Source organism: Pseudomonas sp. NPDC098747 (genome assembly GCF_044760045.1).
GTDB lineage: Bacteria > Pseudomonadota > Gammaproteobacteria > Pseudomonadales > Pseudomonadaceae > Aquipseudomonas.
Genome location: NZ_JBIWAL010000005.1, coordinates 1 through 207186 on the forward strand (window position 1 = coordinate 1; position 207186 = coordinate 207186).

At 59.1% G+C, this 207186-nt stretch carries 173 protein-coding genes, 3 tRNA genes, 7 pseudogenes and 2 riboswitches; of the genes and pseudogenes, 94 read left to right on the forward strand and 89 right to left on the reverse strand.

Translation table 11 applies throughout. The features are described 5' to 3' along the window. The 3 genes and pseudogenes from ACIQVE_RS04340 to ACIQVE_RS04350 form a co-directional block, all read right to left on the reverse strand. Window positions 1-384: Hcp family type VI secretion system effector (locus tag ACIQVE_RS04340; RefSeq protein WP_402804913.1), on the reverse strand; the 384-nt coding region annotated here is incomplete at its 3' end. A 609-nt stretch (window positions 385-993) separates the two neighbouring features. Then, on the reverse strand, window positions 994-2547 hold the full coding sequence (locus ACIQVE_RS04345; protein ID WP_402804915.1) for a sensor domain-containing diguanylate cyclase: 1554 nt from the start codon (window positions 2545-2547) through the stop codon (window positions 994-996). Window positions 2548-2834: 287 nt separating this feature from the next. Continuing rightward, a pseudogene (locus ACIQVE_RS04350) lies at window positions 2835-2997 on the reverse strand (muconolactone Delta-isomerase family protein); the annotation flags it as partial. A 371-nt stretch (window positions 2998-3368) separates the two neighbouring features. On the opposite strand from ACIQVE_RS04350, the gene folE reads away from it, so the two are divergent. The 4 genes from folE to ACIQVE_RS04370 all read left to right on the forward strand — a co-directional run bounded on the left by folE (window position 3369) and on the right by ACIQVE_RS04370 (window position 5578). Then, complete coding sequence (folE, locus tag ACIQVE_RS04355) at window positions 3369-3926, forward strand: GTP cyclohydrolase I FolE (RefSeq protein WP_047301436.1); 558 nt, start codon at window positions 3369-3371, stop codon at window positions 3924-3926. Window positions 3927-4008: 82 nt separating this feature from the next. Next, window positions 4009-4551, forward strand: coding sequence for a DUF3833 domain-containing protein (locus tag ACIQVE_RS04360; protein WP_042559367.1), 543 nt, complete (start codon window positions 4009-4011; stop codon window positions 4549-4551). Then, the gene (locus ACIQVE_RS04365; RefSeq protein WP_402804916.1) at window positions 4548-5258 is read left to right on the forward strand and encodes an SDR family oxidoreductase; all 711 of its coding nucleotides are present in this window, start codon (window positions 4548-4550) and stop codon (window positions 5256-5258) included. Before ACIQVE_RS04360 ends, ACIQVE_RS04365 begins: the two co-directional genes overlap by 4 nt. A 14-nt stretch (window positions 5259-5272) precedes the next feature. Beyond that, on the forward strand, window positions 5273-5578 hold the full coding sequence (locus tag ACIQVE_RS04370) for a DUF6482 family protein (RefSeq protein WP_402804917.1): 306 nt from the start codon (window positions 5273-5275) through the stop codon (window positions 5576-5578). Window positions 5579-6152: 574 nt separating this feature from the next. On the opposite strand, the gene ACIQVE_RS04375 is transcribed toward ACIQVE_RS04370, so the two are convergent. The 6 genes from ACIQVE_RS04375 to ACIQVE_RS04400 all read right to left on the reverse strand — a co-directional run bounded on the left by ACIQVE_RS04375 (window position 6153) and on the right by ACIQVE_RS04400 (window position 10855). Beyond that, entirely contained in the window at window positions 6153-6485 is a 333-nt protein-coding gene (locus ACIQVE_RS04375) for a phage holin family protein (protein WP_047598490.1), read from the reverse strand. Window positions 6486-7014: 529 nt separating this feature from the next. Beyond that, complete coding sequence (locus ACIQVE_RS04380) at window positions 7015-7374, reverse strand: hypothetical protein (RefSeq protein ID WP_402804918.1); 360 nt, start codon at window positions 7372-7374, stop codon at window positions 7015-7017. Beyond that, a complete protein-coding gene (locus ACIQVE_RS04385; protein WP_402804920.1) occupies window positions 7367-9586 on the reverse strand; it encodes a VapE domain-containing protein in 2220 nt (739 codons plus the stop codon). Before ACIQVE_RS04385 ends, ACIQVE_RS04380 begins: the two co-directional genes overlap by 8 nt. Next, window positions 9576-9800, reverse strand: coding sequence for a TraR/DksA family transcriptional regulator (locus ACIQVE_RS04390; RefSeq protein WP_116254822.1), 225 nt, complete (start codon window positions 9798-9800; stop codon window positions 9576-9578). The genes ACIQVE_RS04385 and ACIQVE_RS04390 overlap by 11 nt, the downstream gene beginning before the upstream one ends. Further along, complete coding sequence (locus ACIQVE_RS04395; protein ID WP_402804922.1) at window positions 9793-10311, reverse strand: phage regulatory CII family protein; 519 nt, start codon at window positions 10309-10311, stop codon at window positions 9793-9795. The genes ACIQVE_RS04390 and ACIQVE_RS04395 overlap by 8 nt, the downstream gene beginning before the upstream one ends. Window positions 10312-10630: 319 nt before the next feature. After that, window positions 10631-10855, reverse strand: coding sequence for a helix-turn-helix transcriptional regulator (locus ACIQVE_RS04400; RefSeq protein WP_402804924.1), 225 nt, complete (start codon window positions 10853-10855; stop codon window positions 10631-10633). A gap of 100 nt (window positions 10856-10955) precedes the next feature. On the opposite strand from ACIQVE_RS04400, the gene ACIQVE_RS04405 reads away from it, so the two are divergent. The 9 genes from ACIQVE_RS04405 to ACIQVE_RS04445 all read left to right on the forward strand — a co-directional run bounded on the left by ACIQVE_RS04405 (window position 10956) and on the right by ACIQVE_RS04445 (window position 15086). Next, window positions 10956-11705 (forward strand): XRE family transcriptional regulator, encoded by a 750-nt coding sequence (locus ACIQVE_RS04405; RefSeq protein WP_402804925.1) that lies wholly within the window; start codon window positions 10956-10958, stop codon window positions 11703-11705. A 77-nt stretch (window positions 11706-11782) separates the two neighbouring features. Further along, a complete protein-coding gene (locus ACIQVE_RS04410; protein ID WP_402804927.1) occupies window positions 11783-11962 on the forward strand; it encodes a hypothetical protein in 180 nt (59 codons plus the stop codon). Then, window positions 11959-12549: a hypothetical protein gene (locus ACIQVE_RS04415; protein WP_402804929.1), complete on the forward strand. Its 591-nt coding sequence runs from the start codon at window positions 11959-11961 to the stop codon at window positions 12547-12549. Before ACIQVE_RS04410 ends, ACIQVE_RS04415 begins: the two co-directional genes overlap by 4 nt. Window positions 12550-12560: 11 nt before the next feature. Further along, window positions 12561-12842, forward strand: coding sequence for a phage antirepressor KilAC domain-containing protein (locus ACIQVE_RS04420; RefSeq protein WP_402804931.1), 282 nt, complete (start codon window positions 12561-12563; stop codon window positions 12840-12842). Continuing rightward, a complete protein-coding gene (locus tag ACIQVE_RS04425; protein ID WP_122707920.1) occupies window positions 12829-13008 on the forward strand; it encodes a hypothetical protein in 180 nt (59 codons plus the stop codon). The genes ACIQVE_RS04420 and ACIQVE_RS04425 overlap by 14 nt, the downstream gene beginning before the upstream one ends. Continuing rightward, window positions 13001-13366, forward strand: a complete 366-nt coding sequence (locus tag ACIQVE_RS04430; protein ID WP_402804934.1) for a pyocin activator PrtN family protein — start codon at window positions 13001-13003, stop codon at window positions 13364-13366. Before ACIQVE_RS04425 ends, ACIQVE_RS04430 begins: the two co-directional genes overlap by 8 nt. A gap of 11 nt (window positions 13367-13377) precedes the next feature. After that, a complete protein-coding gene (locus tag ACIQVE_RS04435; protein ID WP_402804936.1) occupies window positions 13378-13854 on the forward strand; it encodes a hypothetical protein in 477 nt (158 codons plus the stop codon). Then, window positions 13851-14054 (forward strand): DUF4224 domain-containing protein, encoded by a 204-nt coding sequence (locus ACIQVE_RS04440; protein WP_402804938.1) that lies wholly within the window; start codon window positions 13851-13853, stop codon window positions 14052-14054. The genes ACIQVE_RS04435 and ACIQVE_RS04440 overlap by 4 nt, the downstream gene beginning before the upstream one ends. Beyond that, entirely contained in the window at window positions 14055-15086 is a 1032-nt protein-coding gene (locus tag ACIQVE_RS04445) for a tyrosine-type recombinase/integrase (protein WP_402804940.1), read from the forward strand. It abuts the gene before it with no gap. A 93-nt stretch (window positions 15087-15179) separates the two neighbouring features. Here ACIQVE_RS04445 and ACIQVE_RS04450 read toward each other — a convergent pair. The 7 genes from ACIQVE_RS04450 to ACIQVE_RS04480 all read right to left on the reverse strand — a co-directional run bounded on the left by ACIQVE_RS04450 (window position 15180) and on the right by ACIQVE_RS04480 (window position 19347). Beyond that, a tRNA-Leu gene (locus ACIQVE_RS04450) sits at window positions 15180-15266 on the reverse strand. 196 nt (window positions 15267-15462) lie between these two features. Then, window positions 15463-15536 (reverse strand) — tRNA-Cys (locus ACIQVE_RS04455). 45 nt (window positions 15537-15581) lie between these two features. Continuing rightward, window positions 15582-15657, reverse strand: a tRNA-Gly gene (locus ACIQVE_RS04460). Between the two features lie 60 nt (window positions 15658-15717). Then, a complete protein-coding gene (pgsA, locus tag ACIQVE_RS04465; protein WP_042559374.1) occupies window positions 15718-16278 on the reverse strand; it encodes a CDP-diacylglycerol--glycerol-3-phosphate 3-phosphatidyltransferase in 561 nt (186 codons plus the stop codon). Between the two features lie 32 nt (window positions 16279-16310). Further along, window positions 16311-18134 (reverse strand): excinuclease ABC subunit UvrC, encoded by a 1824-nt coding sequence (gene uvrC / locus ACIQVE_RS04470; protein ID WP_402804942.1) that lies wholly within the window; start codon window positions 18132-18134, stop codon window positions 16311-16313. A 1-nt stretch (window position 18135) separates the two neighbouring features. Then, complete coding sequence (gene uvrY, locus ACIQVE_RS04475) at window positions 18136-18777, reverse strand: UvrY/SirA/GacA family response regulator transcription factor (protein ID WP_016984198.1); 642 nt, start codon at window positions 18775-18777, stop codon at window positions 18136-18138. 126 nt (window positions 18778-18903) lie between these two features. Continuing rightward, window positions 18904-19347, reverse strand: coding sequence for a GNAT family N-acetyltransferase (locus ACIQVE_RS04480; RefSeq protein ID WP_402805209.1), 444 nt, complete (start codon window positions 19345-19347; stop codon window positions 18904-18906). Window positions 19348-19988: 641 nt separating this feature from the next. Between ACIQVE_RS04480 and ACIQVE_RS04485 the strand changes: the two genes are divergently transcribed. Then, entirely contained in the window at window positions 19989-21065 is a 1077-nt protein-coding gene (locus tag ACIQVE_RS04485) for a 3-deoxy-7-phosphoheptulonate synthase (protein WP_402804944.1), read from the forward strand. Window positions 21066-21120: 55 nt separating this feature from the next. On the opposite strand, the gene ACIQVE_RS04490 is transcribed toward ACIQVE_RS04485, so the two are convergent. Then, the gene (locus ACIQVE_RS04490; RefSeq protein WP_402804946.1) at window positions 21121-22212 is read right to left on the reverse strand and encodes a hypothetical protein; all 1092 of its coding nucleotides are present in this window, start codon (window positions 22210-22212) and stop codon (window positions 21121-21123) included. A 324-nt stretch (window positions 22213-22536) separates the two neighbouring features. Here ACIQVE_RS04490 and ACIQVE_RS04495 point away from each other — a divergent pair, with 324 nt between their 5' ends. From ACIQVE_RS04495 to ACIQVE_RS04540, 10 genes are all read left to right on the forward strand, one after another. Next, window positions 22537-23406 (forward strand): esterase/lipase family protein, encoded by an 870-nt coding sequence (locus ACIQVE_RS04495; protein ID WP_402804947.1) that lies wholly within the window; start codon window positions 22537-22539, stop codon window positions 23404-23406. Between the two features lie 96 nt (window positions 23407-23502). After that, window positions 23503-23784: a peptidylprolyl isomerase gene (locus tag ACIQVE_RS04500; RefSeq protein WP_402804949.1), complete on the forward strand. Its 282-nt coding sequence runs from the start codon at window positions 23503-23505 to the stop codon at window positions 23782-23784. 133 nt (window positions 23785-23917) lie between these two features. Then, on the forward strand, window positions 23918-25786 hold the full coding sequence (locus ACIQVE_RS04505; RefSeq protein ID WP_402804951.1) for an extracellular solute-binding protein: 1869 nt from the start codon (window positions 23918-23920) through the stop codon (window positions 25784-25786). Further along, window positions 25786-26847, forward strand: a complete 1062-nt coding sequence (locus ACIQVE_RS04510) for a microcin C ABC transporter permease YejB (RefSeq protein WP_150602444.1) — start codon at window positions 25786-25788, stop codon at window positions 26845-26847. The genes ACIQVE_RS04505 and ACIQVE_RS04510 overlap by 1 nt, the downstream gene beginning before the upstream one ends. After that, a complete protein-coding gene (locus tag ACIQVE_RS04515) occupies window positions 26847-27869 on the forward strand; it encodes an ABC transporter permease (protein ID WP_402804953.1) in 1023 nt (340 codons plus the stop codon). Before ACIQVE_RS04510 ends, ACIQVE_RS04515 begins: the two co-directional genes overlap by 1 nt. A 9-nt stretch (window positions 27870-27878) precedes the next feature. Further along, window positions 27879-29453, forward strand: coding sequence for an ABC transporter ATP-binding protein (locus tag ACIQVE_RS04520; RefSeq protein WP_402804955.1), 1575 nt, complete (start codon window positions 27879-27881; stop codon window positions 29451-29453). A 141-nt stretch (window positions 29454-29594) separates the two neighbouring features. Continuing rightward, complete coding sequence (locus ACIQVE_RS04525) at window positions 29595-31010, forward strand: sigma-54 interaction domain-containing protein (protein WP_402804957.1); 1416 nt, start codon at window positions 29595-29597, stop codon at window positions 31008-31010. Between the two features lie 274 nt (window positions 31011-31284). Next, on the forward strand, window positions 31285-32676 hold the full coding sequence (locus ACIQVE_RS04530; protein ID WP_402804959.1) for a GntP family permease: 1392 nt from the start codon (window positions 31285-31287) through the stop codon (window positions 32674-32676). A gap of 7 nt (window positions 32677-32683) precedes the next feature. Next, window positions 32684-33457, forward strand: coding sequence for a 3-hydroxybutyrate dehydrogenase (gene hbdH, locus ACIQVE_RS04535; RefSeq protein WP_402804961.1), 774 nt, complete (start codon window positions 32684-32686; stop codon window positions 33455-33457). Window positions 33458-33525: 68 nt separating this feature from the next. Beyond that, on the forward strand, window positions 33526-35481 hold the full coding sequence (locus tag ACIQVE_RS04540; RefSeq protein WP_402804962.1) for an acetoacetate--CoA ligase: 1956 nt from the start codon (window positions 33526-33528) through the stop codon (window positions 35479-35481). 47 nt (window positions 35482-35528) lie between these two features. Here the strand turns inward: ACIQVE_RS04540 and ACIQVE_RS04545 are convergent, their stop codons facing one another. Both ACIQVE_RS04545 and ACIQVE_RS04550 read right to left on the reverse strand, forming a co-directional pair. Further along, a complete protein-coding gene (locus ACIQVE_RS04545; RefSeq protein WP_402804964.1) occupies window positions 35529-39413 on the reverse strand; it encodes a hypothetical protein in 3885 nt (1294 codons plus the stop codon). 173 nt (window positions 39414-39586) lie between these two features. Beyond that, on the reverse strand, window positions 39587-40696 hold the full coding sequence (locus ACIQVE_RS04550) for a PilT/PilU family type 4a pilus ATPase (protein WP_402804966.1): 1110 nt from the start codon (window positions 40694-40696) through the stop codon (window positions 39587-39589). 127 nt (window positions 40697-40823) lie between these two features. Between ACIQVE_RS04550 and ACIQVE_RS04555 the strand changes: the two genes are divergently transcribed. Then, complete coding sequence (locus ACIQVE_RS04555; RefSeq protein WP_402804968.1) at window positions 40824-43361, forward strand: PAS domain-containing protein; 2538 nt, start codon at window positions 40824-40826, stop codon at window positions 43359-43361. Between the two features lie 51 nt (window positions 43362-43412). Continuing rightward, window positions 43413-43688, forward strand: a complete 276-nt coding sequence (locus ACIQVE_RS04560) for a peptidylprolyl isomerase (RefSeq protein WP_025112520.1) — start codon at window positions 43413-43415, stop codon at window positions 43686-43688. A 143-nt stretch (window positions 43689-43831) separates the two neighbouring features. On the opposite strand, the gene ACIQVE_RS04565 is transcribed toward ACIQVE_RS04560, so the two are convergent. From ACIQVE_RS04565 to ACIQVE_RS04600, 8 genes are all read right to left on the reverse strand, one after another. Continuing rightward, a complete protein-coding gene (locus ACIQVE_RS04565) occupies window positions 43832-44764 on the reverse strand; it encodes a sugar kinase (protein WP_402804971.1) in 933 nt (310 codons plus the stop codon). A gap of 131 nt (window positions 44765-44895) precedes the next feature. Continuing rightward, complete coding sequence (locus ACIQVE_RS04570; protein WP_402804973.1) at window positions 44896-46110, reverse strand: amino acid deaminase; 1215 nt, start codon at window positions 46108-46110, stop codon at window positions 44896-44898. 43 nt (window positions 46111-46153) lie between these two features. Next, the gene (locus ACIQVE_RS04575) at window positions 46154-46918 is read right to left on the reverse strand and encodes an IclR family transcriptional regulator (RefSeq protein ID WP_402804975.1); all 765 of its coding nucleotides are present in this window, start codon (window positions 46916-46918) and stop codon (window positions 46154-46156) included. A 211-nt stretch (window positions 46919-47129) separates the two neighbouring features. Then, entirely contained in the window at window positions 47130-47519 is a 390-nt protein-coding gene (locus tag ACIQVE_RS04580; protein WP_016984340.1) for a RidA family protein, read from the reverse strand. 21 nt (window positions 47520-47540) lie between these two features. Beyond that, window positions 47541-48338 (reverse strand): amino acid ABC transporter ATP-binding protein, encoded by a 798-nt coding sequence (locus tag ACIQVE_RS04585; RefSeq protein WP_402804977.1) that lies wholly within the window; start codon window positions 48336-48338, stop codon window positions 47541-47543. Next, the gene (locus tag ACIQVE_RS04590; protein ID WP_402804979.1) at window positions 48335-48997 is read right to left on the reverse strand and encodes an amino acid ABC transporter permease; all 663 of its coding nucleotides are present in this window, start codon (window positions 48995-48997) and stop codon (window positions 48335-48337) included. Before ACIQVE_RS04590 ends, ACIQVE_RS04585 begins: the two co-directional genes overlap by 4 nt. A gap of 9 nt (window positions 48998-49006) precedes the next feature. After that, complete coding sequence (locus tag ACIQVE_RS04595; protein ID WP_310846319.1) at window positions 49007-49669, reverse strand: amino acid ABC transporter permease; 663 nt, start codon at window positions 49667-49669, stop codon at window positions 49007-49009. Between the two features lie 51 nt (window positions 49670-49720). Continuing rightward, a complete protein-coding gene (locus tag ACIQVE_RS04600) occupies window positions 49721-50569 on the reverse strand; it encodes a transporter substrate-binding domain-containing protein (RefSeq protein ID WP_402804982.1) in 849 nt (282 codons plus the stop codon). 352 nt (window positions 50570-50921) lie between these two features. Between ACIQVE_RS04600 and ACIQVE_RS04605 the strand changes: the two are divergent. Next, window positions 50922-51340, forward strand: a pseudogene (locus tag ACIQVE_RS04605) (thioredoxin family protein). 143 nt (window positions 51341-51483) lie between these two features. On the opposite strand, the gene ACIQVE_RS04610 reads toward ACIQVE_RS04605, so the two are convergent. The 5 genes from ACIQVE_RS04610 to cobW form a co-directional block, all read right to left on the reverse strand. Next, window positions 51484-53043, reverse strand: a complete 1560-nt coding sequence (locus tag ACIQVE_RS04610) for a transporter associated domain-containing protein (RefSeq protein WP_402804984.1) — start codon at window positions 53041-53043, stop codon at window positions 51484-51486. A 403-nt stretch (window positions 53044-53446) separates the two neighbouring features. Further along, window positions 53447-54187: a VWA domain-containing protein gene (locus tag ACIQVE_RS04615; RefSeq protein WP_402804986.1), complete on the reverse strand. Its 741-nt coding sequence runs from the start codon at window positions 54185-54187 to the stop codon at window positions 53447-53449. Then, the gene (locus ACIQVE_RS04620; protein ID WP_402804988.1) at window positions 54112-55113 is read right to left on the reverse strand and encodes an ATP-binding protein; all 1002 of its coding nucleotides are present in this window, start codon (window positions 55111-55113) and stop codon (window positions 54112-54114) included. Before ACIQVE_RS04620 ends, ACIQVE_RS04615 begins: the two co-directional genes overlap by 76 nt. A gap of 254 nt (window positions 55114-55367) precedes the next feature. Continuing rightward, window positions 55368-59216, reverse strand: a complete 3849-nt coding sequence (cobN, locus tag ACIQVE_RS04625; RefSeq protein WP_402804990.1) for a cobaltochelatase subunit CobN — start codon at window positions 59214-59216, stop codon at window positions 55368-55370. 3 nt (window positions 59217-59219) lie between these two features. Then, on the reverse strand, window positions 59220-60290 hold the full coding sequence (gene cobW / locus ACIQVE_RS04630) for a cobalamin biosynthesis protein CobW (RefSeq protein ID WP_402804992.1): 1071 nt from the start codon (window positions 60288-60290) through the stop codon (window positions 59220-59222). 99 nt (window positions 60291-60389) lie between these two features. Beyond that, a riboswitch (cobalamin riboswitch) is annotated at window positions 60390-60602 on the reverse strand. Between the two features lie 892 nt (window positions 60603-61494). Continuing rightward, a riboswitch (cobalamin riboswitch) is annotated at window positions 61495-61717 on the forward strand. Between the two features lie 120 nt (window positions 61718-61837). Here cobW and ACIQVE_RS04635 point away from each other — a divergent pair. The 4 genes from ACIQVE_RS04635 to cobM all read left to right on the forward strand — a co-directional run bounded on the left by ACIQVE_RS04635 (window position 61838) and on the right by cobM (window position 63984). Beyond that, window positions 61838-62035 carry a CbtB domain-containing protein gene (locus ACIQVE_RS04635; RefSeq protein WP_402804994.1) on the forward strand — a complete coding sequence of 66 codons (198 nt, stop codon included), beginning with the start codon at window positions 61838-61840 and terminating at the stop codon, window positions 62033-62035. 11 nt (window positions 62036-62046) lie between these two features. Beyond that, window positions 62047-62748 carry a CbtA family protein gene (locus ACIQVE_RS04640; protein WP_402804996.1) on the forward strand — a complete coding sequence of 234 codons (702 nt, stop codon included), beginning with the start codon at window positions 62047-62049 and terminating at the stop codon, window positions 62746-62748. Next, the gene (locus tag ACIQVE_RS04645; RefSeq protein ID WP_402804997.1) at window positions 62745-63158 is read left to right on the forward strand and encodes a cobalamin biosynthesis protein; all 414 of its coding nucleotides are present in this window, start codon (window positions 62745-62747) and stop codon (window positions 63156-63158) included. The genes ACIQVE_RS04640 and ACIQVE_RS04645 overlap by 4 nt, the downstream gene beginning before the upstream one ends. A gap of 79 nt (window positions 63159-63237) precedes the next feature. Beyond that, on the forward strand, window positions 63238-63984 hold the full coding sequence (cobM, locus tag ACIQVE_RS04650; RefSeq protein WP_402804999.1) for a precorrin-4 C(11)-methyltransferase: 747 nt from the start codon (window positions 63238-63240) through the stop codon (window positions 63982-63984). A 202-nt stretch (window positions 63985-64186) separates the two neighbouring features. On the opposite strand, the gene nfuA is transcribed toward cobM, so the two are convergent. After that, the gene (nfuA, locus tag ACIQVE_RS04655) at window positions 64187-64771 is read right to left on the reverse strand and encodes a Fe-S biogenesis protein NfuA (RefSeq protein WP_003225494.1); all 585 of its coding nucleotides are present in this window, start codon (window positions 64769-64771) and stop codon (window positions 64187-64189) included. A gap of 289 nt (window positions 64772-65060) precedes the next feature. Continuing rightward, complete coding sequence (locus tag ACIQVE_RS04660) at window positions 65061-67355, reverse strand: fatty acid cis/trans isomerase (RefSeq protein ID WP_402805001.1); 2295 nt, start codon at window positions 67353-67355, stop codon at window positions 65061-65063. Between the two features lie 155 nt (window positions 67356-67510). Here ACIQVE_RS04660 and metH point away from each other — a divergent pair. Next, window positions 67511-71221 (forward strand): annotated as a pseudogene (metH, locus tag ACIQVE_RS04665) (methionine synthase). A 143-nt stretch (window positions 71222-71364) separates the two neighbouring features. After that, complete coding sequence (locus ACIQVE_RS04670; RefSeq protein ID WP_402805003.1) at window positions 71365-71583, forward strand: DUF2970 domain-containing protein; 219 nt, start codon at window positions 71365-71367, stop codon at window positions 71581-71583. A 6-nt stretch (window positions 71584-71589) separates the two neighbouring features. Here ACIQVE_RS04670 and ACIQVE_RS04675 read toward each other — a convergent pair whose 3' ends face one another. Continuing rightward, on the reverse strand, window positions 71590-72663 hold the full coding sequence (locus ACIQVE_RS04675) for an ABC transporter substrate-binding protein (protein WP_402805005.1): 1074 nt from the start codon (window positions 72661-72663) through the stop codon (window positions 71590-71592). A 524-nt stretch (window positions 72664-73187) separates the two neighbouring features. On the opposite strand from ACIQVE_RS04675, the gene ACIQVE_RS04680 reads away from it, so the two are divergent. Continuing rightward, the gene (locus ACIQVE_RS04680) at window positions 73188-74846 is read left to right on the forward strand and encodes a nitrite/sulfite reductase (RefSeq protein ID WP_402805007.1); all 1659 of its coding nucleotides are present in this window, start codon (window positions 73188-73190) and stop codon (window positions 74844-74846) included. Next, window positions 74830-75324 carry a DUF934 domain-containing protein gene (locus ACIQVE_RS04685; RefSeq protein WP_402805009.1) on the forward strand — a complete coding sequence of 165 codons (495 nt, stop codon included), beginning with the start codon at window positions 74830-74832 and terminating at the stop codon, window positions 75322-75324. Before ACIQVE_RS04680 ends, ACIQVE_RS04685 begins: the two co-directional genes overlap by 17 nt. An 80-nt stretch (window positions 75325-75404) precedes the next feature. Here ACIQVE_RS04685 and sohB read toward each other — a convergent pair whose 3' ends face one another. Next, the gene (gene sohB / locus ACIQVE_RS04690; protein WP_402805011.1) at window positions 75405-76436 is read right to left on the reverse strand and encodes a protease SohB; all 1032 of its coding nucleotides are present in this window, start codon (window positions 76434-76436) and stop codon (window positions 75405-75407) included. A gap of 204 nt (window positions 76437-76640) precedes the next feature. Here sohB and ACIQVE_RS04695 point away from each other — a divergent pair, with 204 nt between their 5' ends. Continuing rightward, window positions 76641-77351 (forward strand): histidine phosphatase family protein, encoded by a 711-nt coding sequence (locus tag ACIQVE_RS04695; RefSeq protein WP_402805013.1) that lies wholly within the window; start codon window positions 76641-76643, stop codon window positions 77349-77351. Between the two features lie 64 nt (window positions 77352-77415). Beyond that, complete coding sequence (locus ACIQVE_RS04700; RefSeq protein ID WP_007946492.1) at window positions 77416-77730, forward strand: SCP2 sterol-binding domain-containing protein; 315 nt, start codon at window positions 77416-77418, stop codon at window positions 77728-77730. 91 nt (window positions 77731-77821) lie between these two features. Here ACIQVE_RS04700 and ACIQVE_RS04705 read toward each other — a convergent pair whose 3' ends face one another. Both ACIQVE_RS04705 and ACIQVE_RS04710 read right to left on the reverse strand, forming a co-directional pair. Next, entirely contained in the window at window positions 77822-78325 is a 504-nt protein-coding gene (locus ACIQVE_RS04705) for an RES family NAD+ phosphorylase (protein ID WP_402805015.1), read from the reverse strand. Continuing rightward, window positions 78322-78798, reverse strand: a complete 477-nt coding sequence (locus tag ACIQVE_RS04710) for an antitoxin Xre/MbcA/ParS toxin-binding domain-containing protein (protein WP_402805211.1) — start codon at window positions 78796-78798, stop codon at window positions 78322-78324. Before ACIQVE_RS04710 ends, ACIQVE_RS04705 begins: the two co-directional genes overlap by 4 nt. Before the next feature lie 386 nt (window positions 78799-79184). On the opposite strand from ACIQVE_RS04710, the gene ACIQVE_RS04715 reads away from it, so the two are divergent. From ACIQVE_RS04715 to ACIQVE_RS04730, 4 genes are all read left to right on the forward strand, one after another. Then, window positions 79185-80897: a hydrogenase maturation protein gene (locus ACIQVE_RS04715; RefSeq protein WP_402805017.1), complete on the forward strand. Its 1713-nt coding sequence runs from the start codon at window positions 79185-79187 to the stop codon at window positions 80895-80897. A gap of 292 nt (window positions 80898-81189) precedes the next feature. Then, window positions 81190-82053 (forward strand): LysR family transcriptional regulator, encoded by an 864-nt coding sequence (locus tag ACIQVE_RS04720; RefSeq protein WP_402805019.1) that lies wholly within the window; start codon window positions 81190-81192, stop codon window positions 82051-82053. Window positions 82054-82176: 123 nt separating this feature from the next. Continuing rightward, entirely contained in the window at window positions 82177-83322 is a 1146-nt protein-coding gene (locus ACIQVE_RS04725; RefSeq protein WP_402805021.1) for an SRPBCC family protein, read from the forward strand. Next, complete coding sequence (locus tag ACIQVE_RS04730) at window positions 83319-84395, forward strand: SMP-30/gluconolactonase/LRE family protein (protein WP_402805023.1); 1077 nt, start codon at window positions 83319-83321, stop codon at window positions 84393-84395. The genes ACIQVE_RS04725 and ACIQVE_RS04730 overlap by 4 nt, the downstream gene beginning before the upstream one ends. Window positions 84396-84527: 132 nt before the next feature. Here ACIQVE_RS04730 and ACIQVE_RS04735 read toward each other — a convergent pair whose 3' ends face one another. Both ACIQVE_RS04735 and ACIQVE_RS04740 read right to left on the reverse strand, forming a co-directional pair. Beyond that, window positions 84528-84692 carry a hypothetical protein gene (locus ACIQVE_RS04735; RefSeq protein WP_402805025.1) on the reverse strand — a complete coding sequence of 55 codons (165 nt, stop codon included), beginning with the start codon at window positions 84690-84692 and terminating at the stop codon, window positions 84528-84530. A gap of 109 nt (window positions 84693-84801) precedes the next feature. After that, window positions 84802-85044 (reverse strand): DUF465 domain-containing protein, encoded by a 243-nt coding sequence (locus ACIQVE_RS04740; RefSeq protein WP_127652680.1) that lies wholly within the window; start codon window positions 85042-85044, stop codon window positions 84802-84804. Window positions 85045-85249: 205 nt separating this feature from the next. On the opposite strand from ACIQVE_RS04740, the gene ACIQVE_RS04745 reads away from it, so the two are divergent. Next, the gene (locus ACIQVE_RS04745; RefSeq protein ID WP_402805027.1) at window positions 85250-85771 is read left to right on the forward strand and encodes a DUF4142 domain-containing protein; all 522 of its coding nucleotides are present in this window, start codon (window positions 85250-85252) and stop codon (window positions 85769-85771) included. A gap of 256 nt (window positions 85772-86027) precedes the next feature. Here the strand turns inward: ACIQVE_RS04745 and ACIQVE_RS04750 are convergent, their stop codons facing one another. The 11 genes from ACIQVE_RS04750 to ACIQVE_RS04800 all read right to left on the reverse strand — a co-directional run bounded on the left by ACIQVE_RS04750 (window position 86028) and on the right by ACIQVE_RS04800 (window position 100450). After that, the gene (locus ACIQVE_RS04750) at window positions 86028-86306 is read right to left on the reverse strand and encodes a hypothetical protein (RefSeq protein ID WP_402805028.1); all 279 of its coding nucleotides are present in this window, start codon (window positions 86304-86306) and stop codon (window positions 86028-86030) included. Between the two features lie 105 nt (window positions 86307-86411). Beyond that, the gene (locus tag ACIQVE_RS04755) at window positions 86412-89045 is read right to left on the reverse strand and encodes an excinuclease ABC subunit A (RefSeq protein ID WP_402805029.1); all 2634 of its coding nucleotides are present in this window, start codon (window positions 89043-89045) and stop codon (window positions 86412-86414) included. A gap of 252 nt (window positions 89046-89297) precedes the next feature. After that, the gene (locus ACIQVE_RS04760; RefSeq protein WP_402805030.1) at window positions 89298-91409 is read right to left on the reverse strand and encodes an ATP-binding protein; all 2112 of its coding nucleotides are present in this window, start codon (window positions 91407-91409) and stop codon (window positions 89298-89300) included. Window positions 91410-91873: 464 nt separating this feature from the next. Beyond that, on the reverse strand, window positions 91874-92533 hold the full coding sequence (locus ACIQVE_RS04765; RefSeq protein WP_402805032.1) for a DUF799 domain-containing protein: 660 nt from the start codon (window positions 92531-92533) through the stop codon (window positions 91874-91876). Beyond that, window positions 92530-92898 carry a DUF4810 domain-containing protein gene (locus ACIQVE_RS04770; protein WP_402805033.1) on the reverse strand — a complete coding sequence of 123 codons (369 nt, stop codon included), beginning with the start codon at window positions 92896-92898 and terminating at the stop codon, window positions 92530-92532. Before ACIQVE_RS04770 ends, ACIQVE_RS04765 begins: the two co-directional genes overlap by 4 nt. A gap of 29 nt (window positions 92899-92927) precedes the next feature. Beyond that, window positions 92928-93614, reverse strand: a complete 687-nt coding sequence (locus tag ACIQVE_RS04775; RefSeq protein ID WP_402805213.1) for a CsgG/HfaB family protein — start codon at window positions 93612-93614, stop codon at window positions 92928-92930. Between the two features lie 148 nt (window positions 93615-93762). Then, window positions 93763-96840: an error-prone DNA polymerase gene (locus ACIQVE_RS04780; protein WP_402805035.1), complete on the reverse strand. Its 3078-nt coding sequence runs from the start codon at window positions 96838-96840 to the stop codon at window positions 93763-93765. Further along, window positions 96837-98252 (reverse strand): Y-family DNA polymerase, encoded by a 1416-nt coding sequence (locus ACIQVE_RS04785; protein ID WP_402805037.1) that lies wholly within the window; start codon window positions 98250-98252, stop codon window positions 96837-96839. Before ACIQVE_RS04785 ends, ACIQVE_RS04780 begins: the two co-directional genes overlap by 4 nt. Before the next feature lie 7 nt (window positions 98253-98259). Continuing rightward, on the reverse strand, window positions 98260-98877 hold the full coding sequence (gene imuA / locus ACIQVE_RS04790) for a translesion DNA synthesis-associated protein ImuA (protein ID WP_402805039.1): 618 nt from the start codon (window positions 98875-98877) through the stop codon (window positions 98260-98262). Further along, a complete protein-coding gene (lexA, locus tag ACIQVE_RS04795) occupies window positions 98877-99494 on the reverse strand; it encodes a transcriptional repressor LexA (RefSeq protein ID WP_402805041.1) in 618 nt (205 codons plus the stop codon). Before lexA ends, imuA begins: the two co-directional genes overlap by 1 nt. 38 nt (window positions 99495-99532) lie before the next feature. Continuing rightward, a complete protein-coding gene (locus tag ACIQVE_RS04800) occupies window positions 99533-100450 on the reverse strand; it encodes a LysR substrate-binding domain-containing protein (RefSeq protein WP_402805043.1) in 918 nt (305 codons plus the stop codon). A 103-nt stretch (window positions 100451-100553) separates the two neighbouring features. On the opposite strand from ACIQVE_RS04800, the gene ACIQVE_RS04805 reads away from it, so the two are divergent. Beyond that, window positions 100554-102296 (forward strand): amidohydrolase, encoded by a 1743-nt coding sequence (locus ACIQVE_RS04805; protein ID WP_402805045.1) that lies wholly within the window; start codon window positions 100554-100556, stop codon window positions 102294-102296. A gap of 164 nt (window positions 102297-102460) precedes the next feature. After that, window positions 102461-103198, forward strand: a complete 738-nt coding sequence (locus ACIQVE_RS04810; RefSeq protein ID WP_402805047.1) for a TorF family putative porin — start codon at window positions 102461-102463, stop codon at window positions 103196-103198. Between the two features lie 121 nt (window positions 103199-103319). Here ACIQVE_RS04810 and ACIQVE_RS04815 read toward each other — a convergent pair whose 3' ends face one another. The 16 genes from ACIQVE_RS04815 to gspG all read right to left on the reverse strand — a co-directional run bounded on the left by ACIQVE_RS04815 (window position 103320) and on the right by gspG (window position 132351). Further along, window positions 103320-103592: a DUF971 domain-containing protein gene (locus ACIQVE_RS04815; RefSeq protein WP_402805049.1), complete on the reverse strand. Its 273-nt coding sequence runs from the start codon at window positions 103590-103592 to the stop codon at window positions 103320-103322. Continuing rightward, entirely contained in the window at window positions 103589-104551 is a 963-nt protein-coding gene (locus ACIQVE_RS04820; RefSeq protein WP_402805051.1) for a HEAT repeat domain-containing protein, read from the reverse strand. Before ACIQVE_RS04820 ends, ACIQVE_RS04815 begins: the two co-directional genes overlap by 4 nt. Before the next feature lie 65 nt (window positions 104552-104616). Beyond that, the gene (locus ACIQVE_RS04825; protein WP_402805053.1) at window positions 104617-104862 is read right to left on the reverse strand and encodes a ferredoxin family protein; all 246 of its coding nucleotides are present in this window, start codon (window positions 104860-104862) and stop codon (window positions 104617-104619) included. A gap of 26 nt (window positions 104863-104888) precedes the next feature. After that, entirely contained in the window at window positions 104889-106634 is a 1746-nt protein-coding gene (locus tag ACIQVE_RS04830; protein WP_402805055.1) for a fumarate reductase/succinate dehydrogenase flavoprotein subunit, read from the reverse strand. Continuing rightward, entirely contained in the window at window positions 106631-107398 is a 768-nt protein-coding gene (locus ACIQVE_RS04835; protein WP_402805057.1) for a GntR family transcriptional regulator, read from the reverse strand. The genes ACIQVE_RS04830 and ACIQVE_RS04835 overlap by 4 nt, the downstream gene beginning before the upstream one ends. Window positions 107399-107679: 281 nt before the next feature. Continuing rightward, a complete protein-coding gene (locus ACIQVE_RS04840) occupies window positions 107680-108648 on the reverse strand; it encodes a Gfo/Idh/MocA family protein (protein WP_402805059.1) in 969 nt (322 codons plus the stop codon). Window positions 108649-108667: 19 nt separating this feature from the next. Then, entirely contained in the window at window positions 108668-109555 is an 888-nt protein-coding gene (locus ACIQVE_RS04845) for a Dyp-type peroxidase (RefSeq protein WP_402805061.1), read from the reverse strand. Window positions 109556-109913: 358 nt separating this feature from the next. Next, window positions 109914-122390, reverse strand: coding sequence for a filamentous haemagglutinin family protein (locus ACIQVE_RS04850; RefSeq protein WP_402805063.1), 12477 nt, complete (start codon window positions 122388-122390; stop codon window positions 109914-109916). A gap of 192 nt (window positions 122391-122582) precedes the next feature. Further along, entirely contained in the window at window positions 122583-123686 is a 1104-nt protein-coding gene (locus tag ACIQVE_RS04855) for a substrate-binding domain-containing protein (protein ID WP_402805065.1), read from the reverse strand. Between the two features lie 499 nt (window positions 123687-124185). Continuing rightward, window positions 124186-125397 carry a type II secretion system inner membrane protein GspF gene (gspF, locus tag ACIQVE_RS04860; RefSeq protein ID WP_402805067.1) on the reverse strand — a complete coding sequence of 404 codons (1212 nt, stop codon included), beginning with the start codon at window positions 125395-125397 and terminating at the stop codon, window positions 124186-124188. Then, window positions 125397-126803 (reverse strand): type II secretion system ATPase GspE, encoded by a 1407-nt coding sequence (gene gspE / locus ACIQVE_RS04865; protein ID WP_402805069.1) that lies wholly within the window; start codon window positions 126801-126803, stop codon window positions 125397-125399. The genes gspF and gspE overlap by 1 nt, the downstream gene beginning before the upstream one ends. Window positions 126804-126836: 33 nt before the next feature. Next, window positions 126837-129215: a type II secretion system secretin GspD gene (gene gspD / locus ACIQVE_RS04870; protein WP_402805071.1), complete on the reverse strand. Its 2379-nt coding sequence runs from the start codon at window positions 129213-129215 to the stop codon at window positions 126837-126839. Then, window positions 129212-129760: a type II secretion system protein GspM gene (gspM, locus tag ACIQVE_RS04875; protein WP_402805073.1), complete on the reverse strand. Its 549-nt coding sequence runs from the start codon at window positions 129758-129760 to the stop codon at window positions 129212-129214. The genes gspD and gspM overlap by 4 nt, the downstream gene beginning before the upstream one ends. Further along, a complete protein-coding gene (gene gspL / locus ACIQVE_RS04880) occupies window positions 129753-130931 on the reverse strand; it encodes a type II secretion system protein GspL (RefSeq protein ID WP_402805075.1) in 1179 nt (392 codons plus the stop codon). The genes gspM and gspL overlap by 8 nt, the downstream gene beginning before the upstream one ends. After that, window positions 130928-131884, reverse strand: coding sequence for a type II secretion system minor pseudopilin GspK (gspK, locus tag ACIQVE_RS04885; RefSeq protein WP_402805077.1), 957 nt, complete (start codon window positions 131882-131884; stop codon window positions 130928-130930). Before gspK ends, gspL begins: the two co-directional genes overlap by 4 nt. Before the next feature lie 8 nt (window positions 131885-131892). Then, window positions 131893-132351 (reverse strand): type II secretion system major pseudopilin GspG, encoded by a 459-nt coding sequence (gene gspG, locus ACIQVE_RS04890; protein WP_402805079.1) that lies wholly within the window; start codon window positions 132349-132351, stop codon window positions 131893-131895. 147 nt (window positions 132352-132498) lie between these two features. On the opposite strand from gspG, the gene gspI reads away from it, so the two are divergent. The 3 genes from gspI to ACIQVE_RS04905 all read left to right on the forward strand — a co-directional run bounded on the left by gspI (window position 132499) and on the right by ACIQVE_RS04905 (window position 135289). Further along, entirely contained in the window at window positions 132499-132885 is a 387-nt protein-coding gene (gene gspI, locus ACIQVE_RS04895; RefSeq protein WP_402805080.1) for a type II secretion system minor pseudopilin GspI, read from the forward strand. A 727-nt stretch (window positions 132886-133612) separates the two neighbouring features. Next, a complete protein-coding gene (locus ACIQVE_RS04900) occupies window positions 133613-134716 on the forward strand; it encodes a hypothetical protein (RefSeq protein ID WP_402805082.1) in 1104 nt (367 codons plus the stop codon). Window positions 134717-134719: 3 nt separating this feature from the next. Further along, complete coding sequence (locus ACIQVE_RS04905; RefSeq protein ID WP_402805084.1) at window positions 134720-135289, forward strand: LemA family protein; 570 nt, start codon at window positions 134720-134722, stop codon at window positions 135287-135289. A gap of 280 nt (window positions 135290-135569) precedes the next feature. Here the strand turns inward: ACIQVE_RS04905 and ACIQVE_RS04910 are convergent. Both ACIQVE_RS04910 and ACIQVE_RS04915 read right to left on the reverse strand, forming a co-directional pair. After that, window positions 135570-135701 (reverse strand): annotated as a pseudogene (locus ACIQVE_RS04910) (DUF6124 family protein); the annotation flags it as partial. 18 nt (window positions 135702-135719) lie between these two features. After that, window positions 135720-136178, reverse strand: coding sequence for a winged helix-turn-helix transcriptional regulator (locus ACIQVE_RS04915; protein ID WP_402805086.1), 459 nt, complete (start codon window positions 136176-136178; stop codon window positions 135720-135722). 95 nt (window positions 136179-136273) lie between these two features. On the opposite strand from ACIQVE_RS04915, the gene ACIQVE_RS04920 reads away from it, so the two are divergent. Then, a complete protein-coding gene (locus ACIQVE_RS04920) occupies window positions 136274-137215 on the forward strand; it encodes an aromatic alcohol reductase (RefSeq protein ID WP_402805088.1) in 942 nt (313 codons plus the stop codon). A gap of 180 nt (window positions 137216-137395) precedes the next feature. Here the strand turns inward: ACIQVE_RS04920 and ACIQVE_RS04925 are convergent, their stop codons facing one another. Then, window positions 137396-137755 carry a DUF6124 family protein gene (locus ACIQVE_RS04925; RefSeq protein WP_402805090.1) on the reverse strand — a complete coding sequence of 120 codons (360 nt, stop codon included), beginning with the start codon at window positions 137753-137755 and terminating at the stop codon, window positions 137396-137398. A 683-nt stretch (window positions 137756-138438) separates the two neighbouring features. Between ACIQVE_RS04925 and ACIQVE_RS04930 the strand changes: the two genes are divergently transcribed. Genes ACIQVE_RS04930 through ACIQVE_RS04940 form a run of 3 tightly spaced genes read left to right on the forward strand, consistent with a single transcriptional unit; the run spans window position 138439 to window position 139931 of the window. Continuing rightward, on the forward strand, window positions 138439-138936 hold the full coding sequence (locus ACIQVE_RS04930) for a PAAR domain-containing protein (RefSeq protein ID WP_402805092.1): 498 nt from the start codon (window positions 138439-138441) through the stop codon (window positions 138934-138936). Window positions 138937-138939: 3 nt separating this feature from the next. Next, complete coding sequence (locus tag ACIQVE_RS04935) at window positions 138940-139545, forward strand: hypothetical protein (protein ID WP_402805094.1); 606 nt, start codon at window positions 138940-138942, stop codon at window positions 139543-139545. Further along, entirely contained in the window at window positions 139542-139931 is a 390-nt protein-coding gene (locus ACIQVE_RS04940) for a hypothetical protein (RefSeq protein WP_402805096.1), read from the forward strand. The genes ACIQVE_RS04935 and ACIQVE_RS04940 overlap by 4 nt, the downstream gene beginning before the upstream one ends. Window positions 139932-140090: 159 nt before the next feature. Here ACIQVE_RS04940 and ACIQVE_RS04945 read toward each other — a convergent pair whose 3' ends face one another. The 3 genes and pseudogenes from ACIQVE_RS04945 to ACIQVE_RS04955 form a co-directional block, all read right to left on the reverse strand. After that, window positions 140091-140450 (reverse strand): DUF6124 family protein, encoded by a 360-nt coding sequence (locus ACIQVE_RS04945; RefSeq protein ID WP_150597920.1) that lies wholly within the window; start codon window positions 140448-140450, stop codon window positions 140091-140093. Between the two features lie 380 nt (window positions 140451-140830). Further along, window positions 140831-142345, reverse strand: coding sequence for an FAD-dependent oxidoreductase (locus ACIQVE_RS04950; RefSeq protein WP_402805099.1), 1515 nt, complete (start codon window positions 142343-142345; stop codon window positions 140831-140833). Window positions 142346-142420: 75 nt separating this feature from the next. After that, a pseudogene (locus ACIQVE_RS04955) lies at window positions 142421-142522 on the reverse strand (hypothetical protein); the annotation flags it as partial. Between ACIQVE_RS04955 and ACIQVE_RS04960 the strand changes: the two are divergent. After that, window positions 142507-142878, forward strand: a complete 372-nt coding sequence (locus ACIQVE_RS04960; RefSeq protein WP_402805216.1) for a MarR family winged helix-turn-helix transcriptional regulator — start codon at window positions 142507-142509, stop codon at window positions 142876-142878. The pseudogene ACIQVE_RS04955 and the gene ACIQVE_RS04960 sit on opposite strands and share 16 nt — an antisense overlap. A gap of 39 nt (window positions 142879-142917) precedes the next feature. Beyond that, a pseudogene (locus ACIQVE_RS04965) lies at window positions 142918-143022 on the forward strand (hypothetical protein); the annotation flags it as partial. A 126-nt stretch (window positions 143023-143148) separates the two neighbouring features. Here the strand turns inward: ACIQVE_RS04965 and ACIQVE_RS04970 are convergent. Further along, window positions 143149-143580 carry a type II secretion system protein N gene (locus ACIQVE_RS04970; protein WP_402805101.1) on the reverse strand — a complete coding sequence of 144 codons (432 nt, stop codon included), beginning with the start codon at window positions 143578-143580 and terminating at the stop codon, window positions 143149-143151. A gap of 120 nt (window positions 143581-143700) precedes the next feature. On the opposite strand from ACIQVE_RS04970, the gene gspH reads away from it, so the two are divergent. Together gspH and ACIQVE_RS04980 are read left to right on the forward strand one after the other, a co-directional pair. After that, complete coding sequence (gene gspH, locus ACIQVE_RS04975) at window positions 143701-144153, forward strand: type II secretion system minor pseudopilin GspH (protein ID WP_402805103.1); 453 nt, start codon at window positions 143701-143703, stop codon at window positions 144151-144153. Continuing rightward, window positions 144150-144758: a prepilin-type N-terminal cleavage/methylation domain-containing protein gene (locus ACIQVE_RS04980; RefSeq protein ID WP_402805105.1), complete on the forward strand. Its 609-nt coding sequence runs from the start codon at window positions 144150-144152 to the stop codon at window positions 144756-144758. The genes gspH and ACIQVE_RS04980 overlap by 4 nt, the downstream gene beginning before the upstream one ends. A 191-nt stretch (window positions 144759-144949) precedes the next feature. Here the strand turns inward: ACIQVE_RS04980 and ACIQVE_RS04985 are convergent, their stop codons facing one another. From ACIQVE_RS04985 to ACIQVE_RS04995, 3 genes are read right to left on the reverse strand one after another with little or no spacing between them, the layout of a single operon-like run. After that, window positions 144950-145888, reverse strand: coding sequence for a FecR family protein (locus ACIQVE_RS04985; RefSeq protein ID WP_402805106.1), 939 nt, complete (start codon window positions 145886-145888; stop codon window positions 144950-144952). 32 nt (window positions 145889-145920) lie between these two features. After that, on the reverse strand, window positions 145921-146472 hold the full coding sequence (locus tag ACIQVE_RS04990; RefSeq protein WP_402805109.1) for an RNA polymerase sigma factor: 552 nt from the start codon (window positions 146470-146472) through the stop codon (window positions 145921-145923). Further along, window positions 146469-147134: a secretin and TonB N-terminal domain-containing protein gene (locus ACIQVE_RS04995; RefSeq protein WP_402805218.1), complete on the reverse strand. Its 666-nt coding sequence runs from the start codon at window positions 147132-147134 to the stop codon at window positions 146469-146471. Before ACIQVE_RS04995 ends, ACIQVE_RS04990 begins: the two co-directional genes overlap by 4 nt. Before the next feature lie 207 nt (window positions 147135-147341). Between ACIQVE_RS04995 and ACIQVE_RS05000 the strand changes: the two genes are divergently transcribed. The 6 genes and pseudogenes from ACIQVE_RS05000 to ACIQVE_RS05025 all read left to right on the forward strand — a co-directional run bounded on the left by ACIQVE_RS05000 (window position 147342) and on the right by ACIQVE_RS05025 (window position 150722). Further along, window positions 147342-147689 carry a hypothetical protein gene (locus tag ACIQVE_RS05000; RefSeq protein WP_402805111.1) on the forward strand — a complete coding sequence of 116 codons (348 nt, stop codon included), beginning with the start codon at window positions 147342-147344 and terminating at the stop codon, window positions 147687-147689. 120 nt (window positions 147690-147809) lie between these two features. Then, on the forward strand, window positions 147810-148103 hold the full coding sequence (locus ACIQVE_RS05005) for a putative quinol monooxygenase (protein WP_402805113.1): 294 nt from the start codon (window positions 147810-147812) through the stop codon (window positions 148101-148103). A 212-nt stretch (window positions 148104-148315) separates the two neighbouring features. Next, window positions 148316-148717, forward strand: a complete 402-nt coding sequence (locus ACIQVE_RS05010; protein ID WP_402805115.1) for a cupin domain-containing protein — start codon at window positions 148316-148318, stop codon at window positions 148715-148717. Between the two features lie 321 nt (window positions 148718-149038). Continuing rightward, window positions 149039-149629, forward strand: a complete 591-nt coding sequence (locus ACIQVE_RS05015) for a hypothetical protein (protein WP_402805117.1) — start codon at window positions 149039-149041, stop codon at window positions 149627-149629. 192 nt (window positions 149630-149821) lie between these two features. Further along, a pseudogene (locus tag ACIQVE_RS05020) lies at window positions 149822-149989 on the forward strand (cupin domain-containing protein); the annotation flags it as partial. Between the two features lie 133 nt (window positions 149990-150122). Beyond that, window positions 150123-150722, forward strand: a complete 600-nt coding sequence (locus ACIQVE_RS05025) for a hypothetical protein (RefSeq protein ID WP_402805119.1) — start codon at window positions 150123-150125, stop codon at window positions 150720-150722. A gap of 144 nt (window positions 150723-150866) precedes the next feature. On the opposite strand, the gene ACIQVE_RS05030 is transcribed toward ACIQVE_RS05025, so the two are convergent. Then, window positions 150867-155774 carry an NAD-glutamate dehydrogenase gene (locus ACIQVE_RS05030; RefSeq protein WP_402805121.1) on the reverse strand — a complete coding sequence of 1636 codons (4908 nt, stop codon included), beginning with the start codon at window positions 155772-155774 and terminating at the stop codon, window positions 150867-150869. 514 nt (window positions 155775-156288) lie between these two features. On the opposite strand from ACIQVE_RS05030, the gene ACIQVE_RS05035 reads away from it, so the two are divergent. From ACIQVE_RS05035 to ACIQVE_RS05130, 20 genes are all read left to right on the forward strand, one after another. Further along, on the forward strand, window positions 156289-156642 hold the full coding sequence (locus tag ACIQVE_RS05035; protein WP_402805123.1) for a hypothetical protein: 354 nt from the start codon (window positions 156289-156291) through the stop codon (window positions 156640-156642). 611 nt (window positions 156643-157253) lie between these two features. Next, window positions 157254-158438, forward strand: coding sequence for a YcaO-like family protein (locus ACIQVE_RS05040; protein ID WP_402805125.1), 1185 nt, complete (start codon window positions 157254-157256; stop codon window positions 158436-158438). A 29-nt stretch (window positions 158439-158467) separates the two neighbouring features. Then, complete coding sequence (locus ACIQVE_RS05045; RefSeq protein ID WP_402805126.1) at window positions 158468-160177, forward strand: ATP-binding cassette domain-containing protein; 1710 nt, start codon at window positions 158468-158470, stop codon at window positions 160175-160177. 199 nt (window positions 160178-160376) lie between these two features. Then, window positions 160377-161336, forward strand: a complete 960-nt coding sequence (locus ACIQVE_RS05050) for a MoxR family ATPase (protein WP_007913915.1) — start codon at window positions 160377-160379, stop codon at window positions 161334-161336. Window positions 161337-161341: 5 nt separating this feature from the next. Continuing rightward, entirely contained in the window at window positions 161342-162286 is a 945-nt protein-coding gene (locus tag ACIQVE_RS05055) for a DUF58 domain-containing protein (protein WP_402805128.1), read from the forward strand. Beyond that, window positions 162283-162780 (forward strand): DUF4381 domain-containing protein, encoded by a 498-nt coding sequence (locus tag ACIQVE_RS05060; RefSeq protein ID WP_402805130.1) that lies wholly within the window; start codon window positions 162283-162285, stop codon window positions 162778-162780. The genes ACIQVE_RS05055 and ACIQVE_RS05060 overlap by 4 nt, the downstream gene beginning before the upstream one ends. Beyond that, on the forward strand, window positions 162773-163852 hold the full coding sequence (locus ACIQVE_RS05065; RefSeq protein WP_402805131.1) for a vWA domain-containing protein: 1080 nt from the start codon (window positions 162773-162775) through the stop codon (window positions 163850-163852). Before ACIQVE_RS05060 ends, ACIQVE_RS05065 begins: the two co-directional genes overlap by 8 nt. Beyond that, a complete protein-coding gene (locus tag ACIQVE_RS05070) occupies window positions 163849-165585 on the forward strand; it encodes a tetratricopeptide repeat protein (RefSeq protein ID WP_402805132.1) in 1737 nt (578 codons plus the stop codon). The genes ACIQVE_RS05065 and ACIQVE_RS05070 overlap by 4 nt, the downstream gene beginning before the upstream one ends. After that, on the forward strand, window positions 165582-167219 hold the full coding sequence (locus tag ACIQVE_RS05075) for a BatD family protein (RefSeq protein ID WP_402805133.1): 1638 nt from the start codon (window positions 165582-165584) through the stop codon (window positions 167217-167219). Before ACIQVE_RS05070 ends, ACIQVE_RS05075 begins: the two co-directional genes overlap by 4 nt. Window positions 167220-167360: 141 nt before the next feature. Then, window positions 167361-169364 carry a type VI secretion system tip protein VgrG gene (locus ACIQVE_RS05080; protein WP_402805135.1) on the forward strand — a complete coding sequence of 668 codons (2004 nt, stop codon included), beginning with the start codon at window positions 167361-167363 and terminating at the stop codon, window positions 169362-169364. Then, window positions 169361-170233 (forward strand): DUF4123 domain-containing protein, encoded by an 873-nt coding sequence (locus tag ACIQVE_RS05085; RefSeq protein ID WP_402805137.1) that lies wholly within the window; start codon window positions 169361-169363, stop codon window positions 170231-170233. The genes ACIQVE_RS05080 and ACIQVE_RS05085 overlap by 4 nt, the downstream gene beginning before the upstream one ends. Then, on the forward strand, window positions 170230-171723 hold the full coding sequence (locus tag ACIQVE_RS05090) for a toxin VasX (RefSeq protein WP_402805139.1): 1494 nt from the start codon (window positions 170230-170232) through the stop codon (window positions 171721-171723). Before ACIQVE_RS05085 ends, ACIQVE_RS05090 begins: the two co-directional genes overlap by 4 nt. A gap of 24 nt (window positions 171724-171747) precedes the next feature. Further along, the gene (locus ACIQVE_RS05095) at window positions 171748-173856 is read left to right on the forward strand and encodes a hypothetical protein (protein ID WP_402805141.1); all 2109 of its coding nucleotides are present in this window, start codon (window positions 171748-171750) and stop codon (window positions 173854-173856) included. After that, entirely contained in the window at window positions 173840-174967 is a 1128-nt protein-coding gene (locus ACIQVE_RS05100) for a hypothetical protein (RefSeq protein WP_402805142.1), read from the forward strand. The genes ACIQVE_RS05095 and ACIQVE_RS05100 overlap by 17 nt, the downstream gene beginning before the upstream one ends. Window positions 174968-175388: 421 nt before the next feature. Next, the gene (locus tag ACIQVE_RS05105) at window positions 175389-176162 is read left to right on the forward strand and encodes a hypothetical protein (protein WP_402805144.1); all 774 of its coding nucleotides are present in this window, start codon (window positions 175389-175391) and stop codon (window positions 176160-176162) included. Window positions 176163-176229: 67 nt separating this feature from the next. Further along, complete coding sequence (locus ACIQVE_RS05110; RefSeq protein ID WP_402805146.1) at window positions 176230-176595, forward strand: hypothetical protein; 366 nt, start codon at window positions 176230-176232, stop codon at window positions 176593-176595. A gap of 110 nt (window positions 176596-176705) precedes the next feature. Then, window positions 176706-177356, forward strand: coding sequence for a hypothetical protein (locus tag ACIQVE_RS05115; protein WP_402805148.1), 651 nt, complete (start codon window positions 176706-176708; stop codon window positions 177354-177356). 165 nt (window positions 177357-177521) lie between these two features. Then, window positions 177522-178766 (forward strand): exonuclease SbcCD subunit D C-terminal domain-containing protein, encoded by a 1245-nt coding sequence (locus ACIQVE_RS05120; RefSeq protein WP_402805150.1) that lies wholly within the window; start codon window positions 177522-177524, stop codon window positions 178764-178766. After that, window positions 178763-182404 carry an AAA family ATPase gene (locus ACIQVE_RS05125; RefSeq protein WP_402805152.1) on the forward strand — a complete coding sequence of 1214 codons (3642 nt, stop codon included), beginning with the start codon at window positions 178763-178765 and terminating at the stop codon, window positions 182402-182404. The genes ACIQVE_RS05120 and ACIQVE_RS05125 overlap by 4 nt, the downstream gene beginning before the upstream one ends. Next, window positions 182401-182985, forward strand: coding sequence for a glutathione S-transferase (locus ACIQVE_RS05130; RefSeq protein WP_402805153.1), 585 nt, complete (start codon window positions 182401-182403; stop codon window positions 182983-182985). Before ACIQVE_RS05125 ends, ACIQVE_RS05130 begins: the two co-directional genes overlap by 4 nt. Before the next feature lie 83 nt (window positions 182986-183068). Here the strand turns inward: ACIQVE_RS05130 and ACIQVE_RS05135 are convergent, their stop codons facing one another. The 8 genes from ACIQVE_RS05135 to ACIQVE_RS05170 form a co-directional block, all read right to left on the reverse strand. Beyond that, window positions 183069-183326 (reverse strand): hypothetical protein, encoded by a 258-nt coding sequence (locus ACIQVE_RS05135; protein ID WP_402805155.1) that lies wholly within the window; start codon window positions 183324-183326, stop codon window positions 183069-183071. Continuing rightward, window positions 183323-183535 (reverse strand): hypothetical protein, encoded by a 213-nt coding sequence (locus ACIQVE_RS05140; protein ID WP_402805157.1) that lies wholly within the window; start codon window positions 183533-183535, stop codon window positions 183323-183325. Before ACIQVE_RS05140 ends, ACIQVE_RS05135 begins: the two co-directional genes overlap by 4 nt. Window positions 183536-183794: 259 nt before the next feature. After that, window positions 183795-183974, reverse strand: coding sequence for a hypothetical protein (locus ACIQVE_RS05145; RefSeq protein WP_402805158.1), 180 nt, complete (start codon window positions 183972-183974; stop codon window positions 183795-183797). A 156-nt stretch (window positions 183975-184130) separates the two neighbouring features. Further along, window positions 184131-185306: a lactonase family protein gene (locus tag ACIQVE_RS05150; protein WP_402805160.1), complete on the reverse strand. Its 1176-nt coding sequence runs from the start codon at window positions 185304-185306 to the stop codon at window positions 184131-184133. Next, window positions 185293-185604, reverse strand: coding sequence for a DUF5629 family protein (locus ACIQVE_RS05155; protein WP_402805163.1), 312 nt, complete (start codon window positions 185602-185604; stop codon window positions 185293-185295). The genes ACIQVE_RS05150 and ACIQVE_RS05155 overlap by 14 nt, the downstream gene beginning before the upstream one ends. 166 nt (window positions 185605-185770) lie before the next feature. Continuing rightward, window positions 185771-187351, reverse strand: a complete 1581-nt coding sequence (locus ACIQVE_RS05160) for an aldehyde dehydrogenase (NADP(+)) (protein ID WP_402805166.1) — start codon at window positions 187349-187351, stop codon at window positions 185771-185773. Between the two features lie 9 nt (window positions 187352-187360). After that, window positions 187361-188353 carry an AraD1 family protein gene (gene araD1 / locus ACIQVE_RS05165; RefSeq protein WP_402805169.1) on the reverse strand — a complete coding sequence of 331 codons (993 nt, stop codon included), beginning with the start codon at window positions 188351-188353 and terminating at the stop codon, window positions 187361-187363. 144 nt (window positions 188354-188497) lie between these two features. Further along, entirely contained in the window at window positions 188498-189820 is a 1323-nt protein-coding gene (locus ACIQVE_RS05170) for an MFS transporter (protein ID WP_402805171.1), read from the reverse strand. 193 nt (window positions 189821-190013) lie between these two features. On the opposite strand from ACIQVE_RS05170, the gene ACIQVE_RS05175 reads away from it, so the two are divergent. Both ACIQVE_RS05175 and ACIQVE_RS05180 read left to right on the forward strand, forming a co-directional pair. Further along, a complete protein-coding gene (locus tag ACIQVE_RS05175; RefSeq protein WP_402805174.1) occupies window positions 190014-191750 on the forward strand; it encodes an IlvD/Edd family dehydratase in 1737 nt (578 codons plus the stop codon). 186 nt (window positions 191751-191936) lie between these two features. Next, complete coding sequence (locus tag ACIQVE_RS05180; RefSeq protein WP_402805176.1) at window positions 191937-192656, forward strand: FadR/GntR family transcriptional regulator; 720 nt, start codon at window positions 191937-191939, stop codon at window positions 192654-192656. Between the two features lie 570 nt (window positions 192657-193226). Here the strand turns inward: ACIQVE_RS05180 and ACIQVE_RS05185 are convergent. Both ACIQVE_RS05185 and ACIQVE_RS05190 read right to left on the reverse strand, forming a co-directional pair. Continuing rightward, complete coding sequence (locus tag ACIQVE_RS05185; protein WP_402805178.1) at window positions 193227-195611, reverse strand: RND family transporter; 2385 nt, start codon at window positions 195609-195611, stop codon at window positions 193227-193229. Next, on the reverse strand, window positions 195608-196651 hold the full coding sequence (locus tag ACIQVE_RS05190) for a WD40/YVTN/BNR-like repeat-containing protein (RefSeq protein ID WP_402805180.1): 1044 nt from the start codon (window positions 196649-196651) through the stop codon (window positions 195608-195610). Before ACIQVE_RS05190 ends, ACIQVE_RS05185 begins: the two co-directional genes overlap by 4 nt. 462 nt (window positions 196652-197113) lie before the next feature. Here ACIQVE_RS05190 and ACIQVE_RS05195 point away from each other — a divergent pair, with 462 nt between their 5' ends. From ACIQVE_RS05195 to ACIQVE_RS05225, 7 genes are all read left to right on the forward strand, one after another. Next, window positions 197114-197713: an amino acid synthesis family protein gene (locus ACIQVE_RS05195; protein WP_402805183.1), complete on the forward strand. Its 600-nt coding sequence runs from the start codon at window positions 197114-197116 to the stop codon at window positions 197711-197713. A 22-nt stretch (window positions 197714-197735) separates the two neighbouring features. Continuing rightward, entirely contained in the window at window positions 197736-198569 is an 834-nt protein-coding gene (locus tag ACIQVE_RS05200) for an alpha/beta fold hydrolase (protein ID WP_402805186.1), read from the forward strand. Then, a complete protein-coding gene (locus tag ACIQVE_RS05205; protein ID WP_402805188.1) occupies window positions 198566-200047 on the forward strand; it encodes an aldehyde dehydrogenase in 1482 nt (493 codons plus the stop codon). Before ACIQVE_RS05200 ends, ACIQVE_RS05205 begins: the two co-directional genes overlap by 4 nt. Before the next feature lie 12 nt (window positions 200048-200059). Then, the gene (locus ACIQVE_RS05210) at window positions 200060-200545 is read left to right on the forward strand and encodes a flavin reductase family protein (protein WP_402805191.1); all 486 of its coding nucleotides are present in this window, start codon (window positions 200060-200062) and stop codon (window positions 200543-200545) included. A gap of 216 nt (window positions 200546-200761) precedes the next feature. Next, window positions 200762-201151, forward strand: a complete 390-nt coding sequence (locus ACIQVE_RS05215) for a carboxymuconolactone decarboxylase family protein (RefSeq protein ID WP_027613073.1) — start codon at window positions 200762-200764, stop codon at window positions 201149-201151. Window positions 201152-201209: 58 nt separating this feature from the next. Then, window positions 201210-201974, forward strand: a complete 765-nt coding sequence (locus ACIQVE_RS05220; RefSeq protein ID WP_402805195.1) for a GntR family transcriptional regulator — start codon at window positions 201210-201212, stop codon at window positions 201972-201974. A 1-nt stretch (window position 201975) separates the two neighbouring features. Beyond that, on the forward strand, window positions 201976-202539 hold the full coding sequence (locus ACIQVE_RS05225) for an NUDIX hydrolase (protein WP_150592145.1): 564 nt from the start codon (window positions 201976-201978) through the stop codon (window positions 202537-202539). Between the two features lie 123 nt (window positions 202540-202662). On the opposite strand, the gene ACIQVE_RS05230 is transcribed toward ACIQVE_RS05225, so the two are convergent. Further along, window positions 202663-202959 (reverse strand): DUF1330 domain-containing protein, encoded by a 297-nt coding sequence (locus ACIQVE_RS05230; protein WP_402805198.1) that lies wholly within the window; start codon window positions 202957-202959, stop codon window positions 202663-202665. 69 nt (window positions 202960-203028) lie between these two features. On the opposite strand from ACIQVE_RS05230, the gene ribBA reads away from it, so the two are divergent. From ribBA to ACIQVE_RS05250, 4 genes are all read left to right on the forward strand, one after another. Beyond that, window positions 203029-204138: a bifunctional 3,4-dihydroxy-2-butanone-4-phosphate synthase/GTP cyclohydrolase II gene (gene ribBA / locus ACIQVE_RS05235; protein ID WP_402805200.1), complete on the forward strand. Its 1110-nt coding sequence runs from the start codon at window positions 203029-203031 to the stop codon at window positions 204136-204138. 233 nt (window positions 204139-204371) lie between these two features. Next, a complete protein-coding gene (locus ACIQVE_RS05240) occupies window positions 204372-205397 on the forward strand; it encodes an ABC transporter substrate-binding protein (protein WP_402805203.1) in 1026 nt (341 codons plus the stop codon). Next, window positions 205394-206332 (forward strand): ABC transporter permease, encoded by a 939-nt coding sequence (locus ACIQVE_RS05245; RefSeq protein ID WP_402805221.1) that lies wholly within the window; start codon window positions 205394-205396, stop codon window positions 206330-206332. The genes ACIQVE_RS05240 and ACIQVE_RS05245 overlap by 4 nt, the downstream gene beginning before the upstream one ends. A gap of 6 nt (window positions 206333-206338) precedes the next feature. Then, window positions 206339-207178: an ABC transporter permease gene (locus ACIQVE_RS05250; RefSeq protein ID WP_402805205.1), complete on the forward strand. Its 840-nt coding sequence runs from the start codon at window positions 206339-206341 to the stop codon at window positions 207176-207178. The last annotated feature ends 8 nt before the right edge of the window (window positions 207179-207186 follow it).

Here is a 207186-nt window from a genome sequence, read left to right on the forward strand (position 1 = left end):
GTGCATTTGTTTGTTGATGGCGACGATGATCGCGTCTTCCAGTTTGGTGGTGTAGTAGTGCTCTTGAGTACCTTGAGCAGAAGTACGGAACCACTGGATAACGATTTCGCTCATGCGCTCGCCGGAAGTCAGAGCGGCTTGCAGCAGAGGCGAAGCCTTGTCGTAGACCTTGGTGATCACAACTGGCTTGTGAACGCGCTGACCGGTTGGTTGGCCGGATTGCGGGTCACGCGGGATGATCACGTCGTGGCTGAAAGCCTGAACCATGACCTGGTCTTCGTGGCCTTCCTGGTAGGTGTTGCCAACGGAGTCAGCGGTGAATGCGCCTGCAGTGATCAGGCCTTGTTTTTCGCCGGTAACCGACATGTACGCTGGTGTTGCCATGGGGTGCTCTCCTTGCGGATAAATTTAAGGTGCCCGGGAGGCGAAATCGCCCGGTGGGTGCCTGACTGTTATCAAGGATCGTGCCAGGTTTTGTAAAGCCCCCGGCGGGCGGGGGGCAAAGTGCCCTGCCCTGCGGTTCTGAGGATTTTTCACAGGGGAACGATGGCAAAAGTGCGCAAGAAGTTGCGCAGTACTGCGCAACTTCTTGCTCACTTGGCTGCAGAGCACGTGAATCATGGCCTGCAAGGCATTTTTACCGCAAAATATTATGACCTACTGCGCAACTTTTTGCGCACTTCGCGAAATACGCCCTTGGTCGTCAGCAGCGACTCCATAAGCTAATCAAATCGGCGTTGCAAAGCGAGCTGGCGGGTCTCACCCTCCCCCCCACCTCGAAAACACACTGATCAACGCTACCGAGTCGTCATCGCAATCGCAGGCCTCGCTGAGGAGAACCTAGACATCCTATTTAAAAAGGCGCTCGGGCTGTCGTCGGCGATAAAAGCGAAAAAACAAAGACGTGACTTACGTGCATCAAAATATCGCTCTCAGCAGGCATTTCGGCTTTTCGGCTGTCGATCAGGCGCGCAATCAAAGAAGACTTCAATCTCAATCAGCGATTACAGACTTATTCCGTCCGCTGTTCTTGGCGACGTAGAGCGCTTTGTCAGCAGCACCAATTAACTCGTCGGGTGTCTCCTCGGCTCTCGGGCTACATGCGCTTACTCCAATGCTCACCGTCACCATATCCTCCCCACTATCTTGGTGTTCAATCTGCGAGTGTTGGACGGCTTTGCGGATTTTCTCGGCGACGATAAATGCCCCGACGTAGTCCGTGGCTGGAAGAACGACCGCGAACTCCTCCCCACCGAATCGTGCAGCCAAATCTCCTGGTCGCCTGATGTTTTCTTTGATGATCGCGCTAAGCCTGCGTAAGCATTCGTCACCAACCAGGTGCCCATACCGATCATTAAAGCGTTTGAAGTGATCAACATCGATCATCAGCAGGGCGATTGTGGTGTGGCCGCGTTTCGCCCGTCCCATCTCAGCCTGTGTGAATAAATCGAACTGGCGACGATTTGCCAAACCTGTCAAGGCGTCCTCTAGAGCTAGTAACTCCAGCGTCCGATTGATCTCAAGTAGTTGGTCTTGAGCACCTAGTAATTCGTTCTGAATGTGATTCTGTTGCTGCATCAGTCGGACAAAGCGATAGCCAATTCCACCCAAAATGCTCATGAGCAAAAAGACAATAGCCGCGCTCATCAATGTTTCTTGTCGCCAGCTCGCCAGCACCTCTTCTTTATTCATGGCTGAGAAAATCACAAGGGGGTAATCATCGAGCCGACGAAATCCGACGACACGCTCCACACCATCCACATAGGATCGTACGGTGGCCGTTCCAGAAGGCCCCTTCGGTAGCAGTTGGGTGAAGAGCGGACCATTGGCGACACTGGTACCAATGACGGCATCATTGAAAGGCCGCCGCAGGATGATCTTGGCGTCGCCGGAAATAAGGTTGATTACCCCATTGCTGCCGATATCGATGCTGTTGTAGAGCTTGAGAAAATGATCGAGGTAAATCGTTGCCAGTGCGACGCCGGCAAAGGTGCCGTCAGGGTTATTGATCCTGCGCGAGACGGGCAGCACCCATTCACCCGTTGAACGACTTTTGATGGATAGTCCTACGCGGGGGCCGCGGTCAGGATGATCACGATGGTAAATAAAATATTCGCGGTCGGAGTTGTTTGCATTTGGCGGCAAGATCCCGCTTGAGTTCGCAACCCACGCACCTTGCTGATCATAAATGAACAATCCGTGCAACTGGGACAGCTCATTACGCTGGGCACTGAGTAGACGCTTCAGAAGAGGCAAATCAAGCCTCATTCGTTCCGTTTCGATTCGATCAACCAAGCTGAACAGGACGGTATCCGCCTGCTTAATCGATGCTTGAGCCTGCGATGACAATGTTTGCGCGAGGTTAGCCATCGCTATTTCTTTATCGTGCAAGCGGTACTGACGGGCGCTCCAGCCCTCCCAGATGGCAACCACCATCAGAGAAAGGCAAACCGTTAACAGAAAGCGAATTGCTGCCCGAGACTTGTCTTTCGTCACAACGTGCTCAGACGTTGCGAGTACCGGCTCCTTTACTTTTTTGACACCCACTGCGAAGACTCACTAGGCATGACTCGCCCTTATTAGTTTTGAATCGCAAACCGCTTTGTGCGACTACCCGAAACAGACATGGATGACCACTCTAACCTCATTTTTGGAATTCCATTAGCGCATCCCTTCCGCATCGCTTGATGAACGCAGCGAAGCAGCCAGGAAAGGAAGCGCGGACTGATATAGGCCATGAAAGCCCCGATGACAAATCGGAGTGATCCGCACGGGATGGTGCGCTTCCCTCCCCTCGGCTAGGTACCCAATCAACGATCATCCACATGGATTGACTACGAATGGCGGCAGAGGCCGTCGGCGTCATGTCCATGTAGGGAAACAAAGGCAACAACATCAGCGTGTTGTGCAAAGCTTCGACGCTGGGCACATCGAACGTGCTTAGTTAGCGTCGTGCCTGGCGATGCGCCACAGGTGATGCCACCGACCTTCGCGTTGCTCGCCCAACAATGCGAGTAGCTCGGTCTCGAACTGGACGAGACACGCCCCGCTATTTCCTCTATGGCCTGATAAGCCCCCTTTACTGGCTTTCGAGAGGCTATCGCAAACTCCCCGACGACAGGGGGATATCCGCCGTTGAGCCCACACGGTCCTCGAGGCCTTCGAAAACGAGCGTCATATTGAAAGCTATCCGGGCAACCTCCCACTCTGCGATGTGAGGTTTCGCATCTGCACAAAAAGATTGCCGATTCATTGTCAGATGATTTTTTTCAGCCTATCTTGAATAAACCTATACAAAGTACTTATTTGCGTACAACTATTTCACCATGGATTGGCCCTCACGCACAGCACCGCCGCGAGAAACTTCAATGAACCCACTACTAGCCAGCCATTACCGTGAAATTCTCGTCGGCGTCGGTGAAAACCCCGAGCGCGAGGGGCTGTTAGACACGCCCAAGCGTGCCGCCAAAGCGATGCAGTATCTGTGCAATGGCTACACGTTGAGCCTGGAAGACGTCACCAACGGTGCCTTGTTCGAGTCGCAGAGCGATGAAATGGTGATCGTCAGCGACATCGAGCTTTATTCCTTGTGTGAGCACCACATGCTGCCCTTTATCGGTAAGGCGCATGTGGCCTACATTCCCACCGGCAGGGTGCTGGGGCTATCAAAGGTCGCGCGAGTGGTTGATATGTTCGCGCGTCGCCTGCAGATCCAGGAAAACCTCACCCGGCAGATTGCTGAAGCCATCCAGCAGATCACCGATGCCGCCGGTGTGGCGGTGGTCATTGAAGCCAGGCACATGTGCATGATGATGCGCGGCGTAGAGAAGCAGAATTCGGTCATGACTTCCTCCGTAATGCTGGGAGCCTTCCGTGATAGTTCGACGACGCGGCAGGAGTTTCTGCAGCTGATCGGACGGCGATAAACCTATACAGGGCCTACCCACTGTACAAGCCCATAGTTCGAAACTTCACACTCATCACCTTTGTACTTCAGGGAGTAAGGCAATGACCCGATTTCTACTGATACTGGCAATGGCCCTCAGCGTTGGGAGTTGCAGCAGTGTGGATGTCGCCCGTTATGCGGATCAGCAACCGGCATTGAATCTGGAGCATTTTTTCAGCCAGCCCGTCAAAGCCTGGGGGATGTTTCAGAAGCGCAGCGGTGAGGTTGTCAAGCGCTTCGAGGTCGACATCGTCAGCCGCCGCGAGGGCAACAACCTGATTCTCGACGAGCGCTTCCAATACAGCGACGGCACACGCCAGCGCCGCGTCTGGACCCTCACGCCCGAGGGCCAGGGGCGCTGGAGCGGTCGCGCGGATGATGTGGTGGGTGTCGCCAAGGGCCAAATCGCTGGAAACACGCTGCACTGGCGTTATCGCCTGAACTTGCCGGTCGACGACTCGACCTATGAAATGAGCATGGACGACTGGATGTACCTGATGGATGAGGACACGTTGATCAACCGCACCACTATGTCCAAGTTCGGGGTAGAGGTCGGCCAGGTGACGCTATTCTTCCGTCGCCAGGGCGCCGGAGCGAGCCAATGAATGGCGTATTGACCATGGCCTCGCTAGGCGACGGTTATCGCGCGCTGGTGATCGGCGCCAGTGGAACCCTCGGCACGGCTTTTTGCGAACAGCTCGAACAGGATCCGCGCTGTGCCGGGGTTCGCGCGCTGGGGCGCCATACCGTTCCCGAGCTGGACCTTGAACGACCCGAAACGATTGCCAGCGCCGCCACCGAGCTGGCATCCGAAGCACCGTATCAACTGATCGTACACGCGGCCGGCCTGCTCCATCGCGACGGGATCAAGCCGGAAAAAAGCCTCAGTGCAATTGAGCCGGAGGCGCTTCAGACCGTGTTTCAAGTGAACGCGCTGGGGCCGGCATTGGTGCTGCGCCACTTTCTGCCGCTGCTCGATCCAATGGGAGCGATGGCGATGCTTTCGGCAAAGGTCGGGAGCATTGGCGACAACCGTTTGGGCGGCTGGTACGCCTATCGCGCCTCCAAGGCTGCACTGAACATGCTGATCAAGACCGCCGCCATCGAACTGGCACGCACTCGTCCGCAGAGCCGCTTGCTCAGTCTGCACCCAGGCACGGTTGTCTCGGGGTTGTCGCAACCTTTCCGCGGAGCCTCCAGTGCCCGGCCGGCAGACTTTGCCGCGGCCCAATTACTGACCTTGATAGACCAGTTGACGCCGGCCGACAGCGGCCATTTCTTTGCTTACGATGGAGAACGCCTGCCCTGGTAGGCAAGGAGTGAAGCATGAACCTGAAGACCCTCACCGAACACGCGGCCAACAGCGAAATACGCGAGCTGGAACTGCTGTCACTCGAAGGTGGTTTTTATCTGGCACGGATCCGCCTGGACCACGGCCAGTTCACCTTGCTTGATGATGCGACCAAGCCGATGCACCTGCGTTCGATCACCCACCTGCGTGACTTGCTGCAGACCGTCCCTGCATTTCCTTGCGTGCTGGTGCAGCAATGCGTGCACGACGAAATGTGCGGCCGGGATACAGGGCCTGTCGAAGAGCTGCGCATTCCGTTTTCGCTCACCACACCATTATGAATCGGACAACGCCGAGCTCCACTGAATGAGCGTTACCCGCCGGTTGCGCCTGGTGCTGGTGATCAGTTGCCCTTCAACCTAGCGTCGTTACAGGCGCTAGATGTAGAGCGCGCCACCGAGCGGTGGAATTGATTGCAGCGATCACGGGCCCGCTCCCATGAACATAGGCCAATGAGTATTCTCCAACAGCAATTGGCCAAAGGCGCCGTCAGGTCAGGTTTGGGCCAGCTTATGAACAGGTGACATCCGCCCTCCTTTTCAACGGCTTTTCAATGAATCCTTTCAAGATTTCAATGATTGAAATTTCAGTAAGCTGGAGGGCCTCCCACTAACACGATCCCGCGGGTTTCCGACCCCGTACCTTTCGAAAGTCCCCAGGGTCCCCGGCGGTTTTCTGCCCGGCCCGGTCGGTCGAGCCGGCATCCGAGTGCCATGCCCTGCCCCAATCTCGTTGGAAAGACGGACATCCCTGCAAAGGTTTCAGCTAGAGAGATTCCGCGAGTTCGATAACCCGTGTAGGGGGCCCCCCTCGGGGAGGACCCGTGAAATCTGCGCCCCGTCCGGCCTGCCCAGCTCATGCCTTCGGTTCCGCCTCGTTCAGATCCAGCCGCTTGGCTACCCAGCGCTCGTACAAGCCGATCGCGACATCGGCGCCGGCCATCGCGGTCAGGCAACCCAGGGCGCCTGCTGTCCAGATCGACAAGCCCGCGCCGAAGAGCAACATCATCGCTGACACGCCGCAGACGATGCAGGCGCCGGAGCGAAGCGCGAGGCGGCGCAGTAAGGCCCAGCCTCGCGCCCCATCCTTGTCAGCGCGCCACATCTCGCCGGAGACGCCACCCACCAATGACAGGGCAATCACCAACCAGATCGGCATCTCTGCCAGTGCCTGTTGCTCATTCGTCATTGCCCTGCCCCTTAAACAAAAAGACCCGGCGCAATGGCCGGGTCAGGTGGTGGGTGGCCTGACGCGCTTGGCGGTCGCACCCATCGAAGATGGCCCCTTTTTACAGGTCGATTCTGGTGGCAGCAAGACCGGTTTAATGCCATCCGGTGAATGTGTGGCTTACGTCCGGTGAACGGCTGGCGAATGTCGGTGAATATCTATCCCGGCTGGCCTTTGCTGTTGTGGCGTCCCATGCGTCCCACCTTCTTAAAACAAGGTGGGACGTCTGAAAGCCCCGCAGATTGGGGCTTTGCCCCACCGTCCTACTTTTAACTCTCCTTTCTCGTGTAAAGAGAGAATATTTAAAAGCACGCGTGCGCGTGAATACGCGCATTGATGCCCGCTACGCATACACGGGCGGGAGGCATGAAAAAGGTGGGACGGTGGGACAGCCCAACAAGGACGCGGTCTGCGCCCGTCCCACCACCGCAAAAAGCGGTGGGACGGAGGCAGGCCGGTGGGACGGCCTGAGCCAAGGGGATGCCCACGATCAAGCCGCTTCCCCCAAGAGGAAGTGCTCGACCACGATGTGGGCGTCATGTAGGCGCTGGTAGTAGGTGTTGCGGTTGCAGCCGCTCTGCGCCAGACGGGTAGTCAGTGGCGCATCAGGCTGGCAGTAATGCACCTGCACCACCGTCATCAGCTCGGGATCGAGGCGTTTTTTCACGATGCGCTCGATGTCCAGCGAGGCCTCCAACGGGACCCTGCTGCCGCGCCTTCCACGCACGAGCTGACCACCACTCTCCATCATCATCGCGACCATGTTGCCGCCCGAGTAACCAGCAGCCACCTCGTCGCTGTGCAGCTCCTGCGCCCATTGTTTGAGGGCCATGTCGATCGTCTTAATCATCGAAGCACGGCTCCTCAAACTCGTCCTTTTGCAGCGCAGGCGCCCTGCCCCAAGTTTCCGGTTTCTTGTACGCCCAAGGCCGCTGACCACTCTTGCTCAAGGCCCCTAAACGGAACCGTCGCCAGCCCAGCCGATGCATGATTGCGCCGACGCGCATCTGCTCCGGTTTGCCCCAATGCCCCGGATCGAGCTTGAGTGCCTGACTCATCACCTCACTGCCGGTGGCGGTCTCGCCGATCTGCGACTCCTCCAGCCAGGTCAGGATCGGACCTTCCCATTCATCCACGACAAAACGCTGGTCCTGAGCTTCAGCGAACATTGGCGCCTCGTCCGGGCCTACCCACCAGAGATCGCCGGCCTCGTAACAGAACACCGCTTCGGCCCACAGTTGGTCGCGGATCTCGCGCAGCAACGCCACGTCGACCTTGGTACACGCCACCGGCCAGTAACGGCGGTTACCCGTGGCGTCCTTGAGGTACTCGTCCTGGTTGGTGGTGCCGACAAACACACACTGGCGTGGCACGTCCATGGTTCTGCGGCCGTAGCTCTCGCGGTAGGTATCGGTCGACGCCGAGAAGAACTGCTTGGCCTTGGTGCTTTCGGCCTTGTTGAAGCTGTCCAGCTCGCCCAGCTCGACGATCCACTTGCCACGGATCGCCTGAAAGCCATCCTTGTCGCCGAGGGCAAACGGCGTGTCCATGAACCACTCGCCACCGAGCACGCTCATGGCGGTGGACTTACCGGCGCCCTGCGCGCCTTCGAGGATCATCACCGAGTCGGCCTTGCAGCCGGGTTTCATCACCCGCGCCACCGCCGAAATCATCCAGCGCTTGCCGACCTTTGAGCTGTAGTCGCAAGCCGGCACGCCCATCACGTCGGTGAGCCAGGCTTCGAGGCGTGGTACGCGGTCCCATTCCAGCTTTTTCAGGTACTCGCGCACCGGGTGAAACGCGTGGTCGTGAGCAACGACGCTGACGGCCTCGATTACGTGCGAGGACTTCACGCGCAGGTTGTACTGCTGCGCGAGCCACTTCATGACGCGCACGTCATCGATGTCGGCCCACTCGCCGGTGCCGCCGCCATACGGGGCAGCACGGAGCTTGACGATCTTCGAGCTGAAGGCGCTGTAGCTGATCACACCGGCCCAGCGTTCATCATGGGCGAGAATCAGTTCGACGTTCTGCATGTGCGCGATCAAGGCGCCGCTCTCACTGCGAGCGAGTTGATCTTTCCAGCCACCAGCCGCCGGCGGACGCACCACGGCCAGCACCTGACGACGTACCGCCTCCAAACCTTCGGCGACGTGCAGGTCGTTGAAGTCGGTCCACTTCTCGTGACGCTCAACCGAGAAGATCGGCGCGACCACCTGGGCGCCGACGATCAGCGCGGCGTTGCTCGCCTTCTCCTCGCCGGGGTTCCAGGCATCGCCGTTGGGCTTTTTGGTTTTCCAGTCATCGTCACGGCAGATGATCAGCGGGCAGCCGGCGAAGCGCTCGCGCATGGCCTTGCACACGGCCAACAGGTTGCCCGCATCGAAGGCCACCGCCACAGCGAGCGATGTCGCCATGTGCAGGCTGGCGCCGGTGGCGTAACCCTCGCAGACCAGTACTGGTTCGCCCGGCTCAGGGTGCGGACCGAGCAGGTGAAAGGTGCCCTCCTTCGCCATGCCGTATGGCCAGTAGGATTTGTCGCGACCGGTGTCTTCCTGCTTGTTCGGGAAGATCACCTGCAGGCCCATGATCTGGTCACGAGCATTGTTCATTGGAACCAGTACCGCGCCGGTGCGCGGCGCGTAACGTACCTTGATGCCGACGATCTGCTTGCGGTCCAGGTAATCGCTGCGTCCGGTGGTGGGCATGCGCTCGAACAAACCCTGCGCCCTTTTCGCGGCCCGCCGCGCAGCGTTATTCGCGATTTCGGCGGCGCGGCGCTTGGCTTCTTCCTGGCGGGCGCGCATCACTTCACGCTCTTCGGGGGACATGCGACCGGCCTTGACCTTGATCTTCTGTGTCTCGCCCGAACGCCAGTCACCGAAGGCGCCGAAGATCAGGGTGTCACCCTTCTCCGTGCGCTGCTCGTGGACCACGTACCAGCCGTTCTTTTCCTTGCCCTTGTCCTGCGATGTCTTGCAACGGGTCAGCTTGCCGAACACCAGCGGTTGCGCTGGCTCCAGACCGTAATCGGCGAATTGGCCCAATACCTCATCGAGCATGCTGAATCCCCCGCTCAGACAGGGATTGGCAGCTGATGCACTGCGAGCAACCCGGTGAGGCCAGGCGACGGGCTTCCGGAATCGGATCGTCACACGCTTCACAGAACAGCAAGGAATGGGCAGCGCTTTCTGCTTTGGCAGCGCTGCGCGCGGCCATGGCCTGATCGATGCGTTCCTGCACCAGATCGTTAGCGAAATCGGCGATATCAGCCACGGTCAGCACCTCGCGTCGTTTGGTTGACGTAGGTGGCGCGGTTGAACAACCCGAGCAGACCTTGAATACCCCGGAACACCTGCAGACGAATAGCAGCCAGTTCCTGATCAGTCACCACACCGTCGCCGATGCTCTTGGCCCAGGTCTCGGCCAGATCCGCGACCTGGCGGAAGTATTCGGCGATACCCGTGGTCAGGGTCTCGGGCATATTGTTGGTGTAGGTGTCGGCCAGTTCCTGCCAGACCGTGTCACCGACCAGCGCATGCACCGCATCGAGAATGCGGCGATCCTTGGTCAGTTCGAGGATCTCGCCAAACTCCTGAATATTGATGGAGTGGCTCGGATGGGTCGGCGACAGCTTGTGCTGCAGCGTGGTCGGGTTACGACCTGTCGTGGCAGCGATGGCAGCAGCGCCGCCCGGGTAATCGCGAGCGGCGTGGTACAGCGCTAAATCGAGCGGCAGGATTTCCCGCTGCGCCCGTTCCAGAGAACTGAGAGCAATTCGGCTCATGGCATTAATCCTAAAAGTTGCCAGTGCCGCGCGACAGAAGTTGGTGATACATTTGCCGCGTGGTCTGGAGAGGCCCAAAGCCGGCTAGGTTCGTAAGACCAACACCGGCACCGTGCCGGGGCGAACAATCCGTTGTTCACCCCTGGCGCAACAGCTGCCAGCTCTGTGGTAAGAACGGCAGCAACACCAAGGCTTCCGAGCCTTGGAAACGCGATGAAAGTCGGCGGCATGTGGTGTGCTCGCCTTCCGACATCGCGATCCGACAGCATTGTGGTGATGCTGTCGGGAGGAACTGGGCGACCCTTGGGTCGCCTTTTTTCTATGCAGCTTTGGACGGTTCATTCACAGGGGGAAAAACCTCATCAAGAGTACATGGGGCCCCGAGCTTGTTGAGAGCAACGACGATTGATCTGCACTCCGCTAGTCCTGCAGTTCGTCGTCCGGCTTCGTAATTGCTGACACGCGCTTGGGTCCATCCCAAAGCGAAAACTAAATCCCGCTGCTTGATGCCTGCCTTCTCTCGATGGTGAGCGATTAAGTTCATGGCGTTCTCCAATAATCCGCCGCCATCTTAATCACGATACGCAGACATTTCAACACGCAAAGTGATGATAAAGAATTTCAGTGCGTGGTAAAAAAAGCACATGAACACATTAGGCTTACGAATCAAGCAATACCGCAAAGCTAAAGGCATGAGCCAGCAGGCTCTTGCATACGCTTGCGGGTGGGAATCGCAATCACGCATAGGAAACTATGAGAAAGGCGCTCGCCAACCCAACCTTCAAGATCTTGAAAAAATCTCGGCCGCACTTGGGGTGTCATTCCCCGACTTGGTAGCGGGACGAGATCGTTCAGAAATTGAGTCATACCCCGATGCAATCCAAGGCCGAGTGCGATCCGAAGATCGCTTGGTTGCGCAATACGGACGCTCGAAAGATAAGGGGCAACCTGTTAGTAGCAATGTTGGCTGGGCTAAGGACGGAAGAGTACCGGTGTTAGGAAACGCTCAATTAGGAAATGAAGGTTTTTTCGAGGCGCTTGATTTCCCGCCTGGACACGGCGACGGATACTTGAATATCCATAGCGATGACCCTGACGCTTATGGTCTGCGGGTCACTGGCGACAGCATGATGCCGCGCATCAAACATGGCGAATTCGTCCTCATAGAGCCCAACAAGAACTTCTACAGCGGAGACGAGGTCATGGTTCGTACGTCTTCGGGGCGAACCATGATCAAAGAATTCATTTACTTGCGCGATGGAATGTACAGACTGGATAGCGTCAATACGGATCACGAGAGCATCCACCTACCAGAGCAAGAGGTTGAGGAAATTCACCTTGTAGGCGGAATTCTCAAATCATCACGCTTTCTACATAGTGCCGCCACACCTTAAGCACGATATGTGTTGACACCGGCAAGCACGATACGTGATATTTGCCTCACTCTTTACCACAGAGCGAGGCAATACTCATGCGCACTACCGCAACCCTGCATGTCCATCCGGCATGCGTCAGCAACCGCAAACTGATCGAACAGCTGCAGCTCGCCACGGGCTGTCTGGTCATCATTCATAACAGCAAACCCAAGCTTGTCGCCAAGTCCTGCCAGCCCTCTCCTATCGATCCAAACGGTGGAGGGCGCGCGGCATGATCAAGTACAAGATCGACAACCGCACCCTGCAGTTGCTCAATGCCCAGGTCAACCTGACCGAGACCTTCAACCACGTCCTGCGCACAGCACCGAAGCGTGAATGCCTGGCGTTCCGCCTCAAGGCTGAGCGCGGCACAGTGGAAAGCACTTTTGTCGTCGAGCTGGGCAGCGAACGCCACACGCTGACCCTGCAGAACGAAAAGAGGATGCACCTCAAACTGGCCGACTTCATTGAGGAGATAGCCAACGGTCCGTTCGACACGAGCAACTCCAGCGACCTAGTGCATCTCCCGCATGCCGATCGTCAATACGGTCGCTTTGAAGTTCAGGACAAGCAGCGCGTGTTCGAACTGGTGCACACCGGCGGCGTGCTGAGCCTCGACATGGGCCTCGAACTTCCCCTGCATGTGGCGCTGCATCGTACCCGTTCGCGCCGCGGCGTTACCGCCATCTTGAGCATCGGCAACAAGAGTCCGCATACGCGCTGCTTCACCTTGTACAACCCCGATGCCGAGATCTACGCAAGGCTCATTGAGTCCATCAACCACCTTGCAGCAGCAGCCACTCCTGCTGCGCACGCGGCTTGAGGTAGAACGCTATGGAACGCACCCTCGCCCAAGCAGCCGCTCAACTCGGCCTCACTCGCCCCAAACTGATCGCCCTCATGCGGGAAAAAGGTTTGCTCAAGGGAAACCTGCCGGCGGACCCGAAGCGCGACAAAGCGTACCTGCGGGTCAAGGACAGCCCCTGGTATGACGAAAAATACGGAATGCAGTACAGCCAGTCGACCCGCGTCATGCAAGCCGGCATCCGCTGGCTGGCCGAGCAGTTGGACATCGATCTACCTGCCATCCCGGCAGATCGCCGTGACGTGGCCTAGGGAGTACGCCCGCCAGATCGTTGCTATGCGCACACGCGAGGAGCGCAACGCCGCGCTCCTCGAAGTGCCCGAACATCTGCGCGAGCTGACCAGACGCCACTGCCTGAACGCCTGGAACCACCCGGCACGACAACAACGCAAGGAGGCTCGACAAGGCCATGAGTAACGCTGCACAGAATCCCCTTCGCCTGCATCCGGCGCCCGAATCGGCCACCGTCGAACTGCTCTATCGAATCTTCGGTGACGTCCTGATCCCGCTCGAAAAAGTCCGCGAGCAGTACTTTCGCAATCTCAACGAGCAGTCGTTCGTGACGGAGATCAACAGCGGTCGGATCCAGCTTCCGATAACCACGCTGGACACCAGCCGCAAGGCGCTTAAGTACGCACACATCCGCCACGTTGCCTCGCTGATCGACATCCGCGCCTACAAGGCTGATGAAGACATGCAGCGACAGCAGGACGGCCAACGCCATGCCGCCCCCACACCACTGACGGCTGTCACCACCAGCCAACGACAATCCTAGGAGCACACCACATGATTACCCCAATACAAATCGGTGCACTCGTCATCCTGATAATTCTGGCCGCTCTGCTGCTCTGGGGCGGTTACATCATGGGCCGCAGCGATGGTCTGGAGACCGGCCTGCGCGAGGGTGAAGACATCCAGCGCGCCGCAAGCGCCAAAACCATCCGCGAGCTTCGGGCCTCACTGCAGTTCATCCGAGCCGATCACATTCGTTTGGCACAAACCTGCAAACGACTTGAAGCAGGTCCCTTCTTCGGCCCGGCCGAACACCAGACGCTGGTAGCCATCAGCGAGCTGCTGCGTATCGCGGCCGAGACCTTCAGCGCTTTTCGTACCGGAAAGAAACTTGAACGTGATGCTCGATCCCTTCGCGAACAGGCGCTCGCGATGGCAGCAGGAAGCTTGCCGCCGGCCTTGGAGGACGAACACTCCAATCAGCCAGCACCTTTGAAAAACGCTTTAGGACTTCGCAAGGAGGCAGCATGACTATCCAGTTTTTAAGCCATGAGCAGGTATGCGAATTGACCGGTGCCAAAACCAAAGCAGGTCAGATCACTGTTTTAAAGCGAAACGGGATCCGCCATACGATAAAACGGAATGGATGGCCATGCGTCGTGACTTCAGCGCTAACAGGAACTACCACCACATCGGAAACGCCGAAGTGGCAGCCACGTTTGGTGGGATAGATGGGACGAAGACCAACGAAACCGGGGAGCATTCCCCGCTTGCGTGAGAGAAAGCGCGGCAATACAACCTACTACCTGTATGACACCGGTGGAAAACCGCGCAAAGAAATCCCCTTGGGTACTGACTATGGCCTTGCCATTTTAGAGTACGCAAAACTGGAGAAAAGCCGTGTGTCTGAGGCCTTAATGCAAGAAGTATTAACCTTTGCATACGTTGCCGAGCTCTATATGAAAGAGATCGTCCCAACCAAAGCCCATGCCACTCAAAAGGACAACGTGCGCGAACTGAAAAACCTTCTGCTGTTCTTCAACGATCCGCCCGCCCCGCTTGAAGCGATCGAACCGAAACATGTCAGTCAGTACCTTCGTCACCGGGGCAAAACAGCACCAGTTCGCGCGAATCGAGAAAAGGCCTTACTTAGCTCCATTTGGAACTTTGCTCGAGAGAATGGTTACACGTCCCTGGCAAACCCCTGCGCCGGGATAAAGGGCAATAAGGAATATGGGCGCGACGTATATGTCGAAGACGACGTTCTTGCCAAAGCATATCAGTACGCCGATCAACCACTGAGAGATGCCTTAGACCTGTTCTATCTGACAGGTCAAAGGGTGGCCGACACATTGAAAATGGATGAGCGAGACATAAAAGAAGGAAAGCTTGCCGTCCAGCAGGGGAAGACTGGTGCGAAACGAAGGATCGAGATTATTGGAGAGCTAAAAATCGTGATAGATCGAATCATGGCTCGCAAGTCTGGCTACAAAATCAGATCAACACGCCTGGTAGTAATCGACTCTGGACAGCCGATGACGACGAGCATGCTCAGGAAAAGGTTTGATGACGCCAGGGAGGCAGCCGGGATTCCGAAAGCAGAATTTCAGATGCGGGATTTACGAGCAAAAGCGGCAACCGACAAAGAGGAATCAACAGGGAGCATTCGCGAAGCTCGAGACCAACTGGGGCATACAACTGTCGGGATGACGGAGCAGTATATCCGGATGCGTAAGGGCATGAAGGTAACCCCTACAAAGTGACTAACGGTCACGAATTGCGGAAAAGTTCTTTTGATTGCGGAAAAAAAAATTAAGGGCTTGCACGAGATATGTCATGCAAGCCCTTGATATTTATGGTGCCCGAAGCCGGAATCGAACCGGCACGCCCTTACGAGCGGGGGATTTTAAGTCCCATGCGTCTACCAGTTTCGCCATTCGGGCGGTAGCGCTTTGTTGCTGTTTTCAGCGGCTTGCTCGCAATCCAGGGAGGATGCAGGCTTCAGCAGCCGAGCGGGAAATATATACATCACTTCCCGGTGAAGCAAGTTTGCAATGGCCGTTTTTCAAGACTAAATCTTGCAGCGCACTGAAAATAAAAAAGCTCCGTAAATCATGGATCTACGGAGCTTGTTTATAGTGGAGGCCGAGGTCGGAATCGAACCGGCGTAGGTGGATTTGCAATCCACTGCATAACCATTTTGCTACTCGGCCTCAAAGCATTTGCTGTCAGTAGCACAACAACAAACACGTACAAATTGGAGCGGGAAACGAGACTCGAACTCGCGACCCCGACCTTGGCAAGGTCGTGCTCTACCAACTGAGCTATTCCCGCTTGGTGGTGCGCATTCTATAGAATTAAGATGCTCCGTCAACCCCTTGATTCAAAAAAGTTTTATTTCTTTTCTACATCAGTCTTCAGATGTGGCCAGGCGGCGCGAAGGTATTGAACCATCGACCACAAAGTCAGGCCAGCAGACACCAACAGCAAGGTATAGCCCAAGATAACCCAGAAATTGAAATCCTTCGGATGAGCCAACAGGATCACCAGCGCGAGCATTTGCGCAGCGGTTTTCCATTTGCCCAGATTCGATACAGCCACGTGCGCTCGAGCACCGAGTTCGGCCATCCATTCACGCAATGCGGAAACGACGATCTCGCGACCGATAATCACCGCCGCTGGCAGCGTAAGCCAGAGATTGCCGTGCTCTTGAACCAGCAGCACCAACGCAACAGCGACCATGAGTTTGTCAGCGACCGGATCAAGAAACGCTCCAAACGGAGTACTTTGCTCCAGGCGGCGGGCCAGATAACCATCCAGCCAGTCCGTAGCTGCCGCAAAGGCAAACACCGAGGCGGAGGCCATGTAACTCCACTGATAGGGCAGATAGAACAGCAAAATGAAGATCGGGATGAGCAGAACACGTAAAACGGTAATCAGATTAGGGATATTCATCGGCACAACTGGCTACGAGGTGAAGGGGCATTCTACTCGCTATGCAGGTTCGCATAAATCGACTCTGCGAGCTTTTTACTGATCCCCGGGGCTTTCGCGATCTCTTCGATGCTTGCACGAGTCAGCTCCTGCAATCCACCAAAATGTTTCAACAAGTCGCGACGACGGGTCGGCCCCACGCCGGCAACGCCTTCCAGCGTTGACGTACGGCGGGTTTTTCCACGACGTGCGCGGTGTCCGGTAATTGCAAAACGGTGTGCTTCATCGCGGATCTGCTGAATCAGGTGTAGCGCCGGCGAGTCACCGCGCAAGGTGAATTCGTGCGCTGCATCATTCAGATACAACGTTTCAAAACCAGCCTTGCGTGTTGCACCCTTGGCGACACCGAGCAGGATCAGGTCCGGCACGGCCAACTCATTGAGCACGTCGCGGGCCATCGATAGCTGACCTTTGCCACCGTCGACCAGCAGAATGTCCGGCAACTTGCCCTCGCCGTCCTTGAGCTTGCTGAAACGTCGGGTCAGGGCCTGATGCATGGCGGCGTAATCGTCGCCCGGCGTGACACCTTCGATGTTGTAGCGACGGTAATCCGATTTGATCGCGCCTTCCGGGCCAAAGACCACGCAGGAAGCGACCGTCGCCTCGCCACTGGAATGACTGATGTCGTAACACTCCAGACGCTGTGGCGGCTCATCCAGGTTCAGCACTTCAGCCAAGGCTTCAAACCGCGCCGCAGTGTGCTGACGATTGGCCAGACGCGCACCCAACGCCTGCTCGGCGTTGGTGACAGCCAATTGTTGCCAGCGCGCGCGCGTGCCACGTACCCGATGACTGATAGCCAGTTCGCGGCCGCGCAATTCATGGATAGCCTCGATCACCGTCAGAAAATCTTCGTGCATGACGTTGACGATCAGCTCGCTGGGCAGGTCGCGCTCCGGGCTGCTGATGAAGTAATGACCGAGAAACGCCGCCATGACTTCAGAAACGTCTTCATCAATACCGACCTGCGGGAAGAAGTTCTTGCTGCCCAACACCCGTCCGCCACGGACACTGATCAAATGCACACAAGCGCCGCCCGGGTTGACGAAGGCTGCGATGACATCGATATCGCCCGTGCCACCCTCCATGCTTTGTTGATCTTGCACACGGCGCAGCAGAGCGATCTGATCACGCAACTCGGCGGCGCGCTCGAACTCGAGGTTGATCGCCGCCTCTTCCATCGCGGTGGACAGCTCGTTGGTCAGCGCATGACTGCGCCCTTCGAGGAACATCACCGAATGACGCACGTCGTCGGCATAAACATCAGGCTCAACCAAGCCGACGCAAGGCGCCTTGCAACGCTTGATCTGATATTGCAGGCACGGGCGGGTGCGGTTCTTGTAGTAACTGTCTTCGCACTGGCGAACGAAGAACGTCTTTTGCAGAAGGCTCAGACTTTCACGGATGGCGCCAGCACTTGGATAAGGCCCGAAATATTTGCCCTTGGCCTTCTTTGCCCCGCGGTGAATGCTCAGACGCGGGAATTGGCCGTCAGACAAAAACACATACGGATAGGATTTGTCGTCGCGCAACAGAATGTTGTACGGCGGCCGCCATTCCTTGATCAGCGTCTGCTCTAGCAGCAGTGCTTCGGTTTCATTGGCGGTAATGGTCGTTTCGACCTGGGCAATGCGCCCGACCAGTGCAGCCGTCTTCGGCGCCAGGCCGGTTTTGCGAAAGTAGCTGGCCAGTCGCTTCTTGAGGTTTTTGGCCTTGCCGACGTACAACAGGCGCGCATCGCTGTCGAACATGCGGTACACGCCGGGGCGACCGCTGACGGTCGACAGAAAGGCACTGGAATCGAATGTTTCAGTCATGTCAGAGGCTGGCATCAACCATGCCGTGACGAACCGCCAAAAGTGTCAACTCGACGTCGCTGCTGATCGAAAGCTTCTCGAAAATACGGTAGCGATAGGTGTTCACGGTTTTCGGTGACAGGCACAACTTGTCAGAAATGATCTGTACCTTCTGACAGCCGACAATCATCAATGCGATCTGGATTTCACGCTCGGACAAGGCATCGAAGGGTGAATCATTGGACGGCTGAAAGGACTTGATCGCCAATTGTTGGGCAATCTGAGGGCTGATATAGCGTTGGCCGGCAAATACCAAGCGAATGGCCTGAACCATTTCCGGCAACCCGGCGCCCTTGGTCAGATACCCCGCAGCGCCAGCCTGCAGCAACCGTGTAGGAAAAGGGTCCTCTTCACACACCGTAACCGCGACTACCTTGATGTCCGGATGACTGCGCAACAGCTTGCGCGTGGCTTCGAGGCCGCCGATGCCGGGCATCTTGACGTCCATCAGGACCACATCGGGCTTCAACTCTCGGGCCTTGATCAGGGATTCTTCCCCGGACTCGGCCTGGCCAACCACCTGCAAGCCATCAATATCGGCCAGCATCCGTGTAATGCCCGTACGAACGAGATCATGGTCATCGACCACTAGCACCCTAATCAAGCAGACACCTCGCGATATGGTCTTATTGGGATGCCGGACACCTTAGCAAAAAGTGCCCGACAGACCTAGCGGCAAGCGTCATTTAAAAAGTTTCAAACCGTCATCAAGGCTTGCCGGCCGTGGGTTTCAGAGCACAGGTGTACTGATATCGAGCTGCATGCGCAGGAAACACTCGTCCTCGCCCTGCACGTGTAGTCCTTTTCTCTCATACAATTTTTTTGCCGGATTATTTCCGAACACTGTCAGGCGTAACGCTGGGCGCCTTTCTTGCCGGGTCATGTCGATAATCTGATCGATCGCCCAGGAACCTGCGCCCTGCCCCTGAAAGGCTTCAGCCATTTGCAGCTCACGAATATACAGTGCCCGCGCATCCCGGCTCAGACTGAAAAAACCTGCCGGCGCCTCATCAATTACGATCAGCCAGTTCTCACGCCCCGACCATGCCACGTCGAACGCCTCGTCCTGCCACAACAGCTCATGATGAATGTAGTAACGCAACATGTTCTGACAGGTTAGATCGCGGGCAAACGCCAAGTCTTCAGGTGTCGCGCGACACATACGAAATCTCATCCTGCCTCCATCACGGGACTCACCCGCCCCCGTCATCTGCGGGCAAAAGCGGAGTGTGTCACAACGCTTGCTGCACTCAAGCAATAGGTGTTTCATTGGCTGCTCGATAGCATTTTCTGATTGCTGAGGCGTGTCGGCCTCTAGTAAGCTCGGCGCATTCATCGGAGACAAGCCATGTTCAATGCCCTCTCACAGCTTCATACCGCCAGCGCACTGCGCTCGGTTGCGGCTGCCCGGGCGAATGACGTTTGCACTCCGGTCAGCTTTTATTTTGGGTATTGGTTTAGCCACTGGCGCGCCTGATACCCACACGGCGCCCAAGTAAACGGGTCGCCTACCAGAGATTTCTCAACCCCCGGTCGGCTTCCCGACCGGGGGTTTTGTTTTTTCAGGCCCCACACTTTTTCAGCAACACACCAGACACTTTTGAGGATTCACGAAATGAACTACGCCACTTATTACCGTTACGACAGCTTTAGCGCCTGGCGATTTACCAGCCTCCGCTCGGGACAGCCTGCCGCCTCCGATCGGTCACCCACAGGTGGCAAACACGCAAACGTAGCCAATACGGCCAATTGTCGAACACCCCAGTAGGGCTGAGCGAGCGGGAAGCACCCGCCGTCTGCCCAGGAAGACCGAATATGAACTCGTCCGTTTCTGCACTGCCATTGTCCACCCTCACTTGCGCCAACGAAGCCCTGACCCAGCGTCTGCCCAGCTCGTTGCAGCTCAAACAGCAATTGCCACTGAGCAACGCTTTGAGCCAACAAGTAGCCGCCCACCGCCAGGCGGTTCGCGAAATCCTCAACGGTGAAGACCAGCGCCTGCTGGTAATTGTCGGCCCTTGCTCAATCCATGACCCTCAGTCCGCCCTTGAATACGCCGGCAAACTCGCTCGACTGGCTGAAGAAGTCAGCGACGAAATGCTCCTGGTGATGCGTGCCTACGTCGAAAAACCGCGCACCACCGTCGGTTGGAAAGGTCTGGCCTACGACCCGCATCTGGATGGTAGTGATGACATGGCCGGCGGCCTGTCACTGTCCCGCGAGCTGATGCTGGAAATGATCCAGCTCGGCTTACCCGTGGCGACCGAATTGTTGCAACCGATGGCAGCCGGCTACTTCGACGATCTGCTCAGTTGGGTCGCGATCGGCGCACGCACCACTGAATCGCAAATCCATCGCGAAATGGCCAGCGGCTTGAGCATGCCGGTGGGCTTCAAGAACGGCACCGACGGTGGCGCAACCGTTGCAATCGACGCCATGCGTTCGGCAGCCCATCCCCATCGGCATTTTGGTGTCGACAGCCAAGGCCACCCGGCCATCATTCAGACACCCGGTAACCCTGACACCCATCTGGTGTTGCGCGGCGGCCATCAGGGGCCAAATCATGATCGCGAGAGCGTGGCGCGGATTAACGCCGACCTGAATCGACTGAAAATCCCAAGCCGAATCATGGTCGATTGCAGCCATGCCAATAGCGGCAAGGATCCGCTGCGCCAACCAGCCGCTTTCAACGAAGTGCTTGAGCAGCGCTTGCAGGGCGATCGTTCTTTGATCGGCATGATGCTGGAGTCGCATCTGTTCGAAGGTTGCCAGCCATTGAGTGCATCGCTGCATTACGGTGTTTCGATCACTGATGGCTGCCTGGGTTTCAGCGCAACCGAGCAACTGTTGCTCGATGCCGCTCAACTTCTTGGCGCGCAAGCCACAGGCTGATTGCAAGAGCGGCCCTCCGGTTGGTCAAAAAACCGGAGGGCAAATCGCGCTTGAGCTACGCCTCGACCCGCACCTGTGTTACCGCAGACACCTGACTGACATCGTCCAGTCGCTCGACCGTGTAGGCAACACGAACGGTCGACCCATGGTGCTCACGCCAAAAGCGCTGCGGAACGATGAAAATCAGCGGTTTTCCCGCTGTTTCGCGAGTGATTTCACGGTCGTCCCGGTGATTGAAGTATTCGCCGTCACACTTGAGATAGACCAGCTCACCTTCTTGCGTCCGGGCATTACCGATCACCACGGTGACGCCATCAATCGAATCTTCCGTCAGTAGCACGCCATCCTCAGCTTCAAGCACATCAGGCGCATCCAACTCGCCACGCAGCAATGGCGTGATGAGAATTCTCGCTGGCTCGGATTCGCGCACCACTCCACTCGCCTGCTCAACTCGGTAACGTACCGATACCTCGCCACCAAGATGTGCCGCGATGTATTCAGGCGCGACCCAGAATGAAAGGACATCGGCGACTGCGAAGGCTTCGACCTTCAATCGATCGCTGAACGACAGGGGCGATGCGTCGCCAGACCACAGCAACGAAACCTGGTCGCCGGCAGTCATCCGCGCGTATGGCTGAAGCGTAATGAGTACGCCATCGGCTGCACGTGCCGGGTCCAGCGTCCCGCCGCTGGCACCTTCGACATGCGGCGCCAGCAACTGCGCCCGCGTATCGCCCACAGACAATTGCAGGCGCGCAGACGCTGCGGGTTCGGACAAGGCTGTACTGACGAGTGTCCAGTAAACCTCTAGTGAACCGCCATCCAAAGCCGCGACATGCATGCCCTTGATAACGAAAATGACGTCTTTGCCAACCTGAGCTTCGCTGACGAAGCGCACCATTTCATGCTGATAAACGTAGCCCTCGATATCCAGGCCGTCCCAGTTCAACTGCAGTTGATCACCGCAGGCCATGTTTGCATACGGGGCGATACGGACGACGATCTTGCTTTGCGAGGGGTCGAGGACGGCGCCCTCCAGCGCATCGAGCGTTGCTGCAGGCAACAATTCAACTGTCTTGCTGGCGCTGGCTGGGTGGCGCATCCGGTAACAAAACTCGATCTCATGCGTGTTCATTCGCAGTTCCATTCCTTGGACAAAACGCTGTCTTCATTGACGGCGTCGATAGCCAACATTGAACGCCTTTGAGGGCGCTCTGCCTATCAGCCCAATTCGCCGCATCCATGGCGCAAAAGCTGTGGGTCCGGTAGGCAACTTACGCGAGATCGAGTTGCTTCCAGCAGGAGACGGCCAGAACTTCCGATTTGGATTTCAACTGTTTCCGAAACTTCTCACGACCACTAGTCCAGATTCAACGGCCAATTGAAGCCTCTTCGTACCTCTTCAACGAGTTGTGTGTTTTAGAGTGGCCCGCAGACTCCCCAATGAACTTCTGCGAAAAAAGGTAAGAACATGCAACGGAATGCTGTAACTCGTTACCCCATCCTTCTGGTACACGGCCTGTTCGGATTCGAGCGTATTGGCCATTTCGAGCTGTTTCACGATGTCAAGGAAGCACTGAAAATGGCTGAAAACCGAGTGTTTGTTCCCCACCTCTCCGCCACCCACAAGAACGAAGTGAGAGGTGAACAATTGCTGGCGCAGATTGATCGTGTCCTGCGAGGCACAGGTGCCCGCAAAGTCAACCTCATCGGCCACAGCCAGGGCGCACTGGCTGCTCGATACGCTGCGGCGATTGCACCACACACCGTTGCCTCGGTAACTTCGGTCAGTGGTCCAAACCATGGATCGGAACTGGCTGACTTCCTGCGCAAGGCACTGGTTCCTGGGCGCTTGCCGGAAGTAGTCGCGCAAAACGTTGCAACGCTGTTTGCCGATTTCCTTTCACTGCTAAGCGGTAGTGTCAACCTGCCGCAAAATGCGTTGGCGGCGCTCAATGCACTGACAACCGAGGGCGTGGGCACCTTCAACGACAAGTTTCCTCAGGGCCTGCCCAGCACTTGGGGCGGCGACGGCCCCGGGCAAGTCAATGGCGTGCACTATTACTCCTGGAGTGGAGTGTTGTCGGCAAACAGCCCGCCCAATCTCGACCCGATGCAAGGCGTTTACCGGGAGCTATCGCAATACTTCATGACGGAGGGTGAGCAGAATGACGGCTTTGTCGGGCGTTTCAGCTCTCACTTGGGGCAAGTGATCCGGTCCGACTATCCGCTGGATCACTTGAGCACTCTGCGCCGTCCTGTCGGCGGGCTCACCAGCCAGCTCGACCCGATTGCTCTTTACGTTGAACATGCCGCGCGCCTGCGAGCAGCGAATCTGTGATCAGGTAGTCGACAACCGCACGGAACTTTGCCGAGAATTCACCCACTGATTCCGGTAGGCTCCACACTTTACTGAAATAGATTGGAGAGTTTCCCCATGGCTAAAGCCACTGCCCGCCACATCCTTGTTGCCAGCGAAGACAAGTGCAACGAACTCAAGACCCAGATCGAAGGCGGCGCTGATTTCGCCGAAGTCGCCAAGGCTAATTCCACCTGCCCATCCAGCCGTCAGGGCGGCGACCTGGGTTCGTTCGGTCCTGGCCAGATGGTCAAGGAATTCGACGCCGTGGTCTTCAGCGCGCCGATCAACGTCGTGCAAGGCCCAGTGAAAACCCAGTTCGGTTATCACCTGCTGGAAGTGACCAGCCGTCAGGACTGATCCGTCGTCTGATTGCTATTCAACGGCCCACCTTTTGGTGGGCCGTTGTGTTTCAGTTACACATACGGCTGGCGACTGGTGCGCCTCTCGCGTACAACTTGCGCCTATCGATTATCCGGTTCCAAGGCTGACAATGCGATTGGTTTTCCCCACATTGATGCTCACCGCCCTCGCCCTGCTGTCGGGCGCCGCCGGTGTGAACGCGGCACCGCAACATGCATTGACCGTGTACGGCGAACCCGCCAAATACCCTGCAGGTTTCAGTCATTTCGACTACACCAACCCGCAGGCCCCCAAGGGCGGGACGATGCGCCGCTCGGCGCTCGAAATCGGTCACTTCGACCATATCCTTCCTTATATAGACAAAGGCATTGGCGTCAGCCAGATCGACGGCATGCTGTATTCGCCGCTGGCTCAGCGCTCGATGGACGAGCCCTACACCGTCTACGGCCTGGTTGCGCATAAGATGGAGCGCTCGGACGACGGCCTGTCGCTGCGCTTCTTCATTAATCCCAAGGCGCGCTTCGCCGACGGCAAGCCGATCACCGCCGAAGACGTGCGCTACACCTACGACCTGTTGATGACCCAGGGCAGCCTGCGTTATCGCACGCAGTTCGCCGACGTCAAAGGCGTCGAAGTGGAAGCGCCGCTGACCGTGCGCTTCGACTTCAAAAGCAATGAAAACCGTACCCTGCCACTGGATATCGCGACCCTGCCGGTGTTTCCCGAACACTGGTGGAAGAGTCGCGATTTTGCCGGCGGTGGTGGTTATGAACCGCCGCTGGGCAGCGGACCTTATCGAGTCGGCAAGATCGACTCGGGACGCAGCATCACGTTCGAGCGCAATCCCGATTGGTGGGGCAAGGATCTGCCGGTCAGTCGCGGCTTGTACAACTTTGACCATTTCAGCATCGAGTACTTCGGCGACACTGACGTCGCACGCCAGGTGCTGCGCGGTGGCGCCTATGACTACAACCGCGAGTTTTCCGCCACCGGCTACTCGATCGGTTATGACAGCCCGGCCCTGAGCGACGGGCGTTTGCAAAAAGCCCATCTGGCCACCGAAGCGCCGCAATCGGCCCAGGGCTTTGTGTTCAACCTGCAAAAACCGGTATTTCAGGATCGTCACGTGCGTCAGGCACTGGCCATGCTCTGGGATTTCGAATGGAGCAACCGGCAGATGATGCGCAACCTGTACATCCGCCAGCAAAGTTACTTTTCCAATTCCGATCTGGCAGCGCGAGAAATACCCGATGCGCAAGAGCTGAAAATCCTTGAACCGCTGCGCGGACAGGTTCCCGACGAGGTCTTCACAAAAGTCTTCGAGGCGCCGAAAACCGATGGCAGCGGCCTGATTCGCGACAAGCAATTGCAAGCCCTCGCACTGCTTGAGCAGGCCGGCTGGAAACCCGATGGCGATCAACTGGTAAATGCCGATGGCGAGCCGCTGAGTTTTACCTTTCTGGTCAGCCAGAACGGCATCGATCGCCTGTTGCTTCCCTACAAGCGCACGCTGAAGCAGATCGGTATCGACCTCAATATCCGCCGCATTGACGCCTCGCAATACGTCAACCGCTTGATGAACCGCGACTACGACATGATCGTCACCGGCTACCCCGTTACTACGTCTCCGGGCGGCGAGCTACTCAACTATTTTGGCTCGGCGTCCGCCAACGACCCCGGGGCCAACAACTACATGGTGTTGAAAAACCCGGCGGTCGACACGTTGATCAACGGCCTGATCCGCGCCTCGACCAAACCCGACATGCTGCACTACGCCCATGCGCTGGACCGGGTGCTGCAATGGAATTACTACTGGATCCCCAACTACTATCCGCCGGGCAGCTCGACGGTCTGGTGGAACCGTTTCGGCATTCCGTCCGTTCAGGCCAGCAATGACGAAGCCATCGAGAGTTGGTGGGAACTGAGCCGCACGCCGCTGACCAATCAACAGATGACCGCCGAGAAAATCACGCGTGGCAGACCCGGAGGGCCGCGCTGATGTGGGGTTACATACTGCGGCGTCTGCTGCTGATCATTCCGACGCTGGTGATCATTCTGCTGGTCAATTTCGTCATCATTCAAGCCGCGCCGGGCGGCCCGGTCGAGCAAGCGATCGCGCACTTACAGGGCATTGGCGGGACGAATGTCGGCGGCGGTTCAGGGGAGACCATGAGCGGCACATCCCGCGCCAGCCGTGGTCTCGACCCGCAACTGATCAAGGACATCGAAAAACAGTACGGCTTCGACAAACCGGCCCATGAACGCCTTTGGTTGATGCTGAAGAACTATGCACAACTGGACTTCGGCAAAAGCTTCTTTCGTGGTGCTACGGTCACCGACCTGATCCTGGAAAAAATGCCGGTAACCATCTCGCTCGGGCTGTGGGCGACGCTGATCACCTATCTGGTGTCGATCCCGCTGGGCATTCGCAAAGCCGTGCATCACGGCAGCCATTTCGATATCTGGAGCAGCACGGCGATCATTATTGGCTACGCGATGCCGGCGTTCCTGTTTGCGATGTTCCTCATCGTGGTGTTTGCCGGCGGCACGTCGCTGAACTGGTTCCCAGTGCGCGGACTGGTCTCGGACAATTTCGAATCGCTGTCGACCCTCGGCAAGATCGCCGACTACTTCTGGCATCTGGTGTTGCCAGTAACCGCGCTGGTGATCGGCGGTTTCGCGACGTTGACGATTCTCACCAAGAACTCGTTCCTCAACGAAATCACCCGACAATATGTAGTCACCGCCCGAGCCAAAGGTCTGAGTGAACGCCGGGTACTTTACGGACATGTGTTTCGCAACGCGATGCTGCTGGTTGTGTCGGGCATTCCTCAAGCCTTCATCAGTGTGTTCTTTGCCGGCTCCCTGCTGATCGAGGTGATCTTCTCCCTCGACGGCCTCGGTCGCATGAGCTACGAAGCGGCGGTTTCCCGAGACTATCCGGTGGTGTTCGGCTCGCTGTTCATCTTCACTTTGTTCGGTTTGCTGATAAAACTGATCGGCGACCTGTGCTACACCCTCGTCGACCCGCGCATCGACTTCGCCGCGAGGAACGCCTGATGTTCAAGCTCTCGCCTCTGGGCCGTCGCCGCTTCGAGCGTTTCAAGAAAAACCGTCGGGGCTGGTGGTCGTTGTGGTTGTTTATCGGCCTGTTCTTACTGACGTTAGGCGGCGAACTGATCGCCAATGACAAGCCTCTGATGGTCAGTTATCAGGGCCAGTGGTACTTCCCGGTATTCAAGCGCCACACCGAACAAGAGTTCGGCGGACAGTTACCCTTCCAGGCCGATTACCGCAGCGAATACGTGCAGAAACTGATTCGTAAGGACGGTGGCTGGCTGCTGTTTCCGCCGATCCCGTTCAGTGACGACACGCCCAATTACGACCTCAACAAACCGGCACCCAGCCCGCCCACGGCGGTCAACTGGCTCGGCACCGACGATCAGTCGCGGGATGTGTTGGCGCGGGTGATCTTCGGTGCGCGCGTGTCGATCCTGTTTGCGCTGATGCTGACGTTTGTCAGCGCCCTGATCGGCATCGCGGCCGGCGCCTTGCAAGGCTATTACGGCGGCTGGGTCGACCTGCTCGGGCAACGTTTGCTGGAGGTGTGGTCCGGGTTGCCGGTGCTCTACCTGCTGATCATTCTCTCCGGTTTCGTCGAGCCAAATTTCTGGTGGCTACTGGGGATCATGGCGCTGTTTTCCTGGCTGGCACTGGTGGACGTGGTGCGCGCCGAGTTCCTCCGAGGACGCAATCTGGAATACGTCAAAGCCGCGCGCGCCTTGGGTTTGACCGACCGCAAAGTGATTGTCCGGCACATCCTGCCCAACGCCATGAATGCAACGTTGAGCTACCTGCCGTTCATTTTGACCGGGGCGATTTCCACCCTCACGGCGCTGGACTTCCTCGGTTTCGGCATGCCGGCCGGCAGTGCCTCGCTGGGCGAACTGATCGGCCAGGGCAAACAGAACTTGCAGGCACCGTGGCTCGGGTTGACGGCGTTTTTCACGCTGGCGCTGATCCTTTCCTTATTAGTGTTCATCGGCGAAGCGTTACGTGACGCATTCGACCCACGATCCTGAAGCGTGACCATGACTGACAACCTGATTGAAATCCGTAATCTCAACGTCGCCTTCCATGGTCAAACCGTGGTGCGCGAGCTTTGCCTGGACATCCGTCCCGGTGAATGCCTGGCACTGGTCGGCGAGTCCGGCTCGGGCAAATCAGTTACCGCGCACTCGATCCTGCAATTGCTCCCCGAATGCGATGCGCAAACCACCGGCAGCATTCGTTATCGCGGACAGGAACTGGTCAGCGCCGATCCGAAGGTTTTGCGTGAACTGCGCGGTAACCGCATCGCGATGATTTTTCAGGAGCCGATGAGTTCGCTCAACCCGCTGCACACCATCGAGAAGCAGATCGGCGAAACGCTGTTGCTGCACCGCGGCCTCGGGGGCAAAGAGGCGCAAAAGCGCATCCTCGAACTGCTCGGACTGGTGGGCATTCAAAAACCCAAAGAGCGGCTCAAGGCCTATCCGCATCAACTGTCCGGGGGCCAACGGCAACGGGTGATGATCGCCATGGCGCTGGCCTGCGAACCGGAGTTGCTGATCGCCGACGAGCCGACCACAGCGCTTGATGTCACCGTGCAGCGCAAGATCCTGCTGCTGCTCAAATCCCTGCAACAACGCTTGGGCATGTCGCTGCTGTTGATCAGCCACGACCTCAATCTGGTGCGCAGCATCGCCCAGCGCGTCTGCGTGATGAAGGCCGGCGAGATTGTCGAGCAGGCGCCCTGCGAAACGCTGTTCACCGAACCGAAGCACCCTTACAGCTGCGTGCTGCTCAACGCCGAACCGGAAGGCGAAGCGTTGCCCCGGGATGAACGCGAGAACGTGCTCGAAGTCGATGATTTGCGGGTTGAGTTCGTCGTCGGTGGCGGGTTGTTTCAACGCAAGCAATACCTGCGCGCAGTGGACGGCATCAGCCTGAGCATCCAGCGTGGCAAGACCTTGGGCATTGTTGGCGAGTCCGGTTCGGGCAAGTCGACACTGGGTCAGGCGATCTTGCGGTTGCTCGATTCGCAAGGCAGCATTCGTTTTCAAGGCGAAGCTCTCGATGGCCTGAACCAAAAACAACTGCGACCGTGGCGCCGGCAGATGCAGGTGGTGTTTCAGGATCCGTTCGGCAGCCTCAGCCCTCGGATGTCGGTGGCGCAAATCATCAGCGAAGGTCTGGAAGTGCATTGCGAATCCAGCGCCGATGAATGCGATGAACAAGTGATCCGCGTACTCAAAGAAGTCGGCCTCGACCCCGAGAGCCGTCATCGCTATCCCCACGAGTTTTCCGGTGGGCAGCGCCAACGTATCGCCATCGCCAGGGCACTGGTGCTCAAACCGGCGCTAATTCTGCTGGATGAACCGACTTCAGCGCTGGATCGCACGGTGCAGAAACAAGTGGTCGCCCTGCTCCGCGACCTTCAGGAAAAGCATGGCCTGACGTATCTGTTTATCAGCCATGACCTGGCAGTCGTTCGCGCCTTGGCCCATGACATGATCGTGATCAAGGACGGCAAAGTGGTAGAGCGTGGCGCCAGCCATGAGGTGTTCGATTCGCCGCAGCATCCGTATACCAAAGAGCTGTTGGCGGCGGCGCATGTGGGGTAGGCATAATCGGCGTCCAGCTTGGAACCGAGTTGCGGCATTCGCGAGCAAGCTCGCTCCCACAGTTGAAATGCATTCCCCTGTGGGAGCGAGCTTGCTCGCGAAGAGGCCAGCACTGGCAACACACATTCAGGATCAGCCGCCATGAACACCACCGAAAGCCTCAAGGACTACCAACGGGTTCGCACGCTGGCGATCCGCTCGCTGTTCGAGATCATCGAGCAATCGAGCGAAGGCACGGTGATTGTCGATCGCGACGCCAACATCGTCTGGATGAACGAACGTTACGCCCGACGTTTTGGCCTTGAGTCTGCCGCAGTTGCGATCGGCAAGCCTTGTGAAAGCGTGATCCCCGGTAGTCTGTTGCGTGAAGTGGTGCGCACCGGACGGCCGATTCTGCTGGACATGCAGGACACACCGAAAGAACCGCTGGTGGTGATGCGTCTGCCGATTCACGACGATGCCGGCACGGTGATCGGCGCCATCGGCTTCGCCCTGTTCGATGAGTTGCGCAGCCTGTCACCGATGCTCAAGCGCTACCTGAGCATGCAGGAAGAACTGGCCTCGACCCGCTCATTGCTGCGCGCGCGGCAGACCAAATACAACTTTGCGCACTTCATCGGCACCAGCGCCGCCAGCCTTGAAGTCAAACGCCGCGCCCGTCGCAGCGCCAGTGCTGACTCGCCGGTGTTGCTGCTCGGTGAAACCGGTACTGGCAAGGAATTGTTGGCCCAGGCGATCCACAGTGCTTCGCCACGGGCGCACAAGGCTTTTGTCAGCATCAACAGTGCGGCGATCCCCGAGGCGCTGCTCGAAGCGGAGTTTTTCGGTACGGCACCGGGCGCCTTCACCGGAGCTGACCGCAAGGGCCGCACCGGTAAACTGCAAATTGCTCAGGGCGGCACGTTGTTCCTTGATGAAATCGGCGACATGCCGTTGCCGCTGCAAAGTAAATTGCTGCGCGTGCTGCAAGAGAAAGAGTTCGAGCCGGTGGGTTCCAACGAAGTGATCCAGAGCGACGTGCGGGTGATCGCCGCGACATCGACAGACTTGCAGGCGGCGATCAAACGCGGCGAATTCCGCGCCGATTTGTATTACCGACTCAACGTATTGCCGATCAATGTGCCGCCGCTGCGAGACAGGCTCGATGACCTGCCAGCGCTCAGCGAAGCCATTCTCGAAGAGCTGCGCAGCCAGCACGAACTGCACCGCGAAGCCTTGGCGTTGCTCGGGCAGCATGCCTGGCCGGGCAACATTCGCGAGTTGCGCAACGTGCTGGAACGGGCGGCTCTGCTCAGTGATGATTTGATACTTTCGCAGGACGACATTCGTGCGGCGATCGGGACGTTTACGCCGGTGGAGCGAGTCTGCGCACCCGTTGTTGAACCGTTTGCCGAGGAGACTTTCGCCCAAGCCCGAGAGCGATTTGATCGGCAGTTGATTCAGTCTGCGCTTGCGCAATGCGCAGGCAAGGTGCCGGAAGCGGCGGTTCGGTTGGGGCTTGGGCGATCGACTTTGTATAAGAAGATGCTGGCGTTGGGGATTGTCGAGTCTCAATAGAGAGATATTTATCTCCAAACAAAGACAGGATCATAAGCATCGCTGGCAAGCCAGCTTCTACAGGTTTATCTCAGTCCCTGTGGGAGCTGGCTTGCCAGCGATGACGTCGGCAAATTCAAAAAATCTCAAAATAGAGACAAAGTGCTCATCTAACGCCCTCAATTTAAAACAATTTTCATATATTTCAACAAGTTACATGTCTGGCACAAAAATCGCTAATGCCTCTCCCACACCTGTTTCAATCACAAAAATAACAATTCTGGAGAGACACACCATGAGTGTGATCATTGCCTTGGCAGCCCTCACGCTGCTGATGCTCGCGGCCTACCGTGGCTACAGCGTTATCCTTTTTGCCCCGATTGCTGCACTCGGCGCTGTCCTGCTGACCGATCCTTCTGCCGTCGCCCCTGCCTTCACCGGGGTGTTCATGGAGAAAATGGTCGGCTTCATCAAACTGTACTTTCCCGTGTTCCTGCTCGGCGCCGTGTTCGGCAAGTTGATCGAACTGTCCGGATTCTCCCGCTCTATCGTTGCTGCGGCGATTCGTCTGCTTGGCACCAAGCAAGCAATGCTGGTCATCGTGCTGGTTTGCGCCGTGCTCACCTACGGTGGCGTTTCGTTGTTCGTCGTGGTGTTTGCGGTTTATCCGTTTGCCGCGGAGATGTTTCGCCAGAGCAATATCCCCAAACGGCTGATCCCGGCGACCATCGCCCTCGGCGCGTTTTCGTTCACCATGGATGCCCTGCCCGGCACCCCGCAAATTCAGAACATCATCCCCAGCACCTTCTTTAATACCACTGCATGGGCGGCGCCGTGGCTGGGTGTGATCGGCACGATTTTCGTGTTCTGCGCCGGCATGCTGTTTCTCCAGCGTCAGCGCAACAAGGCTCAACGTGCGGGTGAAGGTTACGGCACCGAACTGCGCAACGAGCCGGAAACGGCCGAAGACTTGAAGCTGCCAAACCCGTGGCTTGCGCTGTCACCGCTGCTGGCGGTGGGCATTATGAACCTGCTGTTCACCCAGTGGATTCCGCAGTGGTACGGCAAGACCCATAGCCTCGCGCTGCCGGGCATGACCACACCGGTCACTACTGAAATCGCCAAACTGACGGCGATCTGGGCGGTACAAGCGGCGTTGTTGATCGGCATCCTCATGGTGCTGGTGTTCGGCTTTAAAGCGATTCGCAGCAAACTGGCCGAGGGCAGTAAAAGCGCGGTCAGTGGCGCGCTGCTGGCGGCCATGAACACCGCATCCGAATATGGTTTCGGCGCGGTGATCGCCTCGCTGCCGGGTTTTCTGGTGCTGGCCGACTGGCTCAAGCAAATCCCCAATCCGCTGGTCAACGAAGCGATCACCGTGACCCTGCTCGCTGGTATCACCGGCTCGGCTTCGGGAGGCATGAGTATTGCGCTGGCGGCGATGTCCGAGCAGTTCATCAGCGCGGCGCACGCGGCGAACATTCCGCTGGAAGTCATGCACCGCGTGGCCGCGATGGCCAGCGGCGGTATGGACACCCTGCCGCACAACGGCGCGGTGATCACGCTGCTGGCGGTTACCGGCCTGACTCACCGGGAAGCCTACAAAGACATTTTCTGTATTACGCTGATCAAGACCCTGGCGGTTTTCGTGGTGATCGGTACTTTCTACGCCACTGGCATTGTGTGAGGCATTGATGACAACTCTTTCTGGCAAGACCGCACTGGTTACCGGCTCCACCAGCGGTATCGGCCTGGGCATTGCCCTCGCACTGGCCAAGGCTGGTGCCAACCTGATCCTCAATGGTTTCGGCGATGCCTCCAAAGTCATCGCCGAAGTCGGCCAGTTCGGCGGCAAGGTCGGCCATCACCCGGCGGACGTCAGCGACCCGGCGCAGATCGCCGAGATGATCGCGTACGCCGAGCGCGAGTTCGGCGGCGTCGACATTCTGGTCAACAACGCCGGTATCCAGCACGTCGCGGCGGTGGAAGAGTTTCCGGTCGAGCGCTGGGATTCGATCATCGCCATCAACCTTTCTTCGGTGTTTCACAGCACGCGCCTGAGTTTGCCGAGCATGCGCGCCAAGGGCTGGGGGCGGATCATCAACATTGCCTCCGTCCACGGCCAAGTCGGCTCGACCGGCAAAGCGGCTTATGTCGCGGCCAAACATGGCGTGATCGGGTTGACCAAGGTGGTCGGCCTGGAAACCGCGACCAGCAACGTCACCTGTAACGCCATCTGTCCAGGCTGGGTGTTGACGCCACTGGTGCAGAAGCAGATTGATGATCGCGCAGCCAAGGGCATCGACCCGCAGCAGGCACAACATGATCTACTGGCAGAGAAACAGCCGTCGCTGGAATTCGTCACCCCGCAGCATCTGGGCGAATTGGTGTTGTTTCTGTGCAGTGAGGCTGGCAGCCAGGTGCGCGGCGCGGCGTGGAATATCGACGGTGGGTGGTTGGCGCAGTAGGCCAACGCGTTTCCCCTGTGGAAGCGTGATCCTGGTAAGTGTATGAATCAGATAAAAAGAGGCAACCAATGTCCGACGTCCTCTGGCAACCCGACGCCGACCGTATCGCCAAATCGCGCATGGACGCGTTCCGACGCTTCGTCAATCAGCGCCATTTGCTTAACCTTGACGACTACCCTGCCCTGCACCAATGGAGCATCGATCAGCGCGAAGCGTTCTGGCAGGCCATCGTTGACTTTTTCGACATCGGTTTCCATAGCCAACCCGACGCCGTCCTGCGCGAAGGTGCGCAAATGCCCAGCGCCGACTGGTTTCCCGGGGCAACGCTGAATTTCGCAGAACACTTGTTGCGCCGACGCGATGATGCTGTGGCGGTCGTGAGCGTGGCGGAAAACGGTCAGCGCGAGCAATTGACCTGGACCGAACTGGCCCGCGAGGTTGCGGGGTTTCAGGTCAGCCTGCAAGCGGTGGGCGTTGGCCTCGGTGACCGGGTGGCGGCGTGCATGCCCAACACCTGGCAGACGCTGGTAGCGATGCTCGCGACCACCAGCCTCGGCGCGATCTGGTCGTGTTCTTCACCGGACTTCGGCACCCACGGTGTGATCGACCGTTTCGGTCAAATCGAACCAAAAGTGCTGATCACCTGCGCCGGCTATCGCTATGCCGGTAAAGAGCTCGACCAGACCACCAAGCTCAATGAAATCCTTGCGCAACTGCCGTCGTTGCAACAGCTGATCATCGTGCCTTACGCGCGCTCGCAGGCTCGTGTGGAAGATTATCGAACGCTCGCCGATGTCACGCTCTGGGATGATTTCTACGAGCCGGGCGACGTGCCGTTTTTCGTCCCGGTGCCGTTCGCTCATCCGCTTTACGTGCTGTATTCCAGCGGCACCACCGGCGTACCGAAATGCATCGTGCACAGCACCGGCGGCGTGCTGCTGCAACACGTCAAGGAACATGGACTGCACGTCGACCTCGGCCCCGGCGATCGATTGTTTTACTACACGACGTGCGGCTGGATGATGTGGAACTGGCTGGTATCGGCGCTGGCCGTCGGCAGCGCCGTGGTGCTGTATGACGGTTCGCCCTTTCACCCAGGACCCGAGCGTTTGCTGGAGCTGCTTGAAGATGAACGCATCAGCGTGTTTGGCACCAGCCCAAAATTTCTTGCGACCCTGGAAAGCAGTGGCCTCAAGCCCCGCGAAAATCATGATCTGAGCACCTTGAAAACCTTGCTCTGCACCGGCTCAGCCTTGTCACCGCAGAGCTACGACTTCGTCTACCGTGACTTCAAACCTGACGTGTGCCTGGCCTCGATGTCCGGTGGCACCGATATCGTTTCCTGCTTCGTTAACGGCAATCCGCTGTCCCCGGTACGTCGCGGCGAGATCATGGGCAAGAGCCTGGGGATGGCCGTGGAGGTGTGGAATGACTCGGGGCAGCCGGTGATCGGCGAGAAAGGTGAGTTGGTGTGTACCCGGCATTTCCCGGCGATGCCGATCGGTCTGTGGAATGACCCGGATGGCGAGAAGCTGCGCAAATCCTATTTCAGCCTGTTCCCTGGCGTCTGGGCGCAGGGCGATTACGCCGAAGAGCTGCCCCACGGTGCCATGATGATTCACGGCCGCTCCGATGCCGTGCTCAATCCTGGCGGTGTGCGCATCGGTACGGCAGAAATTTACCGGCAGGTGGAGAAAGTCCCGCAAGTGCTCGACAGCGTGGCGATCGGGCAGCAATGGCAGGACGATGTGCGGGTGGTGTTGTTTGTGCGATTGAAGGACGGTGTTGAACTGGATGAAACACTGCAAGCGCAGATCCGCCAAGCCATCCGCGCCAACACCACACCTCGGCATGTGCCGGCGAAAATCGTCGAGGTCACAGACATTCCGCGCACGATCAGCGGCAAAGTCGTGGAACTTGCCGTGAGAAACGTGGTGCACGGACAGCCGGTGAAAAATACCGATGCACTGGCCAATCCCGAAGCGTTGGAGCAGTTTCGGGATCGATCAGAGTTGCAGGAGTAAACGCCGTACTCGCATTGAAAGTGCACCTCAAAAGATGCCGTTGGCTATCAGCGGGTAAAGCTCAGCAAGACCTCTCCGGTGACAATGCCATCTTGAGCATCTGCGACGGCATTCTTCATTGTTTCCACGTTACGCTTGAACTGCCAACTGTATTCCCCCGAAGCCTGGTCCAGCAGCAAAGCCATTAGCGCATGCGTGTCGGCATTCTTCAGGCTTCGGCTGGAGTCGTACTTTCCGTTGGTTTTCTCGGTGGCTGAACCCCTGAATATGCCGGAGACATTCAACACCGCAATAGATTGACCTCTGGGCTTGGAATTCGGCGGAATCTTAATATTGCCCTGCGCCAGATTGAGCAACGGTGCCACGTCCAATTCATAGGCATCGGCTGAACTCGCTTGCGTTCTCGACGCCGATGCTAACGTATCGAATTTCGAATCAGCGCGAGACAGAACATAAATCAGGTCATCGGCTATGACATCCAGACTGAGTTTTTCCTTATAAAAATGTTCTTGCAGGTTTTCACCAAAAAGCTCCAGGAACTGTTGAGGATCAGTGTCCGGACGCCCTGCTTTTCTCCATGCGTCGAATTGTGCGGAGTTTACAACCATTGTGCGGCGATCATCTTTGACTGCGTCTATCAAACAGCTGTTGATTGAAAAGCCGTAGCAATCGGTCTTTAGCAGTTTAAGGAATTGCAGCATGTTGTCGCGGCCCTGCGCGGAGCCTCCGAATAACAAACCTGACGCCAGATCAGTGTGAAAAGGATCGGTTTTTTGCCCAAGAGTCCTCAACGCGTTATCGATTTTACCCCGTGCTTTAGGCAGGGCCTGCTTAATAATATTCCGGGTGTAGACAGGCGGGAGCTTTCGAGGCTGCTTAAGCGCCCGCATAGCGTGGGAGAATTCGATATTCTTCAGTTTCGCCCCCCAGGCACGGCCAGAGCGATAGGCTGCAAAACAGTCAGCACCGTTTCGAACAGCTCGAATGTTCAAGGCATTGGAAGCCTTCCCTGCTGGTCGCCAAACGCCACGACCGAGCTTCGCATAGTCATTCACCTGCGGTAAATCAAAGGATTTCACTCTACCCATAGCTGTTCGCAGTTGAAATCTTGCTCTTTTCAGCACGTGTAATCCATTTCTACCCAACTGAGCTCCACTTCGCGAAAGTAGCTTCGAGCCAGTTAGAGCCATGTGACCGAAACCGTCCGCAGGGTTAAATACCGACACAAGGGTAATAGCAGCAAATTTCACCAGACTCGCGGCTTTTGAAGCAGTAGAGACCGATCTTGCAACCACGCTCAATATTTTGCTAGCAGCCCCAACAACGGTTCCAAGCAGTGCAATGACATCCATAATGCAGCCATACACACCACCCGCGACGCGGCTCTTGTCTCCGGACGCCAAGTCAGCGATACAGCCTCTAAAAGGAATAACCGAATTGAGAATAAACTCAGTTAACTGCTCGTTTTTTTCTCTGAGCTTTTCCAGAGGTGTTGGTACCATTGCAGCTTTCAATGCCTGGTCAAAAGAAATAGGCGGGTGAAACAAGATGATAAACTCTGCAATCCCATGAAGCTGAATATCATTAAAACTCATTACCGAGCTCCCGGTAAACTCGGCATCCCTTTCGATTTTAGGCAAAACTGCGTACTTCTCAATAACGCCTACAGACTGAGCATTGGCGGAGTATTTACGACCATGGGTGTAGCACCGCAAATCTGTTGCAATATCGCCCTTTCCTGCTGCCGGCGTTGAGGCATTCAAGTCACCAGAAAATTCGAATCGAGACCCGACATTCATCTTGTTGGATCGTTTGATTAAGCCGGCCAAGCGGTCATTCCTATGGCACTCCCCTTGTAATGTCAGTATTTCGTAGCACAGTAATTCGTTGGCTTTATTCAATGCGCAGATCACCACACCGTAACGGCCTACTGCCTCATCTCTTTCTTTTTGCGTTTCGACCAATTTGGTTTTTTCTGGTGCTGAGCTTCCCGCGTATCCGCCACTTGTAGAAGACTGACGCGCCTGATAAAAGGAAACAGTCTCACGCAAGGTAAAAACAGTGATATCCGAATTTAAAAAAACCTCGCGATCCGCTGCTGGAATTTTGGTTAATGCAAGTTTGGTCGTTGTCTCCAGAGCGCGTTGCAGACCATCATGCCAGTGAACAACCAATTGAAATATCTGCTCTTTAATAGCCGGCAAAGTTGACATTTCGGCCTCAAATTGAGTGTATATCCCGGGCTCATCTTCAAGATCCCAGCGCCCGCTTTCCAACTCATCAGACGCGTAAACTTCGACCAGCGACCTGCGCACTGGGAATAATAACTGGTCAACATCCCTTATGATTTCCGTATGCGGAAAGTCTGACAACCCGTAATTATTTGGCTCATGCTCTTCAACGAGCAGTTTATCCTCCAGAAAATTGCAGCCGGGTAATTTCTCTTTAAGCAGTTCTAGCGCAATCAATTGCTTGTCGGCCAAGGGTCGCTGCAGAATCACGGCGGCTTGCACCGTTAACATGATCAGGCTTTGATATTCATCGACTACCAAATCCAAGGCGTCTTGAGCATCTTTAATCAAATCCTGATGCGTAATCAAGCCGTTAATCAACCCCCAGTCAAGAATAGGATCAATAAGCGCAGTTGTCTGTAATTCACGCATTGCTTCGCTTTGCGGTTCTAAAAGCCCAAATGCTTCGACCTGTCTGGCTTCCATCAGGCGAGCCGTACCCTGATTAATCAATTCAATGGTTGAGACAGCCCTGCAGAAATTCAGCCAGGCCGTTGAGCCGACTGATACAGAGCGATCAAACTCCCGAACCAGAAACTCCGGGGCGACATCGGCCAACATTATGTAGGCCGCCAGATCAACAGTGTTACGCGACACCTGGCATGAACCGACCAAATGCTCTCCAAAAGACTTAATAATTACTTCTGGATGAAGATCAACGTTCGTCACTTGATAGAGATCATAGCCACAGATGAAATTTCTTTTGTTGGTCGTTTCGCTTTTGGATTCGATATCAAGAATGATGGCCGTGACAATTATTTGGCCCAACTCAGTAGACCCTATTTGCTCTCCAGCGTTAGCGCCATACCAACCCAATGCTTTGACATAGCCGACGGCGAGACGTTGCGTAGAGGCATGAAGGAGCATTGCGTTTACTGCTTCAGCTAGCTCAACATTCCTAGGAGAACCCGCATCAACAAATACTTGATCCAATAGAGTTGAACCGTTATTCAGTTGAGTTGCCGTAAATGCCTTGATTTGATTTTTTTCTTCAGCTGTTAATATGACCGAAAACTCGTCTTCGCCATTGAGTTGGGCCCAGTAATTGCCCAGCGCTGACGCTTCTGGCAATACGAACTCGAGGAACTCAGCCAACATTTCGCATTCGCCAACAGTCTTCGGCACGTCAAGCTCGTAAAAACTCAACCACTGTGCCAATGAAGCCTTATTATTGCTTCGGACATACCCGCCCGTTTGGGCTGCACACTCCCCCAGAACTCCCCGAAGGCGTTCCTCTTCAGATCCCTCGATGGCAAGGGGCAGTTGGACCCCTGGGTTTCCACCTGCATATATCAGCAATCCCGCATCCTGCGTAACCGCAGCATTAAAAGCCTCTGGAATTTTAAGCGCATCCAGTTTTAACTTTACCGAGCTGAGTCCAACCAACTCTTTAACCAATGCAACCAAGGGAGCGTGCAACTCGAAGATGCTCGAACCTTGCCACACAGCAACCATTTCATTATCTAAATCCACTTCAACAGCATCAACTTTGCCATGCAGGGCAATGAGCCCCCGAAGATGTCGACTCATCCTGTACTTTTCCGCGATGTCTGCTTCAGACCGCTCGAGATCTCCCTTCGCTATGACAACGGAAAACTTATCTAACTCACCAATCACCACAACCACCTCTGAGAAAATCAATTAAAGATCCGGGGCAACCCCCGACACAGGCTCGAATAAATATATCCAGGCGTCTACCGCTACTGTGTTAATTAACGTATCAGAACCAGTCAAGATAATTCTCTTACAGGCAAGCTCGTGAAGCGACCTAAACCACAACTCTTTATTTATAGTGCCAATTGCAGTCAACAGGATTAATCCATCAACCCCCAACCCTCTGAAGCGTCTTTAGTCGACGGTGCACTTTGCGAACTCAATTTCAGCGCCAAACGCAGATTATTAACGGAATCCGCGTGTTTCAATGCATCTTCTTCACTAAGCACCCCCTCGACAACCAGCAATTTCAAGGCTGCATCAAACGTCTGCATGCCCTCTTCACCTGATTTATCCATAATATTTTTAAGTTCTGCGAATTGATTGTTTCGAATCAGATCACCAATGGTCGGCGTTCCTAACATGACCTCAACGGCCGCCCTTCTTTGTCCATCTACAGTACGAACGAGCCGCTGCGAAACACAGGCTTTAAGATTATTTGCCAATGTATGCAGCAACTGTGGCCGCCGCTCTTCAGGAAACATATTGATGATTCTTTCCAGCGCCTGATTGGCGTTATTGGCGTGCAACGTCGACAAAACCAGATGCCCGGTCTCGGCAAATGACAACGCATGCTCCATGGTTTCACGGTCGCGAATCTCGCCGATCAGCACCACGTCCGGTGCCTGGCGCAGGGTGTTTTTCAGTGCAGCGTGAAAGCTACGCGTGTCGACACCGACTTCACGCTGGTTGATGATCGAAAGCCTGTGCCGGTGGATGTACTCGATCGGGTCTTCGATGGTGACAATGTGCCCGCTGCTATGGCGGTTACGATGATCGATCAGTGCTGCCAGTGACGTTGATTTGCCTGAGTCGGTAGCGCCAACAAACAGTATCAGCCCCTGCTTGAGCATCACGGTTTCGAGCAGTACTGGCGGCAGTTTGAGATCTTCAAATCGCGGAATATCGAGTTTGACGTTGCGGATCACAATGGATACATCATTGCGCTGTTTAAAGATGTTGACCCGGAAACGTCCAATGCCGGCGCGAGAAATTGCCAGGTTCATTTCCAGATCCCGGTCGAACTCCCGGCGCTGCTCGACGTCCATGAGGGAGGTGGCAACCGTTGCCACCTCGCCAGGTTTGAAAGGTTGCTCGCTTAACGGTGTCAGCACACCTTCAAAACGTGCACTGGGCGGCGCGCCAGTGGAGAGGAACAGATCCGATCCGTGACGATTCGCCAGTTGTTTGAGCAGTGCATCGATTTCCATGGCTAAAAACACCTGCGAAGCTTGCAATGAACAGAGAGGGCCCGCGCAGTGACGCCGCGAGCCAATGCGCGTCTACCCAACTAGGATAGTAGACGCCGCCCTACCGACTGACGCTCAGGATGTAACGATGAAGGCTGTACCGACCAGCAACGACGCCCAGGCACTGATCGCCCGAACCGACTGGAGCCGCAGCCCTTTGGGCGCCGCCGGCACCTGGCCGCAGAGCCTGCGTACCGCGGTGGACATCGTGATTCACTCGCCGATGCCGATGTTGTTGATGTGGGGTCCGCAGTTGACGCAAATCTACAACAACGGCTTTGCTCTGCTCGCCGGGAACAAACATCCGCACGCTTTCGGACAGCCCGCGCACCAGATATGGCCGGAACTTAGAGACTTCACCGACCCGATTTACAGCGCCGTCCTACAAGGCCAGGTGCGCACCTACAGTGAACAGCGCTTCACCCTGCAACGCGACGGCAAGGATTCAGACTTCTGGCTTGATTTGACTTACAGCCCGATCCGCGATGAACGTGCACAGGTAGCAGGGATTCTGGTCACCGCGATTGAAACCAACGAACGACGGCGCATCGCTCTGGAGTTGCAACAACGTTCCGATGAAAGCCTCAGAGTTCAGCGCGACACCGAAGAGCGCCTGCAACTGGCGCTCGCCGCGACCGATGCGGTCGGCACCTGGGACTGGGACATCGGCGAAGATCGCTTCATTGCCGATGCGCATTTTGCCCAGTTGCACGGCATTGACCCGGCCCGCGCCGGGCAATTGCCCATCAGTGATTACCTGAACGGCGTTCACCCTGAAGACCGCGCGCTGGTCGCCCGCAGCATCAAACACTGCATTACACACGGTACGGAATACGCCGAGGAATACCGCTTGCTGTTGCCCGGCGGCGAGCAACGCTGGGTATTCGCTCGCGGGCGCTGTTACAAGGATCACCATGGCCGGCCAATTCGTTTTCTCGGCGCGGCACTGGACCTGACCGAGCGTAAACAGACTGAACAGGCGTTGCGCCAGAGTCAGACCGAGTTGCAGTTGATCATCAACGCCATGCCGATCCTGATCAGCTATGTCGACCACGAGGAGCGCTTTCGTCTGAACAACGCGGCGTATCTCGACTGGTATGGTTTGACGCCACAAGAGCTGTACGGCCGCACCATTCGCGAGGTGATCGGCGAAGAGGCCTATTTCCTGCGTTCGCCTTACATCGCCGAGGCGCTGGCCGGACGGCCCTGTTCGTTCAGCTTGTACACGCCGCATCGCGACGGCAGCACCCGCCATGCATTAATGAACTACTTGCCCCGCCACGGTGCGGACGGCGCGGTCAACGGCTTCTATATCTTTGTGATCGACGAGTCCGAGCGCAAGAAAACCGAAGAAGCGCTGCGCAATCTCAACGAAACCCTTGAAGAGCGCGTCAGCGCCCGCACCGAACAATTGGCCCAGGCCAATGAGCGTTTGCAGAACGAGATGTTCGAACGCGAGCGCGCCGAAGATGCGTTGCGCCATGCGCAGAAAATGGAAGCGGTCGGCCAACTCACCGGCGGTATCGCCCATGACTTCAACAACATGCTCACCGGGATTATTGGCAGCCTTGACCTGATGCAGCGCTACATCGCCAATGGCCGGGCCGACGAGATCGGGCGTTTTACCGACGCCGCCGTGTCGTCCGCCAATCGTGCCGCCGCGCTGACCCACCGCTTGCTGGCGTTCTCTCGGCGCCAGTCGCTGGATCGCAAAACCCTCGACGTGAACGCGTTGATCCATTCGCTGGAAGATTTGATCCGTCGCACCAAGGGCGATCCGATCGCGCTCACGTTGCGCCTGGCAGCAAACGTCTGGCCGGTCAGCACCGATGTCAGCCAACTGGAAAACGCCCTGCTCAACCTGGTGATCAACGCCCGCGACGCCATGCCCGAAGGCGGTGAATTGCTGATCGAAACGGCCAACGTCTATCTCGATGGCAATGACATCACCACGCTGGAACCGGTCAAGGCCGGCGATTACCTGATGCTGGCGGTCAGCGACAACGGCACCGGCATGACCCCTTCGGTGCGTTCCAAGGCATTCGATCCGTTTTTCACCACCAAACCCATCGGCCAGGGCACGGGCCTGGGATTGTCGATGATTTATGGTTTTGCCCAGCAATCGGGCGGCCATGTCAGCCTCGACAGCCTGCCGGGCCAGGGCACTTGCGTGCGTCTGTACTTGCCGCGCTTGCATGGCAGCGAACCGGAACGCCCGACCGCTGAACGCGTTGAGCAACCTGCGGCCATTGCCGCCGGTGAAACCGTGATGGTGGTCGAAGACGACCCGGCGGTGCGCATGCTGGTGCTCGATCTGCTCAGGGAGTTGGGCTACACCGCCTACGAGGCCGAAGACGCCAACACGGCCCTGCCGCTACTGGAATCGAATTTACGCGTCGATCTGCTGGTCACCGACGTAGGCCTGCCGGGCATGAACGGTCGCCAACTGGCGGAAATCGCTCGCCAGCATCATCCGGGGCTCAAGGTGCTGTTCATGACCGGGTATGCGCAGAAAGCCGCCGAGCGTCAGGGTTTTCTCGAGGACGGCATGGACATGGTGGCCAAGCCGTTTTCGATTGAGTTGCTGGCCAGCAAGATCCGCACGATGATCAGCCAGACGCCTTGAGTTAAGGCATAATCCGCGCCCCGCCGTCACCCCGTTATCAGGTATCGCACGATGAAAGCCCAAGCCCGCCACATTCTGGTGAAAACCGCCGAAGAGGCCGAACAGCTCAAACAACGCATCGCCAAGGGTGAAGCGTTTGATGTATTGGCGAAAAAATACTCGACGTGCCCGTCCGGCAAGCGCGGCGGCGATCTGGGTGAAGTTCGGCCGGGGCAGATGGTCGGCGCGATTGATGCGGTGATTTTCAAGAAGCCCCTGCGCACAGTGCATGGGCCGATCAAGAGTAAGTTTGGGTATCACCTGGTGCAGGTGTTTTATCGCGATTGAGTGGTTGGCTTTCGGGCCTCATCGCTGGCAAGCCAGCTCCCACAAGGGTCTTGCTGTGTGACATAGATTGCCTGCACACCCGTGATCCCTGTGGGAGCGGGCTTGCCCGCGAACCGATTGCGCAGCAAGCGGCCATTCAACCGTCACCTCCCAATCAACGCCCCCGGCACTTGAATAACCTGGCTTGCCAATCGATGGCCAGCTTCGGCCGCTTCCACCGGACCACCACCCAGCAACCGACTACCCAGATACGCCGCACTGAACGAATCCCCCGCCGCCGTGGTGTCCACTACCTTCTCGACTTTCTGTGCCGGCACTGCAAACGCCTCGCCATCACAACGAATCAGACATGCCTCGGCACCGCGCTTGAGCACCACCTCCGGTGTACCGATCTGCGCGTAAGCGTCGAACACCGCTTCGCAGTCACTGAAGCCGAACAGTGCCTGCTCGTCATCCACGGTCAGCAACGCCAGATCGATGTGCGGCAACACGCTGCGATAGGCCGCACGTGCCTCTGCCACGGATGCCCACAGGCGTGGCCGGTAGTTGTTGTCGAAGACGATCCGCGCATCACGCTGGCGAGCGTCGATCAGGGTCTGTATCAGTCTCTCGCGCCCCTGTGCACCGAGCACAGCCAGTGTGATACCGCTGAAATACAGCACGTCGTAATCCGGCAATGCCGCCAGAATCGGCTCGGCTGCCGCAGTGGTGAAGCAATCGCGGACGGCCGCCTCGTTACGCCAGTAGAGAAAGCGCCGCTCGCCTTTGGCGTCGGTCTGGATGCAATACAGACCCGGCAAGCGACCGGGCAGACGCTGCACAAGATCGAGGCCGATGCCTTCGCTGGTCCAGATCTGGCACATGGCGTCGCTGAAGCTGTCATCGCCCAGCGCGGTGACGTAGTCGACTTGCGCTTTCTCGCCCAAGGCGCGCGACAGGTAGACGGCGGTGTTGAGGGTATCGCCGCCGAAGCTTTGCTGCAGGCTGCCGTCGGCGCGCTGCTGGAGTTCGATCATGCATTCGCCGATCAGGGCGATGCGTGGGGTGTTGGGGCCCAAGGGGCTAAGAGTTGGCATTTTGGGGTGTCTCTGTTTGATCGATGGTGTCTGGGCGGACGTCTTCGCGAGCAAGCTCGCTCCCACAGGGAATCGCATTCCAAATTGTGGGAGCGAGCTTGCTCGCGAAGGTCGCGCCTCGGTCTGGAGCCTTAAAAACAGGTTTCCATGGTTTCGATCACCGCCAACTGTTCATCCACCAGCAACCCCACGCGCCACTTATCGAACGTCAGGCACGGGTGCGATGTACCAAAGGAAATGATGTCACCAACGCGCAGCTCAACGCCCGGCGCCACCGTCATGAACGCATGCTGATCCATCACCGCCGTGACCTTGCACGCGCCAACATCCTCGCCCACCGCTGGCACCACACCGGCCTGATAACGCAGCAGCGGCACCGGCAGCCCGGCGTCGTACGCCACATCACGCTTGCCCAGTGCAATCACCGCAAAACCCGGCTCCGGTAGCGACTGCACGTGCGCCCAGATTTCCAGCGCCGGACGCAGGCCTTCGTGCAGATCACTGCGACGATCGAGCACGCAGCATTGCGCTTCCTTGTAGATGCCATGGTCGTGCGCGACATAACTGCCTGGTCGCAAAACGCTGAGGAAGCGGCCGCTGGCGTTCTGCGCTTCGAACGACTCGGCAATCAGGTCGTACCACGCCGAGCCCGACGCGGTGATGATCGGTTTGCCGATGGCGAACGCGCCGCTGTCCTGCAACTGCACGGCCAGGCGCACCAATGACGCGGCGAATTCGCGGATGCCGCTGACCGCATGATCGCCGTGGATCACGCCTTCGTAACCTTCGATGCCGGTCAACGCCAGCGCCGGTTGCGCGCTGATTGCCTTGGCCAGCTCGATGACTTCCTGCTCGCTGCGGCAACCGCAACGACCACCGACCACGCCGTACTCGATCATCACGTTGAGCTTCACACCGCGCGAGGCGAAGTAAGCGCCGAGATCGGCAACGTTGTCCGGGTGATCGACCATGCAATAGAAGTCGAACGACCGATCCGTCAGCAGATCGGCAATCAACGCCATGTTAGGCGTGCCGACCAATTGGTTAGCCATCAATACCCGGCGCACGCCGTGAGTGTAAGCGGCGCGGGTCTGGGTTGCGCTGGCGAGGGTGATGCCCCACGCACCGGCGTCGAGCTGACGCTTGAACAGCGCCGGGGTCATGCTGGTTTTGCCGTGGGGCGCGAGTTCGGCGCCGCTGTCGCTGACGAATGTCTGCATCCAGCGAATGTTGTGCTCAAGCGCTTCGCGGTGCAGCACCAGCGCCGGCAGGCTGACGTCTCGCACCAGTTGCGCGCCGATGGCGGCGTCGCCCTTTTCCACAGCAGTATTGATGGCAGTCGTCATGGTCAAACTCCTCGCATTCATTCGCGGCCGCAGGCAGCCGCGGTTATTCGTTGATGCGCCGGGCGAGGCTGTTGGCGCTCTCTATCAGTACCCGGCGATAGTCGTCGTAATTGTTCTTGGCATCGGCCCGTGGGGCGACGATGCACAGGGTGCAAATGGCTACGCCGAAAGGGTCTTTGACCGGTGCGGCGAAGCAGTGGGTGAAGGTGTCGGCGACGCTGTCGAAGGAGAAGAATCCATCGATGCCGGCCTGACGGATTTCCGCCAGAAAACGTTCCAGAGGCAAGCGCTCGCCATCGGGCAGGATGTAATCGTCTTCATCGATCAGGTCGATGATCTGCTGGTCACTCAGATGCGCAAGCAACAGGCGTCCGGAAGCTGTCCACGGGATCGGCGCGTTTTCGCCGATGTCGGAGGAAATACGGAAATGCCGCTCGCCCTCCTTCATCAACGCTACCGTGTATTTGCGCCCGTTGAGCAGGCACATCTGCGCGGTTTCGCGGGTCTGGCTGACAATCTCCTGCAAGGCGTGATCGGCCTCGCGGCTGAGGTCGAAATGGCGCAAATGAGCCTGCCCGAGAAAGTACAACTGCCGGCCCAGATAGACATGACCGTCCTTGCCCACCGGTTCCAGAATCCGTCGTTCCAGCAGGGACGCGACGAGTTCGTAGACCGTGGATTTCGGGCTGCCGATACCGTTGGCGATGTCGTTCGGGCGCAGCGGCTGGCCGATCTCCTTGAGGAAATCGAGAATATCGAACGCCCGGTCCAGACCTCGGGCCCGGCGTTTGATGGTGTCTTCGGTCATGTCATTGGGTTCCCATAAAAGTTGCCGGGATGGTAACTGGCCCGCGGTGTTGTGTCAGTTGGATCGCGGCCCTCACCCCCCGCCCTCTCCCAGAGGTAGAGGGAGCCTGACCATATCGATGCAGATGCCTTCGTCTGACACAAAATCCTGCATCGACACAAATCAGTCCCCTCTCCCCCGGGAGAGGGCTAGGGTGAGGGGAAGCCATCACTCAAACCTTCTTCTTGTACGCGATGCAGTCGATCTCAACCTTGCAATCAACCATCATGCTCGCCTGCACACAGGCCCGTGCCGGCGCGTGCTCCGGTTTGAAGTACTCGCCAAAAACCTTGTTGAAACTGCTGAAATCCCGCGGATCATCCAGCCACACCCCGGCGCGTACCACGTCTTCGAGACCATAACCGGCCTCTTCGAGAATCGCGATCAGGTTTTTCATGGTCTGGTGGGTCTGCTCGACGATGCCGCCAACAATGATCTCGCCATCCACCGCCGGCACCTGACCGGAAACGTGCAACCAGCCATCCGCTTCAACGGCACGCGCGAATGGACGAGGCTGGCCGCCAGCGGCGGTGCTGCCGGTACCGTAACGAGTAATACTCATGGGTGTTTCTCCTGATAAAGATTAAAACCGCGTGTTTTTGAGGAACTCAGCCAGACGCGGCGATTGCGGGCGTTCGAACAGTTCCTTGGGAGGCCCCTGCTCTTCGATCCGCCCCTGATTCATGAAAACGATCTTGTCCGAAACCTCGAAAGCGAAGCGCATCTCGTGGGTGACCAACAGCATGGTCATGCCGTCTTCAGCGAGGCCCTTGATGACGTTGAGCACTTCGCCGACCAGTTCCGGGTCGAGGGCTGAAGTGACTTCGTCGAACAGCATCAGGCTGGGGTTCATCGCAATCGCCCGAGCAATCGCCACGCGCTGTTGCTGGCCGCCAGACAACTGACCGGGGAAGTGATTGCGCCGCTCCAGCAAACCGACTCGCTCCAGCCACTTCTCAGCGAGCACCACGGCTTCGTCCTTGTGCATTTTCTTCACCTTGAGCAGGCCCAGGGTGACGTTTTGCAGCGCGCTCAGATGCGGGAACAGGTTGAATTGCTGGAACGCCATACCGGTCATTGCCCGATGACGAGCGATGACTTTTTCGCCGTGACGCACGCGTTTGCCATTGATCTCGTCGTAACCGATGGACTCGCCGTCGAGCAGGATCTGCCCGCCCTGGAACTCCTCAAGCATGTTCACGCAGCGCAGCAAGGTGGTTTTGCCCGAGCCGCTGGAACCGATCAGCGTCACGACGTTGCCGCGTTGCATGCTCAGGTCGACACCCTTGAGCACTTCGACCGCACCGTATTGCTTGTGCAAGCCGCGAATGTCCAGCAGCGGCTGGCCGTTTGCAGCGTTGGAAACTTGAGCTTCAGTCATGGCAAGGCCACCCGCTTTTCAATGTGCCGGCCGAGTAACTCGATGCCGTAGTTGATGACGAAGAACAGAAAACCGGCGAACAGATAGAACTCCAGGGTCATGAAGGTCCGGGCGATGATCTGTTGGGTGCTGAGGAGCAATTCGGCCACGCCAATTACCGATAGCAAGGTCGAGGCCTTGACGATTTCGGTGGACGAGTTGACCCACGTCGGCAGGATCTGCCGCAGCGCCTGAGGCAGCAACACGTAACCGAGCGACTGGTAAAACGTCAGGCCAATCGCCTTGCCCGCTTCCATCTGCCCACGCGGCAGCGCTTGCAACGCACCGCGTACGATCTCGGCGACATGGGAGCCGCAGAACAGCGTCAGCCCTAACGCACCGGCCTGAAACGCGCTGATCTGCCAACCGGCCGCCGGCGCCATATAGAAGCAGGCCAGCACCAGCACAAACACCGGGGTGCCGCGAATGATGTCGACGTAAAACCGGAACGGCGCGCGCATCCAGAATCGGCCATAAGTCAGCACCAGACCGGTGACAACACCGAGCAACGTGCCGAACAAAATCGCCAGCGCCGACACCTGCACACTGGTCAAAAACCCTTGCAGCAGCGTCTCGCGCGCGATCCACAATTCATTTAACCAACTGGGGGATTGGTACATCACAGCCTCCTATCGGCGGATCGCCAGACGCTGCTCGAGGTAACGCAGCAGCATGGCGATGAGGTAACAGGCCGCGACATACAACGCCGTGGTGACCATCCAGGTTTCGATTACCCGGTAGCTTTCGACGTTGATTTTGCGCGCGTAGTAAGTCAGCTCCGGCACCGCAATCGCGGCGGCCAGCGAGGTGTCCTTGAACAGCGAAATGAAGTTGTTCGACAGCGCCGGCAACACGTTGCGCAGCATCACCGGCACGGTGACGTAGGCCTTGACCTGCCATTCACCGAGGCCGATCGCCAGCCCGGCTTCGCGCTGACCTTTGGGAATGCTCAGCAAACCGCCACGGAAAACTTCGGTCAGGTACGCCCCCGCATACAACGACAACGTGATGATGAACGACGGGATCTTGTCCAGACGAATCCCAAGACTTGGCAGCGCAAAGTAGATCAACAGAATCAACACCAGAATCGGCGTGTTACGGACCACCGTGACGTACACCGATGCCAGCACCCGCAAGGCGCGATGCTTCGACAACAAGGCAAACGCCATCAGCAGGCCGATCACGCAGCCGATGGCGATCGACACCAGCGCGAGCTGCAAGCCCAGACCGAGCCCCGCCAGCAAGGTGTCGAAATCGCGCCACACGGCGGCAAAGTTCAACTGATAGTTCATGGTCAGCAGTACCTTGAGCGGGGCGATTTGCGTCGCCCCACTCTCACGGGATCATTTGAATTCGACAGGGAAACCGATCGCGGGCGATGGCAGGTCGACGCCGAACCATTGCTTGAACGAGGCGGCGTAAGTCGGGAACTCAACGCCGGTCATGGCTTCATGCAGCGCGGTGTTGACGAAGTTCAGCCAGTCCTGATCGCCGCGTTTGACCGCGCAGGCGTAGGTCTGTGGGCTCCACGCATAGATCGGGCTGCGATAACGGCCAGGGTTCTGCACCATCAGGTATTTGACCGAAGACTGGTCGGTGGCGGCGGCATCGGCGCGACCGGAGTTCACAGCCTGATACATCAAGTCGACGCTGTCGTACTGATCGACCTTGGCCTTGGGCAGAGCCTGATGCACCAGCTCTTCCGCGTAGACGTTTTGCAAAACTGCAACGGTAACGCCATCGCCGCCGGCTTGCAGGTCTTCGATTTCCTTGTACTTGCTGTTGTTCGGCAGCAGCAGGCCAACACCTTCGCGGTAATACGGCAGGGTGAACGCTACCTGCTGGGCACGACTGGCGGTAACGGTGATGAACTGACAGCTCATGTCGACCTTGTCGGTCAGCAGATTGGGAATCCGCGCATCTGACGACTGTACGACGAATTCGACCTTGCTCGGGTCGTTGAACAAACCCTTGGCCACAATCCGCGCGATGTCGATATCAAACCCCTGCAACTTGCCGTCCGCCCCCTGGAAGTGCCACGGCGCATTGGTGCTGCCGGTGCCCACAATCAGTTTCCCACGGGCCAGAACACTGTCGAGCTTGCCGTCGGCTGCCTGGGCCATACCCATGGCAGCGGACGAAGCCGCGAGAACAAAAACACACGCTTTGAACAAGGAAGGTCGGCGATGCATGGCAAGCACTCCAGGATGTTGTTTATTCCGCTATACCGGAACACGGTTTGTTACTACGGAATAGACAGCAGAAAGTGTGCCACAGGACTCACGAGGAATCTGCAATGGATTTAAATGTTTTTGGATTCAACAGGATGCGTGTTTCGCTGGATCCAGTGTTATCTGCGACGTCGCTTCATGCTCGCTACCGAGGGCCACACTTAGCGGGTACTCCGGCCACATTTGAGTGCGCACTGTTTGACGAACGCATTTTTTCGACGCTGTCACCTGTCAACTCTGACAGTAGATGAAAGGTTCCAAAGAGGATTACCGTCGCAGACCTGCACGCCGTTGATTGGACAAGGAGGTTTGCATGAACCCGGCAACTCACCGTTCAGATTTAGCCCCCGCGTATCGCAAAGCCCTGAAAACCTGGCGCCCGGTGATTCTGTATTTCGCCAGCGAACACTGCCCCGCTTGTGAATGGCCGGGCCGGTGTTTCGGCAGATTGCCGAGCCGTATCGGCTGCGCGCGAATATCTACATGCTTAACACCGGTGAATCGCCGCGCCATCCGCTGGTCACGGCTACGCCGACCGTGCTGATCTACAAGCACGGCAGGCTGGTAAAAAAACTTATGGGTATTGGCACTGAGGAAACGCTGGCGGCTGAGTTTGCCCGGCACATCGGCTGGACCAAGTTACCGGCAGTGCCGCGAAAGCCACGGCATGACTTGAACTGGCTTCGTCATGCCCTGCGAAACCTTTGCACCATTTCCCGTGCGCGAAGGTGAGCGGCGTCTGACAAATCGCCATCGCTGGCAAGCCAGCTCCCACAGTGTCTGGTGGTGAACACAAATCCCGTGAACGACCGAAATCCACGTGGGAGCGGGCTTGCCCGCGATGAGGCAAGCGAAGCCTGCGTATTCCTTAAGGCTTACGCCGCGTCACGCACCAACAAAACCCGCGTCACCCGCCGCTCCTCGACCGCTTTGACGGTCATCTGCCAGCCTGCATGTTCCAAGCGATCGCCCTTCATCGGCAACCGATCCAGCAAACTCATCACCAGCCCGGCCATGGTCTGGTAATCCTCGGTGGGCTCGGCGCCGAAACCGGTGCGCTGGCGCACGCGCGTCAGGTTCAATGCACCACTGACGATGAACCCGCCCTGCTCCTCTACCACGTCCGGGCCTTCGATTTCGCTCGCATCGGGCAACTCACCGGCAATCGATTCGAGAATGTCGGTCATGGTCAGCACGCCGACAAAGTCGCCGAATTCATTGACCACAAAGGCAATGTGGGTCGATGCCGCGCGCATCTGTTCCAGCGCGTTGAGGATCGAATAGCTGTCGAGCAGGTTGATCGTCTTGCGCGCGAGGTGCTCAAGGTTGGGCTCGACACCGGCCAGGTATTCCTTGAGCAATTCCTTCTTGTGCACGAAGCCCAGCGGTTCATCCACCACGCCGTCGCGAATCAGCGGCATGCGCGAGTAGGACGAGTGCATCAACCTGGTCCGAATCGCCTCGGCATCGTCTGCCAGGTCAATACTGTCGACGTCGGCGCGCACGGTCATCAAGTTGCGAATCGGCCGCTCGGCCAGTTGCAGCACACCGCTGATCATCACCCGCTCGCGGCGGTCGAACAGCTGCGCGCTCGGCACATCACCGTTGTCGAGCAGATCAGAAATCTCCTCGCCGACTTCCTCCACCGCCATTTTCCCACCACCCAGCAGTCGCATGACTGCATGGGCCGTGCGCTCACGGATCGGGCGCAGGCCCTGCATCGAGCGTTTGCGCCTGGCCCGGGCGATCTGGTTGAACACCTCGATCAGGATCGAGAAACCGATGGCCGCGTACAGATAGCCTTTGGGGATATGGAAGCCCAGGCCTTCGGCCGTCAGGGCAAAACCGATCATCATCAGGAAGCCCAGACACAGCATGATCACCGTCGGGTGCGCATTGACGAAGCGCGTCAACGGCTTGCTCGCGACGATCATCAGACCGATGGAGATGATCACCGCGATCATCATCACTGCCAGCTCATCGACCATGCCCACAGCGGTAATCACCGCGTCGAGGGAGAACACGGCATCCAGCACAACGATCTGCGCAACGATCGGCCAGAACAGCGCATACGCGGTATTGCTGGTCCGCTCGCCGACATGGCCTTCGAGCCGTTCGTGCAACTCCATGGTGGCTTTGAACAACAGGAACACACCGCCAAACAGCATGATCAGGTCACGGCCGGAGAAGCTCTTGTCGAACACCTCGAACAGCGGCTGCGTGAGGGTGACCAGCCAGGAAATACTCGCCAACAGGCCTAGGCGCATGATCAGTGCCAGCGACAGACCGATAATCCGCGCGCGGTCGCGCTGATGCGGCGGCAATTTGTCCGCCAGAATTGCGATGAACACCAGGTTGTCGATACCCAGCACCAGTTCCAGCACGATCAATGTCAACAAGCCTAACCAGGCCGTGGGATCCGCTAACCATTCCATAAAACGTCTCGATCTCTGTTCAGTAAATTCAGGCTGCCGGACACGGCAAAGTGCAACGCGAAGGCTCTGGGGCCGCGTTATCAACGATAGTCGGGTGTCGGAAAACTGGATGCTGCGAGTGCGTCAAGACCGCGCGGTGGCGCGAGGGGAACGTTCTGTGTTGCTGAAGACTGGGAGGCTCCGAGAGGGTGTTCATGCATGTCCTGAATGAAAAAAGGCCTTGGAGCGTACAGCCTGAAGAGACATTTCCTACAGTCCGAAATCATTTCAAAATCTGTACATCATCAGGGAATGTGTTGTTCCTGACGCCCCCTTCACGAGCAAGCTCGCTCCCACGGGGGAATGCATTCCAAATGTGGGAGCGAGCTTGCTCGCGAAGAGGCCCTTTCAGGCGCTACAGATTTCAGACGGGGACAAGGTCATCAATATGCCGATAATCCGCGTCCAGCGCCCCGGCCAGATCTTTCGCGCGGCCCAACCGGATCGGCCCACGCTCGATGTCGATCAACAGCCCCGGGCATTCCAGCGGCTGCAAACCCGACCACGCTTTCAAACGTCCATCCGTGACCACCAGCAAGCGCTGTTGCTCGGCGGGAAAGCGCTTTCGCCGAACCGTCAGCCATTGCTGCGCCTGCGACAATGCCGCGACTAACGGCGTACCGCCGCCAGCACCCAAGCCATCCAGCCAGGTGCGCAAATCGCGGGAGGCTTTCAAACCCTGCACCTGCCACTTCGGCGCCGCACCACTGGCGGTCAGCAACGCCAATCGCGCGCGCTGGCGATAGGCGTCATCGAACAGTTGCGCGAGCAGGCCTTTGGCATCGCTCAACGCCTGATAACGGCGGGTCGACGCCGAGGCATCGACGATCACCAGCCACAATTCATGCGGCGTGCGCGTGCGCAGTTGGAAGAGCAGGTCTTCCCGACGTTGCGGACGCCCCTTGAGCAGCGTTCCCGGCCAGTTCACCGAACCACTGCGGGCCACGTGACGCTTGCCTTGGCGTCCGTTGTCGAGCCGACCGGCGCGGGGTCTGGCATTCGCCCCCGCGTCGGATCGGGGGCGAATGCCTAGGGCTTTTTTGGCCAGCTCGGCATTTCGCGGCGGCTGCCGGTGGCGAGTGCGGGGGCCGGCATGTCGCCCCACTGGCCCTGCCCTTCGCTCGGGTTGGCCGCAGAATTTTCCGGGGATTGCGCGGGTTGTTGAGGGCTGGAAGATGTCTGCTCACGACGGCGATGACGCAAAGCAAACTCGGCCACTGCATCGATGTCCTGTTCGCCGATCGCCTCAGCCCCGCGCCATGCCGCGTGCGCACGCGCCGCACGCAACCAAACCAGATCAGCGCGCAACCCATCGACCCCGGCGGCAAAACAGCGCTCGGTGATTTGCGCCAGTGCCGCATCGTCCAGCGGAATGCCATCCAAGGCGCTGCGGGCGTTTTCGCAGCGTTCGCGCAAGGCTTGTTGCGCGGTTTCCCACTGCGTGCAAAACGCTTGCGGATCGCTGTCGAAGTCCAGACGTCGACGAATGATCTGCCCACGCTCGGCCGGTGCGGTGTGGCCACTGAGCGCGACGTTGAGGCCAAAGCGATCGAGCAACTGCGGGCGCAACTCGCCCTCTTCCGGGTTCATGGTGCCAATCAGGACGAATTTCGCCGAATGCCGATGGGAGATGCCATCACGCTCGATCAGATTGGTGCCGCTGGCGGCGACGTCGAGCAGCAGATCCACCAGGTGATCGGGCAGCAGATTGACTTCATCGACGTAGAGCACGCCGCCGTCAGCCTTGGCCAGCACGCCGGGGGAAAACTGCGCGCGACCGTCGCTCAGGGCGGCGTCGAGATCGAGGGTGCCGACCAGACGTTCTTCGGTGGCGCCCAGCGGTAGCGTTACGAACTGACCGCTGGCGAGCAGGTCCGCCAAGCCCCGGGCCAAGGTCGATTTGGCCATACCGCGCGGGCCTTCGATCAACACGCCACCGATTTTCGGGTCGATGGCGGTGAGGCACAGGGCGAGTTTGAGGTCATCGGCGCCGACCACGGCGGAGAGGGGGAAATGGGGGGTGTCGGTCATTTGGGGTTTTCTCTTTCGTGGTCGTTGGTGTGCTTGAGCATTTTGGTGTGTCAGTTGGAATTGCCCTCACCCTAGCCCTCTCCCAGGGGGAGAGGGAACTGAATGGGGGATATTGCGGCTTTGCATCGACCTGATCGTTCCTCGGAGAATCCACAATCGCCAAGGACTTTCAGGTCGACAGAACTTTCGGAACACCTCGGTAGGCCCCCTCTCCCTCCGGGAGAGGGCTGGGGTGAGGGCAGCTTTCAAACGCGCTATACATCCTCTTCTATATCCAGCAACAGATTCTCCAGCGCCTCTTTATACGCCCCCGGTTCCTGCCACATCCCGCGCTGTTGCGCTTCCAGCATGCGTTCGGTCATATCCCGCAGCGCATGGGGATTATGCTCGCGGACAAAATCGCGCGTTGCCGGATCAAGCAGATAAGCATCGGCCAGCAAGGCGTATTGATGATCGTCGATCAACTGCGTGGTGGCATCGAACGCGAACAGGTTGTCGACCGTTGCCGCCATTTCGAACGCGCCTTTATAGCCATGACGCTTGACCCCGTCGATCCATTTCGGATTGGCCGCACGTGAGCGGATCACCCGATTCAGCTCTTCTTTCAAGGTGCGGATCTTCGGCAAGTCCGGTTGGCTGTGATCGCCGTGATAACTGGCCGCCGCTTCACCGCGCAGGGTTTCCACGGCCGCGAGCATGCCGCCCTGGAACTGGTAATAGTCGTTGGAATCGAGCAAATCGTGCTCGCGATTGTCCTGATTCTGCAACACCGCTTGCACCTGACTGAGGCGCTGGACGAACTGTTCGCGCGCAGCGGTGCCCTCGTCCGCGCCGCCATAAGCGTAGGCGCCCCAGTTCAGGTAAACCTCGGCCAGATCCTCGCGAGATTGCCACAGACGACCGTCGATAGCGCCTTGCACGCCGGCACCATAAGCGCCGGGTTTAGCGCCGAAGATACGCCAACCGGCCTGACGCCGGGCGGTCTCTTCATCCAGGCCCGTTTGCAGCAGGGCCTCGCGTTCGGCGCGCACTTTTGCAGCCAGTGGGTTCAGATCATCGGGCTCGTCCAGCGCCGCCACCGCTTGTACGGCGGCGTCGAACAGGCGGATCAGATTGGCAAACGCATCGCGGAAAAATCCGGAGACCCGCAGCGTCACATCAACCCGTGGCCGGTCCAGCAAGCTCAGCGGCAGAATCTCGAAATCGTCGACGCGCTGACTGCCCGTGGCCCACACCGGGCGCACGCCCATCAGCGCCATGGCCTGGGCGATATCATCACCGCCGGTGCGCATCGTCGCCGTGCCCCATACCGACAGGCCGAGTTGGCGCAAGTGGTCGCCGTGGTCTTGCAGGTGCCGCTCAAGAATCAGCGTGGCGGACTGGAACCCGATGCGCCACGCGGTGGTGGTCGGCAGGTTGCGCACGTCCACCGAGTAGAAGTTACGCCCTGTGGGCAGTACGTCGAGACGGCCACGGCTTGGCGCACCGCTCGGGCCGGCCGGGACGAAACGGCCGCTTAAAGCATCGAGCAGGCCACGCATTTCTGCCGGGCCGCAGGCGTCCAGGCGCGGGGCGACGACTTCGCGCAGGTTTTCGATGATGGCGTGAACTTCCGACCAGCGCAGATCCTGTGGGAGCGAGCTTGCTCGCGAAGGCGCCGTGTCAGCCAACCTATCTTTCACTGATACACCGCTTTCGCGAGCCAGCTCGCTCCCACAGGGACTGTGCAGGGTTTCGCAGATCAGTTCGGCGGCGAACAACTCCAGGCGTTCGCGGGTGTCACCGGCGGTGCGCCAGACTTCATCGGTAACGGTTTGCAGTTCGATGGGACGCGGCCCGGCCCACGGATCAGCCAGCGCACAATCCAGCGGATCAAAACCCAGTTCAAACGCCTTGGCCAGCGCCCGCAACAGACTCGACTGCGCACCTTTGCCATCGCCACGTGGAATGCGCAGCAACGCCAGCAACGTGTCGATACGCAAACGCCCGGTGGGTGATTCGCCGAAGATGTGCAAGCCGTCGCGGATCTGCGATTCCTTCAAATCACACAAATAGGTGTCGAGACGCGGCAGCCAGATCGCTGCATCGGCGTCGCTGTCCAGCGCTGCATCCAGTTGCAGCTCGCGGTCGATCTGGGTGTCACGCACCAGTTGCAGAATATCGCGCTGCAATTCGCGAGCGCGGCGTGGATCGAGCAACTGCGCTTCGTAATATTCGTCGGCCAACAGTTCCAGATTACGCAGCGGGCCATAGGTTTCCGCGCGGGTCAGCGGCGGCATCAGGTGATCGATGATCACCGCTTGCGTGCGCCGCTTAGCCTGAGCGCCCTCGCCCGGATCGTTGACGATAAACGGATAGATGTTCGGCAACGGCCCGAGCAACGCGTCCGGCCAGCAGTTTTCCGAGAGCCCGACGCCTTTGCCCGGCAGCCATTCGAGGTTGCCGTGCTTGCCTACGTGGATCACGCCGTGGGCGCCATAGGTGTTGCGCAGCCAGAAATAAAACGCCAGATAGCCGTGCGGCGGGACCAGATCCGGGTCGTGATAGACCGCGCTCGGATCGACCTGATAACCGCGCGCCGGTTGAATGCCGACGAACGTCAGGCCAAAGCGCAACCCGGCGATCATCATGCGCCCATCGCGGCACATCGGATCGTTTTGAGGCGAACCCCAGCGCTCGACCACTGCCGCGCGATTGGCCTCGGGCAATGCATTGAACATTTTCAGGTAATCGTCCATTGCCAGACTTTGCTGGCACGGGCGCTGATCAATGGTGTCGAGGTCATTGCTGACGCCGCCGAGCAATTGCTGGATCAGCGCGGTGCCACTGTCCGGCAGTTCTGCCGCTGTCGGATAACCCTCGGCCTGCAATGCCCGCATGATATTCAGCGCCGCCGCTGGCGTGTCGAGGCCGACACCATTGCCGATACGCCCGTCGCGGGTCGGGTAATTGGCGAGAATCAGCGCAATGCGTTTCTCGGCATTCGGCACCCGCGCCAGAGCGATCCAGCGTCGTGCCAGTTCGGCGACGAAGTCCATGCGCTCGGGTTGTGCGCGGTAGCAGACCACATCGGACTGACTGCGCTCGCTGCGCCAGGCCAGATCCTTGAAGCTGATCGGGCGGCTGATAATGCGTCCGTCGAGTTCCGGCAAGGCGATGTGCATCGCCAGATCCCGCGGGCCGAGGCCCTGCTCGCTTTCGCGCCAACCAGGCTCATTGTCCTGAGCACAGATCGCCTGAATCACCGGTATGTTGCGGCGAAACGGCCGCAAGTGCGGCGCTTCGGGACTCGACTGCGCGAAACCGGTGGTGTTGAGAATCACCCCCGCCTCGACTTCATCCAGCCAATCCTCGACCACCGACAGACAGCCGGGCTCTTTCAAACTCGCCACTGCAATCGGCAATGGGTTAAGCCCCGCCGCTTGCAAACGCTGGCAGAAAACATCGATGAACGCGGTGTTCGCCGCTTGCAAATGCGAGCGGTAAAACAGCACCGCCGCAACCGGTTGCTCGGGCCGCCAATCGGCCTGCCAGTCACTCAGCGCGGCGCTGGTTTTGTGCGGATGGTAAATCGCCGTGCGCGGCAGGGTTTGCGGTTCGCTCCACGGGTAATCGCGGGCAAGCCAACGGGTGGCCAGGCAATGAAAGAAATCCACTGCGTTGCCCATGCCGCCCTGACGCAGGAACTGCCAGAGCCGGTCACGATCTTCGGCGTTGACGGTACTCAGATCACTGAGTTCCGGATCGGGACGATCATCCCCCGGCACCAGGATCACCTGCACGCCGCGCTCGGACAACTCGATCAAGCGCTCGACGCCGTAGCGCCAATAAGCGATGCCGCCGTGCAGCGAGATCAGAATGACTTTGGCGTGACGCAGCACCTCATCGACGTAGAGATCGACCGAAGCGTGATTCTGCACCTGCATGGGATTAGCCAGGCGCACGCTCGGATAATCTTCCGGCAATTGCTGCGCGGCTTCGGCGAGCAGCGCCAGGCTGGAATCGCCGCTACACAGGATCACCAGTTCGGCGGGGGTTTGCCCCAGGTCGGCGATGTTGTCATCGGAAACGAAACCGCCGGGCTGTGTCCTGAGCAGGTGCATGGGTTAAACGCTGAGCGCAGCGCGCAGTTGCGCTTCGAGTTGCACGGCGTCGAGTTCTTGGCCGATCAACACCAGACGCGTGACGCGCGCTTCATCGGCGCCCCACTGACGGTCGAAATGCTTGTCGAAACGCGTGCCCACGCCTTGAATCAGCAAACGCATCGGCTTGCTCGGGATTGCCGCGAAGCCCTTCACACGCAGGATGCCGTGCTTGACCACCAGTTGCGTCAGCGCGTCGAGCAACAGGCTTTCGTCGGCTTGCGGCAGTTCGATGGAGATCGAATCGAAGGCGTCGTGATCGTGGTCATCGTGGTCGTCATCACCGTCGTGGTGATGATCGTGATGGCTGTGGCGGCTGTCGATGTGTTCTTCGGAACCGGCGCCGAGGCCGATCAAAACGTCCAGCGGCACGCGACCACTGCTGGCCTCGATGATCTTCACCGCTGGCGGCAGCTCTTCGGCGACTTCCAGGCGAACGCGCGCGAGGTCTTCAGGGCTGATCAGGTCGGATTTGTTGAGGATGACGAGGTCGGCGCTGGCCAGTTGGTCGGCGAACAATTCGTGCAGCGGCGATTCGTGATCCAGATTCGGGTCGAGTTTGCGCTGGGCATCGACCTGATCCGGGAACGCGGCGAAAGTGCCAGCGGCCACGGCTGGGCTGTCGACCACGGTGATCACCGCGTCAACCGTGCAGGCGCTACGGATTTCCGGCCACTGGAAGGCTTGTACCAGCGGTTTTGGCAAGGCCAGACCGGAGGTTTCGATGAGGATGTGGTCGAGGTCGCCGCGACGGGCAACCAGTTCGCGCATCACCGGGAAGAACTCTTCCTGCACCGTGCAGCACAGGCAGCCGTTGGCCAGTTCATAAACGCGGCCCACGGCCTCTTCTTCGCTGCAACCGATGGTGCATTGTTTGAGGATTTCACCGTCGATGCCCAACTCGCCAAACTCGTTGACGATCACCGCGATACGACGGCCCTGAGCGTTGTCGAGCATGTGCCGCAGCAACGTGGTTTTGCCCGAACCGAGGAAGCCGGTGACGATGGTGACAGGGAGTTTGGCCAGTGTTTTCATCGGTATGCCCTTTGGCAAGCGGCGGGCATACGGGACGAGAACCGGCCACGCGCGTGCGTGCCTGGAGAGTTCGCCACCGGATCACCCCGCCCGGTTGAAATTGAGAATCTGTGACGAGGCAGGTCTCCTGGCTGACGGCGTTCAGGCGCTGGGCCTGGCATTCGCTGCGCCTTCCCGCGGGCTCAGTGGACTGAGCTTGCAGTGGCGTGGCAGCGAACATCACCGTTCACAGTTGCGGGGGCAGCCGCGGCATTGACCGCGTTCCCTTCTTAGCTTCGGCATCGCCGAAGAACCTCGAAGGCGCAAGGCTACGCATGGTGCAGTGGCGGGTCAATGTTTGGATAGGGGGCATATCCGTTGCTGCGGGTGCTGCCGCTGGCGGTTTCGCTCTTACAGCGAGTCCCTTTTTCAAACGCCAAAAAGGAACCAAAAGACTTTGCCCCGCCGTACGGCGCTTCGCTGAGGCTCAGTGTTCCCTCGCTACGGTGGCCATCCGGGGGCAGTCGCCTGCGGTTTGCTTCGCGGCACCTCCTCTCGATGGATGCGGCTTCGCCGCACGGCGCTGCGCGCCTAACCCCCGGATGAACACCTTCGCTCGGTCTGCCGAAGGGGGCTAAGAGCAAGAGCAACATCAAAAGCCAGATCAAAAGCCAGATCAAAAGCCCCTCACCCTAGCCCTCTCCCTGAGGGAGAGGGGACTGACCGAGGCGATTGGGCGAGGTGCGCCGACGTGGGATACCGAGTCGAGTATAAGTTTTGAAACCAACAGAAATCGGCCCCCTCTCCCTGGGGAGAGGGCTGGGGTGAGGGGCAAATTCACCACAAATCAAAAGCCGAACGCATTGCCTTTCACCACTCAACACAATGAGCGTTAGCTCGAGTGCAGCTCTTGATCTCAAGGCCCCGTCGGCAGGCTGAGTGGAGGGATTGATCCGGGGGTGGGAGCGCAGCGACCGTTTGGCGAAGCCAAACACATCGAGAGGAGGTGCAGCGCAGCAAACCGGAGGCGATGCGCCCGGATCAGTCCCGGAGCGAAGGAACCCCGAGCCCCAGCGAGCGGGCCGAACGTCAGGGTAAAGCCTTTTTGGTTACTTTTTCGGCGTCTGGAAAAAGTGACCCGCCGTAAGGGCGGAACCCTAATCAGCCCCACCCGCAGCAACGGATCCACCCCAAAAAATTGACTAAAAACCCAACCCCATGCTCTCCTACACACCTTGTTACGGGTGCCCTTCACAGGGTGAAACGGGAAACCGGTGAATCATGTGCTTTACTCAAAGCCATGTCAGTCCGGTGCTGCCCCCGCAACGGTAAGCGAGCGAAGCGTCAGATCCACTGTGCCATTGCGGCATGGGAAGGTGACGCTTGCAGGTCGGCCTGACGCCAACCCCTCGTGAGCCCGGAGACCGGCCCGCAACACACAGCGCGCATTGGCGTGCTGCACATAACAAACCCGCGGTGGGCGGGCGCTGTTTGAACCTCTGCGTGCCACGCGCCGCAGGGGTTTTCATGCGCTCTATTCACCTGCTGACATTCCAGAGGGAAGCGCCATGTCAATCATCACCAGCACCGGCAGCAACACGGACAAAATCTCCAGCACCACCACCCTGAGCCAACGCCTGACCGCCGCCATTTTCGCGTCGATCCTGGGTGCAGGCCTGGTTTATTTTGCTGGTTTCTCGCACATCGAAGCCGTGCACAACGCAGCTCACGATACCCGCCACAGCGCCGCGTTCCCGTGCCACTGAGACCTGCCGACATGATCAAGCGAATTGCGCAAACCGCAGGTTTCACCGGTCTGCTGGCCGCCCTGCTCCTCACACTGCTGCAAAGTTTCTGGGTGTCGCCGCTGATTCTTCAAGCCGAAACCTATGAAAAATCCGAACCTGTTGCCGCGGTTCACGAACACGCCGCCGGCACCGCCGCCCACACCCATGATGCCGAAGCCTGGGAGCCGCAAGACGGCTGGCAGCGCATAGTCTCGACCACGGGCGGCAATCTGGTGGTGGCCGTGGGTTTTGCTCTGATGCTCGCCGGCCTCTACACCCTGCGCGCGCCGACCAAAACCTCGCAAGGTCTGCTCTGGGGCCTGGCCGGTTACGCGACGTTCGTTCTCGCGCCGACCCTGGGCCTGCCACCTGAACTGCCGGGCACTGCGGCGGCGGATCTGGCTTCGCGGCAGTTGTGGTGGATCAGCACCGCCGCGTCAACCGCTGCGGGTTTGGCGTTGATTGCGTTCAGCCGTCATTGGTTGATGAAAATTCTCGGCATGGCCATTCTCGCCGTACCGCACGTGATCGGCGCACCGCAACCCGAAGTGCATTCGATGCTCGCTCCTGAAGCGCTGGAAGCGCAGTTCAAAATCGCTTCGCAGTTGACCAACGTAGCGTTCTGGCTGGCCCTGGGCCTGATCAGTGCATGGTTGTTCCGCCGCAATAACGCTGGTCAATACCACGCATGACGAATGACAGCGCAGCGCCGACCTTCGTGGTCGGACTGGGCTGCCAGCGCGGCTGCCCTGCCAGCACGCTGCGCGCGTTACTCGATCAAGCGTTGCAAGCTCATCGCATCGAACTGCATGCGGTGAAGGCTTTGGCCAGTATCGACTTGAAGCGCGATGAACCCGGTTTGCAGGAACTCGCCGAACAACTGGCCCTGCCGCTGCTGTACTTCAGCAGTGAGGAGTTGGCCAATTATGAACAGCAACTGAGCCACCACTCGCAAATTGCCTTCGAGCGAACCGGTTGTTATGGCGTAGCGGAAAGTGCCGCGTTGGCACTTGCCGAACAGTTGATTCAGGCACCGGCAAAGCTACTGATTTCCCGACAAAAATACGCTCAGGCAACGCTGGCATTGGCCGGCGCCGCGTAAATTCCCGATAATCCCCGCCATCAATCATGAGCAATCTTCATCTGAAGCATTGCCGCGCCTCTTTCCCAAGGATTCTACGATGACCGTTTACTTCATCGGTGCCGGCCCCGGCGACCCGGAATTGATCACCGTCAAAGGCCAGCGGCTGATCCGCAGTTGCCCGGTGATCATCTACGCAGGTTCGCTGGTGCCGGCGGCGGTGCTGGACGGTCATCAGGCAGAGACACTGGTCAACAGCGCTGAATTGCATCTGGAACAGATCATCGATCTGATCAAAACCGCCCATGCCAACGGCCAGGATGTGGCGCGGGTGCATTCGGGGGACCCGAGTCTGTATGGCGCGATTGGCGAGCAGATTCGCTATTTACGAGAACTGAATATCCCGTTTGAAATCATCCCGGGAGTGACGGCGACAGCGGCATGCGCGGCGTTGTTGGGTGCAGAACTGACCCTGCCGGATGTGTCGCAGAGCGTGATCCTCACCCGTTACGCCGACAAAACGGCAATGCCGGCCGGCGAAGAGTTGGGCAGTCTGGCGCAGCATGGCGCGACAATGGCGATTCATCTGGGGGTCAATCATCTGGAAAAGATCCTGACTGAATTGCTGCCGCATTACGGCGCGGATTGCCCGATCGCGGTAATTCACCGAGCGACCTGGCCGGATCAGGATTGGGTCGTGGGGACGCTCGCGGATATCGCCGAGAAGGTCGCCGCCAAAGGGTTTCGGCGCACGGCGTTGATTCTGGTTGGGCGGGTGTTGGGGAGTGAGGTGTTCAGCGAGTCATCGCTGTATCGCGCCGGGCATGCGCACCTTTACCGACCCTGAAAGCAATTGTGGCGAGGGGATTGAGCGAAACGTCGCACCGCCTCGTTGAACTGCGCAGCAGTACCATTTCTGGGGCCGCTGCGCGACCCAACGGGGATAAACCCCCTCGCCACAGGTTAAGTGTCTGGCCATATAAAACAGTCAGGCATAAAAAAACGGCACTCACGGGTGCCGTTTTTTATGTTCGCAGTGAACACCTGACTTAGTAGTAGGCGTTTTCTTTCTGCGTATGGTCGGTCACGTCGCGAACGCCTTTGAGCTCCGGAATGCGCTCAAGCAAGGTGCGCTCGATGCCTTCCTTCAGGGTCACGTCGGCCTGACCGCAACCTTGGCAACCGCCGCCAAACTGCAAAACAGCGATGCCGTCTTCAACCACATCGATCAGGCTGACCTGACCGCCGTGGCTGGCCAGCCCCGGGTTGATTTCGGTTTGCAGGTAGTAGTTGATGCGCTCGTTGACCGGGCTGTCGGCGTTGACCATCGGCACTTTGGCGTTTGGCGCCTTGATGGTCAGCTGGCCGCCCATGCGGTCGGTGGCGTAATCGACAACGGCGTCATCGAGAAACGCTTCGCTGAACGAATCGATATAAGCAGTGAAGCTTTTCAGCCCCAGCGCGGTGTCTTCAGGTTTTTCTTCGCCCGGCTTGCAGTAGGCAATGCAGGTTTCGGCGTACTGGGTGCCAGGCTGGGTGATGAAGACGCGGATGCCGATGCCCGGGGTGTTCTGCTTGGAGAGCAGATCGGCCAGGTAATCGTGGGCGGCGTCAGTAATGGTAATAGCGGTCATGGAAACTCCTCGCAGGCTTGTGGCGGAGTTTACGCCAATCGTTGCGCCGGACAAAGTCCTAGTATTTTTGTCAGGAATGATTCTCGACAGGTTCACCGTCTATTCGGGTCTTGACGCATGTGGGGCCTGCACTGAAATCGTAAGTACAACACTTCACCCTGTGGGAGCGGGCTTGCCCGCGATGACGGAGTGTCAGGCAACATCAATGCTGAAGTGCCTACCTCATCGCTGGCAAGCCAGCTCCCACAGGGATTTGGGTCTAGTCAGAAAGGGTGACCGCAGGCATCGATTAAAGATTCTCGTAGCGGTTCATGTCCAACACGCCCTCTTCCACCGGATCGGTTTCATGGATGTATTGACTCAAATCGTGGAAATAGAACCAGAATTGCGGATGACTGCGGCGAATGCCCCAGCGTTCGACGATCTTTTCGAAACGGTTGGCATCTTTGGCATTCTCCATTGCACCGACGAACGTCGGCACTTGATTGGCGGGAACGTTGAAGATGAAGTTCGGATAACTACTGAGCACACCTGGATAAATGGTCAACGTATCCAGCCCCGGCTGATAGCGCAAAGACTCGCCGAGCAGGAACGCCACGTTACTGTGCGCACGGTTGCGTATCAGGCTATATACCTCGCGTTTACCGCTGGCCGTTTCGATACGCAGCAGGGTCGCTTCCGGCAACTGATCGATGACTTTCAGGCCAGCAGCCGGGCGTGATGTCAGCCGGCTTAGCGCCTGTTCGGCATTTTGCAACGCCGGATCGATATTCGGCCGCGAGCAATAAGCGCCGTCGCAACGGTTGATCGGGTCTGGCCGCGCATTAAGGTCGCCGTAGCGCGCGAGCAGTTGCATGGCGAAGTCGTGCTTGGGGTCCTTCTCATCGAGTTTCAGCGCGGTCGGTGTGTCGTCGTCAATGGCTTCGTAATCCATCCACATCTTGAACTGGCCGCCGCTCTGGTACCAATCGTCGAGGTAGTCCTCGCGGGAATCGGCGGGCATCAGGCGCAGGAAATTTTGCTCGGCGCCGTTGCGAATCAAATCGAAGTACAGCCGGGTTTGTGCCTGATGCGAGACGTTGCCGAACACATCGAAGTTGACCGCCAACTGGTAATAGGTGCGCTCGAGCAGCGGGTAGTCGAACAGCCACATCGTCTGAGGCACTTCGCCGATCAGGCCTTTAGTCACCGAGGCGCTGTCGAAGTGGCGGAAGATGCTCAGCAGCGCGTTGTCGTTGCCGGCCCACAGGGTCGACCAGCTCGGCGCCGGCAGGTCGGCGTAACTGTCACGGCGCAGGGCCTCGTATTCATTGCGTTTGTCGCGATAGTTGCGCCACAGGCTCAGCACGCTGCCGACATCGTCATTCTGCCCGGGCATGGCCAGCAATGGCGTGGCCTGGCCGCGATAGTTCGGATCGGTGACATACAGGTCATGTTCCGGTGCCTGAAACAGTGCCCAGAAGTTGTCGCGAATCACGTCGGTCGCAATCTGACCCCGACACACCGGACCGCGAATGAACGTGCGGACGAAGTATTCAGCGTTATCGAGCATGAACTGATAGCGCGCCTGCGCCGGAATCGCCTCGAACGTGACGAACGGATTGGCCCGGCTCTGCGGGCCGTAACCCGGCAGCGCGTTGACCTGCCAGTTGCCGCTATAGAACAGGCTTTTGACCCGCGCCATCTTCGCCGCACTCAGCGGATAGGTGATGTGCGTCTTGTGCACGATCACCCCTTGCACTGGCCATAAGCGGTAATACACCTGCGTACCCGGATCATCGTTGGAGCGACGGGTAGCGATCAGGTCGATCGGCTGACCGGTCGGCGTGCGCGAACGCACCCACTGGAAAAAATGCCCCGGTTCGCCATCCTTGAAATAGATGTGCGCGAGGAACAAGTGCTCATACAACCAACGTCCGACCAGGCTTTCGCGGGCACCGGGGCTGTTGAGCAGGTTTTCCCACTGAACAATCTGCAACGCCTCTTGCGCACTCGGCGCCAGGCCTTGCTCGTCGATGGGCGCACCCGAAGCCAGCCAGCGCTGCAAAGTCTGGTATTGCTGATCGGTCAGCCCAGTGACGGCCAGCGGCATGCCCTCTTTCGGGTGAGTGCCGGCGTAGCCGTCGAACTCGGCGGGCACCGCGCACATGTTCTGACGATTGAGACCGAGCACGATGTCTTCAGGCAGTTTGGCGTTGGGCGTCAACGGCGTCTTGTGTCCCAACTCCAGCATGCGCGCCATCAGCGCAGCCTGACTGCCCTGGGCGTCGAGCACAGAGTAAAAGCCTTTCTGCTGCCAGGCGCGTTTACCAAAAGCGTCGTAGAACAATCGCGTGGTCGGCGCCGCCTGACTGCGCTCACCGTCGTAAACCGGCATTTTGCTCGCACCACGCCCCGCGCCTTCGCCACTGCCCAGATTGAGCTGGCAGGCCGAGTCGTAGCACGCATGGCAAGCCACGCACTTCTCGGTGAAGATCGGTTGAATGTCGCGGCTATACGAAATGGAAGCCGAAATAGCGGGATCCTGCGCATTGGCGCCCCAGCTGAATAACATCAAAAAGATGCTGATGACGCGGTACGACATGCCCAAGATCCCGATCCTGAAAAAAACGACGCGATACTACAGTATGACGCTCGTACCAACATGAGCGATATTCATGCAAAACCGCCACATGCTCCAAAACCACACAGGTTTGTTATGATCCCGCTCCTTCGTAATGGTCTTTCCGAGTAGTCCAAATGTCCGATCGCAGCGTCCGCCTTCAAGCTCTCAAGCAAGCACTCAAAGAGCGCATCCTGATACTCGACGGCGGCATGGGCACGATGATCCAGAGCTACAAGCTCGAAGAGCAGGATTATCGCGGCAAACGCTTCGCGCACTGGCCGAGTGACGTCAAGGGCAACAACGACCTGTTGGTGATCACCCGCCCAGACGTCATCGGCGGCATCGAGAAAGCCTATCTGGATGCCGGTGCGGACATTCTGGAAACCAACACCTTCAACGCCACGCGCATTTCAATGGCCGACTACGGCATGGAAGAGCTGGCCTACGAACTCAACGTAGAAGGCGCGCGCCTGGCCCGCAAGGTCGCCGATGCCAAGACCGCCGAGAACCCGGACAAGCCACGCTTCGTCGCCGGCGTGCTCGGCCCGACCAGCCGCACCTGCTCGCTGTCGCCAGATGTGAACAACCCCGGCTACCGCAACGTCACCTTCGATGAGCTGGTGGAGAACTACACCGAGGCCACCAAAGGTCTGATCGAGGGCGGCGCCGACCTGATCCTGATCGAAACCATCTTCGACACGCTCAACGCCAAAGCGGCGATCTTTGCCGTGCAAGGTGTGTTCGAAGAGTTGCACATCGAATTGCCGATCATGATTTCCGGGACAATCACCGATGCGTCCGGCCGGACCTTGTCGGGCCAGACCACCGAAGCGTTCTGGAACTCCGTGGCCCACGCCAAGCCGATTTCGGTCGGCCTGAACTGCGCACTGGGCGCCAGTGAATTGCGTCCGTACCTGGAAGAGCTGTCGAACAAGGCCAGCACCCACGTTTCCGCGCACCCGAACGCCGGCCTGCCGAACGAATTCGGCGAGTACGACGAACTGCCGTCGGAAACCGCCAAAGTCATCGAAGAGTTCGCCCAGAGCGGCTTCCTCAACATCGTTGGCGGCTGCTGCGGCACCACCCCGGGCCACATCGAAGCCATCGCCAAAGCCGTGGCCGGTTACGCGCCGCGTCAGATTCCGGACATTCCCAAGGCTTGCCGCCTGTCGGGTCTTGAGCCGTTCACCATTGATCGCAGCTCGCTGTTCGTCAACGTTGGCGAACGCACCAACATCACCGGCTCGGCCAAGTTCGCCCGCCTGATTCGTGAAGACAACTACACCGAAGCGCTGGAAGTCGCCCTGCAGCAGGTCGAAGCCGGCGCCCAAGTGATCGACATCAACATGGACGAAGGGATGCTCGATTCGAAGAAGGCGATGGTCACCTTCCTCAATCTGATCGCCGGCGAACCGGACATCTCCCGCGTACCGATCATGATCGACTCCTCGAAATTTGTAGTGATCGAAGCCGGCCTCAAGTGAATTCAGGGCAAGGGCATCTTCAAATCGATCAGCATGAAAGAAGGCGTCGAGCAGTTCATCCACCACGCCAAACTGTGCAAGCGCTACGGCGCTGCGGTGGTGGTGATGGCGTTTGACGAAGCCGGCCAGGCCGACACCGAAGCGCGCAAGAAAGAAATCTGCAAACGCTCCTACGACATTCTGGTCAACGAAGTCGGCTTCCCGCCGGAAGACATCATCTTCGACCCGAACATCTTCGCCGTGGCCACCGGCATCGAAGAACACAACAACTATGCGGTCGACTTCATCAATGCCTGCGCTTACATCCGCGACGAACTGCCGTATGCGCTGACCTCCGGTGGCGTGTCCAACGTGTCGTTCTCGTTCCGAGGCAACAACCCGGTACGCGAGGCGATTCACTCGGTGTTCCTGCTGTACGCGATCCGCAACGGCCTGACCATGGGTATAGTCAACGCCGGTCAGCTGGAGATCTACGACCAGATCCCGGCCGAGCTGCGTGACGCCGTCGAAGACGTGGTGCTCAACCGCACGCCGGAAGGCACCGACGCCCTCCTCGCCATCGCCGACAAGTACAAGGGCGACGGCAGCGTCAAGGAAGCCGAGACCGAAGAGTGGCGCGGCTGGCCCGTCAACAAGCGCCTGGAGCACGCGCTGGTCAAAGGCATCACCACGCATATTGTTGAAGATACAGAGGAATCCCGGCAGTCGTTCAGCCGCCCGATCGAAGTCATCGAAGGTCCGTTGATGTCGGGCATGAACATCGTTGGCGACCTGTTCGGCGCCGGCAAAATGTTCCTGCCGCAGGTGGTGAAATCCGCCCGTGTGATGAAGCAGGCAGTGGCCCACTTGATCCCGTTCATCGAACTGGAAAAAGGCGACAAGCCAGAAGCCAAGGGCAAAATCCTCATGGCCACGGTGAAAGGCGACGTGCACGACATCGGCAAGAACATCGTCGGCGTGGTGCTCGGTTGTAATGGCTATGACATCGTCGACCTCGGTGTGATGGTGCCGGCGGAGAAAATCCTCCAGGTCGCCAAAGAACAGAAGTGCGACATCATTGGCCTGTCCGGCCTGATCACCCCATCGCTGGATGAAATGGTCCACGTTGCCCGCGAAATGCAGCGTCAGGACTTCCACCTGCCGTTGATGATCGGTGGCGCGACCACCTCCAAAGCCCACACGGCGGTGAAGATCGAACCGAAATACAGCAACGACGCGGTGGTCTACGTGACCGACGCCTCCCGCGCCGTGGGCGTGGCGACACAATTGCTGTCCAAGGAGCTGAAGGCCGGTTTCGTCGAAAGAACCCGCGCCGAATACGTTGAAGTGCGCGAACGCACCGCAAACCGTAGCGCCCGTACCGAGCGCCTGAGCTATCCGGCGGCGATTGCCAAGAAGCCGCAGTTTGACTGGAGCACCTACACGCCGGTCAAACCGACCTTTACCGGAGCCCGCGTGCTGGACAACATCGACCTCAAGGTCTTGGCCGAATACATCGACTGGACGCCGTTTTTCATCTCTTGGGATCTGGCCGGCAAGTTCCCGCGCATCCTCGAAGACGAAGTGGTCGGTGAAGCCGCCACCTCTCTGTATGCCGACGCCCAGGAAATGCTTGCCAAACTGATCGACGAGAAACTGATCAGCGCCCGCGCCGTGTTCGGTTTCTGGCCGGCCAATCAGGTGCGCGATGACGACATCGAAGTCTATGGCGATGACGGCAAGCCATTGGCCAAACTGCATCACCTGCGTCAGCAGATCATCAAGACCGACGGCAAGCCGAACTTCTCGCTGGCCGACTTCGTTGCGCCCAAAGACAGCGAAGTGACTGACTACGTCGGTGGTTTCATCACCACTGCCGGCATCGGTGCCGAGGAAGTGGCAAAGGCTTATCAGGACGCCGGCGACGATTACAACTCGATTATGGTCAAGGCCCTCGCCGACCGCTTGGCCGAGGCTTGCGCCGAGTGGCTGCACCAGCAGGTGCGTAAAGAACACTGGGGTTACGCCAAGGACGAAGTGCTCGACAACGAAGCGCTGATCAAAGAGCAATACAGCGGCATTCGCCCAGCCCCGGGCTATCCGGCCTGCCCGGATCACACCGAGAAAGCCGCGCTGTTCGCTCTGCTCGACCCTGAGGCCGCCGAAATGCGCGCCGGTCGCAGCGGTGTGTTCCTCACCGAACACTACGCCATGTTCCCGGCGGCAGCGGTCAGCGGCTGGTACTTCGCTCACCCGCAGGCGCAGTACTTTGCCGTGGGCAAAGTCGACAAGGACCAAGTGCAGAGCTACACCTCGCGTAAAGGTCAGGAGCTGAGCGTGACCGAACGTTGGCTGGCGCCGAATCTGGGTTACGACAACTAATCCAGCTTCAGCGCATTACCCTGTGGGAGCTGGCTTGCCAGCTCCCACAGGGAATGTGATTGAACTGACTTCTACAAGGGTTTTGCGGTGTTCTTCAAAGGGTTGGCTATGCTTGTCTGACACACAAGGCAGACGAGGGATTTATGGACGATCCAGTCGACAACAAGCCGCCGAGCTTCTGGCAAATGCTGCACAGCGTGATGGCGGCGGCGTTCGGGGTGCAAAGCGGCAAGAACCGGGCAAGGGACTTCACCCATGGCAAGCCCAGCCATTTCGTGATGTTGGGCATTCTGTTCACGGCGGTGTTTGCTTTGGCGCTGTTTGCCATCGTCAAACTGGTGCTGCATTTCGCCGGGGTTTGACGGGCTTCAGCGCATCAGGGTTTGCAGCGTGAACGGATACCGGTAGGAGATCGGCCGACCCTTGGCCGAGAGCTTGCGAAAATTCACGTTGTAGCCCGCCGACTTGCCCATGGCGAGCATGTGCCGCGCCTGGGTTTTGTCGATCAGTTGCAGCAATGGCAACTGACGGTCGCGGCCGCCGTACTGATCCAGATCCACTCCTTGATCATAGTCATGCAACTCGACCAGCGCCCAGCCGCCAAGGGTAAAGTGCCCGCCGACCAACGCGCTCAAGCGACCGTCGACCACCGCCTGCAATGCGGTGCGGGACGTGTTGACCGCACTGAACAACGCATCCTTGCCGGGAACTTTGCCGCTCTCGGTATAGGCACGCATCGCGCCGAACGCCATTTCATCGTTGGCCGACCACACCAATGACACCTGCGGATAACGGGCGAACAACTGTTTGGCCTGTTCATAGGCGCGTTGTTGCGTCCAGCCGCTGTAGACCAGTTGCCGCAAACGCACTTGCGGATGCTCGGCCAGTGCGCGCTGCATGCCGTGTTCGCGCAGTTGCGCCGACGGAGTGATTTTCAGACCGGAGAAGGCCAGTACTTCAATCTGCTCACCCTTGTTCACGGGCGGGTGCAGGCGAATCAGCTCCTTCATCATCAGGTAGCCGCCCTCCTCATCGTTGGTCACCAGACTGCCGATCCGGTCGCTGCGTTCGCCCACCAGCGTCTGCTGATCGGGGGTCAGCGCAGCATTGACGATGAACAATTTCACGCCACTGTTTTGCGCCAAGCGCAGGATTTGCGGCGCAACGTATTGCTCGTTGACGAACATCAGGTAATCGGGGCGATTGGGGCCCTGCAATGCAAGGCGGGCCTGAGCCAAGGTCAATTCGGCCTGACGATGGGAATAGAGAATTTGCAGATCGACGCCCAGATCGCGGGCGGCTGCCTGCATGAATTGCGAGTAGCTGACCCAGAACGTTTCCTGTGTCGACCCCGGATTCAGGAACAGCACCGACTCCGCCCGCGCAGCAGTCGCGAACAATGTGCCGAGCAGGACAAGGCTGATGTGGAGAAACTTGAACATGAAGCATCCGGGCCCGAGGAAAAATGGCCGCGCATTATAGCCCTCGAACCACCGGCTATCGACGCCTGATCCCGCCTTTTGTCCGACAATCGTCGGGAGTGGGCCCGGACGGGTCGTTTACTGATGGCTGACCCAGAATACCGCTGTTCCTACGACGAGAATGATCAGGAACAAAATGGCCCACGCATCGACACTGCTATCGTTTTTTCTTGCTTTGGTCGGGTTGCTCATTGCATCGCCTCTTATCGGTTTTATCGGTGATTGCAGAAAGACTCGACCACAGTTAAGACGATGATTGTCCGCACGACAAATGTGGATTAGTTAATAACTGTTATCGTTAGGCGATTTGGTTCTTTACATATACTCAAACATCACTTTTGCGCATAACTGCAAACGGGTATATTGCCCCGGCTCCCTTAGGGAGCGCGCGGCCGTGCGCGCAGAATTGCAGAGGCAACATCGGACTCCAGCAAGCGAAAACGCAGCGTTTTCCGAGTAGCCCAAAGCCTGAGAACAGGACTTATATGTACGTATACGACGAGTACGATCAGCGGATCATCGAGGACCGCGTCAAGCAGTTCCGTGATCAGACCCGACGCTATCTGGCAGGTGAACTGAGCGAAGAAGAATTCCGCCCTCTGCGCCTGCAAAATGGCCTCTACATCCAGCGCTTTGCGCCGATGTTGCGCGTGGCGGTGCCTTACGGCCAACTGACTTCGCGCCAGACGCGCATGATGGCCAAGATTGCCCGTGACTACGACAAGGGCTACGCCCACATCAGTACCCGGCAGAACGTGCAGTTCAACTGGCCGGCAGTGGAAGACATCCCGGACATTCTCGCCGAGCTGGCCACCGTGCAAATGCACGCAATCCAGACCAGCGGCAACTGCCTGCGCAATGTCACCACCGACCAGTTCGCCGGTGTCGCTGCCGATGAGCTGATCGACCCGCGCCCATGGTGCGAGATCGTCCGTCAGTGGACGACCTTCCATCCGGAATTCGCCTACCTGCCGCGCAAATTCAAGATCGCCGTTAACGGTTCGACCGCTGACCGTGCGGCCATCGAAGTCCACGACATCGGTCTTGAGCCGGTGCACAACGAAGCTGGCGAACTCGGCTTCCGCGTACTGGTTGGTGGTGGCCTAGGTCGTACGCCGGTCATCGGCGCATTCATCAACGAGTTCCTGCCGTGGCAGGATCTGTTGAGCTACCTCGACGCCATCCTGCGGGTCTACAACCGCTATGGTCGTCGCGACAACAAATACAAGGCGCGGATCAAAATCCTCGTCAAGGCGCTCACCCCTGAAGTGTTCGCGCAGAAAGTCGATGCGGAAATGGAGCACCTGCGCGGTGGCCAGACCACGCTGACCGAAGCCGAACTGCAGCGCGTCGCCAAGCACTTCGTCGATCCGGACTACAAGGCGCTGGACAACCAGACTGCTCAACTGGCCGATCTGGACAAAGAGCACCCAGGTTTCGCCCGCTGGCGTACCCGCAACACCCTGGCGCACAAGAAGCCGGGTTATGTGGCGGTGACCCTGTCGCTTAAACCGACTGGTGTAGCGCCGGGCGACATCACTGACAAGCAGCTCGACGCCGTCGCCGATCTGGCCGAGCGCTACAGCTTCGGTCAACTGCGCACCTCCCACGAGCAGAACATCATTCTTGCCGATGTCGAGCAGGACAAGCTGTTCACCCTGTGGGGCGAGTTGCGTGAAGGCGGTTTCGCCACGCCGAACATCGGCCTGCTGACCGACATCATTTGCTGCCCTGGCGGTGATTTCTGCTCACTGGCCAACGCCAAGTCGATCCCGATTGCCGAATCGATCCAGCGTCGTTTCGACGACCTCGACTACCTGTTCGACATCGGCGAACTGGACCTGAACATCTCAGGTTGCATGAACGCTTGCGGTCACCACCACGTCGGCCACATCGGCATCCTCGGGGTGGACAAGAAAGGTGAGGAGTTCTATCAGGTCTCCCTCGGCGGCAGCGCCAGCCGTGATGCGAGCCTGGGCAAGATCCTCGGCCCGTCCTTCGCTCAGGAAGTCATGCCTGACGTGATCTCGAAGCTGATCGACGTGTACGTGGAACAACGTACCGAAGACGAGCGCTTCATCGACACCTATCAGCGTATTGGCATCGACCTCTTCAAGGAACGCGTCTATGCAGCGAATCATTAAGAACAACGAAGTCGTCGACGAAACCTGGCACCTGCTGCCAAAGGATTTCAACATCGACGAGATCAGCAATTGCGACGATCTGATCGTTCCGCTGCAACTGTGGCGTGAACACAGCCGCATGCTCAAGGCTCGCGATGGCGGCTTGGGCGTATGGCTCGACGCTGACGAGGAAGCCGAGGAAATCGGTGAAGACGTCGATCAGTTCCAGGTGATCGCGCTGAATTTCCCGGCGTTCACTGACGGGCGCAACTACTCCAACGCGCGCCTGTTGCGTGATCGCTATGGCTTCAAAGGCGAGCTGCGCGCAATTGGCGATGTGCTGCGCGATCAACTGTTCTACCTGCGCCGCTGCGGTTTCGACGCCTTTGCCGTGCGTGCGGACAAAGATCCGTACGAAGCGCTGGAAGGTCTCAAGGACTTCTCGGTGACCTATCAGGCCGCCACTGACGAACCGCTGCCGCTGTTCCGTCGCCGCTAAGGCTTAGTCTTCCTGCTAACAAAAAACTGCGAACAAAAAAACGCCGGTCATTGACCGGCGTTTTTTTATGCCTGACTGACTTACCAGAAGCGTTGCTGGGTCAGTCGACTCCACCAGCTCAGCAGCACGCGATCTACTGAACCGCTGGCAGCCATGCCGATGCGCTCCTGCAGGCTTTTGCGTTCGGCGTAATGCAGGTGGTAAACCTCGGCCTGTTTGGCCTTCTGCGAGAGGTATTCATCACTGGTTTTGAGTTCATCGACCAGTTGTTTGTCCAGCGCCGCGACGCCGAGCCAGACTTCGCCGGTCGCCACGTCATCGATGGCCAGTTGTGGACGGTAGCGGGCAACGAAGTTCTTGAACAGTTGGTGGGTGATGTCCAGGTCTTCCTGAAACTTCTCACGGCCTTTCTCGGTGTTTTCGCCAAACACGGTCAGGGTGCGTTTGTACTCACCGGCGGTCAGCACTTCAAAGTCGATGTCGTGCTTCTTCAGCAGGCGATTGACGTTAGGCAACTGCGCAACCACACCGATCGAGCCGAGAATGGCGAACGGTGCACTGATGATCTTCTCGCCGATGCACGCCATCATGTAGCCGCCACTGGCCGCGACTTTGTCGATACACACGGTCAAGGGCACGCCGGCTTCGCGGATACGCGCCAGCTGCGACGACGCCAGACCATAGCTGTGGACCATGCCGCCGCCGCTTTCCAGACGCAGGACAACTTCGTCCTTCGGCGTGGCGAGGGTCAGCAGCGCAGTAATTTCATGACGCAGACTCTCGGTGGCCGAAGCCTTGATGTCGCCGTCGAAATCCAGCACGAACACCCGTGGTTTGGCCTCAGGCTTTTTCTTCTGCTTCTTCTCGCTCTTCTCGGACTTGGCCTCGCTTTTGCGCAAGGCTTTCAGTTGATCCTTGTCGAGCAGGGTCTGCTCCAGGCGCTCACGCAGGCCTTTATAGAAATCATTGAGCTTGCTGACCTGCAACTGCCCCGCCGATTTGCGCCGCCCCTTGCTGCGCAACGCGGCAAAACTGGCGAGCACCACCAGAATGGCGATCACCAAGGTGACGGTCTTGGCCAGAAAACTGGCGTATTCGGTGAAAAACTCCACAGAGACTCCTCAAAACGAAGCGTGGATGTGATTTCCACGCGTGATGGTTCCAGCATACCCATGCGCCGGCTCGTCGGCCAGCCGTGAAACCTCTGGCAACACCCCTGTAACGGGCATTTCAAACAAGCGTATGTTTTTTCATTGACAGCTTCCCGGCATCCTCATAACCTCGCCAAACCTTCAACGTACCGGGATGACGCGGACGTGGGCAGCATCTATCTGATTCGACATGGCCAGGCCTCCTTTGGTGCAGACGACTATGACGTCCTGTCGCCGACCGGTGTGCGTCAGGCAGAAATCCTCGGTCAGCACCTCGCTGAACTGGGGATCCGCTTCGATCGCTGCTTGGCAGGCGACCTGCGCCGTCAGCAACACACGGCCACCAGTGCGCTGGAGCAATTCACCGTCAAAGGCCTGTCGGTGCCGACGCTGGAAACCGATTCCGCGTTCAACGAATTCGACGCCGATGCGGTGATCCGCGCCCTGCTCCCGGCGATGTTGGCGGACGAGCCGGAAGCCCTCGACATCCTGCGCAATGCCACGCAAAACCGTGGCGAGTTTCAGCGCATTTTTGCCCTGATCATCGAGCGCTGGCTGGCCGGCACCTATGACACACCAGGGTTGGAGAGCTGGCTGGGCTTCGTTGAACGGGTTCAGGCCGGCTTGCATCGCATTCTCGAACAGGCTGAAAAAAATCAGAAAATCGCGGTGTTCACCTCAGGTGGCACAATCACCGCCCTGCTCCACCTCATTACACAAATGCCTGCGAAACAGGCTTTTGAGTTGAATTGGCAAATCGTCAACACCTCGCTCAACCAGCTGAAGTTTCGCGGTCGCGAGGTGGCTCTGGCTTCCTTCAACAGTCATGCCCATCTGCAACTGCTGAAGGCCCCGGAACTCATCACTTTCCGCTGAGTCCGGATTACTGTGACCCTTGCTGTAATCACCCAGCTTCTATTACCCAAAAAAGGATCGAACCATGACCTCCGTAGCTGATGCCGTACAAGCAATGAAAGCCAAGTTCAACCCAGCCGCTGCTGCCGGTCTGGATCTGGTCTTCGGTTTCCGCATCGACGACACCAAGAACTTCTCGCTGATCGTCAAAGACAGCACCTGCGAGCTGCAAGAAGGCGAGAACCCGGACGCCCAGGTCACTCTGGTCATGGACGGCGAAACCCTGCAAGGCATCGTTGACGGTTCGACCGACGGCATGCAAGCGTTCATGGGCGGCAAACTGCGCGCTGAAGGCGACATGATGCTGGCGATGAAACTGTCCGAGCTGTTCCCTTCGTAATACCGCTGTTCAGTGACAAAAAAATCCCGCCCATGTGGCGGGATTTTTGCGTTTGGCGGCGACGGTCATGCAAAAACGGCACGCGCGCACTTCAAACCAATGCCATCTCCCGCAGCAATCGAGTATCCAGTCCGAACCGCTCTTGAGAAACCATCTTGAACTGCCCTTCTGCCAGTTCGCAGCTCACCAGCAAATTCCATGAATGCCGGGTTGCCACCGAGGGGATCAGCATAAACGGATGTTCGGCCAGTAAAGCGTCGACAAACAGCCGTTGATTGGGTGAAGGCGTCGCGGGACTCAACCAGTAAGGATTCGGCACTTCTTCCGGCTGCACAATCCTGACCTTTGCCTCACTGACGACCTCAAAACAAGTCAGTACATGAGGCTCCCTGTCCAACACATCAAAACTATGATTGGCTGCCACCTCCAGAATTGCCGAGGACGGATCGACGGATGCATAAACAACTCGCCGACCCGGTGTATTCCATCGACCTCCGTTCGCGTTTGAACCTATCCCTTTGTCCCAGGTACATCCGTAAACCTCGCGATCCAGCCGCCAGGCATACCACTGCTCGTCCCAAGGCAAAGGGTTCATGGGTAAACGCAATATATAAGCTGACCCAAGTATTGCTCCACCATCTGAAAACCCAGTGGATTTCGGGTCAACTCCAACGGCACATGACCGTTCAGGTACGTGGTGGGCTTCTGCATCCAGTCCTCCGCCCGTGATTGCCCCCCGAATGCCCTGATGGCCTTCTCCAGCACCAACGCATACTGGTAGGCGACGACGCTATGCTGCGGGTCAAGCCGTACCGACTTGCCTTCCTTCAGAAGCCGTCGCACGGTTCTGACAGACATGCCGGTGATGCGTTTGACCATGTCGCCATGCAGGTACATTTCGGAGGTTGAAAGCATGTTGACGACGTCGCTCAGCTCAAAGCCTTCATCTGTAAGGCGAACGATCAGCAAGGCATCATCCCCCATGTTCTGGCCATGCACGAGCAACTCGACAGGTTTGCCCTCGACCTTTTTCAGTCCCGTGAGCCGGGGCGTTTTCACTGTAGGCATCGCGACATCCTCCATGGGGCATCGGGCACGATCGTCGCGCCAATGATGGCGTGGGGAATAAGCAGAGGTTTCATTTTCGATGAGTGAGGTGCGCATGATTCATCCTTTTCTAGGCTCTAAGCGTTCAAGCCGCTCAGCGACTTCAATGTCACGGCTGATGCTATAGAACGCGCTTCCGACGACCAACCTGAAAAAGTCGTCGGAAATATCCCCTTTTTTGCTCAAACCTCTCCTGCTTCCGTAGGACGTAAACAAGGAGTGCCTGACACAACGTTGACCTCGATCACTGATGCATGCGTCGCCACTGATTACTCTTCCCGCTCCATCGAAGGCCAAGGAAGGCTCACCGGGAGCCTGCGGCTGATCCCATTCAAGGAAGAATTTTCATGCGCCCCCTCAAAATTATCCTGCTGTCATCGGCGTTCAACGGCCTGACCCAACGCGCCTGGCTGGAGCTGCGTCAGGCCGGGCATTCGCCCAGCGTTGTGGTGTTTACCGACGAGGCGACGGTCTGCGAACAGATCGAACACAGCGGCACCGATCTGGTGATCTGCCCGTTTCTCAAGGACCGCGTGCCGCAAGCGCTGTGGAGCAATACCGCTCGGCCGGTGGTGATCATCCACCCCGGCATCGTCGGCGATCGCGGTGCGAGTGCACTGGACTGGGCGATCACCAACGAGCTGTCGCGCTGGGGCGTGACTGCATTGCAAGCGGTCGAGGAAATGGACGCCGGCCCGGTATGGGCCACCTGCGAGTTCAACCTGCCGGCGGGCCTGCGCAAATCCGAGTTGTACAACGGGCGGGTCAGCGATGCGGCAATCCGCTGCATTCGCGAAGTGGTCGAGAAGTTCAGTGACGGATTCGTTCCAGTGGCGCTGGATTACGCCGATCCCAAGGTGCGCGGCCGCTTGCAGCCGAACATGAAGCAGGTTGATCGCAGCTTCAGTTGGCATGATTGCGCACACTTCATCAAGCGCTGCATCGATGCCGCCGACGGCCAGCCCGGCGTGCTGGCAAGCCTGGCCGGCGGGCAGTACTACGTGTACGACGCACACCTTGATTCACGCAACGGCGTGCCCGGTGAAATTCTCGCGGTGCACGACGATGCGGTATTGATCGCGGCCGGCGATCAGAGCGTGTGGCTCGGCTCGCTGCGACGCAAACCGCAGCCCGGGGAAGAAACGTTCAAGCAACCGGCGCGGCATATTCTCGCCGGGCAACTGGCCGCTGTGCCGACGCTGGACTGGTCGATCGCCAACTCGCCATTCAGCGACGAGGCGTATCAATCAATTCGTTACCGCGAATCCGGGCATGTCGGTGAGTTGACCTTCGAGTTCTACAACGGCGCCATGAGCACCGAACAATGCCGGCGCATGGTCGAGGCGCTGCGCTGGGCCAAGTCCCGCGACACCCAGGTGTTGTTGATCAAGGGTGGGCGCGGGAGTTTTTCCAACGGTGTGCATTTGAATGTGATTCAGGCCGCCCAGGATCCAGGTGCTGAAGCCTGGGCGAATATTCAGGCGATCGATGATGTCTGCGCAGAGCTGCTGACCGCGCGGCAACTGGTGGTCAGCGGCGTGACCGGCAATGCCGGGGCCGGCGGCGTGATGCTCGCGCTGGCGGCTGATATCGTCTTTGCCCGCGCCGACATCGTGCTCAACCCGCACTACAAAAGCATGGGCTTGTATGGCTCGGAATATTGGACGTACAGCCTGCCCCGCGCCGTCGGCCCGGCAATAGCCGAGCAACTGACTCAGGCCTGTCTGCCGGTGAGCGCGAGTCAGGCGTTGCAGATGGGCATGCTCCAGGAAATCGGCCCGCGCTGCCCGGAGGAGTTTTCGCTGTGGTTGCTGCAACGGGCCAACAGCGTCTTGAGCGATCCGACGTACGCTGCGGTGCGTGAGCGCAAGGCGCGGACTGATCAGGTGTTGATCCAGCAATGTCGCGAAAGCGAGTTGCAGGAAATGCAGGAAGACATGCTTTACGACCGTAATGGGTTTGCCGAGAAGTGCCGTCATTTTGTCTACAAGCGCAAGGCGTGTGGTACGCCGGCGCGGTTGGTTGAAGATTGGGCTCGGGTGGTTGAGTTAGCGGATTGAAATTTGTGGTGCCTGTTTTTCCCCTCACCCTAGCCCTCTCCCAAGGGAGAGGGAACCGATCAGGGGATATTGGAGATCTACATCGACCTGAAAGCTTTGCTCTGAATCCAAAGTCGACCGCCCTGAAAGTTTGGCTCTGAATCCATAGTCGACACGGCGGTTCAGGTCGATGCGTGACGAAAGACACTTTGGTCGGTCCCCTCTCCCCCCGGGCGGTCCGACGTTTCGGGAGGGTTAGGGTGAGGGGCTCTTTGCACTTACAATGCGCCCCACCTCAAACACCGGCCCGCCCATGGACATTGACCTCGCTCGCACCTTTCTGGAAATCGTCCGTCACGGCAGTCTCGCGGCGGCGGCGCAGAAGTTGTTCGTCACACAAACGGCGATCACCGCCCGGGTGCAGAAACTCGAAAGCCAGTTGGGCAGCACGCTGTTCGTGCGCAATCGCGCCGGGGCGAAATTGACGGCCAACGGCGAGGCTTTCGTGGTCTACGCCAATCAACTGGTGCAGACCTGGGAAGCGGCGCGGCGCGACCTGCCGCTGCCCGAGGGGTATCACAACGTGCTGCACATCGGCGGCGAAGTCAGTCTGTGCAACCCGCTGATGCTCAGTTGGGCGGCCGAGCTGCGCGAGAAGATCCCCGGGCATGCCCTGCGCATGGAGATCCGCGACGGCGAGAACCTGCTGCGCCAACTCGAACTCGGCGTGCTCGACGCTGCGCTGGTCTATCAACCGGAATACTGGCCGGGTTTGCAGGTTGAGCAGGTGCTGGAGGAGAAACTGATTCTGGTGCGCGCGCCTGATCGCCCGGATCCCTACGTCTATATCGACTGGGGCCCGGACTTCCGCCGCCAGCACGACGCCGCCCTGCCGGAAAAAGCCAAAGCCGCGCTGAGTTTCAACCTTGGCCCACTCGCCCTGCAATACATCCTCGAAAACGGCGGCAGCGGCTACTTCCGCACCCGTGTGGTGCGCAGCTATCTGGAAAGCGGCGCACTGGAAACGGTGACCAAAGCCCCTGAATTCGGCTACCCGACCTACCTGGTGTATTCGCGCGATCGCGACTCGGCGACATTGCAACAAGCCTTCGATCTGCTGCGCGAAGTGATCCGCACCGATGACGACTGGTCGCAACGGTGGAACCCGCTGAGCTGACCGAGAAGCACGGGCAGCCGCTTTACACCGGATCATGGCGTATGTGACCTCAAGGTCCGGCCTGCACAAATGGCCGGATCGACTAATCTGCCGGGTACAGCAAAATACCCGCAGGTGAGCGCAGTGAGGCAGACCACCGAGGCATTCCGCAGCTGCTATCGTGCGGCGATTCATCCGTTGTACAACCCGTGGCTGCACGGCGCCTTCGTGCTGCTGTTCGGGGTGCTGGCCATCGGTGTGTTCTGGAGCAGCGTGCACCAAGTGGGCTGGCTGGAATGGCTGAGCGTGCCGCTGACGTTGCTGTTTTTCAACTTTGGCGTGTACATGGTCCATCGCCATCTCGGCCACCACAAAAAGTCCTTCGCGAAAATGTTCTACGCCCGGCATGCCGGCGACCATCACAGCTTCTTCGCGCCCGGCCACATGACCTACGACAGCGCTCGCGACTGGCGGGTGATTCTGTTTCCGGCGTGGCTGATCGTGATCCATACGCTGGTGATTACGCTGCCGCTGTGGTGGCTGTTCGCGCAGTTCAACGTCAACGTCGCCGGGTTGTTCGCTGGCAGCATGGTGCTGGGTTATCTGGCCTATGAAGTCTTTCATGCCGCCGAACATCTGCCGCCGGAAAACCCACTGACGCGCCTGCCGTGGATCCGTCAGATGCGCCGTCTGCACGAACTGCATCACCGTCGCGAGCGCATGCAGGAGCGCAATTTCAACATTGTTCTGCCGTTGATGGACTACCTGTTCGGCACCCTTTACTGGGAACCGGAAGCCGCCCCTTTGAGCCATTCGAGAATGCCCATGACCCGCATGCAGCACCAGATCGATATCGCCGGCGAACCGATTGCCGTGCTCGCCTACGCTGCCAGTGTCGGCCGCTGGCCCGAGTGGCATCCGTCATCGCTGAAGATTGACGGCCCCTCCGGCCCGCTGCATGCAGGCGCACGCTTTGAAGAAGACATTCATGCCGGCGGCCGTGCAGGTCACCTGAGCTGGGCAGTCACCGAATACCTGCCCGGCCGGCGCTGGTGCGCGCGGGCCCAGGGCGATCACGGGTTGTCGCTGGAGCTGACTTACGAGTGCCACGCCGAAGGTGACGGCACGCGGTTTGTGCGCACGCTGGATTATCGCTTCGACGGACTGGGCATGCGCATCGCCAATCAGTTGCTGCTCAAGCGGCGCATCGACCGTGAGTCCGCTGCATCCATGCTCGCGCTGCGTGACATGGCTGCGCAGTACCTGGCGTCAGCGAGGGCTAGCGCATGAGGTGGCGGCGGTTTTTAGTATTGCTGATAGTCGCCGTCATCGCGTTTCTGCTGCTGATGCCCACCAAGGTCGAGCCGGTTGCCTGGACACCGCAGGCCGCGCCCTCGCTGACCGACGGGATTTACGCCGATAACCAGCGCCTCAAAGGTGCGGCGAAGGTTGGCCCCAGTGACATCGAAGGGCCGGAAGCGCTGCTGCTGGAAGGAGAATTCCTGATCACCGGCCTGCATGACGGTCGGCTGATCCGCAGCAGTCTTGATGGCAAGGAACGCAAAGTACTGGCCGACACCGGTGGCCGACCGCTGGGGCTCGCGCGGCATCCCAACGGGATTCTGGTGATCGCCGACGGGGTCAAGGGTTTGCTGTCTCTCGATGCGCAGGGTCAGGTGACTGCCTTGACCAAAGAGGCCAATGGTGTGGACTTCGGTTTCACCGATGACGTGGCGATCGACAAGTCCGGCCATTATGCCTATTTCAGCGATGCCTCCAGCCGTTGGGGTTACGGGCATGACGGCGAGGCGATCATTGAGCACGGTGGCGACGGACGCCTGCTGCGCTACGACTTCCAGACCGGCAAAACCAGTGTGTTGTTGGACAAACTGCAGTTCGCCAACGGCGTGACCCTTGGCCCGGATGACGCCTATGTGCTGGTCAATGAAACCGGTGCCTACCGGATCAGTCGCTTCTGGCTGAAGGGTCCCCAGGCAGGCACCCATGACCTGTTTATCGACAACTTGCCGGGGCTGCCGGACAACCTCTCATTCAATGGCCGCGACCGGTTCTGGGTTGCGCTGTATGCACCGCGTAGTGCCTTGCTCGATGCCACGGCCGGCCATCCGTTCGCACGCAAGATGATTGTGCGGGCGTTGAGCGTGTTGCCGACGCCTATGGAGAAGCGCGGGTTTGTGCTGGGGCTGGATCTGCAAGGCAAGGTGATTGCCAATCTGCAGGATGCGAGCAGCGGCAACTATTCGCCGATTACCACGGTGCGTGAGTATGGGGACTGGTTGTATTTCGGGTCTTTGAAGGCCATGCATATGGCGCGGTTGCCGTTGGCTGATGCGCTGAAGTAAATCAGCAGCCTTTGTGCTGGATTGACTGACGCCATCGCTGGCAAGCCAGCTCCCACAGGGGTTCATGTTGTTCACAGATTATGTGCACGACCCGATACCTGTGGGAGCTGGCTTGCCAGCGATAGCGGTCTGTCAATTAGAGGACTTATCAAACTTGTCGGGGTCTTCGTCTTCAGGAATATCCTCAACAGGCTCTTCGGGATTCGCCGTGGTATGCGCCGGGCTGTTCGGCTCCGGATGCGTCGGCACCGGGTCGAATGCGCCCTGCTCTTCGCTGGGGAATTTGGGATCGCTCATGGGGCACCTCGCATGGAGTCGATGAGTTCGGACTCTGAACATTCGAGGTGCCGGTCGTGGCTGTCGTTCAAGTCAATCCGCAACCGTAGGTCGGCGGATCAACAGCGGATCAGGACGGCGCCTGCAAATGGCTGACGATTTCGTCTTTGACCTTCAGACGCTTCTCTTTGAGTTTTTTCAGTGCGTCGTCACTGGGAGCGTCCGAGGTGGCCGTTTCGGCCTTGACCACCTCAGCATCAGCCTGGGAATACTTGTTGATCAGTGAATCCAGTCGCGGATCCTGGGTGCGTTTTTGCTGGATCTCTTCCTTCGTGCAGCTCAAGTCCTGAAACAGGTCATGGGGAACCGGCATGGAACACCTCCGTGAGTTGATCGGCGACCAACGCGACCGATTGCGCTGGCCAGTCTTCAGAATGGCCTCGGTCAGGCCGTTCTGTCGACTCCCTGTCAGACCAGCGGTGGCCGTTCGTCGCCCTGTCGCAAATGCGATAAAACCTTTGATCACCGTCGCCCCTCCACTCTTTAACGCTCACAAAAACTTGCGTGGAGATACAACTATGGACGGATTCAACCTGCGTCACCTTGCACTTGCCGTTGCCCTGAGTGCGAGCATGGGCAGCGCCTTCGCTGCTACCGACAATGACTTCGTCGATAACGCCGCGGCCGGTAGCATCGCCGAAATCGAAACCAGTCGCCTGGCCCTGGAAAAAAGCCAGTCTGCCGATATCAAGAAATTCGCCGAAATGATGATCACCGATCACAGCAAGGCTAATGACGAACTGGCGACGATTGCCAAGACTCACGACATCGAAGTGCCGGATACCACCACTCTGGTCAAACAGGCCAAGGAGAAAATCCTCGACATGCGCGATGAATCCTTCGATGCGGCTTACGCCAACAACCAGGTCAAGGCCCACGAAGACACCATCGAGTTGTTCAAGAAGCAAGCCAATACCGTGACGGATGACAAGGTCAAAGGGGCGACTGAGCTGAAAGCCTTTGCCCAGAAAATGCTGCCAGGGCTGGAAAAACACCTGACGGCGGCGAAAGAGCTGCAAGCCAAGTACCCGAGCAAGTAGTCGAGCTTGCCCTTGCCCTCACCCTAACCCTCTCCCAGAGGTAGAGGGGACTGACCGAGCTGTTCATCCGAGTTACGCCGACGTGCACGACCGCGGTGAATCCAGTTTTGAAAAGCCCACGATCAGCTCCCTTCCCCCTCGCCCCCTTGGGGGAGAGGGTTGGGGTGAGGGGGAAAAATCTCAGCCGCACCACAAAACCCAAGCGCAAAAAAATGCCGCATCCAACCCTGCGGCATTCCTTTATTTCGCCCCCCGATTAACCCCCATCAGTATCAATATCCGCATCCGTCTCCTCTCCCGGCTTTGCCCGATCCGGCTCAGGCTCGAAACCGGGGCTGAACTCGTTGTCGTTATCGGTATTCTGGTTCTTCTGATCCACCGCCGGGTCAGCACTTTGCGTCTGGCCTGTATCGCCCTGTTGCTGCGCAGGCTGCGTGGGCGCCGATTGCCCCGGCACTTGCGGGTCGATCGCCGGGTCATTGCGATTGATCGGTTCCCCGGATTGATTTTGCTGCTGTGTCGATTGCTCGTTCATAAGCACCTCGTTGGTCATCACCAGCGCGACTGAAACCAGTCGGGCCTTGCAGATTCGAAGCTGCCTGCGCGCCAACGTTCAAAACATCGTGCTTGGAACTCGCCGTTACCGGCTCAAGGCGCGCGCCAAAAACGGCGCAGTCCGGCTCTTTTTACTGGCAGCCACTTTCTGCGGCGTGCCCGCCACGACAATCTTGCCGCCCTGATCCCCCGCCCCCGGGCCGATGTCGATCACCCAGTCGCTCTGCGCGACCACGCGCATTTCATGCTCGACCACGATGACCGTGTGCCCCGCTGTCACCAGCGTATCCAGCTGTTCCAACAGTCGGTCGACATCCCGAGGGTGCAGGCCAGTGGTCGGTTCATCCAGCACATACAACGTCGCGCCGCGCTGATTGCGCTGCAACTCGGTGGCCAGTTTGATCCGCTGCGCCTCACCGCCGGACAACTCCGTGGCTGGTTGCCCAAGTCGCAGATAACCGAGGCCGATATCGCGCAGCACTTCCAGCGAACGCCGAATCCCCGGCTGCCCGACAAAAACTTCCACCGCCTCATCGACCGTCAATTGCAGCACCTGCGCGATGCTCAAACCTTCCCACAAAACCGCCAGCGTCTGCGGGTTGTACCGCGCGCCATGACAGGTCGGGCACGGCGCATACACGCTGGGCATGAACAGCAACTCGACGCTGACAAACCCCTCACCCTCGCACGTCGCGCAACGGCCCTTGGCGACGTTGAAGGAAAACTGCCCGGCGTCATAACCCGCCGCCCGCGCTTCAGGCGTAGCGGCAAACAGTTTGCGCACGTTGTCGAACAGCCCGGTGTAGGTCGCCAGATTGGAGCGCGGCGTACGGCCGATGGGTTTCTGATCGACTTGCACCAGCCGCTTGATCGATTCCAGCCCGGCCGTGATCTGGCCGCTGCTGACTTGCGGCGCGTCGTCTTCAAGGCTCAACTCTTCAGGTTCCGCCTCAGCGTTCGGTCGTCCCAGTTGCGCACCGACCAGTTCCAGCAACGCCTGACTGACCAGACTCGACTTGCCGGAACCGGAGACACCGGTCACCGAAGTGAAGCAACCCAAGGGAAATTCAGCGCTGAGGTTGTTGAGGTTATTGCGCGTGATGCCCTCCAGTTTCAGCCACGACGTCGGCTTGCGCGCGGTACGCGTTTGACGTGGCGTTTCGGCAAACAGATAAGCGCGGGTCTGCGATTGTTCGACGCCAGCCAGACCGGCCGGTGGGCCGCTGTATAACACCTGACCACCCTTCTCACCCGCCGCCGGCCCGACGTCGATCAACCAGTCAGCGCGGCGCATGGTTTCCAGATCATGCTCAACCACAAACAGCGTGTTGCCATCGGCCTTCAAGCGCTGCAAGGCTTCGAACAATGCCTCACCGTCCGCCGGATGCAAACCGGCGGAGGGCTCATCGAGCACGTAGATCACGCCGAACAACTGCGAGCCCAATTGCGTCGCCAATCTCAGGCGCTGCAACTCACCGGACGACAAGCTCGGCGTGCTGCGCTCCAGCGCCAGATAGCCCAGCCCCAAGTCGGTCAACGTGCTGACCCGTTCCAGCAGATCCTCGGCAATGCGTTGCGCCGCCAGGCGTTTTTCCAGCGACAGATTCGGCGTGTGCCGCACATCCGGCGCGCTGGCGTGACCACTGGCACCCTGAGCGACGCGTTGCTGGCGGGCTTCGCGGGTTTGCGCATGACTGAGGGTTGCGCCGGTTTCCTCCGCGTGTTCCAGATAACTGGCGGCCGCCACCGGTTTTAAAACTTCAGCGACTTGCAGCAATGGCATCTGTGACAGCTCACCAATGTCATACCCGGCAAACGTCACCGACAGCGCCTCGCGTTTCAGCCGTTTGCCATCGCACAACGGGCAAGGACTGCCGAGCATGAACCGCGCAACGCGCTTTTTCATCAGCGCACTTTGCGAGTGGGTGAAGGTGTGCAGGATGTAGCGGCGAGCGCCGGTGAAGGTGCCTTGATAACTCGGCTCCATCTTGCGCTTGAGGGCGACACGGGTCGCTTCCGGGGTCAGCCCGGCGTACACCGGCAAGGTCGGGGTTTCTTCGGTGAAGAGAATCCAGTCGCGCTGCTTTTTCGGCAACTTGCGCCACGGGATGTCGACGTCGATGCCCATTGTCACGAGGATGTCGCGCAGGTTCTGGCCCTGCCATGCCAGCGGCCAGGACGCCACAGCGCGCTGGCGGATGGTCAGGCTCGGGTCCGGCACCATCAGCGTTTCCGTGACTTCATAGACCCGGCCGAGCCCATGGCAATCAGGGCAGGCGCCCTGCGGCGTGTTCGGCGAAAAGTCCTCGGCGTACAGCATCGCCTGCCCCGGCGGATAACTGCCGGCGCGGGAATAGAGCATGCGGATCAGGCTCGACAACGTGGTGACACTGCCCACCGAGGAGCGCGTGCTCGGCGTACCCCGCTGCTGTTGCAGGGCCACGGCGGGCGGCAGGCCTTCGATGGAATCGACATCCGGCACCCCGACCTGATCGATCAGCCGCCGCGCATACGGCGCTACGGATTCGAAGTAACGGCGCTGGGCTTCGGCATACAAGGTGGAAAACGCCAGCGACGACTTGCCCGACCCGGATACCCCGGTGAACACCACCAATGCATCGCGGGGAATGTCGATGTCGACGTTCTTCAGGTTGTGCTCACGGGCGCCACGCACACGGACCATGCCGGCGGGTGCTTTTGAGGTGCGCTTGGAAGTCATTGGCGAGCCTTGTTCAGGAGTCTGGATTATCTGTCGATAGTTATGCAGACCCTGTGGTGAGGGGAATTATCCCCGTTCGGCGGCGCAGCCGTCGTAAAAACTGAGTGTGCGATGTGGCTGGGGGAGTGCTAGGGAGTGCTGGGGAGTGCTGGGGAGTGCTTCGCACTCCAACGGGGATAAATCCCCTCGCCACAAATAAATCCCCTCACCACAGGTGATCTTCCTCGCCATAAAGAAAGGGGTGAAGTGGGGTCAGGCGCCGAGCACCGAACGGATCATCTGCAACAACGACTCCGGGCTATAGGGCTTGCCGAGCAAATGCGTGTCGGGGCTCAACTGGTGATTGCGCGAGATGATGTCGCGGGTGTGGCCGGAGGTGAACAGCACCGCCACCGGTGGCGTCTGCACCTTGGCCCAGGCAAACAGGTCGGAACTCTTGATCAGCCCCGGCATGACCACATCGGTGAAAATCAGGTCAACTTCGACGCCCTCCAACAGCATCTGCATCGCCGCATCGCCATTACCGGCAGTCAGCACGTGATAACCCTCTTCACGCAGCAGTTCCACCGCCGAGGCGCGCACCGCGTCGTTGTCTTCGACCACCAGAAGGGTCTCGTTGCCCCCGCCCAACACCTCATCAGTCGTGGAGGACTCTTCGCGAACCGGTCGCAAACTGCGCGGAAAGTACAGCTCTACCCGCGTACCTTCGCCCAGCGTGCTGTCGATCTCGACATGCCCACCGCTCTGTTTGACGAAACCGAACACCATGCTCAAACCGAGCCCGGTGCCTTCGCCGTCGGCCTTGGTGGTGAAGAAAGGTTCGAACACCTGCTCCAGTATCTGCGCAGGAATACCGGCGCCAGTATCGCTCACCGCCACCCGCACGAATTCGCCTGGGACGATGCCTTTGCCGACGCAAAACGTGCTGTCCAGAAACGTATTGAAGGCGCTCAGCACAATCGTGCCTTCGCCTTTCATGGCATCGCGAGCGTTGATCGCCAGGTTGAGAATGGCGTTTTCCAGCTGATTGCGGTCGACGTTGATGTGCCACGGCTCTTGCGGCAATTGCACCTCGATCTGAATGGTTTCGCCCAGCGCCCGTTGCAGCAACTCACCGACGCCTTCGAAGATCTGCTGCGGATTGCACACCGCAGGCGACAGCGGTTGACGCCGGGCAAACGCGAGCAGTTGCGAAGACAGCTTGGCGCCGCGTTCGACCGCCGCCAGCGCAGCGTTGACGCGGCGATGCACATTGGCGTTTTCCGGCTCGTGCCGCGCCAGCAGGTGCAGGTTGCCGGCGATCACCTGCAACAGGTTATTGAAATCATGGGCGACGCCACCGGTGAGGCCGCCAATCGCTTCGAGCTTCTGCGATTGACGCAGTTGTTCTTCAGCGGTCAGCCGCGCTTCGACTTCATCGGCCACGCGCTGTTCGAGGTTACGGGTGAATTTGAGCAGGGATTCTTCGGCGCTCTTGCGTTCATGGATGTCGATCAACACCCCGGGGAAACGCAGCGCTTCACCGTGCTCGTCGAATTCGCAACCGCCGCTGGCCAGCACCCACAGGTAACTGCCATCGCTGCGCAGTACCCGGTATTCGACGTTGTACGGCGCGCCGGTCTTTACGCAATGGGCGACACTTTCCTGAACCCAGGCACGGTCATCGGGGTGGATTCGCGATTGCGCAATGTGTTGTGCCAGGTTGCTCAGATCATGTTCCGACGGGTAAGAAAATGTGCGGGCAAAACGCTCATCCGCCGACAACACATTGTGCTTCACATCCCAGACAAACGAGCCGAGCAAGGCCCCCGCATTAAGCGCCAGGCGCACTCGCTCGTTGTCGGCCCGGTAGGCCTCCTCGGCGGCTCGGCGGCGCTGCTCGGAGCGCATGAATTCGGTGGTTTCCACCACCATTGCCATGACCCCGGACGGCTTGCCTTCATCGTTGGCCACCGGGCTGTAATACAGATCCATCCAGACGTCTTCGGGAACTCCGTCGCGCAGCAACACCAGCTCTTTGTTGCGAAACGACAAGGTGCCACCCGCCAGGCAAGTGTCGACGACATGCCGATTGAACTCGGCAACCTCCGGCCAACCCAACTCCACCGGCACGCCTAGCAGGTAAGGATGACGACCACCGGCAAATTCCGAGTAGGCGTCGTTATAGATCATGTAACCGGCACGGCCCCAGAGCATGACCATCGGCAACGGTGAGGCGAGCATCATCTGCACGGCGCAGCAAAGGCTGGCGGGCCATCGATCGAGAGGGCCCAGTTCGGTATGGCTCCAGTCGAACGCGCAGATGCGTTCGGCCATTTCGCCTTTCCAACCGTCACAACCGTGGCTATCGGATAAAAACTGCATCGCCTGACTCGGTGTCCTGTGTGTTTGCCCGATTGATCGCATGCCAAATCGCCGCGATCGCCCGTCTGTTTCGAGCATCGCCAGACACATTGGTTTCATTAGAGGTATAGCCGATTTCAACACCGACTCAGGATTAAACGCCGATCAGGTGTTTGAGCGCAGGGTAGCCAGTTTTCATCTTCGCGGCGACGTTCAGAATCGTGAAGATGCAGGGTCTTGATTGCAAGTCGATCAGGGAACAGGTCGAGGTGGCGTTGCCGCGGGTGCGCTTGTTGCAAGCGTGGACGGAGGTAGCGGGGGGTGGCGAGCGGTTTTGGCCTGTTCCAGAATAAACCGACAGAGGACCGCATAACCCCTGTGGGAGCGAGCTTGCTCGCGAAAGCAGTGGATCAGTCAGCATCCATGTTGAATGACAAACCGCCTTCGCGAGCAAGCTCGCTCCCACAGGGATTAATGTCGCAGCCTCAGTCCGTGCCGTACTTTGGCGAGCGCGGGCCATACAACAGCCCGGCCGGATGCCCGGCCGACAGCAGGCGATTACTCGCCACACCGGCAATCGGGAAACCGGCATCGGTAGAACTGTTGATGATCTGCTTCACCGCAGCCGTGATAAGCATGCCGATCAGGCCGCCGCCACCGTTGTTGCCGCCCTCTTCGCTCGACGCCCGGGCCGAACCGGTCCACAGCGTGGTGCCGCTTTTCAGATCAACCAGTTTCGCCGTTGCCGTCACTGCGGTTTCGCTGCTGATCACCATGTAACGCGTACCGTACTCGGTCACGGTGATGTACAACGCCGCGTCAGCACCGAAGATTTCCTGCAGCTTGTTGGCCGGCGCCTGGTGAATGTCGTCAGGTGTGGTCAAACCGTTCTGGCGGAATGTCTCGTCAACCAGGGTGATCGGCAGCACGTAGTAACCGGCCTCGGCCAGCGGAAACGTTACTTGCGACAGCAGGCTGTACGACGCCTTGACGTCCGGCGAAGTATTCAGTGGCGGCAGCACCAGAATGGTCTTCGGACGCGCTTGTTTGTACGCCGAATAATCCACGGTCTTGGGTTTGACGCAGCCACCGAGAAGGGTCAGTGCCAGCACGCCGGCCAGCAGTTTCACTGCACGCGGGATCATTTGACGTCTCCGGCCTTGGCGTTTTTAAGCAGAAAATCCATGTAAGTGCCGGACTCGGGAAACAGCGTCTTTTCGGTACGGAACTGCTGCACCATCTGATCGTCCTTGCCCATGCTCAGATACAGCAGACCCAGATGCGCATGGTAACCCGGCGGTACGGCCTTACCGGTGGAGCGGATTTTTTGCAGGTCACGCTCAAGCGCTTCGGCCTGGGCTTCTTTCGGCTCTTCGCCTTTGAAGTATTCGTAAACCTGCGGTTCGTAGCCTTCCCACTGGTACAGGGTTTTCGGGCCGGCACAACCGGCCAGCAGAGTGCTGGCGGCCAGGGTCAGGGCCAGCAGCGACCGCGACAGAGTCAAATTCATGTGTTGTTGCTCCTTGCAATGGGCGTCGATCAGTTGCCCGGTTTCCAGGCACCGGCGTTCATGCCATCCACCAGACGATTGATCGCCTCGCGCATGGCCAGATCCAGGACTTTGCCGTTGAGGGTGGAGTCGTAGGCAGCGGTGCCGCCGAAGCCGATGATTTCGCGGTTGGACAAGGCGTACTCGCCTGCGCCCTGGGTCGAATACACCACTTCCGACGTGCTGATGTTGACGATGTTCAGGTTGACCTTGGCGTAAGCGACCTGGGTCTTGCCACGGCCGAGAATGCCGAACAACTGATGATCGCCCGTTTCTTTGCGGCCGAACTCGGTGACGTCACCGGTGACCACGTAGTCGGCACCTTTAAGGCGCTGGGCCTGGCCCTTGATCGCCGCTTCCTGCTGGATTTCGCCCATGTTGTCGCGATCCAGCACGGAGAAACGGTTGGTCTGCTGCAAATGCGTGATCAGGATGGTCTTGGCCTGACCGCCGAGACGGTCAACGCCGTCGGAGAAGATCCCGCGCATGTAGCTGGAACGGTTGTCGAACTTGCCCACTGCCATCGGCACGCGAACGCCGGTCCAGACTTGAGAAGCGCTTTCAACCTTGGCCACCGGCAGCGCGCGGGAGCTTTCGGTGGCGCAACCGGCAAGCGAACCGGCCAACGTACCGAGCACGGCAATTGCAACGCCTGAGACCAACATCCGGGAGATCATTCTCACTGAGCATTCCTTCTTGAAAAACGGTGTGTCCCGGCACGGCAACGCGGTGGGGAGCGGAAAAGGGTCGGCATTATGCCAAAGTGCCACCATTCGCAACAGGTTTTTTTTGGCGCCAATTAATCGGCTGACCTGACGGGTGGGATCAGTGAAAATCGCGGCTCTGCACGCGGATGCCGTTAAGCAGCGGGCTCAGGTCACTCAGGCGTCCGGCGATCAGGTGACGGACTTCGCCCTCGCGCTCCCAGCGGCCATCGACCTTGAGCAGTTGCGAGCCGACCAGCACCTGGCGCTGGCGCTCGGCGAGGTCGCGCCAGACCACCACGTTGACGTTGCCGAACTCATCTTCCAACGTCACGAACGTCACACCGCTGGCGGTGCCCGGACGTTGCCGGCCCGTGACCAATCCGGCAATGCTCACCGGGCGTCCGTGCTCGATATCGAGCAACTCCTGTGAACTGCGGCAGCGCCGCGCCTTCAACTCTTCGCGCAGCAGCGCCAGCGGATGCGGCCCTAACGTGGTGCCGACCGTTGTGTAATCTGCGTGCAAGTCCTCGCCAACACTGGGTTTGGGCAGCACCACGTCAGGCTCTTCCTGACTCGATAACCCGGCAAACAACCCAAGCTGTTTCTGCACCCCGGCCACTTCCCAGCGCGCCCGATGCCGATGCCCGGCCAAGCCGCGCAACGCCCCGGAATCCGCCAGCAACGCCTGCGCCCTGCTGTCGAGCCCGGCGCGTTCACCCAGATCGGCGACATCGGCAAACGCCCCGCGTGCCCGCGCCGCCTCGATACGCCGGGCGTCGTCCTCACGAAAACCCTTGATCATGCGCAGGCCCATGCGAATCGCCGGTTGCGCGCCGCTGATCGGTTCCAGGCTGCAATCCCAGTCACTGGCGCGCACATCCACCGGGCGGATCTGCAACTGATGCCGACGCGCGTCCTGCAGAATCTGATCCGGGCTGTAAAAACCCATCGGCCAACTGTTGATCAACGCACAGGCGAACGCCGCCGGTTCATGGCATTTGAGCCAGCAACTGGCATACGTCAGCAAGGCAAAACTGGCGGCGTGGGACTCAGGAAAACCGTAACTGCCGAAACCTTTGATCTGCTCGAAAATCTGCGCGGCGAATTCCGGTGTGTAGCCGTTTTTCTTCATGCCGGCAGCGAGTCGCTCCTTGTGCGGCTCAAGCCCGCCGTGGCGTTTCCAGGCAGCCATGGAGCGGCGCAACTGATCGGCCTCGCCGGGGCTGTAGTCGGCGGCGACGATAGCGATCTGCATCACCTGCTCCTGAAACAGCGGCACGCCGAGGGTACGCTCCAGCACCACTTTGAGTTTTTCCGAGGGATAGGTTGCCTCTTCTTCCTTGTTTCTGCGGCGTAGATACGGATGGACCATCCCGCCCTGAATCGGCCCGGGCCGGACGATGGCTACCTCGATCACCAGATCGTAAAACTTCGCCGGTTTCAGGCGCGGCAGCATCGACATCTGCGCGCGGGATTCGATCTGGAACACGCCGATGGTGTCAGCGCGGCTGATCATCTCGTAGGTCGGTTTGTCTTCGGGGGGGATCGTTGCCAGGCTCAGATCCTGATTGCGATGACGGCGCAGCAGATCGAAACAGCGACGAATCGCACTGAGCATGCCCAGCGCAAGAATATCCACCTTGAGCAGACCGACCGCATCAAGGTCGTCCTTGTCCCACTGGATGATCGTGCGGTCAGCCATCGCCGCATTCTCCACGGGCACCAGACTGTCGAGCGGCTGTTCGGATATCACGAAACCGCCGGGGTGTTGCGACAGGTGCCGGGGAAAACCGATCAGTTGCCCGGTCAGGCTCAGCACCCGGCGCAGCACGGGGCTGTCGGGGTCGAACCCGCCTTCAAGCAAACGCGCGAGCGGCGGCGTTTCATCGCTCCAATGGCCGCAGCAATCGGCCAGCGCGTTGATCTGATCAGGCGGCAGGCCCAGGGCCTTGGCCACATCGCGCACTGCGCCGGCCGCGTGATAAGTGCTGACCACCGCCGTCAACGCCGCACGGTGGCGACCATAACGACGAAACACGTATTGCAGGACTTCTTCGCGACGTTCGTGTTCGAAATCGACGTCGATGTCCGGCGGCTCGTTGCGCTCTTTCGACATGAAGCGCTCGAACAGCAACGTGGTGCGATCCGGATCGATTTCGGTGATGCCCAAGGCAAAACACACCGCCGAGTTGGCCGCCGAACCACGGCCCTGACAGAGGATGTGCTGCTGGCGGGCGAAGTTCACCACGTCATGCACGGTGAGGAAGTAGCTTTCGTAGCCAAGTTCGGCGATCAGCTTCAATTCCTTGTTGATCTGCCGCAGCACCTTGAAGGGCGCGCCTTTTTCCCAGCGCCAGGCGATGCCCGCTTTAGTCAGGTGCCGTAACCAGGAACTGCCAGTGTGCCCGTCCGGCACCAGTTCTTTGGGATATTGATAACGCAACTGACTCAGATCGAAGGTGCAACGCCGAGCCAGCGCCACTGACTCATCCAACAACGCAGGCGGATACAGTTCCCGCTGCACCTCGACGCTGCGCAGATGCCGCTCGCCATTGGGGTGCAGGCGCAATCCGGCTTCGGCCACCGGCACGTGGTGCCGGATCGCCGTCATGGTGTCCTGCAAGGCACGCCGGCCACGGGCGTGCATGTGCACATCGCCGCTGGCCACCGCGGCAATCCCCAGTCCAGCGGCCAGGTTCAACAACGCCGCCAACCGGCGCTGATCGTCTTGCCCACGGTGCAGTTGCACTGCCAGCCACAAGCGTTCGCCGAAAGTTTGCTGGAGCCAACGGCCCTCTTCCACGTCATCGACGCTGTCCGGCACCCAAAGCGTCAGCAACCCCGGCAACGGCTCGCTGAAATCCTCGCGCAGCACCTGATACTGGCCTTTCTGCGTCCGCCGCCGGGCGCGGGTGATCAAGCCGCAAAGCGCCTGATAACCGACAAGGTTCTCGACCAGCAGCACCAGTTTCGGGCCGTTTTCGATGCGGATTTCGCTGCCGATGATCAGCGGCAGTTCAACCGATTTCGCCGCTTGCCAGGCACGCACGATCCCGGCCAGGGTGCACTCGTCGGTGATCGCCAGTGCCTGATAGCCGTGCTTTTTCGCCCGTTGGAACAGCTCCAGCGCACTGGACGCGCCGCGCTGGAAGCTGAAGTTCGACAGACAGTGCAGTTCGGCGTAGCCATCGTTCATGCGAACCAGCCCTGCAGCCACAACGGACCGCCCTCGCCCACCGCCCGATAGGCCCAGCCCTGCTGCCCGGCGCGGTTCTGGATCAGGTAGTAATCGCGGCGCACATCGTCACCGTCCCACCAACCAGATTCGATGCGCTCAGGGCCCATGAGGATCCGCGCCGAACCCTGCGCCACGCTCTGCGGTTCGCCCAGCAACCAGCCCGGACGCTGGACACTCGGCAAACCGGTGCAGCGCTGTTTGTCGACGGCGTTTTGCCACGCGCACTCCGGCCGGTGGTCGGCCTGAAAACGCAGGCCTTGCACCGAGTCGTCGCCGAGCCGTGCGCGCAAGCGTTCGCGCAATTGCTCCCAGGGCAAGGTCTGCTGCGGACGGTCGTCGAACAATTCCTGAAACTGCGGCACGAAACTCGGCAGATCTTCGGCGCGCAGCCGGAAGCCGCGCACCGGGGCCTCGACCTGCACCTGTTCGAGTCGCCCACGGGCCAGTTCGAAGAGCATCGCCGGATCGCGTTCGGCGCTGAGCAGGCCGACCTTGATCAGCGTGTCCGGCAACCCGGCGTGTTCCAGATGCAGATCGAAGCGCTGCACACCGCTGTCGCGCCCACACAGGAACGCCGACAGATCACCGGTCAGGCGGCGCAGTGGAAACAGCAGTGCCTGATGGGATTGCACGTCGAAATTGAGTTCGATATGCACATCGAAGCGATCCGGCGGCAGATAAAACGCCAGCGCCAGCGGACGTGCGCCAAACAAGGTGTCGAGATGTTTGAGCATCTGCGCTTCGAAGCGCCGCGCCAGCGCCTGACGCGGCAGGCTCTGCACCTGACTGAGATTGCGCAGGCCCATGCGCGACAGCGCCGTGGCCACGTGCGGCTCCAGGCCGACGCGGTCGATGGGCAATTGCCCTAGGTGATGCTGCAAGGCTTCACCGTCCGGCACCACCAAACCGTCATAAGCATTGGCCAGCACCCGCGCCGCCACGGGGTTGGGCGCGGCGACGATGCGATGACGGAAACCCAGCTCGGTCAGCTCTTTGCGCAGCCGCACTTCGAACTGCGCCCAGGAACCGAACAGGCCCAGGCTCGATTCGATCTCGAACACCACGGTACGCGGATAATGCACGCTGACCTGTGAGCTGAAACGGTAGGCCCATGCGGCGAGAAACTGCTGCCAGTGCTCGACCTCGGCGACGTCGTAATCGGCGGTGGCAAAACCTTTGCTCAAGGCTTGCGCGGCAGTCATCGACTGGCCGGGGCGCAAGCCGAGTTTGCGCGCCGCGCCATTCACGGCTTGCAGCACCCGACGCTGGGCCGGGCCGCTGAGCAGCACCAGCGGCTGATCGGGTTCGGGACGCTGACGCAGCACGGCGTCGAGGGCCAATTGCGGGAACAGAATGCACACCCAGCGCATGGCGACCTCAGTGACCCACGGCAAAGGCAATGGGCGTCGCGCGTGCCAGTCCGCCACGGCACTTGAGCACGCGCAACTGGGCAGGTTTGGCATCAATGGCAATGCGCAGCGCCGCCGGTGACGGGTTGACCGCTTCGCTCAATGAGCGCCAGGCAAAGGCCAGGGTCTGGCCAGTTTCCGCCGCCACCTGCAAACGCCGTAACGCACGGTCATCGGCCTTGTGCGGCCAGCACAGCACCGCGCCGCAACTGCCCGAACGCAAACATTGTTCCGCCGCCCACAAGGCATCGCGCTCACTGGCCTGGATCACCGACAACTGACGCAGATCGACCCCGGCGTTTTCCCACGCTTGCGGGTATGGCACGAACGGCGGCGCCACCAACACGATGCGCTCGCCCGCCGCCGACAGCCGCGCCAGCGTCGGCCAGACCAGTTGCAGTTCGCCGACCCCGGGGCCGGCCAGGAGGATTTCGCTCAGCGCCGCTTCCGGCCAGCCGCCACTGGGCAACGCTGCATCCAGTGCGGCATGCCCGGTCGGTTGCGGGCTGGCGGTCGGGGGCGCAGGCCGGCCCTTCCAGACCTGGCCGCCATTGAACAGCGTATCCAACGCAACGACGGCGCCCATCAGCCTTGCCTCACCAGACCGCAGAACACCCCTTCGATGGCCAGGTCTTGATCGTCACGCACGACAATCGGCTGATAGGCCGGGTTGCGTGGCAACAGGCGAACCTCATCGCCAACGCGCTCGAAGCGTTTGATGGTGACTTCACCGTCGAGCCGCGCCACGACAATCTGGCCGTTGAGCGCCTCGGGATTGCGCCGTACGCCGACCAGATCACCGTCGAGAATGCCGTCCTCGATCATCGAATCGCCCTGCACCCGCAGCATGTAGTCGGGTGTGCGGGAGAACAGCACCGGGTCGAGCAGCAAACGGCTATGGATATCGGCATCGGCACCAATCGGCGCACCGGCGGCTACCCGGCCGAGCACGGGAATATCGAGCAATTCCGGGCGCGCAGGTTGGCCGAGCAAACGAATGCCCCGGGCCTGATGCGGGTTGACCTCGATAAACCCGGCTTCAGTGAGCGCCAGCACATGCTTGCGCGCCACGCTGCGCGAGGCAAAACCAAAAGCCTCGCTGATTTCAGCGAGGCTTGGGGGCTGACCGTGTTCGGCGATGCGTTCGCGGATAAAGGTCAGGATGGCGGTACGGCGGGGAGTCAGGTTCGTCATGGAGTACATTTGTACTCCTGCTGGATTTTTCTGACAAGCACCGCCAGTCAGCTCAACCCACGCTCGGCCAGAACCCCTGCGATGTAATCGATGAACGCCACCACTTTCGCCGTGGCCCGACGATGGCTCGGGTACACCGCAAGAATGTGCGGGCCAAAGCTGTCGGGGTCTATTTCATAGTCGGCCATGACCCGCACCAGTCGCCCGTCTGCAATGTAGGGCGCGGCGCTCCACAGCGGCGTGTGCAGCAAACCGCGCCCGGCCAAGGCACTGGCCAGCAGCAAGTCGTAATTGTCACTGCGCAGTCGAGGACTTGTGGGTTGTGCCAGGCTCAGGCGCTGGCCGTCGCGCTCGGCCCACCAGAATTCGCGGCTGAGCAACGGATGCTTATAGAGCAGCCATGCATGCTGATCGAGGGTCTGCGGATTGACCGGCAAGCCCGTGCGCGCCAGATAGTCAGGGCTTGCGCACAGGGCCAGGCGGTTGCTGCCGACCACCCGTGCGATCAATCCCGGCAAGTCGTCATGGCCCTCGCGCAACGCCAGGTCGTAACCGCTTTCCAGCAGGTTGACGAACTCGTCGCACAAATCCACTTGCAGGCTGATCTGCGGGTATTGCTGCAAAAAGCCGTCACACACCTGATCGAGAAACGCCCGCCCATACGCCAGCGGCGCGGTGATTTTCAGACTGCCGCGCAAGCCGTGCTGCAACTGCTCGATTTCCTCGCCGGCCTCGTCCAGCCGTTGCAGCACCAGCCGCGCGGTTTCCAGATACACACGGCCGATCTCGGTCAACAGAATCCGCCGGGTACTGCGTTCGAACAGCCGAGCGCCGAGTTCGGCCTCCAGATGATTGACCGCTTTGGTCAGCGCCGATGGGGTCTTGCCCAGTTGTTCGGCGGCGCGGCTGAAACTGCCCAGTTGCGCAGTAACCACGAACATTTTCAATGCACCCAACTTGTCCATGCTTTTTCCATTCAGGCAAAAACGTTTTTCGTGAGGGAGGCGTTCTGTCGGCCGGCCTCAGCCACTAATCTGGCCATCAGACGCAATAACAAGGAAATCTTCAATGAAAAGATTCATTCCCAAGCTGTTAGTGGTCGCTGTAAGTTTTGCCTCGATGGAAGCCATGGCCGCTGCCGATCTGGTGCTGCTCAATGGCAAGATTTTCACCGCTGACCGCGCTCAACCGAAGGTGCAGGCGCTGGCTGTGGAGAACGGCAAAGTGCTGAAGGTCGGCAGCGATGCGCAGATCAAAGCGTTGATCGAACCCATTACCAAAGTCATCGATCTGCAAGGCAAAGCGTTGATGCCCGGCCTGATCGACAGCCATTCCCACGCGATTTTCGGCGGACTGGAAATGCTCTCGGCGAACATGGAAGACGAAGTCGTCGCCCTCGCTGAGCTGGAAAAAAACCTGCGCGCCTGGCGTGACGACGGCAAGGCCCGGCACGGCGATGTGCTGAGCATTGCCGGCATGAGCTCGGTGTATTGGGCGCAGGCCGAGGCCTTGGGCAAAACCTTCAATCAGGGCGAATGGGCCAGCGTGCCGGTGGTGTTCATCGGCAGCGATCACCACACGGCGTGGGCGAACAACGTCATGCTCAAACGTGCGGGCATCGACGCCGCGCTGCTGAAAAACTTGCCGGACGCTGAAAAGGACACGATTGGCAGACTGGCCAACGGTGAGCCGAACGGCTTTGTCGTCGACGCCGGTTGGGATCGGGTCGCCTCGAAAATGCCGGTGCCGAGCCCTGCCGCCATGCTCAATGCGGCAAAATCCGCGGTGCGCTACAACAACAGCCTTGGCATCACGGCGTGGATGGACCCCGCCGCCAACGCAGCACCGGGCGAGCCGGTATTCGCCCTCAAACCCACCGAGAAAACCGTCGGTGTGCTGCCGGCCTACAAGGCGCTGTCAGAGAGCGGCGAGATGAGCGTCCACGTCGCCGCGCTGCTGGTGGCCAACTCAAAAAGCGTGCCGGCCGATCTCGATACCCTGGACAAGGTGCGCCAGCAATTTCAGGGCATCCCCAACCTCACCCTGCCCGGGGTCAAGATCTTCGCAGACGGCGTGATTGAATTCCCGGCGCAAAGTGCGGCGATGATCGACCCCTACAGCAACTCGCACAAACAAGGTGAATTGCTGATCGATCCGCAGCATTTTGGTGAACTGGTCAGCGCCATCGACGAGCGCGGCTGGCGGGTGCATATCCACGCCATCGGTGACCGCGCCGTGCGTGAATCGCTGAATGGCATCGCCCAGGCGCGCAAGGACCGGCAGAGCGGCGTGACGCACTCGATCACTCACCTGCAAATGGTCAATCCGCAGGAATTCGCCCGCTTCAAACCGCTCAACGTGGTCGCCTCGATGCAACTGCTGTGGGCCAGCGCCGACGACTACACCACCGCCATGATCAAGCCCTACGTAAGCGCCCTCGCCTTTCGCTATCAGTACCCGGCGCATTCGCTGCTCAAACAGGGCGCGACGATTGCCGGCGCCAGCGACTGGCCGGTGTCGTCGCCGAATCCGTTCAACGCCATGGCCCAGGCCATCACCCGCGCCGGCCCGCTGGGCGTGCTCAACGCCGAGGAACGTCTGGACCGCGAAACCATGTTCTACGCCTACACCGCCAACGCGGCGCGCACCATTGGCCTGGACAAGCAGATCGGCTCGCTGACGGCGGGCAAACAGGCTGACTTCATCGTGCTGGATCGCGACGTGTTCAGCGTCGACGACAAGGCCCTGCATGACACTCAGGTGCTGCAAACGTGGTTCGGCGGACGCCAGGTCTACACAGCCACCCAATAACAACAACGAAATCCCCTGTGGGAGCGAGCTTGCTCGCGAAGGCGGTGAATCCGCCAATGAAGATGTTGAATGGGCTGGCCTCTTCGCGAGCAAGCTCGCTCCCACAGTGATAACGACCGTTTTGCCTTCCTGCCCCCATAACAATCACAACATCGGGACTTCACATGAAAGCCTTGCCTTTGTTCGCCCTCGTTTCCTTGAGTTCGTTGCCCTTGAGCAGCCACGCGATCCCCTTGAACGACGACTTTGCCGTGCTGGTCGATCTGGCTTTGGCCACCGATTACCGAACGCGCGGCATTTCGCAAACCCAGAACGACCCGGCGCTACAGGCCGGGCTGACCCTCGCTCACAGCAGCGGCCTGTACCTCGGCGCGTGGAGTTCCAACGTCGATTATGGCGGTGGCCTGAAAACCCGTCAGGAGGTCGATTACTACGGCGGCTGGCTGTGGCAGGCCACCGAGGATGTCAGTCTGGATCTGGGTTACATCAAGTACGCCTACCCCAAGGAAAGTCAGTTCAACCAGAGCGAGGTGTACGCGATTATTGGCGCTTACGGCGTGAAGCTCGCGGCGTATTACTCCAGCGATGCGCCGGGGATCGACAGCAAGCAGAGTTCGCTTTACAGCTATGTCAGCTATGAAACCGAGTTGCCGTTCGATTCCGGGCTGAAGCTGCGTTACGGCAACATGGATTTCAAGGACCCGCATCTGTACTCGGCCTCCGGTGATGGCGAAGAGTCGTACCGCGAGTGGGAGGTCAAGCTCACCCACAATCTGGCCGGGGTGGTGTTGGGGCTGAGCTATATCGACACTGATCTGTCGCAAACCCAGTGCCTGAGCAACTGGGGGTTCAAGGATGTGTGCACGGCGACGGTGGTTGCCAGCGTCAGCAAATCGTTCTGAAAAAATACTGATGTCTCCTGTGGGAGCGAGCTTGCTCGCGAAGGCGTACTTTCAGTTAGAACAAATGTGCCTGAAATGCCGCTTTCGCGAGCAAGCTCGCTCCCACAGGGAGGGTGGCGTTTCAAAATTGTGCCAAGTACAGCCAAGGGTAGATGCCGCGTTGATGACCGTCGCTGAACACCAATTGCACGCCGTAACCCTGTGGGTTGAGTTCGATGATGCGGACTCGCTCATCCACCAGCGGCGCCGCGCCGCGCAGGCTAAACGCGCGGCATTGCGAGCATGGGCACTGGCGGCGCAGGTCGGCGTGATTGAGCAGCGATTCGCGACCGTCCGGCCAACTCAGGCGCAGGGTTTGCTCGCTCTGCGAGTTACCAATCGCCAGCGGATTCATTGCAACTGACTCAAGGCAATCCGCACCGCTTTGCGCACTTCCGGGTCGCCGTCATCCTGCGCCGCCTGCAACGCAGCCACTGCGCCACGATCATTCAACTCACCCAGTGCCAACGCGGCTTCCTTGCGCAGGTTGCTGATGCGATGGCCGAGGGTGTCGATCAAGGCATCCAGCGCAGGCACGAAACGCAAACGACCGAGGCTGCGGGTGGCGCGCAAACGGACCTGCCAATAGTCATCGCTCAAGGCTTCGACCAACGCCGGGCCTGCATCGCTGTGGCCGACTTTGCCCAAGGTGGTCGCGGCTTCTTCGCGCACTTGCCAGGCGTTGTCCTGCAAGGCCTGGCGCAGCGCCGGCAGGACTTCAGCGCTGGACGCCAGGCCGAGCGCACCGGTTGCAGCGCGGCGCACGTCGGTGTCCGGGTCAGCGCTGGCCAGTCGAGCCAATGCGGGAAGCGCGTCGAGTTGCTTGAGCCAGCCGAGTACGCCCACGGCTTCGCGGCGCACGTTGGCATCGGCATCATTCAGCGCCGCGACGGCTGCGGGCGCCGCATCGGCAAAGCGCAGTTCGCGCAGGGCCCGAAACGCGGCAATGCGTACGCTGACCTCAACATGATCGGTCCACGGAAGAATCACCCGCCCGGCCGCTTCGGTCTTGAGCAAACTCAGACTTTGCGCAGCGGCAGATTGCACGGCGGGCGATGGATCAGTCAGCGCCTGGCACAAGGCTTCAACCACCGGTTCGTCCTCCCAGGCTTCCAGCAGACGCGCCGCTTCAGCACGCACCTCTTCGGCGGGATCGTCGGTCAGTCGCTCGACCAGCCAGAGCAAACCATCCGGCTCTTCCAGATCCGCCAGCTCAATCAGCGCAATGCGCCGCACGCCAGCGTCTGCAGCGGTCAGGCGGGGTTGCAGGGCAAGAATTTCAGGGTTATCGGTCACAGCAAAAATAGAGGTCATAGGGCAAATCGCGGCAAAGGGTTTTCGGGAGGCAGACCGACCGGATAGCGGCGTGGCAGCGGTGTTCACCTCAGGAGATAAGGGATATCGACTTTCACCGCACCGGTCGGGCAATCCTTTTCACACGGCATGCAATACCAACATTCATCGAACGCCATGTAGGCCTTTTGCGTGGCCGGGTTGATCGCCAGCAAGTCCATCGGGCAGACATCGACACACACGGTGCAGCCCTTGTCGGCGATGCATTTGTCCTCGTCCACGGTGACGGGGGCGTTGGAGCGGAAGAAGATTTCCTGGGTTTGATAGGCCATGGTTCGGGCTCTCTTTTAGTGATGCATCACGCGGCGAAGGCGCCAACCCGCAAGCGGTCGTAAGCCTGCATTTCCTCGGCATCGAGCGGGATGATGTAGGGCTCGACGGCTTTCTTGAAACTGGTCATCTGACCGTCATCGCCCTTCTTCAGATGGCAATGGCAGAACCACTCGCTGTCGTTACGTTGCGGGTGGTCGACCCGGTAGTGGTACAAACCCCAGCGGCTTTCGGCGCGGAACAACGAAGCTCTGGCAGCCATTTCGGCGCAGTCACGGATCACGCTGGTTTCCATCGCGCGCATCAGTTCATGGGCGTTGTTGGCCTTCATCTGATCGAGATCACGTTCGATGTCACTGAAGCGCTGCAAGCCGATCTGCATTTTTTTGGTCACTTTCGGCGGTTGCAGGTAGTCGTTGACGAAGCGCCGTAGCTTGTATTCGACCTGAGCCGGCGGCAGACCGTGTTCGCGATCCAGCGGTGCATACACCCGTGCTTTTTCCTTCTGGATCTGCGCGGTATCCAATGCCGAAAACTCGCGCCCGGCGACAAAGTCTGCCGCGTTATGCCCGGCGAACCAGCCGTAGGTGAACGCGCCGAGCATGTAGTTATGCGGCACGGCGGCCATGTCCCCGGCGGAGTACAAGCCTTTCACCGAGGTCTCGGCACGCTCGTTGACCCACACGCCGGACGCTGAATGCCCGCTGCAAAAGCCGATCTCGGAGATGTGCATCTCGACCATTTGCGTGCGGTAGTCGGTGCCGCGATTGGCGTGGAACTGACCGCGACTCGGGCGCTCGTTACTGTGCAAAATCTCTTCGATGTTCTGGATGGTTTCCTCGGCCAGGTGATCGAGTTTGAGGAACACCGGGCCGTTGCCGCTTTCCAGTTCCTGATGGAACTCCCACATCATCTGCCCGCTCCAGTAGTCGCACTCGATGAAGCGTTCGCCCTTGTTGTTAGCGGTGTAGCCGCCCAACGGGCCGGTGACGTAGGCGCAGGCCGGGCCGTTGTAATCCTTGATCAGCGGGTTGATCTGGAAGCACTCCAGGTTCGCCAGTTCGGCCCCTGCGTGATACGCCATCGCGTAACCGTCGCCAGCGTTGGTCGGGTTTTCGTAGGTGCCCATCAGGTAACCGGAGGACGGCAGACCCAGGCGACCAGCAGCGCCGCAGGCGAGGATTACAGCCTTGGCCTTGATCACATGAAAGTCGGCGGTGCGGCAATCAAAGCCCATCACGCCGTTGACCGTGCCCTCCTCGTCGGTCAGCAAACGCGTGCAGACCAGCCGATTGGTGATGCTCACTCGTGCGCGTTTCAACTGGCGATACAGAACCTTTTTGATGTCGTGCCCTTCCGGCATCGGCAGCACGTAGGCGCCCATGTGGTGGACTTTTTTTACCGCGTAATCGCCGGTTTCGTCCTTCTCGAACTTCACGCCCCAGCGGTCGAGCTGTTCGATGGTTTCGAAGCTGTGCGTCGCGTAGGCGTACACCGCGGCCTGATTGACGATGCCGTCGTTGGCGATGGTGATTTCCTTGGTGTACTGCTCAGGGGTCGAGTGGCCGGGAATGATCGCGTTGTTCAGGCCGTCCATGCCCATGCTGATCGCACCGCTGCGCTTGACGTTGGCCTTGTCGACCAGCAGCACGCGCAGATCGCGGTTCTTCTCTTTGGCCTTGATCGCTGCCATTGGGCCAGCGGTGCCGCCGCCGATCACGACGATGTCGTATTCCTGCTCGAGCGTGCGTCTTGTTTCAGCAGCGTCAGTCATGCCTGCTCCCCTTTTTGCCGGTCGATCCGCAGGCGGTACTGGAACGCATCGCCACGGTAGTAAAGATGTTCGAAGTCAAGCGGCTGGCCCTGCGCGTCGTGGGTCAGGCGCTCGATACGCATGATCGGCGAGCCGGCCTCGACGTTGAGTGCCTGGGTCAGGTCGCTGTCGGCCAGCACGGCGTCGATCGACAGGTCCGCGTGGCCGAGGGCGATGCCGCAGTCGTTTTCGAGGATCAGGAAAATATCGCGAGTGACCAGATCAGCCTTCTCCAGCCGTTCGCCGATGGCTTTGGGCAGGTAGGTGATTTCCAGCGAAATCGGCTCGCGATTGATCAGCCGTACGCGTTTGATCTGCGCCACCGTTTCGCCTTCGGCGACTTGCAAACGCTCGGCGACACGCTTGTCCGCCGGGATGAATTTGAAGCTGCGCAGGCGGTTGATCACCTCGTGGCCACGGCCGGTCATGGACTCGGCGAGGCCTTGCAGGCTGCTGACGTTCTGGAAGGTTTTCGGCTTGGCGACGAAGGTGCCTTTGCCGTGGATCTTGAAGATCAGCCCTTCCTTTTGCAGATCGCCCAGTGCCTGGCGCACGGTGATGCGACTGACTTTGAACAGCGCACCGAGCTCGCTTTCGGAGGGCATCTGGCTGTCTTGCGGGTATTCGCCGTCGAGGATGCGGGCGCGCAAGACGTCGCGCAGTTGGGTGTGCAGCGGGACACTTGATAAGGAGAGCGGACTTAAAGAGAGAACGTTATCGGTCATCACGGGATCACTTGTCATAACGAGTTATGACGTGATCTTAGAGACGTTATGACAAGGTTGAGAAATACCGAATGGGCATAACCTTAGATGCAGGTTGGGATGGCTTTTTGTGGCGAGGGGATTTAGCGAAACGTCGCACCGCCCCGATCGGCGGCGCAGCCGTCGCAAGTACGGTAAATGCGGGTTAACTGATACACCGGGACCAACAGGTTTAGGGGCTGCTTCGCAACCCAACGGGGATAAATCCCCTCGCCACAGGGTCGGGTTTTCACAGAGAGGGATCAGTGGCGTTTGAGGATCTGATCCATGACCCAGTCAGTCTTCAGCGCCTGTTCGGCCATCGCCGGATGCAGTGATTCACCCCGAATATGCGCATTCATGCCCAACACGTGATGCCACTGGATGTGTTCGTGATGGGCAATTTCCAGGCTGATCTGCTCATCGGCATGCAGCTCGACCGGATGCTCGTCAAACACTGAAAAGCTGATCCGCCCGAGGCTGCCGATAATCTCGACCCGGTCCTCGCGCCGATCCGCGACAAAGCTCCAGCAGCCCATGCCCAGCGCCCCGGAAGCAAAGCGCCAACTGGCGCTGACCGCATCTTCCGCCGCATACAACCCGGCCTGACGTGCGGTAAAACCGGCGACCTCGACGATATCGCCGAGCAAATACTGGAACAGGTCGAAACCGTGGCTGGCTAAATCTGCGAAGTAACCGCCACCGGCCACCGCGGGGTCGGTGCGCCAGTTGTCGCGGCCATCCAGATCGGCCGGCGACGGTGCCTTGGTCAGCGTCCAGCTCAGATGCCGGACATCACCAATGCGCCCCTGCTCCAGCCATTGCCGCACCTGCGCAAAGCGCGGCAACGAGCGGCGGTAATACGAAACGAACAGGTGCAGCCCGGCGTCGGCAAACGCCTGCTGCATCTCGCGGCTTTGCCCGGCGTTGAGTGCCATGGGTTTTTCCACGCAGCAATGTTTGCCGGCGGCGGCGACTTTCAGGCTGTAGGCGTGGTGGCTGTCGGGCGGCGTGGCGATGTACACCGCGTCCACCTCGGGATCGTTGATGAGTGCATCGACGTCGGTGTAAATCCGAGCGATGCCGTGGCGCGCTGCGTAATCACTGACGGCTTCAAGGCGTCGGCCCATCACCGCCACCAGCGCGGAACCCGGGGCCTTGTAGAAGGCCGGCCCGCTCTTGCGTTCCGCGACACTGCCGCAACCGATCATGCCCCAGCGCACCACGTTCATCTTTATCCCTTTTTCAGATTCAGCCGATGCGCAAGGCGCGCAAATCAAGATGACCGTCCTTGAGCGGCGGGCACCAGTAGTAGCCGCCGGTAATCGGCCGGCTGATGCGGTACAAGCCATCGGCGATGCCGTCTTCCAGACCGCTCATGCGCCGCAGTTGCGCTTCAAAGGCATCCAGCGAGAACCCGAACGCGAGGAACATCAGCCCGGCGCGATCACCTTCGATCCACGGCATCGAGCGGCGCACGACAAACGCCTCAGGCGCGAAGCTTTCCTGCGCGGTACGTTTAACGTGAGCGGAGACCGGCGCGTCGTCGAACTCTTCGTTGTCGCTCAGGCGACGGCCCATGATGTTGTCCTTGTCATCGGCGGACAACCGGTGGAAACCCTTGAGGTCGTGCTGCCACTGCTGGATCGCGGCGAAGCTGCCACCGATCAGGCCGTCAGCGCCTTCGCTCTGTAACGCGGCAGCGACAGCGGCTTCGTCGTGAGGGTTTTCGGTGCCGTCTTCATAGCCGGTCAGGTCGTGACCTTCCTTGTGGCGGAAGGCTTCCTGCATTTCTACCAAACGCAGCGCCGGAGCCAGCGCAGCTTCGATGGCGTTGCAGCGGTTGAGCAGTTCACCACGGTCAACGCCGTGCAGCCAGACCCACAGCGCATGCTGGGTCGACGGGTTGTTCACGCCCACGCCGCTCATGGCCGGGAAGCTGCGCAGGCCGGCGATTTCTACGTTGAGGGCCTTGGCCAGGGATTCACCGAAACCAACCACCGCCGACTTGCCGTCCACCAGGTTCAGCAGGTTGTCGATCGCCTGCGGCAGTGCTTCAACCGACGCCAGGGCGAAAAACAGATGACGTGCTTGCAATGGAACAGGGGTGGCGAGAATGCCCGGCTGGTAGTAACTCATGTGAACTCCTTGGAAAGTGCGCGGGAGTTTACCTGTGACCGGAGGGTTTGTGGGGGTTTGGATGACGGCAAGAGCTTCCCCTCACCCTAGCCCTCTCCCGGAGGTAGAGGGGACCGAATGGGGAATATTGACGGATTGCAGCGACTTGAACCTCCTGCTTTGAATCCATAATCGACCAAAACCTTTCAGGTCGATGTATGAGGCAAGACACCTCGGTCGCCCCCTCTCCCTCCGGGAGAGGGCTGGGGTGAGGGTTGCGCATACTGACCGTGCTGCATGCTCGACGAAGATACCCCTGACTTCTTCACCAAAAAAAGGGCGGCCAATCGGCCGCCCAAACGTACTACACGAGAGTCTTTTACAGCGTCAGTTGCCCACGCTCTTCCTCGGTCAACTGCTGTTTCGCCTGTTCATCCAGCGCCCCTGCCCCCAGCACTTGCACCGGGCTGTTCGGGTTGTAGCCCGGCGCCGCTGCACGGTTGGCGCCATCACGAGACGGGGCGAGTTGTTCGTTGCCGAAACTCAGCACCTGCACAGTGAACACCGACGCCTGATTCTGCCGCGCCGCTGCTTGCTGTTGACGCGCAACATCTTCCGCCGCTTGCGTAGCGGACGATGCGGCGGAGCTGGCAGAGGTGATCGCTCCGGTGTTGACCGCTGAAACCACCGGCACGCCCGTCGCCTTGCCTTGCACCGAAATGTTTGCCGCGTTGACCACCGTCAGTGCCGCGATGTTGACGTTGCCCGACACACGAATCCCCGCCTCCCCCGCATCAATGGTGCCCAGCGGCGCGATCAGGTCGATGTCGCCCGGCGCCACTTCGGCAATCGGGTTGAGTGTGGCGATACCGGCGCCGGTGCTCGGCACTGATGGTGACAGGGTCACATTGCCCCAAGTGTCGTAGACGCGTTTCGGCGGTGTGTAGACCACGGTGGTTTTCGAGCCGCGACCGGCGTTGATGTCGCCCTCGGCCGACCAGCCGAGAATCGAGCCGCCGAAGGTGGTCATGATCCGGCTCTGCCCGAGCAATATGCTGCCCTGTGAATAGAGCTGAATGTTGCCCGAGCCCTGAGTGATGATCCCCGCTGTGGACGGTGGCGCCGCGCCTTCGATGCCGAACACCTGACCGCCGCCCGGCGTGAGCATCTGGATATCGCCACCGAACAGAGTCTTGACCCCGGCGCCGCCGTACATCGTGATGTCGCCGTCATAACGGATCGGATTACCGGCCACATCAGTCGTCGGGAATAGCGAGGCAATGGCATTACGACCGCGCAAATAGCTGCCAGTGCGCGGGCCATCGACATCGTTGTATTCCAGGCCACCGGCGCGCAGTTCGGCGAAGTACACCTGGCGGGCGAAGATCGCCTGTTCGGTGCTCGGCAACGCGGCGAAGAAGGCTTGCGCCTGATCTTCGCTGCCGCTGAAGCCATAGCCCAGGGTCAGCCAGCTCTGCAACTCGTCCAGGTACGTCTTGACCACTTTGCCCGGTTGGCCGTTGAGAGAGGCCTGCGGATCAGCGAGGTTCTGCGGGTTCAGGTAACGCGCGATGAACCGTGAGTAATCCGGCCCTTGCGCACCGACACCGGCCTGCAGCACCACACTGGCACCCGGTCGGCTATCGCCTGCCAGCACCGGCCCGATGCTGGTGATGGTTGCGCGGTTTTCCATGAGGATATTGCGCCCCGCATTGATGTCCAGCACACCCGGACCGGCAATGTCGAAGTTGCTGTAGAGAATGTCGCGCCCGGCCGAAACCCGTGACACATCGTTGGGCCGGTTGTGGACGAACAGGTTGCCGGTGGATCTGATCTCTTCGCCGTTGTAGCTCAGTACTTCATTCGGTACGGCTGTTGGCTGGCCCAGATAAGTGCCCGAGGCGACGATGTCGCGCCCGGCGAGCATCCACACAGGCCCTGCCGCTTCGTACCATGTGCGCTGCTGTACGCCGGACCTGAAGAATGTCAGCGTTTCGCCACTGCGGACCCCGACCAGATCTCCGGTCAACGCGTAAAACCGTGCGGGCCCTTGCACGCCACTCAACCCGGAATAGCTATCGGCACCAAACGCAAATAATGGGTAGCGCGCGTTGCGTTGCGTCGCCACGCCGTCAACGCTGTTATTGGTCATGAGCGGCCTGTCCGCGCTGTTGCTGACGAACCCATTGAAGGACGGCGCGAATGGCGAAGTAATCGCCGCTGGACTGGCGCCTGACTGATTGATCGCATAACCGCCGGCATAGATCGAATCGCCTGCAAGCAGTTCCAGCTGACCGGAGGTAGACGGTGCCAACAGCAACGAGTAGCCCTCGGCCGGTGGAACATTGCCCGTGCCATAAGCGGCCGAGGATCCCGCGTAAATCGAGCCTTTGGCAGCCACGGCACGCAGGATCGATGGATAGACGAAGCGACCGTCAGTGGGTGATGTATTGGATGTGGAAGCCAGCAAATTGTCCGATTCGGCCAACTGTGTGCTTGGTGTGAGGTTGCCCCCCGCCGAGAACAGATCGATCGCGGTGTGATCGGTCCACAGCGAGAAACTGGTCAATCCTCCGCCTGCATGGCCCACCCCACTGGCGTCAGTAAAGGCTGTGGAGTTTTGCAAGCGAACGCGTCCCGGATCTGCTGCACCGCCCAACACCAGGTCACCACGGGTGCTCAGGCGCATCCCCGAATCTCCCGGAATCAGTACCAGACCGCCGGAGGCACTGCCCAGGGTCGATTTGAACGGATCGTATGCACGGACTTCGCGCGAATCCTGATCCAGGGAAAACGCACCGTAGTGCAGATTGACGCCGCCCACGGCACTGGCACTGATTTGCGCAGCGCCACGCAAGTTGATCACCGCGCCTTGCAGATCATGGCGCGGCGCCTGCGTTCCGGTTTCTCCCGCCCGGGCTTGCAGCGAGGGGTTGAGCGAACCGCCGAGACGCATCTCGATATCACCGCCGCCGGTCAGTTGCAGACTGCCATCGCTGCCCACTCGCCCGGTGCTGCCCACGGCGACGATCAGGCCCTGGCCACGGGGATAAAGATTACTGCGGCCATCACCGACCGGGTCAAGCATGCCACCGTCTGCGCCAGCGCGTAGGCTGATGTTACCGCCGCCAAGAGTGCCGAAACCCGTAAAACCCACCAGATACGGCGCGGTACTCCTGCTCGGATCCGCCAACGGCTGACTGGCATAGCTGCCGAAGTTGATCCACCAGGCGGTCGGTATTTCATCGTTCCCCGTACCCTGACGCCACAGCCAGTTTCCAACGGCAACGCTTGGCACCTGCTCTCGGGTTTCCATCGTGATACTGGTCGCACGTCGCCCGACGACATCGCCGGAAACAGAACCACCGGCGCCAATCGTGAGGTTACCACCCAGTTGCGGATACCAGGCCTGATACAGACTGTCGCTACCACCATCTACCCATTTTTCGTTATCACTGCCCGCGCTGCCCAGCACCGAACCATCGTCCGACAAACGACCGCGTGGCTGGTTGTAACGTGCATCAACATCGCTGGATTGGGTACCCGCGGTGTACACCCCGAAAGGTGATTCCATGCTCAGGTTGCCAGCGGCCATCACATCCAGATCAGCGGCGCCGGTTCGCAAAACGCTGAACATTTGGCTATGCGTCGATACCGTGGTGCCGCCGACGTTGGCGATGCAGGATTGAGGGTCGATGTCACACCAGAACAAGTCGCCCTCAGAGACCGGTGTGCCGACCGGCATCCCCAACCAGTTGCCCTCCGTCCACAGAAACTTGGCGGGGGCGGCACAGACACCAGGAATGGCATCGCACCAAAACATTTCATCTTCCTTTACTACCTCTCCGGCCGGGAAGCCCAGCGCATTATCAACCGCCCAAGTGGTGTCGAGGGTTTTCGTAGTGACGACCATTCCGTAATGCGTGTCCGCCAGACGCAAGTGGCCTTCTGTGGTCAGCGGTTTCACGGTGCGGCTGTCGGCTGCGTCCAGGTCTGCCCCTGCCACCACGCGCATCGACCACGACGTGCTGCCGGACGGCAGCATGCTTGCCACAGCCCAGTTGCGTCCCTGCTGCGTACCGTTCAACGGACGCAGATCGATGAACGCTGTGCCGTCGGCCAGCACCACGTCGGTCATCGACGGAATCAGCGAGCCGCGCAACAACGCCAATGCACCGCTTAATTTCACGCCAACGGTTTTGTTGTCGGTAAACGTGCCAGGCAATGGCACGCCCTTGGGCCAGAGCATTGCCTGCATGTCGGTGGCTGCGTTCAACCGGGTGCCGGCCCCGAGGCGACTGCCAGCGGGCAACGTCACACTTTCGCTGAGCAGAGTACCGGCGGCGTACAACAGATTGCCGCCAGCATCGTGCACCGCTCCGGCCAACACGGTGCCGGCACTCAGCGTGTAAGACCCGGCGAGGATGCCCTGGGTTGGCAGCAGCGTGCCGCTGGCCAGCGTCGCACCCTGTATCGGCAAGTCGTAATTGAGCGTCGTGCCGACCGGGAACGAGGTGCCTTCTGCCAGCGTTACCCCAGCGCCCGGAACGATCAGGTCACCACCAAAAGGCTGGATGCCCGGAACCAGTTTCCAACCGGCATCGTCAACGGTTTCCGGCGGCGGCGCAAAACCGTCGTTGATGCTGCCGTAGATATCGAGATTGCCGCCGGCGCGGATCAACAGACTGCCGGATTCGCCCGAACCATAAACAGCGGTGTTTTGCGTGTGCGGATTCAGACTGGCGTAGCGGTAAGCAGACAGGTCCAGATCGCCCTGCACCACCAGATCGCCGTCGGCGGTTTTGCTGGCGATCTCGACGCCCGGACGCAGATGGAACGCATCGGTATAGATCGCGTTATTCAATCCGGCCAGTTTGCGTTGCAGCAAATCGGTGTTGTCCAGCGCAGCATTGATGAAGGCCGTGCTGTCGCCATGGATACCATCCAGATAAGCCTGATCGATTACCTGATACGGGCGCCCGCTGACGGAAGCATCGGGGCCGTCGGCTGCATCGGTGTAGCGACGCATGGCATTCAGGCCGATAGAGCGTGCCCCCTCGACATCCAGCGCACCGCTGGCATCAATGGCGATGTCGCCGACGCCGATTCGCGGAGCATTCAGCTCCAGCGTGCCACGCGGCAGGCCATCGTTTTGTCCTGCAAGAGTGCCCTGCGGCACGTCGGTGCCATGGCGCAAGTCGATGCGTGCGCCAGACGCCAGAGTCAACGGGCCGTCACCTGAGTCGAGTTCGACCATGGCGCGGTTCGGTGCATCGATGATCTTGCCGTAGCTGTCGACCCGCAGCACACGGCCGTGGGCATCGAGCACAGCATTGCCGGCCAGGGTCAGGCCGTTATTGCCAGACAGGCGAATGCTGCCGACCCGCTCACCACTGGCGTCGATCAGTCCGGTCACAGTCAAGCTGCCGTTGTCTACGGAAACGTTGACCTCACCGGCCTTGAGCCCGTCGCCGATCTGCAGATCGCCCTGCTTGAGCTGAAAGCTGCGGCTGCCAGACACTTGCCCTGCGTTCAGACGCTGGTTCAGCGAAGCAAACGCTTCGCTCAAATTGCCGCCCAAGTGCTGCGCGCGAACGTCCACGCCGCCGGCCTTGTACGGCACCAGCGTGCCACCGGCATCGTAGTAACCACTGCTGGCGCCGAGGATTTCACCTTGCAGATCGACCACACCCGCGTCTGCCGCCAGCGCCACGGCGCTGAGGTTGCCGGCCTGATTGTTACGCGCTGACAGATCAATGCGCGAACCGCTGGCCTGACGAATACTGCCTTGGCTGCTGTACAGCGCCACGTCGCCGCCCCAGCTGTATTTGCTGACATCGTTGAATGGCAAGGTGCGTCCGGCCAGGTCCAGTTGCGCGGCGTTGGTCAGGGTCAGATCGTTCTCGGACTTGACCACCAGTTTGCCGCTGGCCAGCGCAATGCGACCGTCGAGCAGCACATTGCGCCCTTCAAGCGTCAGCTCCGCACCCAAGGCATCGGCCACCGCAGCGTTCGCAACACCACTCACCGTCAGGTTGTCGCCAGCCTTGATGAGGTTGACCGAGGCCGCTTCACCAGTGAGTAGCGGAGTGCGCAGATTGAGGTTGCCGCCGCTGTAGGCGTAGCCCGAAACCGGGTCATAGGCGCCCTGCTCCTGATACACCGCAAGGCTGCCCTTGTGATTGGCGGTGATGCGTTCGCTGGCGTTGAGATTGACGTTGGCAAACCCCAGCGCCAGACGATTGTTCTGGTCCAGACCATTGGGTTGCGGGTTGGGGCCATAGCCGAACTCGATGCGTTGCGCCTCGATGTTCAAAGTACCTCGGCCCGTGCCCGCACCGCCGCTGGCCACCGCTCCCGGCGCTTGGGTCGCGCCGTTCCAGATCAGGTTGGCCGTGCGAATGGTCGCCACATCGCTGGCCTCACCCATGCCATAAAGGGCAGGTGTGGCAAGCACCAGATTCTGCAAGCGACTGACACCGGTCAATGGATCGAGCGTATCGAGGCTGACGTTGCCGAAGAAATTGAACGAGTCTCGGGTGGTGAGGCTCAGGGTTTCCAGGGCCGGTGCGCCGAACTGCGTGTCGCCGCGCAGCAGGCGATCAAGCACATTCTGATTCAGGGTCAGGCCACTCGGCACGCTACCGGCTGCCGCAAGTGCCTGCACGCTGCCGGCGTTTACCGCGCCGACCGCCAGTGCCAGATGGCGGGTACCGAAGCGAACGGCCTCGTTCAGTTCGAACTGGTTATCGGTGGCGGCGGTAATGCTGCCGCTGGAATAGAGCAGTGTCGGCTGAGTGCACGGCTGTACTGTGCAGGTGCCGATGCGGATGCTGCCGGGCCCATCGATAGGGGTGCCGGCCTCCGGCGCGAGCATGTTGGTCCAGCCGTTGGACACGATCAACAGACTGGCAGCACCCGGCTGATAAATGAAACCGTCAGTGGAGTCGTAAGGCGCCTCGCCTCGGCCGAGCGTGTTGATGCCCGAACCCGCTTCGAGGGTGATACCGCCGCTCTTTTGCGTCGTGCGCAAAAGCACTTCCGGCGCGGATAACGTCGCACCGTTACGCAAGATAATGTCGGACGATGTGCCGACAAATCTGATGAAGTTACCCGCAGAGCCGTATTCAACCGTCGGCGTCGCGCCGATGCTCAAACGACCGGCATTGAGGCGATTGAGGCTATCGGCATATACCGAAATGCCGCCAAAGCCTGGCGTGCGCGTCTGTCCTTGACCAAGCACTTCCAGTTGCGAACCTGACACAACAGCGGTGCCAGCGACACCGCCATCGCCTGGGGCAAACAATGCCTGCCCCTGGAAATTCATGCCGATATCGTACTTATCACTGGCACTCAATTTGAACACCAGCGACCTGGCATCCATCGGTATCAAGGCACGCGGCACGCCGCGACGGGCAGCGTCGCTTTGCACGAATTGGCTGAAGCTGGTCTCGGTGTACTGCGAATAGCGGCGCAGGACATCCGCCGACGTCAGGATCACCTGACTGGCCAGACTGTCGCGCAGACCGCTATTGGCAATCGACATCAGCCCTGAACTGGACCACGACCCATTGCGCATTTTCAGCGCACCGGTGGTCAGGCCTGGTGCCGCCTGACCGTTGACTTCAACGCGAAACGCACCCGGTAACAAGGCAAACGTCGAGGGCAGCAAGGTATAGGTCCCGGCGGCCAGACCCGGAACGCCGGCGCCCACGGTAATCTGCTGGCCGATACGCGGATCGCTGGCGCCGGCTTCTGCGAGCACCGGTGCGAAGGTACTCTGATTGCCCGGCACGATGGCGTACACCGGATTGCTGCTCAGGCCCGGCAAACTGAAGGTGCCGTCGCTGGCATTGCGCAACAGCGGATTGAATCGTGCATCGGTAGAGCCTCCGCGCCCGGAGACAAAACCGGCGCCGCGCAGATCGCCACCACCGGACAAGTCGATCAGCGCGCCGCCCTGCACATCGACGAGCCGACCGGTAAGAACCACACCATCCAGTTCACCTGCCACCCCGTTCAACACAACCGATTTGCCGTTGTAGCGGTAGTCGATGCCGTCGGTCGTACCGCCATAGGGCATGACGAGGCCGGCGCCGCTGACGGAGGTGACGCTGCCGGGCAACAGACGAAGCTCGTGGGTCTTGCCCAGCGAGTCTTCCCCCAGCTTGATCAACCCCAACGGAGCACGGATAACGCCGCCCTGCTCGATGTTCCCGGCCACCAACAGCAAGCTGCCAAACGCCGAATAAGGCAAGGCCTGCGGCGCCGGGCCATGGCCGCTGATACGCAAGGTGCGCTCCTGGCCCGGTACAGGCGTATAGCCTTGATAGCCGACACGCACATCGGCAGAAACGCCGGTGGCGGGATAAATCTGCGCGGCGCGCAAGTTGAGGTCGCCGGCCGTCCACAAGCGCGAGCTGCGTTCGTTATCCGTTGGCGCGAGGAAACGCATATCGCCACGGCTGTCGAGCGTGACCTGGTCAAAACTCCGGCGGCTGACGAAAGTGGCCGGTGCGCCGAGCTGAGCAATCGATCCTTCGGTGCCGAACGACAACGTGTTGTTCAAATCGAGCAGATCGGCTGTGGCGGTGAATCGGGCACTGGACAACTGCGTGGTCGCGTTAGCCATGACCCTTGGGCGGACGTTGAAATCCGAAGGCACATACAGACCCAGTCCCGACAAGCGCATGTAAGGTGCCGCCAGATTGACCCGGGCCGTGTCGCTGGACGACTGCGCCAACGACATCGAGCCTGCGTACAGATTCAGGCTTTGGTTCATGCGCAGATCGACGTCGCCATCAAACGTCAGAAAACCATTACTCAACACGCTCAGGTGGTCGAAACCGCCCGACATCAATCGATCTGCGCTCAAGCGAGTTTGGCCATAACGCAGCAGCGGCGCACCTTCGCCGGCCTGCAAGTCCAGGGGCAGCAGCGCTTCACCCGTTTCCTGGGCAATGATGATTTCGCGGGGAGCGCGCACCTCGGCGCTCGCCAGGTTGTGTGGGTAGAGCGGCGCTTCCTGGGCAATCTCCAGGCGACCGCCCGACTTGCCTGCGCCGCCCGCGGTGGCCTTCAACTGACCGTCGATGAACAAACCATTGTAGGAACTCAAGGCAATGCGGCCGCCATCGGTGGCGATCTCGGTCGGCCCCAGTCCGGCGATATCCAGAACCGCGCGCGTCCCCGACGCGTCCAGACGTGCGCCGTCACGCACAATCACGTAAGCATCGGCAGACGTGGCGGTGATCTTTTTCGAATCAATCTCGCCGCCAATGACGATGCTGCCACCCTTGCCGACCTGACCATAGACCCGACCCAGCGTATCCACCGCAGTGAAGGCGCGCCCGGCAACATCCAGCACTGCGTTCGCGCCAATCCAGATCGAACGGTCGTGGGCATTCGGATCAGCGGTTTGCAGGTTGGTGGCCACGTCCTGCAAACCAAACTGTTGCTGACGGATATCAATCACGCCGCCCCACGCGTTGAGTTCACCGTCGACAGTGATCTGCCCGCCACCACGCACGTTGATGCGTTGACCAGGATCGACGCTGATTCGAGCACCTCGGTCTATGGACAGCGAGCTGTTCTGCGGGTCGATCAGGGCGACAATGCTGGAACCTGCCTGCAGCGACAGATTGGCGCCACCTCGTTGGGTCAGAACGCCTTTGGTGGGGCTTTCCTGGAACAGAGTGGGCGTCCACAGTTCGAGCGCTGTACGCGGATCGACACCGCTCGGTTGGCTCGGCGCCGCATCGCCAAACCGGTAGACCGGCATGACGACATCGACCTGCGCGCCGTCAGCGACTTGCAGGCCGTTCAGACCGGTGATGTTGTAAGCGGAAAACCCTTTGGTGAACAGATCAGTTGCCAGTTGCAGGGTGTTATCGGCCAACACGGCGCCGGGCTCAGTGATCATTACCTTGCCAGACTGAATCGTCAGGCTGCCGCCCCCCGTCACGCCGTAACCACGCACATCACCATCGAGATGCAATTGTGATGGCGCCGATACGGTCAGCGGGATGGACTCAAGCGTTACATCGCCGCCCTTGCCGCCGCGGGTCTTGCCATTGGCCAAAAGCGCGCCACCGGACGACACGTCCACCCGACTGCCGTTGGCCAGGCTGATGTCGCCAGTGCTGCGCAACGACACCACGCCGCCGTTGATGAAAGCCAGGCTGTTCACGTCATCGGAATCGGTGCGCAGATTGCTCCACAGACCACGCGTATCCAGGTGCACGCCTTCGGCCACGGATACACCGACATCTGCCTTGGCCGGTGCCGCTAGTCCCGGTTGGCCCGTCAACACATCACCCAGATTCAGACTGCCGCTACGCGCTACAAGGTTGGCATTGACCTGCACTTGCGGCGCGAACAGCGTGATGTCGCCGCCCGAATCGACCGTCACCGCCTGATTGACGTCGATGATATTTCTGGCCGAGACCTTCAATGCGCCGAGACCAAAACCATTGATCAGATCGCTGTCGAGCAACAGTTGTCCGGCACGTGCTTGCGCCACCGCATCGGTCAGACCGGGTGCTGCTTGCGCAGCGTCGCGAACGCCGCCGATCTGCACATGATCAAGCAGGGGTTCAAGGACATACTGCAAGCCACCGGCAGTCGCTGACCAGGCCGGATCATATTGGCCCACGACCAACTGCGCACGGCGAGCCCGTGCAGTCTGGCTCTGTTCATAACCGTCGATGACGGCGCGTGGCGCCTGTGTCTGGCGCTCGCCCTGGAACACCTCGCCGACGATCTGACCTTCGACCAGCGCGTTGCGGGTACCGATCACCAGTTGGCCGGCATCGCGGCCGACGGTATAACCTGATTCCCGACGCGATCTCGGGGCAATCAGTGGATTGTAGAAAACCTGCGTCTGACCCCAACGCTCGCTGGTGTCTTCGTATCCTTTGTACAACCCGCTGTAGAGCACATCCCCCGGTGCCCGAGAGACCTCATACAAACGCCCGTCGGCGCCACGCAACCAGCTCTGGCGGACCTCGCCGCTCTGCACATCGAGCGTCCCGCCGGACAGGTTGATCAGCGAACCTTTTTCACTGACCGCATCGTTACCGGAGAAACTTACGGTGCCGCCCTGAGCCATCCATTCGCCGACGGTGTGACCCTGGGTGCCGAGATAGCCACCGACTTCCAGCAAACCGCCGGCCGTGTACCAACGGTCTGTCGCGTAGCCGTTGGTACCGGCCGGCACATACACCAACTCACGCACATCGACCCAGATATCGTTACTGTTGAGCGCGCCGCCTTCGCGGTTGACCGGCGCATCGCGTTGCTCGTTGCCCTGCACGTTGATCTTGATATTGTTGGCATCCATCGCCACTTTCACGCCCACGGCGCCGGACACATCAATCACCGCACCCTCGCGCACCAGACTGCGGCGGCCCGCTGCCACCGCGACCTGACCGCCGGTAGCCAGCGTGATCGAGCCGTTCTGAAACTCGACGCTGCCGCCGCTGCCGATCTCCACGCGCGACTGGTCACTGCGGATCCGGTTGTTGGCATTGACTGCGCTCAACGCGGCATCGCGCTGGCTGTCGAGGGCCGTGAGGTCGCTGCTGTCGAGCATGATGGCGGTCACGCTGTTCTCGCCGAGCGTCACGCTGCCCGCTGCGTCGGATGCCGGGTTGAGCAAGTGCACGGTGCCACGAGTCGCTACCGAGGTGCTCGACAGCAGCACACCGCTCTGTACCACCTCATGCCCCGTCAGGGTGATGTCACCGGTCGCCGCTTGAATCAAGCCGTTGTTGCTGACCTTGCCGGCAACCGCGCCGGTCTTGAAGCCCGGTATGACTTCGTTGCCGAAGGTGGTGGACAGCGCATTGCCTTCGGTACCCGAACCTTTGCGAATAAAGAAACGATCACCCGCACCGAGCACTGTCTGGCCCTTGTTGGTGCTGATACTGCCGTCGTTCTGCACTTCATTGCCCAACAGCAAGACGTACCCGCCAGCGTCGGTGGAGATCGCCGGTTTATGGGTCTGGATGGTCGCACCGCGCTCCACCAGCACCTTGCCGGCGGCGTCGGTGAAGGTCGGCTGGCTGGCGCTGCTGTCAAAGTACAGACCCCGTTCGCGGAACTGGATGTCGGTGATATTAGCCGCAGCGGCCACCAGGTTACGCACGTTGACCTGACTGTTGCCGCTGAAGACGATACCGTTGCGGTTGATCAGCATCACTGTGCCGTCGCCCTTGATCTGGCCTTGAATCTGACTGGCTCGCGCGCCTGGATCGTTGACCCGATTGAGCACCGCCCAGTCTGCTTGCTGGGCGAATTCGACCGTAGTGTTGCGGCCGACGTTGAAGGTTTCCCAATTGAGAATCGCCTTGTCCGCCGTTTGCTCAATGCGCACATTGGTTTTGCCATCAGCCTGTGTTTGCTGCGGGCCTTTGGCATTCTGCCAGCCCTGCGCGAGGCTGTTATCGACCTTCAAGCCACCCTCACCGAGACCGTCCGGCACGAACTGCACCGAGCCCAACGCCGCCGCTCGGCCAGCCGCCTGCGCCGCTTGCTGGGCGGCAATCGCCGCCACAGTGTTGTTGAGGGTCTGCAACGAGCGCTGCAATTGCTGATTGGCTCTTTGCTGCTGGGCCAGTGGTGGGGTCATCCCCGGCAAGCCGCCAGTACTCGATCGCGCAGCCGCCGCTTGTTGTGCAGCGCCCTTGGCGGCGAACCAGCTGGAATTGAATGCCGTTTGCGCCTGCGCACTGCCCGCCACCAGACACAACGCCACCGCGTGCGCCAGTGGCTTGAGCAGCCACAGCGCCGGATCGGCGACCTCACGCTTGAGAATCTGGGCACGGGTACTGCGACGGGATGGGCGAGCGAGCATCACTACGAGATCCTTTTGGGTTGCCACACAAAGCTGCAGGCCAGCAAAAACCTGCTGTTACGACATAGGCAGTTGGCGAGGGGCGCGACCGAACGGATGTCACACAAACTTCATGATCGGGGTGTAATTGCGCGGCAAAAAAATGGCAGCCCCAAGGGACTGCCATTCCTGTTGCGGCTTACAAGGTGATGCTTACAAAGGACGACCAACAGTGTTGCAGACGCTGGCGTTGTTGATGTCCAGGTTGTTGCCGGTGGAGTTGGTGATGAAGTTGGCGGTTACAGCGGTTTTCCAGTTGGTTGGAACCGGAATGAAACCGTGAGCGGCAGTGGCCACGGCGTTGCCCGGAGTGCTGTAGTGCTTGGTCAGGAACGCTTTGACGTCAGCGGCCACGGCTGCGTCCTTGTAGCACTGGCCGAAGATGAAGTTGGTGTAAGCAGCCATTGCATAACCGCTGGACGGGTTGGCAACCACAGGGGACCACTGCGCCGGGTTGGCCGCGTTGGTTGGCAGTGGAGCCGAAGCCAGAGCAGTGTTGACGTTGGCGCTGGTTGGCTGAACACCGTTGATACGGGCAACAACAGCGTTGCTCGAAGCGTTGACACCGTCCGGACCGACATAACCGATGGAACCGTCAACCGCGTTGACTGCCGGGGCAACGTCAGCGGTATTGGCCACGCCTACCCAGTTCGACGGCACAGCGGAACCTGCTGGCAGACGTGCGTTGGTGAAGGTGGTGTTGACCGCGAACTTGGTCGGGCAGATCGAGTTCAGGTGACGGCTGAGGATTTCGGTGGTGCCGCTCGAAGCGGTGCGATAAACAACGCGGATCGCGGTGGTGTCGGAGGTACCCAACAGCGCGCCCCAGGTAGTCTTGGTGCCCGACAAGGCATCACACAGTTGAGCGCTGGTCAGGTTGAGGGTGGTGTTGCCGGCCTTTTTGTAAGGGATGGCAACCGAAGTGGCTACCGATGGCAGTTGGATCAGCGGACCAAACGAGGTGCCGAAGTTGGTGTTGTAGGTGCTGATTTCCGTGCCGCTGAGGATCGAGTCGCTACCGGCGAAATGCACAGTGCCAGTGGTGCTGAACTGTGCAGCGTTGTTGGTCAGGAAAGCACTTTTGCCAATGCCGCTACCGGTTACGGCGTAGCTGAAGTTGGCAGGCAGGATGCTATTGGCAGAACCTTTGTACAGAGCGGCAGGCAGTGAAGCGCCACCACCGGTTACGGCCATGGCCTGGGCGGATGCCAGAGCGGCGACGGTCAGTGAGGCTGCGATCAGAGTGCGCTTGAACATGAAGAATCTCCTTTTCAACGGGGGTTGTGAACACAGGGTTTCAGATTGCTTGCATGACACTGGGAAGACTCACCGCTGACCGTTGCTAGCGTGGCCCGTGGTTAAGTCGCACTGAGAAATTCGCAGTTTCCGGTGACAGATAAAGGAAAAAACCTCGGGAGGTGCGAGGGGATTTTCGAGAGGTGTTCTCGGGTGTTTGCGCGGGTCGAGGGTGTGTCTGGATCAAGTGTTTCGCGCAATCGGGCTGGAGCCGTTGAAGGGCCGTTGCAGATGACAGAAAGGAGAACCCGAGGATGGCGGGATCGGGGCTCGGGTGGTAGGTACACAGGTGAAAGTTATTTGAGAGATTTGTCGGATGAACAGCCGCCATCGCTGGCAAGCCAGCTCCCACAGGGAGCCGTTTTGTTAATGCAATCTGGGGCACAACACAACAACCTGTGGGAGCTGGCTTGCCTGCGATGGGGCCAGTCCAGACACCCTCAAAACATCAGACATACCACTACTGAACCAGTTGGTTGATCTCGATGATCGGCAGTAGCACGGCCATCACAATCACCAACACCACCCCACCCATCACCACAATCATCAGCGGCTCAAGCAACGCGGTCATGCCCATTGCCCGGCGTTCGATATCGCGCGACAGGGTTTGCGCTGCGCGCTCCAGCATCGGTGGCAGCGAGCCGGTTTTCTCGCCACTGGCGATCAAGTGAATCAGCACCGGCGGAAACACGTTTTCCACCCTGAGGGCGGCGGCGAGGTTGACGCCCTCGCGTACTTTGGCCGTGGCATTGTTGACGCTCAGGCTCAAGCGGTCGTTGGACAAGGTCTGCCGCGCCGCTTCCAATGCTCTTAATAACGGCACCCCCGCGCCACCAAGAATCGCCAGAGTCGAGGCAAATCGTGCGGTGTTCAGGCCCAGAATGAAGCGACCAATCAACGGCAACTTCAGCACCCGATGATGCCAACTCAAACGCGCCGCCGGATTGCGCAGATAAAGGCGCCAACTCCAGAACGCCCCCGCCATGACCGCTGCACACAACCAGCCCCACGCACGAATGAAATCACTGGCCGTCAGCATCGCCAGCGTCAGCCCCGGCAAATCCTGCCGTGCCTGGGAAAACGCGCTGACCACCTGCGGCACCACGTAACTGAGCAGGAAAATCACAATGCCGATCGACACCAGCCCGACCACGCCCGGATAGATAAACGCGGTGAGAATCTTGCCGCGCAGGTTGTTGCGCTCCTCGATGTAATCGGCGAGCCGCTCCATCACTTGCGCCAGATCCCCAGACTCTTCCCCTGCGGCGATCAGCGCGCGATAGATCTCGGGAAAATCCCGCGGCCGCGACGCCAGCGATTCGGCCAGACGCATACCGCTGCGTACGTCCGCGCGCACTGCGCTCAGCGTGTGGGCGATGTGTTTTTTCTCGGCCTGTTCGACCGTAGCACTTAACGCAGCCTCCAGCGGCAGGCTTGCGCCGAGCAGGCTCGACAGTTGCCGCGTGGCCCAGGCCAAATCGTTATCGGAGAGTTTGGCGCTGAACAATCCACCGCCGCCGTGACTGGCGACGTTGCTTTCTTTACTCACCGATAGCGCGGTCAAATTGCGTGCGCGTAACGCGCTGAACGCAGCGGTCTGACTGTCGGCTTCCAGATGCCCGGACTCGATCTTGCCGGTGGCATCGGCGGCTTCAAAACGATAGCGATTCATCAGGCGTCCCGTGTCACGCGCAAGATTTCTTCAGGGGCGGTGGCGCCGCTGCGAATCCAGCGCTCACCGTCCTCACGCAGGCTGAACATGCCGGCCTTGTTGGCCGCCGCACGCAAGGCCTGCTCCCCTGCCCCTTGGTGAATCAGGGTGCGGATGTCGTCGTCGATGCAGAACAATTCATGAATGCCGGTTCGGCCGCTGTAACCGGTGTGATTGCAGGTCGCGCAACCGACCGGACGCCAGGTGCCGGGCGCGGTCGGGTCTTCTTCCTTGCATTGATTGCACAGCCGTCGCACCAGCCGCTGCGCCAAAACCCCGAGCATTGAAGACGCGAGCAGAAACGGCTCGACGCCCATGTCGATCAAGCGGTTGACCGCCGACACCGCGTCGTTGGTGTGCAAGGTCGCCAGCACCAAGTGCCCGGTGAGCGAGGCCTGCACGGCGATTTGTGCGGTTTCCAGGTCGCGGATTTCGCCGATCATGATGATGTCCGGGTCCTGGCGCAGAATCGCCCGCAAGGCCAGGGCAAAGGTCATGTCGATCTTGGCGTTGACCTGAATCTGGCTGATGCCCGGCAGGTCGTATTCCACCGGGTCTTCGACGGTGAGGATGTTGCTGGTGCTCGCATCCAGCCGCGCCAATGCCGCGTAAAGGCTGGTGGTTTTGCCGCTGCCCGTTGGGCCTGTGACCAGCACGATGCCGTGGGGCTGGCGGATCAGGTGATCGAGTTTGGCCAGAACCTGCGCGTCCATGCCCAGGGTTTCGAGGTGCAGGCGCCCGGCCTGTTTGTCGAGCAGACGCATCACCACGCGTTCGCCGTGGCCGGTGGGCACGGTGGAAACGCGAATGTCGATCGGTCGGCCGGCCACACGCAAGGCGATACGGCCATCCTGCGGCAGGCGTTTTTCGGCAATGTCGAGTTGGGCCATGATCTTGATCCGCGACACCAGCGCACCGTGCAGCGCCTTGCGCGGTGAAACCACGTCGCGCAGGGTGCCGTCGACGCGATAGCGCACCACTGAATGGGTTTCGAACGGTTCGATGTGAATGTCGCTGGCTTCGTCGCGCGCCGCTTGCGTGAGCAAGGCGTTGATCATGCGGATCACCGGCGCGCCGTCCTGGGTGTCGAGCAGGTCGGTGATTTCCGGCATGTCCTGCATGAGCCGATCGAGATCGACTTCGTTCTCGGCGGCCCCCACCACCGCCGCCGCGCTGCCGGTATCGGCGTAAGCGGCGGCGAGCAAACCGTCGAACTCGTCATCGCGCACTCGCTCGACGTTTGCCGCACCGAACTGCCGACGCACTTCGCTGATCGACCAGCCGGGGGTGGATGGGCACACGGTCAGCAGCCCGTCGCGCAGAAGAATGCGCTGGGCTTTGGCCCAGGCGTAGGGCAGTGAACTCATCTCAAGTCACCCTCGCCACAGTTATCACTCGGCTCATAAACGCGGGCCCGGCTGGATCGGCACCGCTCTGATCGTTGCACGCGGGCCAGACGTCGGGGCCGGCACACCCTGCTCCGCTGCTGGCAATTGCGGTGCCTGCATATCGGGCATCGCCCAACTGCGTTCCGGCTGCAAACCACCCTGCGCGCGGCGCATGAAGTCGTAGCGGTTGAGGGTGATGCTGCGCCCCGCTTCGCTGTCGCGGATGATGTACGGGCGCAGGAACACCATCAGGTTGGTCTTGGTGATCGCCCGGCGTTCGTTGCGAAACAGCGCGCCGATACCAGGGATGGTCGACAGCCACGGCACGGCGTCGTTGCTCTGGCTGTAGCCGTCCTGCAGCAAACCGCCAAGCACCATGATCTGGCCGTCGTCGAGCAAAATGCTGGTGTCGATTGCGCGTTTGTTGGTGACGATTCCCGTCGATGTCGCGCTGTTGGAGGCGCGTTCGTCGATGCTGCTGACTTCCTGGTAAATGTCGAGCTTGACCGTGCCGCCCTCGGAAATCTGCGGGCGGACGTTCAGCTTCAGCCCCACCTCTTCACGAGTCACGGTCTGGAACGGGTTGTTGCTGGTGCCTCCGCCGCCGGTCACGTAGCTGCCGCTGACAAACGGAATGGTCTGGCCCACAAAAATGCTCGCGGCTTCGTTATCCAGCGTCAGCAGGTTCGGCGTCGACAGCACGTTGGTGCCGCCCTTGCTCTTCAAGGCGCGAGCCAGCACTTTCAGATCAAGAATCTTGCCGATGCCGGGGATTTCCACGGTGCCGTTAACGTAGCCAAGGTTCAAACCCTGGGGCAGCACGTCGAGGCTGGTCTTGCCGTTGAGGTTGATCCCCGAGCCACCCAGGTTCGCACCGCCGATCACGCCTTTGCCGCCGAGGTTGCCGGTCTGCCATTGCACGCCAAATTCGCTGGCATCGTCCTCGCCAACTTCGACGATCAGGCTTTCGATCACCACTTGCGCGCGGCGTTGGTCGAGCAAGTCGATGACTTCACGCAGGTTGCGATACAACGGCTCCGGTGCGGAAATCAGCAAGGTATTGGTGGTCGCGTCAGCCTGAATCGTCACGCCGCCAGCGCTGAAAGCGACGTTCTGCTCGCTGGCCTGCGCACCGCCATTGCCACTGGTGCCGCCACTGCCCTGGGCGTAACTGCCGCCGCTGCCGCCGCTGGAATTGCCGGTCGACGTGGTGCCGCTGGTTTGCGTGCTGCTCTGGCCGTTTTGCCCGCCGGAACTGCCGGTATTACTACCCATCGCACTGAGCACCGAACGCGCACTGTCGCTGGTGCCGCTGTCGCTTTCGCCGGTGAGCAAACCGCGCAGTGCCTGAGCCAGTTTTGCCGCTTGGGCGTTGCGCAGATAAACCACGTGCAGGTTGCTCGGATTGCTCTGCGCGTTGTCGAGTTTGTAGATCAGATTACGCGCCAGCTCGGTGCGCTCAGGGCTGCCGGCGCGGATGATGATGGTGTTGGAGCGCGGATCGCCGATCACGGCGATTTTCTGCGTCGGATCATTGCCCGGCGCGTCGAGCAGGTCGGCAACCATCGGCGCGATGTCAGCGGCGATGCCGTTCTCGATCTGCACCACATCGGTGTCGATCGCGCTCGGCGTGTCGATGCCGGCGATCAACTGCGCGACGCGGGTCAGGTTCTCGGCGTAATCGGTGACCACGATAGTGTTGTTACCGGGGTAAGCATTGATCGGATTGTTCGGTGAGACGATCGGGCGCAGCACCGGAATCAGGTTCACCGCGTTCTCGTATTGCAGGCGAAAGGTGCGGGTGAGCATGCCGTTGCCAACGGGTTTGTCGGCACTGTAGATCGGCCCTCCGAGCAACTTCGCATCGGCCTCCGGAACCACTTGCGCGACACCACCCACATCGACCACGGCAAAACCCTGCATGCGCAACGCCGAAAGCAACATGTCGTAAGCCTGACGCGCCGGCACCTGACCTTCCGACACCAGCGTCAGATTGCCCTTGACCCGCGGATCGACCAGAAACTGCTGCCCGGTCGAACGCGACAACGCGCGCACCACCGCTTGAATATCCGCCTCGACAAAATTCAGCGTCACCGGTTGATCGCCCAGTGGATTGCTCGGCAACGTGGTGCCGCGTGGAGCGCCGCCGCCACGGCTGCGCTCGGTGATGTTGTGCAACTGTTTTGGCGCAGGCCTGGCTTGCGCCTGCATCCGCTCACGGTCGAGCACTGCATCGCCACTGCGCTGAGTGTTGGCCAGTGGACGGCCGAGTTCGCTGTCGACCAGCAACGGCGGCTGATCTTTCGGCGTGGAGGTGTTGCTGCACGCGCTTAATGCCATCAGCAGCAGCGGCAACGCCATGCGCGTCGGTTTGGATCCTGACCCCTTCATGAAGCTTCCTTAGCGCCAAGCGCCTGATCCATGCGAACGGTGCCTGACAGAGTGCCGGCAGTGACTTCAGTCGTGGCCGCGTCTGCGCGTTGCAAACGGGCCTCGACTACTTGCAGAGAAAGTTGTGACGGCTGGCTCAGCAGCCAGTCGAGCACCGCGTCGGCCGGTGCGACGTCGAAGGTCAGCTGCCATGCGCCCGCCTCCGAAGCCTGTAATTGATAGTGTCCGGCCAGACCGCTCGCTTGTAAGGATTGCTCCAGCGACTGGCCGACACTTTGCCCGTCCGGGCGCACGCTGACGTCGCGCAGCACCACCTCCAGCGCTTGCGTCTGAGCGCGCAACTTCGGCGTTTCGCTTTGCCAGTAAGCGATTTTCTTCAGCGGTGGCTGGATCAGCGCGACCCAGACCAGCAGACCGATCACCGCGATTGCCATCCCGCCGACCATGCGTTTTTCGCGCAATGCCAACGGCTGCCAACGTGCCTGCAACTGACTGTTGAAACGCTGCCAACGGGCGCGGTAAATCGCCAGCGATGCCTTATTCATCTTCTGCCTCGCTGCTGTTGTCTTCGCTTTCGCCAGTGGTCGCTTCAGTGGCCGGGCGCAATGTCCAGCCGTCGTCATCGGCAGTCACGCTGATGCCGGCCTGTGCAAGCGTGCTTTGCCAATCCTTGTCGTTGCCGCTGCGACGCGCCTCGGCGAGCAGACCGAGTTGCAGCGTCCCGTCGACAAACGTCAGACGCTCAACACTGCCGGCCATGAACGGGATGCCCGTCGCGGCCTGCAACACCAGTCGATTGAAATTCTGCGAGGGATCGTCCGCTGCCCCTTTCTGCCGCGCCGTCAATTGCTGACGGGCCTGTTGCAATGGATTGAGGATCACCGGCAACTCGGGGAACGCCTGCTTCACGCGCTGCGTCATCTGACTTTTGAGCTGCTGCCCCTGACTGGCTTCGCGCGCCGCATACAGGTTCAACCCGACCACCCACACCGCCACGGCCAACACCGAAAAACCGATCGCCCTGCCCCAGCCGCGATGTGCAGTGCCTTGCTGTTGCACCGCACCGTGCAAACCCCAGCCTGGCAACGGCCCGGTCCAGCGCTGCGCCTCGGACATCGGCAGATCGACACCGGGCGGCGCTGCGTCGCCGATCCAGTGCAACTGTGTCCCCGGTTCCCACAGAATGTGGTCGACGCCTTCATCGAACAACGGCTGAACCTGCGCCATCTGCACACTTTCGCGCAGCAGCAAGTGACCGTCCTGCACACAAGCGACGGTGCCCGGCAGCACCGGCAAGCAGTAGGCTGCCGGGTACAGGCCGCGCAGATTCAAACCGGTGTTTTTGAGCATCTGGCCGAGTCGCTGCAAGGATTGCCGCGGCACCCACGCGATCTGCACCCGACCCGCTGCGTCACGCGGACTGTGGGCGATGTGCATTTCGCTGCTGTCGCCGAGCATCAAGGCTTGCGCCGCACATTGCACCGCCGCGGCGGTCTTGTTGGCCGGCAACGGCGGCAAATCAATACTCGCCAGCAGGCTGTCCGCCGGGTGCAGAAAGCCCATCAGCGGCGGCTGTTTCGGCATCTGACTCAACTGCTTCAGGCTACGGCGTTCTTCACGGCTGACCTGGCCCTGACGATCCAGCCAGGCGCAGTTCAACTCACTGTCGAGATCAAGATCCGCCAATGGCGGCAGGGCAACTCTCAACTGATTCATGCGCCCACCCGCGACCAGATCACCTGCGGCAGACGATCCTGGCTGCGATGCAGCAACGCATCGAGACTGACCCGCCGCTGCTCGCGACGCGCTTCACCGCGCAGGCGAAACCAGTCGCTGGTGATGCCGACCTTGACGCTCGTCAGTTCCAGATTCGGCATGCGCAGACGGTTGACGAAATCGCCCCGGTTGATGAACCAGCGCCCGGCGTCACGTTCATTGATCAACGCCTGCGCACGCTCCAGCGACAAACCCGGCACATACGCGGCCAACACAGGCGCGGTGGCGGTGTTGCCGTTAATCCATGTCGTCGCGGGGATCACCGTAATGTACGGCGCAAGCTTGCTGATAACGGCGTCATTGACCCCCTCGACGCTGCGCAAATCATCGAGGTTGCGCAGCATCGGCAGTTTCGGATTCTCAGGCTTTCGCGAGGCGTTGGGTGATGTGGCGCGACCACTGTCGAAGTTGCTGTTGTTATCAGCGACTGGCGGGGTCAGCAGTCGCGGGTAGGACGCGATCACCCGCTGACTGATGCGCTGACTCAAACCGGCGCTGATCCCGATCAACTCGCACAAGCGCCCAAACGCCTGAATCTGCGCCTCATCGACACGCTCGTTGGCCACCAGATTGCGCAGGTTGAACTTGCCCTGCTCATCCTCCAGCCGCCCCTCGAATCCCTGCGCGATCAAGCGTTGCGCCCACGGCTGATCGAGCCGGGTCAACGGATCGCGCTGGCGCGCGTCCCACAGCAATTGGCGGCTGATCTCCAAACCGCCCTGCACCATCCACCGCCCCTGCACGCGGTGCTGATCGGCCTCCAGTGCACGGGTCGCAACGCTCTGGCGGGTCAACATGCCGGCAGCAATCACCGCCACCACGGCAGCAATCAGCAACGCGCTGATAATCGCCATGCCTTGTTGCTTCGCCAGATCAGGCGAACGTCTGTTCATGGCCGGCCTTACAGCTGCCAGGAACCGATATCGGCATTCACGCCGTCGCCGTCAGGCTGGCCATCGGCACCGAGCGAAAAAATGTCGATTTCGCCGTTGGCGCCGGGGTTGAGGTATTGATAAGGACGGCCCCACGGATCGTTGGGCAAACGCTCCAGGTACGAGCGCCAGTTACTGTTCTTCGCATCCGCCGGACGTTCCACCAGCACTTTCAAACCCTGATTCATGCTCGGGTAAGTGCCGTGATCGAGACGATACAGCTTGAGCGCCTGCATCAACCCGCCAATGTCCTGCTTCGCCGCCGTCGCTCGCGCCTGATCCGGACGATCAAGCACTTTAGGCACCACCATCGCCGCAAGAATCCCGAGAATCACCACGACCACCATGATCTCGATCAGGGTGAACCCCCCCTGGCCACGGGGCAACCGAGGCGACGGCTTAAGCGGTTTGAACTGTGCGATATCCATCTCGACATTCCTTGGCTTGATTCGATTCGACGCGCAGTGTTGCAAGAAGATATGTCAGGGATGTTGAAAATCCTCGGGAGTTTTCGTCGTCAAGCCGTCAAGGACGGGGGTTAGCGTCGAGGGCTGTGTTTTCGCTTTGAGCCCTCCATGCGTGCGCCTTCCCGAGAAAGCGGATTTACCCTGATAGAAGTGCTGGTGGCGCTGGCGATTATTGCCGTGGCGATGTCGGCGGCTGTGCGTGTGGCGGGGTTGATGACGCAGAGTAATGGGGTATTGCGGGATCGGTCGATTGCGCTGATTGCGGCGCAGAGTCGGATGGCGGAGTTGCGACTGGAGGCGAAGTTGCCGACGGGGATGAAGGCGATGGAGTGTGATCAGGGGCGGTTGTTGTTGCGGTGTGAGCAGGTGATTGGTGCGGCGGAGAATGGTCGATTGCTGAAGATCGGCATCCAAGTATTCGACCGCAACCAGGACGCGCCGCCGTTGGCCAGGCTGGAGACCTTGTTGTCCCGAACCGAAAGCCCCTCACCCTAGCCCTCTCCCAGAGGTAGAGGGAACCGATTCGGGGATATTTGAAAGCTACACCGACTTGAAAGCCGTTCATTGAATCCACAATTGCCAAGCTCACAAAGCCAAATCAAAGGTCCTTCACCAACCCCATAATCGCCAAGGTCTTTCACCAAAGCCATAATCGCCAAGTTCTTCCAGGTCGACGTACCCCGCAAGACACCTCGGCCGGCCCCCTCTCCCTCCGGGAGAGGGCTGGGGTGAGGGTAGCTTCTGCTCTCGCCCCCCAGAACCACAAAGCCATAATCGCGAAGTCCCTTCACCAAAGCCATAATCGCCAAGTTCATCCAGGTCGACGTACCCCGCAAGACACCTCGGTCGGCCCCCTCTCCCTCCGGGAGAGGGCTGGGGTGAGGGTAGCTTCTGCTCTCGCCCCCCAGAACCACAAAGCCATAATCGCGAAGTCCCTTCACCAAAGCCATAATCGCCAAGTTCAGCCGGGTCGACGTACCCCGCAAGACACCTCGGTCGGCCCCCTCTCCCTCCGGGAGAGGGCTGGGGTGAGGGTAGCTTTTGCCCCCCCATCCCGGAAGAATCATTTCCAGAACCGGAGACAGGCCAGAAGCCATCATTGCCATGACAATGCTATCGTCCCCTCCTTTTCCAAAATTCTGACAGATTATGAATAGCGCCAAATCCTCAATCCGGGCCGCTGCTACCGCACCAGGCATCCCTGAATCAATGGATACCTGACATGAGCAACTCATCGCAGAACGCGAGATTAAACAAGTTGCTGGCTGAGAGCGAAGCCAGTCTTGATACGGCTGAGTCCAATGCTGACCTATTGAAAGCGATCCATGAGTTCGTCTCGTACGATGGCCCGCTCAAATTCAATTGCACACGCGCATGGTGGTTTTTCGGTATTGGCGTGTTCTTGATTGCGGGTGCTGTGGCCTTTTTTGGCTATATGAACTCCTACACTGTCCTTTCTTTTTTCTACCGCCTGCAAGTTGAGCCTGCCTTGTTCGGTACGGTCACTGGTTTGCTCGGCATCGGGTTTATCGGTGGGAGCCTGGCATGGATGAGTTCCAAAGCTGATCGCTTGCCTGCGCTCAGTAGCAGAATTGCTCGACTGTCATCGTACTTCCACAACGGATTGACTCGCCTGGAAGAAGACTCGCGCTATACCTTGAACAAGCTGGATGCGCAATTTGCTGATTACCGGCGGGGCAACTACAGCCGCGAGTTGGTCCAGTCGCTACAGGGTGTATTTACCGGCCCGCGCCACAACCTCCCTTACGAGTACCACCGGCTGCACTACGTCGACAAACGAACGGTAAAAACCACTGTTAACGACGGCAAGGGAGGAACCAAAACAGTGACTCGAGTGGTTTATGACCACTACGACCGGTACAGTCTGGTCATCGACTTTCCATGGGTTACCGGAATATCGGTTAGATCTGATGGACACTCACAGAACGACTATCCGTGCCCGATGGACACGGCTTCTCCGGATTTTAACAAAGCGTTCCGTTTGACCGGGCGTAGCGAGATGGTCTGTGCGAAATTCATCAAACCTTCGACGGTGCTGCGCTTGCTGAAGCTATTCAACATACTCAACAGTCCGAACCTGGAGTTCGCCGACAGTGGAAAGTTTTGCCTCAGCTTCGCGAGCAGCGACCTACTCACGTTCGGTACTCAATATTCGCTGGCTGCACCCAACGAGTTTTACGCAGAAATTTCTGCCGGTGTCGATCTGCCGCGCCTGATGTCTGCGCTCCAATGGAGCCATGCACTCAGTGAGCTGCACGATGACAACTTTACCGCCTCTCCCCTAACAACCCGCCAAGAGAAGTAAGCCATGGACATTGCACTCATCCTCTCCGCTGTTATCGCTGTCGTCATAATCGTAGTGGGCTTCAGCATCTACAACGGCATTATTGGGGGGCACAACCGAGTACAACGTGCCTGGTCGGACGTCCTTGTTTACGAACGCCAGAAGACAAAAGTTCTCGATCAGCTTCAAAAGGTGCTCGCAGACTTCATGGTTTTTGAGGCCAGCCTCCTCGAAAAAATCACCGGCCTTCGCAGCGCGATCAATGGCCTTCCTGCCAGAGCGGACGGCAATGCGCTCACGACAGTAGAAACCGCCTCGAGGGAGCTGATGGGTGGTTTGCGCATCGCTTTTGAGGCTTACCCTGACCTGAAATCATCAGAAGCTGCGAACAACATGATGCGTGAAATTGCCGAACAACAAGAGAACGTCGGCGCGGCCATCACCATTTACAATCGCAACGTCGAACTGTTCAACAACTCCATCGAAATGTTCCCTGGCTCGGTCGTCAATGGCCTGTTCAACAAGAAAACTCGTGTAACGCCGTTCTCCGATACCGAAGCTTCGCAGGGTTTCTCTTACACCCCGAATATCTAACCCGCGTGATGCATCGAAACCATCACCCGTGAGGGTGATGGTCGATCACCTCCCTCCTTGAGTAGATCCTCCGCTGATTTTTCTAGGCGCGATGCAGAAAGCAGCAACAAACCACATGAAGACGGCGCGGGACAGTAACCGACCCGCTCCCACAGCTTTCAGCGCCGAACACGATGTCCGTGACCAACACAAAACCCTTTGGGAGCCAGCCTGCTGGCGATAGCGGAGTATCAGGCAGCACAAACAGCGCATGTGCCATCGCTGCCAGCCCTACTCCGCATCACCCCGGCAATTGCAAATTATCCAACGCCCGATTCACCGCCAACTCCCCGAGCATGATCAACTGCGCAATCCCCAACAACGCCCGACGCTGCAACACCGGCAACAGGCCAGCGACGTTCTGCGCAATGGTTCAAGCCGAACCAACTATTCAATCGGACCCTTCTGAATCGACCAGACCCGCCACCGGAATTTGCCATGAAGGTTTTTTTCCACTCTGGCTATCAAACGTGCGACGCGCCTCGCGAAAATCGTCGACATGTTCCACGACCCACGTCCAAATGGGCGACATACGGACCAATAGCTCCATACCCAACGGCGTCAGCTCATACTCGACATGGGGCGGCACTTGATCCAACTCTCGCCGTATCAGCAGACCATCGCGTTCTAGCGCACGGAGCGTCTTGGTCAACATGCGCTGAGTCACGCCCGTCATTTGCCGTTTGATCTCGGCATGACGCATCGTGCCGTACACACCGAGGGCATGCAGGATACCCAGTGACCAGCGGCTACCGGCGTGAGCCAGGACTTCGCGCCGCACGCCATCATCGTCTCGTCTTAGTGTCTGGCAGATCGCTTCTGCCTGGCTAAGGGTTTCCTCATCGGTCATTTGTCCCCCTGGTATCACGTGTGTGCCTTCTTCCGAGCGCTGCCCAATCGTGCCAGCATCGCCAAATCATACAGACGACGGATTCAGGAGACATCATGACCGAAGCGACCCACCCTTCCCCGCAATCAATTCTCGTACTTGGCGCCGGAGAACTCGGCCTGCCGGTGCTGCGCAATCTTGCGCGGGTAGCAAAGCGCTCGCCCGGCAGCACAATCAGCGTTCTGCTCAGGGATTCGACCATCAACACGCAAAGCCCTGAGAAAAAACGGGAAATCGATGAACTGCGCAACCTAGGCATCCATCTGGTCGCTGCAGACTTGGTTAACGATTCCATCGATCAACTGGCCACAGTGTTCGCAGCATTCCACACCGTCATAGGCTGCGCAGGCATGGTCGCGGGCCGTGAAACGCCGATGAAACTGGCGACAGCTGCGCTCAGGTCCGGCGTGAAGCGCTATTTCCCATGGCAGTTTGGCGTCGATTTCGAAGTAATTGGCCGGGGCAGCCCGCAGGATTTGTTCGATGCACAACTCGACGTGCGCGAGTTGCTCCGCGCCCAGGACAAAACCGAATGGGTGATCATCTCGACCGGCATGTTCACCAGCTTTCTGTTCGAGCCGGTATTTGAGGTCGTCGATTTTGAAAACGACACCGTCAACGCCTTGGGCAGCCTGGAAACCAGCGTGACGCTCACGACACCGGAGGACATCGGTAAGCTGACAGCGGAAATCGTTTTCTACGAACCGCGCTTTCGCAATGAGATCGTGTACCTCTCTGGCGACACGGTGACGTATGGGCAGGTGGCGAGCCTCCTTGAACGTGTGTTGGGGCGTCCGTTCAAGCGTAACGTCTGGACTGTTCCGTACCTGATGCAGGAACTGGAAAAAGACCCCACTCACCACATCAAAAAATACCGCGCCGTATTTGCCCAAGGCAGAGGTGTGGCGTGGCCTAAAGCGGGGACTTTCAACGAGCAGCAGTCGATTCAGGTCACTACGGCTGAACAGTGGGCTCGGGATAACCTGGCAGTCGATTGACGCGAAGAAATTAATCCGCCATTCGCGGGTACCGAAACGCGTACATCGTCTCGGTATTTATCGCGGCTGAAGAGCCAGCGCACTCCCACCTTGGAACACGCTCAAAGGTGGGAGCGAGCCTGCTCGCGAAAGCGCCAGAATTGGCACCCGATCAATCAACGGGTGATCCCGACACCCGCATCAACCCGGCAATTGCAAATTATCCAGCGCCCGATTCACCGCCAACTCTCCGAGCATGATCAACTGCGCAATCCCCAACAACGCCCGACGCTGCGACGCCGGCAACAGACTGGCGACGTTCTGCGCGATGGTTTGCGCCGAAGCAAGTGTTTCACTGGCATCGATCAGCAGTTCTTCGTTTTTGTTGTCCGCCGTCACGGCATACATCCCGCGGGTTTTGCGTGGAGGTGGTGTAGAGCCGGGCGGACAGAGGTAATGGTCGAGCGCGCGGTCGGCGGCTTCGTGGAGTTTTTTTGAGTCGAGGGATTCGTAGGGAGAAACCGAGTCGGTTTCGGGCGGGTTGGGTGTTGGTTTGCTCATGGTGAAGCTCCTTGATTGTTGGAGCCGCCACATTTCGCTGCGAAACGAAGGGAGGTGGCAGCTGTACGCAGGTTCGCAGACCGGGAATCAAGGAACCCGGCATACCCGAAGGTATCCCGCGCACAGCCGCCATGAAGCACCGTTGCCATAAATTTTGAATGGCAACAATTCGGAGCGCTGTGCGCCTTGATTATTCCGGGCTGCGAAACCCGATCACTGATTCGTCAGCGACCAGACCACAATAGAACCCGCCCCCAAGGCGCACAAGCCGGTGGATTCTGGCGTAGCTGTAGGCAAAGGCGCAAGGACATGTAGCCTGAGAGAGTGTCTGGAGATGTCTTTTTAAACATTGCCGTTTATCGCGCCTCATCGCATCCAGATTTCTATAATCGATCCCGTCACGTGTTGCCAGAGATCACCCCAACTTGCCCCCGAGTTGCGACCACCCCCAACAGTCAACCAATAATTTGTAAGTAATTATTGAGCACAAAGCCTGCCTCGGGCATGCTGCGCGCAGCAAATTTACATGGACAGTAAAACTTTATGCGCTCCCCCCAAGGACATGCCTTTCCTTCGCGCGTACACGCTGGACACACCGCATTATTTTGGCGGTCGATATCCCTCGCCCCCAGATCGACTCCATTCAGGTCAAGGAAAACTGAAACTTTGAAAAGGAAAATTTCATGAGTGGCAAACCCGCTGCGCGAGTGACAGATCCAACCAATTGCCCTCTCCCCGGGCATGGCACAAACCCTATTGTCAGCGGCTCGCCCAATGTGAATTTCGACGGACTTGCCGCCGCTCGAATGACCGATAAATCCGCATGCGGTAGCCCTATCACGGGCGCCGTCAGCTCTACGGTTTTCATCAATGGGCTGAATGCTGCGACTAAAGACAGTACCGGTGGCCACGGCAACGTGGTTGTCGGCGGATCCGGAACGGTGATTATTGGCGACACCGTCGTAACAGCGCCCTTCAGCGGTCTGCTGCCGATGCCAGTGCACTTTAGTGACAAGTTCAGGTTGGTTGACCAAGAATCGGGCGAACCGCTAAACAATCTTGAATACGCCATTCAACGCGCTGACGGCAGTCTAGAACATGGTGTAAGTGATCCGATGGGCTACACGCACACAGTGAGTTCGCATCTGCCTGAAACAATCAAGCTGTTTCTTGAGGACTAAGGCATGGCTGAAGTGGTTAGCAAAAATGGCAGGAAAATGTCTCCCGTCGCCACGAGAGAAGTGACGGCCGTCAAAGACACCACCCCAAAAACTGTTGCACTGGACGCAAAAAAACAAAAAAGACGGGCGGAGAATGAGGAGTATCTGAAGGATAAGAACGTGAAGGCATTTTTGGTTGCCATTGCCAAAGCCGAAGGCGGTGACTACCACGCGAAATATGGATATGGCTGGGCAAAGGGTTTTCAAACCGGAAAATGGACTTTCACTGATGAGTCCACCCATCCGGGTGCCGGCTTCGGCGGATCAACTACGGCATCGGGTTTGTATCAAATAACCATTGCCACTTGGCGCGAGTATGGCGAAAAGATGGGGCTGACCGACTTTACGCCTCATACGCAAGACCTTATCGCGGTCGACATTCTGCGCACCCTCGGTGTGATCGACAAGATCAAGGCCGGTGACATTCCGGGCGCGATGCCGAAGGCAGCAACAAGGTGGGCGGCACTTCCCGAAGGCCCAGGCAAGAAGAATCACTATCCCCCGCAACCTTACGCCAAATATCCGGAGTTTTTGTCGAGCTACAAATCGGCTGGAGGAACCGTCAAATGAAGGTTTCGACCCTAGTATTTGTCGCATTTTATTGCACGGGTATCAGCGCAGCGTTTGCCGATGGCTCACAGGCGTCAGACGACAAGCGAGGGCCAGCAGGCGTCGTCGTCGGTGAGCGTCTGGTGGCGGCCAAAGCCAAGCTAGTCAAACAAGGATGGAAGCCGACGCGAATGCATACCACCGACGGCTATGAATACAGTGGCGTGGAGCGGCAGTTGGCTGCACGGAAGTTCTTCGAGCTGGATACCTGCTCGTTTGATAGCTCGCGCTGCATCTTGTACTACGCGAAGAAAGGAACTTGCCTGCGCGTCGATACCATCGGTGAGCAATTCAATGAGATGACGGTGACGCGATGGACCCGTGAATGTCCTGAAGCGCCTCAATAACCACATGAAGAAGGCGCGGAACAGAACCGACCCACTCCCATAGGTTTCAGCGTCGTACACAACATCTGCAATCACCATAAAACCCTGTGGGAGCGGGCTTGCCCGCGAAGGCGCCAGAACGGACACCCAATCAATCAACGGGTGATCCCGATACGCGCATCAACCCGGCAATTGCAAATTATCCAGCGCCCGATTCACCGCCAACTCTCCGAGCATGATCAACTGCGCAATCCCCAACAACGCCCGACGCTGCGACGCCGGCAACAGACTGGCGACGTTCTGCGCGATGGTTTGCGCCGAAGCAAGTGTCTCACTGGCATCGATCAGCAGTTCTTCGTTTTTGTTGTCCGCGGTCACCGCATACATCCCGCGGGTCTTGCGTGGAGGTGGTGTAGAGCCAGGTGGACAGAGGTAATGGTCGAGGGCGCGGTCGGCGGCTTCGTGGAGTTTTTTTGAGTCGAGGGATTCGTAGGGAGAAACCGAGTCGGTTTCGGGCGGGTTGGGTGTTGGTTTGATCATGAGTGAATCTCCAAATCATAGAAAAGGAGCCATCATCTTTCGCTACCAAACGAAGGGGTGGTGGCCATACGAAGGTTGGTAGACCGGTGACTTGGAGAACCGGCGCGCCCGAAGACGCCCTGCGCATGGCCACCATAAATACACAGCCCCAAAAAGGACTATATCGGGTGACGCTATGCGCCAAGTCTAAGCCGGGCTACCAAACCCGATCGCTGATTCGTCAGCGACCGAACCACAATAGAACCCGCCCCCAAGGCGCACAAGCCGGCGGATTCTGGCGTAGCTGTAGGCAAAGGCGCAAGGATATGTAGCCTGAGAGAGTGTCTGGAGATGTCTTTTTAAACATTTGGGTTTATTGATGCTTTCCACTTTCAGCTACATCAGTAACAGCACGTATTGGCTGCACTGAGTCCTACCTGTGCGAGATAGCGCTCTAAAGATTCGACATCGTCAATCATAGCTACCGCACCGATGTAGCCGTCAGGGCGGACTAACACCCAATCGCCAATAGCGGGCTCATAGGCGCTGAAAAACTGCTTTTGATCATCAGATATCTCGCCGCGTGGGCCAAAGGTATGGATATGCAATCCAGGACGAGGCGGCACGAGCCCGCGCTCTACCCCATAGCCAAGCAATGTCCAGTGTGTGCCCTGAAACAAGTTGAATAGCCGTAGTGATTGGCCGGCGGCCCCACACACCTTTGCGTCCGGTGCGCGGTCGCCGGCAAACAAACCGACATGACGTTCAGGCTGCTCCCGCACGAGTTTCGAGTGGGAATAGCCAATATCAAGTTGATGCGCCTCCCGGCCACGTCGCATGTCGCCACGCTTCAGATCGTCAAGAAGCTTTGTCGCCAGGTTGAGGACTGCTGCCGCGACGGGTCGCCGCTCCACTTCATAGCTGTCGAGCAGCGTATCAGGCGCTCCATTGACGACCGCAGCCAGCTTCCACCCCAGGTTGTACGCGTCCTGTACGCTGGTATTTAGTCCTTGACCACCAGTGGGGGGATGAATGTGCGCGGCGTCCCCGACGAGAAACACCTTACCCACACGATATTGATCCGCCAGACGAGCATTCATCGTGTAGGCCGAGGACCAGGAGACCGATTGAACGTGAATATCGTCGCGGCCGGTGCGTTTCGCCACTATCGCTGTCAGTCCTTCGGAGGAAAGATCCATGTCCACATCGAACGGGATCGGGCCTTGTATCTGAAACATCTCAGTACCGGCCAGTGGGCACAGCGCGATCTGCCGCTCCATGTCCCCATCGCCAAAGCGGTGCCAGCAATCGCGCGACAGGCCTGACAGCACGACATCGGCAACCAAAGCGCGCAAGCCTAGAGTCTTGCCCGGGAATTCGACATTGAGCGCATGACGCACAAAGCTACGACCGCCATCGGCGCCAATCAGCCACCGCACGCGAAGCGACTCGTCACCGGCCTTGCCAAAAAGACGCGCCGTTACGCCGTCCATATTCTGTTCGAAACCTATTAGCTCGCAACCAAACTCAGGCCTGTGGCCCAGTTCAAGCAAGCGTTCGCGCATTACGCTTTCGGTCAGAAATTGCGGCACCATCAAAGGCAAGTGGTAAGGCTCGGCCGGTGTCGCGTCCTGATGCACCATGACATCTGAATCACTGTAGCTGCCGTCATCGCGATATCGCCGCTCAGTCGGATAAAATCCTCCCGCCGCAACAATTCGGTCGAGGATCCCGAAATCCTCGAAGATCTCCTGAGTTCTTGGCTGAATACCTTTACCACGCGATCCTTGGAAAGGGTGGTCCGCTTTTTCGATGAGACGAAAGGCAATTCCCCTTCTCGCCAATTCAATCGCCAAGGTCAAACCGGCCGCACCCGCACCGCAAATCAAGACATCCACTGCGAATTGCTCTTTCATTCCGACCACCCATATGTGCAATATGCACATATTCAGACGGAGAATGAACAGTGTCAACAATAAATGTGCAAAATACACATACAACCAACCAGCTCCGCGAGCTTCATGGGGCGCTCCTTGAAATTGTCGGGGTGATGAACCGACCTCAGCGCGACGAAGCGATGGTTCGAGACGCGGGTATATCCCTCGACCGTGCGCTGTTTCCGTTATTGGTTCTGGTGGAGCGGCTGGGGCCTATTGGCGTTGTCGAGCTGGCGGATCGTGTTGGGCGCGATTACACGACTGTCAGCCGTCAGATTGCAAAGCTGGAAACCTTAGGATTGGTCCTCAGACAGGAAAGCGCAATCGACCGCCGTGTCCGAGAGTCTGTCGTTACCGATAAGGGCAAAGCGATGACCGATCGTGTCGACGAGGCGCGAGAGAGAATTGGACAGTCCATATTCGCCACATGGGACGTGCAGGACTTCGAGAACCTAGTGCGTCTTATGCGCAAGTTTGCCGACGATATCAAAGATGATTCGCTGCACGGCTAGAATGTCCTCGAATGTCAGCTATTGGCCCAGAGTGTGTAAAAACGCTTTATCTATGGCTTTCTCAACCGCATTCAGTCAAACCGGTGCCTGGAACGAGAAGCTCAACGCAACATTGAGCTGATGTGGTTGACGGGGCGTTTGATTAACAACTGACAGTACACCCGCGCGTTTTGACACACTCTAGGCTGAAAGTAACCAAGTACATTCCCAGCAATCCGGAACGCACCACTACAACTAAAACAGCACAATAACTGCCTTCAACCCCGGAGATCAGGGCCTCGTCAACCTCGGCAAAACCGGCCCCTCCGGCAACCTCTCCAACACCAACCGCACCGATTCCCCACCCTGCTCAATCACCACCCCATCCCCCTCAACCGCCACCAACTTCACCCCAGGCCCAACCTTCTCCCCCTGCAAAAAACTACGCGGCGGCCCATCGTTCAAACTCAGTATCGCCACCGCCCCCCGGCTCCCCGCCATCACCCCGCTCACCTTGATATCCACCGGCGCCGTCTGATTCGAGAACCACTGCAACGCCGGGCTATCGCTGCGCGCCGCCAACAATTGCGGGGCCGCCGCCGGTGTATGCGATTCGGCGGACGTCAGCAGCAGCGACGACCACGTCGCGACACCCACCAGCGCTGCGAGCAGCGCCAGGGCCTGAACCATTTGCGGTGGGGAAAAGCGTGCGGTGAACATCATGGGTTGAATCTCCTTTTTATCCCTGCTGTCAGCCTACGCGGCAATTCTCTCCGTTTTATTTCACACGCCTAACATATTGGCCGTGCACGATGACTTCCGACGCAAAGGAGCGCGCAATCGATGAACATGGTCAAGCAACAGGGTTTTACGCTGATCGAGTTGATGGTGGTGCTGGTGATCATCGGTATCGCCAGTGCGGCGATCAGCCTGAGCATCAAGCCCGACCCGCTGCAGTTGCTGCGCAAGGACGCGGAGCGCGTGGCGCAACTGCTGCAAGTGGCGCAGGCCGAGGCGCGGGCGGATGGGCGGCCGATTGTGTGGCTGAGTGACGCCAAAGGGTTTCGATTCAGTCGGCGCAGTGACAGCGGCAAGGGGTTTGAGCATTTCAGTGAAGATCCGCAATTGCGCCCGCGGCCGTGGCAGAGCCCGAAAGTGGAGGTTCGCGTGGAGCCCAGGCAGAAAGTTGTGCTCAACGCCGAGTGGATCAATCCGCCGCTGCAACTGACTTTGTCCGATGGTTTGAATCGTCTCAGCGTGCTGCGCGACGGCGCCGGCCGGATCAGTGTGCAATGAAGGGCCAACAAGGTTTTACCCTGATTGAGGTGATGGTCGCGATTCTGTTGATGGCGGTGGTGAGCCTGATTGCCTGGCGCGGTCTGGACAGTGTCACCCGTGCCGACAGTCATTTGCAGGCCAGTAGTGAGCAGAGCGATAGCTTGTTGCGGGCGTTGAATCAGTTGCAGCGGGATGTGGATATGCGCGCGGGGATTGAGTTGACCGAGCCGAAGAAAGTTGGTGTGGATGATGAGCCGCCCACCGCCCCGCCCGCCCTCACCGTGCGTAGCAGTGACAGTAGCGGGTTTCGCCTGGACATCATTCGCACGGCGGCCGATCAACCCGGGGCTTTGCAGCGGGTTCGCTGGTGGCTTAAGGGCGACACGTTGTATCGGGCGGTGGCGCCGGCGCGTAGTCGTTATCCGTTGCCGGCGCCGACCAATGGGGTTGCGGTGTTGAACGAGGTTAGCGATGCGCAGGTGCGGGTTTGGGAGGTGGATAAGGGGTGGCGGCGGCTCAGCGGGAATCGGCGCGAAGATCCCCAAGGACTGGAAATACGCCTGACTCGGCAGACGCCGCAGGGGCTGGAAAAATACCGGCAAGTGATTGGGCCGCTGGATTGAATACAGCCAATTGGGTAGCTCATTTGATACGAGTACACCCGTCAGAGATTGGTTGGCTGTTAGGCCGCTATCGCAAGCAGGCTGGCTCCCACAGTTGGATTGTGTGCAGTCCAGTTAGAGATTGGTTGGTTGTCAGGCCGTCATCGCTGGCAAGCCAGCTCCCACAAGGTTGGTGGTGCGGCGGGAATGGGTTAGCTAAGGACGACCACACCACCCGGCAACTCAGTACATTTGACCCCATAGGCATCACGAATCAACAACCCCACCCCAGCCAGTTGATCAAGACTAAACCGCGCCTGCACCCGACGCTCCCCCAGCTCCCGGTTCAGCAACAAAAGCATCCCCGGCCGATAACGATTAATCTCATCAATCATCTGGCTCAAGGTCGCACCGTTAAACACCAACACCTGCTGCCGCCAATTCATCACCGCCGCCGTGTCAACGCTCTGCACATTGCCAACCCGCCGCGCGTCATAGGTCAATTGCTGCCCCGATTCAAGACGCAGGCTACGTCCTTCAACGTCCACCTCAACCGCACCATCAAGACAAGTCACACAAACTTGCTGATCGGTATTACGCAAATTGAACCGCGCCTGACTCGCACGCAACCACCCGCCTCCGGCCTGCATCGCAAGGGGCAACCGCGCCGTCTGCACCTCGACTTCACCACTGACCAACTCAAAACCCTGCACGCCGTCATCCACTGCACGCTGATTGATCCGCGTCTGCGTGTTCAACTCCAGGCGCACACCCTCGGCCGGTTCAACGCGCCGTTGCTGACCGACTTCGGTGATGTAATCGGCACCCAGCCCGCCAAAGCCGCCAGGAATCGTCCCGCGTACCAACAAAAAGGCTGCCGATGCCGCGATGGCACCACCGAGAAACGCGCGCCGCCCAAACCCGCGCGGCGCCTGCAAACCTTCGGCAGCCGGTTGCAGCAAGTGCCACAGCGCTTTGCACTCTTCGAAGGCTTGCGCATGTTCGGAACTCTGTGCGCACCACGCGCGCAGCGCCCGGGCGTCGGCGACTGTGGCACGGCCCGAGGTCAGCAGGATCAGCCAGTCGCGGGCTTCGCTTTGCAGGCGCTCGGCGGCCGTGGGCTCGGCAGGTGTCAGTCGGAAGATGTTCAAGACGCGCGTATTCTCAACGGATTAATCGGGCACTACTCTGAAGACGGTTTTCCGGCCCCGCGACCGAACCGCTGAAACACTTTTCTTTCCAGTTTCGCTGCGCAGTATCCCAAAGCGGCTTTGATTTCCTTCTCGACCATCCGCGTGGAAATGCCAAAACGTTGGGAGATTTCCAGGTGCGGCGCCTCTTCCAGACGCGCCGCGATGAAGATCTTGCGACGCCGTGCAGGCAGTTCGTACAAGGCGCTGAGCAGCGACTGGATTTCCCTCTGCCCGCCCACCACCCGCGCAGGGTCTAGGGCCTCGTCACCGAGCTGCAGCAACTCTTCGACCTCGGTGCCGGTGAGCAGTCGCGCGTCAGCCTGACGCCGGTCAGCGGCGATGTTCAGGGCCATGCGATAGAGGTAGGCATTCGGCCGCGTGATGTTCGGCGGTGTCTCCATGCGGTCGACCCGCAGGTAGGTTTCGTGCAGCACGTCGTTGGCCAGATCCTCCGAGCCGAGACGCCTGCGCAGGCGCACCCGAAAGTCCTCGTAGGACGTCAGGAACAGCTGGACCATCGAACCTTGTCCGGTGTCTTTCATCCCCCGGAAACTCCTTCCCATTTGGTGCATTCCATGCGTTTTCCTGACGACTCCGGTAACAACAGCAACGTGACCGGCTGACGCAAGGCGCTGGGCGTTGGCCGGTCGATCCTGAGATTGCGAAAGCTTTCCACCAGCGCGGTATCGCGCCGTACATCACCGGTCGAGGTGACCAACCGGTTGTGTTGCACCACGCCGTCGCGCCCCACCCACACCTGCAACACCGCGCGATAATTGCCCGGACGGGTCAGCGGCGAGCGACACAGGTTGCGCTCGATCGCGGCTTGCACTGCCGTCGCATAACTGCGGCTGACTGCGATACTGGCGGGCGTCGGTTTTTCAAACGTCGATGGCACGTCCTCCACCTGTGCCACTTGCAAGGTGAAAGCATCGTCACGGGCATAGCGCGCCATCAAGCCACTGCCGCCGAGTAAACGGCGCAAGGCGTCAGCGGCGGTGTATTCACCATCCACCGCCAAAGAGCGCCTGCCACGACTCAACTGGCTGTCGACCAGCACCGCCACTCCAGTGGCGCGACTGTACTGATCCAGTGCCCCGGCAAGATCCTGCGCGGGAATATGCAGCGTCATGCGCAAGTCCGCCGGCACGGGGTTCGCTGTCGCATTGCCTGTCAGCAAGCCAAGCAGCAGCCCCAGAGTGATCTGGCGCACAAGTGTCGTTGAACGCTGAAGACCGTCCCTGGAGCTGCCTCGCTGCACGGCCGACATATCCCTGAAAATCGTCATCCTGAGGGCTGTTTATGAATCTGGTGTGACGGTCAGTGCAAAAAAACCATCACGGGAATTGCGCACGGCTTGCACTAGACTCATTCCATAGAACGACCCCTTCGGGTCGGCCAGGAGGCCTGCATGAAATCACTGTGGAAACTCACCTTGGGCGGCCTGCTGCTGAGCGTGTTCGTTGGCGCCCACGCCGAGCAGCGGCTGGGCTGCGTGGATGTGACGGTCGGCGGCTACAAGGCACCGAATTACGATTGTCTGAGCCAACAGATGGGCAACAACCCGGAAGGTGTGGCAGCGGCCGAGAAAAACCGCGAGGCGCTGAATGTGCCAGTCAACAAACGGCCACCCAACCAAGTGGGCCTCGCCACACCGGCCGCAACCAGCACGCGGATGGGCAACACCTTTGGGACGTCGGTGAAACCGCAGCGTCCACCGTCCAATGCCGGAACCTCACCATTGCTGATTGGCAAATAGCCTGACCTAGCGGTTTAACCGCTGATTGGTTATTGGTGATCCGGGGATGCAGGCCTATCCTGCACAGGCGTTATCCCTCAATGAGCAGGATTCGTCCGGCCTGATTCAGGAGTGTGAGTAATGTCCAACGAAGTGATCAATACGGTGCAGTTGCAAGCTGCCACCGGCCGCTCGGATGAACTGGGCAGGCAACTGCAGAAAATCGTCGAAACCCTGCGCGAAACGCCGGGCTGCGACTCCTACCTCGTTGACCGCTGCCCCGAGGACAGCCACCGCTGGATGGTCAGTGCGCGCTGGCAGTCGGAGACGGCGATGCAGGCACATTTCAACCGGCCAGAGGCCCAGGGATTTATCGACCTGATCGACAGTCGATTGGCCAACAGTGTGGACTTCAACAGCTTTCCGATTGTTTGATCCGACGCCTTCGCGAGCAAGCTCGCTCCCACATTGGAATGCAATCAACTGTGGGAGCGAGCTTGCTCGCGAAGGCGTATTGCGCCGCAGCCCTTCTTCTCCTTAATGACCACGAATTGGTCACCCGATCTTCCCGAATATTGGCCGTTTGCATGCCCCGCCCCGGGAACTACTGTGATCACCGACATCCCCACTTCTACAGGTGATCCGCCATGAAACTCCTGCACGTCTTCGCCGCCGCCTTCGCCCTTTCTGTATCCGTGTCCACGCTGGCTCACGACCCATCCGAGAAAGTCACGGTCCTGCAAGACCAGATGCTGAAAAACGCCCCGGGCAAAAAGGCCATGATGATCGAAGTCGATTACCAACCCGGCCAATCTTCCATCGCTCACAAACACGACGGCACCGCGATGGCGTACGTGCTGGAAGGCGAAGTCATTTCCCAGGTCAAGGGTGAACAGCCAATCACCTACAAGAAAGGTCAGTTCTGGTACGAACCGGCTGGCTCCGAACATCTGGTGTCGAAAAACGCCAGCCAGACCCAGCCTGCCAAGTTGCTGGTGTTCATGGTCTTGGCCCCTGATGAACAAGTGTTGATCCCGCTGAAAAACTGATGGTTGTTTGCCCAGCCATAAACAAAAAGGCTGAAATCATTGATTTGAGCCTTTTTATTACCCGTCGAAGTTAACCAGCCTTCGTTATTGCAAACTCAAGCCAATGTCGGCACCGGTTTCGTACAGAGTCTGTGCCATTATCAGAAAGCAGATAACTCGTTCTTTGACAGGCAAGGCCTCTTATTAAATCCAAGTGGAGAGGCCTGACTTCTACCACGCGCGCAATAACACGTAACTTTTCTCGACTTCCAAAACCCAGTGCATCGAGTACGATAAAGAGACACAGGAAGAATCAACAAACAATCAAACAAGGACGACCTCATGGGTATTTCAAATAACAGATCATTTTTAGCAAAAATAAAATTCAATGGCGAAGATGTAATATTCTATGACAAACATTCTTACGGGATGAACTTCAGTTCCCAGAAAAACTCTATCACGACGCCTCAGGGCCCCGCCAAAACGGGAGACGTTTTGGCGAGCTTCACCCCAGACATCTGGGACAGTCCAGAATTTGCTTATTTTATTGGCCATGACGACTACAGCTACAAGATCCAATTTCGCAGTGGCAATCACCATGCGAAATATCTCGGCACCGCCAGCGATAGCACCCGTGCGCTTAGGATTTACCCTGACGCTGTTTCTGCTACTTCATTCACATTGTACGATTCCAATTTAAACATCATTACTTTGGACGACATAACATCCACCAATAAAAGTGTATATTTACAACAACTACAGGGCCCATTTATTAAAAGGCAGCTGATAGACGATCAGATGTACAGCTACAGTGGACGACGGGGCAACTTGGTCAAACTCGACATCGAAATCGTTGAGCGGGGCTTTGACGGTATAGAGAACTACGGATTTTCGCGTTCGGCGGGGCATTTTCTTAGACTTGATTCAAATTAAAGCGGGTATATCTTGCGGTGGGGGCAATGTCCACGCGCTTGCGCCGATTGCATTCAAGGGAATCTGCCCTGCTCTACTTATTGAACCAGCATAAATAAAAAAGCCCCGCATCTCACAACGCGGGGCTTTTTCGTTCAACTGCCGATCAGATAGCCGGCTCGAACTCAGCGCTGGCCGACGTTGTCGCAGGAAGGTGGAGTCTTTTCCCAGGTTAAGGGTGAACTGCCGATCACCTACAGGAAGGGCCAGTTCTAGTACGAACCGGCCGGCTCCGAACATCTGGTGTCGAAAAACGCCAGTCAGACCACGCCTGCCAAGTTGTGGGTATTCATGGTGTTGGTCACGGATGAACTCTCATGAAATGAACGAGTAGAGAGACCTTGCTTTTTCTGCGCAGGTAACAGTAAGCAACCTTTGTGAACTACCAAAAAAAACCACATCGAATAAAGTAGAGACTCAAAGGACGAAACATCCATAGAAACAAGGAAACGCTATGACTCTCTTACACGACCGAACTTTTTTGGCTGAAATCAAACTCGACGGGGCGAATATAATATTCTTTGATACACATCCCTACGGAAAACGTTTCGACACCCAGAAAAGTCTGATCACAGTTCCATCTGGACCTGACACATCAGGAGGCGATTTGGCCAGCTACCATGCCAGTTCCGGTGAAAGTCCGCAGTACGCTTATTTCATCGGCCATGACGACTATACTTACACAATCCAATTTCGTGGTGGTAAGCATCACGGACAATATTTGGGTACCGATGGAAAGGGAGCCCACGCTCTGGGTGCTTTCCCGGAAAGAGGATCCAATACTACTTCTTTTATACTCTACGACTCCGACTTGAATGTCGTTACAATTGAAGATATTAACCCTATGCACGACACCCTTTATATGCAATTGCATCAGGGCGCCTTCATCAAAAAACAACTCATAGATAGCAAGATGTACAGCTATAGCGGACAATGGGGCACTCTGATCAAGCTCAACCTGAACATTGTTAAACGCGGCCATGAAAGCCTTGATAATTACTATAAAATTCTCAGCACTGGTCAATTCGTGCGAAAGCCAAACGCAACCTGGTAGTTCGTAGGTAAAGGCGAACATGTTCGAAAATTGCATCGACACTTTAAGTATTTATGTAAGTTTTGCCCCCTTTGTTTTTTGACTCGGCAAAACAAAAAAAAGCCCCGCATCTCACAATGCGGGGCTTTTTCATTCAACTGCCGATCAGATAGCCGGCTCGAGTTCAGCGCTGGCCGACGTTGTCGCAGGTGCAGGAACGACCGCCTGCCCACTCAACGCCAGATCCAGCAGTTCACGGTTGGCCACTGCATACATGGCGTAGTCAGTGCCGCTCGCGGCACGGATTTCCACCAGCATGGCGCGCCAGCGCGAGATCATGCCTTCGTGCTGTTCCATCCACAGCGCCAGACGTGTTTCCACGTCTTGAGTGCCGTCGCCCTGTTGCAGGACGGAGATGGTGATCGCACGTTGCTGCCAGTCCACATCATCACGGAACGCTTCACGGGCCAGAGCCTGCCAGTTGTTTTCAACCGGCAGAGCGCTGATCTGTTGCAGGTACCAGGTGATGTCCAGCGCACTGCCCACGGCGAAGTAGGCTTTAGCCACTTCAGCAGGGTTCTGGCCAGTCACGTCGGAGGCTTCGATGATCGGCAGCAGGGTGTACAGGTGCGAGGTACCCGCCACCATACGCGCCAGCAATTCCGGCACACCGGCTTCGACGTAAGCCTGATAACGCGCCTGCCAGTTTTCACGGATTTCGCCGCTCAGCAGTTCGTCGAGCTTCAGACCCAGCTCTTTCAGGTGCGGACCAAAATGCGCAACGTCACGGGCAGCGTTCTGCTCGTTGCGACGGGCTCGCAGGAACCAGCGAGTGGCGCGGCGACCCAGACGCATCAGCTCGTCCATCAGCTCCAACTGCACGTCAGCGCTGACCTGGTAGTCCAGCGCTTCGATCTGACGGAACCAGTGCGGGAGGTGGAAGATGTCGCGCACGATCACGTAGGCGCCAGCCACGTTCGCCGGGCTCATGCCGGTCGACTCTTTGAGTCGTTGAACGAAGGTAATGCCCATGTGGTTGACCAGATCGTTGGCGATCTGGGTGCTGACAATTTCGCGCTTCAGGCGGTGACGACGCATGGCTTCGGAGAACTTGCTGACCAGGCTCGGCGGGAACGCCGTTTCCATGTCGCGAGTCAGGTAGTCATCGTCCGGCACCATTGAGCCCAGAAGCTGCTCTTTGAGGTCAATCTTGCTGTACGAGATCAGTACCGACAGCTCAGGACGCGTCAGGCCATGACCTTCAGCGATACGCTCGGCCAGTTGCTCTTCGGCCGGCAGGAACTCGATGGCACGGTCCAGCTTGCCACGGCCTTCCAGATCACTCATCAGACGCTTGTACTCAGCGATGCGCTCATAAGCACGGCGCGCCGCCAGAGACAGGGCCTGAGTCTGCTTGTAGTTGTTACCCAACACCAGATTACCGACTTCGTCGGTCATGCTCGCCAGCAACTGGTTACGTTGCTTGTCGGTCATGTCACCGGCCTGAACCACTTCGTTCAGCAGGATCTTGATGTTCACTTCGTGGTCGGAGCAGTCCACACCACCGGCGTTGTCGATGAAGTCGGTGTTGGAACCGCCGCCATTGAGGCCGAATTCCACACGACCCAGTTGGGTCATACCGAGGTTACCGCCCTCGCCCACCACTTTGCAGCGCAGCTCGTTGCCGTTCACGCGCAGTGCATCGTTGGCTTTGTCGCCGACATCGGCGTGGCTTTCGGTGCTGGCCTTGACGTAAGTACCGATACCGCCGTTCCACAGCAGATCCACCGGCGCCTTGAGCAAGGCGTTCAGCAGTTCGGTCGGGGTCAGCTTTTCAGCCTTGATGTCGAAGCGTTCTTGCATTTGCGGGGAAATCGCGATGCTCTTCGCGCTGCGCGAGAAGATACCGCCACCTTCGGACATGATGCTGGTGTCGTAATCGGTCCAGGCCGAACGCGGCAGGTCGAACATGCGCTGACGCTCGACGAAGCTGGTCGCCGGGTTCGGATTCGGGTCGATGAAGATATGCAGGTGGTTGAATGCGGCAACCAGTTGCAGCTTGTCGGACATCAACAAGCCGTTACCGAATACGTCACCGGCCATGTCGCCGACGCCGACCACGGTGATGCTGTCTTCCTGAACATTGATGCCGCGTTCACGGAAGTGACGCTGTACGCCAACCCACGCGCCTTTGGCGGTGATGCCCATTTTCTTGTGGTCGTAACCGGCCGAACCACCGGAGGCAAACGCGTCACCCAGCCAGAAGCCGTAGTCGATGGCGATGCCGTTGGCGATGTCGGAGAAGGTTGCAGTGCCCTTGTCCGCTGCCACTACCAGGTACGGGTCGTCATCGTCGTGGCGAACCACGTTCAATGGCGGCACCAGTGCGCCGTCTTTCAGGTTGTCGGTGATGTCCAACAGACCGGAAATGAAGATGCGGTAGCAGGCGATGCCCTCGGCCGCGATCTCGTCTCGGCTGCCGCCCAGTGGCAGACGACGCGGCAGGAAACCGCCCTTCGCACCCACCGGCACGATGACCGAGTTCTTTACTTGCTGAGCTTTTACCAGGCCGAGGACTTCGGTACGGAAGTCTTCTTCACGGTCGGACCAGCGCAGACCACCACGAGCAACGTTACCGAAGCGCAGGTGCACGCCTTCAACGCGTGGCGAGTAGACGAAGATTTCGAACTTCGGTACTGGCTTTGGCAGTTCTGGAATCGCGTGCGGGTTGAACTTGAAGCTGAAGTACGACTTGTTCTGGCCGTTGGCGTCAGTCTGGTAGAAGTTGGTACGCAACGTCGCTTTGATCAGGTCGAGGTAACGACGCAGGATGCGGTCTTCGTTGAGTACCTGAACGTCATCCAGTGCAGCCAGAATCGCTTGCTCCAGACGTTGTTGCTTGTCTTCCAGATCGTCGCTGCCGAGCTTGCGCGCCAGATAGAAGCGGGTCTTGAACAACCGCGTCAGTTCGCGAGCGATGTCGGTGTGGTTGTTCAGGGTGCTGGCGATGTAACCCAGATCGAAGCCCAGACGAATCTGCTTCAGGTAACGGGCGTAGGCACGCAGCAACGCAACGTCGCGCCATGGCAGGCCGGCGGTCAGTACCAGACGGTTGAACGCATCGTTTTCGGCATCGCCGCGCACGATGTGTACAAACGCATCCTGCAACGTGTCGTTGAGTTGCTGGATGTCGAGTTCCAGACCTTCAGCAGCAGTGAACGCGAAGTCATGAATCCAGAACTCGCGGCCATTGTTGTGGCGCAGCCGGTACGGGAATTCGCCCAGGACGCGCAGACCGAGGTTTTCCAGAATCGGCAACACGTCGGACAACGCCAGCGGCGTGTCGGCGTGATACAGCTTGCAGTGCAGCTCGCGTTGGCCGGACACCTGACCCAGTGGCTGGTAGAAGCTCATCACCAACTGGTTCTTGTCGTTCAGGCTCAGCAGGTGCTGCATGTCGACCACGGCCGAATGCGCAGCAAAGCGCTCGCGATAACCCGCCGGGAAGCCTTTTGGGAAGTCTGCCAGGACGTTGGTGCCGCTGGCTTCGCCGAAGTTCTCGACGGTCAGCGCAGCGTAATCGTCCTGCCAACTGCGGCAGGCCTGCACCACTTCTTTTTCCAGTTGCAGCGGATCGATGTCCAGACGGTTCTTCGGATCGACACGCAGAATCAGCTGTACGCGAGCCAGCACGGACTCGGAGAAGAACGTCCAGAACTCGCAGTCGGAGGCCTTGAGACGCTCCATCAATACTTGCTGGATTTTTTGGCGAACTTCGGTGGAGTAGATGTCGCGCGGCACGTAGGCAAGGCAGTAGCAGAAACGACCGTACGGGTCTTTGCGCAGGAACACGCGGATCTTGTTGCGTTCCTGAATCTGCACAATCGACATCACGGTGGTGAACAGTTCGTCGACAGGTGTCTGGAACAGATCATCACGCGGCAGCACTTCGAGCACCTGCGCCAGTTCCTTGCCCAGGTGAGCCTTGGACTGGAAGCCGGAGCGGCGTTCGATTTCTTCGACCTTGCGGCGGATGAACGGGATGACCCGCACGCTCTCGCCATACACCGAAGAGGTGTACAGACCCATGAAACGGTGTTCCTTGATGACTTTGCCGTCAGCGTCGATTTCACGGATCGACACATAGTCCGGGTAAGCCGGACGGTGTACACGGCTCGGGTGCGCAGCCTTGGCGAACGACAGCAGGGTCGGTTCACGTAGGTAGTTTACGGCGTAGTCTTCGATGCGCAGGTCATCGTAGGTCAGGCCATTGCGCAGCAGCTTGGTCAGGCCGAGGAAGGAATCCTGGTCGTACTTGATGTGGCCGCCATCGGCTTCATCGGTAACGGTGAACTCTTCGTAGCCGAGGAAGGTGAAGTGGTTGCCCACCAGCCATTCCAGGAAACTCTTGATTTCAGTCTTTTCGTCGGTATCGACGGCGAATGCGCTGTTGTCGAGCTTGGTGAGGATTTCCTGCACCTTGGCTTTCATTGGCTCGAAATCGGCGACCGCGACGCGGACTTCACCGAGAACCTGTTCCAGCTCTTTGCTCAGCACATTCAGTTCGGCCGCGTTGGCGCAGCGGTCGATTTCCAGGTACATCAACGACTCTTGCAGAATGTCGTCGCCCTGAGTGCCCTTCGGCAGGACTTCCAGCAACTCGCCCTTGCTGCCACGACGTACGCTGAGCACGGTGGTTTGCAGAGTGTGGATGCTGTAGCCGCGGCGGTTCAGCTCGGTGCGGACCGAGTCGACCAAAAACGGCAGGTCATGGTGCAGGACTTCGACCGCGGTGTGGGTCGACTGCCAGCCATGACGTTCGTAATCGGGGTTGTAGACGCGCACTTGCGGTTGCGCGTGATCGAAGCGCTCAAGCAGGCGCCACGCAGAGAGAGTACAGCCAGCGAGGTCGGAGAGGCGACGCTGGGTCAGCTCGTCCAGGGAAATGATGCCGAAGAATTGTTCAGCGAACAGCGCCACTTGTGGCAGTGCCTGTTCACTGATGTGCTGCGCCAGTGCCGCTTGCAGTTGGTGCTGGAAGTCGGCTTTGCTGGCTGCGGTGAAGAACGCCATCTGTGGTACTCCGCTTAAGCTTGTTATTAATGGAAAGCGTCGCGTGCAACACCCCTTTCGGGGTTTGTGTCGCCCTGCTCCTGATTCTCGGGCAGAGGAAACAGGGAGACAGGTGGGTGAAGCTGGACGGGACACTCAGGTCACATTCACCTTCCATGAATGAGCATCTGCAAAAGCGACTGTCAGCGTTGATTTCAAGGCGCGGACAATGCCTTTACGGGTGCTCATCCGTTGCGCAGCTTAATGGGTGCGACAATGTGTCTGCTTGCGGTGCTGCGACATATTCGGTCATAGGCACGTAAACCAAGGCTCTGGCTGGGTTAAACACTAGCATTCTTGGCGCAGAACGTCGGTCTGAATGCCCGGTTTTACGGTACATCCGTGCCAGAAATGACCATTGACCTGTATCGCGTTCACGACACATCCTCTGACACTCTCACATGCAGAAATTCCCGAGGGCTGGCAGAATCGCGCCCAATTGCGACCAACACGCCCCTTGAGGCAGGAATTCCCGATGCAAATGACCACCGCCCTACTGATCGTCAACCCGTGCGACGACGAAGAAGACAACATGGCCATGCTCTGCTGCCACAGCGACAAGGGCGACATGTTCCTGATGAGCCGCTATCCGGACGAGGATGAACTGGAAATCACCCTGGATGGCGAGCCTTCGACGCTCGATGGCGTCAAGGTAACCCTGACTTCGACCCTGCTGAAGATCGAAATCGCGGCGGCGGATGCTGATGTGCTGAATGGTGATGATGTGCTGGAGATCACCTTTAACCCGGACATGGTTGATCTGGCTGAGGTTGAAGAGACTTTGAAGAATATTCTCGACGGTACCGGGACGTTCGTCAGCGAGATTTGATGCCGTCCAGGTGGCCCTCATCGCTGGCAAGCCAGCTCCCACAATGACCGATGTGCTGCATTAATCGCATGCACACCGCTAAAACCTGTGGGAGCTGGCTTGCCAGCGATGAGGCCAGAACTGCAAGCTCGATAGTCCCCTGCTACAAAAATCCAATACCCCCCCCGAAGCATTTTCCGCACTTTGCGCGAAACATGATTAAACGTTGCAACTCATTGAAGTGAAAAGTTAAAAACCCCCACCTCTTACAACCGAAAAAACCGTAAGCAACCCCCTACTCAGCAGCAAGAACAATCCCACAGAAGCTTGGGAAACATCGCTGCCGGTCTCAATTGAAAATCAGATAGCCCACTGTTATTAATAAATCACTTGCACTCTTATCATTGCAAGTGCGCCAGCCACCAGTTAGCGCCACATCAATAACAAGGAGTTAATATCATGGGTAAAAAACGTACCGAGATCGGCCCTTGGGATAGCCTTCAAGAGATGCTGCATACATCAGATAGTTTTCTGGCTTCTGAAGTGAGCTTCTTTGCTTCACTCACTAACTGACCGACAGTGCAGGAAAGTGCCGGAGGAACCCTCCGGCATTTAAACTATAGGAGGCTATTATGTCTGAGCGGGAGTTTTGCCCTTTTGTAGCGCAATTAAAAATTGAGAAAATAATACGCTCCTTAGATTTAGAGGCGATTACACGCTATACCGACAACCACAAACTCGTAGCAGTTGCCGAGCTTTTTGACAAGTCCAACACTGCAGTGGAAGCTGGAGCCGGCAAAGGGCCAAATTCGCTTGTTGGAGCACTTGCTGAAAGCGTCGAACATTACTGCGCACTTCAATTGAGCTCTGCCGAATCGAGCATCCAGCAATGTGACTTTATCTCGAACCAGCACGCTGCCAGCCACGATGGATTCCTGACGAGCTTGCGATTCAAAAATGAAGCAATCGAGTGTTTCAAACTAACAACACTGGATAGAACGGAGGACCTCTTCATTCCAAGCCTCCTGCTTCGCCCAAAGCTCCATGATCAACCACGCAGCGAAGCAGGCGAAGCCCATCTCATTTTGGGCCGATACTCCTCCAACTCAGGTTCTGCTTTCGGCTGCACTCAAGCTGAGGCACTACTACACGGTGCAAACGAACTCATCGAAAGACATGTTTTATCAAAATTATTTTTGTCAATTTGTAGCTTGGGCCCTTCCATTAGCCTGTACAGGCCTTCGAGCGCGCTACTAGCAAGATCGTTACAGAACGACCCACACGCACTGGGGCTTGCAGAAAAACTACAAATCATCGTTATACACAGCTCAATGAATAGTTATTTTTCTGTAGCGCTTCCAAAATCTGGCCCAGGTGATTTCCATCTATCCCCAATCGGCTCAGGAAACTCCCTAGATATACAAACTGCGATACAACGGGCAGTCACCGAACAAATTCAAGCGAGTGCGTTTTATGATGCTCCACAAGAAAAAATTGACAGCAAAACATTCGCTTTTCTTGCCAACTCTAAATCTCCCCGCCACCTAATAGATTTTAAGCCCATTAGGGCTTTAAAGCTTCCGCCAATCGATGAACCACCAGCCCACCTCACCTCGAGTGTTCCGTTACAACTGAAAACCCTGAACAACAACATCACAGACTCAGGCCGGAAACTTTATTATAGAGTCATTACCGACTTTCCCGGAAACGGCATTGTTTGCCAAAGCTATATACCTGGCCTTGAACGCTTTAACATTATAAGGAATGGAAGCTTGGTAGCACCGCAAACCATCTTGCGTCAATTACCCGCAAAATAATGTTAGCGCCACACCACAGAAGACATTCAATGCAGACGCTCATCAGAACCGCTTGCAAAAATCACGCGTGGCTATTGATCTCAACCATCACCACAGTCATAGCGCTGAAAGTCCTTGCACTAGCACCGCCATTGCTCCTAGGCAAAGTAGTTGACGCACTAAACAGCCAAACCCCGACAGCGCTCAACCTACTGCTGTTTTTGACAGCAGGAATTACCCTAGCCGGGTGCATTCAAGCCGTAATCAATCCGCTGCAAATCTATTTCCTTTCCAAGTTGGTGCAACAGGTAGTGATGGATGCCTCAATCGGCTGGATGGCACAGCTGATGCGCAAAGAGTTCCAGCAATTCAACACGTGGCGTATTGGCCATTTCATTAAGTCAGTAGAGCGTGGGATTACCGCTCATGAGCAATTGCTGACGTTTTTCATCACCACAGGTTTGCCGCTGTGTCTGGAGTTCATCATCGTCGGGCTGGCTTTTTACTACATGGGCGGGGCAGGTATTTTCCTGGCAATGACTGGCATGGCGATCCTTTACTTGTTTGCCGCCCACCGAATCATCAAATGGCGCAGAAAGCACATTGATGCAGTTAATGAGCAGGAGGACGAACTAAGTGCTCTGCTTTTCAGCACCCTGAATACCGGCAAATCGATAAAGCTGGAAAGCGCCGAGCACACGGCAACTCAACCCTTGAACCATGCCTTCCGGCAGTACGCCAAAGCGGCAGTGACGGTGGCCAGTTCCGGAGGGTTCTTGAGTGGAGCGAAAATCCTCTTTGTCAGCCTGTCTACTGGAGGGTTGCTGGGTTGGGGAGTCATTGACCAATTGTCAGGCGAGCCAAGTATCAGCGTTGGCCAACTGGTTGCCGTATTTGCCATTGCCGGAAGCTTTTTGCTCAACATCTCGGCGCTGACTGAAGGTTATCGAGTGCTCGATCAGTTTTTGGCTGACCAGCGTCGACTACGCCACCTGCTGTCACTGCAAGACTTTGATGATGACAGCCGACAAGCCGATATCACGGCGCGGAACGAGTCGACGCTCGTCCTTCAGCCCTGCACCGTCAGCGATAACAACGCTGTTCAGTTGAACATCAGCCAAACCATGACGTTTTACCAGGGGCAGTCGGTTGCGATTACTGGCCCCAGTGGGGCCGGCAAATCCACCTTGCTGGAAACGCTGGCCGGGCTAAACGCCTCAGTGAGAGTTCACCTGAGTATCGATCACGTGCAACTCTGCGATCTGAATGCCCAGACACATCTGCAGGTGTTGAGGTATTGCCCTCAATCTCCGCAGTTTCTAGAGGGCAGTTTTGCCAAGTCGGTTTTGTTTGGCATGGATCTATCACCTGACCTGAATCTGGCGATAAAGCGTTTAAATCTTGAGGACATTGTTTCGCAACGCAAACTCACCGAGAACGCCTCCAACATTTCCGGCGGAGAAGCGAAACGCCTTTCTTTGCTTCGCCTGATAAACAGGCCGGGACGATTCAATCTGTTCGACGAGCCCAGCGCCTCCATTGAACCGAAGTTGGCCGCACCGGTTTGGGACCTGTTGTTCGATACGTTTGCGACTCGCGGGTTGATCTGTGTCACCCATGATGTCGGCCACCTGTACCGCTTTGATCGGGTCATCGTCATGCAGAACGGTGCGATCATTGACGATGGCCCTTGGCAGAAATTGGTCGACACAGCCGCAATCAAACTTCTGCTAACTGATATTCAGATGGTTGAGAAATAAAAAACGTCAAATGATCACCGTCTTCGACAGTTCCTACACTGGATCGCATTCCAATGCTGTAACGGCCGCAGGCCGGGATCTTTTGCTCTTTTCTACAAAATGCCGTTAGTCGCCACCCCCCACGATGGATTAAAGTAACGCCCCCAGCCCCGGCGTTACCCAAACGCCCGCGGCCACCCCTTTCCAGGAACAGTCACCGATGGAACATCGTGAAGCGCTGCTGGCGCTGCGAACCTTTCTTTCAACGCAGATTCTCGGCCAGGAAAAACTCATCGAGCGTTTGCTCATCGCCCTGCTCGCCGACGGCCACATGCTGGTCGAGGGCGCGCCGGGTCTGGCCAAGACCAAAGCGATCAAAGAACTCGCCGAGGGCATCGAAGCCCAGTTCCATCGCATCCAGTTCACCCCTGATCTGCTGCCTGCCGACATCACCGGCACCGAGATCTATCGCCCGGAAACCGGCAGTTTCGTGTTTCAGCAAGGGCCGATCTTTCACAACCTGGTGCTGGCGGACGAAATCAACCGTGCCCCGGCCAAGGTGCAATCGGCGCTGCTCGAAGCGATGGCCGAACGTCAGGTCAGCGTCGGGCGCAGCACGTATGAGCTGTCGCCGCTGTTTCTGGTGATGGCCACGCAGAACCCGATCGAGCAGGAAGGCACCTATCCGCTGCCGGAAGCGCAGCTCGACCGCTTCCTGATGCACGTCAAAATCGGTTTCCCCGATGCCGCCGTGGAGCGCCGCATCCTCCAGCAGGCCCGTGGCGAAGCGCTGAACGGCGAGACCAAGCCCGAGCGCCGGGTCAGCCAGCAAGCGATTTTCGCCGCGCGCAAGGAAATCCTTGGCCTGTACATGGCTGATGCCGTGGAGGAATACCTGGTGCAACTGGTCATGGCCACGCGCAACCCGGCCAAGTTCGACCCGGAAATGGCCGAGTGGATCGCCTACGGCGCCAGCCCACGTGGCTCGATTGCTCTCGACCGCTGCGCCCGGGCCCACGCCTGGCTGGCCGGGCGCGACTTCGTCAGCCCTGAAGACATTCAGGCCGTGCTGTTCGACGTGTTGCGTCACCGCATCATTCTGTCGTTTGAAGCCGAGGCCGCCGGCATCGATCAGGATCGCGTGGTGCAGCGGATTCTCGACGTCGTAGCCGTCGCTTGACCCCCATGAACGCTCCTCTGCCGTCCGAACCGGGCATCCGCGTCAGCCTCGCCGAGCTGATCGAGATGCGCCACCGTGTGCGCGAAGTGCAGCTGTTTTCCACGCCGAGCCAGCGCAGCCCGCTGATCGGCTTGCATCATTCGAAATTCCGCGGTCGAGGCGTAGACTTCGATCAGGTGCGGGTTTATCAGGCCGGCGACGATGTTCGCACTATCGACTGGCGCGTTACCGCTCGCACGCAGGAGCCGCACACCAAGCTGTTCCATGAAGAACGCGAACGGCCGATCTTCATCATGGTCGAGCAAAGCACGCGGCTGTTTTTCGGCTCGGGGCTGATGTTCAAATCGGTGCTGGCCGCGCAAGTGGCGGCGTTGATCGGCTGGGCCGCGCTTGGCCACAACGACCGGGTCGGCGGCTTGGTGTTCGGCGACAATGAGCATTACGAAATCAAGCCACGACGGAGCAAACAGAGTCTGCTGCAACTGCTCAATCGTCTGGTCAAGGTCAACCAGTCGCTGCACACCGAGCGCGAACTGGATCGCGATACGCTCGGCGTAGCCCTGCGCCGAGCCCGGGAAGTGCTGCGCCCGGGCAGTCTGGTGATCGTGATTTGCGATGAGCGCGCGCTGACCGACAGTGCCGAACAGCAACTAAGCTTGCTCTCGCGGCATTGCGATTTACTGATGCTGCCGCTGTCCGATCCGCTCGATCACGCCCTGCCCGCCGCCGGTCTCTTGCGATTCGCTGAACGAGGCGCGCAACTGGAACTCGATACACTCAATTTCGACCTGCGCCAGACCTATCGCGCCCAGGCCGAAGCACGTATCGCCCGCTGGGAACTGCTCGCGCAAAAACTGCGAGTGTTGCTGATGCCGCTGAGCACCCAAAGCGAGATGGTCGAGCAGATGCGCGAATTCCTCAATCCGCAGCGACCGGGGAAAGGTCGATGATTGGCCTCGAAAAACTGCAACCGCTGATCTCCCCGCCACCGATTGCCTTCTGGCCGCCGGCACCGGGCTGGTGGCTGCTGCTTCTGTTGTTGCCGCTGCTCGGCTTTGCCGTGTGGCGTTTGCGCCGTTTCATCCCCCTGAAAAAACGCCCGATCGTGCGCGCCGAACAGCCGCTCGACCCGGTGCGCATCGCCGCCCTCGCCGAACTGGCACAAATGCCCAAACCCTACGACGGCGCCCCGGCCGGCGCCTGGCTGCAGCAACTCAACGGCCTGCTCAAGCGCCTGTGCCGCAACCACTACCCCTACAGCCAGAGCCACACGCTCAATGGCCGCAAATGGCTGGCATTTCTCGACAATCGTTGCCCGGCAGCCGGGCTGACGCGCTGGATGGTGCTGGTCGAAGGCGCCTACAAACCGGAATGCAAACTCGACGACAAAGCCATCGCCGGCCTGACCCAAGCGGTCGACACCTGGATTCGCAAGCATGTTTGAATTCGCCTGGCCGTGGATCTTTGCGCTGTTGCCACTGCCGTGGTTGATGCGCCTCGTGCTGCCGGTGGCCGACAGCGGCGAGCCTGCGTTGAAAGTCAGTTTCCTCTCGGACCTTGAAGGCCTTGCTCGTCGTCGCGCTCGGGCCAATCTGCCGGCGTGGCGCCAACAGGCTCCGTTCATTTTGCTGTGGTTGCTGTTGTTGAGCGCCGCTGCGCGCCCGCAATGGCTCGGCGAACCGCTGCCGATTGCTGCCAGCGGTCGCGATCTGCTGGTCGCGGTGGACGTGTCCGGATCGATGGACTTCCCGGATATGCAGTGGCAGGACGAGGACGTCAGCCGACTGACTCTGGTGCAGCACCTGCTCGGCGACTTCCTCGAAAGCCGCGACGGCGACCGTGTTGGCCTGATCCTGTTCGGCAGCCAGGCCTATCTGCAAGCACCGCTGACCTTCGACCGCCACACCGTGCGTGTCTGGCTCGACGAAGCGCGGATCGGCATCGCGGGCAAGAACACCGCCATCGGCGACGCCATCGGTCTGGCCCTGAAACGCCTGCGCATGCGTCCGGCGCAAAGTCGCGTGCTGATTCTGGTCACCGACGGCGCCAACAATGGCGGCGAAATCGATCCACTGACCGCTGCGAAACTGGCGGCCAGCGAAGGCGTGAAGATCTACCCGATCGGCATCGGCGCCAATCCGGAAGACAGCGGTTCCACCGCGTTGCTCGGCGTCAATCCGAGCCTGGACCTCGACGAGCCGGCGCTCAAAGCCATCGCGCAAGTGACCGGCGGCCAGTATTTCCGCGCCCACGACGGCAAAGAACTGCAAGCGATCAAGGACACCCTCGACCAGCTCGAACCGGTGACCCAACAACCTACCCAGGCGCGTCCGGCACAAGCTTTGTATCACTGGCCTCTGGCGTTGACCTTGTGGCTGAGCCTGCTGTTGGTCGCGCGCGAATTGTGGCCAGACAACCCGCTGCAACGCCTGTTCAACAAGCAGCTGTATCTGCAAAGTCCGCTGCCTGACTGGCGCGGGCGCCTCAAACGCTTGCGTCTGCGGAGGCGCCGATGATCGCCCTTTGGCCGCACTGGTTCCGTCCGTGGTGGTTGCTGTTGCTGCCGCTGCTCGGCTGGCTGATCTGGCAACTCTGGCATCGGCAAAAACGCGCCGGACGCTGGCAGATGATTTTGCCGCCGGCGTTTCACGCCACCCTGCTCAGCGGCGGTAACGGTCGCGACAGCAAACTGCCGTGGGTCGCCCTCGGTATCGCGTGGCTGCTGACGATTCTGGCGCTGCTCGGGCCGAGTTGGGAGCGCGTCGAACAGACCAGCCAGAAACCTGCCGATCCGTTGGTGGTGATACTGGAACTGACTCCGGAAATGCTCGCCACCGACTCGCCACCCACGCGTTTGGAACAGGCGCGGCGCAAGCTGTTCGACCTGTTACAGGCACGCAGCGATGCGCAAACCGCCATCGTCGTCTACGCCGGCAGCGCCCACACGCTGGTGCCGTTGTCGGATGACCTGGCGACCAGTCGCAATCTGCTCGACGCACTCAAGCCGTCGCTGATGCCGGAAAGTGGTCACCGTGCGGATTTGGCGGTGAACAAAGCGCTGGCATTGCTCAAACAGGGTGCGCTCGGCCAGGGGCGGATTCTATTAATCGGTTCATCCCTGAACGAAGAAGAGCGCCAAGGCATTCGCCGTGCGCTGAGCGGTGAGTCGGCGCAACTGTTGATGCTCGGCGTCGGCACCGCTGAAGGCGCGCCGATTGCCCAAGAGGACGGCAGTTTCCTCAAGGACAAACAAGGCGCGATCCGCGTGCCGCAACTCGACAGTCCGGGCCTCGGCGCCTTCCTCAACAGCGTTGGCGGTGACTATCACGCCGCACGGCTGGACGAAGGTGATCTGGGCGCACTCGGCTTGCTCAATGGCCCGCGCAGCCTGCGCGACGACGGCCAGACCGTGCGCCTCGATACCTGGGCTGATCAGGGTTACTGGCTGCTGTTGCCGCTGTTATTGCTGGCGGCGTGCGCCGGGCGTCGCGGCTGGCTGTTCTGTTTGCCACTGCTGATCTGCCTGCCGCAGCCAAGCTACGCTTTCGACTTCGAAGACCTGTGGCTGCGCCCGGACCAGCGCGGGCTGCACCTGCTCAAGCAGAAGCGCCCCGCCGAAGCGGCGCAACATTTTGCCGATCATCAGTGGCAAGGGGTGGCGTTGTACGAGGCCGGCGACTACAGTGGCGCCGCCCAGCGTTTCGCCGAAGGCAGCGATGCCCGCGCCCACTACAATCGAGGCAACGCATTGGCGAAAAGCGGTGAGCTGGACGCCGCAATCGATGCCTATGAACAGGCCCTGGAGTTGCAACCGGACTTGCGCCCGGCGCAGACCAACAAGGCGCTGGTGGAAAATCTGCTGAAGTTGAAAAACACGCCGCCGCCCGCTGAACCGGAGCGCAAATCGACGGAGCAAAACCTGCCCGGCGATGAACCGCCGCCAGCGACCGCGCCGCCACCCGCGGTGCGAAGTGAAACCCGGAGCGAGGCTCAGCCCGCCGAGTCAGCCAGCGAACCACCACCGACTGCCCCACCACTGCCAGGCCCCGACGAATTGTCAGGCAGTGACGAGGAAGAGGAAACGAACACCGTGCCGACGCTACGCCCCAGCGAAGACAACCTCGAAGGCGAGCAACGTCAGGCATTGGAACAATGGCTGGGCAAGATTCCCGACGACCCGGGCGAATTGCTGCGACGCAAATTCTGGTACGAACAGCAACAACATCAGGATCAGGAAAATACTCGATGACCCGCTTCACCGTTCTCTTGCTACCCCTGCTGATCTGCACGGCCACCGCTCACGCGGCCGAGTTGACTGCCAGCGTGGATCGCAGTCGCCTGAACTCCGGCGAGACGGTCGAACTCACCCTCGAAACCAGCGACGTCACCCAGTTCGGCAAACCCGACCTGACACCGCTGGAGCCGCTGTTCGAAGTCCGCGGCACGCGGCAGGTCAACCAGTTGAACACCCTCAGCGGCGAAAACCGCGCCACCACGCGCTGGATCATCACCCTGTTGCCGAAAGAAAACGGCAGCGTGCTGATTCCGCCGCTGCAATTGGGCGATGTACAGAGCCAGCCGATCACCGTGCAAGTGGTCGAAAGCGATATTCGCGAGGACAAGAACAGCCTCGATCCGGTGTTCATCGAGGCCAGTCTCGATCAGTCCAGCGTCTACGTGCAGGCCCAGGCGATCCTGACCCTGCGCATCTACCATTCGGTGTCGCTGTACGACGACAGCAGCCTGACCCCGCTGCAAATCGCCGACGCGCGCATCGAGCAACTGGGTGATACGCGCACTTACGAGAAAGACATCAACGGCGTGCGCCATGGCGTAATCGAAATGCGCTATGCGATCTATCCGCAGCACAGCGGCTTATTGACCATTGCCCCACAGACGTTCAGTGCAACGCTGGTCGAGACCCAGCCCGCCCAAGACTCAACCGCGCAAGGGCCGAAACCCGGCAAACTGATGCGAGTCAATTCCGCGCAAATCCCCCTGACGGTCAAACCCAAGCCACTGACCTATCCGATCGATGCGCCATGGCTGCCGGCCCGCAGCCTGAGCCTGAGCGAGAACTGGAGCCCGGAGCCGGAACACACTCAGGTCGGCGATTCGCTGACCCGCAGTTTGACCCTGAAAGTCGAAGGCCTGGCCAGCTCACAACTCCCGGCACTGCCCGCCACCGAGGTCAACGGCCTGCGCCGCTACCCGGATCAACCGGTGCTGAGCAACCAGAGCAGCGACCGCGGCCTGATCGGCAGCCGTGAAGAACGCGAAGCACTGGTCCCGAGTCGCAGCGGTTCAATCGACCTGCCAACGGTAGACGTGGTGTGGTGGAACACCTTCGAAGACCACCTGGAACACAGCAGCCTGCCGGCGCGTACGCTGCAAGTGGCCAACAACCCGGGCCTGCAAGTCGACACCCCGACCGGCAGCCTGCAACCTGCGATTGTTGACAGTGACACGCTGTGGTGGTGGAAACTCAGCACGCTTGTTCTGGCCTGCACCACCCTCCTGGGCTTCGGCCTGTGGTGGCGTGCGCGCTGGCAACCGGCGATCCTGCGCGCCGCACAAACCGGCCCGAGCCCACGCACCTTGATGGACGACATCAAGCGTGCGAGCCAGGCCAACGATCCGCACGCAACCCGCCAGGCGCTGGATGCCTGGGCGCGTCAGCAACCGGAGACACTGGCGGACATGGCGGCGCGGTTTGTGCCGTTGTCGGATGCGCTGGACGGGCTCAATGGTGCGCTGTACAGCGAGACTGGCCAGCACTGGCAAGGCGAGGATTTGTGGCGGGCGATCCGCACCATTCCAGCGGCGGAACGGGTGCAGGATCCGGTGGTTGACAGCGGGTTGCCGCCGCTTTATCCGAAGTAATTTCTGTAGGACTTATAGCCTGACGGCGAGCCTTTTATCCCGACCGGAAAAGCCCTACGTTACACGCCGATTTATCTGACTTCACTGATTTGGCTGCTCCACACAGAGTCCTGTTCTTTGAACAGACACAGGGAAATGTGGATGCCTAGCGCTGGCAAATCAGTCGTTTTCAGGCTCGAAATCGAGGGCTTTTCCCACGATTTTCAGGTATTCGAGTTCCGAGCCACAGAAGCGCTCAACCAGACCTATGAGGTCAAACTGGAGCTGGTCAGCGAGTTCCGTGACCTTGACCTCGAGTCCCTGCTGCACCGTCCAGCGTTTCTCTCTTTCAGTGCGAACGGCGCAGGGCTTCACGGGCAGATCTATCGAGTCGCCCAAAGTGACTCCGGTTCACGCCTCACGCGCTACCAGATTGTTCTGGTGCCGTATCTGGCTTACCTCACCCATCGCCATAATCAGCGGATCTTCCAGCAACTGAGCGTGCCGCAAATCATCGCCCAAGTGCTGGGTGATCACGCCATGCAGCCCGATGCCTGGCGCTTTCAACTCAGTGGCAAATACTCGCCACGCCAGTATTGCGTGCAGTTTGACGAGACGGACCTGCACTTCATCCAGCGTTTGTGCGAAGAAGAAGGCCTGCACTTTCATTTTGAGCACGGCTACGATGGGCACTTGCTGGTGTTCGGCGATGATCAGACCGCTTTTCCTCGGCCTGAGGCGACGACGGCCTATGCACAAGACAGCAGCATGGTGGCTGATGCCGAAGTAATCGACCGTTTCAATGTGCGCGTGGAAACCCGCACCACTCACGTCAGTCGCCGTGACTACTACTTCGAAAAACCCACGGTACAACTGGACGCAGAAGCCAAAGAACCCAGGCTTCCGGAACTTGAGGATTACCGTTTTCCCGGGCAATTCATCCATCGAGATCAAGGCAAGCAACTGACTCAGCGTGCCCTTGAGCGGCATCGCGCCGATTACCGTGAGGGTCACGGTCGCAGCGATCAAAGCCTGATGCGCAGTGGCAGCTTCGTCGACATGTGCGAACACCCACGCACTGACTGCAATGGCTTATGGCTGCTGACCCGTGTTGAACACATCGGTCGACAACCGCAAGTGCTGGAAGAATCGGCACCCGCCCCAGCAGCCGCCGATGGCTTCAGTCAGGGCTATCGCAACCACTTTGTCGCGACGCCTTGGGACGTGATTTTCCGACCCGCGCTGGAGCATCCTAAACCCCGGATGACCGGCACCCAGCACGCGGTGGTGACGGGGCCACCGGGTGACGAGATATACAGCGATCGTTATGGCCGAGTGAAGATCCAGCTTTTCTGGGATCGCGACGGCCAGCTCAACGAACAATCCAGTTGTTGGCTGCGAGTGGCCACGAACTGGGCTCATGACGGCTATGGTAGCGTGCAGATCCCGCGTGTCGGCATGGAAGTGTTGGTGGGTTTCAGTGACGGCGACCCTGACAAACCGTTCGTCCTCGGCTGCCTGCCCAATGCTGCGAACCCGGTACCGCTGGATCTGCCCGCCGAACAAACGCGCAGTATCTGGCGCAGCCAAAGCAGCCCCGGTGGTGGTGGTTACAACGAGCTGAGCATCGAGGACAGGAAAGGTGCGGAAGAAATCTCCATCCGCGCCCAGCGCGACTTTGCCCAACTCGTCCTCAACGACCAACGCGTGCAAGTCGATAACCAACACACCCTGGTGGTCGGCGGCATTTGCAGCCATGACCTGCGCAGCGACGAACACCACCTGACACACGGTAATCGCCTGACTGAACTCAAGCAGGACGATCATCTGTGGGTGCAAGGCGATCGTCATATTCAAGTTGCCAGTCAGCGGCTCAGTGCGAGCCAACAAATCCACCTCGGTGCCGGCCAGCAGGTGGTCATCGATGGCGGCACCCACGTGACGATCAAGGCCGGCGGCCACTGGCTCACGCTCGGAGCGGAGGGTATTTGCAGCAGCGTGCCGATTGTCCAGGGTGGCGCACCCTCAGTGAGTCTGGCAGCCGAACCGTTGATGCCGGGCGTATTACCGTTGTTGAAGATGACGATAAACCCCAACGAGCAACGCACCAATCTGCTTTCAAACTACACGTCACGCTGCCTGATTTGCGAGGCGAGCCAAGCATGAGTCTCTCGACCTCACTGCCGGCAGACCTGCCGTGGAATGACCAGCACGCTTTTTTATTGCTGGACGGCGCGACCGAACCAAACCTGCTGGAACGCTTGAAACAGCATGACCCCGGCGTCAGCACCATCGCCTTGTTCGACACCACATCCTTCACCGAACTGCGGGAAATCTCACCGCTGTTGGTGACAATTGAACACCCTGACGCGGCAATTTTTCAGTTCTTTTGCGAGCACGCACACGAGGAATGGGGCGTGCTGCTCTTCAGCGCCGAACCTGCTCATGGCGTCGCACAGCACTTGCGAAAACTGTTGACGGTCGAAATGCCGGAAGGTCTGCCGGTGATGCTGCGACTGGCCGACGCCGCCGTGGCGCGCGTTCTGTTTGGCAGCAACGATGCGCGATTGTCTGGTCCGCTGTCCTGTGTTGTAACGGCTGACTGCGTTGGCACGAACTGGCATCGTCATCAACCTCAACCTCGACTGGTCGAACACCCTGACCTGCCGACGCCCTACCGCCTGAGTGCGCAGCAGAACTCGGCGCTGGATCACGCCGATCAGCGCCGCGCACTGATCGAGCTCGATGCCCATCTTCTCAGCTACTTCCCGACACATCATGGCGGCGAAACCCTGGCTCAACGTTGGCCACGGCTCGAACAGCTTTTGCAGCAAGCCTTGGCGCTGGGTTTGAGCAGCAAATCCGACCTGTTCTTTTACGCCAACGCCATGGCCGCATTGGACGGCTCGACGCCCGAGCAGCATTCGCATATCCATCGACTGCTCCATACGCCATCGCTGCAATCGCCGGGTGAGCGCGTTGTGCTGGCCGCACAGCTCGCTCACCAGTGGACTACTCAACGGAGCCGCTCATGAACTCACCCGCCAATCTCGCAGCGGCTGCGGCGTCTAAAACAGCCATCGGCTCGCCTGGCGCCTGCCCCTTGCGCCAAACCCATGTGCAGCTTCTGCCCTTGCGCTATGGCCTGGTGGAAAAACTTCTCGACCCTGGCGCGGCGTTGAAACTGCCCTACGTTCTTCAAACGCGACCTATGGGCATTCGCCTGCTACGCGACGGCTGGCTGTATGTGATCGACAGCGTGACTGGCCATTTGCACGAATATCGGGTTCTCAATGGATCAGTCAGCGCCTTGCTGCACAAGGGTGCCAAGGTTGAAGGGGATCAGCGCACACCTGTCGAGGAACACCCGGCATTGGTATTTTCACGGCGCAGCCTATTGCATGTGTGCTTTGCGGAAGTCCAGTGGAGCGCTGGCAAATGCGCACAAGTGATCGAAAACCGCGAGGAGCGCGAGCACTTCATGCAAGCGGTCGATCTTGGGCCGGTGAATTGTGAGACCGGTGGCGAACACTTGCTGACAGTTGAACAGGCAAAGCGATGGATGGCAGAGGTTGCGACCGTGCCGGCCCAGAAAGCACAGGCCGAAGAAGATCGTGCAACCCTGCAAAAGGCCTCGCCAGCGGACGCCGTTCTCATGCCGGAACTCAAGGTCAATAACGCCCCCGAGCACGAACTCGAACCTTATCTGTGGGAGCAGCCTCGGCGCTTTCGCGAGGCGAATATGGGCGAGTTTCTGGGGCGGGTGCGTCCCGCGTATCAGGACGACACTCTGTTCCTCGTGATTCAGGACGACCTCGGCGTTCTGCGCGACCTGGCCAACTATCAAGACACCGTGGCCGGTTGGGTCGAACACTGGAGCAATACCGACAATAACGAACGAGATTATTTGCTGGCCTGCTATATCGAATCTCTGAGCCAGCTCAGCCCGTCGGATGTCGGCAATTTGGACAAAGCCAGCGACGACCCGGCCGTAAAAAACCTGCTTGGCGATCTGCAACAGTTGCCTGAACCCACCCGGGAGCGCACGCGCACAGCCTTGCTGGACTACTTGAACAAGGGCGGCAAAGTCGAGGTGGACGGTGTTCCCGCTGCGCCTGAACTTGAGCAATTGCGCAAAGAAGCAGCATCTGAAGTAAACAAGATGCTCATGCTTCAGGGTGGTAATCCTGATATTACAGCTCACAGGCGAGCCATAGAGGATACGGACCGCGGTTACTACACCCGCCAGCACTTTGCCATGGCGCCCGATGAGTTCGTCGAACAGCACCTGAAAACCCTGATCAAGCTCGGCAAGGAACAGAACAAGCGCATTGAGGCGGTGCTCGAAGGCTCCGATTTCTCCGGTAAGCGCGGGATCAACGACTTTATTGACCGCCCCGCCATGGACGACTCGCTGTTCAAGCACCGCGCCGACCTCGGACGCTGGAACCGCTTGCTCGACCGCATCACCGCCGACCGCACCGATCTGGTGTGTGCCGGACGCTACCATCGCTCGGCCTGGTAGTACGATGCGCAGGAGCCACAGCAGTTGGCCGAGGCCTTCGCTACCGAATATGCCTGTATCAAAGACATCTGCCGCAGCGATCACGCCAGTGAAAAGATGCTGGGTTTTCTGGAAGAACACCCGCAGATGACGCGATCACCGTTCTATACCTTGCCGCTGCGGGTCAGGCCTGAACTGCTGGTGCAATACAGCCTGCTGTGGAATGCCGGCGCCGGCCTGTTCAGCAAGCTGCCTGACTGGCTGGAAACCCTGCGAAAAATCGAACATCCACTTTTGCCGGCCCTCGATACTTTTCCCGAACACACCCGGGCCCTCGCCGATGCGGTGCATCACAGCTACAGCCCTGCCTTGAATCTGGGGCTGAGCCGCGCGCTGGAAGGCTTCGATCTGGCGCAAGGAAAAATCCCCGACCTTGACGAGCTGTTCCGCCAACTGCCCAAAGCGCTGCCGGCACGAATCCTCGATGCAGCGAAAAGTACCGGAGTGACCTTCACCGTCGCCACCCCGGCCGAACACGTAGCGCTGCAAACCGACATCAAAGACCTGCTGCGCGAACGCGCAGACCTCAAGAGTCTGAGCAGTGAACGCAACCGGCTTACCCACAATAAAAAACTCGCAGGCCATAAAACAGCACGTGCGATGGAGTTGCAGACCGAGATCGTTCGGGTGCGTGCAGGGTTGGCTCAGCTAGAGGGCAGGCTCGCAGGCGCGTTGAGCCCGATTGCGGAACTGGCGGATGCATCGGTGCGCATGTATGGCGCCACCCCGGCCCGGGCCGGAGTGACGGTAGTGTTTGCACCGGCGCAACAACAGGAAGTGAGGAGTTTGCTGAAGAATATTCGGCTGGGGGTTCAAAGTGTGCCGAGGGCAGATTTGATCAAGAGTGAAGGGGTTGGGTTGTTGGTGTTTTTGGCGCAGGCGGTGAATTTGGTTGTTGTTTATCGGGAGATGATGAGCCAGACAAAGGACGAAAAAAAACGTGCGCCTTTCTTCGCCGCATTGGCCACTACCGGCGCTGCAGGCTTCACCGCGGCTCAAAGCCTGGCAGATACCGCTCTGAAAGCGCGGAGCGATAAGCTGGTCTCAGCAGCTCAGCATCTCGCGTTGGAAAGTGTGCATGTGCAGATGGGGAAAATGCATGTAGGGCTGGGTTTTGCTACCTACGGTCTTGGTTTTATATCTTCATTGGCCAGCCTCGATATACAGCAAAAGAAATGGCAGGAAGCGACGCGAAGCGGTAATCGCGCGGCCCAGAGGAGTGCTGCTCTTGCCACGATTGGCGCAGCCGGCATGACGAGTGTCAATGCCTATGGCTTTGGGCAAACCTTGCACGCGGGTTACACCGTACTGATCGCTAAAAGCGCTGCGGCAAGAACGGCCGCCTGGGCCGCCGCCGGCACACGCCTTTCCACCGTGTTTTTCCGGGTCAACCTGGCCGGCGCATTGTTCACCGTACTGGAACTGGGAGGCACCTGGCTGCACAACCGCTACAACATCAGCGCCCACGACAGGTGGCTCAAAACCACGCCCTGGAGTCTGGACACCGACGAACGCGGTGACCACAGCCTGGATGACTACCAACGTTATCTCGGCGACTTGATTCACGCCCCTGTTGCACTACTTGGCCCGAACAAGCACGACTCATTGCTGAAAAATCTGTTTTTACGCGCCAACCCCAGTGATATTCATCTGGAGCTGCCGGGGGTGAAGCTCAGCGATTTTCAGCCACCCTTAAGCGGTAAAGCGTCTCATCGACTGGGTATCGGCGCCCATCGGCTTTTTCGCCCGCTCGACAGCCGCGGTGTGGCGCGCGAACGCAAGGATGAGATCAGCAATGAAGTGGCGGACAGCCTGCAGATCGTGCAAGCAAACCCGCTGATTTTATGCCTGCAATATCCGCTCAATCACGATGCGCCGTTGACGCCTGTGACCGAGACACTGGAACTGGGGGTGTGCGTGCAACGGCTGGACGCCAAAGGTGAGTGGATCTCTCGCACTCACTACATCCACCTCAACCCTCGAGGCGAAGGTCGCTATCCTTCGCTACTGCCCAAGTCAGTCACCCAGCCTCCGCCCCTGTTACTGGTTGAAACCCATTTGCTGGAGCTGGTCGACCATGTCCAAAAAACCTGAACCTGTGCCGACACCGAACCTTGAAAAACCCCGTAAAGCCGGAGATATCGAGCCCTTTCCAAGCGGGAAGATCACCTATCTTGCGCCGCTGCCTTTGCCGACCCCCCTACATCCTCATGGCCCTCATATTGGGGAATTAAATGAGGTGTACATGGACTTCGGGCTAGGATCTCCTCCAGTTTTTATGTGGCAGATCACACTAGGAGGACCATCTACCCTGGTCTTTATGATTACTTTTCTATTTCCGCTGTTTACCGGATTTCTAGGGGTTATTTTTGGTTACGATAGGGAAGCTATCTGGGAATCAATGACGGGGATGTTCCACGAAGGTTATCGGTATGCAGCAGTAACCTACATTTCCACCCTATTCATCGGCCTCTGCGTCTGGCTCCACAACCACAACAACCGCGCCGAAATCATCCCTACCCGCTTCAACCGGCAACGCCGCGAAGTCTGTTTCATGCCCGAAGACGCCACCGAACCGCTCTTCGTCCCGTGGGAATCGCTTTCGGCCTGGGTCATCGAAGCCCAGAGCGTGACCCAGTACGGCATCCGCCGCCAATACGGCATGGGCATCGGTTTTCAGCACGGTGAAATCCTGACCAGCGTTGAATTCCCTTGCGCCGGCCTGCCCCTCGCCATCAGCCATTGGGAAGCCATTCGCGGTTACATGGAATACGAAGTCAACGACCTCAAATCCATCCAATATCTGCAAGACCTGCAAGGCCCCAACGATCCGCCCCACGAAGGCCTGCATACGTTCCACAACGCGCGTGCGCGCATGCATCAACAGATCCGCGATGGCGAGCGGGGCCGGGTATCGGGGTTCTTCTGGTACCTGTATCACATCATGACGTTCTGGACGCTGCCCAACCATTTGGTCGAATGGGAAATCCGCCGCATCGACGCCATGGGCCAACACGTATTGCCCGAGGGGATGCGCCAATGGTCACAGCCGCTGCCAAAACAGCAGTGGGCGACGCCCAGCGAAGAACTGCTGAGCATGAGCGCACAGGTCCGAACCCTGCACAAACGCCAGCCACATCGAGCGATTACCGAGATTTTTGCTGAAGTTCAGCGATTGAACACCAGCAGTCAACATCGCGCATGAAAGCGGGAACACAGGAGGTGATCCTCCCTATTACTGGTTGAAACCCATTTGCTGGAGCTGGTCGACCATGTCCAAAAAACTTGATCCTGCGCCGACACCGAACCTTGAACAATCCCGTAAAGCCGGAGATGTCGAGCCCTTTCCAAGCGGGAAGATTACGTATCTTGCGCCGCTACCGTTGCCCACACCGCTACCGCCCCGAGGATCCCATATCGGAGAGCTTAATGATGTGTACATGGATTTTGGGCTCGGGTTACCCGAGGTGTTCTCATGGCAAGTCATATTGGGAGGGCCATTTAGTCTTGCATTCATGATTGCCTTCCTGTTTCCGCTGCTGGGCGGTTTTCTTGGCGTTGTATTTGGATATGGCTGGGAAGACATTCGGGACTCAATAGAAGGGATTTTCCTGGTGTCCTATAAAATGGCCATAACAACAGGCCTCATCACCCTACTCATCAGCCTCTGCGTCTGGCTCCACAACCACAACAAACGCGCCGAAATCATCCCTACCCGCTTCAACCGGCAACGCCGCGAAGTCTGTTTCATGCCCGAAGACGCCACCGAGCCGCTCTTCGTCCCGTGGGAATCGCTCTCGGCCTGGGTCATCGAAGCCCAGAGCGTGACCCAGTACGGCATCCGCCGCCAATACGGCATGGGCATCGGTTTTCAGCACGGTGAAATCCTGACCAGCGTCGAATTCCCTTGCGCCGGTCTGCCCCTCGCCATCAGCCATTGGGAAGCCATTCGCGGTTACATGGAATACGAAGTCAACGACCTCAAATCCATCCAGTATCTGCAAGAACTGCAAGGCCCCAACGATCCGCCCCACGAAGGTCTGCACACGTTCTACAACGCCCGTGCGCGCATGCATCAACAGATCCGCGATGGCGAGCGGGGCCGGGTATCGGGGTTCTTCTGGTACCTGTATCACGTCATGACCTTCTGGACGCTGCCCAACTATCTGGTCGAATGGGAAATCCGCCGCATCGACGCCATGGGCCAATACCTATTGCCCGAGGAGATGCGCCAATGGTCACAGCCGCTGCCAAAACAGCAGTGGGCGACGCCCAGCGAAGAACTGCTGAGCATGAGCGCACAGGTCCGAACCCTGCACAAACGCCAGCCACATCGAGCGATTACCGAGATTTTTGCTGAAGTGCAGCGATTGAATACCAGCAGTCAACATCGCGCATGAAAGCGGGAACACAGGAGGTGATCCTCCCTGTTACTGGTTGAAACCCATTTGCTGGAGCTGGTCGACCATGTCCAAAAAACCTGAACCTGTGCCGACACCGAACCTTGAACAATCCCGTAACGCCGGAGATATCGAGCCCTTTCCAAGCGGGAAGATTACCTATCTTGCGCCCTTGCCTTTGCCCACACCCTTACCACCTCGTGGCCCGCATATTGGAGAGTTGAACGAGGTGTACATGGACTTCGGGTTGGGATTACCTCAAGTCTTTATGTGGCAGGTGACATTAGGAGGGCCGCTAACCTTGGCGTTTATGTTCGTGATCCTATTTCCATTGTTCTGCCTCTGCTTCGGCCTCGTTTTAGGATACGAGTGGCGTTACTCTTGGGAGTTTGCGACAGATGTTTTTTTGAAGCGTCCAAACTCGGGCTACTAACAGCTTTTATCACCCTACTCATCGGCCTCTGCGTCTGGCTCCACAACCACAACAAACGCGCCGAAATCATCCCTACCCGCTTCAACCGGCAACGCCGCGAAGTCTGTTTCATGCCCGAAGACGCCACCGAACCGCTCTTCGTTCCGTGGGAATCGCTCTCGGCCTGGGTCATCGAAGCCCAGAGCGTGACCCAGTACGGCATCCGCCGCCAATACGGCATGGGCATCGGTTTTCAGCACGGTGAAATCCTGACCAGCGTCGAATTCCCTTGCGCCGGCCTGCCCCTCGCCATCAGCCATTGGGAAGCCATTCGCGGTTACATGGAACACGAAGTCAACGACCTCAAATCCATTCAGTACCTGCAAGACTTGCAAGGCCCCAACGATCCGCCCCACGAAGGTCTGCACACGTTCTACAACGCCCGTGCGCGCATGCATCAACAGATCCGCGATGGCGAGCGGGGCCGGGTATCGGGGTTCTTCTGGTACCTGTATCACGTCATGACGTTCTGGACGCTGCCCAACCATTTGGTCGAATGGGAAATCCGCCGCATCGACGCCATGGGCCAACACGTATTGCCCGAGGGGATGCGCCAATGGTCACAGCCGCTGCCAAAACAGCAGTGGGCGATGCCCAGCGAAGAACTGCTGAGCATGAGCGCACAGGTCCGAACCCTGCACAAACGCCAGCCACATCGAGCGATTACCGAGATTTTTGCTGAAGTGCAGCGATTGAATACCGACCGTAATGTGCGCGGCTGAAAATGACTTTCGTGGCAAAGGCTGTTGCTCCAGCACAGCCCCCTCATCTGGCTTGACCCATCAAGCCTTTGGGCAAGCCTGCGCATTTGCCAGTAAACTCTCCCCTCTTTCGCCGCCCCTTATTTTCCCGCGGCCATCACCTCTTTATCTGTTGCGGAGTCCACCTTGCGTCTGTTTCACACCTCCGACTGGCACCTTGGGCAAAACCTGCACGGCCAGGAGCGCGATTTCGAGCATGCGTGCTTCCTCGAATGGCTGCTGCGCCAACTGCAACTGGCGCAGCCGGATGTGCTGTTGATTGCCGGTGACATCTTTGACACGGTCAATCCGCCGGTCAAAGCCCAGGAACGCCTCTACGATTTCATCGTCAGTGCCCACGAGCAGCAGCCGTTGCTGACTATCGTGATGATCGCCGGCAACCACGATTCCGGCTCGCGGATCGAACTGCCCGCGCCGTTGATGCGCCGTTTACGCACTCACGCACTGGGCCGGGTGCTGTGGCTGGACGATGGCCAACTCGATGCCGAACGTCTGTTGCTGCCCTTGCCGAATGCCCAAGGCGAAATCGCCGCATGGTGCCTGGCGTTGCCGTTTCTACGCCCGGCCGAAGTGACTGGCGCGCATTTGGGCGACAACTATTTGCGTGGCATTGGCCAGGTGCATGAATGGCTGATCGAGGCGGCGAATGCCAAACGCAAGCCGGGCCAGGCACTGATTGCCATCAGCCACGCGCACATGGCCGGTGGTTCGGTTTCGGAAGACTCCGAGCGCAGCCTGATCATCGGCAACGCTGAAGCCCTACCGGCCAGTCTGTTCGGGCCGAGCATCAGCTACGTCGCCCTCGGTCACTTGCACAAGCCGCAGAAGGTCAACGGTGAGGAGCGCATCCGCTACAGCGGCTCGCCGATTCCGTTGTCGTTCTCGGAGATCGGTTATCAGCACCAGATTCTCGACGTCACTCTGGATGGCGAAACCCTGGTCAGCGTCGAGCCGAAACTGATCCCGCGCTCGGTCAATCTCCAACGCATCGGCCCGGCGCCTTTGGCGGAAATCCTCGTGCAACTGGCGGACCTGCCGAACATCGATCTGCTGGCTGAAACCCAGCGCCAACCGTGGCTGGAAGTGCGCGTGCGCCTCGACGAGCCGCAACCGGATCTGCGCTATCAAGTGGAAACCGCCCTGCAAGGCAAAGCCGTGCGTCTGGTGCGCATCGCTGCTGAATACGCCGGCAACCGTGGCGCCGATGGCGTGGAGGACGGCACCGCCTTGATCGAACTCGACCAACTCACGCCGCAGGAGTTGTTCAGTCGCGCGTGGCTCGACAACTATGGCAACGAGGTCGATGAGCAGACGCTCAAGGACTTCGCCGAACTGCTGCAAGACGTGCAAATGGAGGGCGAGCAGCCATGAAGATTCTCGCCATTCGTTTGAAAAACCTCGCCTCGCTCGCCGGGCCGTTCGAGATCGACTTCACCGCCGAGCCGCTGGCCAGCGCCGGTCTGTTCGCGATTACCGGGCCGACCGGCGCCGGTAAAAGTACTCTGCTCGATGCCTTGTGCCTGGCGCTGTTCGGCGCCGTACCGCGTCTGAACAACACCGGCCGTGACGCCAAAGTCCCGGATGCCGACGGCGAAATCGCCACCGGTGACCCGCGCACCCTGCTGCGGCGTGGCACCGGTGAAGGCTACGCCGAGGTGGATTTTGTCGGTATCGATGGCCGCCGCTACCGGGCGCGCTGGGAAGCCAATCGCGCGCGGGAAAAGGCTGGCGGCAAGTTGCAGGCCAGTCGGCAGAGCCTGCGCGACATCGATCAGGATCAACTGCTCGCCAGCCAGAAAGGCGAATACAAGACTCAACTGGAAGCCGCGCTGGGTCTGAACTTCGAACAGTTCACCCGCGCCGTGCTGCTGGCCCAGAGTGAGTTCAGTGCCTTCCTCAAGGCTGACGACAACGATCGCAGCGAACTGCTGGAAAAGCTCACCGACACCGCGCTGTACACCCGCCTCGGTCGCCGCGCCTTTGACAAGACCAAGGAGGCCCGCGAAGCGCACAAACTGTTTCAGGATCAGGCCACCGGCGTCACCCCACTCGCGCCGGAAGCCCGGGCTGAACTGGACGAGCGTTTCAACGCCGCGCAGCAACAACTGAAGGTGCAGCAGACGCAGCTCAAGCAGCTTGAACAGCAGCACGGTTGGCTGAAGGATTTGCGCCTGTTGCAGGACTCGCAGCAAGCCGCCACCGAGCAACTGCACAGCGCGCAACAGCAATGGGAAAGTCTGGCCGGCGAGCGCGTGAAGCTGACGCGCCTGGAGCAGCTCGGCCCTCAACGGCACCAGTTCGCGCGTAAAACCGAACTTGATGCGCAGCTGACACCGTTGGCCGCAGAGATTGCCGCGCACACACAGCAACACGCAGAACTGAGCAAGCAGCAGACGCTGCTGGAGCAAAATCTCGAAGCGGCGAAATTCGCCCTGAGCGAGGCACAACAGCGCCAAAGCGAAAATGCCCCACTGTTGCGTCAGGCCTTTGAAGAACAGAGCACCCTCGCCCGTCTGGCCAAGGATGCAGCCAGCAGCGCCGATGCGAAAGACCAGGCGCAGCAAGCCTGCACGCAAGGCCAGAGCGACATTCAAGCCTTGCTGGAAAAGCAGGGCCAAGTCGCTGAGCGCCTGCAACGCATCGCCGCCGAGCTTGAGCAAAGCGCTCATCTGGCGCCGTTGAGCGACGCATGGAATGCCTACCGCGATCGTCTGCAACAGCTGATGCTGATCGGCAACCGTTTGAACAAAGGTCAGGCCGAACTGGCCTCGCTCGAAGAGAGCGCCACGCGCAACGCTGAAGCATTCGCCGCACAGAAGCAGCAACTGGAAGTGCTGTTCAAGGAAGCCGGTGCCGAGCCCGATGCCGTCGCCGAACAGATCGGCATCCTCGGCAATCTATTGCAGGACAATCGCAAGCAACTGCGCGCCTTCGAAGACCTGTCGCGCCTGTGGGCCAGCCAACAGGATCTGCACAAGCGCAGCGCTGACCTGCAACAACGCCAGCTCAGCGCCCAGCAGGAACGTGAGCGCCTGACCCAGGACGGGGTAAAAACCAAGGCCGAACTGACCGTCGCCGAACAGACCCTCAACGTCACCCGCGAACTGCTGGAGCGTCAGCGTCTGGCGCGCAGTGCCAGTGTCGAAGAGCTGCGCGCGCAGTTGCAGGACGATCAGCCGTGCCCGGTCTGCGGTAGCAACGAGCACCCGTATCACCAGCCCGAAGCACTGCTGCAAAGCCTCGGTCGCCACGATGAAAACGAGCAGGCCAACGCCCAGCATGCAGTCGATCAGCTCAAGGAAAAACTCGTTGAACTGCGCGCCGAGGTCGGTGGCGTCATCGCTCAGCAAAAAGAACTGCTGCAACAGCAAGAACAATTGGTCGCTCAGCAGCAGACGCTGGCGCCGAGCCTCGACGCTCATCCCCTGTCCGCGCAGTTGCATAATCAAGACGCCGATAAACGCGACGCTTGGTTAACCCGCCAGAACGAGCAATTGAATCAGAGCATCGCTCAGGACGAACAACGCCAAGGCGCGCTGCTCACGCTGCAACAGGACGCCGCGCGCCTGACCCAGCAATTGCGTCAGGCCGAAACCGCGCATCAGCAAGCGGCGCAGCACCTGAGCAACCAGCAGCGCGAGTTGGGCAGCGACCGCCAGCGCCTTGATGAAGAACTCAGCGCGTTTGGCAGTCTGCTGCCGGCGGACACTCTCGAAGCCTTGCGCCTTGAACCGGCCGCGACGTTCATGCAGCTCGACCAGCAGATCGCCGAGCGTCTGGCGCAAGTCGATCAGCAGAAGGAAGAACTGGCCGAGCAGCAGCAACGCCAGCAAATGCTGGAGAAAGAACAGGATCGCCAGCAGACCCGCGTGCAGCAGTCGCAAGCCGCCGAACAGCAATTCAATGCGCTGGCGGAGCAACAACAGGCCTGCCAACAAAAACTCACGCAACTGCTCGGCGAGCACAGCAGCGCCGAGCACTGGCAGCAGCAACTGGAACACGCCGTGGAACAGGCGCGCAACGCCGAAACCAGCACGGCTCAGGCGCTGCAAAACGTCAGCACGCAACTCGTGCAGATCGCCGCCGAGCTCAAGGCACAGCGTGAACGTTTACAAGCGTTGGAAAGCGAAGACAAGGATCTCGCCGGCAAGATTGCCGACTGGCGCGCCCGTCATCCTGAGCTTGACGATGGCGGTCTCGAAGATCTGTTGCGGGTCGATGACGCGCAACTGGCTGAACTGCGCGAACACTTGCAGCGCAACGAAAAAGCCATCGAACAGGCCAAAGTGCTGTTGCAGGAACGCGATCAGCGCTTGCTCGATCATCAGGCGCAGCACAACGGCAATCTCGATGCCGAGCAACTCGCCAGCGCTCTCCTCGCCCTGCAGAGCCAAGTCAACGTCAGCGAGCAGCAATGCGCCGAATTGCGCGCCGAACAGGCTGAAGACCAGCGCCGGCAAAACGCCAATCAGGCACTGGCGCAGCAGATCGCCGATGCCTATACCGAGTACCAGCGATGGGCACGTCTGAGTGCACTGATCGGTTCGGCGACGGGCGACACCTTCCGCAAGATCGCCCAGGCCTACAACCTCGATTTGCTCGTGCACCACGCCAACGTGCAGTTGCGCCAACTGGTCAAACGCTATCGCCTCAAACGCGGCGGCAGCATGCTCGGCCTTTTGGTGATGGACACGGAGATGGGCGACGAATTGCGCTCGGTGCATTCGTTGTCCGGCGGCGAGACGTTCCTGGTGTCGCTGGCCCTTGCGCTCGGTCTGGCGTCGATGGCTTCAAGCACGCTGAAAATCGAATCGCTGTTTATCGACGAAGGCTTCGGCAGCCTTGATCCGGAATCCCTGCAACTGGCGATGGATGCTCTCGACGGCTTGCAGGCGCAGGGCCGCAAGGTCGCGGTGATTTCCCATGTGCAGGAGATGCACGAACGGATCCCGGTGCAGATTCAAGTGCTGCGCCAGGGCAACGGTTTGAGCACGCTGGAGGTGAAATGAACACGCTGTATTCATTCCGCCGCTGCCCCTACGCGATGCGCGCGCGGATGGCCCTGCGTTATTCGGGGGTGCCCGTGAACATCGTCGAAATCAGCCTCAAGGCCAAACCCGCCGAGATGCTCGCGATCTCGCCCAAGGGCACGGTACCGGTGCTGGATGCGGACGGTCGGGTGATCGATGAGAGCCTGGAAATCATGCGCTGGGCACTGGCGCAGAATGATCCGCAGGATTGGTTGCTCGGCGGTGATCCTCGGATTGCCGAGTTGATCGATGCGAATGATCAGGTGTTCAAGGTTCACTTGAATCGCTACAAATATGCCGAGCGCTATCCCGAGCAGCCGATGGAATTATATCGGGCCGAGGGGGCGGTGTTTTTGCACAGGCTTGATGAGTTGCTTCAAGGCCGTGATTATTTGCTGACGGATCATGCGAGTTTGGCGGACGTGGCGTTATTGCCTTTCATACGCCAGTTCGCCCATGTTGATCGGGAGTGGTTTGCGCAGACGCCGTACGTTCGCTTGCAAGCGTGGCTGCAACACTTCCTCGAATCCGACCTCTTCACCTCGATCATGAAGAAATAACCCCCCTGCTTTCTGCTTGCAGATCCCCTCACCACAATGAATTTCACTCAAGGCAAGTGTTGGAGTTTGGTCAAGCCAGCAGGTCAAGCCAGCACCTGGCACATCCCGAGGGCCGAGCAATCCACTTCGAACGGCCCGAGGAAATGGGTGCCGGCCTTGCTCGGCGGATTGCCGGCCATCAGCCCCAGCGTACTCGCCCTTTCGATATCGTGGGCGATGGTGTGATTGGCCTCTATAGCCCGTGCCAGTGCGCCCACTGAGCCTTGGCCGATGCCCAGCAATGACGCGCCGTTAGTCATCAACGCTAAACCTGCGATAACCCAGAGTCTGTAGCCTTTCATGCTCCGCCGACTCCCGCGAGTTCAGCCCGGTCGACCATCACGCTTTGCGAACGGTGTTCGAACTGAATGCCAGGATTCGCCACCTGAATCGGTGCGTCGAAGCTGTGTTCCATCTGCGATGAGAGGCTGACGATCAGCACCAGTGCCAGGTAAAGACCGATGGCCAGATAGGCGCCGAATTTGGCAGAAGAGATGATGGTGCTGGCCATGGTGTTCTCCCGTGGGCATGTTTCGATGCCCACAGAATCGATCAAAAAAGCTGTGGCAACCACTCAGGGTTTTCCATAGTGAACATCAGCTTCGTTGATCATTAAGCCAGTCTATTTCGGCGTTGGATAAAACCTATCAAGCGATCAAACGCACACGAAAAGGAGCTGCCGAAGGCTGCGATCTTTTGATTTTGCTTTTAAAAAACAAGATCAAGAGATGGCAGGCTTCGGCAGCTCCAGTGGAGTTTTCTGTGTTCGTTCAGTATTGGGCTTTGTGATCCAGCGCAGCGTAGAAGTTGGCGCTCTGTTGCAGATATTTCTGGGTGTAGCTCTGGGCGTGGGATTTTTTGCTGTTGATTTCGACGTTGGCACTCGCTGGCAGAACCACGGTGGCGGAGATGGCGGAAGCGGCGATGACGGAGAAAAGATTGAAGTTCATGGCGGTAACCCTCGTGTTCGGTTGGCTTGCTTGCCCGGTTGGGCTGTGGAGCAAACTTAACGCTCGAGGGTCTATCGCTTGAAATGCTTTGTAACAGTAACCGTTATCAGCGCGATTAATACAAAGAGACAGGCCCCGTGAACCGGGGCCTGTGGCTTATTGTCGCACTACAAACTTCAGGTCGCTGGGCGCGTCCATCGGCAGTTTCTGCACGGTTTTGCCGAGCAGACCGGTCTTGCCATCGCGTTCGACGACGACAATCTCGTTGCTCTTCTGGTTGGCAATCAGCAGGAATTTGCCACTCGGGTCGAGGCTGAATTCGCGCGGGTGATCACCTTCCACCGAGCGTTTTTGCAGTTCTTTGAGCTGGCCGTTCGCCGGATCGATGGCGAACACCAGCAACTGATTGGCGGTGCCACGGTTGCTGACGTAGAGGAACTTGCCGTCCGCCGACGCGTGCAACGCAGCACCAGCCTTGTCCGACGTCGGCTGGCCAGCCGCCAGATCGATCAGTTGTGTCTGAGTCAGCACGCCGTCGTGGTAATCGAACACGGCGACTTGCGCACTCATTTCCATGGTCAGCCAGGCGTGTTTGCCATCAGCACTAAACAGCAAGTGACGCGGACCGCTCCCAGCAGGCATGGCCACCGAGGCGGTTTTTGCCGGGGTCAGCGGCAGATCCGGGTTAGCCTTCGGGTCGAATTGGTAGATGAATACCTTGTCCGCGCCCAGATCATTGGAGAACACGTAGCGGCCATCCGGCGAGGAAACCGTCGAGTGCACGTGATTCGACGCCTGACGCTTGGGATTGACCCGGCTCGCCGGGTGCGCGCTCATCTGCACCACGGGTTTGAGCTTGCCATCTGTACCCACCGCCAACACCGCGAGGGTGCCGCCCGGATCTTCCATCACCGAATAGTTGCTGACGAACAGATGGCTGGCGTCACCGCTCAGGCTTGAATGAGTCGGTTCGTTGCCCAGGCTCTGCACCTGATTGATCAAGCTCAGGCTTTGGGTTTTCGGATCGATCGCATAGCTACTGACGCGGCCGACTGGATCGGTCTGGCCCGGACCGTTTTCGTTGACCACGAACAGACGTTTTTGATCTTTGGACAGGGTCAGCCACGACGGGTTTTCGCTTTTGACCACTTGCAGTGGTTTGGCGTCAATCTGGCCGGTGGCGCTATCGAAACTCATCCGATAGATGCCCTGGCTGGTGCCGGCGGTGTAGGAGCCGACCAGCAACTGGAAGTTTTCGGCGGATGCGCTGGAAAGGCCCATCGCACCGACGCTGCCGGCCATCAGCAGCGGCCAGAATTTACGCATTGTCATCAACTTCATCCTCGTCGTCGCTGCTGCTGACTACGTCGCCGTGGCAGACCAGGCGGTGTTCGCCGACAGCCTTGGTTTCATTGAAATAACCAACGATCAACCAGCTCTGCAGAGAATCATCGAAGGTGGCTGCAGCGACCTGCGCCGGCGTGAACTCCCAATGCTTGGCCGCTCGGCCATCGATGCATTCGATGTGCAGATTGTCGTCTTCATCGAGGGCGAATTCGAAGGCGTGCAGGCCGTCGATTTCGACCATACCGCAGTGTTCGAGGGCGTTGAGAAGGGTTTGGGCAGTCATGGTGAACAGTCTTTGTAGGGGGGAAAGAGCGAATGATAGCTTATTGTTGATGCTGAACCCTGTGGGAGCTGGCTTGCCAGCGATAGCAATCTTTCAGTCACATCAATGCTGGATGTGACGCCGCCATCGCTGGCAAGCCAGCTCCCACAGGTAATGCGTTGTTGCCTTACAATGCTTCGCGCGATGGCTTGCCGTCCACCAGGCGCTGGATGCGCAACGGGTTGGCGTTTTTCAGCGGTTCCGGCAGCAAGTTGTCCGGGTAGTTCTGGAAGCACACCGGACGCAGGAAACGGTCGATGGCCAGCGTGCCGACCGAAGTGCCACGGGCATCGGACGTCGCCGGATACGGCCCGCCATGGACCATCGAATCACACACCTCAACACCGGTCGGATAACCGTTGAGCAGGATCCGCCCGACCTTCTGTTCCAGCAGTGGCGTGAGTTCCGCGAACTGATTGAAGTCCGCCGGCTCACCGATGATCGTCGCGGTGAGCTGCCCGTGCAGGCCATTCAACGCGGCGCTGAGTTGCGCCTGATCAGCCACTTCGACGATCACCGTGGTCGGGCCGAACACCTCTTCCTGCAGCACTTCATCGCCGTTGATCAACAGACTGACATCAGCCTTGAACAACTGCGGCTGCGCCTGATTGCCCTGCTGCGGGTTACCCGCCAGATGTTCGATGCCTTGGTGCGCGAGAAGCTTCTGCAAGCCGTTACCGTAACTGCCAAGGGTGCCGGCATTGAGCATGGTTTGCGCCGGTTGGTCGCCGATCAGCCCCGCGACCTGTTGCACGAATGCGCTGAACTGCGGCGAACGAATGCCGATGACCAAACCCGGATTGGTACAGAACTGACCGCAGCCCTGCACGACCGACGCGGTGAGGTCGCGAGCGACGCTTTCCGAGCGAGCGGCCAGCGCTTGCGGCAAGACGATTACCGGGTTGATGCTCGACATCTCGGCAAACACCGGGATCGGTTGCGGGCGTGCCGCAGCCATGTCGCACAACGCACGTCCGCCCTTGAGCGAACCGGTGAAACCCACAGCCTGAATCGCCGGATGCTTGACCAGCCACTCGCCGACGCCAGCGCCGTAAATCATGTTGAACACGCCAGCGGGCATGCTGGTTTTTTCCGCTGCACGAATCAGTGCATCAGCCACCAGCTCGGCCGTGGCCATGTGACCGCTGTGGGCCTTGAACACTACCGGGCAACCGGCAGCCAGCGCCGATGCGGTGTCGCCACCAGCAGTCGAAAATGCCAGTGGAAAGTTGCTCGCGCCGAACACGGCGACCGGGCCGAGGCCGATGCGGTACTGACGCAGATCCGGACGCGGCATTGGCTGGCGATCTGGCAACGGCAGATCGATCCGCGCCCCGTAAAAATCACCACGGCGCAGCACCTTGGCGAACAAACGCATCTGACCGCTGGTGCGACCGCGTTCGCCCTGAATGCGGCCGGCCGGCAACGCGGTTTCGCGGCAAACCACGGCGACGAAATCGTCACCGAGCGCATCCAGTTCATCGGCGATGGCATCGAGAAATTGCGCACGTCGCTCAGCGCTGAGGCTGCGATACGCTGGGTACGCGGCAGCGGCGGCTTTCGCGGCGGCGTCGACTTCTTCGGCCGTAGCCTGGATGAAATCGTGCGGCAGTTGCTCGCCCGTCGTTGCGTCGACGCTTTGCAGTTTGACGTTGCCGGCAGCGCTGCGCTGACCGCCGATGTAGTTGTGACCGAGAATCTGAGTCATGGGATCTCCTTAAAGGGTGCCGATGCTGTCCGGTTCGAAAACCGCTTGAACCGGGGCGATGCCATTGATCAGCGGTGCGCCGAATTCGGCCTGGCTGATTTCGAAGACGTCACCCGGTTGGGTGCGAATGCCATCGGCGAACGACAGGGTCGCGGTGCCGAAAAAGTGAATGTGGACGTCGCCCGGTCGCAGGAACTGGCTGTACTTGAAGTGGTGGTATTCAAGGTTCGCCAGGCTGTGGCACATGTTGGCCTCGCCACTGAGGAACTCGTTCTGCCACAGCACTTCGCCGTCACGCAGGATGCGGCTGGTGCCTGCAAGGTGTTGGGGTAGTTCACCGACGCGAAGTTCCGGGCCATAACTGCAACTGCGCAATTTAGAGTGGGCCAGGTACAGGTAATTCTTGCGCTCCATGACGTGGTCGGAGAACTCGTTGCCGACCGCGAACCCCAGGCGATACGGTTTGCCGTCGTGGCCGATGATGTAGAGGCCGGCCATCTCTGGCTCTTCACCGGCGTCTTCGGCAAACGGTGGCAACGGGAACGCTTCGCCCGGACGCACGACGATGCTGCCGTCGCCCTTGTAGAACCATTCCGGCTGAACACCGGCCTGCCCCGCCGCCGGTTTGCCACCCTCGACGCCCCATTTGAAGATTTTCATGGTGTCGGTCATCGTCGTTTCGTCACCGGCCTGCTGGTGCATCTTGTCGCGGGCCGAGGCGCTGCCCAGATGCGTCAGACCGGTGCCGCTGACCAGCATGTGCGCCGGGTCCGGGTGATCGAGCGGCGGCAGGATGCGCAGCTCTTTGAGCAACTGCGCATAGTCGTGACTGGTACCCAGGCCGAGGGTTTTTACTTGCTGCTCCAGAGTGCCGCCGGCTTCGATAGCGGCCAGGGCCAGGTCGCGCACGCTGCGGGCGTCCTGGACTTCGCGCACCAGACCGCTTTCGACCACGCCGACGCGGCGTTCGCCGTTAGTTAATTCGAATTGAACCAGATGCATGTTTTTCTCCTATTCCTTCAAAAACACCGCGAATCCCTGTGGGAGCGAGCTTGCTCGCGAAGACGGTGTGTCAGTCACCAGTAATTTTCAATGTGCCGGCCTCTTCGCGAGCAAGCTCGCTCCCACAAGGGCCAGCGCCAGACTTTAGGTTCTGGTCGCACCGCGTGCACTCGCTGCAAATTGATCAGCCGGCAGCACGTGCTTACGCTCCAGCACGCGGTAGACGACCCCGGTCAGAATCAAGCCAAACACCATCACCCCCGACAGGAAGTACAACCCCGAAGCCAGACTGCCGGTGTGCTCTTTCAGCGCCCCAATCACGAACGGCCCGATGTAACCGCCGAGGTTGCCCACCGAGTTGATCAACGCGATCCCCGCCGCCGCACTCGCGCCAGCAAAGAAGCGCCCCGGCAACGTCCAGAACACCGCCGTGCAGGAAAACAGCGCAAACGCCACCAGACACAGCGCTGCCAGTTGCGCCACCGGCAACGTCAGCCAGGCACTGAGGAACAAACCAATCGCGCCCAGCACATATAGCACCGCCAAATGCCCGTAGCGGTCATTCATACGGTCGGAACTGCGCGGGATGATCAGCAGGCCGATGATGCCGAAGATGTACGGCACCGACGACACGAAACCGGTCGTCAGATCGCTGCCGCCGAACTGTTTGATCAACGTCGGCAGCCACAAACCGAGGCCGTAGATGCTCAGGGTCACCGGCAGATAGAACAGCGCCAGCAGCAACACACGTTTGTCTTTCAGCGCATGCAATGGATTGCCGTGACGGGTTTGGCCGTAAGCCTGCAAATCCTTTTTCAGCTCGCCGGTCAGCCAGTCTTTCTCGGCCTGATCCATCCATTTCACCTGTTGCGGGCCGTCAGGCAACCAGCGCAGCACCGGCCAGGTCAGCAGAATCGCCGGGGTGCCGATGACGATGAACAGCCACTGCCAGCCGTGCAGACCGAGAATGCCGTCCATGCCCAGCAAACCGCCGGACACGGGGCCGGTGATCATCATGGCGATGGGTTGCGAAAGGATGAACAGCCCGAGGATCTTGCCGCGATGGCGCACCGGGAACCATTGGGTGATGTAGTAGAGAACGCCGGGAAAGAACCCCGCCTCTGCCGCACCGAGCAAAAAGCGCATCACATAGAAGCTGTGCGGCCCTTGGACGAAGGCCATGCCGATGGTGATCGCGCCCCAAGTGATCATGATTCGCGCGAACCAACGCCGTGCGCCGAAGCGTTCGAGCATCAGGTTGCTGGGGATTTCGAAAAGGAAATAACCGATGAAGAACAGCCCGGCGCCCAGACCATAGGCCGCATCGCCGATGCCGATGTCGGCGCCCATGTGCAGCTTGGCAAAGCCGACGGCGGAGCGATCCACATAGGCGATCAGGTACAGCAGGATCAGGAAGGGAATCAGTTTCAGCGTAATGCGCCGTATCAGCCGCAGTTCCTGGCTCATGAGATCGGTCTCCGATTGTTGTTTTTATAGAACCTCGGGGGACGCCTCTCGCGGGAAACCGCCAAGACCATCCCTCCGTCGAAAACGACTATATAGTAATACTAATTACCCAACAACACTTCCAAACCACCAGATTTGCGCTTATGTTAGGCCATCGCCGGAACACTATAGTCATACAATAAGAGAATCGATCATGTCTGAGAAGAAACCCACCCTGCGCTCCGCCCAATGGTTTGGCACGGCCGACAAGAACGGCTTCATGTACCGCAGCTGGATGAAGAATCAGGGCATCGCCGACCACCAGTTTCATGGCAAGCCGATCATCGGCATCTGCAACACCTGGTCGGAACTGACCCCATGCAACGCGCACTTCCGCCAGATCGCGGAGCACGTCAAACGCGGGGTGATCGAGGCCGGTGGCTTCCCGGTGGAGTTCCCGGTGTTCTCCAACGGTGAATCCAACCTGCGCCCGACCGCCATGCTCACCCGCAACCTGGCGAGCATGGACGTTGAAGAAGCGATTCGCGGCAACCCGATCGACGGCGTGGTGCTGCTGACTGGTTGCGACAAAACCACTCCGGCGCTGTTGATGGGTGCGGCCAGTTGTGACGTGCCGGCCATCGTCGTCACCGGCGGGCCGATGCTCAACGGCAAGCACAAGGGCAAGGACATCGGTTCCGGCACCGTGGTCTGGCAGCTCAGCGAACAGGTCAAGGCTGGCACCATCACCATTGATGATTTCCTCGCGGCCGAGGGCGGCATGTCGCGTTCGGCGGGCACCTGCAACACCATGGGCACCGCGTCGACCATGGCGTGCATGGCCGAAGCACTGGGCACTTCCCTACCGCACAACGCGGCGATTCCAGCGGTCGATGCGCGGCGTTATGTGTTGGCGCACATGTCCGGCATGCGTGCGGTGGAGATGGTTCGTGAGGACCTGAAACTGTCGAAAATCCTGACCAAGGAAGCCTTCGAAAACGCCATTCGTGTCAACGCCGCCATCGGTGGCTCGACCAACGCTGTGATTCACTTGAAAGCCATCGCCGGGCGCATTGGCGTCGAGCTGGATCTGGACGACTGGACGCGCATCGGTCGCGGCATGCCGACCATCGTCGATCTGCAACCGTCCGGGCGTTTCCTGATGGAAGAGTTCTACTACGCCGGCGGCCTGCCAGCGGTGCTGCGTCGTCTCGGTGAAGCCAATCTGATTCCGCATCCGAATGCCCTGACCGTCAACGGCAAGTCCATCGGCGAGAACACCAAAGACGCGCCTATTTATGGCGAAGACGAAGTGATCCGCACGCTCGACAATCCGATCCGTGCTGACGGCGGCATTTGTGTGCTGCGCGGTAATCTGGCGCCGCTGGGTGCGGTGCTCAAGCCTTCTGCCGCCACGGCGGAACTGATGCAACATCGTGGCCGTGCGGTGGTGTTCGAGAACTTCGACATGTACAAGGCGCGGATCAACGACCCGGAGCTGGATGTGGATGCCAACTCGATTCTGGTGATGAAGAACTGCGGGCCGAAGGGTTATCCGGGCATGGCTGAAGTCGGCAACATGGGCCTGCCGGCCAAGCTGTTGGCGCAAGGCGTGACCGACATGGTGCGCATTTCCGATGCGCGGATGAGCGGCACGGCTTACGGCACTGTGGTTTTGCACGTGGCCCCGGAGGCGGCAGCCGGTGGGCCGTTGGCCACGGTAAAGGAAGGCGACTGGATTGAGCTGGATTGCGCCACTGGCCGTTTGCATCTGGACATTCCAGATGCCGAACTGGCGGCGCGCATGGCCGATCTGCAACCACCGCAGCAATTGCTGGTGGGCGGTTATCGTCAGCTCTACATCGAGCATGTGTTGCAGGCAGATCAGGGCTGCGACTTTGACTTCCTGGTGGGTTGCCGTGGGGCTGAAGTGCCGCGTCATTCCCATTAAGCACGCCGCCCCTCCCTGTGGGAGCGAGCTTGCTCGCGAAAGCGGTGGGTCAGTCAAGCATATGGCGACTGACACGCCCTCTTCGCGAGCAAGCTCGCTCCCACAGTTGTCTTTACCCACCTCAAGAATGTGCCGTGCCTGCTATGATGCGCGGCATCTCCATCGCTCAGGATCGCGCCGTTCCCCATGGATTACCGTAAACCTTCCGACCGCAAAAGCATGCACTCGCGCATCGTCCAGGAACTGGGCATGCAGATCGTCTCCGGACGCTTTTTGCCCGATGACAAACTGCCCGCCGAAGCGTTGTTGTGCGAGGAGTACGCGGTAAGCCGGCCGGTATTGCGCGAAGCCACGCGGGTGTTGGTGGCCAAGGGTCTGGTGTATTCGAAACCGCGGGTCGGCACGGTGGTCAAGGCGCGCCGCGAATGGCACATGCTCGACCCGGATGTGCTGCACTGGCTGATGCAAAGCAGCCCGCAGAACGAATTTTTCAACGTGCTGACCAGCGTGCGCAGCATCATCGAACCCGCCGCTGCCGCCCTCGCCGCCCAACACGCGACCGCTGCCGACATTGCCGCCATCGGCGAGGCTTATCAACGCATGGAAGCGGCGCCGACACCGGAAGCACTGCTGCAACCGGACCTGGACTTTCACAGCCGGATTGCCGATGCGACGCACAATGATTTGTTGGCGAACCTGTGCAATATGCTGTCGGTGGCGATTGCCGAGGCGCTGAAGCATTCGAATCAGCGGCCGAATCTGCATGAGCTGGCGTTGCCGAGGCATAAGGCGATTTTGACGGCTATTGAAAATCGGGACGCGTTGGGTGCACGGCATGCGACGTTGGTGCAGCTGGATGATGCGCGCAGTGCGTTGAGTGTTGTGTTGGGTGCTGAGCTTTCTTAAGGCTTGAGATCGCTTGCCCTCACCCTAGCCCTCTCCCAGAGGTAGAGGGGACTGATTGGGGGATATTTGAGATCTACACCGACTTGAACGATTTGCTGTGAATCCATAATCGACTGGACACCTCAAGTCGAACGATTTGCTGTGAATCCATAATCGACTGGACACCTCAGGTCGAACGATTTGCTGTGAATCCATAATCGACTGGGCATCTCAGGTCGAACGATTTGTTTTGAATCCATAATTGACTGGGCATCTCAAGTCGAACGATTTGCTGTGAATCCATAATCGACTGGGCATCTCAAGTCGAACGATTTGCTGTGAATCCATAATCGACTGGGCATCTCAGGTCGAACGATTTGCTGTGAATCCATAATCGACTGGGCATCTCAGGTCGAACGATTTGTTTTGAATCCATAATCGACTCGGTATTTCAGGTCGATGTCTCTAGCCGCACAACTCGGTCAGTCCCCTCTCCCCCCGGGAGAGGGCTAGGGTGAGGGGCTCTTGATCCTGCCCCACAAAAAAAGCCGCAACCCTAAGGTTGCGGCTTTGTCGTTTCAGCCCTTCAGATCAATGCGCAAACAGCGAATTGCCCTTCTGCCCCGCCAGCTTCTCTGGCTTGATCAGGAACTTCGCCAGTGCTGGCAGCAGCCACAGCGCACCGAACATGTTCCACAGCAGCATGAAGGTCAGCATCAGGCCCATGTCTGCCTGGAACTTGATCGCCGAGAAGATCCAGGTGCACACGCCGATGGCCAGGCACAGACCGGTGAACAGCACCGCTTTACCGGTGGATTTCAGGGTCTGGTAGTAGGCTTCCTGCAACGGCAGACCAGCACGCAAGAAACTTTCCAGACGGCTGTAGATGTAGATCCCGTAATCGACGCCGATACCCACGCCCAGCGCCACCACCGGCAGCGTCGCCACTTTCACACCGATGCCCATGAACGCCATCAGCGCGTTGCCGAGTACCGAAGTCAGCACCAGCGGCAGCACGATGCACAAGGTCGCCGCCCACGAGCGGAAGGTGATCATGCACATCACCGCCACGCAGATGTACACGAGGATCAGGATGGTCAGCTCAGCCTGTTTGATGACTTCGTTGGTGGCCGCCTCAATGCCGGCGTTACCCGCTGCGAGGATGAATTCCAGACCGTCCTTGTTGTTCTCCTTGGCGAACTCCTGCACCGCAAGCACCGCACGATCAAGGGTTTCCGCCTTGTGATCGTTGAGGAACACCAGCACTGGCGCCAGTGAGCAACTGTTGTTGTACAAGCCATCAGCGCGGGCAATCGAGTTGTTCAGCACGTCCGGGTTGCGCGACAGGGTTTCCCATTTCAGGTTGCCCTCGTTCATGCCCTTGATCATCTGCTTGGATACCGTCACCAGCGAGATCGCCGACTGCACGCCCTCGGTGTTCTGCATCTTCCACATCAGTTCATCGATCGGCGCCATGGCTTCAATGCGTGAGCAGCCTTCAGCTTTGGTCTTGACCATCACCACCAGTACGTCGGAACTGGTCGAGTAGTTGCTGATGATGAAGTTGTTGTCCTTGTTGTAGCGCGAATCAGGACGCAACTCCGGCGCGCCCTGGTCGAGGTCACCGATTTTCAGGTTCTGGCTGTACCAGAGGCCGCCGCCGAAGGCGACCAGCGCCAGAGCTACGGAGATCGGTGCAACTTTCGGGCTGGCGAAGTTCGACAGCAGGCGCCAGAACGGATGTTCGCGGTTAGCATCCTTCTTGCTCTTGTCGATAGCACGCTTGCTGATGCCGACATACGAAATGGCGACCGGCAACAGGATGAGGTTAGTGAACACAATCACCGCCACGCCGATGGACGCGCCGATGGCCAGTTCACGGATCACGCCGATGTCGATGATCAGCAGCGTGATGAAACCCACCGCATCCGCGAGAATCGCGATCATCCCCGGCAGGAACAGCTGCCGGAACGTGCGTCGCGCAGCGGTCAGCGCGTTGTCCGCCTCACTGGATTGCAGAGCAATACCGTTGATCTTCTGTACGCCATGCGAGATGCCGATGGCGAAAATCAGGAACGGCACCAGCATCGAATACGGATCGAGCCCGAAGCCGAAGAAGTGCATCAAACCGAGTTGCCAGACCACCGCCACCAGCGTCGTGCTCAACACCGCGATGGTGCTGCGCACGCAGTTGGTGAACCACAACAGCAGGATCAGGGTAATGACGAAGGCGATGCCAAAGAACAGCACCACCATCACCAGACCGTCGATCAGGTCGCCGACCTTCTTGGCGAAACCGACGATGTGGATCTTGATGTTCGGGTTCTGCGCTTCGAACTTGTTGCGGATCTTGTCTTCGAGCTCATGGGAGAACTTGCGGTAATCCAGCGCCAGCAACTTGCCCTGATCCTGCGGGTCCGGATAGGACTCCAGCAACGGAATGTCGACGATGCTCGACTTGAAGTCGTTGGCCACCAGACGGCCGACCTGACCGGACTTGAGCACGTTGTTGCGCAGCAGATCGAGGCTGTCCTGCGAGCCGTTGTAGCTCTGCGGAATCACTTCACCGCCGGCGAAACCCTCTTCGGTCACTTCGGTCCAGCGTACGCTCGGGCTCCACAGCGACTTCAGGCCGGAGCGGTCAACGCCGGAGATGTAGAACACCTCGTCGTTGATCTGGCGCAGCGTCTCCATGTACTCCTTGGAGAAGATGTCGCCATCGGTAGCTTCCACCGAAATCCGCACGGTGTTGCCCAGGTTCGCCAGATCGTTGCGGTGTTCCATCATCTTCTCGATGAACGGATGCTGCAGCGGGATCATTTTTTCGAAACTGGTGGAAGGCCGGATCAACGTGGCCTGCCAGAACAGGAAAATGCTCACCACCAGGCAGATCAGGATCACTGCCGGGCGGTTGTTGAAAATCAGGCGTTCGAGGAACGTCGCCTTGTCCTGGTTATGAGTGTTCAAGGAAGTCATAGCCCCGCCTTCTTATTATTGATCTCGGCGCCGTTCGGCAGCGTGATGTGGACGCCGCCCTGCCCGCTCAGAATCAGGTTGCCGTTGCCAGCGGCAGTGACCGACGACAGGGAAATGCGGTCCGCGCGGTTGAACACACTGAACGTTTCGCCGTTGTCGCTGCTGCTGATCACCGAACCGCCGTTGCCGACGATGACGATGGAGCCGTCGTCGAGCAAGGTCGCGCCGGACAGACCGAATTCCAGCGAACCACGCGCGGCCTTCAATTCGACCTGCTCCCAGGTGCTGCCGAAATCGCTGGAGCGGTAGAGGTTGCCACGCAAGCCGTAAGCCAGCAGCGTCTGCGCCTGCGCCGTGCCGATCACGCCGAACAACGAGCCTTCGTACGGGCCTTCGAGTTTTTCCCAGGTCAGGCCCCAGTCGGCGGAGCGGAACATGCTGCCCGACTCACCGACAATAAACAGCCCGGCGTCCTTCACTGCGGCCACGGCGTTGAGGTGGAACTGGTCTTCGTTGTCGAGGCGATCGCTGACGTCTTCCCAGTTCTTGCCGCCATCGGTGGTTTCCAGCAGCGCGCCATAAGCGCCCACGGCGAAGCCGCTGTTGGCGTCCTTGAACCAGACGTCGAGCAGCGGCGATTCACGTTTGAGGTCTTCGAATTGTTTGGTCCAGGTCAGACCGCCGTCCTCGCTGGCAAGGATCTGCGCGTCGTGTCCGACCGCCCAGCCGTGCTTGTCGTCGACGAAGTACACGGCGGTCAGCAATTGACGACTCGGCACCTTGGCCTGAGTCCAGGTCTTGCCTTGGTCATCGGAATAGAGAATGTGCCCGCGATCCCCGACCGCCACCAACCGGGCTCCGGCGTGGACGACGTCAAGAATGAGGCTTTTTGTAGCCTTGGCGGATGCGGTGGCATAGACCACATCGGCTGGGGCCTGGGCGGCAGTCACAGGTGCCGACAACATGGCAAAGCCCAGCAGAGAGAGTGCTGTGGCCAGCAACGCGGTGTTGCGTAACGCCGGCGGGCGGCAACGACTCATAGACTTTCCCCTATTTATTATTGTTAGGCCATTTGGCCTTCAAGGGCGCCGCAAGGGTGTTCGAGCGATCGCTGGTCAGAAGCATAGTCCTGAAACCCGCAATCCAGAGCCCCTTCGGAAGCTGGCTCATCCTATCGGGCTTTGGAAACGTCTGACAATCGGCGCCACGTTATCTTTTGTTAACCGCTGGGGAACCCGTACTGCATGTAAATTCCATTGTGGGAGCGAGCTTGCTCGCGAAGGCGCCGGATCAGCCACCTTCTTTATTGGCTGAACCGCCGCTTTCGCGAGCAAGCTCGCTCCCACAGGGGTCGGTGGCGTAATGGGGATTTGCCGCAGTGGCTGAATGCACGGCCATTCGCCGGATGGATGATTCAAAACTCGTGTGGGGGACTTGCACGACAGGTATTATGGTATACCATCAGACGCACAGACACTCTCAATCCCTCAACGGAGCAGCCCATGAGTTTCGAAATTCGCAAGATCGTCAGCTATGTCGAAGAAACCTTCATCGAAGGCGGCAAAGCCACCGACAAACCAGTGACCATGGTCGGCCTCGCCGTGGTGATGAAAAACCCTTGGGTGGGCAACGGCTTTGTTGAAGACCTCAAGCCGCAGATCCGCGCCAACTGCTCCGACCTCGGCGCGCTGATGGTTGAGCGTCTGGTCGGCATCATTGGCGGCGCTGACAAAATCGAGGCTTACGGTAAAGCGGCAGTGGTCGGCGCTGATGGCGAGATCGAACACGCCTCCGCCGTGATCCACACCCTGCGCTTCGGCAACCACTACCGCGAAGCGGTCCAGGCCAAGAGCTACCTGAGCTTCACCAACAAGCGCGGCGGCCCGGGCACCTCGATTCAGATCCCGATGATGCACAAGGACGACGAAGGCCAGCGTTCGCACTACATCACCCTGGAAATGCAGATCGAAGACGCGCCGCGTGCCGACGAAATCGTCGTCGTGCTGGGTTGTGCGGACGGTGGCCGCCTGCACCCGCGCATCGGCAACCGCTACATCGATCTGGAAGAACTGGCCGCCGAAAAAGCCCAGTCATCACAATAAAAAGGTATTGCAGGAGCGCTCCATGATTCGGCTCATCGCTGAACTCACCCCTGCTGGCACCAGTTACCTGGCGACCGGCCAAGGCCAGCCCGTGGTTTTGATCCACGGCGTGGGCCTGAACAAAGAAATGTGGGGCGGCCAGATTGTCGGCCTCGCCAGCCAATATCAGGTGATCGCCTACGACATGCTCGGCCACGGCGCCAGTCCGCGACCGGCCAGTGGCACCAACCTGCTCGGTTACGCCGACCAGTTGCTGGAGCTGCTCGATCACCTGAACTTGCCTCAGGCAGCGGTGATCGGTTTCTCCATGGGTGGTCTGGTGGCGCGGGCGTTTGCCCTGCATTACCCGCAGCGCCTGCAAAGCCTGGTGGTGCTCAACAGTGTGTTCAACCGCAGCGAAGAACAGCGTGCCGGCGTCATCGCGCGCACTGCGCAAGCCGCCGAACACGGCCCGGATGCCAATGCCGAAGCAGCCCTGTCGCGCTGGTTCAGCCGTGAATATCAAGCGGCCAACCCGGCGCAGATCGCCGCGTTGCGTCAAACCTTGGCGAACAACGATCCGCAGGGTTACCTGACCACTTACGAGCTGTTCGCCACACAAGACATGTATCGCGCCGAAGACCTGGGCAGCATTCAGGCACCGACGCTGATCGCCACCGGTGAACTCGACCCGGGTTCGACCCCGGAAATGGCCGAGCAACTGGCCCGGCACATTCCCGGGGCGAAGGTTGCCGTGCTGCCTGAGCAACGGCATATGATGCCGGTAGAGTCGCCGCGTCTGGTTAACCAGACACTGCTGGAATTTCTCGAATTCGCACACTCCCGACAAAATCAAATAAAGGGGATCGTTGCATGACGCTCGCACGCTTCCAGATGTGCATCGCCGGAGAATGGGTCGACGCCCTCTCCGGCAAGACTTTCGAAAGCCTCAACCCGGCCACCGCACAAGCCTGGGCCGAACTGCCCGACGCCGATGAAGCGGATGTCGAGCGCGCCGTGCAATCCGCGCAAAGCGCTTTCGACAGCCCAGCGTGGCGTGGACTGACCGCCACCGCGCGCGGCAAATTGCTGCGTCGCCTCGGTGACTTGATTGCCGAAAACAAGGAACACCTGGCGCAACTGGAAAGCCGCGACAACGGCAAACTGATCCGCGAAACCCGTGGTCAGGTCAGTTATCTGCCAGAGTTTTTCCACTACACCGCAGGCCTGGCCGACAAGCTCGAAGGCGGCACCCTGCCGCTGGATAAGCCAGACCTGTTTGCCTACACGGTGCACGAAGCGATGGGTGTGGTCGCCGCGATCATTCCTTGGAACAGCCCGCTGTACCTGACCGCAATCAAACTGGCCCCGGCCCTCGCCGCCGGCAACACCATTGTGATCAAGCCGTCCGAACACGCGTCGGCGACCATTCTAGAGTTGGCGCGTCTGGCCCTCGAAGCCGGGATCCCGCCGGGCGTGGTCAACGTCGTCACCGGTTACGGTCCGAGCACCGGCGCCGCCCTCACCCGTCACCCGCTGATCCGCAAGATCGCCTTCACCGGCGGCGCGGCCACGGCGCGGCATGTGGTGCGCAGCAGCGCCGAGAACTTTGCCAAGCTGTCACTGGAACTGGGCGGCAAGTCGCCGAACATCATCTTCGCCGACGCCGATCTGGACAGCGCGATCAACGGCGCGATTGCCGGGATCTACGCGGCGTCCGGTCAGAGTTGTGTGTCCGGTTCGCGACTGTTGGTGCAGGACGAAATCTACGATGAATTCGTCAACAGACTGGTCGAGCGCGCCCAACGCATCCGCATCGGCAACCCACAGGAAGACAGCAGCGAAATGGGCCCGATGGCCACCGCGCAGCAGCTCGCAGTGGTTGAAGGTCTGGTCGCTGATGCCATCGCCGAAGGTGCGATTTTGCGTACTGGTGGCAAGCGCCCTACGGGTCTCGGTGACGGCTGGTTCTACGAACCGACGCTGTTCGAGTGCGACAGCAATTCAATGAAGATCATGCAGGAAGAAGTCTTCGGCCCTGTGGCGTCGGTCATTCGCTTCAAAGATGAAGCGCAAGCGCTAGCGATTGCCAACGACTCACAGTTCGGCCTCGCCGCCGGCATCTGGACTCGCGACTTGGGCCGCGCCCATCGGCTGGCCCGGGACGTGCGCTCGGGGATCATCTGGGTCAACACCTACCGCGCGGTATCGGCAATGGCACCGATCGGCGGCTTCAAGAACAGTGGCTATGGACGCGAAAGCGGCATCGATTCGGTGCTGGCCTACACCGAACTGAAAACGGTGTGGATCAATCTCTCTCAGGCGCCAATGCCTGATCCGTTTGTGATGCGCTAGGAGTCCTGCGACATGATCGAACCCGGCATTTATAAAGACGTGATGAGCTCGTTCCCGTCCGGCGTCACGGTGGTCACCACCGTCGACCCGGACGGCGGCATCGTCGGCATCACCGCCAGCGCTTTCAGTGCGCTGTCGATTGACCCGGCGCTGGTGCTGTTCTGCCCCAACTACGCCTCCGACACCTACCCGATTTTGCGCGACAGCAAGCGCTTCGCCATTCATCTGCTCTCCGCCGAGCAGACCGCCGAGGCCTACGCTTTTGCCGGAAAAGGCAAGGACAAGGCCAAAGGCATCGAGTGGCATTTAAGCGAACTGGGCAACCCGATTTTGGCCAAGGCTACGGCGATCATCGAGTGTGAGTTGTGGCGTGAATACGATGGTGGCGATCACGCGATCATCGTTGGCGCGGTGAAGAATCTGATCCTGCCGGCGCAACCGGTGACGCCGATGATCTATCACAAGGGCAAGTTGGGCGCCCTGCCTACCCTGACCTGAACTACAAAATTCACACAAATCCCAATGTTTGACTGATTCCTTGTGGTGAGGGGATTTATCCCCGACCGGCTGCGCAGCAGTCGTAAAACCATTGCACGCGGTATGTCTGGCAAATCGCGGTTGCTGGTTATGGGGGTGCTTCGCACCCCGTCGGGGATAAATCCCCTCACCACAGAGCCCATTCCAACAGGGGCGACTGTGGTGTGAGGAGGAATGATGAGTAATGAGAAATACGAAAAAGGCTTGAAGATCCGCACTCAGGTATTGGGCGAAGCCTACGTCCAGCGGTCCATCGACAACGCCGACGACTTCACCCGCCCCTTGCAGGAAATGGTCACCGAATACTGCTGGGGCCATGTCTGGGGTCGCGAGGGCTTATCGCTCAAGGAACGCAGCATGATCAACCTGGCGATGATCTCGGCGCTCAACCGCCCGCACGAACTCAAGCTGCATGTGCGTGGCGCCTTGCGTAACGGCCTGAGTCGTGAGCAAATACGCGAAATTCTGCTTCAAGTCGGCATTTATTGCGGCGTCCCGGCGGCCGTGGACAGTTTCCGGCTGGCCCGTGAAGCCTTCGCCGAAGCCGACGCCGAGGCCTCAAGTTAACCCCTCGGTTGTTTTGATGCCCGTCTGGCATGGACAGCCAACATAAAGAGCGGACCCCATGAAACGCCTGCCACTCGACGACAGCTTCAAGGTCAATCGCAACCCCATCACCCTGCGCGAAATCGTGCTGGATAAACTGCGAAGCGCCATCATGAACTTCCAGCTTCTGCCGGGAGACCGTCTGGTCGAACGCGATCTGTGCGATCGCCTGGGCGTCAGCCGCACGTCGGTGCGCGAAGCCTTGCGTCACCTCGAATCCGAAGGCCTGGTGGAATTCGCCGATGCCAAAGGCCCGCGCGTCGCCATCATCACCCTCGCCGATGCCGTCGATATCTACGAACTGCGTTGCGTGCTTGAAGGCTTGATCGTGCAGCTGTTCACCCTGCGCGCCAAAGCCAAGGACATCAAAGCCCTGGAAAAAGCCCTCGATGAGAACCGCAAGGCGCTCAAGGACGGCGAACTGCAACAAGTGATCGACTCGGTGCAGGGTTTCTACGACGTGCTGCTAGAAGGCTCGGGCAACCATGTCGCGGCCACGCAATTGCGTCAGTTGCAGGCACGCATCAGCTACCTGCGCGCGACGTCGGTATCTCAGGAAAACCGTCGCGGCGCGAGCAATCAGGAAATGGAAAAAATGGTCGAAGCAATCAAGAGCGGCGATCCGCTGCTGGCGCATCAGGCTTGCGTCGATCACGTTCGCGCTGCCGCTGCCGTTGCTCTGGACTACCTCAAGCGCAAGCAGGAAGAAACCGGTGTCGCCGTCAAAGGCACGCCACCGATCACCCTGCCCATCCCGCTTAAAGAACCACGCATAGGTCACTGACATGTTCAGCCCGAGCTTTTGCCCAAAGTGCGGTGGCCCTGACCTCGGTCAGCAGGTACCGCCGGGCGATACGCACGAGCGCCTGATGTGCCGCGGTTGCGGCTTCATCCACTACGTCAATCCGAAGATCATTGCCGGCTGCATCATTGAGCAGGACGGCAAATACCTCTTGTGCCAACGGGCGATTCCCCCGCGCCCGGGCACCTGGACGCTGCCCGCCGGTTTCATGGAAAGCGGAGAGACCACCGAGCAAGCCGCGTTGCGTGAAGTCTGGGAAGAAAGCGGCGTGCGCGCGGAAATCCTCTCGCCCTACTCGATTTTCAGCGTGCCGAAGATCAGCGAGGTGTACATCATCTTCCGCGCCATTGCGCTGGAGATCACCGGCCAGTTCGGCCCGGAAACCCTCGACTATAAATTCTTCGCTCCGGAAGATATTCCGTGGGAGCAGATCTATTACCCGGCGATCCGGCAGATCCTCGAACGCTATATCGAGGAACGCCAGGCCGGGGTTTATGGCATCTACGTAGGTAATGACGACAGCGGTAAGATCCACTTTATCCGTTAAAAAATGCCTATCCCCCGTGGGAGCGAGCTTGCTCGCAAATGCGGTGGGACATTCAACATGTGTATCAACTGACACGACGCCTTCGCGAGCAAGCTCGCTCCCACAGGGGTTTAGTGGTGTTGCTTAAATTGGGGCCACGCCCTCGACGATGATGATTTCCGCCTTCGCCCATTCCTCGCGGTAACTTTTCGCCTCTTGATACTCCGCCGATCGGTAGCACGCCAACGCTTGTTCGTAGCTCTCAAACTCGATCACTACGCTGCGCTGCGGCGCCTTGCGTCCTTCCATCGCCTCGCTACGCCCGCCTCGAGCCAGAAACCTTCCGCCAAAATCCGCGAATGCCTTCGGGGCGCGCTGGGTGTATTGGCTGTAGTGGTCGGGATCGGCAATGTCTACGTGAGCAATCCAGTACGCCTTCATAGTGACCTCTTTGCTTATTATGTATTATGGTATACCAATAATATTTCCAACAAACACTGAGAGTCCAGCATGGCCTTCAACAGCATCGAAGAAATCATCGCAGATTATCGCCTCGGCAAAATGGTCTTGCTGGTCGACGACGAAGACCGCGAAAACGAAGGCGACCTGTTGCTGGCCGCCGACTGTTGCACGCCCGAGGCGATCAGCTTCATGGCCCGTGAAGCACGCGGCCTGATCTGCCTGACGTTGACCGACGAACACTGCAAGCGACTAGGTCTGGAGCAGATGGTGCCGAGCAATGGCAGCGTGTTCAGCACCGCGTTTACCGTGTCGATTGAAGCGGCGGTTGGCGTGACCACCGGTATTTCTGCGGCGGATCGCGCCTGCACGGTTGCCGCTGCCGTGGCCAAACACGCCCGTGCCGAATACCTGGTGCAGCCCGGCCACATCTTCCCGCTGCGCGCCAAGGAAGGTGGCGTGCTGACCCGCGCTGGCCACACCGAGGCCGGTTGCGATCTGGCCAGACTGGCCGGTTTTACTCCTGCCTCGGTGATCGTCGAAGTGATGAACGACGACGGCACCATGGCCCGCCGCCCGGATCTGGAAGTGTTTGCACGCAAGCACGGGATCAAGATCGGCACCATCGCCGACCTGATCCACTACCGATTAAGCACCGAGCACACCATCGAACGCATTGGCGAACGCGAGCTGCCGACAGTGCATGGCACATTCCGCCTGATCACGTTTGAAGACCGTATCGAGGGCGGCGTGCACATGGCGATGGTCATGGGTGATTTGCGCCGCGAGCAACCGACGCTGGTGCGCGTGCATGTGATCGATCCGCTGCGTGATCTGGTCGGTGCCGATTACAGCGGGCCGAGCAACTGGACGCTGTGGGCGGCGCTGCAACGGGTGGCGGCTGAAGGACATGGGGTTGTCGTGGTGCTGGCCAATCATGAGTCGTCGCAGGCGTTGCTGGAGCGGGTGCCGCAACTGACGCAACCGCCACGGCAGTTCAGTCGGTCGCAATCGCGGATTTACTCGGAGGTCGGGACTGGCGCGCAGATTCTGCAGAATCTTGGGGTTGGCAAACTGCGGCATCTCGGCCCGCCACTGAAATATGCGGGGTTGACCGGGTATGACCTGGAGGTGGTGGAAAGCATCCCGTTCACTCAATAACCCACAGAAGTTGGTGATTCCCTCGCCACAATTTCATCCATGGCCATCCTGAGTGGAGGGCACGAAAAGCCAATCCAACAGATAACCGGTCAGGCAAAATGCTTGCACAAAGCTTGGAATACCATAATATGATATTCCATAGACCGGACACTCCCACGGACGTCCATCTACTGCTCCCGACAGGCGGGCAATAACGCAAGCCCGCTCAAAAACACAACAATGAGGGCGTGAAAATGGTGTTGAACAAAGCTGCAACCGCAATCTTCTTTGCGGGACTGCTCAGCGTCACCGGCCAGGCTGCAATGGCCGCCGAGAGCGTGAATTTTGTCAGTTGGGGCGGAAGCACCCAGGAGGCGCAAAAACAGGCCTGGGCGGATCCGTTCAGCAAGGCCAGCGGCATCACCGTTGTGCAGGATGGCCCGACCGACTACGGCAAACTCAAGGCCATGGTTGAAAGCGGCAACGTGCAATGGGACGTGGTCGATGTCGAAGCCGATTTTGCCCTGCGCGCTGCGGCCGAAGGCCTGCTCGAACCCCTCGATTTCAACGTCATCCAGCGCGACAAGATCGACCCACGTTTTGTCAGCGATCACGGCGTCGGCTCGTTCTTCTTCTCCTTCGTGCTCGGCTACAACGAGAGCAAACTCGGTGCCAACAAGCCGCAGGACTGGAGCGCCCTGTTCGACACCAAAACCTTCCCCGGCAAACGCGCCCTCTACAAATGGCCAAGCCCCGGAGTGCTCGAACTGGCCTTGCTCGCCGATGGCGTAGCCGCCGACAAGCTCTACCCGCTGGATCTGGATCGCGCCTTCAAGAAACTCGACACCATCAAGAAAAACATCGTCTGGTGGGGTGGCGGCGCGCAGTCGCAGCAACTGCTGGCGTCCGGTGAAGCGAGCATGGGCCAGTTCTGGAACGGCCGCATCCACGCCCTGCAAGAAGACGGCGCCCCGGTTGGCGTGAGCTGGAAACAGAACCTGGTCATGGCCGACATTCTGGTCATTCCCAAAGGCTCGAAAAATAAGGACGCGGCGATGAAGTTTTTGGCCGCCGCCAGCAGCGCCAAGGGCCAGGCCGACTTCTCCAACCTGACCGCCTACGCCCCGGTCAACCTCGACAGTGTGGAGCGTCTGGATTCGACGCTGGCTCCCAACCTGCCGACTGCCTACGCTAAGGATCAGATCACTCTTGATTTCGCGTACTGGGCCAAGAACGGTCCGGCCATCGCGACACGGTGGAACGAATGGCTGGTCAAATGAAAATGACGGCCACTGCGTCCCGTCCCTCCACTGCCACCGGGAGCGCTGCCGGCTCGGCCGAAGGAAAAAAGGCGATTGCGATGCCGCAAGTCGAGTCCCTCAAGCAACGCTGGCGCGGTGCCGGCAACCTCCTCCCGGCGCTGCTGTTCCTTGGCCTGTTCTTTCTCGCGCCGCTGATTGGTCTGTTGCTGCGCGGCGTGCTGGAACCTGTGCCTGGCCTTGGCAACTATGAACAGCTGTTCGCCAACTCGGCGTACGCCCGAGTGTTGCTCAACACCTTTTCGGTGGCCGGGCTGGTGACCGTGTTCAGTCTGCTGCTGGGCTTTCCGCTGGCCTGGGCGATCACCTTGGTGCCGCGCGGCTGGGGTCGCTGGATTCTCAATATCGTGCTGCTGTCGATGTGGACCAGCCTGCTCGCTCGCACCTATTCGTGGCTGGTTCTGCTGCAAGCTTCCGGGGTGATCAACAAGGCCTTGATGGCGATGGGCATCATCGATCAGCCGCTGGAAATGGTGCACAACCTGACCGGAGTGGTGATCGGCATGAGCTACATCATGATCCCGTTCATCGTGCTGCCGTTGCAGGCGACCATGCAGGCCATCGACCCGATGATCCTGCAGGCCGGCTCGATCTGCGGCGCCAGCCCATGGACCAACTTCTTTCGGGTGTTCCTGCCGCTGTGCCGGCCGGGTCTGGCCTCGGGTGGCTTGATGGTGTTCGTGATGTCGCTCGGTTACTACGTCACCCCGGCGCTGCTGGGTGGGGCACAGAACATGATGCTGCCGGAGTTCATCATTCAGCAGGTGCAATCGTTCCTCAATTGGGGCCTGGCCAGTGCCGGCGCCGCGTTGCTGATCGCGATCACGCTGGTGCTGTTCTACTTCTACCTGAAGCTTCAACCGGAATCCCCGGTTGGCGCCAGTAACGCGAGGTAAGCCGACATGCTCCTGACTCCCAATGCGATGAGCCGCCGCATGCGTTTCGGCCTCTACGCCACCACCGGGCTGATCGGCCTGTTCCTGCTGTTGCCGATCGTCTTCATCGTCCTGCTGTCGTTCGGTTCATCACAGTGGCTGGTGTTCCCGCCACCCGGCTGGACGCTGAAATGGTACGGCCAGTTCTTCTCCAACCCGGACTGGATGAACGCCGCTGTGGCCAGCCTCAAGGTCGCGGTACTGACGACGATCTGCGCCGTGGCCCTCGGTTTGCCGACGGCGTTCGCGCTGGTGCGCGGGCGGTTTCCCGGCCGGGAAATGCTCTACGGTCTGTTCACTCTGCCAATGATCGTACCGTTGGTGATCATTGCCGTGGCGGTGTACGCGCTGTTTCTCAAGCTCGGATACACCGGGACGATGTTCGCCTTCGTGGTCAGTCATGTGATCGTCGCGCTGCCGTTCACCATCATCTCGATCATTAACTCGCTGAAGCTGTTCGATCAGTCGATTGAAGACGCAGCGGTGATCTGCGGCGCCTCACGCCTGCAAGCGGTGTTCAAGGTGACGTTCCCGGCGATTCGTCCGGGCATGGTCGCCGGCGCCCTCTTCGCCTTCCTGGTTTCGTGGGACGAAGTGGTGCTCAGCGTGATGATGGCCAGCCCGACCCTGCAAACCCGTCCCGTGAAAATGTGGACCACCCTGCGTCAAGACCTGACTCCGGTGATCGCCGTCGCTTCGACGCTGCTGATCGGCCTGTCGGTATTGGTCATGGTGATCGCCGCATCCATGCTCAGGCGCAAAGAAATCAGCTCCTTAGCGCACAGTAGTTTGAGATTATTGTATTGATTATATTT

Excerpts from the sequence above, each read along its gene's own strand:
- ACIQVE_RS05070 (WP_402805132.1), top strand. The coding sequence starts at position 163,849 with ATGATCGCCCTTTGGCCGCACTGGTTCCGTCCGTGGTGGTTGCTGTTG.
- ACIQVE_RS04485 (WP_402804944.1), top strand. The coding sequence starts at position 19,989 with ATGAACTCGTCCGTTTCTGCACTGCCATTGTCCACCCTCACTTGCGCC.
- ACIQVE_RS04360 (WP_042559367.1), top strand. The coding sequence starts at position 4,009 with ATGACCCGATTTCTACTGATACTGGCAATGGCCCTCAGCGTTGGGAGT.
- uvrC (WP_402804942.1), bottom strand. The coding sequence starts at position 18,134 with ATGACTGAAACATTCGATTCCAGTGCCTTTCTGTCGACCGTCAGCGGT.
- ACIQVE_RS04580 (WP_016984340.1), bottom strand. The coding sequence starts at position 47,519 with ATGAGTATTACTCGTTACGGTACCGGCAGCACCGCCGCTGGCGGCCAG.
- ACIQVE_RS04735 (WP_402805025.1), bottom strand. The coding sequence starts at position 84,692 with ATGAGCGATCCCAAATTCCCCAGCGAAGAGCAGGGCGCATTCGACCCG.
- ACIQVE_RS04720 (WP_402805019.1), top strand. The coding sequence starts at position 81,190 with ATGGACATTGACCTCGCTCGCACCTTTCTGGAAATCGTCCGTCACGGC.
- ACIQVE_RS04400 (WP_402804924.1), bottom strand. The coding sequence starts at position 10,855 with ATGAACTTAATCGCTCACCATCGAGAGAAGGCAGGCATCAAGCAGCGG.
- hbdH (WP_402804961.1), top strand. The coding sequence starts at position 32,684 with ATGACAACTCTTTCTGGCAAGACCGCACTGGTTACCGGCTCCACCAGC.
- ACIQVE_RS04705 (WP_402805015.1), bottom strand. The coding sequence starts at position 78,325 with ATGAACCCTTTGCCTTGGGACGAGCAGTGGTATGCCTGGCGGCTGGAT.
- ACIQVE_RS04395 (WP_402804922.1), bottom strand. The coding sequence starts at position 10,311 with ATGAGCCGAATTGCTCTCAGTTCTCTGGAACGGGCGCAGCGGGAAATC.
- ACIQVE_RS05090 (WP_402805139.1), top strand. The coding sequence starts at position 170,230 with ATGAACTCACCCGCCAATCTCGCAGCGGCTGCGGCGTCTAAAACAGCC.
- ACIQVE_RS05155 (WP_402805163.1), bottom strand. The coding sequence starts at position 185,604 with ATGACTGCCCAAACCCTTCTCAACGCCCTCGAACACTGCGGTATGGTC.
- ACIQVE_RS04610 (WP_402804984.1), bottom strand. The coding sequence starts at position 53,043 with ATGGAATGGTTAGCGGATCCCACGGCCTGGTTAGGCTTGTTGACATTG.
- ACIQVE_RS05080 (WP_402805135.1), top strand. The coding sequence starts at position 167,361 with ATGCCTAGCGCTGGCAAATCAGTCGTTTTCAGGCTCGAAATCGAGGGC.
- ACIQVE_RS05175 (WP_402805174.1), top strand. The coding sequence starts at position 190,014 with ATGTCTGAGAAGAAACCCACCCTGCGCTCCGCCCAATGGTTTGGCACG.
- ACIQVE_RS04490 (WP_402804946.1), bottom strand. The coding sequence starts at position 22,212 with ATGGAACTGCGAATGAACACGCATGAGATCGAGTTTTGTTACCGGATG.
- ACIQVE_RS04530 (WP_402804959.1), top strand. The coding sequence starts at position 31,285 with ATGAGTGTGATCATTGCCTTGGCAGCCCTCACGCTGCTGATGCTCGCG.
- ACIQVE_RS05025 (WP_402805119.1), top strand. The coding sequence starts at position 150,123 with ATGACTCTCTTACACGACCGAACTTTTTTGGCTGAAATCAAACTCGAC.
- ACIQVE_RS05145 (WP_402805158.1), bottom strand. The coding sequence starts at position 183,974 with ATGAACTTCAATCTTTTCTCCGTCATCGCCGCTTCCGCCATCTCCGCC.
- ACIQVE_RS04970 (WP_402805101.1), bottom strand. The coding sequence starts at position 143,580 with ATGATGTTCACCGCACGCTTTTCCCCACCGCAAATGGTTCAGGCCCTG.
- ACIQVE_RS04380 (WP_402804918.1), bottom strand. The coding sequence starts at position 7,374 with ATGATTAAGACGATCGACATGGCCCTCAAACAATGGGCGCAGGAGCTG.
- ACIQVE_RS04590 (WP_402804979.1), bottom strand. The coding sequence starts at position 48,997 with ATGTACCAATCCCCCAGTTGGTTAAATGAATTGTGGATCGCGCGCGAG.
- ACIQVE_RS04505 (WP_402804951.1), top strand. The coding sequence starts at position 23,918 with ATGCGATTGGTTTTCCCCACATTGATGCTCACCGCCCTCGCCCTGCTG.
- ACIQVE_RS04660 (WP_402805001.1), bottom strand. The coding sequence starts at position 67,355 with ATGTCGTACCGCGTCATCAGCATCTTTTTGATGTTATTCAGCTGGGGC.
- ACIQVE_RS04405 (WP_402804925.1), top strand. The coding sequence starts at position 10,956 with ATGAACACATTAGGCTTACGAATCAAGCAATACCGCAAAGCTAAAGGC.
- ACIQVE_RS04635 (WP_402804994.1), top strand. The coding sequence starts at position 61,838 with ATGTCAATCATCACCAGCACCGGCAGCAACACGGACAAAATCTCCAGC.
- ACIQVE_RS05110 (WP_402805146.1), top strand. The coding sequence starts at position 176,230 with ATGTCCAAAAAACCTGAACCTGTGCCGACACCGAACCTTGAACAATCC.
- ACIQVE_RS04900 (WP_402805082.1), top strand. The coding sequence starts at position 133,613 with ATGAGCAACTCATCGCAGAACGCGAGATTAAACAAGTTGCTGGCTGAG.
- ACIQVE_RS05125 (WP_402805152.1), top strand. The coding sequence starts at position 178,763 with ATGAAGATTCTCGCCATTCGTTTGAAAAACCTCGCCTCGCTCGCCGGG.
- ACIQVE_RS04385 (WP_402804920.1), bottom strand. The coding sequence starts at position 9,586 with ATGCTCGATGAGGTATTGGGCCAATTCGCCGATTACGGTCTGGAGCCA.
- ACIQVE_RS05180 (WP_402805176.1), top strand. The coding sequence starts at position 191,937 with ATGGATTACCGTAAACCTTCCGACCGCAAAAGCATGCACTCGCGCATC.
- ACIQVE_RS04500 (WP_402804949.1), top strand. The coding sequence starts at position 23,503 with ATGGCTAAAGCCACTGCCCGCCACATCCTTGTTGCCAGCGAAGACAAG.
- ACIQVE_RS05075 (WP_402805133.1), top strand. The coding sequence starts at position 165,582 with ATGACCCGCTTCACCGTTCTCTTGCTACCCCTGCTGATCTGCACGGCC.
- gspK (WP_402805077.1), bottom strand. The coding sequence starts at position 131,884 with ATGAACAGACGTTCGCCTGATCTGGCGAAGCAACAAGGCATGGCGATT.
- ACIQVE_RS04930 (WP_402805092.1), top strand. The coding sequence starts at position 138,439 with ATGAGTGGCAAACCCGCTGCGCGAGTGACAGATCCAACCAATTGCCCT.
- ACIQVE_RS04830 (WP_402805055.1), bottom strand. The coding sequence starts at position 106,634 with ATGACTGACGCTGCTGAAACAAGACGCACGCTCGAGCAGGAATACGAC.
- ACIQVE_RS04730 (WP_402805023.1), top strand. The coding sequence starts at position 83,319 with ATGAGGTGGCGGCGGTTTTTAGTATTGCTGATAGTCGCCGTCATCGCG.
- ACIQVE_RS04950 (WP_402805099.1), bottom strand. The coding sequence starts at position 142,345 with ATGAAAGAGCAATTCGCAGTGGATGTCTTGATTTGCGGTGCGGGTGCG.
- gspH (WP_402805103.1), top strand. The coding sequence starts at position 143,701 with ATGAACATGGTCAAGCAACAGGGTTTTACGCTGATCGAGTTGATGGTG.
- ACIQVE_RS05065 (WP_402805131.1), top strand. The coding sequence starts at position 162,773 with ATGTTTGAATTCGCCTGGCCGTGGATCTTTGCGCTGTTGCCACTGCCG.
- ACIQVE_RS04565 (WP_402804971.1), bottom strand. The coding sequence starts at position 44,764 with ATGCCAACTCTTAGCCCCTTGGGCCCCAACACCCCACGCATCGCCCTG.
- ACIQVE_RS04670 (WP_402805003.1), top strand. The coding sequence starts at position 71,365 with ATGGACGATCCAGTCGACAACAAGCCGCCGAGCTTCTGGCAAATGCTG.
- ACIQVE_RS05185 (WP_402805178.1), bottom strand. The coding sequence starts at position 195,611 with ATGACTTCCTTGAACACTCATAACCAGGACAAGGCGACGTTCCTCGAA.
- folE (WP_047301436.1), top strand. The coding sequence starts at position 3,369 with ATGAACCCACTACTAGCCAGCCATTACCGTGAAATTCTCGTCGGCGTC.
- ACIQVE_RS04555 (WP_402804968.1), top strand. The coding sequence starts at position 40,824 with ATGAAGGCTGTACCGACCAGCAACGACGCCCAGGCACTGATCGCCCGA.
- araD1 (WP_402805169.1), bottom strand. The coding sequence starts at position 188,353 with ATGCATCTGGTTCAATTCGAATTAACTAACGGCGAACGCCGCGTCGGC.
- ACIQVE_RS04925 (WP_402805090.1), bottom strand. The coding sequence starts at position 137,755 with ATGAGCAAACCAACACCCAACCCGCCCGAAACCGACTCGGTTTCTCCC.
- ACIQVE_RS04745 (WP_402805027.1), top strand. The coding sequence starts at position 85,250 with ATGGACGGATTCAACCTGCGTCACCTTGCACTTGCCGTTGCCCTGAGT.
- ACIQVE_RS04835 (WP_402805057.1), bottom strand. The coding sequence starts at position 107,398 with ATGACCGATAACGTTCTCTCTTTAAGTCCGCTCTCCTTATCAAGTGTC.
- ACIQVE_RS04370 (WP_402804917.1), top strand. The coding sequence starts at position 5,273 with ATGAACCTGAAGACCCTCACCGAACACGCGGCCAACAGCGAAATACGC.
- ACIQVE_RS04675 (WP_402805005.1), bottom strand. The coding sequence starts at position 72,663 with ATGTTCAAGTTTCTCCACATCAGCCTTGTCCTGCTCGGCACATTGTTC.
- ACIQVE_RS04715 (WP_402805017.1), top strand. The coding sequence starts at position 79,185 with ATGCGCCCCCTCAAAATTATCCTGCTGTCATCGGCGTTCAACGGCCTG.
- ACIQVE_RS05205 (WP_402805188.1), top strand. The coding sequence starts at position 198,566 with ATGACGCTCGCACGCTTCCAGATGTGCATCGCCGGAGAATGGGTCGAC.
- ACIQVE_RS04600 (WP_402804982.1), bottom strand. The coding sequence starts at position 50,569 with ATGCATCGCCGACCTTCCTTGTTCAAAGCGTGTGTTTTTGTTCTCGCG.
- gspI (WP_402805080.1), top strand. The coding sequence starts at position 132,499 with ATGCGTGCGCCTTCCCGAGAAAGCGGATTTACCCTGATAGAAGTGCTG.
- ACIQVE_RS04960 (WP_402805216.1), top strand. The coding sequence starts at position 142,507 with ATGGTTCGAGACGCGGGTATATCCCTCGACCGTGCGCTGTTTCCGTTA.
- ACIQVE_RS05150 (WP_402805160.1), bottom strand. The coding sequence starts at position 185,306 with ATGACAATGCGTAAATTCTGGCCGCTGCTGATGGCCGGCAGCGTCGGT.
- ACIQVE_RS04820 (WP_402805051.1), bottom strand. The coding sequence starts at position 104,551 with ATGACCTCTATTTTTGCTGTGACCGATAACCCTGAAATTCTTGCCCTG.
- gspG (WP_402805079.1), bottom strand. The coding sequence starts at position 132,351 with ATGGATATCGCACAGTTCAAACCGCTTAAGCCGTCGCCTCGGTTGCCC.
- ACIQVE_RS04935 (WP_402805094.1), top strand. The coding sequence starts at position 138,940 with ATGGCTGAAGTGGTTAGCAAAAATGGCAGGAAAATGTCTCCCGTCGCC.
- ACIQVE_RS04770 (WP_402805033.1), bottom strand. The coding sequence starts at position 92,898 with ATGAATTTGACTCTGTCGCGGTCGCTGCTGGCCCTGACCCTGGCCGCC.
- ACIQVE_RS04560 (WP_025112520.1), top strand. The coding sequence starts at position 43,413 with ATGAAAGCCCAAGCCCGCCACATTCTGGTGAAAACCGCCGAAGAGGCC.
- ACIQVE_RS05030 (WP_402805121.1), bottom strand. The coding sequence starts at position 155,774 with ATGGCGTTCTTCACCGCAGCCAGCAAAGCCGACTTCCAGCACCAACTG.
- ACIQVE_RS04540 (WP_402804962.1), top strand. The coding sequence starts at position 33,526 with ATGTCCGACGTCCTCTGGCAACCCGACGCCGACCGTATCGCCAAATCG.
- ACIQVE_RS05240 (WP_402805203.1), top strand. The coding sequence starts at position 204,372 with ATGGTGTTGAACAAAGCTGCAACCGCAATCTTCTTTGCGGGACTGCTC.
- ACIQVE_RS04775 (WP_402805213.1), bottom strand. The coding sequence starts at position 93,614 with ATGATCTCCCGGATGTTGGTCTCAGGCGTTGCAATTGCCGTGCTCGGT.
- ACIQVE_RS04375 (WP_047598490.1), bottom strand. The coding sequence starts at position 6,485 with ATGACGAATGAGCAACAGGCACTGGCAGAGATGCCGATCTGGTTGGTG.
- ACIQVE_RS04710 (WP_402805211.1), bottom strand. The coding sequence starts at position 78,798 with ATGCCTACAGTGAAAACGCCCCGGCTCACGGGACTGAAAAAGGTCGAG.
- ACIQVE_RS04410 (WP_402804927.1), top strand. The coding sequence starts at position 11,783 with ATGCGCACTACCGCAACCCTGCATGTCCATCCGGCATGCGTCAGCAAC.
- cobW (WP_402804992.1), bottom strand. The coding sequence starts at position 60,290 with ATGAAAACACTGGCCAAACTCCCTGTCACCATCGTCACCGGCTTCCTC.
- cobN (WP_402804990.1), bottom strand. The coding sequence starts at position 59,216 with ATGCACCTGCTCAGGACACAGCCCGGCGGTTTCGTTTCCGATGACAAC.
- ACIQVE_RS04585 (WP_402804977.1), bottom strand. The coding sequence starts at position 48,338 with ATGACTGAAGCTCAAGTTTCCAACGCTGCAAACGGCCAGCCGCTGCTG.
- ACIQVE_RS04810 (WP_402805047.1), top strand. The coding sequence starts at position 102,461 with ATGAAAGCCTTGCCTTTGTTCGCCCTCGTTTCCTTGAGTTCGTTGCCC.
- ACIQVE_RS05000 (WP_402805111.1), top strand. The coding sequence starts at position 147,342 with ATGAAATCACTGTGGAAACTCACCTTGGGCGGCCTGCTGCTGAGCGTG.
- ACIQVE_RS04815 (WP_402805049.1), bottom strand. The coding sequence starts at position 103,592 with ATGAATCCGCTGGCGATTGGTAACTCGCAGAGCGAGCAAACCCTGCGC.
- ACIQVE_RS05200 (WP_402805186.1), top strand. The coding sequence starts at position 197,736 with ATGATTCGGCTCATCGCTGAACTCACCCCTGCTGGCACCAGTTACCTG.
- ACIQVE_RS04525 (WP_402804957.1), top strand. The coding sequence starts at position 29,595 with ATGAACACCACCGAAAGCCTCAAGGACTACCAACGGGTTCGCACGCTG.
- ACIQVE_RS05225 (WP_150592145.1), top strand. The coding sequence starts at position 201,976 with ATGTTCAGCCCGAGCTTTTGCCCAAAGTGCGGTGGCCCTGACCTCGGT.
- ACIQVE_RS04620 (WP_402804988.1), bottom strand. The coding sequence starts at position 55,113 with ATGACCGACACCCCCCATTTCCCCCTCTCCGCCGTGGTCGGCGCCGAT.
- ACIQVE_RS04945 (WP_150597920.1), bottom strand. The coding sequence starts at position 140,450 with ATGATCAAACCAACACCCAACCCGCCCGAAACCGACTCGGTTTCTCCC.
- ACIQVE_RS04480 (WP_402805209.1), bottom strand. The coding sequence starts at position 19,347 with ATGAGATTTCGTATGTGTCGCGCGACACCTGAAGACTTGGCGTTTGCC.
- ACIQVE_RS05060 (WP_402805130.1), top strand. The coding sequence starts at position 162,283 with ATGATTGGCCTCGAAAAACTGCAACCGCTGATCTCCCCGCCACCGATT.
- ACIQVE_RS05085 (WP_402805137.1), top strand. The coding sequence starts at position 169,361 with ATGAGTCTCTCGACCTCACTGCCGGCAGACCTGCCGTGGAATGACCAG.
- ACIQVE_RS05135 (WP_402805155.1), bottom strand. The coding sequence starts at position 183,326 with ATGAAAGGCTACAGACTCTGGGTTATCGCAGGTTTAGCGTTGATGACT.
- ACIQVE_RS04550 (WP_402804966.1), bottom strand. The coding sequence starts at position 40,696 with ATGGAAATCGATGCACTGCTCAAACAACTGGCGAATCGTCACGGATCG.
- ACIQVE_RS05050 (WP_007913915.1), top strand. The coding sequence starts at position 160,377 with ATGGAACATCGTGAAGCGCTGCTGGCGCTGCGAACCTTTCTTTCAACG.
- ACIQVE_RS04805 (WP_402805045.1), top strand. The coding sequence starts at position 100,554 with ATGAAAAGATTCATTCCCAAGCTGTTAGTGGTCGCTGTAAGTTTTGCC.
- ACIQVE_RS04840 (WP_402805059.1), bottom strand. The coding sequence starts at position 108,648 with ATGAACGTGGTGCGCTGGGGCATGATCGGTTGCGGCAGTGTCGCGGAA.
- ACIQVE_RS04905 (WP_402805084.1), top strand. The coding sequence starts at position 134,720 with ATGGACATTGCACTCATCCTCTCCGCTGTTATCGCTGTCGTCATAATC.
- ACIQVE_RS04855 (WP_402805065.1), bottom strand. The coding sequence starts at position 123,686 with ATGTTCAAGCGCACTCTGATCGCAGCCTCACTGACCGTCGCCGCTCTG.
- imuA (WP_402805039.1), bottom strand. The coding sequence starts at position 98,877 with ATGGGCGCCGTCGTTGCGTTGGATACGCTGTTCAATGGCGGCCAGGTC.
- ACIQVE_RS05035 (WP_402805123.1), top strand. The coding sequence starts at position 156,289 with ATGCAAATGACCACCGCCCTACTGATCGTCAACCCGTGCGACGACGAA.
- gspL (WP_402805075.1), bottom strand. The coding sequence starts at position 130,931 with ATGAATCAGTTGAGAGTTGCCCTGCCGCCATTGGCGGATCTTGATCTC.
- ACIQVE_RS05160 (WP_402805166.1), bottom strand. The coding sequence starts at position 187,351 with ATGACTCAGATTCTCGGTCACAACTACATCGGCGGTCAGCGCAGCGCT.
- gspD (WP_402805071.1), bottom strand. The coding sequence starts at position 129,215 with ATGAAGGGGTCAGGATCCAAACCGACGCGCATGGCGTTGCCGCTGCTG.
- ACIQVE_RS05115 (WP_402805148.1), top strand. The coding sequence starts at position 176,706 with ATGCCCGAAGACGCCACCGAACCGCTCTTCGTTCCGTGGGAATCGCTC.
- ACIQVE_RS04575 (WP_402804975.1), bottom strand. The coding sequence starts at position 46,918 with ATGACCGAAGACACCATCAAACGCCGGGCCCGAGGTCTGGACCGGGCG.
- ACIQVE_RS04685 (WP_402805009.1), top strand. The coding sequence starts at position 74,830 with ATGCAGCGAATCATTAAGAACAACGAAGTCGTCGACGAAACCTGGCAC.
- nfuA (WP_003225494.1), bottom strand. The coding sequence starts at position 64,771 with ATGACCGCTATTACCATTACTGACGCCGCCCACGATTACCTGGCCGAT.
- ACIQVE_RS04430 (WP_402804934.1), top strand. The coding sequence starts at position 13,001 with ATGAGTAACGCTGCACAGAATCCCCTTCGCCTGCATCCGGCGCCCGAA.
- ACIQVE_RS04445 (WP_402804940.1), top strand. The coding sequence starts at position 14,055 with ATGGGACGAAGACCAACGAAACCGGGGAGCATTCCCCGCTTGCGTGAG.
- pgsA (WP_042559374.1), bottom strand. The coding sequence starts at position 16,278 with ATGAATATCCCTAATCTGATTACCGTTTTACGTGTTCTGCTCATCCCG.
- ACIQVE_RS05140 (WP_402805157.1), bottom strand. The coding sequence starts at position 183,535 with ATGGCCAGCACCATCATCTCTTCTGCCAAATTCGGCGCCTATCTGGCC.
- ACIQVE_RS04740 (WP_127652680.1), bottom strand. The coding sequence starts at position 85,044 with ATGCCGGTTCCCCATGACCTGTTTCAGGACTTGAGCTGCACGAAGGAA.
- ACIQVE_RS04765 (WP_402805032.1), bottom strand. The coding sequence starts at position 92,533 with ATGATCCCGCGTGCAGTGAAACTGCTGGCCGGCGTGCTGGCACTGACC.
- ACIQVE_RS04510 (WP_150602444.1), top strand. The coding sequence starts at position 25,786 with ATGTGGGGTTACATACTGCGGCGTCTGCTGCTGATCATTCCGACGCTG.
- ACIQVE_RS04755 (WP_402805029.1), bottom strand. The coding sequence starts at position 89,045 with ATGACTTCCAAGCGCACCTCAAAAGCACCCGCCGGCATGGTCCGTGTG.
- ACIQVE_RS04680 (WP_402805007.1), top strand. The coding sequence starts at position 73,188 with ATGTACGTATACGACGAGTACGATCAGCGGATCATCGAGGACCGCGTC.
- ACIQVE_RS04780 (WP_402805035.1), bottom strand. The coding sequence starts at position 96,840 with ATGAACGATGGCTACGCCGAACTGCACTGTCTGTCGAACTTCAGCTTC.
- ACIQVE_RS05230 (WP_402805198.1), bottom strand. The coding sequence starts at position 202,959 with ATGAAGGCGTACTGGATTGCTCACGTAGACATTGCCGATCCCGACCAC.
- ACIQVE_RS05100 (WP_402805142.1), top strand. The coding sequence starts at position 173,840 with ATGTCCAAAAAACCTGAACCTGTGCCGACACCGAACCTTGAAAAACCC.
- ACIQVE_RS04980 (WP_402805105.1), top strand. The coding sequence starts at position 144,150 with ATGAAGGGCCAACAAGGTTTTACCCTGATTGAGGTGATGGTCGCGATT.
- gspM (WP_402805073.1), bottom strand. The coding sequence starts at position 129,760 with ATGAATAAGGCATCGCTGGCGATTTACCGCGCCCGTTGGCAGCGTTTC.
- gspE (WP_402805069.1), bottom strand. The coding sequence starts at position 126,803 with ATGAGTTCACTGCCCTACGCCTGGGCCAAAGCCCAGCGCATTCTTCTG.
- ACIQVE_RS05190 (WP_402805180.1), bottom strand. The coding sequence starts at position 196,651 with ATGAGTCGTTGCCGCCCGCCGGCGTTACGCAACACCGCGTTGCTGGCC.
- ACIQVE_RS05210 (WP_402805191.1), top strand. The coding sequence starts at position 200,060 with ATGATCGAACCCGGCATTTATAAAGACGTGATGAGCTCGTTCCCGTCC.
- ACIQVE_RS05045 (WP_402805126.1), top strand. The coding sequence starts at position 158,468 with ATGCAGACGCTCATCAGAACCGCTTGCAAAAATCACGCGTGGCTATTG.
- ACIQVE_RS04435 (WP_402804936.1), top strand. The coding sequence starts at position 13,378 with ATGATTACCCCAATACAAATCGGTGCACTCGTCATCCTGATAATTCTG.
- ACIQVE_RS05130 (WP_402805153.1), top strand. The coding sequence starts at position 182,401 with ATGAACACGCTGTATTCATTCCGCCGCTGCCCCTACGCGATGCGCGCG.
- ACIQVE_RS04700 (WP_007946492.1), top strand. The coding sequence starts at position 77,416 with ATGACCTCCGTAGCTGATGCCGTACAAGCAATGAAAGCCAAGTTCAAC.
- ACIQVE_RS05055 (WP_402805128.1), top strand. The coding sequence starts at position 161,342 with ATGAACGCTCCTCTGCCGTCCGAACCGGGCATCCGCGTCAGCCTCGCC.
- ribBA (WP_402805200.1), top strand. The coding sequence starts at position 203,029 with ATGGCCTTCAACAGCATCGAAGAAATCATCGCAGATTATCGCCTCGGC.
- ACIQVE_RS04920 (WP_402805088.1), top strand. The coding sequence starts at position 136,274 with ATGACCGAAGCGACCCACCCTTCCCCGCAATCAATTCTCGTACTTGGC.
- ACIQVE_RS04845 (WP_402805061.1), bottom strand. The coding sequence starts at position 109,555 with ATGAGTTACTACCAGCCGGGCATTCTCGCCACCCCTGTTCCATTGCAA.
- ACIQVE_RS05245 (WP_402805221.1), top strand. The coding sequence starts at position 205,394 with ATGAAAATGACGGCCACTGCGTCCCGTCCCTCCACTGCCACCGGGAGC.
- ACIQVE_RS04515 (WP_402804953.1), top strand. The coding sequence starts at position 26,847 with ATGTTCAAGCTCTCGCCTCTGGGCCGTCGCCGCTTCGAGCGTTTCAAG.
- ACIQVE_RS04595 (WP_310846319.1), bottom strand. The coding sequence starts at position 49,669 with ATGAACTATCAGTTGAACTTTGCCGCCGTGTGGCGCGATTTCGACACC.
- ACIQVE_RS05215 (WP_027613073.1), top strand. The coding sequence starts at position 200,762 with ATGAGTAATGAGAAATACGAAAAAGGCTTGAAGATCCGCACTCAGGTA.
- ACIQVE_RS04990 (WP_402805109.1), bottom strand. The coding sequence starts at position 146,472 with ATGAAAGACACCGGACAAGGTTCGATGGTCCAGCTGTTCCTGACGTCC.
- ACIQVE_RS05040 (WP_402805125.1), top strand. The coding sequence starts at position 157,254 with ATGTCTGAGCGGGAGTTTTGCCCTTTTGTAGCGCAATTAAAAATTGAG.
- ACIQVE_RS04520 (WP_402804955.1), top strand. The coding sequence starts at position 27,879 with ATGACTGACAACCTGATTGAAATCCGTAATCTCAACGTCGCCTTCCAT.
- ACIQVE_RS04415 (WP_402804929.1), top strand. The coding sequence starts at position 11,959 with ATGATCAAGTACAAGATCGACAACCGCACCCTGCAGTTGCTCAATGCC.
- ACIQVE_RS05015 (WP_402805117.1), top strand. The coding sequence starts at position 149,039 with ATGGGTATTTCAAATAACAGATCATTTTTAGCAAAAATAAAATTCAAT.
- ACIQVE_RS05010 (WP_402805115.1), top strand. The coding sequence starts at position 148,316 with ATGAAACTCCTGCACGTCTTCGCCGCCGCCTTCGCCCTTTCTGTATCC.
- ACIQVE_RS05170 (WP_402805171.1), bottom strand. The coding sequence starts at position 189,820 with ATGAGCCAGGAACTGCGGCTGATACGGCGCATTACGCTGAAACTGATT.
- ACIQVE_RS04915 (WP_402805086.1), bottom strand. The coding sequence starts at position 136,178 with ATGACCGATGAGGAAACCCTTAGCCAGGCAGAAGCGATCTGCCAGACA.
- ACIQVE_RS04365 (WP_402804916.1), top strand. The coding sequence starts at position 4,548 with ATGAATGGCGTATTGACCATGGCCTCGCTAGGCGACGGTTATCGCGCG.
- cobM (WP_402804999.1), top strand. The coding sequence starts at position 63,238 with ATGACCGTTTACTTCATCGGTGCCGGCCCCGGCGACCCGGAATTGATC.
- ACIQVE_RS04645 (WP_402804997.1), top strand. The coding sequence starts at position 62,745 with ATGACGAATGACAGCGCAGCGCCGACCTTCGTGGTCGGACTGGGCTGC.
- ACIQVE_RS04785 (WP_402805037.1), bottom strand. The coding sequence starts at position 98,252 with ATGCGCTGGGTGTGCATTCTGTTCCCGCAATTGGCCCTCGACGCCGTG.
- ACIQVE_RS04800 (WP_402805043.1), bottom strand. The coding sequence starts at position 100,450 with ATGGACAAGTTGGGTGCATTGAAAATGTTCGTGGTTACTGCGCAACTG.
- ACIQVE_RS04640 (WP_402804996.1), top strand. The coding sequence starts at position 62,047 with ATGATCAAGCGAATTGCGCAAACCGCAGGTTTCACCGGTCTGCTGGCC.
- ACIQVE_RS05220 (WP_402805195.1), top strand. The coding sequence starts at position 201,210 with ATGAAACGCCTGCCACTCGACGACAGCTTCAAGGTCAATCGCAACCCC.
- ACIQVE_RS04420 (WP_402804931.1), top strand. The coding sequence starts at position 12,561 with ATGGAACGCACCCTCGCCCAAGCAGCCGCTCAACTCGGCCTCACTCGC.
- gspF (WP_402805067.1), bottom strand. The coding sequence starts at position 125,397 with ATGAATCGCTATCGTTTTGAAGCCGCCGATGCCACCGGCAAGATCGAG.
- ACIQVE_RS04750 (WP_402805028.1), bottom strand. The coding sequence starts at position 86,306 with ATGAACGAGCAATCGACACAGCAGCAAAATCAATCCGGGGAACCGATC.
- ACIQVE_RS05195 (WP_402805183.1), top strand. The coding sequence starts at position 197,114 with ATGAGTTTCGAAATTCGCAAGATCGTCAGCTATGTCGAAGAAACCTTC.
- ACIQVE_RS04440 (WP_402804938.1), top strand. The coding sequence starts at position 13,851 with ATGACTATCCAGTTTTTAAGCCATGAGCAGGTATGCGAATTGACCGGT.
- ACIQVE_RS05005 (WP_402805113.1), top strand. The coding sequence starts at position 147,810 with ATGTCCAACGAAGTGATCAATACGGTGCAGTTGCAAGCTGCCACCGGC.
- ACIQVE_RS04570 (WP_402804973.1), bottom strand. The coding sequence starts at position 46,110 with ATGACGACTGCCATCAATACTGCTGTGGAAAAGGGCGACGCCGCCATC.
- ACIQVE_RS04940 (WP_402805096.1), top strand. The coding sequence starts at position 139,542 with ATGAAGGTTTCGACCCTAGTATTTGTCGCATTTTATTGCACGGGTATC.
- ACIQVE_RS05250 (WP_402805205.1), top strand. The coding sequence starts at position 206,339 with ATGCTCCTGACTCCCAATGCGATGAGCCGCCGCATGCGTTTCGGCCTC.
- lexA (WP_402805041.1), bottom strand. The coding sequence starts at position 99,494 with ATGTACTCCATGACGAACCTGACTCCCCGCCGTACCGCCATCCTGACC.
- ACIQVE_RS04850 (WP_402805063.1), bottom strand. The coding sequence starts at position 122,390 with ATGCTCGCTCGCCCATCCCGTCGCAGTACCCGTGCCCAGATTCTCAAG.
- ACIQVE_RS04495 (WP_402804947.1), top strand. The coding sequence starts at position 22,537 with ATGCAACGGAATGCTGTAACTCGTTACCCCATCCTTCTGGTACACGGC.
- ACIQVE_RS05105 (WP_402805144.1), top strand. The coding sequence starts at position 175,389 with ATGGCCATAACAACAGGCCTCATCACCCTACTCATCAGCCTCTGCGTC.
- ACIQVE_RS04760 (WP_402805030.1), bottom strand. The coding sequence starts at position 91,409 with ATGCAGTTTTTATCCGATAGCCACGGTTGTGACGGTTGGAAAGGCGAA.
- ACIQVE_RS04825 (WP_402805053.1), bottom strand. The coding sequence starts at position 104,862 with ATGGCCTATCAAACCCAGGAAATCTTCTTCCGCTCCAACGCCCCCGTC.